Raw genomic sequence first — 230686 nt, 5'->3', positions numbered from 1 at the left:
GCGCAGACGCAGCGTGCGATAACCGATGCCAAACAGGCATTGGCACAACACGATGCGGAGGTGACGCGGTGTCAGCAAGCGCTGCAAATCCTCGATAAGCTTCGCTACTGTGCCGAGGCGCTTACAGAGGATAACCTTGAGGCGCGCTTGCAAATGGCTACTGAGCGCGTAGAGGCGGCGAAAGAGGCACAAGGCTTTATCCAGCAACATGGTGAAACCTTGGCGGCACTGGAAACAAGCCTCGCAACGCTCGACAGCGACCCTGAGCAATTTGATAAACTAGAGCAGGCCTACCAAGAAGCGGATAACACCTTACAAGCGATCAAGCAGCAAGTGTTTGCAGTCGCTGATTTAGCGGAGCGTCGTCCGCACTTTGCTTATCAAGATGCGTCTGAAATGCTGACGCAAAGCAGTGAGCTTAATGAACAGCTAAAAGCCAAACTCAAAGACGCTGAACAGGTGCGCCAACGTGAACGTGAATCGCTCAAGCAAATTCAGTCGCAGACGAGTCAATATCACCAGGTGCTTGCCTCTCTCAAAAGTGCCCATCAGTCTAAGCAAGAGACGCTGAATGAGTTTACGCGAGAGCTCAGTGAGTTGGGTGTGCAAGCGGATGAAGATGCCTTAATGCGTGCGCAAAGTCGTCGTGATGCCTTGTACGAGCAAATGCATCAGGCCCGGCAGCGTCACAGTGAACTTTCGCGTGGCATTACGTCACTGGACATGGAAACCAAGTCGATCACCAAGGAATTGCGTAAACTGCTCAAGCAGTACCAAGCGCTTCGGCAGTTTGTGGTCAACGCCAAAGCGGGCTGGTGCAGCGTCCTGCGCATCGCGCGCGACAATGGGGTAGAAAAACAACTGCATCGTCGAGAAATGGCATACATGTCAGCTGACGAGCTCCGCTCTTTGTCGGATAAGTCCTTGGGGGCATTGCGCCTTGCGGTTGCCGACAACGAAACCTTGCGCGATGCCTTGCGTGCGTCGGAGGATGTCGGGCGGCCTGAGCGTAAAGTCTTGTTCTATGTGGCTGTGTATCAGCATCTGCGCGAGCGTATCCGTCACGACATTATTCGCACGGATGATCCGGTTGAAGCGATTGAGGAAATGGAAGTCGAGCTGGCCCGTCTTACTGAAGAGCTCACGCAGCGTGAACAACGTCTGGCGATCAGCTCCGAGTCGGTAGCCAACATTATTCGTAAGACCATTCAGCGCGAGCAAAACCGGATCCGTATGCTCAACCAAGGACTACAGAACGTTGGCTTTGGTCAAGTGCAAGGCGTGCGCCTGAATGTGTCTATTCGTGAAACCCATGCACAGTTGCTGATGGGCTTGGCTGAACATGCTGATCAGCACCAAGATTTGTTCGGCAATCCAAACCTTACCTTCTCGGAAGCCATGGCGAAGTTGTTCCAACGTTTGAACCCGCACATTGAAATGGGGCAACGTGCGCCACAGACTTTGGGTGAAGAGCTGTTGGACTATCGTAACTATCTGGACTTGGGCATTGAAGTCAACCGAGGGACGGATGGTTGGCTGAAAGCAGAGTCTGGCGCTTTGTCGACCGGTGAAGCGATTGGTACCGGCCAAGCAATCTTGCTGATGGTGATCCAAAGCTGGGAAGAAGAGTCACGCCGACTGCGTGGCAAAGATGTGATCCCATGTCGCTTACTTTTCCTCGATGAGGCAGCGCGCTTGGATGCTAAATCGATCTCAACCTTGTTTGAGTTGTGTCATCGTTTAGATATGCAGCTGTTGATTGCCGCACCTGAAAACATCAGCCCAGAGCAAGGGACGACGTATAAACTCGTGCGTAAAATCTTCAATGATCGTGAGCACGTCCATGTTGTGGGCTTGCGCGGGTTTGGTGAAGAGAAGCGTCGGGAGCTCGATGCTGAACCTATTGTGGGCTAATCGAGCGAGACAAGGAAAATAAAGGGGTCAGCTTTGGGCTGACCCCTTTTGTGTTTTAGTCGGTTTTAAAGTGACTGATCCGCGCTTCCAAAGTACTGGCATGCTCACGTAAGTGATTGACGGTTTGCTCAGTGTTGCGCGTGCGCTCTGAAACATGGTCAGCCGATTGCGCCATTGCGTTGACATTTTGGCTGATTTCATCGGTCACCTGCGTTTGCTGGTTGGCCGCGGTGGCAATCTGCATGTTCATCTCGTTGATTTGCTCAATCATGGTTTTGATTTGACCCAGCTTATCGTTGTTTTCGTGGCAATGCTCAACACTTCGGGTCACCGCGTCATTAGCTTGGGTCATCCCATCGGCGGCACCACGCGTTTCTTGCTGTAAGGCGTCGACCTTGGCGCGAATTTCTTCAGTGGACGACTGGGTTCGCGTGGCGAGAGAGCGTACTTCGTCAGCGACCACCGCAAATCCGCGTCCTTGTTCACCAGCACGGGCCGCTTCAATCGCCGCATTGAGCGCCAACAAATTGGTTTGCTCGGCAATTTCTTGGATCACATCCAACACCGACCCAATGGACTCACTCTCGTGTGATAGCTTCTCCATCGAGCGGGTAGCTTTATCCATATGATCTTTGAGTGTTTGCATTTGGCTGACCAAGGCTTCGCCTTTTTGGCTGCCTTCATTGGCGGTTTGGGTAATGTTGTCAGACGCTTCAGACGCATTGCTCGCATGTTCTGATACTTCGCTGATGGAGGCGGCCATCTGTGTGGCAGCGGTAGCGACCTGGTTCGAGCTTTTGGCTTGCTCGTCCACTTGCCCGCGCACAGCGACTACGTCATCACTGATATCGTTGGCTGATGACAACAAGGTTTTTGACGCGCCGTGTGTTTTTTGAATCACGTCTCGGAAGCTTTGGAACATTTCATTGAGGCTGCCAGCCAACGTAGAGAGCTCATCTTTACTGGTATGGTGCAACGTGATCGTCAAATCTTTACTGTCTGCCACCTGTTTGATGCTGGTGGCGAGTTTCAAGATAGGCGCCCCAATGCTTTTACCCAACCAATATGCCGCTAGTGCGGCGAGACTGCCGAGCAGCACTGCCGTGAACGCGGTTACTACGCCGATATCAGTGCGTAATTTGGTAATGGCTGTAAAGGCTTCATCGGTGTCTTGTTGACTGATCACCGCCCATGTCACCCCGTAGACGTCAATGGGTGAATAAGAAACAAGCACCTCAGTATTACGATAGCTCGTTTGCGTGATAAACCCTTGCTCTCCCCGTAGCGCCCTTTTTACCGCAGGGTTATCGAGGGGTTGGTTACCCGCAGCGGAGTTTTGATAATCAATGCGGTGAATGGTATCGGCATTGAGCCCTTGGCTTTCTAGTGCACTGAGGTAGGCGTCTTTATCGTTACTTAAAAGACGTGGTTGTGTACGTAATAGGTTATCGGGGCCAACCAATAAGATCTCGCCGCTTTTGCCCATCCCTGATTCAGCCCATTGACCATTATTGCTAATGAGCTCACTAATACGATCGATCGGCATTTGAAATATCAACGCCCCAATCTGCTGACCATTTTTATAAACTGGACTCGAGATAAATGAAGCCGGACTATCGTAGGAGGGATAGTAAGGGCGAAAGTCTATAAAGCCCAGCTCACCCTGAGGCGCTTTGCGCACTGCTTTATAGGCATCAGCCAAGCCACTGGTTGAATACGGGCCGGTTAATAGGTTGGTCGCGTAATCCAGCTCTTTGTAAACGCTGTAGACAATATTGCCCTGATTATCGACTAGGAAAATGTCGTAGTAGCCGAAGGTTTTTAAGTAATGCTGAAAGTTGGGATGAAAGACGCTGTGGATCTCACTGTAGACACTGCCGTCGTTGGCTTTTGCCATGGCATCTTTACTTCCTAATGGATGGGGGTTGTCGCTGATATACGCGTGTTGCAACCGTTTCGCGACATCAGGTAACTGATTATACCTACCCATTACGTCGGTACGTTTATCGTTTATCTCTTGGTAGGTCGCGGCAAACTGATTGCGATAATAGCTTGCCAGTTGGCTTTCTTGGTCGGGGAAGGTGGCGCTGTCTGTGGCGATGCTTTTAAATGCTTGTGCCAGTTGTGCCAATGCATCTTCTGTCATGGTGGAGTCCGACAGCGTATTAATTTGATCACCAATGAACTTGAAGTAATTACTTATTTCCGACTTTTTCGACGCTTTCACTGCCGTTAGTTGCGATTTTACTTTCTTATCAAGTGCTTGTGACGATAAGCCGATGCTCCTAAAGGCTAAGACAGCCGCAATCGTTAAAACACAGGTTAATGATGCCGCAACGATTGCGAGCGTGATCTTATTGCTGATTCTCATCGTGACACTCCTTCCTACCTCACGTTTTTGAATCTAGTCATGGCAGGTAAAAAGTGCGTAGAAAAAGACGTAAAATTTGAACAAATAGTGTGCGCGTGTCTAGCTAACCAGTCGTAATGGGCGCTTTCTAGACAAAAGAGAAAAGCAGGGAGGTCTGATGACCTCCCTGATTGGGGTGAGTATTTACTCGGTTTTAAAATGGCCGATAGTGTCAGCGAGGCGCGATGATCGCTGGCTTAAGCCTATGACGGTTTCTGCAGTGTCATGCGTACGCTGTGAAACGGTCTCAGCTGATTGCGCAATGTCTGTGATGCTTTCGCTGATTTCTGTTGTCACCTGCGTTTGCTGCTGTGTCGCATTGGCGATGTGTGAGGTCATCTGATTAATTTCGGTAACCATGTTGGCAATATCAACCAGTGCAGCGTTATTTTGTTGGCAATAATCCACACAGGCCTCGACAGTTTGGCTGGTGGTATCCATATCAGCCACCGCTGACTGCGTTTCTTGGCGCAATGCGGCAATTTTGTCGCGAATACTCTCCGTAGAGTCCTGGGTACGAGAAGCCAGGGTACGCACTTCTTCGGCGACGACGCTGAACCCTCGGCCTTGCTCGCCCGCGCGCGCCGCTTCAATCGCCGCATTCAGTGCCAACAAGTTGGTTTGCTCGGCAATGGCTTGAATCACATCCAGTACGGTACCGATTTCTTCGCTCTGTTGCGATAAACGCCCCATGGTCGCCGTCGCAGCGTCCATGCTCGATGACAATGTGCGGATTTGCGCAACCAGATCGTCCCCGATTTGTGAGCCAGTGTTGACGGCTTGGGTGATGTCATCAGATGCGTTGGAGGCTTGGTCTGCATATTGGGCAACATCAGTGACGGAGGTGGCCATTTCCGTCGCTGCCGAAGCCACTTGATGGGTATGCTTGACCTGGTCGGCAACCCTATCACGCATGGTAACCACGTCTTGATTGATGTCATTGGAGGCTTGGCCGAGTAGGCCGGATGCTTGGTGCGCTTCTTGGATCACTTGTTGGAAACTGGCGAACATGTCATTGAGCGAGCGACCGAGCAGCGCCATTTCGTCTTTACCGCTATCAGGTAAGCGCTGGGTTAAATCTTTGTCTTCTGCAATGGTTTTGATGCGTGTAGTGACCGCTATCATCGGTTTAGCAATATTGCCGCCGAGGATATAGGCAATCACAATCGCGACAACCACTAACACCAAAGAGGTAATCACCGTCGCTTTGAGGATGGTCGCTTGCATGGTCGCCACTTGTGATAGGGCTTCCTGTTGACTGATTTGGTTGACCAGCGCCCAGCGCGTGCCAAACACGTCAATCGGTGAGTAAGCGGTATAGACGGTTTGGTTGCGATAGCTTCGTTCTTCGCCGGTGCCCGTTTCACCCGCTAGCGCTTGCGCAATGCTTTGGGACGCCATGGGCATTTGCCCTGCTGCGGTATCGGTGAAATCAATGCGGCGAATTAAGTCGGGTTTGACACCGTTGGTGCGTAGCAAGTTTAAATACGCTGATTTGTCTTCCTGTAACGCGCGTGCCTCGGTGCGCAAGACTTTATCGGGCCCCACCATAAACATTTCGCCGCTTTGTCCAAAGCCTGCTGACTGCCATTGGCCTTGACCGCTGATCACGCCGCTTAGACGCTGAATCGGCAATTTAAAGATGAGTACACCCTGTGTTTCACCGTTTTTTACGATAGGGGTGGCGATAAATGAGGCTGGCTCATCGTAGCTGGGAAAGTAAGGGCGGTAATCAACAAAGCTGATGTCACCGGCTTGCGCATCAATGGCTTCTAAGAAGGCATCGCCCATGCCGCTAGTGGCATAGGGACCCGCAAATAAGCTGGTGCCAAAGTCAATTTCTTTTGCCACTGAATAGACAATACGGCCATTGGCATCCGCTAGCAAAATATCTTGATAGCCAAAGGTGTCGGCAAAACGGTGATAGTTGGGGTGATATTGAGTGTGTACCTTGTCATACGTGGAGCCATCGTTGGTGGTCACCAACTTGTCTTTCTCGCCCAAAGGGTGGGGGCTGCCGCTGATATAAAATTGCTGCAGTGTCCGCGTGGCAGGGGCTAGCGCCGCGAGGTTGGAGCGTGCATTGGCGTTGGTATCGTTGCGCGCTTGGTAAACATCACCGAAGGTGTCGGTGTAGTAGTCTTGCAGTGCACGCCGAGCCGCCCTATCAGTACGGACCTCACGGCTGTAGCGTCGATAAGCTTGGCTAAAAGACGTTACCGCGTTTTCGGTCATGGTAGAGTCAGCCATTGAGGTTAATTGTTGGCCGATAAATGAAAAATAACTGGTTAATTCAGAATGCTTGGCTTCGCGTACGGCCTTAAGCTGGCTAATCGCCTGCTCTCGCATTTCATCGCCAAACAGTGTGGTGGTTCGGTTTGCCAACACCGCGGCGGTGGCGACAATACAAATAACACAGGCGGAGATGATCGCCGCAGAAACCTTGGTGCGAACTTTCATACTACTAAACTCCTGAAACGTCGTTATGACGGCATCAAATCAAGGCACCTTACTGGCGTAAAGTGGAGGTGGGGGCTTATTCGATAGGGAAATAACATGCTCAAACCGTCAGGTCGCACTCTAGCATTGCCACACTGTGGTATTGGCCGAACTTTTCACCGACATCATTTAGCTGTCCAACTTGTTGGAAGCCAAAGCGACGATGCAATGCCAATGACGCTGGGTTAGGTAGCGTGACGAGAGAATAGGCGCGGCGCAGGGCCTTGTCGCGCATCCCGTCTAGCAAGGTTTGCATTAATGCCGAGCCAACCCCACGACCACCGGCATCGGGGGCCGCATAAATGGTGATTTCTGAGGCGATGTGGAAAGCCTGCTTGGGATTGAAAGGCGTATTGTAAGCAAAGCCAAGGATCTGTTGGTCTTGCTCTGCCACCCAGGCTTGATTGCAGGAGGACGGATCAAACTGAGCGAACCATTGTTCACGTTCAGCTAATTGCCATGGGCACAAGTCAAACGTAATGGCAGTGTGTGTAATGTAATAATTATAAATCGTATTGATCGCGTCACAATCACGCAATTCCATGCGTCGAATAAGCATTTTCGCTTCCTTTTCGCTTTTTTTGCGCGACATAAGATAACGAAGTTCACCGCATTCGCCAAGTGTTGGTGATAAATTAAACACTTGTCGTGCGTTTAACACCCAAGCATTGTTGTCTTTTGAGCGAAAACAAACCAACGCACTGTTCGGCTAACAAAATGCTCGATAAGGCATTGAGGGTGGCGGGAGATAGGATTAGCATGATAACTCCACTTCTCGGCATAAAGGATCCGTTTTGTCAGAGTTTAAAGCGACATCTATTTCTCCGGTCGGTCCGTTTTTCTCGCCCATGGTGCAAGGTTACTGGCGACTGGATGATTGGCAAATGACACCGCAGCAGCGCTTAAGTTTTCTTAAGGCGCATATCGATTTGGGGGTGACGACGGTCGACCATGCGGATATTTATGGTGATTACCGCTGTGAAACACTGTTTGGCCAAGCGCTGAAGCTTGACCCCAGCGTGAGAGACGATATCCAAGTGGTGTCGAAGTGCGATATCAAGTTGGTCAGTGAGGCGGCTCCAAACCGCAAAATTAACCATTATGATACCAGTTACCGGCATATTTTGGAGTCGGTAGATAACTCACTGTCTCGTTTGGGCGTAGAAAAACTGGATGTGTTACTGATCCATCGTCCTGACGCGTTGATGGATGCGGATGAAGTGGCTGAAGCATTCACCACGTTGCGTCATCATGGCAAGGTGGCTCACTTTGGCGTGTCTAACTTTACGCCTGCACAGTTCGACCTGCTTCAGTCTCGTTGGGACGAATCCTTGGTCACCAACCAAGTTGAAATCAACCCGCTACGGTTTGATGTGGTCCATGATGGAACCCTGGATCAGTTGCAACGGTTGCGTATTAAACCGATGGCGTGGTCTTGTCTTGCAGGCGGTGAGATGTTTAACGGCGAGTCTGAGCAGGCTGTGCGGGTACGTGATACCTTGCATGCTATTGGCGAAGAGCTCGGTGGCGCGACGATCGATCAGGTGATTTATGCCTGGGTGATGCGTCATCCGTCTCAACCTTTGCCGATTATTGGCTCGGGGAATATTGAACGTGTCAAAGCCGCCAAAGCGGCTTACGACCTTGAACTCACGCGTGAGCAATGGTATCGGATATGGGTGGCGTCAAAAGGACACAATGTACCTTAAATAACAGCGTGTAACCGACTGACTCTCAATCCATAAGGCGGCTATTAGCCGTCTTTTTTGTTGATTGTCTGGTGACGGAGTCGGGGCAATATGGCGCATTGATAAGGGATGAGTGGAAAGCGTTATACGATATACACGATAAATGGTGCGACTGGGTGTCGCGTGCAGAGCCAATGAATGGCTGATGGCGACAAAAAGCGAACGTCCTTTGCTTTTAATACGCCACTTGATTTTACTACGCCATAGTTGGCAGGTGGACCGGTGGAGACATCCTGTTTACCCGCCGGAGACCCTTATTTTTTTGCTTGGAATTGCGAATTGTGTGAGGTGAGGGCAGACACTTCTAACATCGGTGCTGCATCAATATCATCGGCGTTCATCATCGAAGAGATACGTTGTACCGATGACAGCAATAACGATTGCTCCCACTCATCTAAACTTTGGAAGCGTGAAATAAAGTTTTCTTGTAGGGGTTTGGGGGCTTGTTCTAACGCCGCTTCCCCTTGCTCGGTCAAGTGGGCATGCACTTTACGTTTATCAAGCTCGCTGCGAACACGCAAAATTAATCCGCGCTTTTCAAGACGATCAAGAATGGTCGTTGCCGTTGCCTGACTCATGTTGGTATGGGTCGAGAGCTTACGAATGGTCACTTGGCCCAGCTCTTTAATCGCACGCATTAGGACAAGTTGGGGGCCAGTGATCCCGGATACTTTGTTAAGTTTTCGTGAATGCAGGTCTATTGCGCGGATGATTTGCCGCAGCGCAACCAGTACTTCTTCGTGTTTTTCCATTTGCTCACCTCCACCAGAAAAAATCGCCAACGAAACTTACAATACCCGCGGTTGGAGTGCAAAGGCATCGAGAGAAAAATCGACTTTTTATGGTTTTTTTCACTATCAAATAATCAATGTGCTTTCAGTCTATTATAACTCTTAGAGTTCAAATTAAATCTAATTTATTGTTATTTTTAGCTGTTTCAGTGAGCAGGCGCAAAAAGTGCCACATAGTCATCAATTTAAGCAGTCAAGAGGTCGGATCAGCGCTGCAACAAGTTGCATTAAACCATGCTTGGAGTGTGGAGATCACAGCTTTGATAATAGCCTCAATTCTTTGTTGCATTTAGTAACATAATGCTTAGAATCTCTCGCATACAAACGATAATAGTTCTCATAACTGTTCATATCAAAGCGAAGGACAAAGCATTATGGAAATGACCCCTTTTAAGCGTAACCTGATTGCGCTTTCCTTATTTGCCGCACCTCTGGGTGTTAACGCGGCGACGCAAGAAGACGTTGTTGAACATTACGCAGATATCGCGCATGCGGTATTCGCAGATTCCCACGCGACAGCGGTCACGCTCGATGAAGCCATTGAGGCTTTTACTGCCAGCCCTTCTCAAAAAACCTTTCAGGCAGCAAAAAAAGCATGGTTAGACGCGCGAGTCCCTTATCAGCAGTCAGAAGTGTTCCGTTTTGGCAACGCGATTGTGGATGATTGGGAAGGACAGCTGAACGCGTGGCCATTGGATGAAGGCTTGATTGATTATGTGGCAGACGGTTACCAAGCCGAACTGGGTAATGCCGGTGCGACAGCAAACATTATTGCCAACCAGAGTATTCAAATTGGTGCGACCGATTTAGATGTGGCTGACATTACGCCAAAACTGTTGGCAAGTCTCAATGAGGTAGGCGGGTCAGAAGCCAACGTTGCTTCCGGTTATCATGCGATTGAATTTTTGCTGTGGGGGCAAGACTTAAATGGCACCAATCCAGGTGCGGGCGAGCGCCCATATTCAGACTTTGCTTACGGGGAAGACTGCACGAACGGCCACTGCGATCGTCGCCGCGCGTACTTGAAAGCAGCCGCCGATCTCTTGGTTGATGATCTAGCCTGGATGCGCGATCAGTGGGCCGAAGGTAATAAAGACAACTATCGTGCGAGCCTACTTGCCGATTCAAGCGAGAATGGCCTACGCAAAATGCTGTTTGGTATGGGCTCTCTCTCGCTGGGTGAATTGGCGGGTGAGCGCATGAAAGTCGCGTTGGAAGCCAACTCGACCGAAGATGAGCACGATTGTTTCTCTGATAATACCCACAACTCGCATTTCTATAATGAGCAGGGCATCTATAACGTCATGATGGGAACCTATCAGCGTGTTGATGGCAGCAAGCTGACAGGGCCATCGGTACTCGATTTGGTCAAAGATAAAGACACTGACGCGGCAAGCGCGATCAAGACAAGCTTTGAGCAAGCACGTGATCAAGTAAAAACACTTGTCGTGTCAGCGGAAGAAGACAATGTGCATTTTGATCAATTGATAGCGGCGGGCAACACAGACGGTAACCAACTGGTTAATGCTTCTATCTCAGCACTGGTTGACCAAACTAAGCATATTGAGAAAGCCGCTCAAATCATCGGCATTGATAATCTCAACCCAGATACTGCGGACCATCAATTCTAATTGTCCGCTAATGATGTTAAGCCCCGTGCCGCGGGGCTTTTTGTTTTGTCAGGATACAACATGAAGTCCAAATTCATTGTTTACCTCGGTGCAATTGGCATCAGTACCTTGGTGAGCGCGTCAGCGGTTGCTTTTGAACGCACCTCTGGTGGTCGCACCACGGTGATTAAAGAAGGTGCCAACGCTTTTTCCCAACCTGCCGCCAACCTCCCCATGAGCGAGCGCATCGACTTCAGTGTGGGGAACAGCTTTTTTCGTAACCCCTGGGTGAGCTCGCCGGCTTCAACCGATGCGCGTGATGGACTGGGCCCTTTGTTCAATACCAATGGCTGTCAAAATTGTCATATTAAAGACGGCCGTGGGCACCCGCCTTCTCCTGGCGATACCAACGCCGTGTCTATGTTGGTGCGATTGAGTGTGCCGGCAATGAGCGAAGCAGAACGGCAGAAATTGATCCAATATGGCAATATTCCCGAGCCAAACTACGGCGGGCAGTTGCAAGACTTTGCACTGCCAGGCGCGAAGCCAGAAGGAAAGGTCGCCATCACCTATTCATCCGTCCCCGTGACCTTTGCCGATGGTGAGACCGTCACTCTGCGTCAGCCACATTTAACGGTTACCGATCTTAATTATGGGCCGATGGCAGAAAGTGTTCAGATGTCGGCGCGGATTGCGCCTCCGATGATTGGATTGGGGCTGTTGGAATCCATTGCTGCGGAAGACATTTACGCCCTGGCTGATCCAGATGATGCCAATGGCGATGGGATATCAGGACGACCAAATCAAGTGTGGGATATCGAAAAACAACGCACTGCGCTTGGCCGGTTTGGTTGGAAGGCAGGGCTACCCACGGTTAACCAACAAAACGCCGCGGCCTTCAATGGCGATGTGGGATTAACCACTTCCATGTTTCCTCATCACAATTGTATGCCGTCACAGTCTGTGTGCGACGAGATGCCCAATGGTGGCGATCCAGAAGTCAGCGACAATATCCTCGGGTTTGTAGAGTTTTACGCCCGTCATTTGGCGGTGCCAGCGCGTCGCAATATGCAGGATCCGGCAGTGAAAAAGGGGCAAGATACCTTCGTTCAAGCCGGCTGCAATGCGTGCCATGTTGAGTCGTTTACTACTGCAAAACGCCCCGATCTTAGTGCCCTGAGCGAACAGCGTATTCATCCTTATACGGATTTGTTGTTGCATGATATGGGCGCGGGGCTAGCTGATCATCGAGGGGAGTTTATCGCCAACGGCAGAGAGTGGCGAACGCCGCCTTTATGGGGCATTGGGTACACCAAAGAAGTGAATGCGGATGCCACCTATCTGCACGATGGTCGCGCGCGTACCCTCATGGAAGCCATTTTATGGCATGATGGTGAAGCTGCCAGTGCGAAACAGCGCGTGCTGGCGATGCCGAAAGCGGAGCGTGATGCCTTAATCGCGTTTTTACGTTCCTTATAACAACAATATGCTGGAGTCTTGTCGCATGCGTTTTCGACTCAATCCTATCGCCGCGCTCTCTCTGAGCGCCACAGTATTTCTCGGTGGGTGCCTATCTCAAACCGAGACCGGCCCTAATCATGGCCTATGGCAACTACAAAAGCAGCGAAGTGAGCAGTTTCTTTCTGCGACCACGGATCTAGCTAAGACCACGCAATCGGTCTGTACTCAGGGCACGCCTATTGACGATGCGCGCCAAGCGTGGAAGACAGTGATGGCCAATTGGATGCCGTTACAAGGGGTAGAGAAAGGGTCTGAGGACGCCTTGGCGCAAAGCTGGCGTATTCAGTTTTATCCTGACAAAAAGAACACCACTGGGCGTAAAATAAACGCTTTACTTGCCAGTGATACACAGTGGACCGCGGAGGCGTTGGCTGAGCAAAGTGTGGCCGTGCAAGGCGTCGGCGCGATGGAGTGGTTGCTTTATGATCAGCAAGCTGACTTAAGTCAACCGAAGCACTGTGAAGTGGCGATGGCGGTCAGTGCTCGCTTGCAACAAACGGCATCAGCGCTCAATGCGGCTTGGCAGAAAAACCCTTGGCATGGCATGCCGCCTTCAATGGCGGTATCAGAAAAGCTCGGTGCGTTGACCCATCAGCTGGATTACGTGCTGAAGAAACTGTCTGGCCCTCTGGGTAAACCGGGCTTTCCCAACCCTTACCAAGGTGAAGCGTGGCGCTCACGGCACTCTCTCACATTGTTACGCCAAAGCATCAAAGCGATGCAAACTCAATATCACGCTGAGGGTGGCATTGAACAATCGCTCCGTGAGCGAGGCTATGATGAGGTTGCGGATCGTGTCGGTGAGCATTGGCAGTTGGCGTATAACAGCGTGCCGCAAGATGGTGAGCCTTTGTTTGACAGGTTAAATAGCGTTGCGGGGTACCGTGATATGCTCACTGTGTACAATAATCTTGAGTATCTCAAATTGGTGCTTGGCGGCCAGGTCGCGCAAGATTTAGGTATTATCGTCGGGTTTAATGCATCAGATGGAGACTAGTTTAAAGCGACGCCGCTTGTTAAAAGCGGCTCTGATGGGGGCGGCTTTACCTACAGTCGTCGATGCCTTGAGTGGTTGTCGCGGCAATCCTACTGCCGACCGTTGCGACTTACTGGGCTGTGCACTAAGCAGTGATGGTTCGTTCGCGGTTGTCGGCGCTGACCGCGCGGGACAGCCCGTCTTCCGTCTTCCGTTACCCGCGCGCGGCCATGGTGTCGCCGCCCAACGTCGAGAGGTTGGGACACTGGGTGTGGCATTTGCGCGTCGGCCCGGCAATTTTATGCAGGTGTTTGATTATCAACGTGGCGTGACGTTGTCACAGGTGACGGCCAGTTCGGACCGCTATTTTTATGGTCATGGCGTGATCTCTGATGATGGTCAATGGTTATATACCACTGAAGGAAAACGTCAAACCAGCGAGGGTGTGGTCGGTGTTTATCGGCTGAGCGCGCGCGGCCAGGTGAAAAAAGTGCGTGAGATAAGCGGCTTTGGGATTGGCCCTCATGAAATCGCACTGGCGGATGCAAACACGCTGGTGGTAGGGGTCGGTGGCATGCATACCGATGGCCGCACCGTGCTAAACATCGATTCAATGTCACCGGCGTTGGCGTACCTCGACATCGACACGGGTGAGGTGGTTGAACGTGCTGAGTTAGCCAATAAAAAGCTGAGTATTCGTCATTTGATGGTGTCAGATGAGGGCTATGTGGTGACGGGACAGCAATACCATGGTCAGGATAATGCCCCCTTGGTGGCCATTCACCGTCGTGGTGAGCCGATGACAATGCTCAATGCCACCCCTGAGCAATGGGCGCGATTTAACAACTATGTGGCGAGTATCGCGACACTCAATGGCTGGGTGGTGGCAACCTCACCCAGAGGCAATTGCTACGGTGTCTGGTCATTAGACACCAAAAATATGATGGGTTTGCATCCATTAGTGGATGCCTCTGGTGCCAGTCGTGACGGTGATGTGATCAACTTGAGTTCAGGGGGCGGCAAAATGGTGACCCTTGATAGCGCACATCATCCCGATTATCAGATGACGCCAGTACGATGGGATAATCATTGGATAACGCTGGTGTAATGAAAGCATGGTAGCGTGAAAAGCGGTAGTCTGGAGAGGCTGCCGCTTTTTGTTTCATTGCGGGTTGGGGGGCGAGAAAAAATCAGGCGATGATTTTGTTAAGACGGGAGCAAAATTTGCCATAATTAAAGCACGGATGAGGAGGGGCGTATGGTGAGAAGGCACGGAGCCTGGTTGGCTAACCTTCTGATAGGATGTTGTTTTTGGGTAAACCCCGTCATGGCAAATGACGCGATTGAGGCCGGTGGCATGCGGTTTTTGGCCGTACCAGACACGTCGGCGCACTCGGCCTCAGATCAAGCGGCATTGGCTGAGCAAAGCCTCTCGGCTGACGATCATCGTCAACGCGCCTATCAGTATGCGCGCGACTGGTTGGAGTCGGCCGCCCCCGATGCCACTGTTTTGGCCTACTCCTCAGCGCTGACTCAAGACTATCTCGATAATGGGTTTTCGCTGCTTTGGACCCAGGATGCAGCGCGGGATGAGCTGGCAACGCAAGTTAATGTGATTTCATTGGCCAGCTTCAGTCCGGAATTTGAGTGGCGCGCCTGGCAACTTCGCCAACTCCGCCAGCAGGGTAGCGACACCGCGTATGATATTTTTGCTACCGACACGGCGTATGCCTTGATGAGTTACCTGGATGCGGTGTCCGATAAAGGTATGCGCTGGTTTTTTGGCTCTTTGCATCACACGCCGCTGCCCGAGCCCTCCGAGTCTCAGCGAGCGTCCTTTTTTCAAGCGGGTTTGGGGCCGGCGTTGCCCGCTTTTCTGCGCAAGCTTCGGCCACAGCATCCGCAATATACCGCGCTGATTAAGCAGATTGTTCGCTTGCAACGTCAAGCCCGCTCAGTGTGGCCCAGCGTGACCAGCGATGGGCTGATTTACCCTGACCAAGCGGTAGCGATCCCTCTGGCGCTTAACTTAGTTGATAACCTGCGGGTGCAGGGATATTGGGGGGACAGTCAACGGTTAGAGGCTTTGGATGGTAAAACGGTGCAATATGGTGGCGATCTACTCGATGCCGTTAAACGGTTTCAGTCACAACATGGGCTGAGTGTGGATGGCATCATTGGCCCGTCGACGTTGAAATGGCTCAATTTAGATGCGTCAGCGCGGATCCGGCTGCTGGCGCTTAATGCAGAGCGGTTACGGTTGTGGCCCCAGCAGCAACCGGATCGCATTGTGGTCAATATCCCAGATTATCGTATGCGTCTGTGGTCTAACGATCAGCATGTGTTTGAGAGCAAAGTGGTGGTTGGGCGCCAATCTAGACGCACGCCGCTGTTCTCGTCACGACTCGACTCTGTGGTACTCAATCCAAGCTGGAATGTGCCTCGGAGCATAGTGCAAAAAGATATCTTGCCCAAGCTGGTTGATGGGCACGAGTATTTGTCTCAGCATCAATATCGTATTTTGCCCAATTGGCAAAGTGACACCCAGATTGACCCTAACTCGATTGATTGGCATAAAGTGTCAGTCGACGGATTTCCCTACCGGCTTCAGCAGGCACCAGGTCGAGGCAACGCCCTCGGAAAATACAAATTCAACACGCCCAATCGTAATGCTATCTACCTGCATGATACGCCAGCGCAAAGCTTATTCAGCCGGTCACGGCGTGCATTTAGTTCCGGCTGTATCCGTGTCGAGCAAGCGGAGCAACTGGCGGACTTATTATTGGATTTATCGGGTAAGCAGCTGACTGACTACCAGTCCTATATTGATAAAACCCAGACCAAGTGGGTGCCGCTCAAAAAACGGTTGGCGGTACAGACCATTTACCAGACGGCTTGGGTCACGGATGAAGGGGAATTGGCCTTTCGTGATGACGTGTACGCCTATGATGTCCCCGCAAAACGTAAGATCACCACACAAGAGCCCAGTTATTTAACCCAGCAGCGTCATTCTGTGGCGGTGCAAGCGCAATAATCACCAGGAAGCCGCGTATAACCGCGGCTTCCTCTTCATGTCGGTGTCGGCGAGCCACGCCACTGTCGTTATCTCAACGAGACGTATCAGCCTTAGGCTGGTGGCTCAGGTGAGGGGCAATGTAGCGTTGATAACGTTTGGGTTTTAAGCGTTTAAGATCGACCAAAACAAGACCATCAATACAATCGGCAAAGTCAGGATCCACGCCGAAGTCCAGGAACTGGACACCACCTGGTTCGCATAACTCACTGTACTGTTTATACAAAGTGGGGATCCCGACGCCCAAGTGATCGAGTAGCATTTTAAGTTGTTTAAGGTCTTTGGCGTAATCGTTCCCGCAGAAGTGACCCAGAAGCTCGCTTTCTTTACTGTCTGCCAGTTCAAAGGGGCGTTTAGAGCGTGCACACTCGCTCTCGCCAGTAAAGTAGGTACGGTAAAAGAAAATAAGCAATTCTTTAGCCGCCTGTGGCATGGCGTTGCTGATGGTGACTGGCCCAAACAGATAACGATACTGTGGCTTTTGCGCGAGCAGAGCGCCAATACCAAGCCATAAATAATCCAAACTCCGTTTGCCCCAATATTTAGGTTGCACAAAACTACGTCCCAGCTCCAGCCCCTGTGCAAGATACGGCTCCATGCCTTGCTCAAAATCGAATAAGCTCGCGCTATAGATCCCATCAAGCCCTTGGGCGGTGAGCGTCGCTTGGGTGTCACATAAGCGGTAGGCGCCTACAATATCGAGTTCGGCGGGATCCCAAAGGACCAAATGCCAGTAATGCTGATCATATTTATCGAGATCACGTCGCTGACCTGTGCCTTCTCCCACAGCACGAAAAGCGACTTCACGTAATCGTCCAATCTCGCGCATGACAGGGGAATCGGCTTGATAGTCGAGTAAGTAAATTAGTTTGCCATCAGGTGTTTGTCCGAGTTGCTGGCCAGCATTGAGGGCTTGTTTAAGCGCTAAACGAGGCTCGGGAGAGGCGATTGCTGTCTCTGTGGGAAACAAGCCAGGTTTGCGTTTGGCAATACGATACAAGTGCTTGTGGAATAACTTAACGCGTGTTTTGACGGGCAGGGAGGCGGTAGCACTATAACTGTGGTGTGGGATTAATTCGCCGACGGTAAAAGCAATGGTATTGTTCTCTTGGCGAAACATTTCCTCGACGAGCAACAGGGTAGAGAGCGGCTTGTACACCATCGACGCGCCATAAAAACGGGCTGAATTGCGGCCTTGGACGTGAATCGGGAGAATCGGTGCTTTTGATTTGGTTGCCATGCGTAAAAAGCCTGGATGCCAGGCGCCATCACGGATCCCGGTTGGCGCAACCCGCGATACTTCTCCGGCGGGGAAAATGATGACTGCCCCGTCACTTTCCAGCCACTGAGTGATGTTTTGTAGGTTCTGTTTCGGGGTATAGCCCCCCATATTGTTGACCGGCAACAAGCAACCGTGGAGCGGTTTAACTTGCATCAATAAATCGTTGGCAATCACTTTGACGTCCGGCCGAACAGAGCGCACCAGTTTTAACAGCGCTAATCCATCCAGCGAGCCGATAGGGTGGTTGGCGATAATCACTACCCGCCCTGATTCGGGAATCCGCTCTTTCTCGCGATCACTCACCCGATAGCTAAAGTTAAAGTAGTCGAGCACTTGCTCAACAAACTCAAACCCGTGCAAATGAGGATATCGCTCGGCAAAGGCTTGAAACTCCTGCTCATGAAGTAACCGTTTAAGGGTTCGACTGACGGGACGTTTTAGCCAGTCACGCTGTTCTAGTTGGGGATAATGAGACGATAGAACTTTATCAACATCTAACATAAGCAACCCTGCATGCAAAAATGCGTATCTGATTTATCCAGATATCCTGACGTTAGCCTAGAGAGTAAAAGTGACACCTCCTTGGCAGCATAGTTGCAAACTGATGACAGCGTGGCATAGTGAGGCGCACATTGACGATTGAAAACCTGAGGGCGTGTCACGGATTACGTGTTATTGCGTCACTGAACAGACAAAGAGAAGGTTAACTCCATGGCGTTGCATTATGAAATTGTGCCAGTCACGGCATTTCAGCAAAATTGCTCCATTATTTGGTGCGACCAAACGCAACAGGCGGCAGTCGTGGATCCCGGTGGGGATGTTGCTAAAATTCGCCAAGTCATTCATTCGCTCGAAGTGACGGTGACGAAAATCCTCCTAACGCATGGCCATTTAGATCATGTTGGCGGTACTGTTGAGCTTGCTAGCGCGTTGAATGTCCCTGTGGTGGGACCGCACAAAGAAGACGCTTTCTGGCTACAAGCGTTACCGGCACAGGCGCAAATGTTTGGTTTCGCGCACGCTGAGCCGTTTGATCCTGATCAGTGGCTACAACAAGGGGATACCGTGTCCGTGGGCAATAGTACGCTCTCGGTGTTGTTTGCCCCTGGACATACCCCAGGCCACATTGTGTTTGTCGATTTGGAAGGGCGAACCGCTTGGGTCGGAGATGTGCTGTTTAACGGTGGTATCGGGCGGACTGATTTTCCCAAAGGGGATCACGCCACCTTGATCAACGCCATCAAACACACCTTGCTGCCAGTTGGGGATGATGTGACCTTTATCCCTGGCCATGGCCCTACATCGACCTTGGGTCACGAGCGGAAAACGAACCCATTTTTGACCGGGGCGTTTTAACATATTGCCGAGAACAACCGGCCTTTTGCTGCTATCTGATGCTAGAGGCTGGTTTTTAGTCATCACTGCTAGCAGCGGCCAAATAGCGCCGGGCGACGCCGACAAAGTCTTCTAGCGGCCTATCAAGCAAGTCTTCACTGATAAATAAATCATACCCGAGCAGCTCCCGAGTGTAGCGCATTCGGTTGGCCAACATAGCCATCAAGCCTTTATATAGCACACCATTTTTCCCTCTATAGGGGGTGTCATCAAACATCATATCTTCCAGCGGTTTGCTGGGTTTGTGATCGCCTCGCCGATACGCAGTAATGAGCAGTGCACGTTGCGTCATAACAATGTGGGTGACCATTCGTAAGCTGATGCTGTCCAAGAGGGCATCGTAACGCTTAATCTTAATACCAACCCATGGAAGTGGTTCACCTAACCCTTGCTGGTGGAGGTGCGGAATGCCAATGGCTTCAATATTTCGCCACTTCAGCGCCCAGCCACCACGAAAGCTATGGTGTTGTAAATGCATGAATGACAGAGAAAAAGATAGCTGAGCGCGTTGAAGTAACTGATTAATTGCATAAAAAATGGCGATAATAGCAATCAGCCCTAGCAAGCCTTGACCGATCGACAGGGTGGGTTGGACGAGAAAAAAACAGATCAAGCCGAAGGCGACTGCCATCGCCGCCAACATACTCCAACGTGCAGCTTCAAACTGAGGCGGGTAGATTTTGATCGTTTTCAAGGCATCCATGAGCATCCACTCCAATGGCGAGAGAAAGATGACTACTCACGCCTATTCGATATCTTTGGAAGACTAATATACGTGCAATGTGTCTGATTAGTTTGCCTAATAATTACTGAATTAGTAAACATTTATCGCTGAATATCACGATCTTTGCGTCTATTGGGGGGCCGTTACCTACAAAAGCGAGCAGAAATTTGGTATAACACGCGCTTTGTTTTTCACCCGCTGCATTCAGCGCGCCTGAACGTAGTGCTTCGGAGTAGGATGATTGAATGAAAATCTCTCACAAGCGTAAGGTACAACTTAAACTCAACAAGCGTGTTAAGGCATCATCGCCAGCGCGTCAGCGTCCGGTTAAATCCAAGCCGGTTGCGCCTGCAAAACCTGCGGTAGAAACATCGCCTAAGGTATCTACTGCCAACTCAGCGTCTTCACTGACGCCAAAACAGCAGCAGATTTTAGAGATTGTTCAAGCAAACCCTGAAGGAATTAACCCTAAAGGGATTGGCCTTGCGGCTGGTCAAGAAGACACCAAAGCAGCTTCTTGGGCAACAGGTGCTTTGAAAAAGCTGACTGAAGAAGGCGCCGTTGAGCGTGTTCAAGTCGCCGCCAACAAGGTGATTTACAAAGCTTGCTGATCCCTTTGCGCATCCGCTTACGTGTTTGATGATGGTATTTGATGCGTAAGCGGATGTTCACTCGACTCAGCAATCGTTTTGTCTGATTTTCTTCCCGCCTTGTGATGTAAGAGTAAACAATTTTTTCTAATATCAACTAGTTGTTTTTATTGTGTTAATGAAGTTTGTCTTTATTGCGCATTCCCTTAGCTAAAGCATGATCAAGCGCAAAATACTGTACGTTCTTCCAGACATACGTTTAAAACTGCCTATAGTAGGAGTGTCTATTTCATTTTCTGTCTGGAGGTAAGCCATGGATGTGCTGTCAACCCAGCTGAAAGCGCCCACCGAAGTCGTGTTCGACTACACCCACTTTTTGTGTGAGAGTCAGCAACCAAACTGGACGTTTACCGATATTTTTCGCAGCCTATTACCTGTGTTTAACACTGTGCTTGAACACCAAGCCAGTGATGGAAGCCAACCTCTCTCTGCACAAGAAAAGCTTTATCAGCAAGCCACTCGTGTGATGTCGGTGCGTAACACCGATACGGCCAATTTGGTGCAGCTCGCACGCCTTGCGCGTCAAACAGGAATTGAAGAGCTAACCATTTTAATGCCTTATGCCCTTGAATATCGGCAAATGGAAGCGATTAGCCAGCAAACCGATGCGCAAATTGAGTACAGTAATGAGAACCGTGAATGGGTTCGACTAACGCTATCCTAAAGCCTCAGCCCAGCCACCCGTAAGCCCGACTTATTGATACTGCGTGAACTAGTGACGCTGGATAAAGGCGGGATCGATGCGCGCGATCCCTTGTTTGTTTTGCTCGCAGTAATTGAACGGCTTGTCTGTTGGGGTAAAGGCGATAATGGCACACGACGTGTCAGCGGCTAACGCTGCGTCAATCAGCGCTTCATCATCGTACCCTGCTTGACGATGGACCACTCGTACCTGATTTGCATTGATGCCCCACAGGCTAAGCTGTGCTGCATTTAAAGCGCGAGGTGGATTAATGATCGTGACCCACTTGGGCTGGCGTGCTTGCAGTGCAATCGCGCGTAAGGTTGCCTGCCAGTGCGCGTTTACCTGTGTTGCGACGGCAAAAGCTGCATGATAGCAAGACGATGGCGTGACACGCGCGGGATACTGAACCTTAGCTTGATTTGACACATTGGACGTCACGTACATAAAACACCTGTATATATAATCAATACTGTATGTTTAAACAGTAATGTTTTGTGGCGTCACTCGCAAGTCACTCAGTGGTTAGTTTGTGATCAGGATCGACAATATAAGACAAGACCCTTAATCGCGACGTTAATGAGTTTGGGGAAATAACTTGCTAAAATCACGGTTTTCATCACCTTGGAGAGAGCATGGAACAAGAGTTCTGGCATCAGCGCTGGGCAGAAAATCAAATAGGCTTTCACCGCGATACCGTACACCCGATGCTTATCCGCCACTGGTCGTCACTGGCTCCACAAAGTGACGAACCCGTTTTGGTGCCTCTTTGCGGTAAATCGATAGATCTCAACTGGCTTGCTGAAAAACACCAGCATGTGATTGGCGTCGAGCTTAGTGAGATCGCCGTGCGTGCCTTTTTCTCGGAAAACTTATATACCCCGCAGGTTTATCGCGCGCCGTCAGGACATATCCATTATTGTTTTGATGAGCTGGAGCTGATTAATGGCGATTTCTTTACCGCGCGCCTAAGTCCCATGCCATTGATTTATGATCGCGCCGCCTTGGTTGCTATGCCTCCTGCTATGCGCGCGCAGTATGTCAGTCATATTCGAACTTTGCTTGCACCTGGAGGACGTTTGCTGCTGATCACCTTGTTTTATCCTCAAACGGATAACACGCCGCCATTTTCCATCGATGCGTCAGTGGTAGAAGAGGCGTTCCAAGGGTTAGACATCAGCTTGCTCGAAACCCACACGGAACCTGATGGCGAGCGTGGCGAACAAGTGTGGTTAATCAAAGCGGCGGCTTCATAGTGGCCGATGTGGTTGAGAGAGTGCTAAGGGGCCTTGACGGCCCCTTTTCTTTGACGTAGCAAGCGCTTTGACTGAGTAAGCAGTAGCGCTAGTGGACAAGTGGACGTAGAAACAAGAAAACCGATTACGCGAGCTTGTTTTGTGCCTGTGCGTATTGGCGTGATTCCCAGTGGGTGATAAAAAAGACCGCCGCAATAATAATACCCGCCCCTAACCACAGTCGACCGGGTGGAACCCAGCTAAACACCAGCCAACCGAAGAGGACGTTAAGAGGGAGTTTTGCGTGATCAAAAGGCTGCACAAAAGACGCATCAGAAACGGCATATGCCTTGGCAATGGCCCACTGGGCGAGGGCGGTAAGTATGCCGGCGCCAAACAACATCCACCACGCGGTTGATGTCTGGGGGAACGTCCAATCGGGCACGGCGAGCAGCAAATTAAAGGGCGTGATCAACAAGAGCAGATAGACCACCATGGTGGTGGGCGGATCATAAGAGGATAAACGCTTTACCATGAGTGAGTAGGTAGCCCAGAAAAACGCCGCGCCCACCGGTAATAAGGTGGCCCAGGTAAACCCATTTGACCATGGCTCGAGGATAATCATGGCGCCGCAAAACCCAGCGAGCGTCGCAAGACCGCGTGCGATGCCGACCCGTTCACGGAGAAATAACCCCGAGCCGACCGTGGCAAAGAGCGGAGAGGTCATTAATAGCGCAATCCCTTGCCAAATGGGCACTGGGTAGGCCAGCGCCCATAGCCACAGTTGAATGCCAATCACGGAGATAAACACCCGCAAACAATGCTGACCAAGGTGTTGGGTTTTGAGTGCTTGACGGATCCCGAGTTGTTTCAACCAAGGGATCATCGCAACCAGGGCGATGGCGTATTGAATGAAGGCAACCGTGGTAGAGGGTAAGCCCATTTTAAAACTAACGTACTGAGACAGGCTGTTAACGAGGGCAAAACACAGGCCTGCGGTCAGCATCCAGGCTGCGCCTTGGAGTGGGTTATGAATCTGTTTCATTGCCATGACTATCCGAAAAAAGACGCACGGATAGTAGCGTAAATCCGACCCCAGGGCGACCTGAAATCCCCCGAGGGTCGGATAAATAAGGAAGGGGTTAGCGTGTTGAGTAGACGAGGGGGATATCCGGGTCAATGGCATCCAGGGTCGCCTGTGTATCGGCAAGGTGACTTACCGTGCTGCTTGCCATTTCGGCCAGTGCAACAGAGCGAATGTCTGTCCAATGGTAGCCCGCCATATTGACAGCAATTAATGCAACCTGAAGAGGAGGAAGGCTTGGGTTAAAAGCCGCGTTCTCGGCATACATGCCAGAGAAAAACTTGCCGTCATTGGTTTCAACCGCTGCCCCGCTATAATTACCTGAATAGGGCGCGTGACTGCGGTTAGCGGCGTCAGCGGCTGCTTTTAGTAATGGTATATCAATATCATCAGTTGATAATTGATTGGATTCGTCAGTTAATAAGCGAGACTCAATCCCCAAGTCAGCAGGACCAAACGGCTCAGGTAGATAGGTGTGCAAGCTTTTCGGATCGGATTGTGGCAGCTGGATGATCAAGGACTCAGCACCATTGAGCTCATTCATGAACTGCCGGCAGTGACCGCATGGGCTGTAATTGATCGTAATATCGGTTAGGCGTTTTGCCCCTTTTGTCCAAGCATGGCTGATAGCGCATTGCTCGGCATGCACCGTTTGTCCTAGTTGCGCTCCAGTGAATTCAATGTTTGCGCCTAAATACAAGGTGCCGCTTTCATCACGGACAATCGCTCCAACATTAAACTGAGATATGGGGGTAACCGCATAGGCCGCCGCCAAAGGCAATAAAGCAAGACGCAGAGCGGCGCCGTTAAGGCCACTGGCGGATTCCATTTGCGCCACTTGTTCTGGTGTGAAGGTAGCACCAAAGCTTGCGTCATTTATCCAATCAGAGACAACACTTTGCAGTGCGTCGGGCAATTGTGTCAGTGCGTCAGTAAGTGCGGTTCGCATAGCATCTCTTCTTTATCGTTAACGGGAGGATAGTGTAGAGAAGCCTTTTGAATAATTGTGTGAGAGAAATCACGCATAGTTTGCAAAGAGTCACTTGTTGCTGAAAGTTAGAGTGACATCAATATTTTTATGCCGATGAATGTGGCCATCATGGTGGTGTGAGTAGGCACAGGCGTCCGCGAGCCGAAATGCGGTTGAGAGATTTATGGCTGCCAATCGACATAGGGGCGATGCACCTTACGGTACTCATGCACGAGATCCCCTTGGTTACGCAAGCGAGTAATCAGTCGTGTCAGATACGCATTGATTTCCTGACCCGCTTTGCCTTTAGGGATAATAAAGACATCGTCAAAGTCAGCGAAGTGCGCGCGTTTGATCATGGTTAAGCCTAGCTCTTTGAGTGCCATGTCAGCTTCCTCTTGCGCCCAAACGAAGCCATCAATTCTTCCTGCTGCCAAGCGTAACAAAGATTGTTTAATACCGTGCGAGCGTTGCACCTTAAAAGGCATATAGTAGGGAACTGCCTCAATGGTATAGCGCGAGGGAGTTGCCCAGAGTTCTTTGACCGAGAGTGGGGCCGCTTTATTGGTGTAAAGGACATGAGTGACCTGGCCAAATGACACCTCGCTAAAGGCGAAAGGCAAGGTAGACACTTCCCGCGTTGGGCGCACGGCAGGCAAACCAAAGTCGGCTCGGCCTTGTGCGACACTGTTTATCGCTCTATGAATCGGAAACACTTCGATGGTGATGTGGGTGTGAGGGTCTTGCTCATCCAGATAGCGGACGAAATCAACAAACGCACCGCTACCATCCAAATTGATCAAACCAGGTAGTTCGCCAAGGTGTGCAACATAGGTTTGGTTATTAGTGGCTCGGGTAGGTGCGGAGAGACTCAGCAGCGTGATAAACAGCAGAAGCGATAAATAGCAGCGTGGCATTATCTCTTTCTCGGTTTTAAAGGCCAATGAACAAAGCAAAAACGACGAGCTAACACGACACGCCCGTGGTACCCACGGGCATCAAACAGGCTAAGCTTGGGTCAGTAATGCTGTCATGCCAATAATGACCGCCGCTGCCGTGACCAGGATCGTAAGTGGTTTAGCAATACTAAACGATGATTCTTCAATGGTGGCTGAATGCGTTAAAGACGCTGGGGGTGTCTGCGATGTAGCGTTTGCTGCCCGTCCTGGACGCTTGGCAAGTGTTTGCTGTGGAAGAGACACACGAAAACCAAACTCACCGACGACCTCAAACGGGAGGCATTTTTTGCCGTTGCGGTAGGATTTAGCCATTAATGATGTCACCACACTTTGATGTTGGGCAAATGAGCTATCGGGCAAGGCCACTTGTTTGAATAATGTGCGGCTCGAGAGTACCTCTCCGGCATAGTAGCAAAGCATCTCGAGTAAACGAGACTCTTCATAAGAGAGAACCGTCATCGTGTCATCAGACCAATATAACGTACGGCTTTCTGGTTCAAAATCAACCTCAGGAAAGCGGTAACAGCGCGTATCTACTTTTGTTGTCATCATTACCCACACTCCAAACAACATCCTTTTTAAAAGTGTGGACTCAAATCACAGAACTGCAACTGGTCAAGCTATCTTTTTTTTGGTAGGACAAAGTAGACAACATGTCAGTGTTGCTAGTTAATGACTTAAAAAACATGACGTTAAAAATAAAAGGCGACCAAACCCGTCCACCTCAGCCACCTGATAGGTAGACTAAGGTCGGAGTGACGGTTGGTCGCCTTCTAGACAGTTCGGTGTATCGGCTATGCGTCTTTAGCGACCGTGCCGGTGTTAGCCAACCAGTGACTCAACATAGTGGTAAATCGCTTTTAATACGCGAACCTTGTCCTCCTCAGCTTGGTGCTGTTCAGCGAGATGCTGCAGGTTATCCATATAGGCAGGAAGGTGCGTTTCAAAGTAATCACGTCGATGCATAAACCACTTTTTTTGCTCGGCTTCGGTGAGCGTCCACGGATAATTGCGCGCGCGATAACGGAATAACAGCGGCTTGATGCGCCAGTCATCAACGCTGAGATCCAGAGCGGCAAGATTTTCAGGATCGCGTGCACGGATGATATCCATCGCACTGCGATCGCTTTTTGAGAAAAAGCCAGCATACAGAGCCGTATCCACGTCCTGATCGTCGAAAGGCTTAGCATCGGCAAATACAGCGACAAGCTTTTCGCGTAATTCAGGGCTTGCTTTCAATGTTTTCAGGTGCTGTAAGCAGGCTTCGCGATTCACACCCAGTCGGGCGGCATCCTCCGGTCGCAATGTTTTTGCATCCGCGAGCACGGGACATTTATTAATATGCACCAGTTTTAGTGGTGCCGGTAATTGTCCTTCCGTGAGGTCGTGGTGTGGCGTGTACAGGCGTTCACGCAGTGCGTCAGCATCCAATTCAAATAAAGGGGCCGGGTCACGGGCCAGATCGACAGTAATCACGGCATTGGGGTTATCAGGATGCCAAGCAACGGGCACAATCCAGCTTGTGTTGCCGCGCTCGGTGCCGAACATGCCAGAGACATGCACGAGAGGTGTCATGTTCACCACATCGATCAGGTGCTTGATTTTGTTTTTATGGCGATGTTTTAACAAATAATCAAATAGCCGTGGCTGCGCCGCTTTGACCTTTTTTGCCAGCTCGATAGTTGCGTGCACATCGGCCATGGCATCGTGCGCGTCGCTATGCTCAATATCGTTTGCGACGGATAGGTTTTCTAATTTAAAACTGGGTTTACCGTTGTCATCATGGGGCCACTCAATGCCGTCGGGGCGCAGTGCGTAGCAGGCGCGCATCACATCGAGCAAATCCCAGCGTGAATTGCCGTTTTGCCAGCTCCAGCCATAGGGGTCAAAAAAGTTGCGGTACAGCGTATAGCGCGTGACTTCATCATCGAAGCGGACGTTGTTATATCCAACAATACAGGTATTGGGTTGCGAGAAGGCTGCATGGATCTGTGCGATGAATTCCGGTTCGGATAAGCCTTTTTTCAGTGCTAACTGCGGTGTAATCCCGGTGACCAAACAGGCTTCCGGTGCCGGTAAGTAGTCATTCGGCGGTTGGCAGTACAGGACTAAGGGTTCACCGATGACATTAAAATCACTGTCGGTACGAACGCCAGCAAATTGGCAAGGCCTGTCTTTACCTGGATGGGTGCCGAATGTTTCAAAGTCGTAGAAAAAAAAGCTTGGCTGGTCGGCGTCTGTCACAATCGATTCCAACTTGATCAATCAAAAGGGTGCAGGTTGAGACCCTGCGATAAAGGGTCATGGTAACATTGGCACCGTTTATCACCAATCTTGGCTTGATTGGGGGGATTGAAGGCTGAAGTATTCAGAAACAAAGAAAGCCTGCTAGAAGGCAGGCTTTCTTAGTCGAAACGTGTGTTGTATGTCGCTAAACCCGTTTACGGCGCAGCTTTCGTTATGAGGCGAGACGCTTGAGCGTTTGCTTCGCCTCGTCAATGGCTTGACTTGCGGTATCTTCGCCCATTGCCAGCCCCTCAGCGTAAACAAACTCGACGTCAGTAATCCCAATAAAGCCAAGCACGGTTTGCATATACCCAGTGATATGGTCAGTAGAGCCGCCCTTGTGCATGCCTCCACGGGTGGTCACAACAATCGCGCGCTTGCCTTGTAATAAACCTTCGGGGCCGTTTTCGGTGTAACGGAAGGTCACACCTGCACGGGCGACGAGATCAATCCAGGTTTTCAATTGCACGGGGATAGTAAAGTTGTACATAGGCGCCGCGATGACTAGCGTGTCGCTTTGCTGAATTTCTTCAATCAACTGATCTGAGGCTTGCTGTACTTGCTGCTGCGCATCGGTGAGCTCATCTGCACCGCGTAAGCCGCCGACATTGTCCCCAGTGAGAACTGGCAAAGGGGTAGACGCAAGATCGCGCTCAATCAAGGTGTCTGGGGACAGCTCATCCACCACACTGTTAATCACTGCGTTCGAGCTTGAATACGGGCCAAGGATACTTGATTTCAATACCAGCGCTTTCATGCATCTCTCCTTAAAATTTGTTGGCGTATCGCACATGATGTTGTTTTGTTACGAGACTCAGTGTAGAGAATTCCAACGTTAAAACCAGCATATAGATTCGTTAAACTTGTTCAAAAATTTTGTTGATGTCTCTAAGCCCCGTGCGGCCAGTTGCACTGAATGGGCATGGGCGTATGATGTCGACCGGCAGTCGTTCATGATGTAAAAATAATGTTATAATGCCCGTTGTGTTGGTTAGGTATCCCAGAAAAGAACGGCAAATCGCCAGATAAAATCACAAGTCAGTGGCTTGTGGGGCGCAACGGGATTTGAGGAAATGCGCGTGAAAAATTTATTTATGTTAGACGTGGATGGCACGCTGGTCGACAGCTGCCAAATGGACCACGAGTGTTTTAGCGAAGCGGTTTATGAAGTCACCGGCTTAACTGTCCCAGATGATTGGGGTGGCTATACCAATGTCACGGATGCGGGGATCATTGAAGAGCTGATTGATAGCCATGATCTTCAGCGCGAAAAGATCATGTTATTTCGAGAAATAAAGCGCGTGTTTACGCATAAACTGGCTAACGCAATTGCTCACCACGGATTAAAGCCGTTGCCAGGTGCGGTAGCATTTATTGATGAGATGCGTCATATGCCGACCGTTGCCTTGGCGATTGCAACAGGAGGCTGGGAAGAAACCGCACGGATGAAACTCAAAGCCGCAGGTTTTAATATTGACGGTATTGTCTTTTCTTCTTGCTCAGATGCGATGAGTCGCAGCGAAGTGATGGCGCTGGCAGCATTCCGTGCCAAACAAGATTACGGCGTCCATTTTGAGCGTCGAATCTATTTTGGTGATGGCGTGTGGGATAAACAAGCCACACAATCTCTGAACTATGAGTTTGTTGCCGTCGGTGACAAAGTCGAGCACGACGTGAGAGTGAGTGATTTTACTAACCCACGCGCTATTTTAGGTAAACTTGCCATTGAGGAATCGCAGCGTCAATACGCATAGCCTTTTGGTAGGAAGCGACGCAGGGCGAGAATGCTCGATAATGTGAGCGATGAGTAAACGAAAAAAGCCGAAGCATCGATGCTTCGGCTTTTTGCTCAGGCGATCATTTGTTACTACATGATTCGCTTACTGTGTATCAACCACCGCATTGTTGCCTTGGTTAGGCACAGTGTTTGAGGCTGCGCGGTTGTCATAGGCAGCAAAGTAGGCTTGAGTTTCCGCTATCACCACCTTGCGCAGCAGCAATAGGCCAATCAAGTTAGGAATAGCCATTAAGCCATTAACGATATCTGCCAGTATCCAAATGGTGTTTAATTGGATAAAGGCACCGGATGCAATTAAGCCGATAAAGAATAGCTTGTAGATATAAATCGCTTTTTTGCCGAACAGGTACGCGACACAGCGTTCGCCATAATAGTGCCATCCTAAAATGGTGGTAAAGGCAAAAAACAATAGGCCAATGTTGACCAGTATCGGGCCAACAGGGCTTTTCATTCCCACCGCAAACGCATGTGAAGTCATGGCGGCGCCAGCAAGCTCGCCAGACCAAGATTGCGTGAGGATCAAGGTGAGTCCGGTCATGGTGCAAATCACTAAGGTATCAATGAAGGTACCGGTCATTGACACCAGGCCTTGCTCTACGCAGGAGTCAGTTTTAGCAGCAGCGGCAGCTATCGGTGCGCTACCAAGCCCTGACTCGTTAGAGAACACGCCACGGGCAATGCCTGATTGAATCGCGAGCATCATGCCAGCACCCGCAAAGCCGCCGGTGGCTGCCATGCCGCTAAAGGCCGACTCAAAAACCAAACTGACTGCTTGTGGCAATTGCGAAGCGTTTGCCCCAAGAACCCACACGCAGGCTCCGACATAAAATACCGCCATCACTGGGACAATTTTAGCGGCGACTGCCGAAATGGATTTAACTCCCCCTAGCGTGACTAAGGCGACGAGCACGGTCAAAAGTCCGGCAACGGCGACAGTAGGAATGTTGAATAAATGGGTCGCCGCGCTGCTGATCGCGTTCACCTGTGGAAACGTACCAATTCCAAAGCATGCCACTCCCAGTCCAAATAAAGCAAAGAGCTTCGCAAGAATGGGTTTACCGGCGCCTTTAGACAGGTACATCATCGGCCCGCCCAGCATGTTACCTTTGTGGTCAGTCTCACGGTATTTCACCGCGAGTAGACACTCAGCGTATTTAGTCGCCATGCCCAAAAAGGCGGCGAGCCACATCCAAAACAGTGCCCCTGGGCCCCCAAGAGAAATGGCCGTGGCCACGCCGATGATATTGCCGGTACCTATGGTCGCGGATAAGGCTGTACACAGTGCCGCAAACCCTGAAACATCCCCTTGGGTTTTGGCGTTCGACGGCTTAAAGATTTGCTTGAGCGCAAACGGCAGGCGACGGAGTTGGAGTAGCCCTAACCGTACTGTAAAAAAGAGCCCCGTACCGGTAAGTAGCAAAAGAAGTGGTGGCCCCCATATCCAGTCGTCAATGGTGCCTAGAAGTGTCTGTATATCTGGTAGTTGCGAAAAAAATGGCATTCATTCCCCCTTTAAACATCAAAGGAGGAGATAGACCACACTAATATTAACAAAAGTGCTACATATTGGGGTGGGTATCTCCTCTGTCCTTTTGCCTGAGAGTTTCACTTGAAAACAAGCTTGCTCCTTCGGCGCCCGAACTAACGGGTCTCTCCAGAGTCTCCTCCAACAGCAGTCCATACAATTAAGTGCCTGAAAGATTTACTTCTTCGGCGGATGGCGTCGGCCACCTCTCTCCTGCTGTCTTCATCGGAACGTCGTCATGACGGAAAGTATGATAGATCACAGAAATATGAATGCAATGCAAAAAAACGTGAACGATGGATAATTCTTTTTAAAAGGTGAAAAATATAAAAATTCAGAGCTTTTTCTGGAGTGATTGCAGTCACTGCTATGCTTGGTTGTGCAGTAAGGTGGTAGGTGTGACACAAAGGAGCTCAATTTTTTTACCTATTGGCCGATAGATTAGCTAATCTAGACAAGCGAGTAATAGGATAACAGGCAGTAGCATGACCACGTGGAATGACCTTTTAGGCGTGAAGGCTGGCGACAATGCCGAGCAAATCAAACAGCGCTATAAGCGACTTTCCAGCCGCGTACATCCCGACAAGGGAGGCAGCACGGGGCTAATGCAGCTGGTCAGTGAAGCTTATCAAGCGGTAAAGTCAGGTAAAGGCGAGGGGAGCGCGCTTGGTCAATCACAAAGCGATGCCAGCCAAGCGGCATTGCGCAGTCAGGTCGCGCGATTGCAAAAAGAACTGACAGCGCTGCAGCAAGAAAACCGAACATTAAAAGCTCGCCAGGCCAATACCCAAATTCCTGCGCACTTAACCGCAAAAGTCGCCAAGCTTGAGTTTGATAATCGCCAATGGCGTGAGCAATACCAAAAACTTGAGCGACAGCACCAGTCGTTGGAATCTCAATATCACGCTTTGCAGCGCGAGCAGGACCAACGAAAAAAAGATTTGGTGCAGGTGAACCGTGAGTTAAAAGAAGCGCTAACGCGCGCAGAGCAATTAGAAACCGACCTCACTCGCAAAGCGACCCCGGTGACATTAAAGCCAGCCAAACCTGGTTTATCTTGGCGCTGGGTGCTTGCATCTTGGGCAGTAATGGCGCTGCTGATAAGTCCACTTGGCCAATGGCAGCAATGGGTTGACCGCTTTTGGGGGCAAGATCAGGACCAGACCGCACAACGTGTACGTATTATTGATCCCGCGCCTTCAGAGCCTCAGCCCGCGCAAGCGAATGATTTGCCCCAGCCTCAGGCGGCGCCAGCGCCAGTAATACCCGTTGCACCTATGATTCAGCTGAACCCGGACGCGAATCAGTGGCATATCAATCAATACGCTGAGACCGCACGGCCTTACTTGGCCTTACGCAGCGAGCAAGGGTCGTATGTGGTTGCAAATTGTATGGGCGAGTTTTATATCTACCTCAATCAGGGCTATCAGCCGCTTCGTGTGCCACCAAACTTGGATTATGTGGCACAGCGTCAGCACTTTCATGTTTATGCCATTCCTTATGGACAGGGCGCGTCGATGGATAGTTGGCAGCTGGCACGTAAGGTACAAATACTCGAACACACCTTCGTCAGTGCTGACCTGGCGTCCAAACTCAGCGCATTTGAACAATCGTGTCGACAAGTACCCGGTTTAACCGCGGTAAACCTATAAACAGTTCCGTGACTAAGCAGGGGGGGGCTTACATTGCTTTGCTTATCTCATCGCATCGCAAAAAAGTCGATAGCGAGCTAGCAGGCCGCGAGTTCGCACGCCCAAGGTATCCGTGCGGTAAACCGTGAAAGTGCACCTGATTTCACGCACATGTATTACACTGATCAATAAGTAATTAGCGTGACTGATGAGGCCTGTGTACATGCTCGATCAAGCGATGTTTGCGCACCCGTTCTATCCACCACGGCAAGACAGCCTAAATGGGGTGTTTCGGCGTTATAAACTGGCAGTGTCCCACTCGGTGTCTGTTGAGGAACATGTCGCTGGTATCGGGATCCCCTCGTGGTCTGAGGGACGCAACGCCGCCAGCCAAGACGCTGCGGTGGTAAAAACCATGATGGCGCAGGGCGCTAGCCTGATAGGGCAACTGCAAATGGATCCTTTAGGCGTCAGTATCACTGGTTTTAATCCATTTTACGCGGAGCTCCGCAACCCTCACTTTCGTCAGTACCGCGTGGGAGGGGCGAACGCAGGTATCGCGGTAGCGGTGGCAAAAAAGCTGGCTGATTTGGGCATTGGTAACGATGCATTTGGCGGCGTGCGGATCCCTGCTGCACATTGTGGACTGTTTGGCTATCGTCCGACGCCAAGCCTTATCGATACCCAGGGGATCATCTCTGTCGCAGAAACCTTTGATAATGTGGGAGTGTGCAGCGCGACACTTGGCCCGTTAAGTCAGTTTCAAGAGCTGGTGGCTAAGCCATCCTCCGCGGTGACGAATATCCAAGGTGTGGTCATCGCCGAAGCGGTTTTTGCGTTATTCTACAGTGATGAAGCGATGGCGCAGGTCTATCAGCACCTCGAGCATTTGAGCTTACCGCAAGAGTCGACGTTGACGATGAATAAACTGGTGCTGTCGCGGCTTGAAAATGCGCAGGTGTCAATTGCCAGCCAAGAGTTTCTGTTGATGTACGGCGCGTGGCTGAAACAGGCCAAGCTTGATTTGCCCACCTCAACGCAACAGTATGTAGACCGCCTAAAAGCTGTCGACTACAAAGCGCATTATCAGGCGAAGAAAACCCGCAAGCAGTTGAGAGATACCGTTTGTGCCATGTGGCCAAGCGATAAGGTGTTACTGATCCCATCCACACCGGGCGCCATTTTACCTCGTGATGCGGACGCGTCAGATGGCGATGCGTTTAACTTATCGCAGCGACGACTGATGGCGCTCGCGGAGGTGTGTGGTTTACCCCAACTCACTATCCCGTTGTTTGAGCATCAAAACACCCCTTATGGCGTGACATTACTGGCTCACCCTTACAAAGATAAGTTATTGATGGAAGTAGCACGCCGTTGGCTCGATTAACCGTACGGATTGCACCCTTATCCATCCTGTCGTCAAGAATTTTCTATAAAAAACCGATTTTTTAGGTTAAACCACTGATGTAAAAGTGAAAAATAAGTTTTTCTTTCCGCGTTTACTATCAACAGAAACTGTGGATAACCGGTTGGATTAGTCGGTGTTTAACTTCATAAAGTATTGAAAATAAATGGTATTATACGGTTTGTTTGAGGTGGTGATGGACCGGGTAAGTGTTACAAGAAAGTGACAAATTGGCTGTCACTTTGGTTTAACACCGCGTAGAGACTGTATTCACCCATATTCCGGTGCGGTGATGCTGTCACTTATCGTCAATATGGTCACTTTTTGGCGGCTTTAAGCTTGTATTGTGTCTTACAATGGCTACGTATCACGCTCCTTGAACGCAGGGCCGTGTGCTTGGTTTTGCGTCCACGTGTACGCTCGCGCCATACCTTAAAGCTGCGCGGCTTTAACTCACGGCGCATCAGCGCGATAACATCATCTTGTCGCAGGCCATAGAGTGCTTCAATCGCCTCAAACGGGGTTCTATCTTCCCACGCCATTTCAATAATCCGGTCAATCTCTCCCGGTTGCTCGTTCAATGCCATATCTGTCTCCTTGTGCTGGCGGCAATTAATACGCGTAGAGCAGGGGAAACCGATCAGCGTGTTCCTTCTGACCAATCAATGCTTTTACCCTTGTTTTTGGGGACTTTAAAAATGAATAATAAATACAGTTAGTTACGAAAGGCTCTTTTTAACAAGGGTAAAAGACGATTTTTATCCTAACAGTCTGTTGTATCGAACGATTGTTAGGTTATTCTATAGTTCACTGCCGCACAGGCAGCTTAGAAAATTCTGTTCGTGTTTTGGCGCGTGTGCCACGGGTTCACTGCCGCACAGGCAGCTTAGAAACGAACGAGTACCACGGGAAGATCTGCTTGGACGTTCACTGCCGCACAGGCAGCTTAGAAAACATCCAGCCCGCAGAGGCCAGCGACGGGCACGTTCACTGCCGCACAGGCAGCTTAGAAAACAGCGGGAAAGATGTTGCGGTTGCGGTGCCGGTTCACTGCCGCACAGGCAGCTTAGAAAAAGACAGTAGATTGCGATCTTCCTTCAAACGCTAAACTGTGCCTTGTTTCACGGGCATGCGTTGCTATTTTTGTTACCTTTCTAATGCTTGTGAGTGACCTGCTTGGTCACTCGGACAATCACGAAAGGGACACCCATGGGCGATCTCTCGCCCTCCGATCTTAAAACGATACTTCACTCCAAACGCGCCAATATGTACTACCTCGAGCATTGCCGTGTGATGCAAAAAGACGGGCGTGTGTTGTACTTGGCGGAGGCCAAACGCGAAAACCTCTACTTTAATATCCCGATTGCCAATACCACCGTCTTACTGCTCGGCACCGGTACGTCAATTACGCAAGCGGCGATGCGTATGCTCTCGCAAGCGGGCGTGCTGGTTGGATTCTGCGGAGGTGGAGGCACACCGCTGCACATGGCAACTGATGTCGAATGGTTTACGCCGCAAAGTGAGTATCGACCCACCGAATATCTGCAAGGTTGGTTGTCTTTTTGGTTTGATGATCAAAAGCGACTGGACGCTGCACGGGCTTTTCAGCTAGCACGCCTGAGTTACCTAAAGCAGGTCTGGCAAGCGAGCCGTGAACTTAAGCTTGAAGGGTTTGATGTGGTCGAATTGGCCAGCGCGCTGGATACCTTTGTGGAACGAACCGAGAAAGCCAGCAAGCCAGCTGATTTATTGCTTACCGAAGCGCAGCTGACCAAGGCGCTCTACAAACACGCCGCCAACCGCACGCAAAAAAACGGTTTTAAACGCCAGCATGAGGCCGACGATCTCGCCAACCGCTTTTTAAATCATGGCAACTACTTAGCCTATGGCTTGGCAGCGAGTTGTTTGTGGGTGCTTGGGATCCCGCACGGGTTTGCGGTGATGCATGGCAAAACCCGTCGCGGCGCGCTGGTGTTTGATGTGGCTGACCTAATCAAAGATGCCATCGTGCTGCCTTGGGCGTTTGTATGCGCCAAAGAAAACGTCACAGAGCAAGAGTTTCGTCAACAAGTACTGCAAGCCTTTATTGAGCATAAGGCGATGGACTTTATGTTCAACACCATCAAAGCCATTGCGCTGCAAGATGACTCTGAAGATGAGATAACGGAGCAGCAACGATGATGGTGACCTTTATTTCTCAGTGCGAGAAAAAGGCACTGAAGAAAACCCGCCGTGTGCTCGATGCCTTTGCCAACCGAATAGGTGATAACACCTGGCAAACACTGATCACCGAAGATGGCTTAAACACGGTGCGAAAAATGCTGAGCAAAACTGCCAGCCGCAGCACCGCGGTCAGTTGTCATTGGATACGCTCTCACTCACGCAGTCAGCTTTTATGACTCGAATTCGGTAGTCAGAGCTTCATAACCATTGTATCAGAACATCAACGACGATTGCTGAAACTGTTGGGTCAGTTGTACGAAGCGGTTTATTTCTAAATTAGGTGTGGAAACTCGGATACATCCAGTGCAATACAGGTCGATTTTTATTCTGTTTTTCAGTGCAAAATGTGATAAGTTTCAAGGATGTGAAAAATTAAAATGCAATGCTTAAGTGTTAGGTTTAACTTTTATCTCAAGCGTTATATTAAAATTAAATCTATATCAGAACAAACTATATTTTAAGTTACCATAGGAACGACTATGTTTTTGAACCGTTTATCAACAGATGAAAAGGAAGCATTTCTTGCTCTTGCCCATCATGTTGCGCATTCTGACAATGACTTTTCAATGGAAGAAGAAGTCTTGATTGCAAAGTACTGCATGGAAATGCAAATTGACGATATTGAGTACGATGCAGTGAGGTTTGATTTAGCATCAGTGCTCAATACTTTTGAGTGTGATAGCCATCAGAAAATTGCGTTACTTGAGTTAATGGCGCTTATTTATGCGGATGGAGAAGTTGCCAAGCAAGAGCAGCAACTATTGAATGATATGATTACGCACTTTGGACTCAATCCAAACTTGGCGATTGTTTATCGTGAGTGGTCTAAGAATATCTTATCTCTATTCACCCAAGGTGAAGCATTGATCCACCTATGAGTTACCCGTGCACCCGTTGCGGCTTGTGTTGCCAAAAAATTCAACATGTACCTGAGTTGAAAATCTTTCACAATGGTGATGGTATTTGCTTGTACTTCAATGCTGATGTTGGCTGCACAATATATCAAGAGCGACCTTTAGTATGCCGAATTGATGAAGGGTATCAGAAGCTTTTTGAAAACCAGTTTTCATTAACAGATTACTACCTTAAAAATGCTGAAGTTTGCAATTACATGCAATTGGAAGCCGAACTTCCAAGTCATTACAGAGTTAAGTTAAAAAATGGACAAACATAAACTATTGCAGTTTTTACCAACGAATGAGCAGAATGTAAACCGTTTTCTGTACTTGAAAAACAATGCGACTAAACCACGTATAGCAGTGTTTGGGAAATATAATCACGGCAAAAGTTCATTATTAAATGCAATGGTAGGAGATGCGGTTTTCAAAGTAGAAGATAAACGCGAAACCATTGAGAACAAAGAGCTTGAACAAGATCATGTTATTTGGATTGACACCCCTGGGCTTGATGCCGATGTACATAAAGAAGATGACAAATCTGCCATTAAAGGTGCGTTTGAAATGGCTGACTACTTGTTTTTAGTTCACCAAGCTCAAGCGGGTGAGCTAGATAAATATGAGATGAAAATTTTCCAACAATTAGCACGTCAGGACAAGAATTACAGTAAGAAGATGTTTTTAGTCTTAACGCAAATCGATCAAAAGTCTGCCGATGAAGTAGCTATTGTTGAGGAGAAAATTCGCCAACAATTACTAGGGAGTCTTGATTTACGTGATTTACAAATCATTTCTGTGTCAGCGCATCGTTATAACAGAGGTCTTCAAGAGGACAAAGCGGTTTTCTGCGAAAAGAGTGGTATCCATGCGCTCTTTGATCTGACTGCTACTTTAGTGTCTGAGGTTGATGAATTACGCAAGAAAGAAATGAAACGCTTGAAGTCTAAACTATTGCTGGATTTTGCTGCGCAAAAAGAGGCATTGAATGCAGAGTTAAAAGGGCTACGCTCTCAGCAGAGCAGTGAACTTAGTATGTTAAAGCGTGACGTAAAACAATTATCAGCAGACTTGGTTTAACCAAGAACAGTAATGTAAATAGTAGGAGTTAATTATGGCTATTCCTTGGTTAATCGGGGCTGCAGTGGTAGGTGTCGTTGGTGTTGTCGGTGCCGCATTATCTGATGATGATTCAAGTTCGAGTACTAGCTCGGGCTCACGAGAATTAGAGCGAGAGAGAGAGAGAGCAGAATCTGAACGAAAAGCAAAAAGAGCACAAGCCGAACGAGAAGAAAAAGAGCGGAAAATTACAGAACAAAATCGAGCGCACGCCAATCGTTTTATTAATAAATATAGCTTATCGATTTCAGCAGATTCATTAGTCGCGGCATCAAAAAATAGCAATCTTGAATGTATGGCAATTCAAGCATTTCAAGAAAGCAAAAAATCGACTAAACAGGCACGACAAATCGAACAGATTAGTAAGCAGCTAGAAGAAATGAAGCAGCTTGAAAACGATTTAATCAATTTGTAAGAGAATGGAAAAATGACCAATAGCAACCCGTTTCTTACTGCGTTAGAAAAATTTAAGTCAGACTTCAAATATATATCGGATAAAGAGCAGGATTTAGTTGCAATAAAATCCGCTTTGGTTGTAGAGCTTACCCAAGCAGCTCAGTTCAGTAGTAAGCAGATCAATGAGCAGCATCCATTGTTTAAATTGGCAACACAACTAAAGGCTTCCATCTATCAAGGCGTGCTAAGTTGGGATGCAAAATTAGAAGAGGCGTCACCAATGCGAGCGCTCAGCGAGCAGTTTGCTGATCGTGTTATTTTACTTGTATTTGGCAAAGTGAATGCAGGTAAAAGCTCGTTTTGTAATTACTTAACGAATCTATTTGCTCCTGAACAGATTAAGCGTTTTTGCTTTAAAGACGGCAAAGTTAAATATTTTGAGGGTGCGTTTGCCGAAGGTGTTACCGAAACTACCGCTCAGATCCAAGGTGTAGAGCTGGGCTCAAACTTGGTGCTATTAGATTCACCGGGGCTTCACTCGATAGTGGATGAAAACGGTGATCTCACTCGTCGCTATACCGACAGCGCAGACGCTATTTTATGGCTTACGCCATCAAGTTCTCCAGGGCAAGTACAAGAATTGCAAGATCTCAAGCTTGAGCTTGAAAGGAAAAAGCCATTACAACCCGTCATCACGAAAAGTGACGTATTGGTAGAGGATTGGTGTGATGAGGCGGAAGACCTTATCCAAAAAGTGGAAAATAAATCAGCCCAAGTTCGCCAATTGCAGCAAGAAGATGTGCATAGCCGAGTTACGGCATTAGGCGGTGTTGATGATTTGAAAGAAGCGGTATCCGTATCGGTTCATGCGTACAAAACACTTACAGCGACCTCCGAGAACGCATTACAAGAGGCTGGCTTGCAAACGCTGTTTGAACGCCTGGTAGTAATAGTGAACGAAGCTAACCAATATAAGGTGGTTAAAGCTAAGCGCCAAATGATTAACTTCTTGGATGGTGAAGTACTGCATTCATTGAATGAAAATATTTTACCGCAAGTGCAAGAGTTGCAGCAACTACTAACAAAAACAACGTATAACTTACGCCAAAAGCAAAATGTGATGTTGAGCCAGATTCTTGATAACGTACTGTGTGAAGTACCCTTAATCGTCGATAAGCACATGAACAACCGTGATAAAGAAGCGATAAGTCGTGAGCTAAACCAATTGATTGAAGAGCAAATCAGCAATACGTTGACGCAGGAGCTATCTGGCTACGTTAACAATATTCAGCGTGTTTCAGGCGATCTGTCGAGTGGCAGTTTAGGTGATTTTGATGATATCACTATTGACGTTAAACAGGTCACGGGTAGGCGAGCGTCGAGTATCGCTTCGAGTGCTGGTGGATTAGGCGGGGCAGCTGCTGGGTTTGCGGTGGGTGGACCTATTGGTGCTTTGATTGGTGGTGCGATTGGCTCTTTTGGCGGCAATAAACTCGGTGAACGAATCTTTGTCGAAATATCCACTCACAAAGAAGCGGTTGGGGTATCGCCAGATCAAGTCATCCTAACCACATCAGCAGCAGTACGTCAGCAATTGCCACAATTGGTAGAACACGTCTTTCGTGATGTGCAAACATCTTTCATGCCCTTACAGCAATACGCTGATTCCATAGTAATTGCGATTGAAAACTGTGCTTCAAAAACTCAAGCATTGAAGGTATAAATTATGAGAAATCCATTTGATGAAATAACTCAGAACCTTGATGAATCAAAGTGTTTAGTTGGCGCCTATCATCCGAATAATCAGATTGATCGTGTTTATGCCGAGTTAAAAGAAAAGCTAGATGATAACACTCTGCAAGTAATGCTTTATGGTGCGTATAACGCAGGCAAAAGTACATTGATCAATGCGCTTATTGGTCAAGAGAAAGCAACCGTAAATGACATTCCGACCACCGACACGGTTGATTACTATGATTGGAACGGGTATCGACTCTTAGATACTCCGGGCGTCAACGCTCCCATTGAGCATGAACAGACTACAATTGAGCAGATTAAACGTACTCAAGTGATGTTGTTTGTCATCCGAGAAGGGGACCAAGATTCAAAGGACCTTTATCATCGATTATTTGAAACGATTAAGCTGAATAAGAAAATTTTCATTGTACTTAACCATCAGCTTACGAACGATTCAGATAAAGCAACAGCTTATCAGAAGATCCTTCAGATTCTTTGTCATAAAGCTTCTGAATATGGCGTGAGTAATGAAAGCATTCAGCATATTAAAGTGTTACCAATGAATGCGAAAACGGCATTGACGGGACGTTTAAAAGATAATCACACTCAGTTGCTTGAACGCTCTGGTTACAGTGAGTTCATTGAGGTGTTTAATGACTGGTTAAAATCAACAGACAACCAAGACAATCAACTGTCAGCAATTCAGAGTGCAGTTAATGAACTTTGGTACCAGCCAGCGGTAAACCAACTGTCCACGAAGGACACCTCAGAACATAACGAGCTATTGATGCGTTGCCGAGAAGATAAGCAAATGCTTGTAAGTCGCCAACGATCGTTAATAATAGAAGCAAGAAATATGATCAGTCATGAACTGATGTTGATGAAGTCTGATATCAGTGGCTGTATACAGAGTACACAAGATCAAGCGCAACTTGATAGCCAGTTACAGCGTTTAATTGACCCAATTGGAGACAAGCTAGAAGCGTGGATCAACGATAGTTTGGGTGAAGTTAAGGGTCTACTAAACGTTGAGGTTTCTTACCGCTTACAACAAAGCTTGAGCTCAAATAATTCTGAGTATCTAGACAAGGTGGCTAGAGGGCTTGGAAATATGGGCTCCGCTGACAATATCAAGGGGTTATTACTTCAAGGTCGTAAGTTAAAGATCCCGGGTTTAAAAGGACGATGGGAGAAAACGTTGGGTAAATGGGCAGGAAAAGGTGCAATCGCTGTTCAGCTACTTACCGCGTTATGGGATGTGTATAGCGAAGGCAAGGCGCAAGATCAGCAAAACGCTCAAGAGCGTCAAGCGGCTGTTAGTTTATATCAGGCAGTTGATGAGATCTGTTCAGTGGTTAAACGTGAGTATGGCAATACTTCTGAGCTGATGATTACCGAAATCCTCAATGCTCAGATTCGAGCACTTGATGATGAAATCGCAAAAATTACAGCAGAAGAAAATCAAACTCAACAAGATTTGCAACAAGTGCTGGACTTTCAGAATAAACTCAGCTCGATTGGTTATTAGGGTGCGCCGCTAGCGTCGATTCGGCGGTGCCCCAATGATCTTTAAATCCGCTTTTCTACGCTTTTCATCGTCGCGTAGAAATTCTCGTGCGAGCTGATATTAAGCAGATAGAGCTCGAGTTTGTTTTCAATCCAAGCGTAGCCAAGTAACACTTCTTGCCTATCGAGCTTGAACTTGTGCACCCAAAGATAAGACAGATCGCCTTTTTTCTGGATGCCAAGCGTGGGATCTTCAATGATTCTGTCTATCTCGTCCTCGACCACTTCACACTGCGCCTCGGACAACTTGTTCATCTGCTTTTCAAAAACACGAGAGACGAAAACATCAATCTGATTGTTTTGGGGTCCGTCGCTCATAACGTTTTACCTTACCAAGTTTAACTTCTTCAGATGCAATCAGCGCCTCTTGCACAAAGCTGTAGGGTAAATCAGGGTTCTCAGTCATGATTTTCCCAATTTTTGCCCAGTACTCAATTTGCTTGGGCACGGAGCGCATTTCAGCTTCTGCATGCACTTTTACATCTGACACAAACTCATCATCTAACCGTACACTGGTTGGCATGATTCACTACCTCATTTATAAATCTTCACTGGTTAATGTGCGACAAAATGTCGCGCCTTGCAACATATTTAGAACTGGCACATCTGGTGTGACTTAAGACGGTTCTGCTTCAACATATGTGATAAGTTGATACCCTTGCGACCCTTCTTTTTTTGCCGTTCAAAAATAAGCAATAAATACAAAGCGTTATGGAAAGCGATTTTTAACAAGGGTAAAAGGCCATTTTTATCCTAACGGCCTGTTGTACCAGATGATTGTTAGGTTATTCTATAGTTCACTGCCGCATAGGCAGCTTAGAAACATTATTGGCAGCGAATTCCGGCTCAGTTACAGTTCACTGCCGCACAGGCAGCTTAGAAAACCGCGTTTTTCGTCTTGAGTTTGCCTTTTGAGTTCACTGCCGCACAGGCAGCTTAGGTGACACAAGCGCCGCTACAGTGTTGGATATATAAAAACTGTCAATGGGCGCCTGTCACGATTAGCGCTTATATCAACCGATGTAAATGCTCCATGCTAGTCTTGATGTTGTGACTTATTAAACAATGAATACGTTGTAATTTCTTAAAGAACAACTAATATGTTGTATGTAAGCCATAATACAATATTAAAGTTGTTTGGGGATGTGATGGTGTCACTAAAAGATATAGCGCGCGCATTGCAAGCCCGTCGCAAATCACTTGGGCTAGAGCAGTCTGACATGTACATGCGTATTGGCATGAAACAACAGCAGTATCAGCGAGTAGAGGCGGGGAGTGATGTTCGGTTATCGACTTTGCTGCGCGTGCTTGAAGGGCTCGACCTGACATTAACGCTCGAGCCCAAAGCATCTCAGATGGTTGATGAGTCGGTAAACCTCGATCGTTATAAAGATGATGATAACGACGATCTCGACTTTTGGTTAGGGACGGAACATAGCGATGACCAAAACCAGTGAAGGCGTTGAGGGGCTGAACATTCAACTGCATGGCGTTGATGTAGCCGTTGTTACTCACTACGCGGGCGGGAAGAATATTCTCACGTTCAATCCGGCGTTTATCACCACCTCTCAGCATGAGCGTTTGACCTTTTCGTTAAGGCAACGTCGCGATCCGCAATACTTACACACACCACAAATTCGCACGGATAAACTGCCGCCAGTGCTCTCCAATTTGCTCCCAGAAGGCGCATTGAGAGACGTCGTCTCACAGGCGTTACAGTGTCATACAAACAATGAGTTCGCGATACTCGCATATATGGGGAAAAACCTGCCCGGAGCCATTGTTGCAACGCCGATTAAAGCGGGTGAGTTACCGCGTTAGGCATTGGCGCAAAGACTCTCAACCGCACCGCAGCAGATTGATGTTAAGCATGCTGATAACAAGTTTTCATTAGCCGGCGTACAGATGAAATTTTCTTCATCGCACCGTGATGGTCGATACCATATTGATCACGACGCCAATGAAGACTCATGGATCATAAAAACACCCTCAACCGTGCATAAAGGCGTGCCTCTCAACGAATTCACTTGTATGACGCTCGCTGCGCAGGCCGGCGCCGTGGTTCCTGAAATACGTTTGATCAACGTGGCTGAGTTAGAGGGCTTACCCAATATTCAGCTACCAAACGAGCCCTTTGCGTATGGCATACAACGCTTTGATCGCGGGTCGGATGGCCGAATACATGCGGAGGATTTTGCTCAGGTGTTTGGCTTATATCCTTCAGATAAATATCAAAAAGTGAATTATGAGCAGTTGGGAAAAGTGTTATATCGTGAGAGTGCTAATGGACGAGAAGACATACAGCAAATGGCACGCAGGCTGCTGATTAATATCTTGCTCGGGAATGGCGATGCGCACTTAAAAAACTGGACGATCTGTTACCCCGACCGTATGTTGCCGCGATTATCACCGCTTTATGATGTGGTCTTTACGCAGCCCTATATTGAATATGACAACATTGCGTTGAAAATGGCGAAAAGTAAGCGTTGGTATGATATTAGTTTGAGCCATTTTGAACGCTGGTCGCAAGATGTGGGTGTGCCGTGGCAAATGATCAAACCGCATCTGTTGGATACGATCAACCTGGCACGAGATATCTGGCCAAATCAACTTGCGCAATTACCGATGTTAACGGAGCACAAAGCGATGCTACGTAATCATTGGAAAGCCCTGCACGAGGACTTTACCATCGATTCGTGAGCCAATCTAACGGAGAGCTAATCGGCACCTTCTTACCCTTCTTTTTTAGCCACTTAAAAATAAACAAGAAATACAGTTAGTTACAAAAGGCCATCTTTAACAAGGGTAAAAGATGATTTTTATCCTAACGGCCTGTTGTTACTGACGATTATTACGTTATTCTATTGTTCACTGCCGCATAGGCAGCTTAGAAAGCAACTGCACGGCGGCGGCGCTGGCCTCGGGGGTTCACTGCCGCATAGGCAGCTTAGAAATTTTGGCGCAACAAAGTTGGCCAAGCGTTTTTGTTCACTGCCGCATAGGCAGCTTAGAAACTGACAGCGGCCGCCTGTTTTGTCCCATCAACGTTCACTGCCGCATAGGCAGCGACGATGACACAAGCCCCAGCACGGTGTTGGATATATAAAAACTATCAACGGGCGCCTGTCACGATCGAGGTTAATCGTTGGCCTCGATGTCGGAGACGCGCGACGCAAATCACCCCAAGCTTGTACGATCGAGTTGGCGCTTGTCCGACCTACGCACAGGCAGCTTAGAAACAAAAGCACTCCCACTGCGTGCCCAGCGATTGTTCACTGCCGCATAGGCAGCGACGATGACACAAGCCCCAGTACTATGTTGAATATGGGCGCATAGCCAACGGGGCGCGCAGTCCGCTTGGCTAATAGATGGCTGACATTGCACTGGCGCTTGTCTGACCTACGTGAACTTTAACGTCGGTGGTGCCATTGGCGATGCTGTCTGTCTTTTTCATTGAAATGACTAGTTTAATGTATTTCTGAGTCACTTAACTTTATGGCCTTACATTAATCGTTGCGTTTATTTCTATTGAATAATCAAAAACTAATTGATATCGAGACTTTTCCTGTCCAGCTTTTTTAAATTGATGGCGAGAATCTATTCTACGATCAAACGGTAGCGGCATTTGGGTCGATGTTGTCTGTTGTTGAGTAGCAGGGGTTGGATATGAACATCAATAACACCATGAAGTTAGTGTTCTTTATTATTGGGGCTGGGATTGTCATTAGTTTTATAACTATTATTCAACTCAACGGCCTGATGAATAAAGTCGATGAAATGGCTCAGGTGCGATATGAATCGTATCAAGCTGCCGATGAATTGAGGCAAAGCTCTGATGACTTAACTCGCTTGGGTAGAACCTATGTGGTGACGGGAGATGAAAAGTACGAAAAGATGTACATGGATATCCTCGCTATTCGTAACGGAGAGAAACCTCGCCCCGAAGATTATCACACCATTTATTGGGATTTAGTATTAGATTATGGACAAAAGCCAAAACCGGATGGAGAGACAATCGCGTTAAACCAGCGTATGCAAGAGCTTGGCTTTACGGAGAAAGAGTTTGATTTTCTTAAAACAGCCCAGGGCAATTCTGATGGGTTGGTGAATATGGAAGTGAAAGCCATGAATGCGGTCAAAGGGCTTTATCCAGACAGCGCCGGTAATTATACCGTCCAGGGAGAGCCAGACAGGCAAATGGCGATCGACTTGCTACACAGCCCGCAATATCACCAAGAAAAAGCTAAGATCATGAAGCCTATCGAACGTTTTTTTGTGGCATTGGAAACACGAACCAATGCGCAATTTAATCAGGCGGCGGCAAGCGTGAAGAAAACCGTTCTCATTGGCAATATATCGTTGGCCGTTGTGGTTGTGATCGCTGTGCTGGGTTATGTAATAACCAAACGTAATGTTGTTAATCCCATTGATAGAATGGCATCCACGCTCAAAAACGTGGATGACAACTCAGATTTAACGTTGCGTGTTGATGATAGCAAAAATAATGAAATCGGCACGATTGGTAGCACGGTAAATAAAGTAATCAGTAGTTATTCGTCGACTATTGAAAAAATTAATAACGTTAATCATATGATTTCCCAGATCACAGATAGTTTGGTGAACATCACGGATAAAAACGCTAAGGTATCGAGCCAGCAAAATCAGGAATTAGAGATGGCTGCGACCGCGATGGAAGAAATGACGTCTGCATTATCAACGGTTGCGGAAAATACGTCGATGGCGGAAAAGTATGCGGGTAATACCGAACGAGAAACCGGTTCGAGCAAAGAGGTATTTGATAAGACAATGCTAGAGTTCGGTAGCTTGGAGACGGAGTTCAAGAAAACTTCGGAAGTCATCCAAGAGTTGGCTGATGAATCAACCAATGTTGGTAATGTTTTGGACGTGATTAAAGACATCGCTGAGCAAACAAACTTGTTGGCTCTTAATGCGGCTATCGAGGCGGCACGTGCAGGTGATCAAGGACGCGGGTTTGCTGTGGTGGCGGATGAAGTCAGGTCACTCGCACAGCGTACGCAAAAGTCGGCTGGCGAAATAGAAGAAATGATCGGTGGTTTGCAAGGTAAAGCCGAGCAGTCGACACAAACCATTCGCGTTAATGCAGAAAAGATCTCATCCACACGAGATAATATGACCACGGCGAATGATGCCTTGGGCACGATCAAAGAGTCGGCAATAGAAATACATCGTCTCAATACCTCGATTGCCTCAGCGACCGAAGAGCAGTTGTCTGTCAGTGACGAGATTTCTGGTAATTTATCGAATATAAAGAACTTGTCGAGTGACATGAATGAGGCGATTGAGCAATTAGGCCCGATTGTCTCCAACTTGAAAGAGAATGTTGACTCGCTCAGTGGCGCGATTCGGCATATTCGCACCGAATAGTCACACTTTGGGCTGCTTGCCAGGGCAGGCAAGCAGCGATTCACCCCGAGGGAGTGAGTGTCTATTTAGAGCGCGCTCTCACGGTCATCTGATTTCTAAGCGGGCGCTAGACTAAACACTTGCGCGTCTTCTAAAGAGACGATGCCCCATTGCATTGAACAATGCGCCAGCGACAATTAACCCACCACCGGTATAAGTCCAGATAGACGGGACTTCGTTAAATATCCATACCCCAATTAATGTCGAGAACACGATTTGAATATAGGCGTAGGCGGAGGCTTGTCCCGCTTGTTGGGTTTGCATCGCTTTAGTTAAGCCGTATTGGCCAACTTGGGTAAAGACACCGACTAGCACCAACAGCAAGGTCAGTGACAGGCTGGGCAGTACAAAAGACGGCCACATCAACACGGTGGACACGGGTAAGGCGATCATCGGGAAATACAAGATGATTACTGAGCTGTCTTCGGTGCGGCTGAGCTTGCGGACAATCACATAGGCAATCGAGCTGCCTAATGCGCCCATTAACGCCACTACCACGCTAAAGGTAGGAAGCGCATCGTCAATGGAGGCATTGAGGTTAGGTTGCACCATAATATAGAGCCCAGTTAAACAGAGGGCGATACACACCAACGTCGCCCCTTGTAAACGCTCTTTAAGTAGCACGAGCCCTAGGATAGCGGTAAATACCGGGTGGGTGTATTGCAGCACTGTAGCTTCAGCGAGTGGCAGTGTCGTAACCGCATAGTACACACACATGAGTGCTGCGGTTCCAAGTACACCACGTAGCAACAGTAGCGGTTTGTTATTTCCCCATGGTGATAGGCCTTTGCGTCTGACATCGGTATAACTGATGATTAACGAGACCAAGGCCCGCGATGCAACAATCTCAAACACTGGGATGCCGTTGATGCTGACATATTTCACGCAGGCCGACATCAGCGCAAACCCGAGTGCAGAGAGCAGCATATAGCGGATCCCGATGGGGATAGCAGAGAGAGATAAGGCAGGCATAATCACACGGTGTTGAACAACAAGGCGGATATGATAACGCGTCTCGCTATTTTTTGCTTGAGGGTAGGGCAAATAAATACGCGGCCTTAATAGCCGCGTGTGCGTATAACGTTAGAAGGTTAAGGCCAAAGTTGTGTCAGTGAGCTAAGTAATCCTTGACTGGCGCCTTGTTGCCCAAGGTACTCAAGGATAATTGGGACAAATTGCTGCAACGTTGCGGCATTGATCCCCAGTTTTTCTGCCACGCTATATAGGCTGCTAAGTGAACTGATGTTGTTACTGACACCACTGTCACCGAGTAATGAAGACAGCGAGCTTAAATCAGGGCGGAGACTCGCAAGCTCTTGCTGGTTATTCCCCGTCAGACTATTGGCTGCCATTGCCAGCAACGCGCTGGCACCACCAGCGGCTTGTGTTGAACTCACATCCACTTGCTCGGTAATGGATTGGACAAGGGGGGACTGACTGGCTTGCTCATCCGCGAACTGGGTCGCCATTTGCGTCATCACATCGGTCGTTTTATCGCCTTGGCCAAACAGAGCGTAGCTTGGTGTTGCGAAAACAAGGCTAGAGAGCGTGAGAAAAGTCGCCACGTATTTCATCATTGATTATCCGTTACACAAAAAATAAACCGTGCTCTAGGTATAGCGGGGATTGCCGCGGAAAGAAAGCCTTTCAGCGGCAAAGCGTTGACGAGTCTCAGGGTTAAGCCACGGCGCGTACTTTCTCTAAGTGCGCGAGGTATTCATCGTAGCTGCCGTTAAAGTGGATTAACTGCTGATCTTTGATCTCAATAATGTCGGTGGCCAGTGAAGAAACAAACTCACGATCGTGACTGACAAAAATCAAGGTGCCGGGGAATTGCTCTAGCCCTTTATTGAGTGACTCGATAGCTTCCATATCCATATGGTTAGTCGGCTCATCCATCACAATCACATTGATATCTTGCATCATCAGCTTGCCAAACATTAGGCGGTTTTTCTCGCCACCCGAGCAGCTTTTTGCCTTTTTGTTGACATCATCGGCAGAGAACAACAAGCGGCCTAAAATACCTCGAACAATCAAATCATCATGCTTGGCCGTGCGCCACTGCGACATCCACTCAAAGACGGTGAGATCGTTATCAAACTCGGCACTGTTATCCTGTGCACAGTAGCCAATGGATGCGTTTTCTGACCATTTGATTGTGCCTTCGCTTTGCGCAAGTTCACCGACTAAACAGCGCAGTAACGTCGATTTACCTACCCCGTTTTCGCCGATAATGGCGAGACGCGATCCGGCTTCGAGTAAGAAATGGCCGCCGCGAAACAGGGGCGAATCGTCAAATGCATGGCCTACCTCCCGCAATTCTACCGCTTGGCGATGGAGCTTTTTGCTTTCAGTAAACTGGATATAAGGGTGCACGCGGCTTGATGCTTTCACTTCATCAAGTTGGATTTTTTCCATGCGCTTCGCGCGGGAGCTAGCCTGTTTGGCCTTAGAGGCATTGGCACCGAAACGATTCACAAAGTCTTGCAGCTCACTCAGTTCGGCTTCTTTTTTGGCGTTGCTGGCCAGTAATTGCTCGCGTGCCAAGCTGGATGCAGCGACAAAGTCATCGTAGTTGCCGGGGTAAACACGAAGCTCACCAAAATCGATATCGGCCATGTGTGTGCACGTGGCGTTAAGGAAATGACGATCGTGAGAAATGATAATCATGGTGCACTGACGTTGCTGCAGTTCACCAGCCAACCAGTTAATGGTATGAATATCCAAGTTGTTGGTTGGCTCATCCAACAGCAAAATATCAGGGTTGGCGAACAGGGCTTGGGCAAGTAGCACCCGTAATTTCCAGCCCGGCGCGACTTGTGACATCAAGCCAAAGTGGAGCTCTTCGGCAATACCCGCTTGCAAAAGAATGTCGCCAGCGCGGCTTTCCGCGGTGTAACCGTCCATTTCCGCAAACTGGCTTTCTAACTCAGCCACGGCCATACCGTCTTCTTCGCTCATTTCCGGCAGAGAATAAATGCGCTCACGCTCTTGTTTGATTTCCCACAGTTTACGATCACCCATCATCACCGTATCGATCACTGAATACTGCTCATAGGCAAATTGATCCTGGCTGAGCTCGCCCAGGGTTTGTCCTGGGGTGATAGACACATTGCCTGCCGTTGGGGTGAGGGCGCCGCTCATAATCTTCATCAGGGTCGATTTGCCACAACCGTTGGCACCGATTAACCCGTAGCGGTTTCCGTTACCAAATTTGGCAGAGATGTTTTCGAATAGCGGCTCGGCACCAAATTGCATGGTGATATTGGCGATTGAAATCAAAAGACGTTCCTAGCGACTGTGCTCAACCAAGGCACGTAATCATGCCAACAAAGCATCTGACTTACGGCCAAGCGAGGAGGGTGTAAAGATAAATATGACTGAGCACGCATTGTACAGAAGTGTGATGGAATTAACAGATTAATGGTGAAGAAACCCAAGCCAGCTGGGCTGGCGTGGGGAATGTAGAGAGGCTTACAAATACCGCTCTTGAATATAGTCGCGGAAATGGGCGGGATTGAGGGTTTCGCCGGTGGCATCTTTGAGTAAGTTGTCGGTTGAGGTGGTGCTGGCGCGCTGCCAGATATGTTGGGATAACCAATCACAAATGGGTGAGAGGTTGCCGCTGGCGATAATGCCATCCACATCCAGTTGCTGACGCATCGTTTGCATCAATTGCGCGGCATACAGTGCCCCTAAGGTATAGGTCGGGAAGTAGCCAAAGCTGCCATCGGTCCAGTGGATATCTTGCATGCAGCCATTTTTGAAATTGCCAGCGGTGCTGAGGCCGAGGTATTGCTGCATTGCGTTGTCCCAACGGTCAGGGATGTGCTCGACGTCCATTTTGCCACTGATCAGATCACGTTCAATGTCGTAACGCAGCATAATATGCGCGGGATAGGTGACTTCGTCGGCATCGACGCGGATATAGCCAGGCGACACCTGAGTGAGCACGCGGTGGAGGTTTTCGACCTGAAACGCGGGATCGTCTTGGCGGCTAAAGGCTTGTTTGGCTTGCTGACAGATTAATGTCGCGAAGGGCGTGCTGCGGGCGAGCTGCATTTCAAAAAATAGGCTTTGGCTTTCATGTACCCCCATTGAGCGTGCTTGGCCAATCGGTAAACCGGCTAGGTCTTTAGGTAGTCCTTGCTCATAGCGCGCATGGCCGGTTTCGTGGATCACGCCCATTAGTGCTGAGGTGAAATCATGCTCATCGTATCGGGTAGTGATGCGCACATCAGTCGGCACGCCGCCACAAAATGGGTGGGTGCTGACATCGAGCCGGCCATACTCAAAACTAAATCCCAGCTGTTTCATCACTTGTTCACCTAAAGCTTTTTGTTGCGCTTGTGGGAAGGGCCCTTTAGGTGTGATGACTGGCTGCTTGGCTTGCTTGTCGACTACAGCTTGGATGGTCTCTGGTAGCCATTGTTTGAGCGCACCAAATACTTCATCGATACGCTCAGTGGTCATACCTGGCTCGTATAAATCAAGGAGCGCATCATAAGGTGAGCAAAGCTTTTGATCGGCACGAATATGGGCTTCTTCGCGTGCAAGCGCGACCACTTCTTTTAAGTTTTTGGCAAACCCGTCCCAGTCATTGTCTTGGCGCTGCTGACGCCACGCATGCTCGCATTTAGCCCCGGCCAATGATTTGGCTTTAACTAAGGTGTCGGGTAACACACTGGCTTGCTGCCATTTGCGCTTCATCTCTGCCAAGCTCGCTTTTTGCGTGGCGTTCAGGTGGCGGGATTTTTCATCTACGTCTGCGAACCAATCCCCAAGCTCCGGCTTGGTCATTTGTTGGTGGCAGTAGAGGGCGAGTTCTGCCATGGCGTCGGCACGGGCGTTATTGCCGCCATCTGGCATCATGGTTGCTTGATCCCAACCACAGATTGCGGCAAGGTGCTGAAAATGCGACAGGCGCTTAAAATGAGCTTCCAGCTTATCGAGTGGTTCCATTATCACTTCCTTGTTGACAACAATGCCAGATTATTCTGTCAATTTGAGTGAGAAAAGCAAGGCAGTGCCTCTGGTTCTGCCAGTAAATGCATAAAGGAGTTTGCAACGTCATGTATCTATTTGGGTACGGGAGTTTGATGAATCCAGCCTCACGGGCGCTGACAGGCGACTCAGGGTGGGCGTGTCCGGTTACCGTCAGTGGACTAAGCCGCCACTGGAGCAATGTGAGTGAGGCGTTTATCTCACCGCTGGTGGTGCTTGAAGGGGAAGGGGAATGCAACGGGGTATTGGTCAACATCGACCCCGAATCACTGCCCGATTTTGATCGGCGTGAGGCAGGTTATCAACGTTTACAGTTAGCCGAGTCAAACATTGCTTTACCCGAAGACGTTATCCTGGATGGGCCCGTGTACGTTTACGTCGCTGATACCCGGCGAGCGCCTGATGTCGATAAACCCATAGCGCAATCCTATGTGGATACGGTAATGGCAGGGTGTTTACGCTATTCGACGGACTTTGCTCGCGCCTTTTTAACCACCACTCAAGGATGGGAAGGTGCCTATCATAACGATCGCTCAGCACCAAGATACCCGCGGGTGGCGGGAGTGAGCGATCAAGACAGAATAGAAATTGATCGTTTAATGCAGAGTCATCTACAAGGCGTCGTCGCCCCCTCCGCCAATCCTTGATTTAGCGTGCTCAATAAAATAGGCCACCGATCATACGGTGGCCTAATGTGCGTTTCAGTCATTTTAAGTGCCAGTGGAATTAATTGACTTCCACGTACACGATCTCAGGAGAAGTTACCTCAACGCGGCGGTTCTGTGCACGTCCTTCCGGCGTGTTGTTACTGGCTATTGGGTCGGCTTCACCTTTGCCTTCTACGGTGAGGCGGCTCGCATCGATACCGGCATCCAAGAACACGTCTGCCACCGCTTGCGCGCGCTCAACAGACAGCTTCTGGTTGTAGGCTGCAGGCCCTTTGCTATCCGTATGACCCACAATCGTCGCGGTGGCTTCTTCGTGGCGAAGTAAGCGATCCACTAAAGGTTGCAATGAAGCTGCTGCTTGATCAGAAAGCGTGGCTTTATCAAAGCCAAACATTTCGGTTTCACCGGCCTCTGAGAGTACGATCGATTGTGGTTCAACCGCGGGTTGCGGCTCAGGTTCTGGCTCTTCCATGACGGGCTCTTCAACCATTGGCTCTGGCATTGGCTCGTTGTTGGTGCGCCCGAAATGATACGTCATGCCGACAGTCACTAAGTTATTGTCAATGCTTGAAAAGTAGCCATCATCCATATCGTTGATGTGCTGGTACTCAAGGCGAACGTTCAGTTTTTCCGTTGCTTGATGATCAACACCTAAGGCGCCCATCAGTGACACATCGTCACGATCGCCGGCGTTGCTATTAAAGTCCCACATCGCTCCGCCGAGCTTACCGTAAAGTGCCGTGTCATCCTTGACGTGATAAGACAGCTTAGGCGCAAGTGTGAAAGCGGTAAGATCGCCCGAGGCGCCAACTGTAGTGCCTGATTGATCAAACGCGGTATCAAAACGGCCTAAATAATCATAGGTACCCTCGAGCGCAAACCAATCATTGAAATCATAACCGGTGATAATACCTGCACCGAGCTCGGAGTCGCCGCAGTCGGTGTCAGTTACACAGCTATCTTCTAAAAACGAAGGGCCAATGCGGCCACCCATATATAGGCCACTGTCTTGCTGTGCATAGGCGGTAGGTGCCACCGCCATTAATAACCCTAGGCTTGTCACTATTTTTTTCATGCCACTGTCTCCTCAGTAAGGATATGAAGAATTATTTACGCATTTTCTGCTTGTTATAGGCTCACATTAGCTCATAGCAACTGGACTGCCAGCGGACAGCGCCAACCAGCCATTGATAACGTGACACTGATCCTAGGCTAGACGCCAGCGCAGTGTAACTCAACCGGGGAAAAGGGATTTAACCTTGATTTGACGATGTTTAACACAGGTGTCTTATTGATGGGAAAGTGCTGACACAGGCCGGACATAATTCGGCCTGTGACTCAATAAGATTATGACTTGCGGGTACCAGTCAGGCGCTTTTGTGGGCCTTGACCACTCACCGGGCGACTCACTGAGATTTCACGGCCCTTTTTCATTCCACGCTCGTAATCATCTGTCATGGCTGCCATCGCTTCTTTTAGTTGTTGCTTAAAGGTCTCGCGGTCAATGTTGGCAAACTCTTTATCAATATAGCTTTTGATTTTGTCGTCGCTATCACGCGCGTCAAGCTGAGGAAGTTTATCGAGCGCGCCCTCAAGCCAGCCTGTGGTAAATGACTGTACGCGCCGCGTCACCTCTTGCGTACTGGTGCCTGTGCCTGCAAAGCTATTGCGAAACTGGCCGATATGTTCATTCATATCACGATAGACCACATCGAAGGCAAAGGCAGCAAAGATGGCACGGTCTGCGTCCCCAATAAACTCGGCTTGTTTTAGCCCCTTGTGATTGACGAGCACACACTCCACCCCAAACCGGCTATTGATACCGCGAATGATTTTTAAGATCGATTGACCAATTGAAGCGGGTAATAGCTTTTCTGAGCGCGTTTTGCCCATGCTGATGAAGTCAATGTCGTCCTGATCCAGACCATGCTTACGCATCAGCCGCTCGGCCATTTTGATCGCCTGCGCTGCCTCATTCACATTGGCGGAATTGCTGAGCTCTAGACACTTAGCAATTTTTTTGAGCGCTTTGCTTTTCGGATCTGACATGCATACTTCCCGGAAACGAACAAACGCGTATTGTATCGCGTCCGAAAGAGACAACAAAGGGTTGAAAGAATTAGCGGTTGCGATCGGTCTTGTTGAAAGAATCAGTAATAAGGCACGAATACGAATGAAAAGAGCGAGTCGTATCATAGGCGCGTCAGTGGTGGTCGTGATTGCGGTGATCAATGCCGAGGTAGGTCGTCGTGTGATCAACCAATGGATTGACCCGGCCAGTTACATTGGCTTTTGGTTATTGTCTGCCGCAATGATTGCATTGGGAGGGCAACGGCTTTTCCCGCAAAAGTACGCCGGCAGTCGTTTGCAAGAGGGAGTGGCATTAGCCCCGGGCCAAATAGCGCCTCTGAGCGAATGGCGGCTTGCAGGCTTGCTTTTCCTTGCGGTTACCAGCGCGGTATTCGCCTGTCGGTTACTTGATATCGCCACTTTAGGCTTGGTCGTGGTGGCGAGTGTGCAAGGTGTATTGGGGGTGGTATCTCGTTCACCGCATCAACACTGGTTATGGATGGGTTTAATGTTGATTTTCGCGGGACTGGGATATTTACTCGCGCCGGGCATGTATGCGCCAAGTCCGTTAGGCATGGTGCTAGGGCTGATTAGTGGTGGTGCATGGGCGAGTTTTTGGCTGCAAGCCAACAAACGTGCTTATCAAGCTAACGCCATCCTGGCGACCAGTTTACGGATGAGTTTATTGTTGGTGCTGCCCCTAATCATCTTTACCTTACCCAATGGTTTTCTTTCGCTGTGCGGTGTTGGTTTTGCTGTCCTTGCTGGTGCGTTGTTTGTGTTCGCTACTGAGGTATTTTGGCGCGTGATGGCATCAACCCAGAAACTATTAGCACAACAGCTCATTTGGGTGGCCGTCTTGCTCGCTTTAATGGGTCTGGTGGCCTGGGATCAAAGTAGCATGATGAATATGCGCCTCACGAGTGCGGCTGTGGTCGTGGTGATTGGATTGATTGTCATCGGCGGTGCAGGGCGGGCTGAACATCCCGACTAATTCATTAGGGCTGTTTATCTATACAGTGGTTAGTGGGGTTTGTTACACTGACAAAATGACTCACACAATGCAACCCTGATAACGCCTGTGTCCTCACTCTCTTCGTCCTACATGCAGCAAGGCTTCGTGATCACGCGTCAACAACGCGACCGAGGCCAAACCACGTCGATTGTACTGTGGCTATCGACGCCAGATGGCCCGGTAAAGCTGTGTATTGACGATCAGCAAAGCGTGTTTTTTGTCCCTCAAGAAGAAAAAGCGCGTGTAGATGCCCTATTACCCACGGTTGATGCGCATGCCTACTGCAAAGCGGTGTCATTATCCACCTTTCAACACACACCTGTGGCCGCTTGCTATTTCAGTAGTGTGAAACGTGCGCAAGAGGGGCAACGTGTGATTAGTGGCGCGGCTATTCCGTTGTATGAAGGCGATATTCGCCTCGCTGACCGTTACTTAATGGAGCGGTACATTTGTGGCAGCTTGTTGTTCACCGGTCAAGCTCGTCAACGCCAAGGTTACCTAGAGGTGATCCAAGGCAAAGCCAAACAGGCAGATTACACCCCGATATTGCACCATGTTTCTTTGGATATTGAATGCTCACAAAAAGGGCAGCTTTATTCGGTGGGGCTAGACAGTGAAAAAGATAGTCGAGTGATCATGGTGGGGAACCCGCAAGACAACGCGCCTGACTGGATAGAGTGGGTCAACGACGAGGAAGCGTTACTAGGTGCGTTAGAAAGGTGGTTTGCCTATTACGATCCCGATGTGGTGGTGGGTTGGAATGTGATTGATTTTGACTTTCGCTTACTGGTGAAGCGTGCACAAATCTATCAACGCGACCTTCGACTTGGCCGTGGCGGTGAACGCGCATTTTGGCGTGACGGTGGCAGTAATAAACCGGGCTTTATTAGTTTGTCTGGGCGGGTGGTGATTGATGGTATTGAAGCCTTAAAAACAGCAACCTATGGCTTTCGTTCATGGGCGCTAGAGGCGGTTGCACAAACGTTATTGGGGGAGGGAAAAGCGATTGATAACCCCCATGATCGCATGGCCTCCATCAATCGCATGTTTCATCACGACAAAGTCGCACTGGCCACCTATAACCTCCAAGATTGTCGATTGGTCAATAGAATCTTTGCGCATACCCACTTACTGGATTTTCTTATTGAGCGATCACGCTTAACCGGGGTAGAGCTTGACCGTGTCGGGGGCTCGGTAGCAGCCTTCACCAACTTGTTTTTACCACGCCTTCATCGCTCAGGCTATGTGGCGCCGAATTTAGCCAGTGAAGGGTGGATTGCAAGCCCTGGTGGTTATGTGATGGACTCCAAGCCTGGACTATATCACTCGGTGCTGGTGTTAGATTTTAAATCGCTGTACCCCTCTATCATTCGTACCTTTCTCATTGATCCGCTGGGGCTTATTGAGGGGTTAAAAGCACAAGAAACCGGCGAAGAGGCAAAGACGGTACCTGGCTTTCGTGGCGGTGTCTTTCACCGAGAAAAACACTACCTTCCAGCATTGATTGATGATTTGTGGCAAGCGCGTGACCGGGCGAAAAAAGCGGGCGAAAAAGCGTTTTCACAAGCGATAAAAATCATCATGAATTCCTTTTATGGCGTACTGGGCTCGCAAGGCTGTCGGTTTTTTGATCATCGTTTGGCATCGTCGATTACCATGCGTGGCCATGAAATCATGAAAACCACTCGCGAGTTGATTGAGGGGCAGGGCTTTGAGGTCATTTATGGCGATACCGACTCGACGTTTGTCTCTTTGGGGGGCGAAAAGTCGAGCGAGCAAGCTGATCATATCGGGCAGCAGTTAGTGGGTGAAATCAATCGCTGGTGGCAAAGTCATTTAAGCGATACATACGGTTTAGACTCGGCATTAGAAATTGAATACGAAACCCATTACCAACGCTTTCTCATGCCCACCATTCGGGGCCAAGAAACAGGCAGCAAAAAGCGCTACGCCGGCCGCGTAATAGACAGACAGTCAGGCGAGTCAACGCTGGTGTTTAAAGGGTTAGAAACCGTCCGTACTGACTGGACCCTGTTGGCACAAACTTTCCAAAAACAGTTATACCAACGTGTGTTTGATGGTGACGAAGTAGACGGGTTTATTCGCGACATCGTAGAGCGTACCAACCAAGGTGAGCATGACGATGCATTGGTCTATCGTAAACGGCTTCGTCGGCCATTGGCGGAGTATCAAAAAAATGTGCCACCGCACGTGCGCGCGGCGCGGATGGCGGAAAGTGAAAACCGTAAGCTAGGGCGCCCCGAGCAATACCAGCGGGGTGGCTGGATAGAATACGTGATCACGGTAAATGGCCCGGAACCCTGCGATTATTTGCGTAGCCCAATTGATTATCAGCACTATGTTGATAAACAACTGAAACCGATTGCCGATGGTATTTTGCCTTTTATCGGCAAGGAGTTTGATACGTTGGCGCTGCCGCAATTAGGGTTATTTTAATCCAAATTTGCAATTTGGTTGCCCACCCGCTTGAATGAAAGAATCAGCAGGGAGGTCGACGTGGAACAGCTCGATTTTTTCGAGGTGCCGAACCCGTGTAGAGGCATCTGTCAGGTCAACAACAAAGGCTACTGTAAAGGCTGCTTTCGCAGCCGCGACGAGCGTGTTCATTGGTATGCGTTAACCAATGAGCAAAAACGCAATGTCGTCCGTCTTTGTCATCAACGCTATCTACGTATCTTGCGTGCGAAAAGAAAACAAGTGCAAGACGCTGCTTTGGATGCTGAGCCCCTGCCTTACCAACCTTCCTTGTTTGATGACCTCAATGACGATTCGTCGTCTTAATGATGACGGCGTTACCTACTGACAGCATTGCGCTTCTCTCTTTCTCTGGCGTGTTTTCATGTCCTTTCTAAACTATAAGGAGGAGGGAAAGTGATGAGCGGTAAAGTGTGTGTGTTTAAAGCGCGGAATGGATGGCAATGTGATCAGCAAGCGGGTGAATCTGGTCTTTGTTATTGGCATGACCCTAATGTTGATAAGCGCCACCACGATGTAAAAGCGGACGTGGAAGCGTGGGCCGCGTCGGGCCGGCCACTCGATGGCTTTCAGCTGGCGCGTACCAACTTGACCGATATTCATTTGGTCAACCGTGGTAACAAGCAAGGTTACTCGTGCCAAGGTGCGGACTTCTACCGTGCCAATCTGACCGAAGCTCACTGTTTTGGCTTGGACTTACGCAATGCATCCTTGATGAAAGCCAATTTACTGCGCGCCAATCTTAATTGTACTCGTCTCGATGGTAGCAACTTATTGGGGGCGGACATGGCACGTACTGGGCTCGAAAATGTTGATTGGGGCGAGCAATTTAAGCAAGAGCGGTTGGCTTTTTTGGAAAAGGATCCGTCTCGGCGTCACTCTCTGTTCCAGGAGTCGGAAGAGGTATGCCGCAACATCCGCAAACAATGTGAAAAACAAGGGTTGTTTGATGTGGCCGGCTATTTTTTCAAAAAGGAAATGCGGTTTCGCCGTTATCAGATGCCGAAGCTCGGCTTTCAGCGCGCACTATCGAAAACGGTCGATTTGTTTTGTGGTTACGGCGAGGATCCGTTGCGGGTAGTGATTTTTTCCGTATTAGTGATTGCATCTTGTGCGCTGGCGTATTTTGCCCTGGGTACCACCCAAGCCAACCCGATCTATCCGGATCTGACTGGCGCAGAAGCCCGCTTTTATGAGTTGCTGAATGCGCTGTATTTCAGTGTGGTGACCTTTACCACCCTAGGATATGGCGATATTACACCGTCTGGTTTTGCCCGCTTTATCGCTGCCCTTGAGGCATTTCTGGGTAGCTTTACCATGGCACTTTTTGTGGTGGTATTCGTGAAAAAGATGACGAGGTAGCAATAGCGTGGTCGACGGTGATAAACAGATACGAAAAAGGCGCCGTTAAGGCGCCTTCTCTCATCTCATCATGATCGCAGAGCGATTAGATGCGGATGAAGTCCATGTGCTCAACTTTTGGCTTGAACGCGTGGCGCTGGATGTCTTGTGGCTTAACTTTTACTTCTTGGCCATCGATAACCAGGATGATGCCTTCGTAGAACTCAGGCTTGTCCATTTGGTTAACAACCACTGGGTGGTCAAGTGCGATTGATACAGGCTCTTGGTTGCCACCGTAAACGATCGCAGGGAATTTCTTCTGATGACGTAGGCGGCGGCTCGCACCTTTACCCTTTTCTGTACGTACTTCAGCTTCGAACTTAAACATAATTAATAACTCTCTTTAGAGTGAAAACACAGTACTGAGCGTAGCGACCTAACTCAGTACCCAAAAACGAGCGCGGATATTAGCACTGCTTGGCCACTAAAACAAGCCTTATCGGCGCGGCTATCACCGCTCAAGCCGCTCACACAGTGCCTTTTGCTCGTGGAAGCGTCTTTTATTGACCCTGAGTGCTTCAACTCGCGTCGTGCTCTGCGAAAGCTTGCCCCCGGCTTTGCGCTAACATGGCGGTTAGTCTGTCTTGGCTAACAAAGCTTTCCACATCAAAGATTTTCTGGCGCAGATGCCAGAACCGGCCTTGTTTACGCGCAATCACGAAGTCAGGCGGACGAAATCGATGCTGTGACGCGGTCACTTTTGTGGGGGCGGTGGCGTCGAATGGGCGGTGGCGATCGACCAGGTGTGGCCGGACAAATCGCGCCAGAAAGTCTTGTTTTTGTTTTTTGCTGGCCAGCGGCCACACCTCGTGTAAATCATTGCCCTCGTGGGTGTGGTAAGTCACTTTAAGTTGTGGTTTTTGATAGCGGTTTTTTCCGGCGGTAAGGGTCATGTCGTTACACGCCACCACCAGCGCATCTTTCAATTTGAGTGCTTCTCGGAGTTTCTTATCGGGATCAATCAAAGGGGCATCGCATTGGTGACAGCGACGCGCGGCAATGTCGTTGTCGGCGCCACACTCATCGCAAAACTTGGCGCGAAAGCGGTAACCACAGATCTCGCGTTCGCCATCCTCATCTTCTAAATAGCCTTGGCATTGGCGACCATAGTGTTCAATCAAAAAGCCATTGTCGTCCAGCTTGCCCCAAAAGCTGTTATTAAACCCGCATGCGGGGCAGGGGATCGTCACCAGCTCACTGTCACTATCAGGTTTGGGCATGCCTATTTCTGGTTGGTACAAGTCGTAGACATTGCCGGCGTAGTCGAGAATCAAACAATCTTGCTTTCCTGGCGCGAGGCGAAGACCACGCCCGGCAATTTGTTGATAGAGGCTCACTGATTCAGTGGGGCGTAAAATCGCTATCAAGTCCACATGAGGCGCATCAAAGCCGGTGGTCAGTACCGATACGTTTACTAAGTATTTTAGTGCTTTTTGTTTGAACGCAGTGATCAGGCGATCGCGCTCTGTGCTTGGCGTATCACCGACGATCAGGGCGGATGCGTGCTCTGGCAAATAAGACAGGATTTCTCGTGCATGGTTAACCGTGGCGGCAAAGATCATCACCCCTTGCCGTGCCTGTGCATAGTCAACAATTTGTTCAACAATTTGCGGGGTTGCCCGAGGGGCGTTGGCCACCACTTTTTCTAGATCGGCTTCACGGTAATAGCCGTTTGCAGTGCGAGAAACCTGAGAAAAGTCATAGCTCAGTAACGGTGCATCCAAGACATGGGCAGGGGTCAGGAAGCCTTCGTCGAGCAAGTGACTAATCGGCAGCTCGAACACACAATCGCGAAAAAAGCGTGTCTCTGTGGTGCGTACCTTGCCACTGGTGTGGTATTGATAAATCCACCCTTGCCCAAGCCGGTAAGGAGTCGCGGTGAGCCCCAACACTTTGAGCCCGGGGTTGACCGTTTGCAGATGCGCAATCACGCGACGATAACTGCTGTCTTGGTTGTCAGGCACACGATGGCACTCATCGATTACCAGTAAGGAGAACTGGTCAGCAAAGGCATCCAGGTTTCGCACCACAGATTGAACAGAGGCGAAGACCACTTTGTCGTCAGACTCTTTACGGCCCAACCCCGCGGAAAAGATCCCCCCGTTTAATCCATAGCCTTCATATTTGGCATGGTTTTGCTCGACGAGCTCTTTAACGTGGGCAAGCACCAGTACTCGGCCTTTGGCGATACGCGCAAGCTCTGCGATCACCAAGCTTTTTCCCGCACCGGTAGGTAACACGGCGACAGCAGGAGACGCATGGCGGCGAAAATAATGCAGCACGGCCTTAACCGCGTCAGATTGATAGGGACGTAGGGTATACATAATGAAAAAACGGCCTAAGTGAGGCCGTTTAGTTTACTGACTTGTGACGTCAGGTACAGAACTAAAGTCGTTTAGTCATAATGCAGTGCTGGCGGCGAGGCTGGTAATCGAACTGCTCATAGAAAAGCCGAGCGCCTTTGTTGCCAATATTGACCTCGAGGATGACGGCCACACACTCTTTTTCTTTGGCTCGCGCTTCAACGTGTGGGATCACTTGTGACCCCACGCCTTGCCGTCGCCAGCTTTGTTGGATAAAGAATTGATCTATCACACCGACGCTACCACCGTTTTCCACGCTGAAGCTATAGGCGACGACTAAAAAGCCAATCGTTTCGATTTCTCCTTCATGCTCAACATCAATCAGAAAAACATCACCACGCTCAGGTTGTGAGAGTAAGGTGTTGAAGGTGGCCGCGACGGGAGTACGATCAAAAGGCAGTGCTTCGTGGTCGTGCTGTTCGTGTGACAGCGTCAATAAGGTTTCAAAGGCATCGGCGTCGGGGCGGCGAAGAGAGACAATCATGGTGTTTCCTTCTTTATCACTGATTGGTCAAGACGACCGTATCATACTCGCCAAACTGACATGCTCAATCACCAACCATGTTTTGATTGGCAGGTTGTGACAGACTCGGCGTCTCAGCAAAAAGCATTGGGTTTTGCTTGCATTGCCATGTGTACATTACGTCGACAATGACATTCAGTTTATCTCATCACGGTATGTTTTTCCGTCAGATCTAATAAAACTTGATCTGTGTCTGAGCCGCAATGTGACGTATAATCCGCGTCAAACAAAGGTGTAATAAGCGGTAATATGCGAATAGATAAATTTTTATGTGAAACCCTAGGGGTGACTCGCAAGCAGGCTGGACGCGTCCTTAAAAGTGAATGTGTAACCATCAATGGTGACGTGGTCAAATCAGGGGCGATCAAAGTGAGCGAAGGCGCGGAAGTCGCGTTTGAAGGGCGTGTTCTGACCTTATCAGGCCCGCGCTATTTTATGATGCACAAGCCTGCTGGCGTGGTGTGTTCGCATGAGGATGCGTTTAATCCGACGGTGTTTGTATTACTGGATGAAGTCAATGCGGAAAAGCTACACATTGCGGGTCGCTTGGATGCAGACACAACCGGGTTGCTGTTATTCACCGATGATGGTCAGTGGTCACACCGTATTACCTCACCCAAGCACCAGTGCACCAAAACCTATCGTGTGTGGTTAGTTGATCCGATTAGTCCTGAGACTGCCCCTGCGTTTAAAGAAGGGGTTATGCTGCATGGCGAGAAGCAGCCGACGCTGCCAGCGACGCTTGAGCAAATTGATGACTATGAGGCGTTATTGACTATTCAAGAAGGCAAGTATCATCAAGTAAAACGCATGTTTGCTGCCATGGGCAATAAGGTCGATGCGTTGCATCGAGAGTCAATAGGTGACTTGGTATTAGACGAAGACTTAGAGCCTGGTGAATATCGTCCATTAACAGACGAAGAGATCGCATTACTGGGCTAACACAGGTGACTGACTAGCCTCGTCATTGCAGGTTCTCGATGAGCAATGGTAAGCACAGCATGGGCTGTGCTTTTTTTGTTGTTAATCCAAGCCCCTGTGTTACGACAAGGTGACCAAAAGAAAGACATTCTTTCCCACGGCGACACAATAAATTGTTACACTTTGACCAATCTCACGTTATTTCCCTTTTTCCTGTCTTTTACGTTAAGGAGAGTTATGTCGCAATCATCGGCTGTCACGTCGTCCCCGACGCAATTAAGCTGGCTTTTAATCTTGGTGCTTGGCGCGATTGCGGCGCTGACGCCGTTGGCGATCGATATGTACCTGCCTGCCATGCCAGCGATTGCTGCCGACTTAAATGCACCAAGCAGTGCGGTGAAGTCCACCTTGGTCGCGTACACGGCCGGGTTTGCCATTGGACAGCTCTTTCATGGCCCGATCTCTGACAGTTATGGCCGCAAACCGGTGATGCTGGCAGGGGTTGCACTGTTTTTCGTTTGTGCGGTAGTCAGTGCGATGGCCCAAGATATAGATGTACTGACATTTGTGCGTGCAACGCAAGGGTTTGCGGGAGCCGCTGCCGCGGTCATTATTCAAGCCTTGGTGCGTGATATGTTTGAGCGCGAAGAGTTTGCGCGCACCATGTCGTTTATCACCTTGGTCATGACGATTGCACCACTGGCCGCCCCAATGATTGGCGGCTACTTGCTCACTTGGTTTGATTGGCGGGCGATCTTCTGGGTGTTAGCCGGATGGGCGTGTTTTGTCACCGTGTGTATTCTTGTACGGATCCCTGAAACCTTACCTCGCGCGAACCGGCCACCAATGCGGATTGGCGCGTCACTGCGCAATTATGCCCGGATGCTGAAAACACCGTTTGCCGTGGGAATGATTTTTTGCTCAGGGTTTTCATTTGCGGGGATGTTCTCTTTTTTGACCGCGGGGTCTTTTGTCTACATTGACTACTATGGCGTCAGCGCCAAGATGTTTGGTTACTTGTTTGCGTTAAACATTGTCTGCCTGATTGTGATGACCTTTATTAATGGCCGTTTGGTGCGAAAAATGGGCTCGCACTGGATGCTGCGCTTGGGGCTTGGTTTACAGCTTGCGGCAGGGATAGCGATTGCGCTGTTCCAATGGTTAGATGTTGGCCTTTGGGGGACAGTCATTCCGGTCATGATGTACGTTGGCGTGATTTCTACCATTGGCAGTAATAGCATGGCGTGTTTGTTAGCTTGCTATCCGCAAATGGCGGGAACGGCCTCTTCATTGGCGGGGACGATGCGGTTTGGTATCGGCTCGCTGGTTGGTGCGGGCGTGGCGGTTGCCTCTGATGGCACCCCGTGGGGCATGGTTGGCGCGATAGCCCTTTGTGCGATACTCTCTGCCGCTTTCTATTGGCTATTAGCAAGCAAAGAACCATGAGTTATGTCACTGAAATTCAAACTGTGATGGCCGCCGCCTTTGACGATCTCGCGGCTGCGATCGCCGCTAAAAAAGTGGCCGATGCACCCCATGCACGTGAGGCGTTTCTTGGTCGTTGGGTGGCGCAAGCGGTGAAGCAACAACGTTTTCATCACAGTGTAAAAGCTGACTTACAACGTTGGACACAACGTGCCCGCAGTGCCGGCACGCAGGCGGGTCTTGGCGCTGAATTTGCTCAAATCCAAACAGTGTATGCCGAGTGGTTTCCGGTTGGCGAACCTGCCAAGCCTGTCCACAACTCGCAATTACACCAGTGGATTGATTGTGCGGTTGAAGCGGGTTGGTGCGTGCATACACAAGATAAGATTGACCGAAAAGTGAAAATCATATCAGGTGGGCAGCATTCAATGGCCGTGTGTCCCGACGCGATGCAAACGGCTTTTGATGATGAGCAGCAATTGGTCTCACCACTGAGTGTTTATGTGCGAGGGCCTGAGCAGGTGGTAATAGGCTGGGCGCATCAGGCGTGGATAGCACCGACGAGAGTGACTGCCTACAAATCGATCGTCAAATACCATGCTGAGTACCGTATTTGGCCGAACAATCAAGCCGATGGCTTAATGGTGATGCCGCGCTAACTAACCGGCATTCACTGTCCATAAACCGCCTTCGGGCGGTTTTTTCTGCTTTAAAAGCCACGTAAACTACATCGGTTCCCTCTAAGCTGGAGTCTCTTGTGAGCGTACTTTCCCGTCCTTTCTTTGATCCTGTGTTTTTAAAGCGCTTGCTGTTAATTGCAGTGCCGATTGCACTGCAAACCATGATGTTTTCGAGCCGTAGTTTGGTCGATATCTTGATGGTGGGACAGTTGAGTGAAGCGGATGTCGCCGCCATTGGTATTGCCGGTAAAGCGATGTTTGTTTCCTCTTTGCTGATCCTTGGTGCCATGACGGGCGGTTCCATGTTGGTGGCGCAATATTGGGGCGCGGGGGATCGGCAAGGTTTTCGTGAAAAAACGGCCCTAACTGTCACATTGACCAACGCCACCGCCGCGTTAAGTGCTTTTGTCTTCTGGGCGTATGCGGATGTCATCGTGGGGTTTGCCAGTGACAATCCTACCGTTATTTCATTGGGGCAAGATTACTTACAAATAGCTGGCTTATCATTGTTTTGTTTAGCCAGTGTCTCAGGTCTGGCTGCAGGGCTTCGCGCCATGCACAAGCCTGGCATCAGCACCTTTTTTAGTGGGATCGGGATCAGTGTTAACGTGGTGCTCAACTGGGTATTTATCTTTGGTAATCTGGGCGCGCCTGAACTGGGTTCGAAAGGGGCAGCGGTGGCCACTGTCCTTAGTGGTATCGTCGAAGTCACCGCTTTGTACGCTTATCTATATCGTCGACAACATCTGGTTGCCTTCTCGTTGTCTGATTGGAAGGCCTCGCTAACGCTTGTAGCAGTAAAGCGGTTTTTGTCGCTTTCATTACCGACGGCGTTTAACTTTTTAATGTGGTCGTCTGGCTTGTTTGTTTACCACGCAATTATCGGTCACGTTAACGAAGCGGGGCTGGCGGCGATAGCGGTTATCACTCCGGTCGAGTCACTCTCACTATCGTTTCTCATCGGTACGGCCAATGCAGCCGCGGTGTTGGTCGGCAATAACCTGGGAGCACAACAAACGGACACCGCTTACCATCAAGCTTGGCAGGTGGCGATATTTAATTTTATTGCAGGCGTGGCGATTGCCTGCTTGATGCTGATGATTCAGCCCTGGGTGTTAAGTTTCTTCCCTGCATTGACGGGGGAGACGGCACAGATCACGGCTTACTTTTACTGGGCGATGTGTGCGTTGATTATCGTGAAAACGATCCCCATGGCAATGATTGTTGGGGTACTGCGTGCTGGTGGTGATGTGCGCTACTGCCTAGGGCAAGATTTTGTTGCACAGTGGCTGATCGGTATTCCTGTGGTATTGACCGCCGCAGTGGTGTTTGAATGGCCTGTTTATTGGGTCTATGCACTTCTGGGGGTGGAAGAAGTGGTCAAATGGATAGGGTCCCTGATTCGGGTGAAGTCAGGCGTTTGGCTAAATAATCTTGTTAATGACGGCTAAGAATAAACGAAAAATAAATTGGGAAGCTGCCCACCGGTTTTAACGCTTTTCTCAGCCCCTTAATTGGGGTACATTGCCAAATTAATCAAACAGTGTGACCTAGTTCTCGTTTATTGCTGTTTTTAAGACACTATAAGGGTGTGCATTGGCATGTTAGCAATTAAAGGGCTGTGTAAAGGTTATCAGGATGGGAGCGACTTCCACCCTGTGCTGCAAGGCGCCGCAATGTCACTGTCGTCGACCAGCCAATTGGCGTTGATGGGCGAAAGTGGGTCGGGTAAAAGTACCTTGTTAAATTTGATTGCGGGACTGGATAAACCCGACAGTGGCGAGATCTGGTTTGACGATACCCCTCTTCACCGATTGAGCGAGGCAGCACGCACGCAGTTTCGACGCCAAAACATCGGTCTGATCTTTCAGCAATTTAACCTGCTTCCCACTCTCTCTATTGCGGATAACATTCGTTTTTGTCGCCAATTAAAAGGCTTAAAAGAAGACGGTTGTCTGTGGCGACAAATTGTCTCTCAGCTTGACTTGATGCCATTGCTCAATCGTTACCCAGAAGAAGTGTCTGGTGGTCAGCAGCAGCGCGCCGCTATCGCTCGCGCGTTATATATGTCGCCCAAACTGCTACTTGCCGATGAGCCAACGGGAAGTTTGGACGAGCGCAATGCGGACGCGGTGATGCGCCTGCTTATCACGCTAACCAGTCAGCAGGAAGCCGGACTGTTACTGGTGACACACAGTGATACCGTGGCCAGTTATTTGCAAGGTAGTGTGGGGTTACAAGGAGGCGTGCTCAGTGTTCGGGCCCGTCGCTAGTGCTTTATGGGGGCATTATCGCCGCCATCCGTTTCAAGTCTTTCTCGTCTGGCTTGGGTTAACCCTGGGTGTCTCGTTGCTGGTTGGCGTGTTATCGATAAACCAGCATGCGCAGCAAAGCTATCGCCAAGGAGCACAGCTTTTTAGTAATCCGTACCCCTTTAGCATTCATCATACCGAGCGAACACAGCGCGTGCCGCATGCTTTTTACATTGGCTTGCGCCGTCAAGGCTTAACGCAATGTGTGCCGATTGATCGCCTCGATGTTGTGACACCGTCACTTAGCGATATTCACCTGATGGGAGTGGATGCGATCGCGATGCTGCCATTTATCGCGAATCAGGGTACAGATGACGCCCCCTCACTATCCCCCATGGATGCCATCTCAGTGCCTTATCCTGTCTATGTAGGAGAAGCCATGGCTGAGCACAAAGGCTGGGAAGAGGGGCAAATGATTGAGTTGTTGGATTATCCGCCGATCGGCCCTTTGCGTATTATCGATAATGATGCACTGAGTATGGGCACCTACTTGGTAGCGGATATGGCGCTACTGCGTAAGCTTTCGCCTCGTACTGGGTTCAGCGAGGTGTTATGCGGGGATTTGTCTCAAGCGGAACGACAAACGATTCGTGACGATTTACCCTCAGCCTTGACGCTGACCAAAACCCAATCAACCCAACTAGGCCCGCTCACCCGTGCTTTTCACTTAAATTTGCTCGCAATGGGGTTATTGGCCTTTGTGGTGGGGCTGTTTATTTTTTATCAGGCCATTTCCCTTTCCATGACCCAGCGCCAGCCCTTGGTCGGTACCCTTCGGCAGCTCGGCGTTGATGGACGCCAGCTTTCTGGTGTTATGGCGACAGAGTTATTGCTTTGGGTGCTACTTGGCGTGGTCAGTGGCAATGTGTTGGGCATGTTGCTTGCCAACCAATTACTCCCCGCGGTTGCTACGACCTTGTCTGATTTGTATGGCGCAGATATCAATTTAGTCATGCATTGGCAGTGGCAATGGGGACTCTCCAGTTTACTCCTTGCTATTTTGGGGGCAGCGATGGCATCCGCTTGGCCTCTGGTGCGCTTAGTCAGCACCTCGCCAGGGCGCCTATCGCAACGAATGACCTTGATGCGTGGCACACATCGAGAGTATGCCGTGCAGGCGATTTTAGCGGTGCTGCTTGGCGTGGCGGCTTGGGGTGTATCGTATTGGGAGACCAGTCAGTGGCAAGGCTTTACCTTGATTGCCTTTACCATGTTAAGTGCTGCTTTAGCGCTGCCTTATTTGTGTGGCTGGTTGTTTCATGCCAGCGCAGCAGCCTATGCGGGCGCGCGATGGCGATGGTTTTTCACCGATGCCGCGGCAAGCTTAAGTTACCGTGGTGTGGCGGCGATGGCGTTTATGCTCGCGATCTCGGCGCATATTGGCATGGAAACCATGGTAGGTAGTTTTCGCACCAGCACTGAAACTTGGCTGCAGCAGCGCTTGGCTGCGGATGTTTATGTTCGGCCGAACCATGCCGCTCTCGATGAGATGGAAACATGGTTGGTCAACAATAAAGACGTGGCGCAATTTTGGACCAGTTACCGGCGTGAGCTGACGGCAAACCAAGGGCGGCTTGAAGTGCTGTCTGTAGGAAACCGTCCGTCTGAGAAACAAACGTTGGCGATGAAGGCGGCTCAACCTGATTATTGGGCACAAGTGCACCAAGAACGTGCCGTATTACTCAGCGAGGCGTTAGCGGCTAAATTTGGTGTGGGCGTGGGGGAGAGCATCAACCTTCCCGCGCCGATGGGCGAGCGCTGGCAGGTCGCGGGAATTTATTACGATTATGGCAACCCCTACGGCCAGCTTGTGGTGTCTACACGCAGTGATGCGGGACAATGGTTAAAGCAAGGCCGATCATCACTGGCGGTGGTCCTGAATCAGGACACGCAAACTGAGCAATTCGTTGATCGCATCAATCACCGTTTTTCGCTGACCACCGGGCAGGTGCAAAACCAGGCGGATATCATGCGTTATGCCATGCGTATCTTTGATCGCACGTTTACTGTGACCGAAAGCTTGTGTGCACTGATGTTGGTTGTCGCGATATGTGGGTTGTTCTTTTCGACCTTGGCGACCGAGCTATCGCGCCAACGGCAATATAGCTTGCTACGTTACCTTGGCCTGTCAGGGCGCGAGCTCATTGCGCTCGGGGGAGGACAGTTGGTGCTGCTTGGCCTCACCAGTGCGCTGATTGCTATCCCGTTGGGGCTTGTGCTGGCGGGCATGTTGATCCATGTTGTGCTGAAAGCATCGTTTGGGTGGACCATGACCATGAGCTTCTTCCCGATCAGCTATGCCACCACCATCGGGCTGTCCATGTTGGCGCTTATGGTCGCAGGGGCTTGGCCTGTTTATCGCATGCTAAAACGCACCGCGGCGGCGTCGTTGCGTGATGCGCAGTAAAAAAGAGGCAGTGAAGTGATTCAGCGATGGAAGCGGAAAATGATACGTGCATTGTTAGGAGGCGGAGTGATCATCGCGCTCGGCGCGCTGGTATGGTGGGGTCAGCAGCCCGCATCGTCTCCTGAACCCAGTGGAAATTTTGCCGTTTTTGATTCGCAAAGTGGCTTTGCCCCAGTGACCCCAGGCCACACGCCTACCTATCCCCAAGACATGGCGACACACTCAGACTTTGCCACTGAATGGTGGTATTTGACCGCGACGTTAACCGACGCTAATGGACACGCGTATGGCGTGCAATGGACATTGTTTCGCCGCGCATTAGCACCGGATCGTGAAGAAGGATGGGCGAGCCGGCAGCTGTATATGGCGCACGTCGCTATCACGAGTGATGATAAACAATGGGAGTCGGAGCGCTTTTCCCGTGGCGGGATTGGTCAAGCAGGAGTGACGCTGTCACCTTTTCAGGCTTGGCTAGACGACTGGCAATGGCAGGGCGGTAAACAACCTTTTCCTGCCAATGTGCGTGCAATGTGGCCTACGCAAGGTAAGCAAGTAGGCTTTAAGTTGGAGGTGCGCGAAAATGGACAACAGGTCAAGCACGGTGAAGAAGGATATAGTATCCGTCATGCCACTAAGCCGTCGGCCTCGTATTATTTCTCTTTGCCACAGTTAACCGTCAAGGGGGCGCTGACCATTGCGGGTGAAACCATTCCCGTGACAGGAAAAGGCTGGTTTGATAAGGAGTGGTCGAGCGGTGCGATGGCTGCCAATCAAACGGGATGGGATTGGTTTGGGCTTAACTTAGATGATGGCCGTGCGTTAATGGTTACCCAAATACGCGGCACGGAGCCGTTTATGTTTGGATCGTTACTGTATCCTGATGGCCGAGTCGTGACGCTGAGCCAGGGTGATATTCGTATGCTGCCGGTCAGTCATGCCAAGATGGCGGAGGGCGCCAACCTGCCTGTCAGTTGGCAGATTAGGGTGCCGAGTGAGGGCATCAGCTTGACCACACAGCCCCTTAACCCTCAAAGCTGGATGGACTTGAGTTTTCCCTATTGGGAAGGGCCTGTGGAAGTGCATGGCAGTGCCACAGGCCGAGGCTTTATGGAAGCGACCGGCTATTAACCCAGTCCGACCCAGGCTTGTGTTTGATGGGGGCGCCATATGGGTTGGCGTTCAACCGTGATAACCCCAGGATGGTTGTCTCCTTGCGCGGCCGACACCGCGAGACTGAGCGCCGCGTCGCTAATGGCTTCAAATTGTTGAGGGAGAGACTGCACGCCAAAAGGAAGAAAATCGAGGATGCGGCTATCACCAAAGGTGGCAAAATACAGTGCAGTGGGGGCGATACCCGTTTGCCTGATGGCATCCAGCACCCCTTCACACAGCGTGAAGGACGTGGTGAGCAAAGCATCGGGTAAGTCACCGGCTTCAATCCACTCAGTCATGAGCCTTTGTCCCTCAGCACGGCTGAAAGCTTGGCCGTAACGCACTTGTCCATCTACGCCTCGTGCCGCTAACGCACCACGAAAGCCGTTCTCCCTGTCTTGTGAGATGGCCAGCGATGGGACGGCCCCAATCAGTCCTGCTTGATAGACATCCGTTGGGGCAATTAACCTCTCGGTGAGCTGGTAAGCGCCTTTTTCATCATCACTCAGCACATTCGCGAATTGGTTGGCATCCAGCCCACGGTCAATGGCAACGATGGGAGTGCCTTGCTGTTGTAATTTGGGGTAGAAGGTATTATCTGCAGGTAAACAAGAGGCCACGATTAACGCATCAATTTTCCTGGAGACGAGGGTCTCAGCCACTATTTTTTCTCGTTCTGGGTCGTCATCAGAGCCCGTGATAATAACCTGATAGCCCTGATCGTGGGCTTTTCGCTCAAAGAGTTTTGCCAGCGTGGCGTAACTGGTGTTCGCCAAGTCAGGAACGACTAAACCTAGCGTTTGTGTCGTACCCGCGCGCAAGGCTGTGGCGGCGCGGTTCGGCTGATAATTGTGTTGTTCGACCACCGCCATCACGCGTGCTCGCGTTTTTTCACTGATCCGATAACGGTCGGCTTTGCCATTAATCACATAACTTGCCGTTGTGCGTGATACACCGGCAAGACGGGCAATTTCATCAAGCTTCATAAAGCGATCCTTAAGTAGGCCGATCGTTACTGATGGCTTTGTGAATGCGATCAAAGTTTACGCACTTCAGATCCAAAATATATTTGCATTATAAGCTAAAACGATTCAGCCTTAAAGCTGAAAGGTTTCAGCTTGTGTCAATTATTGGCGGCTGATCTCAAGATGCTGGAAAGACGATGCGGCTTATCTCTTCCGGCGCTTATAAGTGGAAGAGATTTTGACCGAACGCCAGGAGCGATTTCACTCGCTTTACCTAAGAGCTGAATCGTTTCAGTTTTTAGGTAAAGCGAATGTAGCAAGTCAAACGAAAACACTGCCAATGAGCGGTGACTTGCGACCAACCAATATGTCCGCCATGTCTTAGTGATACTGATGTGGCCGACGACAACATCAACCCGTGCCGCGGCACTGAAAAAAGAGGAACGACCTCATGTTGGCACTTAACGTACACGATATTCATATGCAGCAACACGCGGCGTCTAAGCACGAGGCTATCAAAGCCATGGCCGCAGCACTCACCCAAAAAGGGCTAGTAGAAGCGGGCTATCAAGACGGTATGCTAGCGCGTGAAGCCCAAACCAGTACCTATCTGGGCAACGGTATTGCCATCCCGCATGGCACAACGGATACCCGCGATCAAGTTAAACAAACAGGGGTACAAGTGTTTCATTTTCCCCAGGGTGTTGACTGGGGAGAGGGAAACCTCGCTTACGTAGCCATTGGTATCGCCGCCAAATCAGATGAACACTTGAGTATCTTACGTCAGTTGACGCGTGTGCTGTCACAAGACGGCATCGAACAACAACTAAAAACGGCGTCGGCGGCAGAGCAGCTGGTTGCGTTGCTCAATGGACAAACGGTGGATTCTCAGGCCTTCACATTTAGCAGCGACATGGTGTTAACCGGTTTTCCAGCGTCAGATATTACTACCTTGCAAGCCGTGGGCGCGGGATTGCTCAAAAATCATCATTGTTTAGATAGCGATGGCGTAAGCCAAGCTGTTGCTGGCCAGCCGGTGCACCTTGGTGAAGGGCATTGGTTGCTCGGTGTGAGAGACGGTGTGCTACAGAGCGGGTTGTCGTTGGTTATGCCTGCGACGTCATTGTCTCATCAATCCCAGTCGGTCAGTGCGCTTTGGTGTGTCGCAGCCAACAACCGTGCGCACCTTCCTGTGCTCAATACCTTGATGCAATGGAAACTTGATAAACAACTGGAGGCGTGTGGGCGTTACTCGCCACAAGCGCTGGTTGATGCTTTATCTGCTGAACCCGCGCCCGCACAACCTCATACAGCGGCGCCGTCTGAAGCGCCCACCACAGAGGGGCCAACAGGGCTGTATACGGTGACGAATGCCCATGGTTTGCACGCTCGTCCTGGGGCGATGTTGGTTAATACGGCGAAAAAATTCAGTGCTGATATACAGGTTGCCAATGCTTCCACCCAGTCGGCGCCGGTTAACGCAAAAAGCTTGATGAAAGTGATCGCACTTGGGGTGAAACATGGACACCAGTTGCAGTTTTCCGCCCAAGGAAGCGACGCCGAACAAGCGATTGAGGCACTGGGTGATGCCATTAAAGATGGGTTGGGAGAGAACGCATGAGTGCCATTCTTACCGTAACCTTCAATCCCGCACTCGACATGACAGGCTCAGTCAGTGCGTTGCAGCCTGGTGACGTCAATTTGGTGCAAAACTATACACTGCACCCGGCGGGAAAAGGCGTCAATGTCGCACGTGTGTTAACGGATTTGGGTGCGACGGTCGCAGCGTCAGGCTTTCTTGGCACAGATAACCAAGACCCATTTGCCCACCTTTTTACCGAGCACGGCATTGCCGATCACTTCTTGCGTGTGCCGGGGGTTAGCCGCACCAACGTCAAGTTGGTTGAAAAAGCGGGACGTGTCACTGATTTGAATTTTCCTGGTATGGCGGTTGAACAGGCCGATATTGAGGCATTGACGGCGCGCTTGCTTAGTCTGGCTGAGCACCATGAGTGGATCGTGCTTGCGGGCAGTTTACCTCCCGGTGTCTCGACCGAGCAGTTGACCACTTGGGTCACCACCTTGCGCGATGCAGGGAAAAAAGTGGTTGTCGATACCAGTCAGCATGCCTTACGCGCAGCCGTTGAGGCAACCCCTTGGTTGGTTAAGCCCAATGAAGCTGAACTGGCTCAATGCCTCAACGCGCCCATTAGTAATGAGCAAGCGGTGTTGCTGGCACGCGGTGAGCAATTGTTTAACCAGGGGATCGCGAATGTGGTTATTTCTCGCGGCGTCGATGGGGTGCTTTGGCGTGATAAGGAAGGCTGGCTTAAGGCTGTGGCGCCCGCGCAATCTGTGGTGAGTACCGTTGGTGCGGGAGATTCTCTAGTGGCAGGGCTGGTATCAGGATGCCAGGCAGGCCTAAGCAAAGAGGCGGCGCTGTGTCGCGCGGTCGCTATCTCTGCGCTTGCTGTTACCCAAGTGGGGGTCGGTGTGCGCAATGATGAAGACGTGAACCAATTAATCGAAAAAATCAGCGTGTCGCCTGTTGAGCTGTCAGTGCACGCGTAATAAAACCAATCCATGAGTGGGGTAAAAGGTATGAACCTGGTGATTGTGACGGCGTGCCCAAGTGGCGTCGCCAATACCGTAATCGCGGCTGGGCTGTTAGAAAAGGCCGTGATGTTAAAAGGATGGACGGCACAGATAGAGTGTCAGTCTAGTGTACAACCAACACAGGCGGTATCGACATCGGATATTGAAAACGCTGACCGTGTTCTCTTGGTCGGTGAGCCAACAGAGTCGGATCGCTTTAACGGCAAGCCTGTCTATCAAGCAAGTTTGAATGAGGTGATGGCCGATACCCAAGCGGTATTGGATGCAGTGGCGAATCATGCACAGCCTTATCACGCGCAGACGCAAAGCGAGAGCAGCACTGTCAGCATTGTGGGTATTACCGCGTGTCCTACCGGAGTTGCTCACACCTTTATGGCGGCGGAAGCGGTTGAAGAAGCGGCTAAAGCGAAAGGTTATCAGGTCAAAATAGAAACACGTGGTTCGGTAGGTGCGAAAAATGCATTAACAGATGAGGAAATTGAAGCGGCGGATCTCGTCTTTATCGCGGCAGATATTGAAGTCGACCTGAGCCGGTTTGCGGGTAAACGCTTATACAAAACCAGTACGGGCACAGCGCTGAAAAAAGCGTCACAGACGATCGATGATGCGCTTGCTAACGCAGAGGTCTATCAAACCACGCAAGCGAGTTCATCGAACGCCAGTGCTAGCCAAGGTGAGCGTTCAGGTGTCTATAAGCACTTGATGACAGGCGTATCACATATGCTCCCTCTGGTCGTCGCCGGCGGGTTGGCTATCGCGCTCTCGTTTGTCTTTGGTATCGAGGCATTCAAAGAAGAAGGGACGCTTGCAGCGGCATTAATGCAAATTGGTGGCGGCAGTGCGTTCGCGCTGATGGTACCGGTATTGGCCGGGTTTATTGCTTTCTCAATTGCAGATCGCCCTGGTCTAGCGCCCGGCTTGATTGGTGGTATGCTTGCCGCGTCTACTGGTGCTGGGTTTTTAGGGGGAATACTGGCGGGTTTTATCGCTGGCTACAGTGCAAAGTTTGTGGCGGACAAAGTCAGTTTGCCGGCCTCAATGGAAGCCCTTAAACCTATTCTGGTGATCCCTTTGTTGGCCAGCTTGTTTACCGGTTTGGTGATGATCTATGTCGTGGGTGGGCCTGTCTCTGTTGCCATGGAAAGCTTAACCAGCTTCTTGCAGGGTATGAACTCGACCAATGCGGTGATCCTTGGCGTGGTCTTGGGCGCGATGATGTGCTTTGACCTTGGCGGCCCGGTCAACAAAGCGGCGTACACCTTTGGCGTCGGCCTGATTGAGAGTGGTACCTATATGCCGATGGCCGCGATCATGGCGGCAGGTATGGTGCCGGCGCTAGGGATGGGACTATCGACGTTCTTAGCCAAGCGTAAATTTAATGATGCAGAGCAAGAGGCGGGTAAAGCATCGTTTGTGCTAGGGCTGTGTTTTATCTCGGAAGGGGCGATTCCCTTTGCGGCTAAGGATCCAATGCGAGTGATCCCATCGTGCATTGCAGGTGGCGCGCTGACGGGCGCAATCTCTATGTTGATTGGCGCAAAATTGATGGCACCACACGGTGGTCTCTTTGTGCTGCTAATCCCGAATGCAATCAGCCCAGTGTTGATGTATTTAGCCGCCATTGCCGCAGGTACACTGGTAACTGGCCTGGTTTATGCGGTGCTTAAGCCAGTTAGCCAACCGTCACCTTTAACGGCTGCTGAGCAATCGTGACCTTATATTTGAGGGGAAACACGTATTAAAAAAGGCCCATCAGGGCCTTTTTTAATGGCGTTAATACAGGTTAAGAAAGCGATGCTGGCTCAGGAACCATCGGATAGCGCACACCCATCATTTGCTCCATGCAGTGAACCACCTGACAGCTATAACCGAATTCGTTGTCGTACCAAATATAAAGCACACAACGGTTCCCCTCGGCGATGGTCGCTTGACTGTCCACGACGCCGGCAAAGCGCGATCCCACCAAATCACTCGATACCAATTCCGTCGACTGGGTAAAGTCTATTTGCCCAGAAAGTGGTGAGTACAGGGCGACGTCTTGCAAGTAGGCGTTTATTTCATCTTTATGGGTTGGATTATCCAAGTTTAAATTGGCAATCGCCATAGAGACATTTGGCGTGGGTACACGCACTGAGTTACCGGTTAATTTACCTTTAAGCTCAGGCAGCGCTTTGGCAACAGCACTCGCGGCTCCGGTGGACGTGAGAACCATATTCAAAGACGCAGATCGGCCACGACGATCGCCCTTGTGGTAATTATCAATGAGGTTTTGATCATTGGTAAACGAGTGAACTGTCTCAATGTGTCCGCCATCAATTCCAAATTTATCGTGCATGGCTTTGAGAACGGGTGTGATGGCATTGGTGGTACAGCTAGCGGCAGAGATAATTCGATCATCGTCGTTAATCACGTCATGATTGACACCGAATACGACATTCTTAAGATCGCCTTTGCCCGGCGCGGTGAGAAGGACTTTCTTGGCGCCTTTGCTGTCAAGGTGTTGACTCAGACCTTCTTCATCCCGCCACATGCCTGTGTTATCGACCACCAGTGCATCATGAATGCCGAATTGGGTGTAATCGACTTCCGTTGGGTTATTGGCATAAATCACTTGGATAAAATTACCATTGGCAATCAATGCATTGCGCGATTCATCAACGGTAATGCTGCCATTGAATGGACCGTGGACAGAGTCACGGCGCAGTAGGCTGGCGCGCTTTTCCAGATCGCCTTCTTTTCCACCACGCACCACGATAGCGCGTAACCGTAAGGGGTAGCCAGGACCGCTTTTTTCAATCAGTAAGCGCGCGAGTAGGCGACCGATACGGCCAAAGCCATAAAGTACCACGTCTTTAGGATCAACGCCGTTCCCCGTTCCTAGCAAATGACCAAGCTGGTTATGAAGAAAATCAGGGATGCCATTCTCACTGTCATGCTGTTGCCAGTAAGTCCATGCGAGCTGACCGATATCGATTTTACTCGGAGCAAGATCCAACTCAGCCATCACTTCGATTAATGGCAAAGTCTGGCTAGGCGATAAGGTTCCCCCAGTGTAGCGACGCGCAACGCGGTGTGCCTTAATGATATCAATGGTGCTCGCATTGATCAGTTGACGACCGAACAGTTGGATTTCGACGCCTTTTTGGCGATAAAGCTGGCTAAGCAGCGGATACATGGTTTCAGAGTGAGTTTGACTGGTTTGCCAATCGAGTAGATAGCTTTCTGGACTCATGAATCGACCTTTTTCACGAATGATAGTGGGTGGGCAGGGTGCCCAGTAGGGTATTTGGCTGATCGTCGCCAGCCTTTTGATTTTGCCGCGCAGTCTAAATGATGCGGAATTATTCACCTACTAAAAAAAAGTGGGCAGAGATAAAGACTTATGACGGTGAGAGGTGGGGGAACGACGGCCAAAATATCTATCAAATGTGATCAAAGTTGTAACCCATGTGAAACAAATCACATTTGGCACCTATAACTGTGAAGTGCTGCGCCCGTCGAATTACCTTAATAATTGCTAAGAAAAAAGTAAGCAAAGAGGAAAAAAACACAAGTTACATGGGGCTTTGCAGCGAAGCTTTACAAATCGATAGCAACTTGTGTTTATGTCTTAGCGACAGTAAAAGGAGAGAGGTGTTAAATCCCTAGCTCGTCAAGTAAGTCGTTACTGCCGCTGTCTTTTTTATCGTTTTTGTCGTTAGACTTTTCTTCCAATTGGCGAACCGTTTCGGCTTCTAGAATGGAATCAGGATCAACCTCTTCCCCTTCTTCAAAGTCCTGAAGCTGAATAAATTCGGTACGCTCCATGGCAAGCTCAAGATAGAAGATATTGTTGTGCTCTGTGGTAAAGCTCACGCGGCGCGCCTGCGGCTTATCGATGTTGCTATCCACTGACACGGTAATATTTTTGTTAACCGCCATCATCTTCGGTTGGTTTTGGGTGATCGAGGTTTGGATTGAACGCTTAATCTTACCGGTGAAATCGCCAATAATCTGGTTCATGAGCTCACCGAGCACATCGCCCACTTCATCTGCGGTGTGCAAACTGGCCAACTCTTCTTCGGGGATCCCCATATGTTGCATGTAATTGCTGTAAATCTCTAACGCTGCGGCGGAGGAGAAGTTGATCACAACAAGGCCAGAGAAGCCACCATCAAATAGCACAAAACAGCCGAGGTCAGGCTTAAGGCTGGTTTTGGCAATCTTTTGTACCATAGCAGCATGGTGCACGGGAGAGTCAGTCGCTTTAGTTAATACTGCCGTGGCGGACTGACACAGTTTGAGCAGAATATCCTCGGAGGTGACTACTTTGGTTTTTCTCATTATTCACTACCGTTATGGTTGATAAAACTTACTGTCAGTGTGGCACTGGATTGCGCGATTTGTACACTGATTTTCTGGATATCCGGATAAGGGATCACATTCATCTGTCTGTGGCGGCGTGTATTGGGTCATTGAGGGTCACGCGGTAAGACCTCCAGCAAATGCTCAAGCGCTGTGTTGATACGGTTTAATGCCTCAGTGAGTGCCTCTTCTTGTTGATTGTTCGCGGCTTGCTCGGCTTCAAGGCAGGCTTGGTGGAGAGCCGTTGCGCCAATGCTGCCTGCGGCAGATTTTTGTTTGTGTGCTGCCTCTTTTAAAGCTTGCCAGTGTTCAAAAGGCGGCTGCGATTGCGCGAGGGCTTGTAGGCTAGGAACGCTACGTTTGAGAAAAACATTAACAATGTCTTGATAGGCATGTTGCTGTCCACCATATAAGCGCTCAACCACCGTTGGATCGAGTGTGTGTGGCGCTTGGGCACTGGCTGTCACAGGGAGGGGGGTCGGTCGCGTCTTTGCGTGTGGGCGCTTAATCCAATAGGTTAAGTATTCGTTAAGCGGATCCAACTCAATAGGCTTGGTAATATAATCATCCATTCCAGCCTCAAAACATCGCGTTTCTTCACCACTGAGCGCATTAGCTGTAATGGCGATAATAGGCACCCAACCGGATGTGCCTTGAATCTCGCGTAAAGCGGCGGTGAGAGCATAGCCGTCTTTGTTGGGCATATGGCAGTCGGTGAGGACAAGGTCCACCTGGTGGTTTTGATATGCCTCTAGTGCCTGGTCACCATCATCCGCCATCACCACCTCATAGCCAAGATAATAAAGTTGCTGGGTGAGTACCTGTTGGTTCGTGGGGTTATCTTCTGCGACTAAAATACATCCGCGACTGTGTTCGGGATGGCGTATGTTGGCTTCCACCTCGCCGGGAACAGGCAGCATAGCGTGAGCGTCAGATTCTGCCAGCATACTAATATCAGGACTCTCAAGTCCAAGGCATACGCGTAGACCGTGGACGAGACGACGATAAGTTAACGGTGAAGCAAACAGCTCGACGATGCGTTTATCAGGATGGGTGGCCAGCGATAAGGTATGTTTGAGCGCAATCACATGATCGACAGCGCGATCGGCGATCAATGTGCTTGGGTCGGTGTGGGTGGTTATCAATAATCGGTGCTTGGCTCGATGCTTCACTGTCTCCGACTGTGCTGGACCAATGTGATAGGCGATGTGCAAGTGCTCCAGATAGCGGCACACCGCTTGACTGAGTGTGTCTTGAGGAATATCCACCTCAACCGACAATTGATGCGCATGCTCGCGAGTAATCGGTAAATCTGCAGGTTCCGCTAATGGATTTACCGCATAATCGATACGCACGGTAAATCGAGTGCCGTTTCCCTGCTCACTCTCAATATCAATCTCACCGCCGAGGAGATCGATAATATTCTTACAAATGGCTAAGCCGAGCCCTGAGCCTCCAAACTCGCGGGTGGTCGACGACTCCGCTTGGCTGAATGGCTGGAAAATAGTGTCGAGTTTATCTGGTGCAATGCCGATCCCGTTATCGATGATGGTAAACACCAGCTGTGCTTTTTGCGTCTCTTGATTATCCAGCGCGTCAATATTGACTGTCACAAAGCCGGGCTGACGGTGCTGACCGCCAGAGAACTTAATCGCATTACCAACCAGATTAAACAGTACCTGTTTTAACCGGTTGGGATCGCCCACCAGTTGATCCGGGAGGTGAGGTTCAATAAATAGTGACAGCGTCACCTTTCGCTTGTTGGCATGATGGCTGACGGTATCCATCACTTGCTCTACGGTATCGGACAAAGAAAAGGTGACACGTTCAAATTGCAGCTTTCCGGCCTCGGTGCGAGAAAAGTCGAGGATATCGTTAATGATGGAGAGTAAAGAAAGCGCCGATTCGCGCACTGTGCTAATCAGGCTTTGTTGAGAAGGCGTTAACGACGAGCGACGTAACATGTCGAGCATCCCAATCACACCATTCATGGGTGTACGGATCTCATGGCTCATGGTGGCGAGAAATTGCGCTTTGGCGCGCGAGGCACTTTCTGCGCGCTCTTTTTCGGCCATTAATTGCGCTCGAGCCTGGTTGCGAGAAATGATATGCGCACGAAATATCACCAGACCATGGGCGATTTTGCCGACTTCATCAGTTCGGTCTTGAAAGTTACTGGCCGGTGGTGTCATATCGCCGGCCACAAGGCGTTGCATGGAATCGGCGAGTTCGGCAATGGGCTGAGTGAATGTGCGGTGAATATAAAAGTACATCGCGCCACTGACGAACAAGATAAAAACCAGTAAATAACCGAGGTTGAGTTGATTGGAATGGAGTATTGAACGCAAATCAACCATTGAGCGGGTAACCACTTTTCCTGTCTCTTGTGCGAACGTTGATAGCGCATCCTCAAGCGCTTGGTATTCTTGGTCACTCAAGATTCGCACGGCGGTCATGGCGCCAACTTTGGCACTGGGCTGATAGTTATTAAAAATGGCGATACCACTGCGCTTTAAACTGGTGAAATGGTGGCGGATACTCGACAGTTTTTTGAGTGAGGCTGGATCGTTGAGCTCGAACTGTGCCAAGGAAAGGTAGCGCTCGAATGTCGCCATGTCCTCCATAAAACGTTGTCGGCTGCTTTCTCGTCCGTCTAAATATTGGTTAAGTTCAGTCAGCATATCGCCGTTTTCATCGACCAATTCATCAAAGTATTGCAACACGGCAAGGTTATCGGGTTGTGTCAGCTCTTGTGAGGCCTTTAATTCGGCAATCAAGTTATCTATAGGGCGAACGACATCAATGGACAGCCGCATCACCTGTTTACGTGCCCATTGCTCAGCGACCGGATCAAACTCCGTTAAGACTTTTTGATGAGCGATCCGCTGGAAGCGCTCATAAAGCTGGCTGATCAAGGAAAGTCGCTGCTCTGCGTCGGGGTTTACCTCACGAAGGCGTGCCAGTAATTGCTCAAAGTCTTGCTGGCTTTCTAAAAAAACCGCGAGCGATTCATGACGGCCCATGACATATTTGAGCATGCTAGCATTCATATCACTGGCGGCACGTTGCATGCGCATGGTGATGATCGCACTCGGGATTTCTTGATGAGTGGCGAGGCCGACATCGCGGTTTACGCGCTCCTGCATGATGTAGCTCGATACTGACAGGCCCAGCACCATCAAGGTGATGAAGGTCATGATCAATCCAATCTTGCTGACGATACTCTTACCAAATGGGCGAGGGCGATTTACCTTCATGACGATTCCTACATCCTTGTCAACGATTGATTTGGGCGTGATCCGTGTTAAATTGCGCGTTGTGTTGTTTGCTTTCATCACGGTGAAGCCAGACTATACTGCAAGGAGACTGGCTCAGTCGTTTGTATGGTTTGACGTTGCCACTCGGTCTTCCTTATTCGAGCCAGAATAAAAGGGAAGATGACGATGTGAGCAGTCACCATGTCATAGCACGATGTTCAGTTTATAGTATACAGTGCGCTAAGCACTGCGAAGCGTGACTCGCTTTCTAATTTCGCCTTCAAGAGGCGCAAATAGCCGACGGGCACGGTACAATAGCGACAGTTGAATAGTCTAAGGACAAGTAATCATGGTAGTAGACTCAGACGGGTATCAAGCACTGATCGAACATTTTGCGTTTAATCTCTCTGTGTTTGAAAAGCCGGGTGAAGCCATTGGCGATGATACCATTGCCGATATTGTACATGATCTGGTTGCCTCAAATATTATGACCATTTGCGAGCAAAATCCTGGGCTTTCGTCTGCACTGCGTTTCACCATATTGCGAGAGGCAGACCGTGTGGTGGAAGATATGGAAGAAGTGCTGGCGGGTCGTTGGGAGCAACCAGTGACCGCAGAGCAAGTTGGCTTTCTTGAAGAGTACGTTGCCTTGGTGAAAAACCTTTTTGATGGTGCCATGGTCGAGCTGCGCTAGTGATAAGCGCTGACGATAACCGTTTGATGCCTCTATTCCACTGCTTTTGTGATCTGGCCGCTCGATACTGACAGCAAACCTCAGTTCGGTATACTAGACGGCCCATTGACAACCTCAGACTTTACCATGCGCCAATCCGCCCCGCGTCACGCTATTCATCAGCTTTACTCCGCCCGCTTGGCACGTGCAACGCGTCCCTACCTCGCACGTGGCGCCAGTGTAGACCGCTGCCCATCATGCATGTTAGTTCGTCATTTCTGCGTGTGTGAGTACCGTGCTGCGTGCCAGACCCATGCCGCGTTCATGTTACTCATGTATGATGATGAGGTGCTAAAACCCAGTAATACAGGGCGCTTGATTGCAGACTGCGTTGCTGATACCTACGCATTTATTTGGTCGCGAACGCAACCTGATCCTGACATGCTGGCGTTGTTATCTCGTTCAGAGTTTCAACCGTATGTTGTCTTTCCTGCTCAGTACACGATCCCGACGCGCATGACCTCACCGGCACGAATCCATGACAACGCGAAGCGGCCGTTATTTATCATTATTGACGGTACTTGGCGGGAGGCGAAAAAAATCTTTCGCAAAAGCCCTTGGCTTGATCACTTTCCGGTTTTAAGTATTGAACCTCAGGCATTATCTCGTTATCGCGTGCGCGATGCTCACGGTGAAAACCAACTGGCGACAGCAGAAGTGGCTGCTGAAGTGCTTGCTGTCAATCAAGAGCAAAAGGCGGCAGATTACTTAAACCAATGGTTCGATGTCTTCCGTGAGCGATACCTCGCAGGCAAACGACAAAAACACCTTGCGGAAGACAATGCGTTGACACGCTTTCTTGATGACCAACCCCGTGTGAATGATGCCGACACCTGAGTGAAACGTCTGGTTGGAAAACAACGAAACTTGGGGAAAATCACGGACTTTTGGGTTGGTTTACTAGATAATCTGGTTAAATAACGACAATTTAAGGTGGCTTCGCCATGTATTACGGCTTTGATGTGGGCGGCACAAAAATTGAATTTGGTGCCTTCGATAAACAACTCAATCGTGTCGCGACCGAGCGTCACCCAACGCCAACACAAGATTACCCCGCGTTAATCGACACATTGGTGCGGTTGGTGGAAAAGTATGATGCGGAGCTAGGGCAAAAAGGAACCATTGGTATTGGTATCCCAGGCTCTCAAGCAGAAGATGGAACGGTGCTGACAGTGAATGTTCCCGCGGCGAACGGACAGTCGTTACGCGCTGATCTACAAGCACGTGTGGGGCGCGAAGTGCGTATTAGTAATGACGCTAACTGTTTCGCGTTGTCGGAAGCATGGGATGAGCAAGCGCAATCGGCGAAAACCGTATTAGGGTTAATCTTGGGCACAGGCTTTGGTGGCGGCTTAGTGATCAATGGCAAGGTCATTAATGGTAAAAACCAAATGGCTGGTGAAGTCGGGCATATGCGTATGCCGATTGATGCTTGGCTACGGTTGGGTGACAACCCGCCGATGTTCGCGTGTGGTTGTGGGAATAAAGGCTGCCTGGACAATTATTTATCTGGGCGTGGGTTTGAACAGCTTTATGCTCACTTTTATCAGCCGTTGTCAGCGATCGAAATCATCGAACAGTACCGTCAAGGTGAGCCGGATGCGGTGGCATTTGTTGACTGCTTCTTTGATGTGTTAGCCATGGCACTGGGAGGCGTGTTAACCGCGTTTGATCCAGACATGGTTGTGCTTGGCGGCGGCCTATCTAACTTTGATGAGCTTTATCAAGCGATTCCTGAACGTTTACCGGCACACCTGCTGTCTGCGGCTAAAGCCCCTGATATTGTCAAAGCGCAGCACGGTGATGCGGGAGGAGTGCGTGGCGCTGCCTTCTTACACTTAACCTGATGCTGATAACAAAGCCGACGCGAGTCGGCTTTGTGGTGAGATAGTTTATTCTTGTTTTTTATGCTGACAATGGCGGATGGCGTTGTCGAGTAACTCAAGCGCTGTTTTGTCCGTTGGCGGTAACGCTGCGTCAGACTCGGCGATTGGCGTCGTACGCTCGCCCCAACGGATTAAGCCTGCGCCCCATGTCAGGCCAGCGCCAAATGCCGCGGTGAGTAGCTGGCTATGTGGCTTGACGGCGCCTTGCTCAACCGCTTCGCATAAGGCGATGGGGATCGTGGCGGCTGAGGTATTGCCATAGCGCTGGATATTAATAAACGCCTTATCTAACTCGATGCCAGCGTGTTCACATAAGGTTTCGATAATCCGTTTGTTGGCTTGATGTGGTACGACCAAGTCAATACCATCGGCATTGAGCTGATTCCGTGTTAACACCTGATTTGCCGCTGACCCCATGCCTTTGACTGCGCGCTTAAAAATATCACGGCCGATGAAATCAAACGCAAAATAGCCATTGTCAGGGTCGAATCGATCCATTGCCGTGCCAAAAGCGGGGATCGCCAACACGTCTCGGCCTGCTGGATCACAACCAAGTTGTGCGTCAAGTAACCCCACTTCCTGTTCGCTTTTGCTCACCACGACCGCGCCTGCACCATCACCAAATAGCACCGCGGTATCGCGTTTACTCCAATCCAAATACCAGGTTAAATGCTCTGCACCGATAATGAGTGCATGCTGATAATGGCCAGCTTGGAGCATTTTGGTTGCAGTCTCTAACCCGTATAAAAACCCGGTACAAGCGGCATTCATATCAAACGCTGCCGCGCGAAGTGCACCTAAGTTGCCTTGCACTTTGGAGGCAATATTGGGGATCAGGGTGTCTGGTGAGCAGGTCGCTACAATCAACAGATCAAGCTGGCTTGCCTCAATACCGGCCGCCGCTAACGCGCGTTGAGCGGCAACGGTGGAGAGCTCAGAGGTTTCGACATGACTCACTCGACGTGCTTCAATACCTGTGCGTGAGCGAATCCATTCATCATTGGTCTCTAAAATTGTGCTGAGATCGTCATTGCTCAACACCGTGGGTGGAAGACACTTCCCCCAGCCTGTAATTTCTGCAAATGCCATAGTTATTTACGGGTTGTTTAGCGTTGCGCTAGTGTAAACCTGAAACTCGGATGAAACAATTTTGATGGGCGATAAGGAGTGAAAAACACTACCTGGCGCAAACACCAGGTAGTGGGAGAGTGATTACCAGAACAGGCGAGTGAAAATCGCCAAGACAGCAATACAAACGATGTTGAGGTATAAACCAACACGCATCATATCACGTTGTTCTATATGTCCAGAACCAAACACAATGGCGTTTGGTGGTGTGGCGACCGGCAACATAAAGGCACATGACGCGGCAATAGCGATCAACGCAGACAGTGCGACTGGCGACACGCCTAATGCTTCGGCGATGGTGGCAAAAACCGGTACCAATAGTGCGGCGCTGGCGGTATTACTCGCAAATTCAGTCAAGAAGATAACGAATGCCACCACGCCTAGCATGGTGAAAAACAGCCCCGAGCCGGTGAGTGCATTGCTCAGGTGGTTGGCAAGAAACAAACTCGTGCCGGTTGCTTTAAGTACATTGCTCAAGCAGATGCCGCCACCAAATAATAGCAATACCCCCCAATCTGCGGTTTTTTCGACTTCTTTCCATTTCACAACGCGCGTTGCCCCCAGCAAGACAATCGCGGATAACGCTACAATAGAGTCAAATTTGCTAAGGCCACCGAGCATGGCATTCAATGGTTTACTGAAAATCCAAGCGCTGACGGTCAGTGCGAAAATCACCAGTGTGATGACGCGAGGTTTGCTCCAAGCGAAGTCACGCTCATCGGCTTTAAAACTATGGTTAAGGTTCGGCTTAGTGAGCACATACAAGACGGCAACGGCGACGGGAAGCAATATCAGAGTGACGGGCAGGCCTAATTTCATCCAATCTGCAAAGCTAAGCCCAGCTTCAGCTGCCGCAATCGCATTAGGGGGGCTACCGACAATGGTCGCGATGCCGCCGATGCTCGCGCAATAGGCAATACCCAGCAGCACAAACACATAGGTGCCGTGATCTTTTTGATTATTCACCTTGTGTAAAATGCCTAACACCAGCGGCAGCATCATGGCGGTTGTCGCGGTGTTACTGATCCACATGGACAGGGCGGCCGTGACCCCAAACAACATCATGACGGCAACCGACATTTTGCCTTGGGCAATGGTGAGCACTTTATTGGCGATGGCTTGATCGAGACCTTGTGCTTGCAGCGCGGCTGCCAAGGCAAAGCCACCGAGAAAGAGAAAAATGATGGGATTGGCGAAATTTGACATCGCTGCCGGTGTTTCAAACACGCCAAGCGCGACGGCCATAATGGGCACTAGGATCGCGGTGATGCTGACATGAATCGCTTCAGTCAGCCAAAGCACGGCAATGAATATCAGTAAGCTCAGGCCGGTTGTGACATTCGTTTCAAACGGCAGGGTGTTATACAAGATGAAAAACAGGGCAATGTCAGCAAACAAGATCCACGCTTTTCTATCCAGCCCCGACGTACGGGAGGAAAGGGTTTGCACATCCATAGGGCGTCCTTTTCTTAAACGTTATTGAGTATTTTTATAATGTTTTACTTTGAGTATTTAAGTGCTTGATAAGGGTAGGGCTGCTGCCGTTTGGGTGGCAGTGGGCCGCCAAGCGACGGCTAATATACGCCTAAATTGTCAGTGTGTTAATCGATTGCAGGCAGGTTTTTAAACAAATGATTAAAGTAATGTGAAAATTGTGATTGGAGCGGCACTGGTGGATATGGGAGTTAGTCCTTCGACGTTGAGACGCCACTGATTGGCTCTTTTGGACCCGTAAACTTGGGTTTGACGTTGAGAATAAAGCTATCAAGCACCGCTTTGGTTCTTGCGAGTACTTCGCGTGCGCGAATTTTTACCCCTGCCCAGCCTTGCGGGCTTGGTACGGCGTAACAAATGGCATCAATATTGTTTACATCGGCGAGAAATAACGCACGCTCACAATGAAACTGTTGGCTGATCACGGTGTAGCGCGCCAAACTGAAAACGGTTTTCGCGCGGACCACGGAGTCCAGCGTTCGAAAACCGGCATAGTCAAGGTGAATCGTTTCTTCTGGGATCCCTGCTTGACGTAAATCTCGCTTCATCGTCCAGGGCTCATTATACGAGCGGTGCGCGTTGTCGCCACTGAGCAAAAGGTGCTGAATCTTACCCGCGTGGTATAACGACTCCGCCGCTTCAATTCGGTAGGTATAATAAGGGTTGGGTGTTTTACCAATGTATTTGCTGGTTCCCAGCACCAAGCCGACTTGACGAGCGGGTAGCGTCTCCGCTTGTTGATAAACACGGCCTTTGGCGTTAAGCGTGATCGCGATATCACAAGCAGCCATCACGATAGCGGTGACCACAGTAAAACCAATTAATGTGAAAATCGCCTGACGAAAAAGGCGCGGGAGAGCCATGGTGCGTTTATTACCTTTGCGAGAATGAAGCCGCATTCAGGGTCATGTGTGCGAGCAAGTAGGTGGAATAGTAGCAAAAAAAGCGCCTGAGTAGGCGCTTTTTTCTGTTAGGTTCACGTTAAAAAGAGGTTCGTTTGTAAGCACGATATTGTGGTGACCAGAAGCTCTCTTCAATACGCTTTTTAAGCGCCTCGTCAGACAGTTCTGATGCAACCCCTTCAGCAATAGCCTCTTTCGCAACTGCAAATGCGATGCGTTTTGACACCTGCGTGATATCTTCCAGCGACGGTAGTAAGGCGCCTGTACCACGCTTGGCTAATGGTGAGCACTCAGCTAAGGCGCGCGATGAGGCCATCAGCATGCCATCTGTCACCCGGGATGCGGCAACCGCTAACACGCCCAGCCCAATACCTGGGAAAATATAGCTGTTATTACACTGTGCAATAGGAAAGGTCTTGCCATTGTCTAAACGAACAGGCTCGAACGGGCTGCCAGTGGCAACCAGTGCTTTGCCCTCTGTCCAGCGCAAAATATCAAAGGGAGTCGCTTCCACACGGCTAGTAGGGTTAGAGAGCGGGAAAACGATAGGACGCGGGCAATTGGCATGCATTTCTTTCACCACGTCTTCGGTAAACAACCCTGGTGCGCCAGAGACACCGACCAATACGGTCGGCTTAGCATTACGCACGACATCGAGCAACGAAATATTACTGTCTTCTAACTGCCAATGGTTGAGCGCCTCGCTTTTTTGCACCAATCGTTGCTGAAAGTCGAGTAAGTTAGGCATGGCATCGATTAGCAGTCCCCAGCGATCGACCATGTAGACACGCGCACGCGCCTCTTGGTCAGAAATCCCTTCAGATACCATTTGCGCGATGATCGCTTCGGCAATACCGCAACCTGCAGAACCAGCGCCTAAGAAGGTGATGCGTTGCTCGGAGAGCTTGGTACCTGCCGCTTTACACGCCGCGATCAAGGAACCAACAGTTACCGCGGCTGTGCCTTGAATATCGTCATTAAAGCAGCAGACTCGATCCTTATATCGCTCCAGGATCGGCATAGCATTTTTTTGCGCAAAGTCTTCAAATTGAATCAAGGCATCCGGCCAGCGACGCTGAACGGCTTGGATAAACTCTTCAATAAAGGCGTCGTATTCTTGTCCGCTAATGCGGGTATGACGCCAGCCCATATACATGGGGTCGGAAAGGCGTTGTGGGTTGTTGGTTCCTACATCCAGCACAATAGGAAGTGTGTAGGCTGGACTAATCCCCCCACAAGCCGTGTAAAGTGACAACTTACCAATCGGGATGCCCATACCGCCAATCCCCTGATCGCCCAGGCCAAGAATACGCTCGCCATCGGTGACCACAATCACTTTGACGTTGTGACGAGAGGCGTTGTTGAGCACATCATCAATGCGATCGCGGTTAGGGTAGGAAATGAAAAGCCCGCGGCCTCGACGATAGATATTGGAGAAGTTCTCACAGGCCGCCCCGACAGTCGGGGTGTAGATGATAGGCATCATCTCGGTGATGTGGTTAGAAACCAACCGATAAAAAAGCGTTTCGTTGGTATCTTGGATGTTGCGTAGATAAATATGCTTGTCGATATCGTTCTCGAAGCGCTGATATTGTTGGTAGGCACGCTCAGTTTGTTCTTCAATCGTTTCGATGGCGTCAGGCAACAAGCCTTCGAGATTAAAAAACTTACGCTCTTCGACGCTGAATGCGCTTCCTTTATTCAACAGTGGTGTTTCTAGCAAGGCCGGTCCCGCATAGGGAATATAGAGAGGACGTTTTTGGTTATTCATGAATGATCAGACTCGATATTGTCTTTTAATTAGGTCGATGATGAGTATTGGGTACTATCTGGTGCCTTCGTGGCAAAAATGATCCCTTGCTAAACGCTTTAATGGCGTTGGTCTGAGATAACCCATAACTACGCTGTAATTGGGAACAAAGTTTAGGCATGAATGGTGACCTAATTCAACTTTTTTACTTGATTGTGCGGGTTCAGCAGAGAGAGATGAGAGCGCATTTAAAGTCGTCACCAGCGCCACCTGGCTCCTTTTTATTTGTTTATTCAAATGCTTGTAGAGAGAAAAAACCGAAGTTAGATCACAACCTCTAGCAAAACTGCGCAAGGGGCATGGAAGCTGACTACACTAGAAAAGGTGAGTTAATAACGATAAGGCCACGCCTTGTTCTATTCAACTCCCCCAATTTGGTATGAGCTAATAATAACAATGTTGGCTGAGCACATTTAATGGAAGGTTAAAAGAGGTAGTCCAATGAAGTCACTTATTGCCGCCAGCTTGCTGGTTTTCTCAACCACCACAGTCGCTGCAAACTTAGGTGATCTTGATTATATCACTGAGGTATATCCGCCGTTTAACTATGAAGAGCGTGGTGAATTAAAGGGGATTGCGGTTGATTTCCTCGAAGCTGCGACAGAAGCCGCGGGCGATCCGGTGAGCCGAGACCAAGTGAAAATTCAGCCATGGGCACGTGGTTATGCCACGGCACTGTCTGAGCCTAATACGGTACTGTTTTCCACCACACGAACGGATGAACGGGAAGATAAATTTAAATGGGTAGGGCCGATTACAGACACCAAAATTGTCGTATGGGCTCCTAAAAGCAAAGGGATCACTATCGACAGTGCGAGTGACTTTGCCAACTATAAAGTAGGCGTTGTACGCGATGACGTCGGTGAGCATTTGTTACGTTCAATGGGTGTCGATGAAGGTGCGCTGCGTTTATCACCCAAAGCCGATTTGTTGGCCAAACAGCTGGCTGCAGGGCGAGTAGACATGTGGGCGTACGAGGAAAACGTCAGTGCCTTTATCATGAGCCAAAACAATATTGATACCAGCCAGTTTGAAGTGGTTCATGTCTTGGATGAGTCTCAGCTTTACTATAGCTTTAGTAACAACACGCCAGACAGCTATGTAGAGAAGCTGCAAGCGGGCATTGATCAGGCGACGGCTGATGGCACGCTCGATGAAATTAAAAGCAAGTACAAATAGCACAGGTTAATCATCTGTATGAATGAAAAAACGGGCTAAGTTGGCCCGTTTTTTTATGGTCAAGATACGTGATGATCAGTCGCGAAAGTTTTCAAATTGGAAAGGCTGCTCAAAATCACTTTCTTTAATTAATTGGATCACCGCCTGCAGGTCATCACGCTTTTTGCCAGTGACGCGCACTTGTTCGCCTTGAATCTGCGTTTGTACCTTCATCTTGGCATCTTTGATTGCTTTGGTGATTTTCTTCGCGACAGGCGTTTCGATACCGTTTTTAAATTTAACCTGTTGAGAAAAGGTTTTGCCAGAGTGGACCATGTCTTGGGTATCCATTGCGCGTGCGTCAACACCACGCTTAGCGAGGTTACTGCGCAACATGTCCATCATTTGGTTAACCTGAAAATCCGCTTCAGCCGTCACTTTCACGGTTTCTTTATCGAGTTCGAAGCTGGCCTCTACACCACGAAAGTCAAAGCGAGTTGCAAGTTCTCGATTGGCGTTATCCACTGCGTTTTTTAGCTCAACGTTGTCAATTTCAGAGACAATATCAAATGAAGGCATAGTCTTTTCCTAATTGGGGCGTGAGTCAGTCACGCCGATAAATCGTCAGTCATTACAGGTTGTTGCGCGCCGCGACGGCATCCGCCAGTTGTTCGAGTAGGCGCTCGGTATCGGCCCAACCCAGACAGGGGTCCGTGATCGACTGTCCATACACGCGAGATTGCACGTCACCCATGGTCTGATTGCCTTCTCGTAAGAAGCTCTCAGCCATGATGCCGGCAATCGCTTGTTCGCCATGACGGATCTGTTCAGCAACATCTGCGCACACATCTAGCTGGCGGCGATGCTGTTTTTGGCAATTACCGTGGCTGAAGTCTACCACAAGCTTGGCAGGTAGCCCGAAGTCACCTAGCGTTTGCGCGGCCGCTTTCACATCCTGGGCGTAATAGTTCGGCTGATGGCCACCTCGCAAAATGACGTGGCCATCTGGATTGCCAGCGGTGCGATAAATGGTCATGCTGCCATTTTTATCGGGTGAGCAGAACAGATGAGACTCTCTGCTCGCGCGAATGGCATCGACGGCAATGCGGATGTTGCCGTCTGTACCATTTTTGAATCCAACTGGGCTGGACAGAGCAGAGGCCATTTCACGATGAATTTGTGATTCTGTCGTGCGGGCGCCAATCGCTCCCCAGCTGATCAAGTCAGCGATATACTGACCCGTGATCATGTCGAGAAACTCGGTAGCGGTCGGCAGTCCCATTTTGTTGATATCGAGCAGGAGCTCGCGCGCCGTAAATAGGCCCGCACGAATATCACCGCTTCCGTCAAGGTGCGGGTCATTGATAAGGCCTTTCCAACCGACCACAGTGCGTGGCTTCTCAAAATAGGTGCGCATCACCACCAATAATTGATCGCTGTACTTATCGGCAAGCGGTTTAAGCTTGGCTGCGTAATCACGGGCCGCGTCGGGGTCATGAACAGAGCAGGGACCAACAATCGCTAGCAGCCTTTTATCGTCGTCATTGAGAATACGACTGATCGCCTGTCGTGCGGAGGTGATATGGTGAGCAACACTGTCGCTGATGGGGTGGGCAGCTTCCACCTCTGCGGGCGTAGGCATGGTATCGACCACGCGTGTTCGAAGCTCATCGGTTTTCAGTGGCATAGAGGACAGCCTTCCTCATATCTTAATCTGTTGCGAAGCCAGTAAGATAGCAAAAAACACGGTCTATGAAAGCACCAATGTGACATCTGTTGGATTTTTCTTATCAGAATGCCTTCTAGGCTGCGCATTATGCGCCTCAGCAAGAGCAGTGGCGGAGGCGCACAACGCGTTAGGATGAGCAGCTTAGCGTCAGATCTTTTTCATCATTATTGGGCCGTCGGGCAAGATGGTCTAATCCGGTGTGTGATCCAAAAGGGTCAGCCAGTACGCGCATTAAATCATGCGTTGGCTGCATGTCACCCTGTTCGGCAGCCTCGATGGCTTGTTGAGCTAAATAGTTACGCAAAACAAACTTTGGGTTGGTGGCCTGCATGCAAGCGAGGCGAGGGTCGTCGTCATGATCCGCTACCCGTTGGTGGTATTCGCTTAACCAAGCGGTCAAGGCATCGGCATCTGAGACGAGATCGTTAAACTGACTGAGAGCCTTTGCACCTAGTAACTCGTCTTGAGTGATGTGGCTGAGTCTGTGAAAAAACAGGGTGTAATCGACGCGCTGAGATTCGAGCAACGAGAACAGGGCGTTGAACAAATCACTGTCTCCTTGCTGGGCATCGGAGAGCCCCAGCTTATTGCGCATTACCTTACTGTAAGCAACTTGGAGATGATGCTCGTAGCCGCCGAGAATGTCGTTAATCACGTCACTTTCAAGCAGCGGAGTAAATGCATACCCCAGCGCAGAGAGGTTCCAAAGCGCAATGGCAGATTGCTGATTAAAGGCATATCGCCCAGCGTAATCAGTGTGGTTGCAAATATTGCTGGGGTTAAAATCATCCAAAAAGGCATAGGGGCCATAGTCAAAGGTTTGACCTAAAATCGACATGTTATCGGTATTCATCACGCCGTGATTAAAGCCGACTGCTTGCCACAGGGCAATCATTTCGGCTGTGCGTTCGACAATTTCTTGTAGCAATGCGGCATAGGGGGTCTCAGCCTCGGCAAGCTCAGGGAAGTGGCGTGCGATGACATAGTCCGCCAGCGTACCCAGCGCCTCGTGCTGCTGGCTGTAAAACAAATACTCGAAGTGGCCGAAACGCACGTGGCTCTCGGTAACGCGAAGTAGCGTTGCGGCGGTCTCGATGCGCTCGCGCATCACCGGGGTATCGCTGGTGGCCATGGCAAGCGCCTGCGTGGTAGGGATGTTAAGCCCTTTCATCGCCGCACTGGCGAGATATTCACGAAGTGTCGACCGTAACACCGCACGTCCATCACCGTGGCGGCTGTATGGCGTTTTTCCCGCCCCTTTCAAATGCCAATCCCAGAGTGTGCCTTTATCATCACGCCACTCTCCCAATAACACACCACGGCCATCCCCGAGTTCAGGGTTATACTGGCCAAATTGGTGCCCTGTGTATTTCATTGCAAAGGGTTGACGGCCTGCTAGGGGCGCCTCTGCCGACAGAATGGCGCGAAAGGTTTCACTGTGAATGTCTGCCGTCGTTAATCCAAGCTCATCAGCCAGCGCGGCGTTGTACGTTAAAAGCCGGCCATTATCGAGGGGTGTAGGTTTCACTGGATTGCCAAAAGCACGGCCTAGTTGGCTAAAGCTAAACCGAATGTGTTCACCATCAAATACTGCCATATCTTCCCCCTTGGTTTTATGGTTTAAGCGTAACAGCTTGGCTGTGGCTAACAAGGGATAGAATGTAGGGGTATATCATGGCCGGTGCTGTAATACCTCAGGTGTCTTCGCTCCCCGATTCGTGATCAGATATTTCAATACGAAATAACAAACTGTAAAGCACAGGTGCCATAAATAACGTTAAAACTGTTCCGCCCACTAAGCCAAAAGCAATACTGACCGACATGCCATAAAAGAGAACATCTTTACCCAGGATCAGGGGGAGCAAACCGACGATGGTAGTGACGGTGGTAATGGTGATTGGTCGAAGGCGTCGAGAGCAGGCAATGACAATGGCGTCAAGATCGGACTTATCCCTCATTCCTCGCTCAATGTCTATCCGCTCGATCATTACAATCGCATTGTTGACAATAATACCTGCCAATGCCAAAAGGCTAAGGATCACCATAAAGCTGAATGATGCCTTCATGACGGTGATACCTATACCCACCCCAATAATAACCAATGGAATGGTTAATAAGATAATGATGGGCCGTTTATATCCATTGAATTGCGCGACGAGTAGGAGAAGACACAGGCCAATACAGAGGGGAAAGCCAGCAAATATTGCTGCCCGGCCCACTTTGGCATCTTTGACAATACCATCAAATTCAATGTGATGACCTGGAGCCAGTTGGGCACGAAGAGCGTCGAGCTGGGGTTGCAGTATGGGTGCCATATCCTCGGGTGACATTTTAAGGTTACGTGCTTCAACGGTAATGGTTGGTTCGAGATCCTCGCGTTGTATCACGCTTAAAGCTGAGACCATGTCAATAGTGGCAATTTGTGCAAGGGGGATCGGTGTGTTACCACCACTGGGAAAAACAGGGACATCGCCTAGCCGAGCAGGGTTGTGCCGCTCAGGCGCCATCGCGCGAAGTAGAATGGGAAACACATCATTGTTGTCACGGAACTCGGACAATGACTGACCATTATAAAAACGGGCCAATGACCGCCTCACATCTGCCGACGTGACGCCAGCTTGGCGAGCTAAGTGCTGATCGATATTGACGCTTAATCGATTGACGGGATTATACCAATTGCTCCAGATGTCAATGGTATGAGGAATGCCTTCCAAGGTGTGTTCAAGTTTTTTCGCTTGTTCAACAAGATAGGCTTTGTCTGGTCCTTTGACCTGAATTTGAATCACATTGGGGTCTGAGGGGCCGAGGAACATACCTGATACACGGGCTTCCACATCGTCAAAGCGTTGTCGAAAGCTCTCTCTTAGCTGTGGAATAGCCTCGTTAACCGTTTGTTTGTTCCTCGCATTGACGACAATAAAACCGACATTAGGTGCGGGATCTAACGGCGCGAGGGAGAGAACAAATCGTGGCCCGCCAAAGCCGACATACGCGGCTAGATCGCCAAGTTCAGGATAGTGTGTTTTATCTTGAATCATCGCCATCATCTCACTGATTCGTGCGGATGTGGTGTCTGATGAACTCCCTGCAGGCAAATTGACATAGATAAGCACCTGAGCGCGATCACTGTCAGGAAAAAACTTGGCGGGAGTAGTTTTGATGAGGTAACCGCCAATGGGGAGTAAAGCGACCATCACAATGATAAAGAAAACACGGTGACGTAACACCACATTGAGCAACACCGCATAATAACCCTCTATTCGATTAAAAAGTGACAAAGAAGGACGGTGATCGTCGCTAGATGACAGGCTAGGGGTGGATAAAAACAAGTAGCAAAGCGTCGGTGTCACGGTCATCGCCAGTAGCCACGATACCGTTAATGAAATAGCAATAACCAAGGATATGTTGCGTGTATACTCGCCCGAAGGGTGTTCGGCCATCATGAGGGGTAAAAACACTAAGATGGTCGTTAAAGACGAGGAAAGTAGCGGTAGGGCGAGTTCACTGCCTGTTTCTTTTAGTGCGCGTGTTCGATCTTGGGTTTCTGCGAGCGTGCGCTTAAAGTTTTCGGCGATGACGACACCATTATCGACCAGTAAGCCGAGTGCGATCACTAGAGTGGCTAAACTCATCCTTTCGAGTGTCATATCGAAAAAATGCATGATGGCGAGAGTGGTTAGCATCACGGCAGGCACAATGGTGCCGACTATTAATCCGGTTCTGACGCCGAGAAATAAAATAACAACCCCGAGTACGATCGCGAGCGTTTGGAGGACGTTTGCGGACACACCGTACACGGCATTTTCTACTTGGTCGGCTTGCCAGGTAATCCGATCGAGATTCACCCCAACAGGAAGGCTCTGTTTGACGTCAGTCATTACCTTCTCTGCCCGTCGCGCAAAATTTAACACGCTTTGTTCGGGCTGCATCATCACTGCCAGCACAATCGCCGGTTTACCATTAAAGTAGGCGCGTCTCGGCGCGGGGTCGGCATAGCCTCGAGAAATATCTGCGATATCGCCGAGTGTGACAGAGCCCGCTTCATTGTCGGTTGGAATCAAGACGTTTCGGATGTCTTGGATGGAAGTAAACTCACCACTTGATGAAATCGCCAGTGTGGTATCTTCAATGTGGATACGGCCACTTGGACTCAACGTGTTTTGACTTGAGATTGCTTGTGCAATGGCGGAGGGGGAAAGCCCCATTGTTTCCATCTGCGAGAGTGAGAGTTCCACGAACACCCGCTGCGGCACCTGGCCAATGATGTCGATTTTCTGTATGCCGGGTATCGTGAGCAATTGTTGTCGGGAATGGGCAGCGAAGTCATCCAGCTCGGCGAGTGAATAGTCGTTGCCTGTCAAGGCAAGCGTAATAACGGCGACATCACCAAAACTGTCATTGACCCTAGGGTGAGCGGCCTCGCTAGGGAGTTGCGACGATGCTTTGTGTACCTCTTCTTCGAGCTCATCCCAGATTTGATCAAGTTTTGTGAGTCTGTCATAGGCTTTTACATAAATGATGGATTGCCCATCAGAAGAAATAGAGCGTATTTCATCAACCCCAGCAACAGATAGCGCAGCTTCTTCCAATGGCTGCGTGACAAGCGATTCGACACGATTGGCGGTCAGGCCTGGTGCACTCGTGGTAACAATCGCCTCGCGAATATGAATTTTAGGGTCTTCTCTGGCAGGAAGGGAAAAGTAACTGACCGCGCCAAAGACCATTAAAACAAGGCTGACAAAGAAGATAACGGGGCGATATTGAAAAGCAAGTTGAGAGATATTCATGCGTGAAGGCCTAGTGATTATAACGGGCAAGATGAGCGCCGCTGGTATAGACTTCTTGATGCTCGCGGAGAAGGTTGACGCCTTTCGCGACGATCCACTCATCGCCAGCTAATCCTGACACGACTTCTACTTCTGTCTCCCTAAGCGCTCCCACTTTAATGATGCGCGCTTTAAGACGTGTTCTATTGGCGTAAGCGGGCTCAACAACGAAAACACGGGCTCGGTGTTTATCAATCAGCTCAATGGCCGTTAATGGCACGACAGGGCGAGAATGGATATTTGGTAGCTGCCATTTTACCGAGACTGACATGCCGGGGAGGAATGATGCTGGTGGCTTAATCAGTTGAGCAATGACAGGAAATAAACCCAGCTGATTGGCCTCTATGCCGATCTGCGTAACCTTGGCGCGGACGCTTTGCTCTATCAGCGACAAAGAGACAGTCGCTGTATCGCCCATTGAGAGTTGATCATGAATACGACTTGGTACCCAGGCTTTAACTTCGACCTGTGATTGAGGGTTGACCAGTGCCGCTATCGGCTGTCCAGCCATGACCACTTCTGACTGTTCAACCTGTTGTTTGGTGATAAGGCCAGAAAAAGGGGCATAGAGAAAGGTTTTTGCGAGCTGATGCTGTGCTTTAGCCAGGCTCGCTTGGTGACGGGATACCTGTGCTGTCGCGCGCTCGAGCCTGGCTTCTGCTTCATCGACGGCCGAGGCTGAGATGAGTTTTTGGGCGAACAGCGCCGCCAGCCGTTGATACTGGCGAGAAGCATCATTGAACTCTGTTTGGGCCGCTTGAAGGTTTGACTTTTCCATCTCCACATTGAGCTCATGTGCTTGCGCATCAAGTCTGGCAACTTTCTGACCCTTTTTTACTCGTTGACCTAACGCAAGATCCAGGGTGCGGATTTTACCGCTGATTTCAAAGGAAAGATCGGCTTGTTCAGCGGCCTGAAGGCGCCCACTGCTGTATTGATTCAATTGATCGCCCAGCTTGATGGGTATCACCTCGACCGTACGAGGAGAAGGCACTGGCGCCTCATTTTTTGGCTTGCAACCACTGAGTAAGCCAATGACGCTCAGCAACAACCCGCTATAGAACACGAGTTTTATGGTTTGCTTAGTGATTATAGCCATCGCGTTTCTCCCTCTGCGGCCGACACCAATAACGTCTCTGAGTACGTTAATGAACCATTGATCCTTAAGTGACTAAATGGTCATTTAATGACTATCTGGTCATAATATGACTTGTCGGTCACTTTTGCAATGACTGGCTGGTCATTTTTTGCAATGACTGGCTGGTCATTTTTTTGCAATGACCAGCCAGTCACTGGTAATATTTAGGTTTGATAGGTCGGATAAGGTGATGATATGGAGCAAGATTCAACAGCCTCGAAGGCATTGTCTCGATCTCAGGTGAGACGGCAGCAAGATATTATTGATGCTGCGCTAGCCGCGTTTGATCAGCATGGGTTTGAGCGAGCACGCATTGATGATATTGCCAAGCAAGCAGGGGTCGCGAAAGGTACGGTATATCTATACTTCAAAAACAAGGAGCAGCTTTTTCATGGTGTTGTCCGGCATGTTGTAGAGCCCGCACTCGAGCAGGTAAAGCATGTTGCAGCGGGGGAGACCACGAGTGCCGCAGAGCGACTGCGTCAGCAAGTCAACGCCTTTGGTCAATTATTATCAGGGCATGACTTTCAGGTTATTTTAAGGCTGCTTATTTCTGAAGGGCCAAGTAACCCCGCTATCCGATCATTTTACTACAACAGCATTGTCGCCCCAGGGATGCGCGCTTTTCAGCAGTGCCTAAAGGAGGGGGAGAAAACAGGTGAGTTTAAACCGGGTACCGGGGATCTCTGTCCTCAGCTCTTAGCCGGTGCGCCGATTGTATCCGCTGTCTGGCAAATTCTTTTTGCTGACTTTAGTCCGTTGGATATTCATACGTTGATCAATCAACAGTTGGCGGTCTTTTTAGAGGGGGTGTCTTCTTGAAAAAGAACACTGACGTTTGCCGATTTTTCCATCGACTAGACCAATAAGAGACGCAAGTTAAACGCAAATTGCGTATACTCACAGGCATTATTTTCTATAGCGCTGAGACAATGATTAAACTAGGGCAATACAACAAACTATCAGTGGTGAAGCAGGCAGACTTCGGCGTATTCCTTGATGGTGATGACTTCGGTAATATCTTACTGCCGACGCGTTATGTGCCGGAGAATACCCGTGTCGGTGACGAGCTCAATGTGTTCATCTACTTTGACTCCGAAGATGACATTATTGCCACCACTGAAACACCGTATGTGCAAGTGGGCGAGTTTGCATCACTGCGCTGTGTTGGCGTGAATTCGGTCGGTGCGTTTGTCGATTGGGGGTTAAGCAAGGATTTGTTGGTGCCCTTTAGCGAACAACGTACGCGCATGGAGGAGGGGAAACCCTATGTGGTACGGGTTTATACCGACAAGGCATCTGGACGCATTGTTGCTAGCCGCAAGTTTAATAAGTTTATCAGTGAGGATACGCCGCGGTTAAAAGCGGGCGATAAAGTGTCGGTAATCATTACGGATATCACTGATCTCGGCTTTAAGTGTGTGGTGAATAATCAGCACTGGGGGCTTATTTATCGCGCTGAAGCATTCGGGAAGCTGTTTATCGGTAAAAAGCTCAGTGCCTTTGTAAAAACCGTGCGTGAGGACGGCAAAATCGATCTTGCTCTACAAAAGCACGGCAAGGCGCGGGTTGATGACTTGAGTGACAAAGTGATGAAGACACTTGAGAGCAAAGGGGGCTTTTTACCGCTCAATGATAAGAGCTCGCCCGACGCTATTTTCGCGTTCTTTCGTACTAGCAAGGCCACGTTTAAAAAGACGTTGGGCGGGCTTTACAAGCAACGTAAAATTCGTATCGAAGCGGACGGGATTTACCTCAATAAGTGACACTGTCACCTTGCGAGGTTAAAAAAAGACCCGGAACGTCCTGTTCCGGGTTCAGGGAAAAGGCTCAAGGAGCCATATGCCAATATTTAGGTTGTGATTACTAAAGTGTAGTCTATCAATAGTGATATGCCAGTTTGTGACACGACTTTGTGAAATAAAAGGTATTATCAGGGACCTGGCGAAGACGGCGAGATCCCTGATTTGCTTTTAGCGAGCCTATCAATGGCCGCTTTGCACGAGCGGTTATGGCTTTGGAATGGCGGTTCGCCATGCTTGCCACGCTTTTTTCCCCTCGCTATGCAATAAGAAATGACGTTGATTAGTTGCGATCGGTTGTAGGGGTTGGTCGTCTGGCGTCGAAAACGCAATCCCGCCTTTTAATAAGCTATCAATGGTGCCACTTTTCAGGTCCGCTCCCGTCAAGCCAATAGATACGTCGACCCCTGATTCATTCCAAAATACGGTGTTTTCACGGACAAGATGTGCGAACTGCGGTGCGATTTGTAGTTCGAAGACCACACGATCCGACAGCTCGCCCAACTGGACATTAGAGACTATACCCACTTCTATATCGCGATGTAACACGGGTGTGCCAGGGGCAATAGAGTGGCGCGCGTCGCTTTCCAGGATGAGTGTCAGCCCTTTTGGATATTTGGGCGAGTCATGAAGGGTGAATTGTTGGGTGAAGTCACCTTCTCCGGGAACCACTGAGATATAGGTGCCAAATAGCGAGTCCAAGTTCTCTGTTTTGGTGAGGCTGAGCACAGGTTGAGTCAGCCAAAAATAGCTACCGCTTCGCGCAAGCGCAGTTTTGTATTCAGGGTAGAGGCGAGCCTGAATGGTTACGTTTTCTTGTTCGAAATTAGGGCTTAGGGTGATCACCTCGCCAACATCGACCCCTTGATAACGGATCGCGCTACCCACTTTCACGCCGTTGGCCTGGTCAACCGTCAACCTGATATCAACACCGTATTGAGCAGCCTCTTGCTTTGAGGGGTAAAGCTTCCAATCTCCGTTTCGTTTATTACTAATACCAGGCATGGTGCCGAACGCAATACCACCGTTAACCAGTGAGCGTAACGAGCCTGTATTAATCTCGACACCGCTGAGGTTGGCTTTGATATCCAGCCCCGATTGATTCCAAAATACGGTTTGCGGATTAATCAGATGCTTATAGCGATTATTCACCGTAATGGCGATGGACACACTGCTGCCGTTAAGTTGATACCCTTCGACGTGGCCGACCACGAAATTTCGGTACATCACTGGGCTTCCCTCACTCACGCTGGGCATGCGACTGGCAATCAAGGTGAAACGTGTTTCACCGCGTGCATCTTGTTTGGCGTGCTTCGCTTGAATGGGGGAGGTGTAAAGCGGATACGTCTTTTTAACGCCTTTTGCTCCTTCGCTGGTAAAGCTTAACGCCGGATCAGCAATTTGCTCCATTGCTGGCACGACCACATTGAGGCCCTCACCACTGAACTCGCCAGTGATCCCACCAAGGATAAAGAATTGCGATTGTTGCTTCACCAAATGGCGATATTCTGGATAAATCACCACCTTTACCGTGACAGTGTCACTTTCATTGAGATCAACACGGTCGATAAAGCCCACTTGAATGCCGCGATGCAATACTTTGGTGTGCTGAGTTAAACCGTAGGCATCGTCTGCGGTTAAGGTGACTGTGAGCGCATTGGTGAGTTGCTTTTGCTGTTGGTGCCAGGTGCGGGCGGTGAATATATGGTCTGGTTTGGCTTTGTCGGCGTCTTGGGAGCCGGGGTTGAGGGCTAAATAGTTACCTAACACCAGGTTGCCGAGGTTTTTTAGTCCACTAAAGCCAATTTGCGGCTGTTCAACCTGAAAATACGTTTCTTGATTGAGCAACCACGTCATACTGGGATCAATCTGTGCGTGAGCAATCGGACGTGGCTGGTTTTTTCTTACCTCAATACGGGTTATCTCGCCGACTTCTAGGCCTTGATACGTGATTTTAGCGCCGGTCTTGGGAAGGCCGTGTTGCGCAGGCAGAGCTATCTGTATTGATTGACCTCGCGCTGCTTGTGCAAGGCTTTGATAAAGCTTAAAAGAGCGAGCGGTATCAGAGCGTGGGCTGGTGTCAGGCGAGTCAAAGGCAATGCCTCCGGCTATCAAACTGGCGACACTGTCTAGCTGTACGTCGACGCCAGATACATCAACATTGGCTTTCAAACCACTGACTGACCAAAAACGCGAGTCCGTTTTGATGAGATGGGCAAATGGTGGCTCAATCAATGCCGAGAGCGTTACCCCTTGTGCGTCTTCATCAAGTCGATAACTGTATATTTCACCAACGCGAATTTTGCGGTAATAAACAGGCGAACCGACATTTAATGAACCTAACGTCGGTGCGTGTAGCTTGACGGTGGTTCCGGCTTTCTCTGCCATATCGGTTGGCGGCTCATTGCGAGCGACAAAGGAAAGACTGGACTCACCATCACCTGGCTGCAGTGCAATGTAGTTTCCAGATACTAGGGTTTCCAGGCCACTGATCCCAGTGACCGAGGCGCGTGGTTTTACAAGCCAAAACTCGGTGCCACTTGTGAGCAGTTGCGTCGCCTCTGGATAGATATTGGCGTCAACGTAGATACCGTCTAAGTCATCCGCCAAGGTAATATTGCGTACCTTGCCCACTTCTAACCCTTGATAGCGGATGGTGGTCTGGCCGGCTTCTAACCCTTGCGCATCACTGAATAGGATTTGAATCCGTTGCCCCGCCTCACTGATGGATTGAAACAGCAGCCAAGCGGCCATCAGTAAGGCCAGCACCGGCAATATCCACAATGGAGAAAGGCCATAACTGGTTTTAACGATCGGTGAGGGTATGTCTTGTTTGTCGCTCATGATGATCCCATATCAAACGCGTATCAAGAAATTCGGTGGCAAGCATGGTTAATACCACGACTAAGCCGAAGGCAATGGCACCCGGTCCAGGCATAAAATCCATAATGCGACCACGATCGACCAAGGCGACCATAAACGCAATCACAAATAAATCCATCATTGACCATTTTCCAATCCATTTAACACCGCGATATAACCACATATGCTGACGAGGCGTGATAGACGTGGTGCAACGTAAGCTTATCAATATCAAACTCAGTCCAAGTATTTTGGCGACCGGCACGACGATACTGGCAGTAAAAATGATCGCTGCGATGCCAGGCATCCCATTATTAATCAGACTCGCGACGCCAGAAAAAATGGTGTCTTCAAGCCGAATGCCGTTGGAGAACAAAATGGAGATTGGGAACAGGTTTGCCGGAAACAGAAAAATGGTAGCAGTGATCAAACAGGCCCAGGTTTTTTGTTCGCTGCGTATCACGCGAGGATGGAGCACTTGATCACATCGCTGACATTTGGTGTCTTGCTTGAAGGTTTGCGTCAGTCCGCAGTGGTCGCAGCGCACCACAGATGCATGATTGGCAAGAGGCGTTGGCTGAGCAAACGCATCCCAATACCTTTGTGTGTTCACCCGTACGAGTAAGATAGACAGCAGAATTTGGATGACGGCGTAGCAACCCAGCCCGAGTGAGAAGTGTAAGGTGGCATAATCTTGAATCTTAAAACAAGCAATGGCCAAACTGACCATTAAAACGTCGGCCATTACCCAATGACGACTGTGAGCAATAACCTTAACGGCAGGACGAAACCATCGCATGGCTTGTCGGCGCCGTGATAGATGCATGATCAGTAGCGCACAGGTAAAAACGAGCGGTGCCAATGATGCGCAAAACACCACCAAACTGGCGACAAAAGGAAACTGAGACCAGAGTAGCGATGCGCCGGTTAGCACCGATGTGGTGATGGTTTTCCCCAACAAATCGATTGAGAGGAGGGGAAGAAGGTGCGCGGGCAAGAAGAGCAACAATACAGTGAGCGCTAGTGCGATTTCACCATTAAACGACAAGCGCCTCCCATGCGCCAGTTTGGTTGAGCAGCGTGGACAGATAGCAAGGTGGTCATAAGTTGTCTGGCATGGCTGTAACACCAGATCGCACCCCGAACACCTGACCAATGGTTGGAAGGTGGTAAATGGTTTGTCTGATGTCTGTGCCATGGTTTACTTTCCCGCTGCCTGTTGTATTTGCCCGTACAAGGTTTGATATACACCTGGCGCATTAACAAGTTCGCTATGCGTACCTTGTTGGGTGACTTGCCCTTCATCAAGTACGTAAATCACGTCTGCTTCCTTTACCGCAGAGAGGCGGTGAGCAACGATCAAGGTCGTCCGCCCCGCCAAAAATGTCTGCATGGCTTGATGTAATGCGCGCTCGGTGGCGGTATCCAACGCGGAAGTTGCTTCATCTAAGATCACCAGTTTAGGGTCACTCAGGAGCATTCGTGCAATCGCGACACGTTGTCGCTGACCGCCAGATAAACGGATCCCTTGGCGACCAAGTGGTGTATCGAGCCCGTCGGTGAGTTGTGTCACCACATCCCCCAATTGGGCGTGCTCAATAGCTTGCCACAGCGTGGTGTCGGCAAGATGACGCCCCAAGCATAAGTTGTTTCTCAACGTATCATTAAACAGCACTGGCTGTTGCAATACCACGGCAATTTGATGACGGAGGGCATCCATGTTGACATGGTTAATCGAGTGGCCGTTAAAGCGAATATCCCCTTGTTCTACCGGATACAGTCCTAACAGCAACTGAATGAGGGTTGATTTTCCGCCGCCACTGGCACCGACCAATGCCACACGCTGGCCGGCAGGGATATGCATACTCAAACCATTGAGTACCGATTTGTCCTCATCGTAGGAAAAGCGTAGATTATCAATCTCGACCGTTAAGCCTGAGGCCTGTGTGTAGGCGGTGATACGACTTGGATCAATGCCTGCAGGTCGACGAGGCTCTTCGGACAGTTGTAAAACCTCATTAATACGTGTCATCGCGGCTTTAGCACTATACCACGCAAATTGAATCCCGAGCAGCTCTTGCACTGGCCCGAGCATAAACCACAAATAGCCAAACACCGCAAACATCAGACCAATCGACAAATCGCTGAAAAAGACCATACCCATTGCTACTGCGCGGAAGAGCTCAAAACCTATCAAGAACATCAGAAACGATAAACGGCCTGCCGCTTCGGACTGCCAAGCATATTTGTCAGCACTGTTTTTAATCTCACTGGCACTGTGGTCGAGTTGACGCAAATACTCACGCTCTCGATTGGCGGCGCGAAGCTGATATAAGCCATCAAGGGTATCAACCAACCGCTGCTGAAAACGCTCAAAAGATTGGTTTTCTTGGGTTTTAAGGTGCTTAACACGCTGTCCTAGTGCACGGCTTAGCGCGACGACAACAGGGTTGATCAGCAAGATAAATAAACCTAATCGCCAATCTATCCATAGCAAGACCACAGCGGTACCGGTCACGGTTAATATACCGATGATAAATTTGCTTAGCGTGGTACCAATGAACTTATCGATGGTTTCGACGTCGGTGACAAGGTGAGACGTCAGGCCGCCACTCCCGCGTAATTCGTATTCACGCATACTGATCCGCCCGAGCTTGGCAATCAAGTGCTGGCGAATCTTGTAGGTAATCGCTTTGCCGACAAGCGTGAACTGGCGGCTTTGCAAAATATTGAGCCCTTGGCTAATCACACGCATTAACACCACAATCACCAATACAGAGGCGATATAAACGGCGGCGTGCTGCCAGTTCGTGGGAAGCAGGGTGTTGAGAACCTCAAGTCCCCAGTCTGGCTTGTCTAGCAGCACCTCATCGACCAATAACGGCATGAGCAACGGGATAGGGACACTGACCAAGGTTGCCGCAATCGCAACCACGTTTGCCCAAATGAGCCGGGTGCGATGAGGACGAGCTTGGTCAAGAAGCCAGCGCCAAGTGATCATAAATAGTGATACTCAATTGAAAAGTCGTTGGATTATTTCTATTGTAATGGTCTTGTTGTTTGAGATGCAGTGATTTATGGAAAACAAAGCTGATTTTTACCGCTTGTTAACGCAACAGGCGGTTGCTTTATGCGAAGGGGAACCGAACCTTATCGCCAAACTTGCCAATGTGAGCGCCTTATTAAACAGCCAACTGGATGATATCAATTGGGTAGGCTTTTATCTCGACGAGGGAGAAGAACTGGTGCTCGGTCCGTTTCAAGGTCAACCAGCCTGTGTACGCATTCCCTATGATAAAGGGGTATGTGGCGCCGCCTACCGCCAAGATACCGTGATGCGAGTGGAAGATGTGCATGCCTTTGAAGGACATATCGCGTGTGATGCGGCGAGTAACTCTGAAATTGTGGTACCTGTTCGGGTTAATGGCCAATTGCAGGCAGTACTGGATATTGATAGCCCAAGTATCGGTCGCTTTGACCAAGAAGATGAACATGGACTGGCTACCTTGGTCAAAGAAATGCAAAAACACTTGTGATTTCGCCAATCTTGGTAGTTTTTTCATATCAGGTATCTATAATACGCACCACTTTCATACTTAAATACACGTAGATACGCTGCTGTGGTCAACCTCAGCAGGCCAGGAAAAAACATGGAAAATACTGAAAAGCTCGCGAACAGCAAAGAAGTCATTGCCTATATTGCTGAACGTTTCCCTAAATGTTTTACTGTTGAAGGCGAAGCCAAGCCATTAAAAATTGGTATTTTTCAAGATCTTGCGACACGTCTTGAAGGCGATCCCAAGGTAAGCAAAACCCAATTGCGCGCCGCGCTTCGTCAGTACACGTCTTCCTGGCGTTATCTGCACAGCGTGAAACCAGGGGCGTCACGCGTTGATCTTGATGGCAATGCGTGTGGCGAGCTTGAGCAAGAGCATATCGACCATGCTGCGCAGACCTTGTCAGAAAGCAAAGCGCGTGCGGCAGAGCGTCGTAAACAGCAACAAGCGAAAAAGTCAGAAGGCCAGGCGAAAAATGCGGGTAAGACTGCACCAAAAGGTAAGAAGGCGGCCGCGCAATCAGCGAAAGGCCGTACAAGTAAACCAAAGCCCGCTAAAATGACTAAGAAAGAGAGTGAGCCACGTCGCGAACTCAGCGCCAACGATGTTGTCGTAGGTAAAGACGTGAATGTGAACATGGGCAACGGTAATCTGCCAGCGACCATTGTTGAAATTAACAAGGATGAGGTGCGTGTTCGCCTGACTAACGGGTTAACCATGTTAGTAAAAGCGGAGCACCTCAGCGCCTAAAGGAGACTCCTCGACGCATGTTTTGTCGACGCCGCGTTTCGGCTATCGCTGCCAGCTTGATGCTGGCAGCCTCTGCCCAGGCTGTAGAAGCCAATTTCCAACTCAGTGAACTACCTTCACTGTCCGCTGAACCCCAACACGAAACCGCTTCCAAGCGTGTAACTTCTCGATTTACTCGTTCTCATTATAAGCAGTTTGCGCTGGACGACGCTTTTTCGGCGGCGATTTTTGATCGCTACTTGGAGACACTCGACTACAACCGCGTGTTTTTAACCCAAGATGATGTTGAACGCCTATCGCGCTGGAAAACACGCTTAGATGACCAACTTAAGTCGGGTGAGACAGAAGCAGCGTATGCCATTTACAATCGTGTATTGAAAAAGCGCTTTGAGCGATACCAGTACGCATTAAAAGTGTTGGATAAACCTTTTGATTTTTCCGCCGATGAGAGCATGGTGCTGGATCGCACGGAGCTGCCATGGGCGGCTGACGAGGCCGAACTAGATGCTATCTGGGATAAACGGGTTAAAAATGATGCCTTGAACCTGCGCTTGACGGGGAAAGAGGATGAAGAAATCCGAGAGACCCTAGGCAAGCGTTATAACAGCGCCTTGAAGCGTTTAACGCAAAGCCATAGCGAAGATGTGTTTCAGGTCTACATGAATGCCTTCGCGCGTGAAGTTGACCCACATACTAGCTATCTATCCCCACGCAATGCTGAGCAATTCCAATCGGAAATGAATTTATCCCTGGAGGGGATAGGGGCGGTGTTGCAAATAAAAAATGAATACACAGTGATTCGTTCTCTCGTGGCCGGTGGTCCTGCATCCAAGTCCAAACAGCTTTCACCCGGCGACCGTATTATTGGTGTGGGCCAAGAAGACGAAGCCATTGTTGATGTGATTGGCTGGCGATTGGACGATGTGGTCGAGCTGATTAAAGGCCCTAAAGGCAGTGAAGTTAAGCTGAAGATCTTACCCGAAGGGGCGAACGCTAAAAGTTACAACGTCACACTTACCCGTGATAAAATACGCTTAGAAGATCGTGCGGTAAAATCTGAAGTGATCGAGCGCGGTGATGAAAAAGTCGGCGTATTAACAGTACCCGGATTTTACGTCGGGCTGGCTGATGACACCAAAAAAGAGATCGCGAGCCTCAAAGAAAAGGGTATCAGCGGTATCGTCGTAGACTTGCGAAATAACGGTGGTGGTGCGCTGAGTGAAGCAACGGCGCTCAGTGGCTTATTTATTGATAAAGGGCCTATCGTACAAGTCAGAGACAGCTATGGGCGAGTGAAAGTCAACAGTGATACGGACGGTAAACGTTTTTATGACGGCCCGATGACGGTATTGATTAATCGCTACAGCGCTTCCGCTTCGGAGATTTTCGCGGCCGCTATGCAAGATTATGAGCGTGCCGTGGTGATTGGCGAGCAATCTTTTGGTAAAGGGACCGTACAGCAGCACCGTTCTTTGAATCATATCTACGATTTATTTGATAAGCCGCTGGGTTATGTGCAGTACACGATCCAAAAGTTTTATCGAGTTAGCGGTGGCAGTACCCAAAACAAAGGTGTGGTGCCCGATATTACGTTCCCTTCACCCGTCTCGCCGGATGAAACAGGCGAGAGTGTTGAGGAGAATGCACTACCTTGGGATCGGATTGAAAAAGCGGATTATCAACCAAGGTCGCTGTCTTCGTCGCTGGTAAGCACGTTGAGTGAGAGGCATAAAACGCGAATCAAAGACGATCGCGAATTCGACTTCATTCGCCAAGACATTGCACGTTACCAAGAAGAGAAAGATCAAAATACGATCTCTTTGAATGAGGAAAAACGCCGCAAAGAAATGGATCGGGAAGACGAAGAGCGCTTAGCGCGGTTGAATGCGCGTCAGGAAGCACTCGGAGAGCCTCCTTTCAAAACGCTCGACGATGTACCTAAAGACTACGAAGAGCCAGATGCATACTTAGATGAAGCCGCGAGCATCACAAAAGATTTGGCTAACCTTCTTTCAGCCAGCCGCTAAGCGTCAGTACGGCATACGGTCTTTTAGAACGGCATCGGAATCCCAAGCCTAGGCAGTTCGCCTAGGCTTTTTTTATGACGTTATGGTGACAGCTAGGCGGTGTTAACCATTAGAAAACGAGATCTTACTCAAAAAAATGCATAAAACTGAGAAGTCAGTCTAACCTTATCGTTAAGGCATCATTGCCAATGAGGGGGAAGGTATGCGTTGCTTATTGGGTGTTTTTCTGACCTTAGTGGTGGCATTGCCAGTACGGGGTGACGACTTAGCGCGATTTGATGTCCCGTTACTGCTTGGTCAATGGTATTGGTTTAGTGCTGAGGAAGACTCAACTGCCAGCCACCCTTACAAAGCGATTAACCTCTCTTTTAATTCTCACTATGAATTTCGTATTGATATGTTACGTCGTGATGGGCAGCTCGAGACCGCTACAGGCAGTTATGCGGTGAATCATCAAGCATTAAGGTTGTACGACGGGCAGGGAGCTGATCAAGTGCATGCCTACCAGTTAAACCATAATCAATTGCAGCTTCAGGGAGCCGTGTTTACCAAACTGCTACCTGACGATCTATCGGGCGTGTGGCGCTCAAACAGCATTGAAGGGGATGATGTGAGTGAAGAAGTAGATGGTGTCTCGCTTAAACTTCGCCCTGACTTCCTCTTTGCGATGCAAGTTCGCGGTAACGATGGCCGCTCCATTACCCACCGCGGTGTATATTTGGTGGAAGGTGATAACCTAATGCTGATTTACGAGGAGGGGCGTCACTCATCACAATATCAACTTGCCTCTGACACATTGCGTTTAACCAATGACGTATTTGGTATGGAGGCGGTGCTGCAACGGCAAAGATAGCCCTGGTTATATTATCAGTAGGAGAGATTTGAGCGAAAAAGGTCGGTGATAATACCGACCTTTTTTGTGAGCGAATGATTAACTGGGAGAATCACTCAGGCAATTTAAACGCTGCTTTTAATGCGGATAGGTGGTTGTCGTCTTTACAAATAGCTTTATTGGGCTCGTCAGATATTTTAGCGACCGGCTTGCCCTGGCAACTGGTGAGTTTGATTACCACGTTGAGTGTTTTCACATTGGGCAGATCGCAGGTTAGCTGTGTCCCTATTCCAAATGAGGTTGTGGCTTTATCGGCAAAATGTTGATAAATCTGCACCGCTTTGGCCAATGTTAGGCTATCGGAGAAGACCAGCGTTTTGTCCTTGGGATCAATACCCTGTTCCCGATAATGCGCAAGCGCCTTTTCGCCCCAGGTAATAGGGTCACCACTGTCATGGCGCAACCCGCTAAAGGCGTGGCAAAGTGAACGATCAAAGTCGTGTAAAAAAGCGTCCATGTTAATGCAGTCGGTTAACGCAATACCCAGAGTTTCCGGATACTCTTGCAACCACACCTGCAATGCCAGTTGCTGCGAGTCGGAGAGTTGACCAGCGAGTTGTTGGTGCGCTTGAAACCATTCATGTGCTTGAGTGCCAACAGGCGTGAGCCCAAGCTGCTTGGCCAACCATACGTTAGATGTTCCTCGTAAAGGCGGATAGATAGCGTGTAGGCGAGTCACTACCGCTTGGTGCACCTCACGAGAAAACCGTCGTCGTGTGCCAAAGTCCACTAACTGAAATCCTTCAGCAAAGCCATCCTTTGGTAGATGTGTAAGCTTATCATCGAGACGCGCAAGCGCGTCATTGACCGTGTGATGAGGGTAGCAGGCGCGATTTCTCAACTCACAAATGATAGCGAGCAAAGGTACTTCCCACAGAATAACCTCTTGCCAAGGCCCGCTAATGTGAATGGCCAGTTGGCCGTCTTCAACGCCAACAGCCACTTGGTCAGGATCGAATTGAAAGCGGGATAAAAACGTCAAAAAGTCGGTGTGATATAGGCCGAGAGCGGCGAGGTAATCAAGCTCGTCGGGTTGAAAACGCAGTGTGGCCAGATAATTGATGTGCTCAACCACTTGCTCACATAGGTAAGATAGGTCTTCATCACTGCGACAGTAAAAGTCCGCGGTAACTTGGACATCAGGATAATGATGGAATACAGCTTGCTGCATATTGATTTTATAAGCATCAGTATCCAAAAGCGATGTAATGATCGGATTGTGCATGCGTGGTGAACGCCTTACGGGTTACAAAACGAAATGAGCGCCATAGTACCGCAATTTCTATAAAATTTAACCGTCGTCACATTATATTTCAGTCCGGATTGGCAGGCTGCGTTGACATTATGCAGTGTTTATTGGATGTAAACGCAAACATTTGATAACAAATTGTTAAATCTATAGTCATCTATGCCAAGCCGCGGTATGGTATGGCATGCAAAAATCGCCCTTGGGCGAATGAATACAGTTCGTTGGCTGAGGTACACTCGATAAAAAGGAAACGACATGTCTCAACAACCCACCGCCAAATACCGTGATGATTACCGTGCACCGGATTTCACGATTACAGATATCAATCTTGAGTTTGATCTCAATCCGAACAACACCCTGGTGACTGCCGTTAGCCAGGTAAAAAGCCTAAATGATAACGCTACGGATCTCGTGTTAGACGGTGACGCGCTAACGTTGGTACGCTTAGATATCAATGGTGACCCTTGGACGGCTTACAGTGAAGAAGCGGGTAAACTGATTATTCGAGACGTTCCCGCCGCGTTCACATTAACCGTCCAAACCCAGCTTGACCCGGAAAACAACACCGCGTTAGAGGGGCTCTATATCTCGGGCGGGGCGTACTGCACCCAGTGTGAAGCGGAAGGATTTCGCCGGATCACTTATTATCTCGACCGTCCCGATGTGTTAGCGCGCTTTACTACTAAGGTGATTGCGGATAAAGCAAACTATCCATACTTACTCAGCAATGGTAACAAGATCGCGTCTGGTGAATTGGAAGGTGGCCGACACTGGGTTGAATGGCATGACCCTTACGCCAAGCCCAGCTACCTATTTGCGCTGGTGGGTGGTGATTTTGATGTGTTACGCGATTCGTTCGTTACCCGATCTGGCCGAGATGTGGCCTTGGAAATTTTTGTTGATAAAGGCAATTTGGATCGTGCCGATCACGCGATGACCTCACTCAAAAACGCAATGAAATGGGACGAGGATCGGTTCGATCTTGAATACGATCTGGATATCTACATGATCGTTGCCGTTGACTTCTTCAACATGGGGGCCATGGAGAATAAAGGCTTAAACATCTTTAACTCCAAATATGTATTGGCAAACTCAGAAACCGCAACCGACACCGATTATCTTGGCATCGAAGCGGTCATTGGTCATGAGTACTTCCATAACTGGACCGGGAACCGAGTGACATGCCGTGATTGGTTCCAGCTAAGCCTTAAAGAAGGGCTAACGGTATTCCGAGACCAAGAATTTTCGTCTGATTTAGGCTCGCGCTCGGTTAATCGTATCAATAACGCACGCATTATGCGTGGCCCACAGTTTGCTGAAGATGCCAGCCCTATGTCTCATCCGATTCGACCGGAGAAGGTGATCGAGATGAACAACTTTTACACCCTGACGGTGTATGAGAAGGGCAGCGAAGTTATCCGCATGATGCATACTATTTTAGGTGAAGCAGGCTTCCAAAAAGGGGTCAAGCTTTACTTCGATCGCCATGATGGTACCGCAGCAACCTGTGATGATTTCGTTCAAGCGATGGAGGATGCCTCTGGGATTGATTTGACCCAGTTCCGTCGTTGGTATAGCCAGTCGGGAACCCCAGTGCTCAGCGTCTCATCGACTTATGATCCTGATAGCAAACAATTAGCACTGCATGTGTCTCAGCACACCCCGCCAACGGCGGATCAACAGGAGAAGTTGCCGCTTTATATCCCATTAGATATCGAGCTGTATCGTCGTGATGGTAGTGTGATTAAGTTACAGCGTCACGGTGAGAGCGTTTCCAATGTGCTCGCGGTAACCGAGACAGAGCAAACCTTTATTTTTGATGAGGTTGATCAGCAACCTGTGCTATCACTGCTGCGCGAGTTCTCGGCGCCGGTGAAGCTGGATCACGATTATCAAGATGAGGAATTGGCGTTCTTATTGCAACATGCCCAGAATGACTTTGCGCGATGGGATGCGGGTCAGAGCTTATTGGCCAAACACATTAAAGCGAACGTCGCACGGGTACAAAACGAACAGCCCATTGATGTACCTCTGTCTGTGATTGATGCGTTCCGTGGCGTACTACTCAGTGACAACACGGATCCGGCTTTGATTGCAGAAGTGCTTAACCTTCCAAGTGAAACCGAAGTGGCAGGGTGGTTTGATACTGTTGACGTTGATGCTATTCATCAGGTGATGGCGGCGTTCAAGCAGCAGTTTGCGGATCACATGGTTGATGAGTTTGACGCGGTATACCGTCAGTATGCCCAACCCGAGTATCAAATCACCCACAAAGCCATCGGTGAACGCGCGCTGCGTAACGCGTGCTTGAGTTATCTCGCCCACTCCGAAAATGGCAACACTCAGGTAGAGCGCCATTATCAAGATGCGAACAACATGACGGATACCATGGCCGCATTGAACGCTGCTAATACGGCGCAGTTACCCTGCCGTGAGCCATTAATGAAAGATTTCAGTGATAAGTGGCAGCACGATGGGTTGGTGATGGATAAATGGTTCATGCTGCAAGGGGCAAATCCAGCAGACAATGCCCTTGACCAAGTTAGAGCACAAATGGATCATCCGGCCTTTACCCTTAAAAACCCCAATCGTGTTCGCAGCTTAGTGGGCGCTTTTTGCAACCGAAACCCTGCGCGCTTCCACGCTAAAGACGGCAGTGGCTACCGGTTTTTGAAAGAGATTCTAGTGATACTCAACCAATCCAACCCGCAGGTGGCATCACGGCTGATTGATCCTATGCTAAAACTGGCGTATTTCGATCAAGATCGTCAGGCGAAGATGCGCCAAGTGCTGCAAGAGTTAGCCGATATGGATAACCTAGCTGCCGATCTTTATGAAAAAGTTGAGAAAACACTTGAGCAGTAAGAAACGATTTGGGATAAAATTACCCAAGCGTTAGCAAGTGTGAAAAGCCGTCCACCTTGGGCGGCTTTTTGATTTAGGTGGTATATTGGGTAGCGATGTCACAGTGATAGGTTAAGCGGCAGACATGGAGTACTATTTTAACGTTTACATTGCTTATTCAGAATATCAACACTACTACAGTGGCGCCGCGGCCAATGTGGTGGTGACGTCCGATCAGGGGCTGCGTTTGCAAATTCCCGCTTCGCGTTTTCGTCCTTTCTTGTCACAACTCGGTATACGCGGGCGTTTTAAACTGGTGACAGACGCGAATCATAAGTTCCAATCTCTGATGCGGGTTACTTAGTGGCAGCCGAGTAAAGCCTCACCAATTCTTCTGTTTAAATAGCCACACCAGTCACATTCTGGCGAAATTCGCGTAAATCCAGCCGTTTACCTATAACGTTTTTATCTGCCAAGCCTTACACTAGACAGTGCGTTTGTTAACGTAATGTTTACCTCTGAATACTCACAACGATAATGTTCTAAAAAGGACAACGGAGCTCCAGAATGACCTCGCGTGACCCTATAGTACCTGTGTTACTTGAGAAGGTTTATCAGTTGATTGCCGATAAACTGGATGATACTCAACAACCACTCGTCGATGCACTAGCCAAAAGGATATTGGGTCAAATCTCTGATGATGACTTGCAGGAACGCAATGAGTCAGATCTCTACGGTGCTGTGATGAGTTTGTGGCATCACCTCAACACCTTTGAACAAGATAAAGTCTTTGTAAAAGTCTTTAACCCCAGCCTCAGTGGCAATGGGTGGCAGTCTACCCATACCATTGTCGAGATCTTAGCACCTGATGCGCCTTTCCTGGTTGACTCGGTGCGCATGGCGCTCAACCGTTTGGGGATCACCACGCACTTAATGCTCAACACCCCGATAAAATCACAAAAGAATGAGCAGGGTGATGTCGTTGCCATTGGTGGTGATAACGGCAAGTTCCAAAGCACGTTCCATATCGAAATTGACAAAATGTCCGATGAGTCAGAGATGGCGGCACTAGAGGCTGAGCTGTCTGAAACTTTAACGGATGTTGTGATGGTGGTGAACGATTGGAAGCCGATGCGTGAGCAGATGCTTCAGTTGGTGTCGGAGTTGAAAGACACACCGCTGCCAATTGATGACGAGCGTCGGCAAGAAGCGATTGAGTTTTTGACTTGGATTACTGACAACAACTTTACCTTTATGGGGTACAAGTGTTTTGATTTAGTGCCGGTTGAAGGGGATTATGAACTGCGAGCAAGCACAGACTGTAATGCGCTTGGCTTAGCGAAAAAACATAAATCGCCCGCCATACTCAGCTTGTCAGAAATGCCAGAGTCAGCCCGCGCTGAAGCGTTGAAAAAAGAGCTACTGGTGCTCACAAAAAGTAACGCCAAATCGCGAGTCCACCGTCCCGCTTATGTTGATTACATCGGCATTAAAAAGTTCGATAAGCAAGGCAATGTGATTGGCGAACACCGCTTCACGGGCCTCTACGCATCATCCGCCTATAACCAATCCACGGCAAGCATTCCTGTCCTTCGAAATAAAGTACGCCGTATCCTCGACAACAGTGACTTTTATCGTGAGTCACATTCGTGGAAAGCGCTCGCGAATATTTTGGAAAACTACCCGCGTGATGAGTTGTTCCAGGCGACGGAAGACGAAATGCGCGACGTGGGTATGGGCGTGGTACAGATGCAAGATCGCGACATGTTGCGGGTGTTCGTCCGTCGCGATCCGTTTGGGCGTTTTTTCTCGTGCATGGTGTATATCACTCGTGAACGCTACAACACCGAGTTCCGTCGTCAAACCCAGCGTATTCTCCAGCAATACTTTGGTTCCGATCAGACGGTTGAATTCACCACTTTCTTCTCGGAAAGCCCTTTGGCAAGGACGCACTATATTGTCCGAGTAGAAAACAACAATTTCGATATTGATGTGAAAAAGATCGAACAAAACTTAACCGAGGCAGCGTCCTCGTGGGACGATCGTCTGCAAGAGGCGGTAATTGCGAACTTTGGTGAGAACCGAGGCACACCGATCGCCAAACGCTATTTACGCGCCTTCCCGCGTTCGTACAAGGAAGCCATGCTCCCGGGCTCAGCCGTTGCTGACATTGAGCGCCTTGAAGGCCTCAGTGATGATAACAAGCTTGATATGCTGCTTTACCGCCCCCAAGAGGTGAGCCATCAATCGAATGCGATTAGCCTCAAGCTGTTCCAAAAAGGCGAACCTATTCATCTGTCTGATGTGATGCCGATGCTGGAAAATCTCGGACTGAGAGTCATTGGTGAGTCGCCTTATGAGGTGGAAACCAGCCAAGGAGATGTATACTGGATCCTGGACTTCTCCATGTTGCACAGTGCCGGATCTGCCTTTGATCTTGGAAATGCACGGGATCGTTTCCAGCATGCCTTTGCAGATATTTGGCATGGCCGTTTGGACAACGATGGCTTTAACCGTTTAGTGCTTAATGCTGGGTTGTCGGGTCGAGAGGTCACTATTTTACGCGCTTATGCGCGCTACATGCGCCAGATTGGTTTCCCATTTAGCCAAGCCTATATTGAAGAGACACTGTCTTCACATTCTCAACTTGCCAGCTTCTTGGTAAAACTATTCAATACGCGCTTTGATCCGGCGGGTAAGCAAACCCAGCGCGCGCAAGACACCATTATCAATGATATCGAAGAGGCCCTCGACAATGTTGAGAGCCTTGATGATGACCGTATTATTCGTCGCTACATGGAGATCATGCTGGCGACCACACGGACTAACTTCTTCCAAAAAGATCCGGAGAGTGATCAAGACAAGCCTTACTTGTCACTGAAACTCGAGGCCTCCGAGATCCCGGATATGCCTAAACCTGTTCCTGCGTTTGAGATTTTCGTGTATTCCCCCGATGTTGAAGGGGTGCATTTACGCGGTGGTAAGGTGGCACGTGGCGGGCTGCGTTGGTCAGATCGCCAAGAAGATTTCCGTACCGAGGTGCTCGGCCTTGTCAAAGCGCAGCAGGTGAAAAACACCGTGATTGTGCCTGTTGGAGCGAAAGGCGGATTTGTCTGCAAGCGTCAACATCAGCTTTCCGGTCGCGATGCGATTTTCGCAGAAGGGAAGCGCTGCTATCGGATCTTCATCCAAGGGCTGCTCGATATTACCGATAATATCGTAGAAGGCACCCTGACTCCGCCGCAACACGTTGTGCGTCATGACGAAGACGATGCGTATCTCGTGGTTGCTGCGGATAAAGGGACGGCGACATTCTCCGACCTTGCTAACAGTGTCTCTGCGCAATATAACTTTTGGCTGGGTGATGCGTTTGCTTCCGGTGGTTCTAATGGTTATGACCACAAGAAGATGGGGATTACCGCAGCCGGTGCGTGGGAGTCGGTGAAGCGTCATTTCCGCGAAGTGGATATTAATTGTCAAACCACAGATTTTACCTGTGTCGGCATTGGTGATATGGGGGGGGATGTGTTTGGTAACGGCATGTTGCTGTCTAAACATATTCGCCTAGTGGCCGCGTTTAACCACATGCATATCTTTATTGATCCAGAGCCGGATGCCGCGAAAAGCTGGAAGGAGCGACAGCGTCTTTTCAACCTGCCGCGTTCAAGCTGGGAAGATTATGACAGCAATCTGATTTCCAAAGGTGGGGGTATATTCTCTCGCCGCGCTAAGTCTATTACTTTAACGCCAGAGATCCAAAAGCTGCTTGGTACACGCAAGCAATCCATGGCACCGAACGATCTGATTAAACAGATCTTAAAAGCCAAAGTGGATCTACTTTGGAATGGTGGGATCGGGACCTATGTGAAGTCGTCTGATGAAACTCATACCTCTGTTGGCGATCGCGCTAATGACGGGTTGCGTGTTAACGGCAACGAGGTCGGTGCGCGTATTATCGGTGAAGGCGGTAACTTAGGGATGACGCAATTAGGGCGGATCGAATATGCGCTCAAAGGCGGTCGCGTCAATACCGACTTCATTGACAACGTTGGTGGGGTCGATTGCTCCGATAACGAAGTGAATATCAAAATTTTGCTCAATGGGCTGGTGGCCGCTGGCGACTTGACCATGAAAAAGCGTAACGAGCTGCTTGAGCGGATGGAAGATGAAGTCTCTGACATTGTTCTTGAAGATGCATACAGTCAGAGTGAGTCCATTTCCGTTACCCACAATCAGCAAGCGGCGCTACTCAAAGAGCAGATCCGTTTTATTCACTACTTAGAGAAAGAAGGGAAGTTGGATCGAGCTCTCGAGTATCTACCTGATGATGAGACCTTATCTGAGCGTAACCTACGTGGCACGGGCCTAACACGCCCAGAAATTGCGGTGCTGGTGGCGTACGGAAAAATGGTACTTAAGGAGCAGCTGGTGGTGGATGAGGTGACGCAAGATGCGCACTTCGGTCAACTATTACCGAGCTACTTCCCGAAAGAGTTACAACGTCACTATCGCCAAGAAATGGAATCCCATCCACTTCGCGGCGAGATCATTGCGACGGCGTTGGCAAACCAGATGTCAAATGACATGGGCTTTAATTTCATCACCCGTATGCAAGATGAAACTGGGGCAAGCGTCAGTGACATTGCCAAATCCTACGCGATTGCGCGCGATGTGTTTGGTTTCGAGCAACTGTTTGACAGTGTCCGAGAGCTTGATAATCATGTCACTGCCAAAGTGCAATACGATATCTTGTTCCGTTGCCGCCGCATGCTACGCCGAGCAACGCGATGGATGTTACGCAATAAACGCAAAGGAGAGAGCATCGAGGCGCAAGTCGCCTTCTATCGCCCAGCGTTACAAAACTTGGTCGAGCACCTGGATGACTATCTGGTTGAGAGCGAAATCAAAGAGCATGACCAACAAGCGGAGACGCTACGACAGGCTGGGGTGCCTGACGCGCTAGCCAATAGAGTATGCCGTCTAACCAGCGTGTTCTCTGGGCTGGATTTAGCACAGGTGTCAGAGCAGCTGAATAAACCGTTCGAGCTGGTGGCACGCTTGTACTATGTGCTAGGGGATAGCTTGTCACTGCACTGGTTCTTGAAGCAAATCAACAACCAGCCGGTGGATAACCACTGGCAAGCGCTGGCGCGTGCATCGTTCCGTGAAGATTTGGACTGGCAACAACGTCTGCTCACGGCTCGTATTGTGTCAGAAATGGCTGATGACCAAGATGCCGAAACGGGTCTTGCACAATGGATGGATGAGCATGTGGTCATCCTCGGCCGTTGGCAGAGTATTGTTGATGAGTTCAAAGTAGGCTCCGTGCATGAGTTTGCCAAGTTCTCCGTCGCCTTGCGTGAGTTGTCGCTGTTAAATTTGAATTGAATTAAAGCGCCAATAACGCAATAATCTAGCCCCGTTTATACGGGGCTTTTTTATTAGGAGGGATAATGCTTTACCGCCTCGCCAGACCGGCTATCTTTCAGTTAGATCCAGAAAAAGCACACGATCTAACCATTAACACCCTTTCTCGATTTCATCACACCCCGCTTCGCTTTTTGTATTCCCAGCATCTTCCTCCTCGCCCAGTCACTGTGATGGGACTCAACTTTAATAATCCCGTTGGCTTAGCGGCAGGGTTAGATAAAAACGGCGAGTGCATAGAAGCCTTTGGCGCGATGGGCTTTGGGTTTGTAGAAGTAGGGACGGTGACGCCGCGCCCGCAACCGGGCAACGATAAACCGCGGCTTTTTCGCATCAAAGCGGCGGAAGGGATCATTAACCGAATGGGCTTCAATAACCACGGCGTTGATGCATTGGTGGACAACGTTAAACGTGCGAAAAACTTCAATGGTATATTGGGTATTAACATTGGTAAGAACAAGGATACCCCCATCGAACAGGGCACCGATGATTATGTCGCCTGCATGCGAAAAGTGTATCCACATGCTGACTATATTGCCGTAAACATTTCGTCGCCTAATACGCCAGGATTACGCACGTTACAATATGGCGAGATGTTCGATGAACTCCTTAGCACACTAAAAGCGGAACAGGCACAATTGGCAGACGTCCACGATAAATACGTGCCTTTAACGGTTAAGATTGCCCCAGACTTGAGTGAAGAAGAAATTCAACAAGTGGCGCAAGCACTGATTCGTCATCAGATCGATGGTGTGATTGCGACCAACACCACGCTTGAGCGCTCGTTGGTAGATGGTATGCCACATTATCGTGAAGCGGGTGGGCTAAGTGGCCGTCCTGTGCAACTTAAAAGTACCGAGGTTATTCGTCAGCTGCATCGTGCACTTGATGGTGCGATGCCCATCATAGGTGTCGGAGGGATTGACTCAGTCACCGCGGCGCGTGAAAAACTCGAAGCGGGTGCAGACCTGGTGCAAGTCTACTCTGGGTTAATTTACCAAGGCCCTGGGCTCATCAAACAAATCGTGCGTCATATTTAGGCTAAGAAATAAAGTCTTAAGGTATAAAAGGGGGCGTTTTCTTCCCCTTTTTTTTTCGCTTCAGCCCATTACACTTCAGGCAATGGCAGTGTTGTTATCGCCAGACACCCAGTTAGTGAGTCATCGCGGGAGCTGAAGTATGTTAAAACCTAACAATGCATGGAGATGGTATTTCGATAATACATCGAATTCGCTAATGCTAGATTTAGGCGATGACATGGTCTTTCGTGTGGCGATCAGTGCCAAACACCTCATCCCCGATGCGTTCTCATCATCCCCATTTTCTGTTGAGGATGCATCACTCTTTCAGCGTTTGACAGAGCCTCTGTCAAATCTTTCACTTTCCGGCCCTCGTCAGGCCGAACTCGCTTTGAACGCAGTGGCAGCCTATCGCTTCCACAAGCCTGTCTTACCTAAAAGCTGGTTTTTCGAGCCACAACAAGACACTATTGCCACCCCTGAGTGGGGGCAAATCGTCGAGCTCACCAGTCAAACAGGGGATAGGGCGCCGTTTATTATCATAGAGAACGCCGGTTCTGCCTCGCTCTGCATGCTCGCGCGCGAAGCTGACTTTGAACTGAGCGCGAATAAAAAAATGGCGTTTTGTGGTGCGATTAAAGTAATGAACGACCGGCTATCGCAACCAATACCTCAAACAAATAGCCAAAAAGGTCGCTTTGCGTTAGTGGGCTGAGTGGTTTTCACCCAGCCCACGCCTCCTTTCTTCCCTCACTTTCCTTGTTTCGTGTATAGACGGCCACGGTGTGGCTGTATCTTAACGTTTCTTATACCAAACAGGCGTGCATAAAAAATGTGATGTCAGTTCATTTTATGAGCGAAAAGTGTGCATGTACCTGAGCGTTTTTTCATTGATTTAAGGGTGTTCTCGCCCTAATAACAACAATAATTGACGAGTTTTTTCCCGTTTTATCCGTCAGGGCACTTGCGAAAAACCTGTCTGGTATAGTCCAGTTTTCGTGGATTTTTGTTCGTTCTTAAAGGGAAAGAAAAGCCGTTTTCATTTTTCTAGAGTCAGAAATAATCAGTATAGTAATAGCAGTGAATGCTTACACTCGTAGGTTAAAGGTACATTTAACCAGAGGAGGTGAGTGAGAAAGCAAGGCGGTTTCCAGGAGGAAACAGACAAAGGGAGCGTGCCAGGGTAATTGATTCCTTTCAGAAACAGTCACCCTCTAGCATCTGTTTCTCATTGGAAACAAAAATACGGCGATTTATTCATCATTCAATGGAGATTGTCGCCGCTTGGGTCAACGACAGGCGTAAGATTGATGTATAATCGCCGCCATGATGATAACGACGCCCAAAGGGTGTAGAGACTGAATGAAACACTATCTCGCAATAACCGCTCGAGGTCTCGAGCACATGCTAGCTCAAGAGCTTGAACAACTTGGCGTATCTAGCCTCAAGCAAGTTCATGCAGGGGTTAAATTTAAAGCCGACGATTCAACACTGTATCAATGCTGTTTATGGAGCCGGATTGCGTCACGGTTTGTTTTGGTGCTGGGCGAATTCGCGGTGCGCGATGATATGGATCTCTACCTCGGTGCGACGGCGATTAACTGGCCAGATTATTTTCACTCCAGTCAGCGGATTGCGGTGGACTTTAATGGTACTAATCGCGAGATTCGCAACAGCCAGTACGGGGCGCTGAAAGTTAAAGACGCGATAGTAGACAAGTTTGAAAAGTCGAATTTGCCCCGCCCAAGCGTTGACCGCGAGCAGCCTGATTTACGTATTCATATGCGATTATCCAAAGACCAAGGTTTGCTCGGTATCGATATGGTTGGAAGCGGCCTACATCAGCGCGGCTATCGCACTCAAGCAGGTGCTGCGCCTTTACGAGAAACCCATGCTGCAGCCTTGGTCGCAAGGAGTGGCTGGAAGGCGGAGCAGCCTTTGATGGATATCATGTGTGGCTCAGGCACTTTGCTGATAGAAGCGGCGATGATGGCGGCAAACATCGCACCGGGCTTAAAGCGTAAGCGTTGGGGGTTTGAGTCATTGCTTGGCTTTGATGTTGAAGCCTTTAAAGCGATCAAAGCTGAAGCGAGCGTCAAGGCTAAACGGGGTGTGAGTCAGTGCCAGACACGCTTTTATGGCACTGATAACGACGCCCGGATGATTGAAACAGCGCGAGCGAACGCACGACGTGCTGGGGTGGCTGAACTTGTTGAATTTACCACGGGTGATGCGACACAAGTGATGCCACCAGAAGGCTTCACTGAGGGCCATATAATCTCTAACCCGCCATACGGTGAGCGTTTAGGGACCACTCCAGGCTTGATTGCCTTGTACACCCAGCTTGGTGATCACCTTAAAGAAGCGTTTGCGCGGAATACGGTTTCTTTGTATTCGGGATCTGACGAGTTACTGAGCTGCTTACGGATGCGCGCGGATGACAAATTCAAGCTACGCAATGGTGCGTTAGATTGTGTGATGAAAACGTACGCGATTACCGCGCGTGGTGAAAAAGCAGAAAAGGATGCGCCAAAGGCGGACGTAGCGCCTGATTTTGCTAACCGCTTGCGCAAGAATATGGCGAAGCTGGACAAATGGGCAAAAAAACAAGAGATAGAGTGTTATCGGCTCTATGATGCCGACTTGCCTGATTACAAAGCCGCGATAGATCGCTATCGCGATTTTTTGGTCATTCAAGAGTACGCAGCGCCGAAAACCATTGAACCGGAGAAAGCACGCCGTCGCTTATTAGATATGGTTCGCGCTGCTATTGCAGTGACTGGTGTGGATGCCAATAAAGTGGTGTTAAAAACGCGCGAAAAGCAAAAGGGCAATAACCAGTATCAAAAACTTGCCGGCGAATCTCGAACCATGACGATCCAAGAATATGGCGTGGCGCTCGAAGTTAATCTTTATGATTATCTCGATACCGGGGTATTTCTTGATCATCGCTACACGCGCCGCCTAATCGGCGAGAAAGCGACAGGACAAGATTTTCTTAACCTCTTCGCTTATACCGGCAGTGCGTCGGTGCATGCCGCGGTAGGTGGCGCTCGTTCTACGACCACCGTCGACATGTCGAAAACCTATTTGGCGTGGGCCGAACGCAATATGAAGCTCAATGGTCTTGTTGGGCGTCAACACCGATTTGAGCAGGCAGATTGCCTACAATGGATTCGCCAATCTGATCAGAAATTTGATTTAATCTTCATCGATCCGCCGACATTCTCTAACTCCAAGCGGATGCAAAGCACCTTTGATGTGCAGCGTGACCACCTGGATGTGCTTTTAGCACTGAAAGACCGTTTACGTCCCGGTGGTGAAATCATTTTTTCCAACAACAAGCGGCACTTTAAAATGGATTTAGAAGGTTTAGCGGCTGCAGGGCTTAGTGCAGAAAACATTAGCAAGCGTTCGATTCCTGAAGATTTTGCTCGCAATCCACATATTCATAATTGCTGGATTATTCGTCATCAGGACACGTCTGCATGACACTCGTATTGTTTAGCACTGAAGGGTGCCACCTTTGTGAACAAGCGTGGGCACTCTATCAATCTCTCGGCTATCAAACGCCACTTGAAACCCAAGACATTGCTTTTGACGACACGCTCTTTGAGCGTTACGGCGTCACTATTCCAGTGATTGCAATACGCAATCAATCTGGAGAGGTGAGTGCAGAATTGGGTTGGCCGTTTGATCACACACAACTACAAGCTTGGTTAACGCAACATGGCATTGATTAAAATTACGTCCGCCCAGTTGGCTTATGGTGACAACCCATTGCTGGATAAAACTGACTTTATTCTTCAGCCAGGTGAGCGCGTGTGTCTGGTAGGGCGCAACGGCGCTGGTAAGTCTACCTTGATGAAGGTCCTTGACGGCCAGGTTCAGCTTGATGATGGCAGTATTCAAAGTCAGTCTGAACTCAAAGTTTCTCGGCTTGAGCAAGACCCACCACGCGATAGTCAAGGCACTGTGTTTGATTACGTAGCCGAAGGCCTCGCGGAAGCGGGGGACAACCTAAAGCAGTATCACCAGTTGATCGCGAAGATCGAAACCGATCCGAGTGATCGTAATATTGCCGAGCTGGCAAAAGTGCAAGAAGCACTGGACCATGCTGACGCTTGGCGTTTTGACAATCAAATTATGGTGGTGTTAGGGGCGTTAGGCTTGGAAGGCAATACCGCCCTTAAAGCCTTATCTGGCGGTTGGCAGCGTAAAGCGGCTTTAGCGCGAGCCCTCGTTTGTGAGCCGGATGTGTTGCTTCTTGATGAGCCAACAAACCATCTGGATGTCTCTACCATTTTGTGGCTAGAGCAATTCTTAAAAGATTTTAAAGGCGCGATCGTCTTTATCTCGCATGACCGCTCGTTTATTGGTGCCATGGCCACACGTATCGTTGATCTTGACCGCGGTAAACTGACCTCATGGCCAGGCGACTATCAAACCTATCTGGACGGAAAAGAAGAAGCGTTGCGAGTGGAAGCGGAGCAGAACGCTGAATTTGATAAAAAACTAGCTCAAGAAGAAGCCTGGATTCGCCAAGGGATCAAAGCGCGTCGCACCCGCAATGAGGGGCGAGTTCGCGCACTGAAAGCGCTACGGCAAGAGCGAGCGAGTCGTGTTGAGTTACAGGGTAACGCAAACTTGCAGCTCGACGATGCCAGCCGCTCTGGCAAAATTGTGTTTGAAGCAGAAAACGTCGCTTTTACCTATCAAGACAAGCCACTGATTAAGCCATTGAGTTTCACGGTGATGCGTGGCGATCGGATTGCGCTGATTGGTCCCAACGGATGTGGTAAAAGTACACTATTAAAGCTCATGCTTGAAAAACTCACCCCAGACAGTGGAGCTTTACACGTAGGGACAAAACTGGATGTTGCGTATTTTGACCAATACCGCGAGAAGCTAGATCCAGAAAAAACGGTTATCGATAACCTGGCGGGGGGAAAAACCGAAGTTGAAGTCGGTGGCCGGAAGCGCCACGTGATGGGATATTTGCAAGATTTCTTATTCCATCCACGACGGGCTCAAACCCCAGTTAAAGCGCTGTCCGGGGGCGAGAAAAACCGTTTGCTGTTGGCTAAATTATTCCTCAAGCCTGCTAATCTTTTGGTACTTGATGAGCCAACCAATGATCTTGATATTGAAACGCTCGAACTATTGGAAGATTTGCTCTCGCAATTTCAAGGCACCTTGTTGCTGGTGAGCCATGACCGTCAATTCGTCGATAACACGGTGACACATAGCTGGATATTTGAAGGCGACGGTACCATTAACAAGTTCGTGGGTGGGTATCACGATGCCCAACAACAGCGCGAGCAGTATCTTAAAGCCATCACACCCAATAGCCGAACCCCTTCAACGAGTGGTGAGGCTGATACGGGACAAAAGACGGCAAAACCTAAGAGTAAGCCACGCAAGCTATCTTATAAACTGCAACGTGAGCTAGAAGCCCTGCCTGCGCGGCTTGAGGCGTTAGAAGAAGAGGTTGAAACGTTACAATCAGAAATGAACGATCCTGATTTTTTCTCGAAAAGTCAGGATGTTACTCAACCTAAACTGACCCGATTGGCTGAGGTAGAGCAGGAGCTCGAGCAAGCCTTTGAACGCTGGGAAGAATTGGAAGCGATGCAACAAGAAGCATAGTGACGTTGTCACATACAGAGGGATATGACTCACATTTTGTTTAGTCCTTGCTCGATAGTGCTTGCTTAAAAAATAATCATGATCGAAGCTGTAGAGGATACTTCATAAAAACGTCACAGACGGAAGTATCCTTGCAAATGGCAAGCAGCATTGAACAAGATGGAATAAAGAGGGCGACCCTATGAAAAGACAGAAGCGAGATCGTTTGGAACGCGCACAGTCAAAGGGCTTTCAAGCAGGAATAAACGGTCGATCGTCTGAACTATGTCCTTACCAACAAACGGATGCGAGAAGTAGCTGGCTTGGCGGATGGCGCGAAGGCAGAACCAGTAAGTCGGAAATGATGAAGTAATCTCTCTTAAATATTTACGGCCTTATCCTCTTGATAAGGCCTTTTTAATAACCATATAACGCACTATAACTTTAATGCTATAAACACCATTGAACAAACATACCTTTATGTGGTTAACGCCAAGAAAAATTAAAGTAACTTGTCTCTCAAATCAGAGGGGTTAAGGCTTGGTAAAAAAGGGAAAGGGAAAGGGAAAGGGAAAGCCGGCAATTTATCACCGACTTTCAGGAATGCGCATTTGCTAGAAGGCGGAGGTATCTTGAAAAAGACCGACTTTCAGATCTTTCGCTACGTAGATTTCTTTGTCATCAACGTATACACGTCCATCGCCAACACCCATAACGAGTTTGCGATTGATCACGCGCTTCATGTGAATTTCATAGCGAACGCGTTTAGCAGTGGGAAGCACTTGCCCAGTAAATTTCACTTCACCAACACCTAGGGCACGGCCTTTGCCTTCGCCGCCAACCCAGCCGAGGAAAAAGCCGACTAGCTGCCACATAGCGTCTAAACCAAGGCAGCCTGGCATCACTGGATCACCTGGGAAATGGCAGTCGAAAAACCATAAATCTGGGTTGATATCCAACTCAGCGACAATCACGCCTTTATCAAAGTCACCACCTTGATCGGTAATATTGGTGATACGGTCCATCATCAGCATGTTTGGTGCCGGAAGCTGTGGGCGTCCCGGGCCAAAGAGCTCACCTTGGCTGGATGCGAGTAAATCGTCGCGATTATAGGAATTTTGGCGTTTCATTATATCTAAACTGCTCCTTATTCAATTGCGAGCAGGTTAGCGTACACGTGTACGCCAAACAACTCGGATCAGTACTGGCCAAACCAGTTTTTTAAGCGTTTAAACAAACTGTTGCAGCTTTGTTTTTCATCAGTATGAAAATGATTTATTCGATTAGATATTTTTCTTAGCAATGTCTCTTCATCGTCGCCTGAGAATGGGAGACCTGTCACAAGCGGAAAGGCTTGCTCGACATCATCCACTGCCCAAATATGAAATTGACCGGCTTTAATCGCATCGACTACATCGTTACGCAAACATAAGGATGACAGGTTCGTTTTAGGCAACACGACACCTTGTTGACCTGTTAAGCCACGGTGAGCACAAACTTGGTAATACCCTTCGATTTTTTCATTGATTCCACCTACCGCTTGTACACGACCAAACTGGTCAACCGCGCCAGTGATAGCGATGGCTTGATTAATCGGTTGTTGAGATAACGCGCTCACAAAGGCACACAATTCCGCCAAGGATGCACTGTCACCATCGACTTCACTGTACGATTGTTCGAATACGATGGAGGCGGAATAGGGTAAAGGGTCATCGAGGTTTAGCGCCACGCTCACAAAGGCTTGCATAATCATCATGCCTTTGGCGTGAATATTACCCGCAAGCTCGGCTTTGCGCTCCACATCAGCAATATCGCCATCACCAGAGTGAACAACGCAAGAAATTCTCGCTGGCTCACCGTAACTCACCGGGTGGCCAGGCACTTCGATCACGGTAAGACCATTAATTTGGCCGATATGCTCACCACGGGTATCAATAAAAACTTGTCCTTTGTGGATGTCTTCAATCGCACGCTCGGGGAGGTAGGCAGCACGTTGGTACCGCTGAGAGATAGCGGCATCAATCGCGGCTTTGTCGAGCGCATCCGATGCCGTTATGACAGATTCAGCCAGTAGTTGCTGATACCAAACCGGACACAAGGGCATCCGCAGTTGATCTTCGCTTTCACGTGCTCCTGCTTGCAATAAACGCACTAAGCCTGACTCTGTCATAGGTAAGTGAGTTTGTGCGGTGACCAAGCCTTTTAGCCAAGCAAAGTAGGGCACAATGGTGGCCGCGTCGAGCGCAATGTCTTGCTCATATTCGGCATAGGCTGACAGGCCATCGTAGAGATCAGGCTCATTGGTTTCAAAGTCGGCCAGCCACTGTCTGTCACCGACTAACACCAGACGTACGTTCAGTGCCTCATCCGGCAAATCAGTCACTTGATCGGCGCGGGCGGTCTGCCAGGCAAGCTTACCCGATGATAAAAACTGTTTGAGGCGAACCCAAACGCGTGGCTGCTGCAGTATATCCGCCACTTTTAGAATCAATACGCCATCGTGAGCTTGATGCAGTAAACCGTACTTTTTTTGTGACGCTGTCACATTTTTATTCGCATCATAAGCGAAGCCAAACAGGCTTGATTCGGTAACTGCGTCACCGATCACAACCGGCATTTCTGGGTACTGTGAAACGAACTCTGCTTGATAAGCATTAAGATATTGGGGCAAGTCAGCTGACATCACGGTAAGACAAGCCGTTGGACACGAAGGTGACATTAACCAAATCAGTGCCTTTTTTAAGCGCGATTGCAGTGATAACAGCGAAGCCGCCTCTAAATGCGCAAATTGTGCAATGTCGAGAGAAAACTGAGAATAATGTGGTTTGGCATCACGCCAATCAACTTCATGCATGTCTATGATTACTGACTAAGATTAGAATGGACAGAGTATAAAGGATAACACACTGTGGTAATAGGATAGTGCAGCCATTGGATCGTCCACTGGCGTACGCAGTATCTTTGAGGTGTGCGATAATTGAACAGGCAGCGAGTTAGTGTTACGCTGTCACCACGTGGCGTGACTGAAGCTTGGCATATGAAATATCAACAACTCGAGAACCTTGAAGCAGGCTGGAAATGGGCCTACCTGGTAAAAAAGTGGAAAGACGGTGACGCTGTCACAAAATATATTGATAGCGATGAGGCTCAGACGGCCATTGACGCCTTGTTAGCGCTGGAGCATGAGCCAACGCGTGTACATCAATGGATTGAGAAGCACATGGCGCCGTCGCTGGAGAAAAAGCTAAAACAAGCGATCCGCGCCAAGCGCAAGCGTCACTTTAACGCCGAGCAAGAGCAAACGCGGAAAAAATCCATCGATTTGGATTATCGTGTGTGGGAGAAGCTCTCGCAAAAAGCACACGAACTTGATGCGACCTTATCCGACACCATTGAGTATTTGTTATCTGAGGCTAATCGCTCAGAGAGTGCTAACAAGCAAGTAGACACATTAAAGCAAGATCTGAGTAACTTGCTAGGAATGTGAAACCCGTTAACCGATAAGCGAGCATTGCAGTATGGGCTACTTTTTACTGATCTCTTTTGCCATTTTCCTCGCATTCATGTTGATTGACCGGCCACTGATTGTAATTGCGTTTAAAGATGGTCAGTTAGTGCGTCACAAAGGGAAAGTGCCGAAAGGTTTCTTACATGACTGCCAAGACATTGCGAAGCGCCATCCGTTCACGGGCACAGTGAAAGTGTATAGCAACCGCTTTAAACCCGCGAAGGTGGTAATGTCGCGCAGCATCGATAACCGCATTCAGCAACGCATCAAAAACGTATTTCCACATCAATCATTCAAATAGCACCTGGTTACAGACAGCAATGGACAAGGAGCGATATGATAAGTGATAAACGCCATATCGCTCCTATATTGATACACACCCATCAGTACGCATTATATAGATTATGTTAAATATGATATCTGATTGAGTGTGACATCTGCCACTTAACCATACGCTTCTCTACTTCATCTATGTCATTAAACGTAATTAGCTATTTACCATAAAATAGCTAATTACTACTTCCTTTAATCTTGATTATTCCAATTATGGATTGGCCTAAATCGATTCAAGTCAGCGGTAATTAGTCGAAAGATCAAGTGGCTGATGTGCATGTAACACAGCATTCAGGCTCGCGGCCCTAATGGGTTTAGTCACAAAGTCATCCATACCTGCACGGACACAACGTTGTTTGTCTTCGTCCATCGCGTTAGCCGTTAAGGCAACAATTGGACGTTTAAACCCGGACGCGCGCAGTGCTTTGGTGGCAGCGATGCCGTCCATTACGGGCATCGACATGTCCATAAGCACTAGGTCAAATTCTGTTTCTTTTGCCAATGCCAGTGCCTCTTCACCATTGGATGCCAACGCGACGGTATGACCTTGCTTTTCAAGCATTAACCGCACCACCATTTGGTTAGCACGGCTGTCTTCGGCGACTAATATCGACATAGGCTGCACGGCATCGACCGGGGCATTAAGCTGTGCGTGGTGCTTTTCTGCATCTTGAGGTGTTTCGACAATCGGTAAGCGAACGCAAAAGTCAGTTCCCTGGTAAGGCTCACTTTCCACGTGAATACTGCCCCCCATCATCTCTACCAGCTTTTTGCAAATGGATAATCCGAGGCCGGTACCGCCAAAGCGGCGAGTAATGCTGCCATCCGCTTGAGTAAAAGGCTCAAATATTCGATCAATCTGCTTTTCATCGATACCTATGCCCGAATCTCTCACCCATAGCTCAAGGACATCATCATGGGCATCAAGTGACACTGTCACCCCTCCACGATCTGTGAATTTTAAGGCATTGGCCACCAAGTTAAGCAATATTTGCGTAAAGCGGTTCTCATCCATAAACAAGATGGTGGGCACAGAAGAAGAAACACTGACAGAGAGGTTTATGCGCTTTTTATCGGCACGCTCAATCAATTGTTGATATACATTCGATACGCTATCGCTGGGCTTCATCAATGAGGGAGATAGCGAAAACCGGTTGGACTCAATTTTAGATAAATCTAGAACATCGCTGATCAATATCAGCAATAGCTGAGCAGATTTATCCATTTGCCCTACCCACTGCTTTTGTTCTTGCGTTAATGAAGAGTGTTGCAATGCATCGATCAATCCTAAAACAGCATTGAGCGGCGTGCGGATTTCGTGGCTCATGACCGCAAGGAACTGCGACTTGGCGTTATTGGCTAACTCAGCTTGCTGGCGAGCCTTTTGCAATTCGACAACGCGACGTTTGGTCGCGGTGATGTCTTTAGCCGTCCCCCGATAACCGGCGAGCTCACCGCGCTTATTATAGCAAGGACGGCCTGATAGGCTCACCCAATAATCATGGTGACGAGACTCTATGTGCCACTCAATATCGCTGAAGGCTTCTTCTGTATATATGTACTCTTCTAATTTCGTTTTTAATTCGGCGTCTGACTTGAGCTTTGCCAGCAGGGCTTCAGCGTCGATGTCAGTATCAGTATTGGGTGATGATAGGTAGGTAAGTTGAAATTGGTTATCGAGTTCCCAAAACCAATCACTGGCTGTTTGGGCAAAGTCTTGAAAACGCTGTCGGCTAGCATTCAGTTCTTGGGTTCGACTCCCCACTAATGCATGGAGACGGTGGCGGTAGTCAATATCCATTATGGTGCGTTCAATCAAGGGTCGAAACCGGTCTATCACTTGCTGGGCTTCATTATTAAATGCATCGCGGCGGTGTGACAGTAATATAAGCATGACTTCACTGTCGTTTACCGTCAGCCCGCTAATCAGCGCAGTACCTTGTAAATAACTGGCGTATTGATGCGTTAAGCAATGCAGCTCTTTCACCATGCCAGGTTTGTAGATAGCAACCGTTTCGCCACTCACACAGCGGCGGAACACATCCCCTGTTTGCCAAGTAACTGTTTCGAGTAAGCGTTCAGTCGACACTAGACAGCGAAACGCATCTTCTGTTTCTCGGTTACGGCTTAGCGCCACGGCGCTATCAAAGTTGACATACCGGCGGATCACATCCAGCAAGGAAGCAAAAATATCGGTTTTTGACGTCGCTTCTGTCATGGCTGAGATTGCCGACAAAATCGCATCGTTTTCTTCCCTTAACCGCTTTTCTCTTGCTTCAACACGACTGAGCTCAAATAAGGTTTCTTGTAAAGATTCAGAGTCTGAACGTTCAGAGGACGATACGCGTTTCGACGTCATGATTAATCCTTATGAAATAACACAGCCGAGATCATTAAATTACCATGGGACAACTCACCACCTTTAAACAAGCCTTGTTCACCAAAGGTAAACGGGCAGACAAACGGTGCCGTGTATAAAGCGGTGTTGATATTGTCGGCCACTTGGTCAAGGCGATCCTTGACATGAAGCATACACCCCGCACAGTAAATCGCCAGTCCACCGAGAGGTTGAGGCGTACGCAGTGCATGATCGTTTGCCGATTCCACCACTCGACTTGCACGAGCAATCAACCCTTCACTGGTACCAGTCATAAAGTGCGCGGTTTGTCCTACGGCTATTTGCGAGAATAGTTCCATGTGGCCGTCTTGGTTAACAAACATGGGGTGTGACAAGGTGTAATAAGGTAAGCCGTGTATCTTGCCCGTTTGTGTACCGAGCGGATACAAGGTTGATCGTGCGAACAGCGAGTCCCCTAAATCCAGCTTTTGCCCGGTTTCTTCTTCGTACCAGCCTTTATAAACCATCGATGCGGGTTTGTGATCCAAGCTAACTAAAGTGCGCCCACGTACCTCTGTGACGATGGCCTTTTTCGTTGTTGCCGCATAGCCAGAGTGAAATGAATAGCTCACCCGTGCTGTTGGATAAAAAACACTGATTGCGATCCCAGATCGCGCGGTTTGTTTATTATCGAAAATAGCCCATTGTCCGCCGACGGTATCGGCCGCTGCGGATCCACCTATCACTGGGACCGATACACCCAACTCTTCGCGAATGGCAGCTAATGTTGTCTCCTCATCACCCGGTGTACTGTGTAAAGCAATGAGTTTGGGGAGCTCGCCACAACGGCCGCTCTCTTCTATTGCTTGATTAAGCGCAATGCGCGCTGACTCGTGTATTGGACGATGGGCTTGATGTGGTACGAGGGATGTGCCGTAACTCCCCTTTTCATCGCTGCAAGCCCAGACTGCAGCTGTTGGCCCTTCGGTATAACCGGCTTGCGTCATGACACCACAGCATGTCGTACAACCTATTATTGGCACGCCAGGGAAAAGCACGACCATCGCTTGCTGGAGTGCATCAACATCGTATTGCTCCGTGCAGTAGAGCATTAAAAGCTTAGGGGCTTTTAGACGACCCAACAAAGTGCGTGCCAGTGTTTGCGCAGCGTCCACTGCGTCTGGATTTTGTGTGCATGCCGTCGCTATCTTCATCTTAACGTTCGTTATCGTTCTCGCTATCTATCACGATTTTAATGATACCTGTATCAGGCAATCAAATCATTGCGCTAGTCGGCTGAAATAGCGCTTAAAATCACGTATCCTGTATATCCTATTTATATCGCTAGAGCGCTCAACATGGATTGTCGACCCGTTGCGTTATTCGGTGGAGCCTGCACCTTGGGTGCCACTATCGCCTATCAATTAGCCGCAAAAGGCTACACCCCTATTATTGTCGATCACAATCAGAAGACAGCGCTCGATATTGTCGCTCATGATCCAAGAGTCAGGTTTAAAGAAGCACCTGCGCTCACCCCCGATATGCTCCACGCCACGCTTGATCAGTGTACCGTACAACTCTCCCCTTTTATCGGTGCCGTTGTCGTGTCTGAGCTGGGGCATGCCTATATACAATCACTGGGAGTTGATGGGCTGGATTCATTTTGTCAAATAGGTGCTCGTTGTGTCGTTATTGATACAAACAGCCATCTGGGCAGCGCGTCCCTAAATGACAAACTGGCTACAAATCGCCTGCAACGGATTAACAGTATAAGTTTCTGGTCGGATCACAATATTAACACTGATGTGGAAACATTACCGTCGCGTAAAAAGAGCGAAGTTTTATCTCCCTTGGTATGCTTTCTTTTAGGGGATGAAGCAAATAGCATTACTAATCAAGAGTTTATAATAAAATTGTGACAGGATATAAAAGGAAACACTTATAAATAAGCATTTCCTTTTATAATTATGACTAGAGAGAAAAAATAAGCTTTAAACCGCAGTTTTTTAGTCGATTTGAGGGTAATTAAATTTAAATTGATGTTGATCAAAGACAAGGTTAAACCTCATGGGATTTCGAGGTAAATCTTGTGTTTTCCACTGCCAAGTTAGCGTGATTTTATCCCCGTTTTGGTCCTGCATATCGCTGATTTCGATCTGCTTGTTCCCTTCTTCTCCCCAATAAGCCGAGTGTGGCTTTTTGTCGGAAATCACTGAAAATATTATATAATCCTGTTCTTTTCTCCACGAGAACTCTACCGTTTGCTGAGATTGTGACGTGCCACAAAATCCACGTTCCCCTTCGCAGTCTATAATGGTCAATCCGGGTGTATAGACCAGCGTCCTCCAGAAGAAAGCAACCACCAAAAGTGTAAGCATAACGATGATTTGCGCGAGTCGTCCTCGAGTGAGTTTTTCTGCTGCCATGGGTAGCTTTCTCCGTGTTACAGAGGTCAAAGTTTTATAAGAAAGGTTGGTAAGCCGCACTAAGTGTGTGGGTTAGACCCTGTTTTTTAACCAGTATCTACAGTATGATTCTGGTCGAAAATGCCATTTTTACAAAGAAATAGCAACGGAGTGTGCAAAGTGGTTAAAAACCATACGCAACGGGGCGTTTTCTTAAAAATGGTATGTTAACAGGCGAAGCGGAGGCTTCGTCCGTATCAAACGTGAGTGTAGTTAACTAAAAGTGGAAGCATGCAATATGAGCCAAGTTAAGCAGCTTGAACAAGACTACAACTACCGCGTTGTCCGCTTATTTACCCTAACAACTATTTTGTGGGGTATTGTGGGCATGGCTGTAGGTGTACTTATTGCCGCTCAATTAGTGTGGCCTGCACTGAACTTTGATATTCCGTATTTGACGTATAGCCGTCTGCGCCCACTGCATACCAACGCAGTGATTTTCGCTTTCGGTACCAGTGCGTTGTTTGCAACCTCTTATTATGTTGCACAGCGAACTTGTCAAACACGGTTGTTCGGAGGGAAGTTAGCAGAGTTCACCTTCTGGGGTTGGCAAGCCATCATCCTTTCTGCAGCCATCTCGCTGCCAATGGGATACACCACCTCTAAAGAGTACGCTGAACTAGAGTGGCCAATTGATATCGCCATCGCGGTGGTATGGGTCGCATACGCTATCGTGTTCTTTGGCACGCTTATCAAGCGTAAAACGTCACATATTTATGTGGCCAACTGGTTCTTCGGTGCCTTTATTCTGACCATCGCGGTGTTACACATCGTCAACAGCATGGCAATCCCTGTTTCACCGATGAAATCTTACTCCATCTATGCTGGCGCAGTTGATGCGATGGTTCAGTGGTGGTATGGACATAATGCGGTTGGTTTCCTGCTGACGGCAGGCTTTTTGGGCATGATGTATTACTTCGTACCTAAACAAGCGGGTCGCCCTGTTTATTCGTATCGACTTTCAATCGTCCACTTCTGGGCATTGATTTCTCTCTACATCTGGGCGGGTCCTCACCACCTTCATTACACGGCTCTGCCCGATTGGACACAGTCACTGGGGATGGTGATGTCGTTAATCTTGTTTGCACCTTCGTGGGGCGGGATGATTAACGGTATTATGACGTTATCAGGTGCGTGGCATAAACTTCGCTATGATCCCATTTTGCGCTTCCTTATTGTGTCTTTGTCATTCTATGGCATGTCCACGTTTGAAGGCCCAATGATGTCGATCAAGACAGTTAATGCCTTGTCGCACTACACCGACTGGACAATCGGTCACGTTCATTCTGGTGCACTCGGCTGGGTTGCGATGGTCTCTATCGGCTCAATCTACCACTTGATTCCAAAACTGTTTGGCCAAGAGCGTATGTACTCGGTGTCTTTGGTGAACGTACACTTCTGGCTGGCCACGATTGGTACCGTGCTTTACATCGTTGCCATGTGGATTTCTGGTGTGATGCAAGGTCTGATGTGGCGCGCGGTCAACACTGACGGTACGTTGACATACAGCTTTGTGGAGTCATTGGAAGCCTCCTATCCGTTCTACTTCGTCCGCTTTATCGGCGGTGCGATTTTCCTATCAGGTATGTTCTTGATGGCTTACAACGCATATAAAACAATTCGTGCGCCTGAAGCTAGCTTGAAATCGCTTGAGCCTGCGGTGTAAGGAGGACGATTAAATGAGTTCAAATCGCCACGAGATAGTAGAAAAAAACACAGGTTTGCTAGCGATTTTGATCATCGTTGCAATCAGCTTTGGTGCATTGGTGGAGATAACGCCACTGATTTACCAAAAGCAAACCACTGAACCGGTGGACAACCTTCGCCCGTATACAGCGTTAGAAATGGAAGGACGAGACATCTACATCCGTGAAGGGTGCAACGTGTGTCACAGTCAAATGGTTCGCCCATTTCGCGCTGAAACCGAGCGTTACGGCCACTATGCTGTCGCAGGGGAAAGTGTTTGGGAGCATCCCTTCTTATGGGGCTCTAAACGTACTGGTCCTGATCTCGCCCGAGTTGGGGATCGTTACTCTGACGAATGGCACCGCGTTCACTTAATTAATCCACGTGACGTAGTACCTGAATCGAACATGCCTGGCTTCCCTTGGTTAGCAGAGAACAAGCTAGATGGGGAAACAACAGCCGCGAAGCTGAAAGTATTCCGTGACCAATTTGGTGTGCCATACACCGATGAGGACATCGAGAATGCTAAGGCGGCAGTTGAAGGTAAAACGGAGATAGAAGCGCTGATTGCTTATCTTCAGTCACTAGGTCACGCAATGAAGTAATAAGGAGGGCCTATGGATATCGGCACCTTTCATAGTATCTGGACAGTTGTCCTTTTTGTGAGCTTCATTGGGATCGTTGTTTGGGCTTATAGCAAACGTCGCAAAAAGCACTTTGATGAAGCGGCTAACCTGATTTTCGACGATGAGGAGAACAATCAGGATAAGTCCAATAACAAGACAGGAGATAATCGCTAATGAGTACGTTTTGGAGTATCTTCGTAACAGTCATCGTACTCGGCACGATTGCTGGCTGTGCTGCTCTTATCATTTGGACAACCAAAGATAAAATGGGCGTCGCAGAAGGCGATGACATGGGTCACGAGTATGACGGTATTCGTGAACTCAACAACCCACTGCCTAAGTGGTGGTCGTACATGTTTTGGGCGACTTTAGTGTTCGGCTTGGGGTACCTTATCCTCTATCCGGGGCTGGGTAACTTTGCTGGCGTATTAGGCTGGAAAAGTTCGTACCAAGACGTAAGCAGTGTCGAGGAATCGCGTGAGTTAATGGCAAAAGCGCAAGAAGCGCAGCACATTAACCAATATGCGATGGAGCTCGAGGCAGCTGACAAGGTGTTTGGTGAAGCGTTCCGCAAACTCGCCTACCAAGAAGATGGCAAATCATTGCGTCCGATTACTCAAATCGCGCGTAATGAAGAAGCTTTGAAAGTGGGTCAACGTTTGTTTAGCCAAAACTGTGCGGCCTGCCATGGGTCGGATGCGCGCGGTCAGGCTGGTTTCCCGAATCTCACCGACGACGCGTGGTTGTATGGCGGTGAGCCTGAAACCATTAAAGCCACCCTTCTCCATGGCCGAAAAGGCAACATGCCGGCTTGGTTGGACACCATGGGTGAAGAAGGCGTGAAAGAAGTCACTGCTTATGCACTGAGCTTGTCAGGTCGTAAAGTGGATCCGCAAATGGCTGCCAAGGGTAAATCTCGCTTTGTTGTATGTGCCGCATGTCACGGCACGGATGGCAAAGGTAACCCTGCCTTTGGTGCGCCGGATTTAACTGACAATATCTGGCTATATGGTGGCTCTCGTCGTGCCGTCGAGCAAACCATTCGTGGTGGTCGTCAAGGCGTGATGCCCGCATGGGAAGCTCACCTTGGCGAAGAAAAAATCCAGATACTCTCTGCCTATGTATGGCGTTTGAGTAATCCTGAAGTAGAATAAGCACTTAGGTGTGATACAGCCCCTGCTTGCAGGGGCTTCTTAAATGTAAATGCTCAAACCGAGGAGCTTCTGATGGTAACACCCTGGTACAAGCAGTTTTGGCCTTGGTTCCTGATTGCCCTTCCCGCTTCTGTTGTCGTCGCGAGTTTGTTAACTGTGACCGTCTTTTCGATGAATTCTGTGTCTCTGGTGGCAGAAGACTATTACAAGAAAGGCAAGGCGATTAATGTTGATCTTTCCAAGCTGAAAGTCGCGGCTCAGCTGGGGATCTCAGCACAACTATCGTCTAGCGACCAGGCAATTGCGATAGCACTAGATAAAGGCGATCTCGAGTCATTTCCTGCGCTCAAGGTGCATATTCAACACCGTACGCTCGAGCGAAAAGATGTGAATGTGATGGTAAATCCAAACCAAGCAGGGGTTTATCATATCGATCTTGCTGAACCAATATCTGGGCCTTGGTTTATCGAAATCACTTCATTCGATAAGCAATGGAAAGTTCACGGTCGTATCAATTTCCCTGTCTCAACTCCCCTGACGTTAACCGGTAAGCAGTAACCATGACCACGCCTTGTTATCACTGTGGTGATCCTGTGCTAACAGGAGACACCTACCAAGTAGTGATTTTCGATAAACCCCGCCTTATGTGTTGCCCTGGCTGCCAAGCCGTGGCAACCACGATCGTAGACAGTGGTTTGAGTTCTTATTATCAATATCGCACAGAGAACGCTGATAAGGCCGACTTAGTCCCCGAAGAGCTCAAATCACTGACGCTATACGATAATCAAGATGTACAACAAGAGTTTGTCCGCGACGTGGCAGACCAAAAAGAGGTGACGTTGTCACTTGATGGTGTTTCTTGCGCAGCGTGTGCTTGGTTGATTGAAAAGCAACTGCAGCGCACCACGGGCGTGACACATATTCAGGTCAACACGACCACGAACCGCGCCCAGGTGCGTTGGGATGACGCTGAAACGTCGCTGAGCACAATACTCACGCGCATCCACCATCTTGGGTACAAGGCTGCGCCTTTTGAGGCCGACAGGCAAGAGCAGCAATACCATCGTAATATGAAGCAATACTTGTATCGGCTGGGCATTGCTGGCCTGGCCACCATGCAAGTGATGATGTTAGCCGTGGCGATGTATTTTGAAGTTTTTGGCGATATGGATGAAACCTTTCGCAATTACTTCCGGTGGATAAGTTTAATCTTCGCGACGCCTGTCTTACTTTATTCTGCGTTGCCCTTTTACACCAATGCGTGGCGCAACCTAAAAGCCCGTACATTGGGCATGGACGTGCCCGTTTCTATTGCTTTGTTATTTGCTTATTTTTCTAGCTTGTACGCCACAGTGACCGGAAAAGGGGAAGTGTTTTTCGAATCGGTGGCGATGTTTACCTTCTTCTTGCTACTTGGGCGTTTTCTGGAAATGCGCGCACGCCGCACGGCTGCAGCAGCCAGCGCCAACTTGTTAAAACTGGTTCCCAAAATGGCGCGCCGTCTTAACGGTGAAGCCGTGCCAGCTAACAGTCTGAAAGTAGGCGATAACATTCGCGTATTGCCCGGGGAGCCCTTTCCTGCCGATGGAAAAATATTGTCTGGCACGACGTCCGTCGATGAAGCCATGCTGACAGGCGAGTCACTACCACAAACTAAGCGACTGGGTGATGCCGTTTATGCCGGCACCATGAATGTGGAAGGGAATGTCGATATTTGTGTGACGAGTAATCACAAAGAGTCTCTCGTGGCTCATATTGTGCGTTTGCAAGATGAAGCTCAAATGGCAAAACCCAAGGTGGCGGTGCTGGCAGACCATATCGCGCGTTACTTTGTCGCCGCCATCTTAATTATTTCCGCATCGACTTGGCTCTATTGGCATTTTGTTCAACCTGAGGATGCCTTTTGGATCATGCTATCCGTGCTTGTTGCCACCTGCCCTTGCGCATTGTCACTCGCCACACCCACGGCCCTTACTTGCTCAACATCGACCTTTGGCCAGCTCGGTATCATGTTACGCCGAGGCCACGTTTTGGAAACCTTAACCAAGGTGAATCGATTGGTGGTTGATAAAACAGGTACACTGACCGAGGGGGAGGTGAAAATTGATTCAGTCCACATGTTTGCTGCTGACGTTAGCGAACAATCGGCCTTGAACATTGCGGCCAGCTTAGAGGGATTTGCCAATCATCCCATCGCCAACGCGTTCCAATCAAAAGCGACTGAGTTTCTGACAGTCAAAGCGGCAGACAACCATATTGGTCAAGGGATAAGCGGCGAGATCAATGGCCAGCATTGGCGTATTGGCAAAGCGGCGTTTGCCCTATCTTCACCTAAAACTGAGTATGACTCCTATCCCGTTGTACTCAGTTGTGACGAGCAAGTGGTGGCCGCGTTTTCACTGACCGATCCGATTCGTCCCAGTAGCGCACGCTTGATAGCCGCATTTAAACAAGCTGGGATTCAAACCACCATGCTAACCGGTGATCAGTCTCGCAACGTTGACCAAGTAGCGAATGAGCTTGGGATTGATTCTGTGATTTCAGGCGTATCTCCGCAAGGCAAACTGGCGTATCTTCAAAGCCTTGATGATGACACCGTGACGCTGATGGTCGGTGATGGCGTCAATGATGCGCCCGTTTTAGCCGGCGCCCACTTGTCGGTTGCGATGGGCGGAGGCACTGACATCGCCAAATCATCTGCCGATATGGTGCTGTTAAGTGATGATTTGGAGAAACTACTAACGGCAAGACGTCTAGCCCAACAAACGCGCCGTATTATCCGCGAGAACTTAACCTGGGCCCTTGGCTACAACATCACTATCCTACCCTTAGCGGTTATGGGCTATGTCGCTCCTTACGTTGCGGTGGTAGGCATGTCAGCAAGCTCGATTATCGTGGTATCTAACTCGCTGCGCCTACTTAATAGAAAAGAGGATTAGCGTTATGGCTAGTTTGTACATTTTGATCCCCATCGCCATCATGCTGGTTTGCGTGGCTGCCGTCGTGTTTATCTGGGCCGTCAAATCTGATCAATTCGAGGATCTAGAACGACAAGGATCTTCGATCCTTTTTGATGAAGAAGAGCCGGAGAAAGACACCGGATCACAATCAAGCCAATCAACCGAACCTCACGCGTCGACGCAAGATGACAAACATTGATTTTATTGGTGCCCTCGTAATTGGCTTGTTGGGGGCTGGCCACTGTCTAGGGATGTGTGGCGGGGTTGCTGCGGCTATGTCTCTTGGCATTCCTCCGCAAAAAGCCAAATGGCCTTATCTTGTCTTGTATAACTTGGGGCGAATCAGCTCATATACCGTTGCCGGCGCAATGATCGGTGGTACCGTAGCCTCCTTGCTTGCTTTGTCTGATTTAACGCAGCACCTTGCGGTATTGCGACTGTTTGCTGCAATCATGATGTTGCTATTAGCAGCCTATATGGCCCAAGTGTGGAATGGCCTTAGCTATATTGAGCGACTGGGTAGCAAACTTTGGCGAGTTATTTCTCCGCTAACGTCCAAACTAATGCCACTGCGTTCGCCGTTATATGCGTATCCCTTTGGCCTTGTGTGGGGCTGGCTCCCCTGTGGGCTCGTTTACTCAGCGCTGAGTTGGGCCGCTGTTGCAGGCAGCGCATCGGGAGGCGGCCTTGTAATGTTCGGGTTTGGATTAGGGACGTTACCGGCGATGTTAACCGTTGGTGCCCTTGCCGAGCGGATTAAGCCAATTCTTAACAACCACTTACTGCGTTTGATATGTGCCACAATGTTAGCGCTTTATGGCTTTTATACGGCTTATTCAGCGCTCAAACTCCTGATATAAGGTCGACCTAGCACACAATCATGGTGTAATATGTCTATTGACGTTTATCAATTTCAGGCAGGTGTATGGTGTCGAATAAGATCATCACTCGGCGGGTTCAGTCAGGCGGTTGTGCAATTCATTGTCAAGATTGCAGTATCAGCCAGCTTTGCATTCCCTTTACGTTAAATGAGCAAGAGTTGGATCAACTGGATAGCATCATTGAGCGAAAAAAACCTATTCAGAAAGGCCAAGAACTGTTCAAAGCCGGTGATAATCTGCGAGCGCTGTATGCGATTCGTTCAGGTACGGTTAAGACCTACACAATCACAGAACAAGGTGATGAGCAGATAACAGCATTCCACCTTGCCGGAGATTTGGTGGGGTTTGACGCGATTAATGACAGTGAGCATCCTAGCTTTGCTCAAGCGCTAGAAACGTCAATGATTTGTGAGATCCCCTACGACACCCTTGATGACCTCTCCGGTAAAATGCCCAAGCTTCGCCAACAAATCATGCGACTAATGAGCAATGAGATAAAAGGCGATCAGGATATGATTTTGCTGTTATCGAAGAAAACAGCTGAAGAGCGTCTGGCCGCTTTCCTTTATAGTCTATCGAAACGCTTTGCTCAGCGTGGGTTTTCTCCGCGAGAGTTCCGCCTTACCATGACGCGAGGTGATATTGGTAACTACCTGGGTCTCACCGTTGAAACGATCAGTCGCTTATTAGGCCGCTTCCAAAAGTCAGAAATCTTGGCGGTCAAAGGTAAATACATCACGGTTCTAGACTTGGAAGAGCTTGCACGTCTTGCGGATGAAGAGTGCTTTGTTTAGCAGAAAAAGTAAATAAGTTGTTAATAAATGGCGCTTTATGCGCCATTTCTCTTTTTTGCTCTGTGGTGAGCAATTTCTTTCGCGTGAACGGGCTAAGTAGGTTAAAGTGAAATTAACCGATGCATCTGTGCAAAGGAGGCAGATATGTCTAGGTACACGAACCTGCTCGTCGTCATTGATCCTTCCCAAGAACAACAGCCTGCACTTTCCCGTGCAGTCACGCTTAGCCAGCGAAGCGATGCAAAGGTTAAGCTCACTCTGTTTCTTGCCATTTATGATTTCTCTTACGAAATGACATCCATGCTCTCATCTGATGAGCGGCAAGCGATGCGCCAAGGTGTGATGCACCAACGTGAAGAATGGATGAATGAAGTTATTCAATCACACCATGCTCAAGCGTGTGAAATCGAAAAAGTCGTGGTATGGCATAACCGCCCTTACGAAGCGATTGTCGAACGCGTGCTGAGCCACCACCACGATTTGGTGGTTAAAGCGACACACCAACACGACACACTAGGCTCTGTCATCTTTACCCCCACCGATTGGCACTTGTTACGCAAATGCCCAAGTTCAGTGTTATTAGTTAAAGATCATGGTTGGCCAGATAAAGGCAAGATAGTCGCCTCTGTTCATGTAGCGTCTGAAACTGAAACTCACGCTGAGCTCAACGACAAATTGGTTGATGAAGGCAATATCATGAGTGCGATGTTAGGGGCTGAGTTGCACCTGGCTAACGCCTACCCTGCCACGCCGGTCAATATTACTATCGAGCTGCCTGACTTTGATCCAACATCGTATACTGATGCGGTACGAGGTCATCATCTCACGGCAATGAAAGCCTTGCGTCAGCGCCATCACATCGAAGAAACACGCACGCATGTCCAAGAAGGGTTGCCGGAAGATGTTATCCCTAACATTGCCCGAGAGCTGGATGCAGAGCTTGTTATTCTCGGTACCACAGGACGCACCGGCTTATCCGCGGTGTTTATCGGTAATACCGCAGAGCACATGATTGATCAACTCGACTGTGACTTACTTGCCATCAAACCTGATGGCTACATTAGCCCACTCGATCCTCGCGCTAACGATTAACCTTTTTCATTCCCTCATACAGCAGGCAGTGGCATTCACTGCCTGCTGTTGACTGGCATTTGTGGTCAAAATCCGTATCATACCCGCCATTCATGCACACTGGCAGTGTAATGCGTTTACCTTGCCTGACAACGCGATAGTACTTATGAGCACCGAAGAGCTGAGCAAAGCACAAAAATACGGATTTAATAAACTGCAAAAGCGCATTCGTCGCAACACCGGACAAGCGATTGCCGACTTTAATATGATCGAAGATGGCGATCGCATTATGGTTTGTTTATCAGGCGGCAAAGATAGCTATACCCTGCTTGATATGCTGCAAAGCCTGCAAAAGAGCGCGCCAGTTTCATTCCAACTCATTGCGGTCAATTTAGATCAAAAGCAACCTGGGTTTCCTGAGCACATTTTGCCAGAGTATTTAGAGGGCTTGGGCGTCGAGTACAAAATTGTTGAAGAAGACACTTACTCCATCGTCAAAGAGAAAGTGCCTGAGGGCAAGACAACCTGTTCACTTTGTTCGCGACTTCGCCGCGGTATCTTGTATCGCACAGCGAAAGAGCTGGGTGCCACCAAAATTGCATTGGGCCATCACCGAGATGACATACTAGAGACCTTATTCTTGAACATGTTCTATGGCGGCAAGATGAAAGGCATGCCACCGAAGCTCGTCTCTGACAACGGCGAACATGTGGTGATCCGTCCACTGGCCTATTGCCGAGAAAAAGACATTGAGCGTTATTCAGAGCAAAAAGCCTTCCCGATCATTCCGTGTAACCTTTGTGGCTCACAGCCCAACCTACAACGCCAAGTGATCAAAGATATGCTCCGAGATTGGGATAAGCGCTATCCAGGCCGCATTGAGACGATGTTCCGAGCAATGCAAAATATCGTCCCTTCGCATATGGCCGATACCGAGCTGTTTAATTTTAAATCCGTCGCAGCGGGTATGGCGTTTGAGGGGGATGGTGATACCGCATTCGATAAGGAAAACTTTACCGATCCGGCGCCCGTTTCAGAGAGCCCTGTCGAGGTTGACCCTAACTTATCACTCGACGTGGTCAATGTCGGCACATAGTGTTTGAAGCATGACAGAATTGTCGTTGGCCCTAAATGGCCTGCTAATAAAAACGCCCACTTTAAACAGTGGGCGTTTTTTGTCGTTTCAGCTTTCTACATCCTGCGCACTGTGTCTTTGAAGCTCAGTGTAGGCTTGAAGTCTCTCGCCGTTTATCCGTTTTTCGGCAACCAAGGCGACACCTTGATGGGAGCCTCTGGCAGCGTTAACGTGGCGCTATCGCCAAGGTGATTGACATCTATAATGGCTTGGTGAGCATCGATTGGGTATTTTTTTCCCTCACTGCTAGTCACCGCCCCCGTCACCGAGGGCGAAAAATGCAAGACGACTCCCTGTGTCTTCGGCATAAACCAAGAAGCAAACATCCCGCCTAAATTTTCCATCATCGTATCCATCTGAGGCAACCAACTCTTAATCTGCTGGCTAGTTAATTTCTTTCCTACTGGCTGATCAACCAATACCTGGAACGAAATATCGCAGTTACGGTCGGCGGGGGTTTCAACGAAGACATCCGGGTTCACTTTGCGGAGCTGGTTATCGAGAGGAAGCGGCAGCGCTTGAGAGGCTGGAACGTCAAAGGCTTCATAATGCTCTTCTTTGCTCATCCATGCGCGAGAGATCGGGCAGACCTCTCCCGACTCGGCCGAGACCATAAAGTACGCCACACCAATATCAGGATGCCCTTCTTCCACGTTATGTTTAAGCTGAGTAAATAGCTTGCTATAGCTAAAACGGTATGTATCGGCACTGGCCGGGACACTCACCATTCCCAGCACAACCAGTACACTGGCTAATTTTTTCATCAGAACTCCAGTTGCAGACTCAAAGCGGAATCAGGCGTCAAAGGTGTCTTGGTCAGATGACGACGGATTAGTCGTACTATTACTATTTGGCGCCCTTTCTCCATTCTCATCATGTGACACTGTCACCTCTACGCCGACGCCAAACATTTCTCGATAAATCACACCTTTAACATTGAAGAGAAAGGGTAACGCCCAAACCAAGGCAAAGCCAGCGGTGGCAAAAGAAATGAGAAATAGCACGCCAACAACCGCATAAATAGTTGCCATTTGAAACAGCTTCTTGTTCACCGCCCGGAAGGACACGGTGAGTGCTTTAACCGGCGTGAGGCGTTTTTCACAAATCAATAGCGGCGACATAGAAAACGCCATCGCAACATAAAGGCTCAGTAATGGAAAAATCATGCTCGCCACACTTTGCAATGTCGCCGACAGGCAGATCACGACCGTCACGGGTAAAGCAAACACGAGCCCTTTTAGTAGATGGCGTGGTTTAGAACGAAATCCTATAGCGTGACTCAAGCCCATTAAGCTCGCCCCTGCATATAAGGGCGCAATCAGCACCTCGGACGTAAAATTCGCCAACCACACGGATGAAATCATATCTGTGGTGAGCTCACGTTGACCGACTAATGCTTCAAATAAATGCGACGGTGCCCCCAACAACAACGTCAGCATCAACATTAAGATACCTATTTGAGTCGCGAACAGACATAAGGTGGCGGGCAAAAACGACCAGAAGTGCTTGAAAGTCTGGGAGAAAGCTTCTTTGATGATTTCAAATGGATCGAGCCGGTAGCGACCGTTTAGCGCCGTTTCTATCGACCCACCGATATGTAAAGCATTGTTGTATTCTTGTTGACTCATAATCGTTATCTATCATGACTAATGCACCCAGTATATCTGACTGTAACCCATAGCCAAAAATCATTCTGACAAATAAGGAAAAATAACCCGAACGCCTTTGCGTAGACACTGGTCTGGTTTAGGCTGGAACAACAGACACCCAAGTACCAAAACGAGAGAAAAACTGCTTTAACTTCGACTGACACGCGTCTATTATGCGCCGTCTGTTTTATGGGTACGAATGTACAAGACAATTTGCCAGGTAGAGAGAGAACGAACCATTGAAGCACGCAAATGTATCTCACAAACCGGTTGTCGAGCTCGCGTCACTAACCAAAAGTTTCGACGGCAAAGAAATCATCTCCCGTTTCAACCTAACGGTCAATAACGGAGAATTCCTAACGATCCTTGGCCCTTCAGGCTGTGGTAAAACAACCGTACTGCGTTTGATTGCGGGGCTGGAAGATGCCGACAGTGGTGCTGTCGTTATTGATGGCAAAGATGTCACGACCCTCCCAGCAGAAAAACGCAATGTAAATACTGTCTTTCAAAGCTATGCGCTTTTCCCACATATGACAGTGTTTGAAAACGTCGCATTTGGCCTGCGCATGCAGGGCGTGAATCATCACCATATTGAACCTCGGGTGATGGAAGCGCTGCGAATGGTACAGCTTGACCATTACGCCTCTCGTAAACCTCATCAATTGTCTGGCGGACAGCAGCAACGTATCGCGATTGCACGCGCCGTGGTGAATAAACCTAGCGTGCTCTTGCTGGATGAATCCCTCTCTGCACTCGATTACAAACTGCGTAAACAAATGCAGATGGAGCTGAAACAGCTGCAACGCAAACTGGGGATTACTTTTATCTTCGTTACCCACGATCAAGAAGAAGCCCTCTCGATGTCAGATCGTATTATCGTTATGCGTGATGGCGAAATCGAGCAAGACGGCTCACCACGTGAGATATATGAAGAGCCCAAGAACTTATTCGTGGCGCGCTTTATTGGCGAAATCAATGTGTTTGATGCCAGTGTGATTAAACGCATCGATGACAAGCGTATTTGGGCCCGGGTTGAATCTCGTGAGTGTGAAGTGTATTGCAAGCTCGATGTGCATCCGGGTGACGCTATCAAGGTATTGCTTCGCCCTGAAGACATCCGCTTGGAAGAAATTCATGGTAATGCCAAGCCCAACGGTATTGTCGGCTACGTACGCGAGCGAAATTACAAAGGTATGACCCTCGACTCGGTGCTCGAGTTGCCATCAGGGCAAACCGTGATGGTGAGTGAGTTCTTCAATGAAGATGACCCAGACGTCGATCACTCCATCGACCAGAAGGTAGCTCTGACTTGGGTAGAAAGCTGGGAGGTGGTGCTGGCCGATGAAAAAGCTTAATCTGCAAACCGCCATCGTGGGGTTGGTCGTAGGTTGGTTGCTGATCTTTGTTTTTTTACCCAACTTAATGATTATCGCGACCAGCTTTTTAACCCGCGATGACGCTGATCTTATCGAGATGACCTTTACGCTGAGCAATTATGCGAAACTTCTCGATCCTCTTTATGCGAAAGTAGTCTGGCACTCTTTCTATATGGCGGCTTTGGCGACACTGATCTGCCTACTGATCGGCTATCCATTCGCGTTTATCATTGCCAAAATGCCTAAAAACACACGCCCTTTGATGCTGTTTTTAGTGATTGTCCCGTTTTGGACTAACTCCTTGATCCGTACTTACGGGCTAAAAATATTTCTTGGTACCCGTGGGCTACTCAATGAAAGTATGATGTGGCTTGGTTTAATAGAACGCCCCGTTCGTATTATGTATACCGAATATGCGGTGATGGTGGGTCTTGTCTATATTTTGCTGCCGTTTATGATTCTGCCGCTCTATTCAAGCATTGAGAAATTGGACCGTAGCTACCTGGAAGCAGCGCGTGATTTAGGCGCCAACAAACTCCAATGCTTTTTGCGTGTGATCCTGCCGCTGACCACACCCGGTATTATTGCCGGCAGTTTGCTAGTGATTCTTCCCGCCCTAGGTATGTTCTACGTCTCGGATTTACTCGGGGGAGCAAAAAACTTACTGATTGGTAATGTGATTAAAAGTCAGATTTTGAACGTTCGCGATTGGCCATTTGGCTCAGCGGCCAGTATTTCTCTGACGGTGTTAATGGGGCTGTTACTGTTTGCGTATTGGCGTGTGGGTAAGTGGATGAATCGCAAGGAGGCCTTATCATGATCCGGTGGTTTAGGAACAGTTTTCTCTCCTTGGTTTACGCCTTCCTTTACATCCCAATTCTGGTGTTGATCGTTAACTCGTTCAATGCCAGCAAATTTGGCATGAGTTGGAAAGGCTTCACGTTGGAGTGGTATGGGCAGCTGGTCAATAATCATAGCCTGATGCAAGCAGCGGGGAACTCATTAACCATTGCGGTTTTTTCTGCCAGCGCTGCCGCTATAATTGGTAGCTTGACCGCTGTTGCCCTTTTTCGCTACCGCTTTCGTGGTAAACAGTTTGTCAATGGCATGCTCTTTGTGGTGATGATGTCCCCGGATATTGTGATGGCGATTTCGTTATTGGCACTATTTGTTTTGATGGGTGCGCAACTGGGCTTTTTAACCCTACTGCTTTCTCATATCACCTTCTGCCTACCATTCGTGGTCGTCACGGTATACAGCCGCTTAAATGGTTTTGACGTTAAAATGCTTGAAGCGGCACGTGATTTAGGCGCGAGCGAATGGGTGATCCTCAGCAAGATTATTTTGCCACTGGCGGCACCGGCGGTCGGTGCAGGTTGGCTACTAAGTTTTACCCTTTCGCTGGACGACGTTATCGTTAGCTCATTTGTTACCGGGCCAAGCTATGAAATTTTGCCCTTAAAGATTTATTCGATGGTTAAAGTGGGCGTATCACCCGAAGTGAATGCACTTGCCACTATCATGTTATTGGTGTCGTTAGTGTTAGTCATGTGCTCGCAATGGCTCGCGAAAGACAGGTTAAAATAACCCTTGCGCGAGGGCTGCTATTCCACCAGCAGCCCTTTTTTCTATCTGTACCCTCTTGCGTTACTGCTCCAGTGCCAGAATTTCCTCCACCAGCTTCGGCACGAGCGTGCTTGCCTTCCCGTAACGCCGCTCATTGAACTCACTTTCCACCGCGCTGGGCTCCAAATTTATTTCAATGGTATGCGCACCATGCATTGCTGCTTCGTGCACAAACCCCGCCGCGGGATACACCGCCCCAGAGGTGCCAATAGAAACAAACAGATCCGCTTGATTAAGTGCATCATGAATTTTTCCCATCCCCAGTGGCATCTCCCCGAACCACACCACGTGTGGCCTTAAGGGCGCGGGCATCTGACAACAATGGCAGTGATCGGACTCCTGGATATCACCGGTCCAATCGATGGTTTGCTGCGAGTGGCTACAACGCGCCTTTAACAGCTCACCGTGCATATGAATGATATTGTGCGTGCCGGCGCGCTCGTGAAGATTATCAATATTCTGGGTCACAATGAGCACAGTGGCCTCGGTTTCCTGCTCTAGGCGTGCCAGTGCCTCATGGGCCGGATTGGGGGTGATTTCTCCTTGTAATTGGCGCCGACGATCATTATAGAACTGCTGAACAAGGGTCGGGTTTCTCTCAAAGCCCTCAGGCGTTGCAACGTCTTCAATATGATGCTCTTCCCAAAGGCCATCTTGATCTCGGAAGGTTCTAATCCCTGACTCTGCAGATATTCCCGCGCCTGTCAAAACTACGATGTGTCGATAAGGGAATCCCATACGCCGTTCCTATACAAGTGACCTGTTTATTTACTTTATAACACTCTCACGCTTACCATTGAAGTAGTAAGGGTTTAGACCTTAGTCGTTGACTCTAATCACAAAAAGATAATGCAACGACTGGCTAGACCAATGCCGCGCTTCGCTTGGGTTACAATGTCTGCTTATTTCTCGCATCTGTTACCCATTATGAAATTAGAACATTATTACACCGAGCAAGATGGCAAACTGATTTTTACTCGCCAGCAAGCAAGTGACTTTGCTAAACGTATCGCTGGCGACTTTAACCCGATTCATGATACAGACGCTTCACGATTCTGTGTGCCTGGGGATTTGCTGCTTTCTATCTTATTGGCCAAAACAGGGATCAGCGAGCAAATCGAGATTCAGTTCAATGGGATGATCAGTGCTAATACGCCCTTGTCGATTGTCGAAACAGACGAAGGCGTTACCGTCATCGACGATAATCAAAAGCTTTATCTCACCATGACGCGCCATGGACAGACACGCCACGATAAAGCATTAGCAACAGAGATCGCCGAGCACTACGTGCAATTTTCCGGTAAGAACTTCCCGCATATCATGGTGCCGCTAATGCGGGAGCAACAAATGATGATCAACACTGAACGTCCACTCGTCATGTACGAGAAAATGAGCTTGGCGTTTGATGATCTATCAATAGACTCTGCCGATGTCGCTTTATCGGATTCGGTGATGCAAGTGAGCGGCAAACGCGGAAAAGTCGATCTTGCTTTTGATTTTATCGTCGATGGGCGGCGTGTGGGACACGGATGCAAAACCATGGTTGCCAGTGGGCTGCGCCCCTACTGCGAAGAGGCCATTCAAAACCTGGTGGAGCGTTTTAATGCCAGAAAACAGGCTTACTGCGCCACGACCGCCTCGGAGTAATTTTCTTCCCTGAAGCCTTTGGCTCTGATCTATAGTTAAATCAGAGCCAACGCCGAAGGAAGTTGTTATGGAATCCAATAGCTTGGTCGAGCTTATCGATCGTCTCCCGAAAATCCCCAAAGTCGTGCAAGAGTTGATTGAGTTGGTCAACAGCCATGACGCTGAGCTTAATCAAATCGCTGAAAAAATCGCCTACGACCAAGTCATCTCTGCGCGTGTGCTTCGTTTGTCTAATTCAGCCTATTTTGGCCGCGCCCGAAACGTGGGCTCTGTCAACGAAGCGGTCATTCGGCTGGGCTTGGGCCCAGTTCGAACCCTAGTGGTGTCAAGTGCGTTGATGAGTGCCTTTGATGTTGATGAAGAAGTCGATATGGATGCGTTTTGGCAACACACTTTCGAAATTGCAACCTTGAGTAAAGCCTTGGCAAACGCTTTAAGAATGGACGGTAACGAAGCATTTACCGCGGGTATGCTTCACAACCTCGGTGAGCTGCTGATCATGACCACCGCCTATGACAAGTTGGACCGTATTAATCTGCATATGGAAGCGGGTAAGCCCAAGCAAGAAGCACAACAGCTTATATTGGGGATCACCAGTGCCGAGTTAGGTGGCGAGCTCGCACAAACTTGGAACTTTCCCCAGCGCTTAAGCGATGCAATTCGTTATCAGTTTTCGCCCGTACACGATGAGCAGTTTTCGCCATTGGCGGGCATACTCCGCTTAGCCAACAAAATTGACGCCGCTTGGGGCGAGTTTGTCACCACCGACTCTAAGCTCGATTGGCTCGATCAGCAGCTCGAATACAACATTCTCGGTTTGCCTAAAACCGTGGTCGCTAATATCGACGATGTCATTGGCTCAGGGCGTGAAATGGCAAAAATGCTTAAATAGCGTCTATCATCCATCGCATGGGCTCAATATATGAGCCCACGACGGGTGCTTCCTAAAAGCAATGCTGAATCGCAAGGTATTTGTTGCGGATGTGCTCTATCAGCAAACGTACTTTTTTAGGCGGCTGGCGAGTGAATGGATACACTGCATAAATCCCGAGTTTTTTGCCCACTTGGTCAGGGAAAAGATCAACCAATACGCCTTGCATCAAGTCGTCATACACCAAACACCGCGGTACATACGCGATGCCATGGCCACTTAGCGCTCCTTGCCGCAAAGCGATGGGGTTGTCGGTCGAAAAGTTACCGGCCACTTTAATGACTTGGTTTTTATGCTCACCTTTAAACTCCCAGTCACTGGCTCCCGTGGTTTGGTAAGCATATTGCAAGCAATTATGCTGTTTTAATTCAATAGGATGTTGCGGGCGGCCATGACGCGCAATATAGCTCGGCGCCGCACACACCACCCATTGAGAATCGATAATATGGCGAGCAATCAAGCTAGAGTCCTCGAGATAACCAGTACGGATAACCAGATCAAACCCCTCATCAATTAAATCGACAAAGCGGTTATCCAGCGACATATCAATGTTAAGGCCCGGATATTGCCCACAAAACGCCGCCACCGCTTCAGCTAACAATAACTCGCCAGAAATCGTCGGGACCGATATTTTGATTTGTCCCGTAATAGCTTCGCCAAGCCCTGCTACCGCATCAAACGCTTCATCAGCGGCCTGCTTCACATTTTTTGCACCTTGATACAAGGTACGTCCGGCATCGGTAAGTGTCAGCTTGCGCGTGGTGCGATACAAAAGCTGCACGCCCAACCCTTCTTCGAGCTTTTTAATCCGCTTGCTAACTACGGAATTTGTCAGGGAATTTATTTCCGCTACCTTGCTAAAAGAGCCTAATTCGGCGACTTGAGCAAAGAGAACGAGATCATCTGTCTTCGGCATATTATGTCATTTATGGAAGTAATTATTTTCATTATTTCCATATATCAGAAAAATGCAAACGCGTAATGTCACATACAGTTAACATCATGTCACCGAGCTGTCAGCAAAATAACAACACATTGGTGACCTGAACATTTAAACGTGATTCAACGGAAGAGATACCTAATAAGGAACACTTATGACAGATACCCTATACGCCCTCGTCGCGTTTTCACCCATCGTGGTGGCGGCTATCTTATTGGTCGGCTTGAATTGGCCAGCTAAGAAAGCCATGCCCGTCGCCTTTATAATGACAGTCTTGATCGCACTATTCCAGTGGCAGATGAGTGCAGCCCGTGTGTCTGCCTCTATCGCACAGGGGTTAATCATTACTGCCGCGGTACTTTGGATCGTGTTTGGTGCCATCCTTTTGCTTAACACCTTAAAACACACCGGCGCGATTACCGTGATACGTAACGGCTTTACCACCATTTCTGATGACAGACGTATTCAGGCCATCATTATTGCGTGGTGCTTTGGCTCGTTTATCGAGGGAGCGTCAGGGTTCGGTACGCCCGCCGCCATCGCTGCGCCGTTATTGGTCGCGATAGGCTTCCCCGCGTTGGCCGCCGTTGTCGTGGGTATGATGATCCAATCGACGCCAGTCTCCTTTGGTGCGGTTGGTACACCTATTATCGTGGGGGTAAACAAAGGGTTAGACAGCCATGCAATTGGGCAAACACTCACCGCCAATGGCAGTGATTGGGCCACCTATCTACAATCTATTACCACGCAAGTATCGTTTATTCACGCGGTGATCGGCACCCTCATGCCTTTGTTGATGGCAATGATGTTAACCCGCTTTTTCGGCAAAAATAAGAGCTGGAAAGAAGGCTTAGAAGTTGCCCCATTTGCGATTTTTGCCGGTTTAGCGTTCACCGTTCCTTATGCTCTCACCGGCTGGTTACTCGGACCAGAATTTCCCTCATTACTCGGTGGCCTTGCCGGTATCGTATTGGTCACAACAGCCGCACGTAAAGGTTTTTTGGTACCGAAAACACAGTGGGATTTTGATGATGAGTCGACATGGCCAAGCCATTGGTTAGGCTCTCTGAAAATGGATCTTAAGGTTCAAGAAAAGCCAATGAGCATGGCCATGGCCTGGACACCCTATGTGTTATTGGCAGTTTTCTTAGTGATCAGCCGTGTTAGCCCGACGGTCAAAACGGCGCTGACCGATGTCAGCCTTGGCTTTTCCTCATTGTTTGGTGAAACAGGAGTCAACGCCGCCATTCAGCCACTTTATCTACCGGGCGGCATCCTTGCGTTCGTGGCTTTATTAGCCGTGTTGCTTCAGGCGCGTCAATTGTCGCCGCTGATAACGGCTGCGCGTGAATCGAGTAAAACACTGATTGGTGCTGGGTTTGTGTTGGTATTTACCATCCCTATGGTGCGAATCTTTATTAACTCTGGCGTTAATGGTGCCGACTTGGTGAGTATGCCGGTCATGACTGCACGCTTCGCGGCCGACTTAGTAGGAAATGGCTTCCCAGCGCTGAGCGCCACTATTGGGGCGTTGGGCGCATTTATCGCCGGTTCGAACACCGTATCGAATATGATGTTTAGCCAGTTCCAATTTGAAGTGGCACAAACCCTAGGTGCCTCTACTGTGGTTGTCATCGCCCTACAGGCCGTCGGTGCTGCGGCCGGCAACATGATCGCTATCCATAATGTGGTTGCCGCATCAGCGACGGTTGGCTTGCTGGGCCGTGAAGGTGTCACCTTACGGAAAACCGTCTTACCGACTATTTATTATCTGATTGCCGCCGCTGTCATCGGCATTGTCTTAGTCAATGTTTTGCAGTTTGCCGATGTGCTTACCGGGGCGTAATCTTATCATTACACGGCCGAGTGATTACTCGGCCTTTCTTACCACAAGCGGGTTAGTCCGGCTGACGCTCGCCTCTGTCGTAACATAAAGGAAAAGGAACGCTTATGAACACCCCATCACGTTTGTCGTCATCGCAGCAACAAGCGTTTATTTCGACCTTGACGGACATCGTAGGCGAAAGCAATTTATTAACAGAAACCAGTCAAACTCAGCATTATCGCACTGGCTTTCGCTCTGGGGGCGGTCCAGCGTTGGCGGTTATTTTCCCTACCTCTTTAGTGATGCAATGGCGAGTACTTAAAGCCTGTGTGGACGCTGATGTGGTGATGATCATGCAAGCCGCGAATACGGGCTTAACCGAAGGCTCTACACCAAAGGGGGATGACTATGACCGCGACGTGGTGATCATCAATACCACGCGCTTGGACGGCTTGCAGCTGATTGATAATGGCAAACAGGTGTTGAGCTTTCCAGGAACCACACTACATCATTTAGAACAGACACTTAGGCCACTCAATCGCGCCCCCCATTCGGTGATTGGCTCTTCTTGTATTGGGGCATCGATTGTCGGTGGTGTGGCCAACAATTCCGGAGGAGCGCTGGTCAAGCGTGGGCCAGCTTATACCGAGTATTCATTATTTGCACAGTTAAATGAGGAGGGTGAACTGACGCTTGTGAATCATTTAGGCATTGCCCTAGGTGACGACCCGGAAACCATTCTCTCGCGTGTTGAACACGGTGAGTATCGGCCAGATGATGTCATCTATGATGAGCGTAAAGCCTCTGCGGATGATTATGAGCAAATTTTACGTGACGTCGATGCTGACAGCCCCGCGCGTTACAATGCCGACACACACCGCTTGCACGAAGTGAGCGGCTGTGCGGGGAAACTTGCGGTATTTGCCGTGCGTCTTGATACCTACCCTATCCCTGAGCGCGAGCAAGTCTTTTACATAGGCACCAATAACCCAGACGTACTTAATACATTGCGTCGTCGTGTGCTTACCGAGCTTTCTCAGCTACCTGAAGTGGCGGAATACATGCACCGTGACGCCTTTGATATCGCCGAGCGGTACGGCAAAGATGTGTTTTTAGCGATTGGTCGTCTGGGCACCGATTCAATCCCAAAAATGTTTGCCTTGAAAGCAAAAATCACGGCCTGGTTAGACAACGTGCCGTTACTGCCAAAAGCACTGCCAGACAAAGTGATGCAATACGCCAGTCAGCTTTTTCCCCAACACTTACCCAAACGCATGCTCGCGTTTCGCGATAGGTTCGAGCACCACCTAATATTCAAAGCTTCAGATGAAGGGATAGAAGAAGCCTCGGCGTTTCTAAGCCGTTTTTTTGCCGAACACTCAGACAGTGATTATTTTGCCTGTAGTGAAGATGAAGCGAAAAAAGCCATGCTTCACCGTTTTGCGGCAGCCGGTGCGGCAATTCGTTACCAAACCATGCACAGCCGAGATGTGGAAGACATTCTCGCGTTAGATATTGCGCTTAAGCGCAACGAGACCGAGTGGGAAGAACACTTACCCGTCGAGATAGAACAAGAGATGGAGGCCAAGCTTTATTATGGGCACTTTTTCTGCCACGTCTTCCATCAAGACTATGTGGTGAGAAAAGGTGCGGACGTGTCGGCCATTAAGGCGAAGATGCTAGCGTTGCTGAATGAGCGAGGTGCCAAATACCCTGCCGAGCATAATGTCGGGCATCTCTATGCCGCCGAGCCGGATTTAGCCCATTTCTACCATCAGCTCGACCCGACCAACAGCTTTAATCCCGGGATAGGAAAAACCGGGAAGAAAAAATACAGTGTCGATTGCCAGTGTCTGGATCATCAACTGCGCCAACAGGCTAGCGCTTCCTCCTCTTCTGTCACACAGGAGCACATCTAAGGCTCCCGCACCTTACGTTAGTGGCGTCCCGCCAACGGTGCGTTTTAGTCTCCGTTGGCGGGATTTTCTCTAAAGGGAAGGTATCTCGCGAATAAAGCGAGCAAAGCGTGGAATGCCCTTTTGCGTCATACCATTGTGGCGCACCAAGATAGAACTGCCAATCTGTGGCGGGTTGGCCCGTTGCGCATCACTAAAACCAGATCCCACGCTAAACTCGGTGCCGTCAGCCAGGCGTACCACCAGAGAGCCCATCAAGCCTTGTAACCGCCCTTTGCCAGGATTCATCCCTACTACAATCACATCTTTTTCTTGGTAGGTTTTCAACTTAACCACGCTTTCTACCCGCTGACCCACATACACACTATCAGGATGATGCAGCATCAAACCCTCACCGCCTGCTTCATTGATGGTAGCCAACCTCTCCTTAAGTGCTTCATTGCTCGTCACAGGCTTCTGTGGGACATACGCAAAGTGCGGCGATGCTGTCTTAGACACGATCTGTCTTAATGCCGCATAGCGTGCCGAAAATGGACCTGGATGATCGGGTAAATCAAAGGCATAAAAGCGAACGTTCTGCCACGCGTCAGGATCCGGTTTATCGTCCAACACGGTACGCAACACGGTTTGAAACTCGCCTCTTCCGGCCCATAACTCGCCATCTAAGGGGGTCTGGGGAAGCGATTGGATAAACGCTTCAGGGGCGTGAATAGGATTGCCTTGCCGCGTCAATAATCGAGACCCCGTCCAATAGGCACGGATCCCATCGAGCTTTTCACTGGCCCAATAACCACAATAGTCTTGTTCGGCAATCTGTCCGTCAATACCATGCATCAACGCTGGCGCCGACGGTGCAGCATCAGCATCACTGGTAGGAAGCAGGGTAAAGGCGGAGAGTAAGCATAAAGTAAAAGGATTTAGGCGTGCCATGGCATTCCTCCTCAGTGGTAAGGAGCATACGCTAGCGCGATACAACGCATATCAACATGCCTTTATTTTTTGTTGGTAGAGAATTTACGTTCACGGTGAACAGTGCGCAGATGTTACACCGCCTACCGTGAAATGACTCGTGAAACAGGGGCGAGTACTCAATCTATAGCCATCAAGCTTGGCTGGCAAACGCGTAAATAAAGGTGCCATTTTTGATTGCATCAATCACGCGGGCGGATAAGTAGCTAGGTAACGCCGGACACCCCCAGCTTCTACCGAGCTGGCCACTTTGTTTGATCACGTTCGGATGGGCGTAATCGGCACCGTGAATAACAATCGCTCTTTCACGTGCATTGTCATTTAATCCCTTTGACAAACCATCGAGGCGTAATGAATAGCCATGTTTACCATGGTAGGTTTCAGCAGCACGATAGACCCCCAATGATGTTTGCAAGGAATTAATCTGATTCGAGAAACGTTTTGCGTAAAGGGCGCCGCTGTTCTTTCCGTGTGATACATAAGAGCGAAAAAGAACTCGGCGATCACGTACATGAATCACCCAAAACCGCTTTTCTGACGACGGTTTGCCGTAATCAATCAGTGTCATCACTGGCTTGCTACTTGGGTTGTGCTTAAAATGGCGATACGCATCAGAAAAGGCTTGGTACGACACCTCCCCAGCGAGATTGAGTGATTGATATAAACCACTGACTTCATCTTTAAAACTGGCCCAAACTGAGGTTGGCATGCTTAGCGCCAATACATATAAAACTACCCGATACCAAGGGGCCACACCTGCTTGTTTCATTTTTTGCTCCTTTCTTGCCACGGTAACACGAACCACCGAGCTGTCTGTCGTTCGTATTGACAAAAACAAAAACCGTGCCATGTGACACGGTTTCGATTATTTATTGATATTTATATAAATTATTTCACGTCGACGCTTTGCCCGTCTTCATCTAATCCGCAGCGGCATAAGCTTGCCGGGTTATATCGCCGCAATGGCGTTTTTAATCCGCTTATCCGAGACGGGGTAAGGTGTGCCGAGTTGTTGCGCGAAATAGCTCACGCGCAGCTCTTCAATCATCCAACGAATCGCTTTCACCTCATCAGGCACGGGCTTGCCTTTAGGGATCTTATTTAGCAATGCTTTATACTCGTTCATCACAGATTCTATCTTGAGCATGTGATTACGATCGCGGGTAGGATCCACGGGAAGCTTTTCCAATCGGCGTTCGATCGCTTTCATATAGCGTAAAATATCGGGCAGCCGCTGCCAGCCTGATTCGGTAGCAAAGCCCTTGTAAATCAGCCCTTCTAGCTGAGCTTTGATATCCGACATCGCAAACGCCATGGAAAGATCCACTTTACCTTTTAGCTTTTTATTGATGCTAAAGGCATGGGTTAAAATCTGTTCGACCTGTTGAGCAATCTCCACCACGGTATCACCTAGCTCCGCACGCACCGTCTCTTTAAGAGCTTCGAATGCTTGCGCTTCCCAGGTTAACCCGCCGTGTTGCTCAATGAGTTTATCCACGCCACAGGCGATGCAGTCATCAATCAAATCCAAAACACGGCCATAGGGGTTAAAATACAGACCGAGTTTCGACTTATTGGGCAAATGGGTGTGCAGGTATTTTATCGGCGATGGCACATTGAGCAAGACCAATCGACGCTGTCCCGCTTGCATGGCTTTCTGTTGCTGATGTTCCGTTTCGAAAAGACGAATGGCAACACTGTCTTTTTCATCCACTAAGGCAGGATAGGCTTTGACTTCAAAGCCATGCTTTTTCTGCTGATAACGCTGAGGCAATGCCCCAAAGCTCCATTGGGTGAGCCCTTGCTGCTCAATGTCATCATCTGCCACATCCGATAAGGTCGCTTGTACCTCGTCTTTCAGTGAGACTTTAAGCGCATTTAAGTCTTCGCTTTCGGCCAATGTCCGATTCTTATCGTCGACTACACGGAACTGGATACGCAAATGCTCGGGAAGCTGACTGAAGTTCCAGCTGTCACGCTCAATGGTGACACCGGACATCTGCTTTAAGGCTTTCTCCATGCTATCGAGCAAGGGCGCCTCCATCGGCGTCACGCGCTGTAAGATCGCATCGGCATAGTTTGGCGCTGGAACAAAGTTACGTCGTAACGGTTTAGGCAGCGATTTAATCAGCGCGACAATCAGTTCGTGACGCAATCCAGGAACGTGCCAATCAAAGCCTTCTTCTGACACCTGATTAAGGATCGGCAACGGGATATGCACCGTCACCCCATCATGGTCTTGGCCCGGTTCAAATTGGTAGCTCAACCTGAGTTTCAAGTTGCCTTGATGCCAAAAATTGGGGTAATCCAGCTCCGTGACATGGCTAGCGTCGCCTTGTAATAGCATGGCTTTTTCAAAGTTAAGCAGGTCCGGATTGTCTTGACGTGCCTTTTTCCACCAGGTATCGAAGTGACGCCCACTGACCACACTGTGATCGAGGCGCTGATCGTAAAAGTCGAATAAGGTATCGTCGTCTGCCAAAATATCGCGTCGGCGAGATTTGAGCTCGAGCTCTTCCACTTCCGCCAACAGCTTTTGGTTTTGGCGGAAAAAGGCATGCTTGGTTTGCCAATCCCCTTCAACCAATGCCGAACGAATAAACAGCTCACGGCTCAGCACCGGATCGATGGGGCCATAATTGACTTTGCGGCTGGCGACAATCGGGATCCCGTATAGCGTGACCTTCTCACTGGCCATCACAGCCGCTTGCTTGCGTGACCAATGTGGTTCACTGTAGCTGCGCTTAATCAAATGCTGCGCCAATGGCTCCACCCATTCAGGTTGGATTCGCGCAACAATTCGCCCCCAGAGTTTCGAGGTTTCAACCAGCTCGGCAACCATCACCCATTTAGGCTGCTTTTTGAAAAGCCCAGAGCCCGGGAAAATATGGAACCGTGCATTTCGCGCGCCTTGGTATTCGTTCTTTTCTTGGTCTTTCAGGCCAATGTGGCTTAATAGCCCTGCTAGCAGGGCCATGTGAATGGCCTGATAACTGGCGGGCTCTTGGTTGAATTGCGCATTCTGCTCTTTCATCACTTGGGTGATCTGATAGTGAACGTCTTGCCACTCTCGCACGCGCAAGTAATTGAGGTAGTCTTTTTTACACTGTTTACGGAACTGGTTATTCGATAGCGCTTTTTGCTGCTCTTTAACGTAGTCCCAAAGGTTTACATAGGCCAAAAAGTCCGATTCTTTATCGGCAAAACGACGGTGCTTTTCATCCGCTTGTTGCTGCTTATCCGCTGGACGCTCACGCGGGTCTTGGATTGCCAAGGCCGCGGCAATCACCATCACCTCATTTAAGGCACCATGCTTGGGCGCCTCAATCACCATGCGTGCCAAACGCGGGTCAATCGGCAGTTTGGCCAAGGTTTTACCAATCGCGGTCAGCTTACGTTTATCAGTGGCTTGGCCGGGCTTGATCGCCCCCAACTCTTCGAGCAAACGGACACCATCTTTGATGTGACGGCTATCAGGCGGCTGAACGAACGGAAAGGCTTGAATATCACCGAGCCCTAATGCCGTCATTTGCAAGATCACCGAAGCCAGATTAGTCCGCAGAATTTCTGGGTCGGTAAATTCAGGACGGCCTAAAAAGTCCTCTTCGCTATACAAACGCACACAAATGCCTTCCGACACACGGCCACAGCGTCCTTTACGCTGATTAGCACTGGCCTGTGAAATCGGCTCAATTGGCAGTCGCTGCACCTTAGTTCGGTAACTATAGCGAGAAATCCGTGCCGTGCCGGGATCAATTACATACTTAATGCCCGGTACGGTTAGCGAGGTCTCGGCGACGTTGGTGGCCAGTACAATCCGGCGTCCCGAGTGAGATTGGAATACACGATTTTGCTCGCCAGCAGAAAGCCGCGCGTATAGGGGTAAAATTTCGGTATCGCGTAATTGACGACGCTGAAGGTGATCAGCGGTGTCGCGAATTTCACGCTCACCATTCATAAAAATCAGGATATCACCCGGCCCTTCCTGACACAGTTCATCGACCGCATCGCTGATCGCTTCCAGCTGGTCACGATCGCTATCGTCCTCTTCCACCAATGGACGGTAGCGCACTTCCACCGGATACGTTCGGCCAGACACCTCTATCATAGGCGCGTTATTGAAGTGCTTAGAAAAACGCTCAGGATCGATGGTTGCCGAGGTAATGATGACTTTGAGGTCAGGACGCTTGGGCAATAACTCGCGCAAATAGCCGAGAATAAAATCGATGTTTAGGCTGCGCTCGTGGGCTTCATCGATAATGATGCAGTCGTACTGATTCAGATACCGATCGTGCTGAATTTCGGCCAGTAAGATCCCGTCCGTCATCAGTTTGACTTGCGTCGACTCTGAGACTTTGTCGTTGAAGCGCACCTTATAGCCCACGCTGCTGCCTAACTCGACGTCAAGCTCTTCAGCTATCCGTGAAGCGACCGAGCGCGCAGCCAAGCGACGTGGCTGAGTGTGGCCTATGGTACCGGCGACGCCTAGCCCAAGCTCCATACAGATTTTGGGCAGCTGAGTAGTTTTGCCTGACCCCGTTTCCCCCGCAATGATCACGACTTGGTTGTTCGCGATCGCCTCGGCAATGTCATCTTTCTTCTGACTGACTGGCAATTCTTCCGGATAGCGAACGGTTGGCGTATTGGCACCACGGGCGAGCAGGCGCTGCATACTCTGCGCCATTTCAGCGGCAATTTGGTCGTATACCGCCTGTTTGGCGTCGTCTTTTTTGATTTTTTGCGCGCCATGGATGCGCTTTTTAAAACGAAAACGGTCTTGCAGCATACAATCGTTTAGCGCTGCAAACAGTGTCTCTGGCGTGTTGTGATGACGTGAACTCAAGGCGATTCCTGCTTACTGCTTAATCTTTTAAGGCGTTTATCAGTGTCACAGCCGATAAATAAGGTTGATTGGTGTCGCATCCTATCACAAAGTAAAAAGAATCAAAGCCGCGCCAGCCACGCGCTCACCACCAACGTGGCGGCGATAAAGTAAACGCGTTGGCCGTTCGTCGCGTATAAACGCTTAAAGACAGCCAATAAACCCCGCAGTTTGGGAGAGCAGCCATGCTAAAACAGCTTTTTAGAAAACTCGAATCCGCCCTCGCCGCTGACGCGACGCAACACAGTGACGCTGGGCTGTCGCTGCATCAAGCGATGGCTGGCTTATTGAGTGAGGTGGCCATGGCCGATCACGATATTGATGAGCGTGAGTTTGTGACCAAGCGCGATCGCATTTGCCAATTGCTGAGTCTCGAGCCATCGCAAGCAGATACACTGTTGGCAGAGGCACAAGCTCACAGTAAACAAGCGACATCACTATATGAATACACGGACAAGCTGCGTGATTTAGACCCACAAGCACGGATTGAACTGATTGAAGCCATGTGGTCGGTAGCGTATGCCGATGAAAATATCGACCCGCTCGAAGAAGCGGTGATCCGTAAAACCGCCGAACTGCTTTATGTCGATCATGCCGAGTTTATTCGTGCCAAGCTTAACGTGATTGAAAGCGATGACAGCGAAAGCTAGGTCAAAACGTTGGAAGTCATGCCGAGGACGCGCGCATGATCACTGGGCCATTGGCGGTTGATACCTGTTCCAGTGGCGTGGCAAAAACATCTGAGAGCAGCTGATCCGTCAATACCGCTTTCGGCGGGCCTAGTGAAACAACACGACCTTGTTTAAGCACCACAACCGTATCCGCGTGCTCAAGGGTGCGGTTTAAGTCGTGATTGGCCATGATAACTGCGATTTCCTGCTCTCGCGCCAAGGCGGTCATTTCTTGGTAAATCACTTCCTGTTGCGCGACATCAAGTCCGCTTGACGGCTCATCAAGCAAAAGTAAACGCGCATGTGGATTTAACGCCTTTGAAACTTGCAACATGACGCCCGCCAATCGCACCCGTTGCCACTCTCCGCCCGATAAGCTGTCTATTCTTCGGTGGAGCTTGTCGCTGATAGCCAAACGAGACACCACATCCGCGACCGTCTTGTCTCGAATTTCACCGGTTGCCAATTGCACACTATCGAGCACGAGATTGAGGTATTCAAATACCGCCATGACAAACGCAGGGCGCTGTTGCTGCATCAGGTATCCCCGCACTTGAGCCAAATCATATCGAGTTTGTCCTGATACGGGTTGCCCTTGCAGCCAAACACTCCCCGACTGAGGGGCTTCCAAGCCCGACAACAGTTCTAGTAAAGTGCTTTTACCACTTCCGTTGGGGCCGATAAGGTGTACCACTTGTCCGGCATCAACCGATAAGGACATCGGTAATAAACGTGGCGCTAAGCTCAAATCTTTAGCGTGAACGATCATCCCGCCCTCACCAACATCCAAATAAATAATGGCGCACCAAGCACACTGGTCACTACCCCCACCGGAAGTTCCGCTGAGGGAAGAATAAGTCGGCCAACGGTGTCGGCACTGACTAATAATAGCGCCCCTGCCAACGCAGACATGGGCAACAAAGTACGATTACGGCTACCAAGCCACAGGCGTAAGTAATGCGGAACAATTAAACCAATAAAGCCAATAACACCCGCCACAGCGACAGATACCCCGACTAAAACGCTAATTAAGGCAATCAATTGCCAACGTAGTTGATGTGTGTCTAGTCCTAATTGCTGCGCCTGAGACTCTCCTAGCATTAGTTGGTCGAGCTTATGCCCGTATCGCCACAATAACGCAATACAAGGTAAGGTCATTGTCAGTATACCCACATGCTCCAATCGCATGCCGGACAGCGATCCCATTAACCAGACCATTAATTGGCGCAAATTAAAGTCAGTGCTGAAGTAAAACGCCAAGGTGACACCTGCCCCTGCCAAAATGCTAAGCGCAACTCCGACCAATAAAATGCGTGCAGTCGCTAGAGCGCGACGGGCTAATATCACTAAAATAAAGGTAAACAAGCTGGCGCCTAACATGGCAGTGACGGCCATACTGCCACTCGACGCCCAAGCTGGTGCGAGTAACAACAATAAGACCACGGCAATGCTTGCGCCACCGGAAATGCCTAAGACACCGGGCTCTGCCAATGGATTACCCAATAGCACTTGTAGGCTTGCCCCGGCCATTGCCAGTGAGGCCCCTATCATCACACTGACCAACACACGAGGGAGGCGAAGCTGTAAGAGTAACTGCTGCTCTAATGTTGAGTCAGGCGCGAACGGATTGATCCATATCTCGCCCACACTCAGCGCAAGCCCACACACCAACAGCAGTAAAGCCGAGAAAGTAAGTAACGCGCGCCGCCAACGGCTCTGTTGGCGGGCGGTGAGTTCTGACACTCGCATGCGTCATCCATTAAACCAATACTGTGACGCACTTTACCGACTGATTGCCAGCTTGAAAAGCGCTACGCCGAGGCTTTTTGTGGTGCGTGCACAAAGAGTGGCTGATTGACATTAGGCTTAAAGGGCGTGGCGAGTAATCCAGCGCGATGACCTACGTGGACATTGGCATTGGGGAAGATCACTACTTCCCCCTCGTGCTCAGCATAGATTTCTTGTCCCTTGTCGGTCGCCAATAACACCCCCTTTTCAAACGGTGTGAAGTTCTTAGCCGACGAGGGAAACGTAAGCGCGAATTGTTCTGTGTGCTTGGTCAAGGTTCGTGTCACGCGGTAAAAGCGCATTGGCGACAATTCAGTCGGCAAGGTGGCGGCTTTTAGCAAGCCTCGTAGGGTGCGATCAAGCGGCTCGTACTCCCGCATATCATTTTCAAACAAAGGCGCGACACGGCCCATTTCTAAGGTGGCAGCTAGCGCATCATGATAGTTGGCGCTATACCAACTAAACGTCGGTGATGGGGATTGAGACAACACTGTGGCGTCCATTTGGGCATCATTCAATAACGCCGCCAATGGACGTACATCTTTCTCGGTCGGTGTAGTGGGGATCACACCGAACATATAATGGTAGGACTCGCGAATCGCACTGTGTAAGTCGAGGTGCCAACGAGTCAAGTCGTCTGACTGGGCGGTAAAGAAGTCACTTACTGCTTTTTGCAATTGGTTAGCAAGGTAGTGCTCTTCGTTTTTTTCCTCATTCCAACCTCCGAATAAGCGGTTGAGGTTATCCTCAATAAAGCGGGTGTGGGCTTTAATCGCTTCGGCATGGCCAATGATCAGTAACAGCGGCACATTGGGGGTAAATTGCTCTGACAATATATCGGCGAGCAGACGGTCAATGAGCTCGATGGGCGCGGTTTCGTCACCATGAATACCTGAAGACAATACAACACAACGCGAAACCTTGGTGACGTCGGGCTGTATCGAAATAATACCGGGGGCGCTGTGATTGAGTGTAAGCGAGCCCACTCGCCACGAGTCTGGCGCAAAGGCATGGGGGGCGGTGAGTGCAGCATCAATAAAGGCACCTGGACGTGCTGTCAGCATAATGCATCCTTTTATTACAACTAGACAACAAAACGTTACAGCGAGATAACCAATAAACCCAGGATTTTCCACTCACAATGTGATCATGTATAGACAAATTAAAAAGCCGTGGCGCATAGGCACACGGCTTTCTAGTGTGGTGTCGTCACCACTGTCGGGGGCACGCAGCGTTATTTTTCAACGTCTGCGTTTTCAACTCGCGCTTTGAGTTTTTGGCCTGGTCGAAATGTCACAACGCGACGCGCAGTGATCGGAATATCTTCCCCTGTTTTAGGATTTCGACCGGGACGTTCATTCTTGTCTCGCAAGTCGAAGTTACCAAACCCTGATAACTTGACCTGTTCGCCACTTTCGAGCGCTTTCCGAACTTCTTCGAAAAACACCTCGACTGTCTCCTTGGCGTCCCGTTTGCTAATCCCGATATTTTCAAACAGGTTCTCAGCCAAATCGGCCTTAGTGAGCGCCATAGGTTTTTCCCTCAAGAATTGTTGAACACATATGCAATACCGCAGTATCGACACCACCATTCTACACTTGGCCTATACGTCTTTAGCCCTTGTATTTTAGGGATATTTAAAGGCCAGCTCAGAACAAGTGTATGCCAACTGGCTGATTTGCGCCAACTTTTTTACATTAAAAAAGCACGAACAATGTCCAAAAAATTGACCTTTCAAACCAAGATGTTACAAGGGTTTTCTTTACCAGCATAGCCAATAGACTGCTAAGCTGCTTAATATTAGGCTTTTTTATCAATATCTGAACACTTACTCATCAAATATAGTGAATTTATTTAGTTTTTCAAATGGATAGATGTTAGACCATTTAGGCATAAAAAAAGCAGCGTTTCCGCTGCTTTTTGGGATGACGTTAGGTTAGTCACGCAAGGTAACGCCTAATTTCTCTGATAAATGGCTGACAACACCAGACACTGCATCACTGATATCGGCTTCCTCAAGCGTGCGCGCATCAGATTGCAAGGTCAGTGCGATCGCTAGACTCTTCTTGCCCTCTTCCACACCTTTGCCGGTGTAAAGGTCGAAAAGCTGTGCGTCCTTGAGCAATGGGTTGCCGCTTTGCAAACAAGCAGCCACTACGTCACCAGACGCAAGCGCTTGGTCGGCAATCACCGCAATGTCACGACGGTTGGCAGGGAATTTTGAGAGCCCTGCTGCTTCGGGAATAAAGCGTTCGTCAATGGCTTGCCACTCCAGCTCAAACACCACAGTTCGACCATTTAAGCCAAACTCACGCTCAAGCTCAGGGTGCAGGGTACCAATGTGACCCACAACTTTGCCGTCAAACTCAATAGCAGCGGTTTGACCTGGGTGCATGGCAGGATGAGAGGCTGACACGAAACGGAAGTCTTTCAACTTACCTGTGAGTTCCAGTACCGCTTCTAGATCGCCTTTCAAGTCAAAAAAGTCAACGGTAGCGCTCGCCAGATCCCAATGCTCTTCACTACCAGGACCTGCAATCACCCCCGCAAGCATGCTCTCTTGGCGAATGCTCGATTGGCGAACGGTGCCACCGGTTTCACCTTCTGGGGTAAAGCGTAAGCCAAATTCAAACAAGCGCACACGAGGCTGCTGACGTTTTTGGTTGTAGGCCACCGTGTTTAAAAGGCCAGGAAGCAAGCTCAGGCGCATGGCTGACATGTCCGCAGAAATTGGACTTGGCAGGATCAGCGGCTCAACATCGGGAACAACCAGCGTTTGCTGTTTTGGCTCGACAAAACTGTAGGTAATCGCCTCGTGGAAGCCTCGGTCAACCAACAAATCGCGGACACGTTTCAGTGGCATCGCTGCTTCTTTATATTCGCGCATTGTCAGTGCGGCTTTAGGCGCGCGAGTTGGAATGTTGTCGTAGCCGTAAATACGCCCGACTTCCTCAATCAAATCCTGCTCAATGGCAATATCAAAACGCCAGCTAGGTGCCGTTGCTTGCCACCCTTTCTCGGTTTCCGTTACCGCACAGCCAAGGCGGGACAAAATGGCTTGAACATCACTGTTATCGATAGAATGACCCAATAGGCCATCTAACTTCTCTCGACGGAGAGTGACGGTGTCACGAGTGGGTAGTGTTTCTGCCGTCTCAGCGGTAACAATCTCTCCCGCTTCACCGCCACAAATTGCCAATAGCAGTTCAGTCGCTCGTTCCATCGCCGCCGCTTGTAACGCAGGGTCGACGCCACGTTCAAAACGGTGAGAGGAATCTGTGTGCAACCCATAGCTACGCGCACGGCCGCGGATCACGTCAGGAGCAAAAAACGCCGATTCGAGTAAAATATCTTGGGTGTCTGTGGTGACACCAGAGTCTTGCCCGCCAAAGATCCCGGCCATCGCCAAGGCTTTCTTCTCATCCGCGATAACCAATGTCTGGGCATTAAGGGTTGCTTCATTGCCATCGAGTAATGTGAGCGTTTCGCCCTCTTCTGCCATACGTACCACAATGCCACCCTCAAGCTTGCTAAGATCAAAGGCATGCATCGGCTGCCCTTGCTCGAGCATCACATAGTTGGTGACATCCACGACAGGGTCGATAGCGCGAATGCCACTGCGGCGCAATTTTTCTTGCATCCACAGTGGGGTCTGCGCATTAAGATCGACATTCTTTACCACACGACCTAAATAACGTGGGCATGCTTGTGGTGCATCGATATGCACGGATACCTTGTCGTCAATACTGGCAGTAACCGGTGTGATAGTCGGTTCAGTGACATCAGTGCGGTTCAATACGCCGACTTCACGTGCCAAGCCACGTAGGCTCAAGCAATCAGCACGGTTCGGGGTTAAGTCAACATCGATGGTTACGTCGTTTAGTGCGAGGTACTCACGAATGTCGGTTCCAATTGGCGCGTCGGCAGGCAGTTCGATAATGCCATCAGATTCAATATCAATCCCTAGCTCTGTAAATGAGCACAGCATACCGAAGGACGGTTGACCACGTAGCTTCGCTTTTTTGATTTTGAAGTCACCTGGCAATACCGCGCCAACCATTGCGACCGCGACTTTCAGGCCTTGACGACAGTTAGGTGCACCACAAACGATATCAAGCAATTCATCGTCGCCAACATTGATTTTGGTAACACGCAGTTTGTCTGCATCTGGGTGTTGGCCACACTCAACCACTTCACCCACAACTACACCGCTAAAGTCGCCAGCAACGGGTGCAATTTCATCGACTTCAAGGCCGGCCATGGTGATCTGATGGGCAAGCGCGTCGGTGTCGTTTGCTGGGTTTACCCACTCTCTCAACCAAGATTCACTGAATTTCATTATTATCTTGCCCCACTGATTACTTAAATTGTTTCAAAAAGCGCAGATCGTTCTCAAAGAACGCACGAAGATCATTCACGCCATAACGCAACATGGTCAGGCGCTCTACGCCAATACCAAAGGCAAAGCCTTGATATTCTTCTGGATCGATATTCACCGCACGTAGTACATTCGGGTGAACCATGCCGCAGCCTAAGATCTCCAGCCATTTTCCACCTTTGCGGCGAACATCAACTTCGGCAGAAGGTTCAGTGAACGGGAAGTAAGAGGGACGGAAACGCACTTCCAGGTCTTCCTCGAAAAAGTTACGTAAGAAGTCGTTGAGGATCCCTTTGAGATCAGCAAAGGTGATGTCTTTATCGACCAATAATCCTTCCACTTGGTGGAACATCGGGGTATGCGTTTGGTCATAATCATTACGATAGACGCGACCGGGCGCAATAATACGGAATGGGGGTTTACCCGCTTCCATGGTACGAATTTGTACGCCAGAGGTGTGCGTACGCAACATCAAATCAGGGTTAAAGAAGAAAGTATCGTGATCGGTACGTGCAGGATGATCAGGGGCGATATTCAATGCATCAAAGTTATGAAAACCATCTTCAACCTCTGGCCCGGACGCAACCGAGAAACCCAGCTCACCGAAAAATTGCTCAATACGCTCAATAGTGCGTGTCACTGGATGCAAGCCACCATTTTCGATACGACGCCCTGGCAGGCTAACATCAATGGTTTCGGCCGCTAACTTCGCTTCAAGCTCAGCACGTTCTAGCGCTTGTTTACGCTCGGCAATCGCTTGCTGTACTGTTTGCTTGGCTTGGTTAATCTTTTGACCCGCTTCACGGCGCTCTTCCGGTGGCAGTTTGCCCAACGCCTGTAATTGTGCCGTTAGCTCGCCTTTCTTTCCTAGGAATTTAACCCGGACTTCATCCAATGCAGCCACAGAAGCGGCACTGGTCACCGCACTGGTTGCATTCGCAAGAATTTCTTCTAATTGTTGCATTGTTTCCTCGTCGACCCGTTGGGCAGTCCAAATCAGGTAGGTGCGTGACAATACCTGCTGACATCATGATTTCACCCATTGTCTGAGCAAACTGACAGAGTCGTCTCAATAATACGCCTCAATGCCAATTGACTGAGAGAACAGGTAATAAATTGACCTTACATACTAATTAATGCCACGACTAATGCCAAACGCTAAACAGCATTTACGCTATTTTTCCTTGTCATCCGGTCACGAGTGGCGTCATTTTGATGGTAGATTGGTCATTCAGGGCGTCGATCCGGTAAAAATCGAGCATATTGGCGCTGATTAAATCACTCGCTAAGCATTGTTTGATATTCTAGCGTCTATATTGCCGAACAAGCTTGTGTGACAACAACCCAGTTGGTCAGCGTGCGCGTTTCCTCAATCACTTGTTTACCGAATACTTGGAGCCAGTATGCAAGACACCAGTCGTCCTTTACGTGTGTTTGTTTCGACGTCCACCCACCCTTGGTTCAATCTCGCCGTGGAAGACACCATATTTCGTACCATGTCGGCACAGCAGAACGTCCTATTCCTCTGGCGTAATGACAATACGGTAGTCATTGGACGCGGCCAGAACCCATGGCGCGAGTGTAATACGCGCAAAATGGAACAAGATGCTGTGGTGTTAGCGAGAAGGCAAAGCGGCGGGGGCGCAGTGTTTCATGATTTGGGCAACACCAATTTTACCTTTATGGCAGGTAAGCCGGGTTATGATAAGTCAGTATCAACGCAAATTGTACTCGATGCCCTGAAAACGCTCGGGATCAGTGCCTCAGCCAGTGGCCGAAATGATCTCACTATGGATACGCCCGACGGCCCGAGAAAAGTATCGGGCTCTGCCTACAAAGAAGCCAAAGATCGCGGCTTTCACCATGGTACGCTCTTGATTAATGCCAACTTGTCGCGACTGGGTGACTACCTCAACCCTGATCCTAAAAAGCTACAAGCCAAGGGGATTTCATCTGTCCGAGCCCGCGTGGCCAATATTGCTGACTTTGTCCCGGACATTGATCACCAACGCGTCTGTGAAGCGATTAAGTCTGCCTTTTTCCGCCATTACGGTCATACCACTGAGATTGAGTATATTTCTCCCGACGCTAAGCCCGATGTCGAGGGGTTTGACGCGATTTATGAAAAACAGTGCAGCTGGGCGTGGAATTTCGGTAACAGCCCGCAGTTCATGCACACCTTTGATGAGCGTTTTGAGTGGGGAGGCGTTGAGCTACACTTGGATGTGAAACATGGAGAAATCATCGATTGCCAGTTATTCACTGATAGTTTAATGCCAGGACCGCTAGAAACCCTGGCCAATCAATTGGTCGGACAAGCCTACCACCCTGAAAAACTTTACCACTTTGTGATGAGCTGGGCTGATGCAGACCAAAGTCATCAAATTATGTACGAAGATATTGCCCTGTGGTTACGTCAAGCCATCGCCTGATCGCTGAACACGGCTAGAGTGACCTCTATCACATAATCCCCTCTCCTTTGATCCCACGCAAAGACGCAAACGCCTGTCACGTCACTATAGGTGACAGGCACCGTCTGGTTATATATCCCACACATAATAGACAAACTATTATTATCCACGTTAATGTGGCTTGAATAATAGTTTTTAATTTTGGTAAAAAACCATTACGCTAGTTTTACATATTTTGTTACAAAACACAGGAGGCTGTTTTACACAGGCGTTAACGCCAACACCCTGCACCCGGCTAGCCCCATGCAGACCCAACAATCATTCAACGAATAATTAGATAGTTATGGAAAACCAAAAAACAATACTTGGTCACCCTCGGGGACTGTTCTTACTTTTTGGCACTGAGCTTTGGGAGCGCTTTTCATATTATGCAATGCGCGCGATCTTGGTGCTTTATCTCACTGACCAAACCATTAATGGCGGCTTAGGCTGGTCAACCAAAGACGCACTCGAACTATATGGTTACTATACTGGCCTCGTCTATATCACGCCGCTGATTGGTGGATGGATTGCCGATAACTTTATTGGCCAACGTCGCGCTGTCATTCTCGGTGGGGCATTAATGGCCATCGGTCAATTCACTCTGGCCTTCCCTGCTCACCAATATGGCTTAGATACAGTACATACCTTATATGCAGGCTTAGCCATACTGATTGCGGGTTCTGGCTTATTTAAACCCAACATCTCGACGATGGTGGGTGACCTTTATGATGAAGGCGATCATCGTCGGGATGGTGCGTTTACCATCTTTTATATGGGCATCAATATTGGCTCATTGCTAGCTGGCTTTGTTGCGGGCACGGTGAGCAGCGCTTACGGCTGGCAATATGGCTTCTTTGCAGCGGGCGTGGGAATGGTGATTAGCCTCGTGATCCAGCTAACCATGGCCAACGCTTGGCTCGGCGAAATAGGCCGAGTTCCAGCCGCACAACAAGCGCGAGATGCCAATCATTCCAAGACCAATGCCCCATTAACTAAGCAAGAAATCGATCGCCTCAAAGTAATTTTATTGATGGGGTTATTTGTCATTATTTTCTGGGCAGGCTTTGAACAAGCCGGTGGCTTGATGAATATTTATACCCAAGAGTATACGGATCGTATGGTTGGCGGGTTTGAGATACCAGCCGCTTGGTTCCAATCGCTTAACCCTTTCTTCATCATTGTTTGTGCCCCTATTGCAGCCTCATTATGGGTTCGTTTGGGACCTAAAGAGCCAAGCTCGCCCGTGAAATTCGCGATGGCTTTATTTATGTTGGCGCTGGGGTTTGTGTGCATGATTGGCGCAGTGTTAGAGCAAGGCGGTGATACCACAGTGAAAACGTCGATGTTTTGGTTGGTGGGCGCGTTCTTCTTCCACACACTAGGCGAACTTTGCCTCTCACCTATCGGTTTATCCTTGGTTACTAAGCTCGCGCCGCTACGCTTGGCCTCACTGATGATGGGGGCCTGGTTCGGCTTTAACGCGATCGCCAACTATGTGGCGGGGATCATTGGCTCGCATGTAGGTGATTATGGCGCTATGGCCATCTTCGGTGGTATTGCAGCAACAGCCGCGATTTCCGGTGTTATCTTACTGGCGCTATCCGGCACACTGATTCGTTGGATGCACGGTGCTGAGTCTGGTGCCACACCAAGTGAAGAAATCGAACAACAGCAAGTACAAGTGGCGTAATCCCCCCACTTCAATAATGAAAAAGAGGCCGTTTGGCCTCTTTTTTGACTACCAGCGACAGTACTCTGAATTACATTTTTGGTGAGGACTGAGCTGAGAGTATGTTGATTTCTCCCATTTGTATATTGTCTCAGTATCCGCACTATCGAGCGCTGGAATGTATGATTTATCGTATTGGCTCAGGAAGTAAGTCTCGAATAAATTAACCTTATGTTCCTTGTCTATCCAATATCTCATTGGTATTAATGCGTTAGGGGGTAATCTGGCTGCTAAATTATTAACCTCTACCATCGCATCAGTAGGGTTTGCTCCCGTATAAGGTTGATCTTGCCCTAAGTAAATGTCGCATTTAGCTTGTGAACCTAAGTCATGAGCAGCTTTTAAAATCGCTTCCCTCACGACGAAGTGATCGATGTGACTACCATTAGCCAATAGAACAAATGCTGCACAATTATCTTGTTGTAGAATAGGCTTTACGCTAGCTGTAATAGTCTGGTAAATCTCTATTTCTTGCTGCCTAAAGTCTTCAAACGTTCCAGCCGGTCCTCCCCCAGCCGTTGTCGACCCTTCATAATTTCTCAATGGCGCATCATAAAAACCTGACGTTTTGTACCTAAAATTACTCCACTTGTTAAACATATCTGTATGAGCCTTGATGTCCTCGTTGAATCTCATCGAGGTCACATCGATAACTCTCTTATTTGTCGAGATATCTAGGTGATTAGTAGTGTAATTAGATACCGAAAAATAGACTTCTGTGACTGGCTTTTTTTGTAGCAACCCATCCTCTTTAGCAAGCTTATTAATCAAGCCACCAAATGTCAGTGCAATATCATCCGGATGAGGACTTAAGAAAAAGATTTTTTCATGTGTAATATCCAACGGCTCTGCTACGGATACAGTCGACATAGCGGACATACTCATGATAAGACAGGCCGTCGATAGCTTTCTAGCAAGTGATCTATGCATTCTGTAATACCTTTTAATTATTAAAGAGTTACCCAACAAGCACCGCTTTTATTTCAGATTTGATAGTGTCTGATTGCGTACCAAATATAGCCTGAAGGTTGTCGCCAACAACCAGTACCTCTTTGGCGCCGAGCTGCTTAATTGCGGTAATATCAGCATACTGGATATCATTCAGGCTGACTCGCAGTCGCGTGATACAGGCATCCACATTTTTAATATTTTCCTTTCCTCCAAGCGCACTGACCAATTGATGTGCCAGCTCTGAACCGATTTCCGAAAGTTGACTCACCTCGGTTTCAGCGGTTTCTCGGCCTGGTGTCAGCAAATTAAGCTTACTGATCGTTAATCTAAACAAGCTGTAATACATTAACGCCCAGAGCGGGCCAATCAGTGCGAAAAGCCAAGCATTGGTCGACAGTGGGTAATAGATAAGGAAGTCAATTGCGCCATGTGCGAAGGTGACGCTATGGTGGATATCTAACGTTGTGACGAGTGCAAAACCGATCCCCGTTAAGACACAATGCATGGCATACAACACCGGCGCGACAAATAGAAAAGAAAACTCCATCGGTTCGGTAATACCCGTCAGCCAAGATGTTAACGCTGCCGAAGCCATAATCCCGCCAACCAGTGCGCGTTTATCAGGGCGAGCTGAGTGATAAATAGCTAACCCCACCGCTGGTAACGCCCACATTGAGTACAAATAGCCTCCGGCTAGATTGCCGGCAGTAGGGTCACCAGCAAGGTAGCGTTGAATTTCACCGGTGATCACTTTTCCGCTTTCAGGGTCGACATATTCCCCCACTTCAAAGAAGAAAGGCACGTTCCAAATGTGGTGCAAGCCAAAAGGAATCAAAGAACGCTCAACAAACCCGTAAATACCAAAAGCTGTGGTTGGGCTTTGATAAGCCGCCCAGTGCGAAAAACTCTTGATTGCGCCGCCAATGGGAGGCCAGATATAGCTGAGCGCAATACCAAGAAATATTGCAGCAATACCCGTAACGATAGGGACGAAGCGTTTTCCGGCAAAGAAGCCCAAGTACTCAGGAAGCTGGATGTTATGAAAACGATTAAACAAATAGGCTGCCACAGCCCCAATCATAATCCCGCCGAATACCCCAGTATTAAGACTAGGGATCCCGATGATCATCGCAGGCTCAATGCCGTGGATGTTAGCCATTACCCCTAAGGTTGCGGTCATAATGGCAAAGCCAACCGTCGCCGCCAGCCCAGCCGCGCCATCGTTGTCTGATAGACCCAGAGCGACACCAATCGCAAAGATAAGTGCCAGATTGCTGAATACGGCATCGCCTGACATGGCCATGATTTCAGAGACACTATCCGGTATCCATGCGAAGTTAGCAGAACCGATACCGAGTAATAGACCGGCAACAGGTAATACGGCCACAGGCAGCATCAAAGAGCGCCCTATCCGTTGTAGTAATCCAAACGCGTGACTAAACATGTGATGTTCCTTTTTTATGTAGAGACATACACACGATAAAGAAAAGCGTCTCTCCCAAGGTTACAAAAGCCTATGAGTTTGTAAGCAGGCTGTTACATACCAACGCCTACCGGTGTGGCAATATCAGCTTGCACCAATAGTGATCTCGTTTTAATTGAGGTATACACAAGGTATTGGTGAAAAACACAGGAACGTGCAAGATGAAAACCATCCTCGTTGTGGATGACAATCAATCGCTTAGAGATGCACTCACCGATTACCTAGGGCGTGCTGAGTTTCATGTTCTTACTGCCAGTGACGGTGAGCAAATGTGGGCACACTATCAAACGCACGCACCGGATCTCATCATTCTCGATATTATGCTGCCGGGCGATGATGGGCTAACGCTATGTAGCCAAATTCGCAAACACTCTAACGTCCCCATCATCATGCTCACGGCTGTGACAGATGAAGCTGATCGTGTTGCAGGGCTGGAAGTGGGCGCCGATGATTACATTACAAAAACCTTTAGCCCACGTGAGCTACTGGCACGCATTAAAGCCTTATTGAGGCGTACACATATGACCCAATCATCCGGTGTCGGCCATAAAGTCACTTTCGCCGGATGGACGTGTGACCTGCTGAAGCGTCAATTAGTTAGCCCTCACGGTGAGTGCAAACAATTGTCTGGCGCCGACTTTAATCTGATCAGCTTAATGCTAGAAAAACCCAATCAGCTTTTGAGTCGAGATGATATTGCCCGCTGCATTTGGGGGCGAGATGCAGAGCCATTTGAACGCGGGATTGATGTGCAAATCAGCCGATTACGTAAGCACCTTCACGACGACGAGCGTTCGCTCATTTTAACGGTAAGGAATAAAGGTTACATGCTCGCCACTGATGTCATCGCGACAGAGGTGCATTGATGCGTACGCTTGCGCTATCGTTGTTCACCTCCATTCGATTTCGTATTGGCGCGACCTTATTGATCGTGATTGTTATCGCCCAACTGATCGCCGGGTTGATTTGGTACCAAACCAGTGCGCAAAAGGAGCAAGAGAGTCTACAGAAAACGGTACAAAGCCTAACCAGTAATGTTGCTGATACTTACAACTATTTTGAGGCACTTCCCGTCAGTTATCGCTACCTCATCTTGAACCAAATTCGAGAGATGGGTGGCACACGCTTCTTTATCTCCATCAACCAACGCAAATTAGATGTTGGGTTGCCCACGCAAACTGCGCGTACCGCCATGATTTTAGAGCAGGCATCGACGCGGTTGTCTAAATCAGTGCGCCACGCGCAACACATTGATGTTGCGTTAAGCCGACGCCAAGACCTCAAAGTGTTTAACTCAGGTATTAAGCTTGAGGCATTGCCTGCTATCTGGGCCGACTACAGCTTAGCCTTAGGCGATCTGGATTTACCTATCGTTGTGGTACAGATCCAAATGTCACAAAGCGAATGGTTTTATCTCGCGGCAACGCTACCTGTCCCCTTCTCTACCTTATCGCCACAGTTTATTGACCAAAAACAGCTGGTCTTTTTGGGGATATCCTCGTTACTCCTTGTCTTTTGTACGGTCTGGTTATTGCGATTAGAAATTCGTCCAATTCGGCGACTGGCTAAAGCCGCGACGCTGATGAGCGGACAGCTATATGTCGAAGAAGTACAAGAAGAAGGCAGTAAAGAAACACGTGCTGCTGTGCGAGCATTTAATAAAATGCAGCGACGTATACGCGCCTATATCCGCGACCGCGAAATGCTATTCGGGGCCATATCACACGATTTAAAGACGCCATTAGCATGCCTGAAATTACGCACGGCAATGTTGGAAGATGATGCAGAGCGGCAAAAATTTGAGACCGTATTGACTGAATTTGATGTGTTGTTAGAGGGCGCCTTGCAGTGTATTCGTGAAACTGACATCCATGAGGAAGTTGAATGGATTAATTTGGTCGATACGCTTGAACAATGCGCAGCGTACTACAACCGCAGTAAACGTAAGGTTCAGCTTTCGCTACCAGTTGAAAGCCGATTCTTGGGTAAACCCCTTGCGATTAAACGGTGCCTTTATAACGTCATCGACAACGCTATTAAATATGGTGGCTCCGCTGAAGTTGGTCTTTACGACGATCATGACAAGGTTGTTATTCAGGTGCGCGACTTTGGCCCGGGCTTGGAGACAAAGTGGCAAGAAAAAGTCTTCGAACCGTACTTTCGCGTTGATGCAAAAACACATCTCGGATCCGGGCTAGGCCTCACCATTTCCCGCAGTATTGCTCGAAGCCACGGCGGCGATCTCTATGTACAAAACCACCCCCAACAAGGGCTTATTGTCACCATTCAGTTGGCGTGTGAACTATGAAAAAATACTTGCTTACCCTTTTATTCGCAATCGCTTTCCCCATTAACGCAGCACAGTCCACCGTAGCATCTGTTGAATTTCTGCATTGGTGGACATCAGCAGGTGAAGTCCGCGCTGCCAACATCGCTAAACAGGCGCTTGAGGAGGCTAACGTTCACGTTGAACAGCAGGCAATTCAAGGTGGCGGCGGGGATACTGCAATGTCTATTTTACAAGCTCGCGCAATTGCGGGCACACCGCCAACCATCGCTCAGCTCGAGGGGCCCGCGATCCAGTCATGGGCAGCGCTGGGTTTTCTTTACGACCTAGAACAGTTAGCCAATCAAGAGCATTGGCGCTCGCAGCTCTATCCCATTGCGCGCGCGGTCAATCAATTTGAAGGGAGATTTGTGGCAACGCCAGTGACTATTCATCGATTAAATTGGATGTGGGTGAATCATGACGTGCTTCGTCAATACAACCTATCGCCACCTGACAACTGGGAAGCACTAATCGATACATTTAAAACCTTAAAGCGTCATAATGTGCAACCGCTAGCCATCGGCAATGATCAATGGCAAATCGCCTTACTGTTTGAAAATCTTGCATTTGGCTACGGCGGTGCGGATTATTATCGACGTGCATTTATGGATATGGATGAGCATACACTGCGGAGCGCAACCACGTTTGAGATTTTAAGTTTGTTCCGAGAGATTAGCCGCCTCATCCAGCCAACGATTTCTCACATACGCTGGAATGAAGCAACTCAGTTGCTGATTGAAGGCAAACACGCATTTCAGTTTTCTGGCGATTGGGTATTGGGAGAGCTATTGGCCAAACATGTAGCGGCTCCAGAAGCAATCGGCTGCTATCAAGCCCCCGCCAAGCACACGGGTTTTATTTACAATATGGACAGTTTCGCGCTCTTTAATAGCGCGCGCAGTAGTAGAAAAACGGCCAATACGCTCGCTCGCGCCTTATCATCCAAAGCATTTCTTACTGCTTTTAATCAAGCAAAAGGGGCACTGCCCGCTCGTAAAGATATCGACCTAAGCCAGTTCAACCCGTGCTCTCGCCAAGCCCATCATGATATGGAGCAAGCAGAACAAAACGGCCGCTTGCTTCCTAGTACAGTTGATTCAATGGCTGTAAGCCCCATCGTTCAACAAGCAACGACCAGTGAGATCTATCGGTATTTTAATGATGAAAGCATTGGCCCAGAGGAATTTATTCTGCGCCTTGAAAATATACCGCGGGGAAAATAAATGACTACTTCTTGCTTAAATCCAGCTTTCCGCTGAATACAGTCACTGCTTGGCCTTGTAGCAACACATAATCGTCGCTAAGCGTCATCTTGATCTGCCCACCGCGCGCGGACGCTTGATAACCGATAAGCTGCTTTTTACTCAGTGCTTGAGACCAATAAGCTGCCAGCGCACAATGCGCGGATCCTGTCACTGGGTCTTCGTTCACCCCCACCCAAGGGGCGAAGTAGCGAGAGACAATATCGACCGTGTTATCAGAGCTTGCCGCAGTCACCACCACACCACGCCCAGGCTGCGTATTTAGCACCGTAAAATCAGGAGACAGCGCTTTTACATCGTCTTCAGAGTCAACCACCAATAACTCTTTTTCACCAAAACAATAACTCGCGCGGATACCAAAGCCATGTAGACCCAAAGCTTCTAGCCGCGATGGACTTGGCCTTACTTCTACAAGCTCAGGAACAGGAAATGCCATCGCTATCCCCTCGCGTTTTACCGTCACCTCAAGCGGTCCAGACTGCGTATAAAAAGTGACACTGTCACTAATTTTGACGTCACCACGCTCAGCCAAAACATGTGCTGTGGCGAGTGTGCCATGACCGCAGAGTGCGACTTCTACTGTCGGTGTAAACCAGCGTAAGGACATGGTGTCCAAGGCAAGAAATGCCGTTTCAGAGACCGCCATTTCCTCAGCAATGGCCAACATAGTTGCTTCATCCAACATGGACGCCGAAATGCACACCCCTGCCGGATTTCCCTGAAACAATGACGCACTAAAGGCATCAACCTGATACATATCAACAGTCATAACTTCATTCCAAGCCGGCGACGCAGCGAATGATACATTTCCATGATAAAGGTCGTAAAGCCAACGGTAGGATCGTGTTGAATGTAATCCTCGATTGCATTGAGATTAATCTGGCGGAATTTTTCAATCGCAGTCTCCGCACAATCAGCAACAATCACATCTCCTTCGATGATCAATCCCTGCTCTAACAATGCTTCTTTTTCAGCAAGATAGCTGGGGGATCCCTTGATCAAGTAAGTAAACTGCTCACAGTGGTTAGGCTGACAAAAAAAGACGTATCGGTTCATTATGTGCCCTTAATTTCACTTTTAAGCACTATACCATGATGATAGGAACAGGAAGGAAGTACTAGCGCACATTTTTATACGCATAAAGTGCGATTATCTAGACATTAGAGATAACAAAAAAGGAGAGCCGAAGCTCTCCTTTCTCAGCAATTCTTTACTGTAAAAATTACAGTGAAGCTTTCGCTTTTTCTACCAGCACAGAGAATGCTGCTTTGTCATATACCGCGATGTCGGCAAGGATCTTACGATCGATTTCGATAGATGCCTTTTTAAGACCGTTAATCAGACGGCTGTATGACATACCGTTTTGGCGAGCCGCAGCGTTGATACGTGCGATCCACAGTTGACGGAATTGGCGTTTCTTGTTGCGACGGTCACGGTAAGCATATTGACCTGCTTTCGTTACCGCCTGAAAAGCTACGCGGTATACGCGTGAACGCGCACCATAGTAGCCTTTCGCTTGCTTCATTACACTCTTGTGACGTGCACGAGCTTGTACACCACGTTTTACGCGAGCCATTGTCTCTCTCCTAAACTAAATTATAAAACTAAAAACTTATGCGTATGGCAGCATGCGAGCTACTTGCGCGTTTTCGCACGCAGGAAGAACCGCATTTGGACGAAGCTGACGCTTGTTCTTAGTAGTACGTTTAGTCAGGATATGACGCTTGGTTGCACGCTTGTACTTGAAGCCACCAGCTGTTTTCTTGAAACGCTTAGCAGCACCTTTGTTGGATTTCATCTTAGACATGATGAATAACTCCGCATTGTGTTAATAACATAGCAATTTGGCGAACAAAACGGCTGCACCCAACGGGCGCAGCCGCATGTTACTTGGAAGCCAGAATTACTTCTTCTTTGGGGCCAGAACCATGATCATCTGACGGCCTTCGATGCGTGAAGGGAAGCTTTCTACTGAAGCAATTTCAGCAGTATCTTCTTTCAAGCGGTTCAGCACGTCAACACCGATGCTTTGGTGCGCCATTTCGCGACCGCGGAATCGGATAGTGACCTTGACCTTGTTGCCCTCTTCAATGAAGCGAACCAGGTTGCGTAGTTTTACCTGATAGTCGCCTACATCCGTGCCAGGACGGAATTTAACTTCCTTAACCTGAATAGTCTTTTGTTTTTTCTTCTGCTCTTTCGCAGCTTTACTCTTCTCGTAAAGGAATTTGCCGTAATCCATGATACGACAAACCGGCGGCTCAGCGTTCGGACTGATCTCTACCAAGTCAAGAGTCGCCTCTTCTGCTTTGGCGAGTGCTTCATCAAATGGGACGATACCCACTTGTTCACCGTCGGCGTCAGTCAGACGGACTTCCTTAACACCACGAATTTCGTTGTTTAGACGATGAGCGTTCTTCTTTGCCGGGGCTTTTCTTGCGCCTTTAATACCTTATTCCTCCACAATATTGAGTGTTCGATCTTGCACTTCTTGCTGCAACTGCGCTAAGAAGTCATCAATCTTAATTTTACCCAAATCTTTACCTTTACGGGTCCGTATTGCGACTTCGCCAGCTTCCATTTCCTGGTCACCACAAACCAACATATACGGAACACGCTTCAAAGTGTGTTCGCGGATTTTAAAGCCAATCTTCTCGTTTCTCAAGTCCGCAGAGGCTCTAAATCCAGCTTTTTGCAGTTTTTTCGCAATCTCTTGTGCGTAATCTGCTTGTTTATCCGTGATATTCATCACAACCGCTTGTTGTGGTGATAACCACGCAGGGAAGTGTCCCGCGTATTCTTCGATAAGAATCCCGATGAAACGTTCCAACGAGCCCAGAATAGCGCGGTGAATCATCACCGGCGTATGACGTTCGTTGTCTTCCCCTACATAGGTCGCGCTTAAGCGCTCGGGCAACGCGAAATCAAGTTGTACTGTACCACACTGCCATGCACGATCGAGACAATCATGTAGCGTAAACTCAATCTTAGGTCCGTAGAATGCACCTTCACCCTCTTGAATTTCAAATGGAATATCCATTGCCGTTAGGGCTTCATTCAAGGCTTGCTCGGCTTTATCCCACATTTCGTCGGAGCCGACACGTGTTTCTGGACGGGTAGAGAGCTTGACTTCAATGTTGTTAAAGCCAAAGGTCTGATATGTCTCATAGACCATCTCGATACACGCACTGACTTCCTGCTGCACCTGTTCTGGAGTACAGAAAATGTGCGCATCGTCTTGGGTAAAGCCACGAACACGCATCAAACCATGCAATGCACCTGAGGGTTCATTACGGTGACAGCTACCAAATTCCGCCATACGCAACGGTAGATCACGGTACGACTTAAGGCCTTGGTTAAAGATCTGCACATGCCCAGGACAGTTCATCGGCTTAAGGGCGTATTCACGGTTCTCTGAATTGGTGGTGAACATGTAGTCCGCGTACTTATCCCAATGGCCCGAACGTTCCCAAAGCACGCGGTCCATGATAAGCGGCCCTTTCACCTCTTGGTAATCATACTCAGTCAGCTTGTCGCGAATAAATTGCTCAAGCTCACGGAAAATCGTCCAGCCGTTATGATGCCAGAAGACCATACCCGGCGCTTCTTGCTGCATGTGGTACAGGTCAAGTTGCTTACCCAGCTTACGGTGATCGCGCTTCGCGGCTTCTTCGAGACGCACTAAGTGTGCTTTAAGTTGCTTTTTATCCGCAAATGCTGTGCCGTAAATACGCTGCAGCATTTTGTTGTCACTATTACCACGCCAGTAAGCGCCAGCCACATTCAGGACTTTGAAGTTCTGACAAAAACTCATGTTTGGCACATGTGGGCCACGACACATATCAACGTATTCTTCGTGGTGGTACAAGCCCGGACGGTCGTCACGTGATACATTCTCATCCAAGATTTCCATCTTGTATGATTCACCACGTGCTTCAAACGTGTCGCGCGCCTCTTGCCAGCTGACGTTTTTCTTCACTACCTGATATTTGGTTTTCGCCAACTCTTTCATACGCTTTTCAATGGCGTCCAGGTCATCCTGGGTGAGCGAGCGATCCATGTCTATGTCGTAGTAGAAACCGTTGTCGATGGTTGGGCCAATCGCCATCTTAGTGTCAGGGAAAAGCTGCTTAATCGCATGACCTAAAAGATGCGCACATGAGTGGCGAATGATTTCTAACCCGTCTTCGTCTTTCGCGGTAATGATTTCCAGTTGGGCGTCTTGCTCGATAAGATCACACGCGTCAACACGTTCACCATTTACACGGCCGGCAATACAAGCTTTGGCAAGGCCTGGACCAATATCGTTGGCGACATCGTAAGTAGAAACCGGATGGTCAAAAGCACGCTGACTACCGTCAGGGAGAGTAATTAGAGGCATTGATAACAATCCTTCTCAGTGGTGCCACACACCAAGTGGCACATGAAGTGTATTTTGGCGATTAGTAAGTAACCGCACAGTGCAAGTAGAATAACGATTATGAAGATCCCGCATTTGTGATGCAAGTCATCCCAACAATAATTTCTACGCGAGAATCAGCGTGATAAACAATCAAGTTTTCTATCATTCACTTGATTTTACGCGAGACTTCATCAATCCTGATTTGTATACACAATTTTGACAAGGAAACTGTATGGCCAACGCGCCTCGTTATCAACAAATCAAAGCCTATATAGAAGAAAAAATTGAGACACGGGTTTGGCCGGTTGGTACGCGTATCCCTACCGAATACGAACTGTGCGATCTATTCAACGTTAGCCGGATGACGGTCAATAAGGCGGTTCGTGACTTAGTAACTGAGGGGCTACTCGAGCGCACGCCACGGCTAGGCACGTTTGTCACTGAACCCAAGGCGGAATCACCGTTGATGGACATTCGTAATATTGCCGATGAAGTCACCGCACGCGGTCAGCACTATCACAGTGTCATCCATGCCTTGAAACGCCTCTCTGCGCCCGTTGATGTGGCAATGCGCTTGGGGGTGATGTTAGGCACCGACGTCTATTACAGCGAAATTGTCCACTATGGTGATGAGATACCGCTCCAGCTCGAGCAGCGCTGGGTGAATCCAGCGCTTGCGCCTGCCTATCTCGAACAAGACTTCAACCAGACCACCCCCAATGAGTACTTGTCGTCAGTGTGCCCGGTTAACACCATTGAGCATAGTGTCGAAGCGATTAATCCATCAGCAGCAGTCAAAGAGGCATTGGCGATGAAGTCTGATGAGCCCTGCCTTTTGCTCCATCGCCGCACCTGGAGTCAGCAAACGTTGGTCAGTGCCGCATTACTGTATCATCCAGGTTCACGTTATAAGCTAACGTCGCGTACGGACAGATAGCCTATCCCCGTTTCTATAAGCTATGCTTGTTGAAAGATCGTGTATCGGGGTAACGAAATGATTGCGCGAGTTCTAACCCTATTCAGCCGCTATTGTCTATCCATCGTGATCGTTTTGATGCTGCACACTCCCTCCGCTGGTGCCACAGACAAAATCATCCGCCTTACGAGCGGCGAATTCGCCCCGCTCATGTCGGCAAAGGTCAAACATCGAGGCCTTATCAACCATATTGTTGAAGAAGCGGCGGCACTAAGTGGTTATCGCGTTCATTATGGCTTTTTTCCGTGGAAACGTGCCTATGTGATGGCAAAAAGTGGCTACTGGGATGGCTCTGTTGCGTGGGGTTACACCGCAGAACGTGAGAAATACTTTGCCTACTCAGCGCCCATCTTTCCTGAGCATGTTTACCTTTATCACCGAAAGCATTATGCCTTTGACTGGCAAGAGGAAGCTGATCTGGAAGGTATAAAACTCGGTGTTAACCGTGGTTACCTTGACGAATACATGCTGCAACAAATGCAAAAACGTGGCTTATACATTAACTATCAAGCGACCACCACAGAACTGCAGAACTTTCGTGCCCTCATTGGGGGCCGAGTCGATATTGTCATCAGTAACCGCCTCATTGCCGAGCGAGTACTCAGACAGCACTTCGACGAACAAGAGCGTGGTAATATTGTTCGTCATTCACGCCCTTTTCGCGTCACCTCATTGCATGTACTGATCAGTCGAGAGACAGAACAGACGGATGAGTACATTTCAGCGTTCAATCAAGGGCTAGAACGCTTGCATCAATCCGGACGCTACGATGAGCTGATCACGGATTTTGAGAACGGCGCATACGACTAATAGTCACCTTTCACACCATTAATCTTTCTTATCTATCCAAAAACGATCGAACCGATCACAAAAACTTTACAACCCCTCTTGTACTTGCTCACTTATTTGTCTATACATTTGTATAGACATTTATGAAGCAGCAAGGTATTCGCCATGAAGAAGGTATTTACCGAAGCAAATGTGGTCAGTATGGCGAGCGATATTCGTGACGATGCTGGCTACCAGTGCCAACCCAATACAGCGATCGCTGTCGAGAACGGCAAAATTGTCGCGATAGGACAACAAGCCAAGCAGCTTGATTGGCCTAAGCAGTCGTTGAATGGTGGCCTAGTGACGCCAGGGCTTATCGATAGTCACACACACTTGGTATTTGCAGGCAATCGTGCCGGTGAGTTTGAGCAGCGCCTTAACGGTGTACCTTACCAAACCATCGCTGAGCAAGGCGGTGGGATCTTGTCCACCGTCAACGCCACTCGCACAGCCAGCGAGGACGAGCTACTTAGGCTCGCGCTGCCCCGCGCTGAAGCACTCATGCGAGATGGTGTGACAACCATCGAAATAAAATCAGGATACGGCCTTACTTTTGAAGACGAGCTAAAAATGCTGCGCGTCGCACGCGCCATTGAGCAGCACTTGCCGGTTAACATTTCCACTACCTTGTTAGCAGCACATGCACTGCCACCTGAATATCAACATGATGCCGATCACTACATTGACTTTGTTTGTCATACGCTAATCCCTGCCGCGGCAGAACAACAACTGGCCGATGCGGTAGACGTTTTTTGTGAAAAAATAGCCTTTAGCGTCGACCAAGCAGAAAAAGTCTATGCCGCAGCCAATGCACATGGATTAAAAATTAAAGCTCACACCGAACAGCTAAGCGATCTCGGTGGCAGTGTGGCAGCCGCAAAAGCAGGCGCCTTGTCGGTGGATCATATTGAATACCTATCAGAAGCCGACGCTCAGCTATTGGCTGAGTTCGGCACGGTTGCGACCTTGCTCCCTGGCGCGTTTTACTTTCTGCGTGAAACTCAACACCCTCCAATTCAAGCATTGCGTGACAACCAAGTACCCATGGCACTCGCGACTGACTTTAACCCAGGAACGTCACCCTTTGCCTCGTTAACTCTGATGATGAACATGGCCTCGACCTTTTTTAGATTGACGCCTAAAGAGAATCTCTATGGTGTCACCCGCCATGCTGCGCAAGCCATGGGGCTAAACAACAAAGGTCAAATCGCTGTCGGATTTGACGCGGATTTGGCTGTTTGGCACTGCGACTCACCGGCTGAGCTTAGCTACATGGTGGGCACTGCGCCACTTGCTGGGCGCATCGTTGGCGGAACATGGTATGACAACCAGGGGATCCGCGGATGAAACACTTACCAACTGATATGACGCTTTGGCAAGGACGTGTTGACCCAGAGGACGGTGAGCGCGGACTGCGCTTGCACCAAGTGGTTACCTCATACACGCCTTCTTGTGAACAAGGCGGTGTGGTGATCTACGGTTTTGCTTGTGATGAAGGCGTCGCTCGCAACAAAGGTCGTCAAGGCGCGGCGCTGGCACCGGATACTATTCGGCATGCATTGGCGAATTTTGCCTGGCACAACGCCCCTGCCCTCTATGATGGTGGCAATGTCGCTTGTGATGACACCGACCTTGTCCTAGCACAACAAGGGCTAAGTCAACACATTCACCAAACACTATCACAGCATAATGTTCTGGTGCTGGGGGGCGGACACGAAACCGCGTGGGCCAGCTTTCAAGGCTTATCCGGCTACCTGTCACGCCATGGTTCACCCTTGCAGACACCCAAGATCGGTATCATTAATTTTGATGCGCACTTTGACTTGCGCACACCCCAAGGGCTCAGCAAAGCCGGCAGCTCAGGCACACCCTTCGCGCAAATCGCCCAGCTTTGTCAGCAAAAAGGCTGGCCATTTCACTATGCCTGCTTAGGCGTAAGCCGAACCAGCAACACCCAAGCGCTATTTGATAAAGCCGAGCAACTTGGATGCTGGGTAGAAGAAGATACTGAGATGCATGTGGCGGCAATCCCTGCGCTGAAGGAGAAGTTAGGCAAATTTATCCAAGGGTGTGATTACTTGTACCTCACGCTAGATATGGATGTTTTTCCTGCCAGTGCCGCGCCGGGAGTAAGCGCACCAGCGACAATCGGCGTCCCAGTACAGGTCATTGAACCACTGATTCAGTTTATTTTTGGTGAAGCCGACCGGCAACGTATTCGTGTCCCCGTGTGCGACATCACTGAAGTTAACCCCAACTACGACCGCGACCGGCAAACCAGTCGATTAGCGGCTCGCATGGCTTGGACCATGCTACACGCTACGTCGCACCACATTGATTCACAAGGAGAGTAACCATGACGGATCCACGTTTTGATTCACGCACGGTTAAAGCCCCAACTGGGCCAGAGCTTAATACGAAAAGCTGGCTGACCGAAGCCCCCCTTCGCATGCTAATGAATAACCTACACCCAGACGTGGCCGAACACCCTAATGGCTTAGTTGTCTATGGTGGGATTGGACGTGCTGCTCGCAATTGGCAATGTTTCGACAAGATCGTCGAAGTACTTAAACGTCTCGATGACGATCAAACCTTGCTGGTTCAGTCAGGTAAGCCTGTTGGCGTATTCCCGACCCACAAAGATGCGCCCCGTGTGCTTATTGCCAACTCAAACTTGGTGCCGCATTGGGCCAACTGGGAACATTTCAATGAGCTGGATAAGCAAGGCTTGATGATGTATGGCCAAATGACCGCAGGGAGTTGGATTTATATCGGCTCACAAGGCATTGTTCAAGGCACTTACGAAACCTTTGTTGCTGTCGCTAAAAAGCATTTCGATGGTGAGGCCAAGGGGCGCTGGATCCTAACCGGTGGTCTGGGTGGCATGGGTGGCGCACAGCCGCTAGCAGCCACCATGGCTGGCTTTTCAATGATTGCGGTTGAGTGTGATGAAAGCCGAATCGATTATCGCCTACGCACCGGCTATGTCGATCGCAAAGCAACGTCACTCGATGAAGCGCTTGGGATGATTAAAGACGCCAACCAGTCTGGTAAGCCCGTTTCCATTGGGTTACTGGCCAATGCGGCTGATATTTTCCCTGAACTAGTTAAGCGCAATATCACCCCGGACGTGGTCACCGACCAAACCTCAGCCCACGACCCTCTCAATGGTTACTTGCCACAGGGCTGGACCATGGAGCAAGCCGCCGCTCAGCGCAAAGAAAACGAAGCAGAGGTCGTGAAAGCCGCGAAAGCATCAATGGCCGTACAAGTAAAAGCAATGCTTGATTTGCAAACGCGCGGCGCGGCGACCTTGGATTACGGCAACAACATTCGCCAGATGGCCCTCGAAGTAGGGGTCGACAATGCCTTTGATTTCCCAGGATTTGTCCCTGCCTATATTCGTCCGTTATTCTGCCAAGGAATTGGTCCGTTCCGCTGGGCGGCCCTGTCAGGCGATCCGGAAGATATCTATAAAACCGACCAAAAAGTCAAAGAGCTAATCCCGGATGACCCGCACCTGCACAACTGGCTGGATATGGCCAAAGAGCGCATTCAGTTCCAAGGCTTACCGGCTCGTATTTGTTGGGTGGGTGTCAAAGACCGTGCCCGCTTGGCTCTTGCCTTTAACGAAATGGTGAAAAATGGCGAACTCAAAGCGCCCGTGGTGATTGGCCGTGACCACTTAGACTCAGGCTCAGTCGCGAGCCCGAACCGTGAAACCGAGGGCATGCTCGATGGCTCGGACGCGGTGTCTGATTGGCCATTACTCAACGCGATGTTAAACACAGCATCAGGAGCCACCTGGGTATCATTACACCATGGTGGCGGTGTTGGCATGGGCTTCTCGCAACACTCAGGCGTGGTGATTGTCTGTGACGGCACCGATGATGCCCACCAGCGTGTGGCACGTGTGCTACGAAACGACCCTGCCACAGGGGTAATGCGCCACGCCGATGCCGGCTACGATATTGCCATTGATTGTGCCAAAGAAGAACAACTCGATCTGCCGCTGTTGGACTTACCTAACCAACCGCTGCGCTAAGGAGAGCAAGATGTACACATTAACGCTACAACCTGGTGAGCTCACCCTGGACCAACTACGACAAGTCAGCCGAGAGCCCGTGCAACTGGCGTTTGCTGACGGTATTGAAGCCACCATGAAAACCAGCACGGACACTGTCACCAACGTCCTTGAACAAGGACGGGTGGTATACGGCATCAATACGGGCTTTGGCTTATTGGCCAATACCCGCATTGAGCTTGACGATCTCGAAACGCTCCAGCGCTCGATTGTGTTGTCTCACGCGGCGGGGATCGGTGAGTTTATGGACGATGCTACCGTGCGCCTGATGATGGTGCTCAAAATTGCGAGCTTGGCGCGTGGTTATTCAGGGATCCGCTTTGAGGTCGTCAAAGCGCTGGCAGAGTTGGTCAACCGCGAGGTGTATCCCTGCATCCCCAAAAAAGGCTCCGTGGGCGCTTCAGGCGACCTTGCACCTCTCGCGCATATGAGCACGGTATTACTGGGTGAAGGCCAAGCGCGTTATAAAGGCGAAGTGATTTCAGGTGAAGCCGCGTTAAAGATCGCCGGGTTATCGCCTATTACACTGGGGCCAAAAGAAGGGCTGGCGCTTCTTAATGGAACACAGGCGTCCACGGCCTTTGCCCTCGAGGGTCTGTTTGAGGCCGAAGATCTGTACGCCGCCGCCACGGTTTGTGGCGCATTGTCAGTGGAAGCGGCACTTGGTAGCCGACGCCCCTTCGATCCGCGCATTCACGCAGTACGCGGCCACCAAACCCAAATGGATGCTGCTACCGCCTACCGCCACCTATTGAATGAGTCCAGTGAAATTGGCGACAGCCACCAAAACTGTGAAAAAGTGCAAGATCCTTACTCTCTGCGCTGCCAGCCACAGGTGATGGGCGCTTGCTTGCAGCAAATTCGCCAAGCAGCCGACGTGCTTATCACTGAAGCCAATTCGGTATCCGATAACCCACTGGTGTTCCCAGAAGATGGCGACATCATTTCTGGGGGCAATTTCCACGCCGAGCCCGTTGCCATGGCTGCAGACAACCTGGCATTAGCGATTGCAGAAATGGGTAGCTTGTCGGAACGTCGGATGGCACTACTCATCGACACTAACCTCAGCAAGCTCCCGGCATTTTTGGTTAACAACGGTGGCGTTAACTCAGGATTTATGATCGCACAGGTCACTGCTGCCGCGTTGGCCAGTGAAAACAAAACTCTGGCCCACCCCGCATCGATTGACAGCCTGCCTACCTCAGCAAACCAAGAAGATCATGTCTCTATGGCGACCTTTGCTGCTCGCCGCCTACATGATATGAGCAGCAACACACGCGGTATTTTGGCCGTCGAACTGCTCTCAGCCAGTCAAGGCATTGACTTTCGTGCTCCCCATAAAAGCTCAGAGCGCTTAGAGCAAGCCAAAGCGGAGTTACGTGGTGTCGTGCCGTTTTACGACAAAGACCGCTACTTTGCTCCCGATATCGAAAAGGCCAATGCACTGCTTAAAACCGGGACCTATAACCGCTTGATGCCAAACGGCATCTTGCCGAGCTTATCTTCCGTCTCGTAACCGCAGCAATAAGCACCAAATCTAACTGTTAAACGGCTCTTCATGAGCCGTTTTTTTATTCAAACTGTTGCCATATCCACAGATATAAGGCGACATCCTGGGCTACTATATAACCAGTTGCTGTTACTTCCCCCTTTACCTCGATGTAACGGAGTCGCTTATGTGGCATGCCCTGTCTGTACACCTATCCGAACAACTCGGGATTGATTTTGAGATCACCGAAAAACACGCGCTCAGCGGTGGCGACATCCATAATGCCTATTGCATTGGCGATGGCGGTGATCAACGTTTTTTCGTCAAGGTGAACGAGCGCGCCCTACTCCCCGCCTTTGAAGCCGAAGCAGAAGGGTTGCGTCAACTCGCGATGAGCGGCCATATTCTTGTGCCTCAGGTGTATTTTGTCGGCCCCGTGAAAGACAGTGCTGTCTTGGTGCTCAACTACCTGCCCATCAAACCGATAGATGACACGCAGGCTTATTTGTTGGGGCAACACTTAGCGCGTCATCATCGCTGGGGGGAGCAAGCAGAGTACGGCTTCGATGACGATAATTTCATCGGCACCACGGAGCAGAGAAACTGTTGGCACCGCAAGTGGTGTCGTTTTTTTGCTGAACAACGTATTGGGTGGCAACTGCAATTGGCGGCTGAGCGCTCGCTGCATTTTGGCGACATCGATACCATTATCGAGAATGTCAAAACCCAACTTGTTGGCCATACCCCAAAGCCTTCCTTGCTTCACGGGGATCTTTGGTCGGGCAACATGGGGCTGTCGGTCAATGGCCCTGTGGTGTTTGACCCTGCCTGTTATTGGGGCGACCGTGAAGCCGATATTGCCATGACAGAGCTCTTTGGTGGTTTTCCGCAAAGCTTCTATAACGGCTATCAAGCCGAGTGGCCGTTAGATGAGGGTTATCAAAATCGAAAAGACATTTACAACCTTTATCATGTGCTTAACCACGTCAACTTATTCGGCGGCCCATACCTCACACAAGCAGAACAATTGCTGACAAAACTCACACTGACGGTGTAGGATGCGGTGCACACAAATTAAGAGTGAGGTTGGCAATGTTATCTGCCGCGATATTTGATATGGACGGCCTGTTGGTTGACTCAGAGCCGTTTTGGCAACGTGCACAAATTGACGTGTTGAGCGAGCTGGGTGTTTCCATCAGTTTGCAAGACACGCGTGACACCACAGGCGTTCGAATTGACGAGATAGTCAAATACTACGCACGCACTCAGCCTTGGCAGGGTCCCTCCAATGCCGATGTACAAGCACGGATCGTCGACCGTGTGGTGGAGTTAGTGAAAGACGAGAAGCCGATGATGCCAGGCGTTAAAGAAGCGTTAGCGATTTGCCATCAAGCTGGACTAAAAGTGGGCTTAGCATCGTCATCGCCCCTTACACTTATTCATCCAACCCTCGATGCATTAGGACTCAGTGAGCAATTTGCCATTGTCGAGTCAGCGGGCGCGCTTAAACACGGCAAGCCTCATCCAGAAGTTTATCTTAACGCCGCCAACGCCTTGGGTGTGGAGCCCGAGCATTGTGTCGCCTTTGAAGATTCATTTACCGGTCTACTTGCCGCCAAAGCGGCCTCGATGAAAACCATCGTTGTGCCTGCAGCCCATGAGTGGGAAGACCCCCGTTTTGTGATTGCCGACCAAAAGCTGGCGAGCCTTCGCGCATTTAGCGCAGATAATCTCGAATCGCTCTAGCCGTCTACATCACGATAGCAGCATAAATGGCATTCACCGGCATTAAGGTGATATGCCATTTATCGCGACGCAAAGCCCAGTTTATCGATCGTATTCTCCCCTACGTTTATCCCGTTACTATCCTCATCTATACTGGGTTTAAGTACAGAGAATCAAGTAAGAGGTGCGTAACCATGGATGATATTACTGACCGGATCGTAAATTGCCCGCACTGTGGTCATCGCTTTGATATCACATTGGATTTAAGTGGCGGCAACCAAGAGTTTTATGAAGATTGTCCAAACTGTTGCAATGCCATTCATTACGATATGCAGATTGATGAATCACACAAAACCATTAACCTGTTTATTGATGCGGATGATGAGCAAATCTTCTAACCGTTAAGCTCACGTCCACTACTTACCTGCCTTAATAGCTTTGCATCATCGCGGGTGCGAAATTGATGCGGCCTACGCTTCCCTTTCTCTTCCCCTAGCACGTATAATTGCGCGCGATTCCATTCCCCTTCCGTTCAATCACAAACTGTTGAGGCCGACGTGCAGCAATACCATGATGAAGCAAGAGCCATTATTCGGCTCAGCGTGCCTGTTTTTATTGCCCAAATAGCTCAAACCTCCATGGGGTTTGTCGATACCGTGATGGCTGGTGGCTACAGTGCCACCGATATGGCTGCCGTGGCGGTTGCCTCAAGCATATGGATGCCCGCCATTTTATTTGGCATCGGTTTGTTAATGGCGATGGTTCCTGTTATTGCCCAGCTCAACGGGGCTGGCAAAGAAAACCAGATCCCCTTTCAATTTCAGCAGGGGGTACATATGGCACTGCTTTTAAGCGTGCCGATTGGGCTCATCTTATATAAAGCCGGTTTTATTATTGATTTAATGGATGTCGAAGCGGCGCTCACGGTAAAAACCATTGGTTACTTGCATGCGGTGATTTGGGCAGTGCCAGCCTTTTTGCTTTTTCAGGCGATTCGCAACCTGTGCGAAGGGATGTCTTTAACCGTCCCGGCAATGGTAATAGGCTTTATCGGCCTAGCCGCCAACGTGCCGCTTAACTGGATGTTCGTCTACGGTAAGCTAGGGGCACCGGAACTAGGCGGCGTCGGATGTGGTGTCGCCACGGCGCTGGTGTACTGGCTAATGGCAGGACTGATGGCCGTGTATGTCATGATCAGCAAAAAGCTCAGTGGCCTACGCCTATTCGCCACACTTTATTCGCCGATCATCAAAGAGCAGATTCGCTTGTTTAAACTCGGCTTCCCCGTGGCGGCGTCACTGTTCTTCGAGGTGACACTGTTTGCGGCCATTGCTATTTTAATCGCTCCACTTGGGCCGATCACCGTGGCCGCTCACCAAGTGGCGATCAACTTCTCCACCATGATCTTTATGTTGCCGATGAGCCTTGGCGTGGCGGTCAGCATTCGTGTCGGCCACCTATTGGGCAAACGCACCACCGAAGGGGCAGCCAATTCCGCCAAAATCGGTATTTGGCTGGGTGTCAGCACGGCCGTGGTAACCGCCTTACTCACCGTCTGGCTGCGCGACCCAATTATCGCCCTGTATTCTGATAATCCCGACGTCGCCACACTGGCATCATCATTGATGTTATTGGCAGCTGTCTATCAGATCACCGATGCGATTCAAGTAGTTGCTGCTGGTGCACTACGAGGCTACAAAGACATGCGCGCGATTTTCCAACGCACCCTGGTCGCCTATTGGGGGCTAGGTTTACCGCTCGGTTATGTGCTCGGCATGACAGACTGGCTAGTACCAGCCATGGGCGCGCACGGTTTTTGGATCGGTATTATTATCGGTCTATCCAGTGCCGCGGTATTGTTGGGCCTACGCTTACGCTGGATGCGTCAGCAATCTCCCGAGTTCCAACTGGCCATGGCTGAACGGTAGGCAAATGCCACAGGCGCGCCACCGCGCTTAAACTAACAGTACGCCGAGCGATCGCGGGTTGGATCGCTCGCGTAACATCAGGAAGTGAGTATAAAAAACAAAGGACAAGGGCCAAATCATGCGCCGATTACAAACCGCAATACTCGTGATATCGTTAGTAGGATTAGCTGGATGCCAATCAGACGATCCAGCCAAAGATATGATGGCCGACTATTACCAACGACTTGGCAATGTGTTGGATGCGCCAACCCCCGATTTCACCTCCCCTGAGCTACCGGCATTGCCACGTAAACGCGATCTGGTTCAGCCGCTTGATGAACTGCGAATGGGTGTGCTCGATGCCTATGAGCTTCGCCAGTGTGGCCTATTCAACCTTATTGCGGAACGTAATTCATCCTTGGGTAAAGTCGCCGACCGCTTTCGACAGCTCGACTATGAGCTCCATTTTATCGAGACTGCTGAGCAATGTTTACCGCAGGTAAAGGATCCGAGCATTCACGCTGAGCTGGAAAAGGCGCTAGCGCTCAAACGTCAGCAGCGCGATAAAGTTATTTGGAATACCTTGATTGATAGTGAGGCTTGGCGCGCGCAGCTCAACTTACCGGCGTTTACGCTTCCCATCGAGCTTCCAGCACACAGCAATGCGGTCAACACCATCGAGCAATTTAGCCAATTAATACCTTCAACCCAAGCGCCTACCGAGCCTGTTACGGCCTGGCAAGAAAGCATCGAAAAGCAGCCAATTTTAGGCGATTTGTTTGTGAGCTTGAGTTATCACACCGCGTGGCTGAACCAAACCAGTGAACTGATTGCCAACCATCAACAGACAGTGCGTTGCGGCGGTAACTTTGATACCACCCGTTTAAAACGCCTGCAGACTGTCTTTTATAAGTTTTACGTGGGTGATGTGCAGCCGTACCTTGCTCGTGTAGATGGGCTTTATCGCGATCTTGCCCCGGCTCTTTCGCGACTTGCGACATTAAACACGCCTGACGCATTTAACGATTACAAAAACGCCTACTGGAAGGGAGACGCTTATCAGGCATACAAAGCGGCGATTAAGCATCATGCCAATGTCTGGCAGCAATTGTTCCAACGTTGCGAGGTCAAACTCGGGCAATAACGCCCAAAAATCAGCGAGTCACCGTTAAAACAGTCACTAACGCATGGCAGGTAGTGAAAACATCGCCATATTGACGATCAAATCGCCAAACAGTCGTTTCTACGCAAAAATATGGGCTCAAGCGCTTGCGTGACACAGATGAACTCGCTACTATTCATCCCGCTTTCAAGCACTGTGCGTCCGTAGCTCAGCTGGTTAGAGTATCGCCTTGACATGGCGGGGGTCGGTGGTTCGAGTCCACTCGGACGCACCACTTTGCTTGAAAAGAAAAATTATGCGTCTGTAACTCAGTTGGTTAGAGTGTCACCTTGACATGGTGGAAGTCGGTGGTTCGAGTCCACTCAGACGCACCACATTTTGAAATTCGCGTCCGTAGCTCAGTTGGTTAGAGTACCGCCTTGACATGGCGGGGGTCGGCAGTTCGAGTCTGCCCGGACGCACCATTTCCAGAGAGCCTGCTTTTTAGCAGGCTTTTTTGTTTGCCGTGTCCCGTCCTGAAATACGTTGACATAAAGAGGACTTCTTTATGACAACATCAAGTAACTCAAGCCGTAAGCGTACGCAACGTGATTACACCTTAGCCTTTAAATTAGGCGTTGTTGAGCGTGTTGAAAAAGGTGAAATGACCTACAAACAAGCGCAAGCCCGTTTTGGTATTCAGGGCCGCTCAACGGTGCTCGTCTGGCTCAGAAAACATGGTAGACTCGATTGGTCGAAACCATTTCAGCATCCCCTTATGCCACATTCAAAAGAAACCCCAGCCGAAACTATCAAGCGCCTTGAGCGTGAGTTAGCCGAAGAGAAACTGCGTAACCAAATCCTCAACGGTATGGTCGATATCATGGACAATGAGTACGGAGCCGGCCTCAGAAAAAAGTACTTATCCGGTACATCTGGCAAGCCAAAGCCAAAAGCAAAATCAAGTTAGCGTCGGCATGTCGTGCCGCAGGCGTTTCTCGACAAGGTGTCTACCAAGCCGTTGCTCGAATGGAAAGCCGAAGAGCTGAACTATCAATCATCAAAGACTGGGTCCAATACTGGCGTAAATATATGCCGAGGTTAGGGGCGCGTAAGCTCTACGCGTTGGTAAAGCCCAAGCTAGTTGAACATGGCATTAAACTAGGGCGAGACGGGTTTTTTAGCTATCTGAAAAGTGAAGGTTTACTGGTTAGACCCAAGAAAAGCTACACAAAAACAACGTGTAGTAAGCACTGGATGAAGAAACATCCTAACCTGCTAAAAGAAGACGGACTACATGATGCTGCGCATGTACTGGTTAGCGACATAACTTATGTTGAATCAGACCAAGGTGTGCATTACCTGTCACTGGTGACCGATGCCAGTTCACGCAAGATAGTGGGTTATCACGTGAGCGAAGATATGAAAGTAGACAATGTAGTGAAAGCGCTGAAAATGGCCGTCAAAGATAAGCGCTATATCGGCAATGCGGTACATCACTCAGACCGAGGTTCGCAATACTGCTCAGCCGTTTATCAGAATGCGTTACAGGAGAGTCAAATCCAGTCGTCGATGACGGATGGTTATGATTGCTACCAAAACGCGTTAGCGGAAAGAATCAATGGCATACTGAAGCAGGAGTTTTTACTGTACCGGTGTAAGACACTGGCAGAGCTGAAAGTACTGGTAAAAGAATCGATAGCGATATACAACGAAATGAGACCGCACCTGAGTTTAAGTATGACAACCCCCAATCAGGTGCATAATAGAAAAGGCCAGCTACTGGAGCTGGCCTAAAAACTGTCAACCTATTTTAGGACGAGACACCGCGAATACCGCTATCTGTCGTCTTTAAAGCAAGATAGGCTCACGCCACATCAGTAAACGACACCATCAATAACATGAAATTAAAACGAGGCAGGCACAAACACCCGCCCCATTGATTCATGCTTGTTCGTTTTACGCTACGGCGCTATCCGCGGCTAACACAAACTTTTCAATCGCTTTGGCCACACCGTGCTCATCATTGCTCTCGGTAATGTAATCCGCAATTTGCTTGGTTGCTTCCATGGCATTCGCCATCGCAATGCCAAGGCCGGCGTATTCCAACATTGCGTGATCATTTTCAGCATCGCCCATGCAAATCACTTCATCGGGTTGAATACCTAGATGCGCTGCAATGGCGGCCACCCCCGCCCCTTTATTGCTCGCAGGGTTTAGAAACTCGAGGAAGAAAGGCGCACTTTGCACGACCGTAAATTCCTCGCGTAGCGCGGATGGTAACGCACTGATCACTTCGTTTAACTTGCTTGGCTCTGCCACCATCAACACTTTGATAATCGGATGATCATCGCTTAAGGTCTCGAAATCCATCACGGTAATATCTAGGCCGTTGATCTTGCCTTCAATTTCGGTATACGGGTTCTGTGCCGGGGTAATCAAACCATATTCAGTACTAAACGCGTGCACGTAGGCACCCAGAGCCTCGGCGTGCCGAGCCAGCGCTTTCGCGGCTTTGCCGTCTAGCCCTTTTTGCAAGATCACCTCATCGGTCCCCACGTTTTTCACCATCGAGCCATTGTAATAAAGCACAAAGTCTTGATCCGACCCGATTCCCAATTCATCTAGCTTAGGTTGCATGCCTTCAAGCGGCCGACCGGACGCCAATACCACAGCCACACCTTTCTCACGCGCACGGGCAATGGCTTGCTTATTCTCAGCAGATATTGCTTTTTCGCTGTTTAACAAGGTGCCGTCCATATCTAGGGCGATTAATTTGTACATCGTTTACTCACTTCAACATCAAAATAAAATCAGAAATTGTCCCAGAACCGCAGACTAAACGCCGTGCCTACAACAACATATCGTCTTCAATCGCAATAAAGCGATCAACACTGTTCACCAAGGAATTAGCCGTGAGGGAAGGTACACCAAGCACTATCGCTTCAGTGTGATAGCGCGCGCGAATTTTATTCATCAGCAAGTCAAAATCTCCGTCGCCGGATAACAGCACCACGGTATCAACCTCGGGCGCGGCTTCCATCACATCAATGGCAATCCCTACATCCCAATCGCCTTTGGTACTGCCATCGGCGCGTTGAATATAAGGTTTGAGCTTGACGGTAAAGCCAATGTGGCGAAGGGCATCTTGAAATTTGATTTGCTGATCGTCATCGCGGCGAATGGCGTAGGCATACGCGGTTACCACCTCCCCCATATCATTGAGGGTTTGCCACAACTGGCGATAATTAAACTGACGCCCGTAGGCTTGGCGTGTGGTGTAATAGATATTTTGAACGTCGACAAAAACCGCGATTTTTTTCAAGTCAGGCTCACAGTCGGTGGGAGAATTGAAGCCAGAGAGGATACCACATCACGCGACCGTGACGACAATCACAAACGTGGCCGCATCTAGCACAAACAAAAAAGCCGCTGATAACAGCGGCTCTCGCGAGGGTTAGTATCATTAACTTAACCCAACAATATTACCCTCATCATCAAGGTCAAGGTTCATAAACGCTGGTTTTTCCGGTAGACCGGGCATGGTCATCACGTTGCCACATAAGGCATAGACAAATCCGGCACCCGCGCATAATTTCAACTCGCGGATCGGTACATCAAAGCCTTTGGGAGCGCCTTTTATCGCACCATCGGTTGAAATAGACAGTGGCGTTTTCGCCAAACAGACTGCCAAGCCGTCATATCCTTGCGCTTTAAATTGTTGCAGTTGCTGTTTCGCGGTGTCACTTAACGTCACGCTTCCCGCGCCATAACCAACTTCCGCAACCGCCATTAGTTTTTCTTCCAAGCTTTGCTGGGCGTGATACAAGGGCGAGAATGATGCATTGGTTTCACATTGCGCGACCACTTGTTCCGCCAGTTCACGCGTACCCTCGCCACCTTGGGCAAAGCCTTCACTGATCGCTACCCGCACCTTGTTGGGCAGCGCTTCAATCATCGCCTTGAGTGCCGCAAGCTCCGCATCACTGTCTTGTGGAAAGCGATTAATCGCCACCACCGCCGGCACACCATATTGAGTCACATTATTGATATGCCATTTGAGGTTTTCGAACCCTGCTACTAATGCCTCATTATCATCCGTAAAGAGCGCGTCGGGCATAGGCTGACCAGGCTGTAAATTGTAGTGACCCGAGTTGGCTTTTAAGCCGCGCAATGTCGCCACAATCACTGCACAGTCTGGCGCTTTACCGGATGCTTGCGCTTTAATGTTGCAGGCTTTTTCAAATCCCATGTCCGAGCCAAAGCCACCTTCGGTGACGGTATAATCACCCAGCTTAAGCGCAATGTTATCGGCGATAATCGACGAATTGCCATGGGCAATATTGGCAAACGGACCGGCGTGAATCAGTGTCGGCACACCTTCTAGGGTTTGCATCAAGGTGGGTTCAATCGCTTCTTTCATACTGACCGCCATCGCGCCGGCCACTTGCAAATCTTCGGTGGTGATCGGCTCACCGGTATGGCTATAAGCCAACACTATGCGGCCGATGCGCTGACGCAGATCGCGAAGATCGCTCGCCAACGCCAAAATCGCCATTAGCTCGGAGGCGGCCGAGATATCAAACCCGCCTTCACGCTCGTAGCCGTTGATGGTTTTGCCAGGCGCGTTTTTGCCCACAGTCACCATACGCAAGGCGCGATCGTTGTGATCCATCACCCGCTTCCATACCACGCGACTTGGGTCTATTTTTAGCGCTTTTAAGCCACTACGCGCCTCAAAATCGTCGTAGCCTCGACGTTGCTCGTGATAAATGCGCGCATCAATGGCCGCAGCTGCCAAATTGTGCGCCGCGGTCACCGCATGAATATCTCCCGTCAGGTGGAGGTTTAGCTCCTCCATCGGAGCCACTTGCGAATAACCGCCCCCTGCCGCGCCGCCTTTCACACCAAATACGGGTCCCATCGAAGGCTGACGAATACACGCCGTCACAGAATGATTCAGCTTCGCCAAGCCTTGCGCCAGGCCAACCGTGGTGACGGTTTTGCCTTCACCCAAGGGCGTGGGAGTGATGGCGGTGACCAGAACTAACTTCCCCGTTCGCTTCGGCGCAAGACGCTTTAAACAATCGAGAGATATTTTGGCTTTATAGCTACCTTGCGTTTTAAACTCTGAGTCAAGGAGGCCAACTTGCTTGGCAATGATAGAAATGGGGGCGAGTGTGGTGTTACGGCAGATCTCGACATCAGACAGCATGAAATCCTCTCAATAGCGCACAAGACAATTAAGCAAACGTTTGCGTGAGCATGATACCGCTAAAATAACCATTGTAAAGCGAAAGGACGCTTACGGTAAGCGTCCTTTTAACGTTTTTATCCTGTCACGCACCTACGCACGCTTTGGAGTGAGTTAGGCGTTATTTAGGCGACTTTAAATTGCCCTACTAAGGTATCGAGATCTTGCCCGAGCGAACTCAGTTCTTCCGCCGCGTGTGACGACGTCTCGCTCGCGTTTAGTAAGCTGGCGACAATGTCGCGTATTGATATTAGGTTACGGTGAATATCTTCCGTCACCGTGGTTTGCTCTGATGCTGCACTGGCAATTTGCGAGGTCATATCGTTTACTTGCGAGAACGCGGCACTCACCGAGGTAATTCGCTCGCCAATTTCCGATGAAATCGTTGCCATGCTTTGGCACTCTTGATCACTGTCGGCAATGGTGTTGACTGCACTATCCACATGCACATGCAGACCATCAAGCATGTCACGGATCTCATGAGTGCTGGTTTGGGTACGACTGGCCAAGGTGCGCACTTCATCAGCCACCACTGCAAAGCCTCTGCCCTGCTCGCCCGCACGGGCCGCTTCAATCGCCGCGTTTAGCGCCAGCAGATTGGTTTGCTCGGCAATTTCACCAATCACGGACAGTACCGAGGTAATTTTATCCGACTGGGCTTTAAGCTGATCCACCTGCCCGCTCGATTCACTCATTTTCGCGACCAAACGCTCAACCGACGCCTCTGATTCACGCACTTTCGCCTGTGCATTCTGTGCATCTTGGGTGGCAGACGTCGCGGCATCAGCAACCTGAGTGGTGTTCTGTGCCACTTCCTGCGCAGCGGAGCTCATTTCTGTTACCGCGGTAACCACTTGCTCGGTCTCGTTATCATGGGTTTGTAGCTTTTGTGCTACCGCGGATGTTTGCTGAGCCATATCACTGGCGGTATTGTTTACTTGGGCCGTCACTTGTGCCACGCGCTGAATGGTCTGCTGCAGCTTCTCAACAAAGCGATTAAACGCATGACCCAGTTGGGCAATTTCATCATGCCCGTGCACATGCAAGCGCTGGGTGAGATCGCCCTCGCCACTGGCAATATCATTGAGTTTGTCGAGCATGTGTTTCACCGACTTGCCAATACGCTGCGCAAACCAACTTACCAATAAACCGGTAATCACCACCGTGCCTAGCCCAAGCAAGGTTAAACGGAAAATTTGCGCATCCAGAGTTTGCTCTGCGTCGGTGCGATAAGCTGCGACCTCTTGCTCAATGTCATCGGTGTAAGCACCCGTACCGAGTAACCACTGACCGTTATTGACCATCACCGCATAGCCAATTTTATCAATCAGCTGGTCGGTGCCAGGCTTTTCGAACATAAAATTGAAAAAGCCATCACCCCGCTGTGCGGCATCGAGCAATCCTTTTATTACCTTATTACCTTTTGGATCGGTAAAATCAATCAGGTTTTTCCCTTCAAGCGCAGGCTTAACAGGGTGAAACACATTGATCCCCTGTTTGTTGTAGATAAAAAAGTAACCCGCGTCACCAAACTGCACATCAGTGAGCGCCGTTTTCACCTCGTCCAAGCGAATATCACTGGTGCCTGGGTTAATACGCTTAACGATGTTTTCCGCCACCTGGGTGACTTCTTTTAGTTGTTTTTTGCGCTCGTTGACTAATTTTTCCCGAAACGTGGCAATGTTATCTTCAATAAGCTCGTGCTCGTTGTAGGCGGTGACTGTGCTCATAATTAATATCGAGGCGATAAGCGGCACTACCGCGAGCAGGAGTATTTTGGTTTTAAACATCAGCTTCATTGGCAATTACCCTACAGACTAATTTTGTAAGCAAATGCTACTACTTAGCTAGACAGTCAAAAATATAAACCGCTGTTTTCTTTGATCTAAACGCAATTGAGTCACCGAAGCTGTGACAAGGGTTGGAGTGCAATGTAAGCGGTGAGAGTTTACATCGTAGTGATGCGTTGAAGCAGAACGTACGCGCTATGCATTGAGATATGGGAACGAGCCTCCAGCAAACCATTCTGCTCTTTATCCCGTATTCTTAGGGGGATCCAGGAGGTGGCTATGAAAAATCGTAAAGTGCCGCATGGTAAGTTTTCTCGCTTTGGTGCACTGGCCTCTTTAGCGGGACGGGTGGCGTCGAATGTGGCGTGGGAAGGTACTAAACAGTTTGCCCAAGGCAATCGGCCGAGTCGTAAAGATTTGGTGATGTCGCCGGCCAATATTGCTCACGTGGCGGACAAACTGGCGGATTTGCGCGGGGCGGCAATGAAGGTGGGTCAATTGTTGTCGATGGATGCAGGAGATTTAATCCCACCCGAGCTTAGTGAGCTGCTCGCCCGCTTGCGTAATAACGCCACGCCCATGCCACCGGCGCAGCTCAAAGCGGTGCTCAATGAAGAGCTGGGCGATAATTGGCAGGCTGAGTTCACCCACTTTCGCTTTTCGCCCATCGCGTCAGCATCGATTGGCCAAGTGCACGAAGCCTACACCGATGCCGGTGAAAAAGTGGCGATAAAGGTGCAATACCCGCGCATTAAAGACAGCATTAATAGTGATGTGGATAATGTGATCACCCTACTGCGCTTAAGTGGCCTGATTCCCAAAGAAGCCAACTACCAAGCTTTGCTCGATGAAGCCAAGCAACAACTGCATGATGAAGCCGATTACCGCAAAGAGGCACAAGCGCTGATACGGTTTGGCGCCCATTTAAAAGAGGCCAATGGCTTGGTGGTGCCTAAGGTACATTCGCCCCTTACCTCAAATCGTATTCTTACCATGAGCTATATGGCGGGAGAGCCGATTGAGCGGCTTGATAAGGCTTCAGCGACCGTTCGCCACCGCGTGATCAGTCGATTATTCCAGTTACTGTTTGAAGAGGTGTTTGTATTCGGTGAGGTGCAAACCGACCCCAACTTTGCCAATTACTTGTATCAACCAGACACTGGGCGTGTGGTGTTGCTCGATTTTGGTGCCACCCGTCAGTATGCAACGACGTTTACCGATGGCTATCGCAAACTATTTTTAGCGGCGATCGAAAAAGATAACGCGAGTATTGAGGCGGCTTTAAGACAAATTGGCTTTTTTGCCGATCACATCTTGCCTGAGCAAAAAGCCAGTGTACTTGAGCTCGTGAATACGGCTTGTGAGCCGATCGCAACCGATGCGCCATTTAACTTTGGTGAAGCGGATTTGGCGACGCGTTTGCGCAACCGTGGGATGGCGCTGAGTATGGAGCAAGGCTATTGGCACACACCGCCAGCAGATGCGCTGTTTTTACATCGTAAAATTGCCGGGTTGTATTTGCTGGCGGCCAAGTTAAACGTCAGTTTTAATGTCCGCCAGTTGTTGTTGCCTTATTTAACCCACTCACATACGGATAATCCGGTGGAGGTATAATCATCTACAGCGTGCTGCGCGTGGGACTAAGGGCTATCGCGCAGCGCCTCACAATAGGCGACCAAATCTTCCGCGGCCCAGTGGCTCGCCACATTACGCGCGGTTAAAGCAGCATCAACCCGCCCTTCGCTGACCACCTCAAACCAATGGCTGAGCATCGCGGCAAAGCCTTTGCTCGCTTGCATCCCGGTCCAGTCTGGCAAGGTGAGCTGTGTGGTCACGTTATCCTGCATGCGCTCACCGCGGGTGAAGCCATCAAAGAAATAGCACTCGTTACGATAGGACGCGGCAATGGTTTCTTTAGTGACCCCGTACTGGCGGTTCATGCTGGCTTCAAACAAGCTATTATCGCGATGCCAACGCACATCTAAACGCCCTAGCAAGCCCTCGCTAAATTGTGCAAACACGTCCAAGTCATCAATATTGATGTCACCATGGACGTTTATACTGTCGAGTGGATGAATAAAGTCATCAAAAATAAAACGACGTGGTGCATCGGGCAACGCATGACGATGTTTTTCCCAACGCAGTGATAAAAGCGGTGTGCCCAGTTCATCTTCAGGGCGCTGACCATTAAGGTGGGTGTTGAGCAACGGCAAATAACGCCGGTTAAAGCCGGCAAATAAGGGGGTTTGTTGTTGCTCTGCGAGGTTGAATAGGGTTTCAACCTCCGCGCCTGATGGGGCGACAGGTTTATCGACAAATACTGGCACGCCAGCTTGTATGCAGGTACGAATCAAGGCCGCATGCGAGTCGGTGGCGCTGTGGATCATCACCCCATCCACCCCTAAGGCTAAGCACTCGTGGATATCACTTGCGGTCTCACTCACACGATATTGCGTGGCCAGCGCCGCCCGTTTCGCGCTATCACGGCTGCACAATACCCATTCCAGCCCCGGCCAGTTGGCCATCAATGGCAGGTAGGCTTTTTGTGCAATGTCCCCTAACCCGATCGATGCGATCTTCATGCCTTCTCCTTACACCGTGCGTTCCCGCGCACCAAGTCCGCGCTGGAAGTCGCTAGCAGAAATCAGTAACCTAGCCGCATTCTACACAGTGTAAATCGTTATGAATATTTTAATCTCTTGGTTTTCTCAAGCTGGCGCATGGTTAACACCATGGCTCAGTGATATTGCAGTCGCGATTGTCGCGTCACTGTTGGTGGTATTTGGTAATGATATCAACCGGACGTTACGCCGTTTACTCACCGGCCATCATTTTATCGTGCGCACACTCGTTTTTGTGGCGATCAATGCCTTTGGTTACGGTGCTTTTATTATCGCCGTCTCACCTTGGTTGGCACGACAAATGCGCGGGTGGCCAGATCATTGGCTTTTTGCCGGCTTGGTTGCGACCTTTATTTTTATTGGTATGTGGGCACAACGCCAGCGACAGATCTAGCTCCTAGCCCCTACACTCACCCACAACCGTTGAGTGGATAATGTAAGCGAGAGGCTTTGCTACGTCCGATGTCGATGAATTGTCCACCAACCAGACACATCAAGCAATCCGGTGACGGCCTCTTGGCGTATTGGTGAGAAAAAGGAGAGATGTATGCAACGCGGATTAATGTGGTTTCGCCACGACCTTCGAATACATGATAACCCTGCGCTCGCCAATTTAGCCTCGAGCTGCGATCAACTGACCTGCGTGTTTGTGATTGATCCAAGTTGGTATCGCGCGGATCACTTTCAAAGCAAGCACCTCGGTGCCCCACGTGAAGCGTTTTTGTGGCAAAGCTTAACCGAGCTGCATCGCGCGCTGGATGCGATGGGACAAAAACTGATCATTCGCACCGGGAAACCGCTAGAGGTGGTGGCGAATTTGTGTATGGATCACGCGTTTGATCTTATTGGCGTGACCGACCACCCAGGGACACGCGAGCGTCATCAGGTTGATACGCTGGTCGAGCGCTTTCCCCAACGAGTGGTCGTCTCGGATGCTCACACCTTGTTTACTCAGCATCAGCTGCCTTTTGATTTACCGGATATTCCAGCCACGTTTACCCAATTTCGCAAAGCGGTGGAGAAACGGGGGATCAAGCCACGCCTGCCGCTGCCAGTGCCTGAGTCCCTACCAGCTCCCATCAAAGAGATAAAATCCGACCCCGCGCCCCTGTCTGATCGCCGAATAGCCCCTTATCAAGGCGGTGAAATCGCCGGACGCGCGCAGCTCAATCATTATTTATGGGATACCCATCGTATTCAGCGCTATAAAGAAACGCGAAATGGTTTGGATGGTTGGGATTTTTCGTCAAGGTTGTCAGCTTGGCTCGCCAACGGCAGTTTATCCGTGCGCTGGGTCGCTGCAGAGCTCGATCGCTATGAGCGCAATGTCGAGAAGAACGAGTCCACCTATTGGCTATATTTCGAGCTATTGTGGCGCGAGTATTTCCAATGGATGCTGTACCACTACGGTGCCCGTTTTTTTGCATTTAAAGGCGTTGCCAACAAACGGCCTCTCACGACCTTTTATGCGGAAGCCTTTATGGCATGGCGCGAAGGCACCACACCCTTTCCTATCGTCAATGCAGCGATGCGCCAACTTAAGCAAACGGGGTGGCTCTCTAATCGCAGTCGACAATTGGTCGCCAGTTGCTTAGTCCATGAATTAGGTGTTGATTGGCGCTATGGCGCAGCGTACTTCGAACAACAACTGATTGATTTTGATGTAGCGGCCAATTATGGCAATTGGCAATACCTAGCCGGTGTTGGCGCCGATCCGCGCGGCAGCCGCCGGTTTAACCTCGACAAACAAGCCGCGCAATATGACCCCGATGGGACATTTGTTAAGACTTGGGTGGAGGAACACGTTTCATCTGAACTCAAGTGACCTTATAAAACCATCACCTTAACCCTCGGCGGCTGACACAACCGCCGACTCATATTGAGCGACTAACTGAGTCACACGATCACTGATCCGCTTTGAAAACAGTAATGCAATATGGGTCACTGGGTACACATCGTGGCTAGTCATGCCCTCAATTTTGGTCTCTTCAACCAGCACAGTGCCATCGCAAACCTGGTCTTTTAACAACAGTGCGGCGGGTCCCCAGGGGCAATCGCCAGCAAGGCTATGTAATGGCGGAAGCTTTCGCCAGGGCTTGACCTTGTTAGGGATAAGCATCTCTTCGCTACGTTGAAACAACCAGCCGCCCCACCCCAAATCGCCAAAAATACGTGCCAACCTAGCGCCTTGATGCGGTGTGCCCAAGGTGATCACTGCACGAACATCGAGAGTCGGTCTATCGACCTGCTCTGTGCGCTGTTCCAAGTAGCGGCGAATAATGAGTCCACCCATCGAGTGGCCAATCAAGATTGCGGGCTGCTCGCCAACAAAGGCATCTATCTTAGCGGTGATACCATCCAGATCCGGGTTGAGCGTGTTATAAGAAACATTCAGCACCTGATGGCCGTGTTTCTCCAAGCGCTCGCACAGCGGAATTAAAAACACACCGTGCATGTATAACCCATGAAGAGTGACTATTTTCATCCCGCCCCCCGTTAACCGTCTGAGTCCAGCATACCAATGCATGCCCCGTGCTGCCCATAGCTGATGAGACAACAGAGGGCTTGCATCGCCATAACGAGGACGCACTAACAAAAAACGCCCCACAAACAGTGAGGCGTTGAAGGTTTCATCACGTATTCATCGTACGTGCTCGGTGCACGACTAGAAGATCAGATGGGCTATACCCGCGATAACAGGCAATGTGACCAGCGTACGTAGAATGAAAATCACGAACAGTTCCCACAGCTTGACTGGGATTTTACTACCCAGTAGTAAGGCACCCACTTCTGAAATATAAATCAGCTGGGTGACTGATACCGTAGCAATCACAAAACGCGTCATTTCACTGTCGATCTCAGCCGCTAAAATGGCCGGTATAAACATATCAGCAAAGCCAATCACCATGGTCTCAGACGCTTTCACCGCATCCGGGATATGCAGTACTTCAAGCAGTGGCACAAACGGCGCCCCTAGGATGCTAAACACATCGGTGTATTCAGCGACCATCAATGCTGCAGTACCAATTGCCATCACAACCGGTAACACCCCTAACACCATGTCGACGGCGTTTTGTACGCCTTCTTTTAGCACACTGCTCACCGAACGAATTTTCTCGACACGCGTCAAGGCACAATGCAACCCATAACTTAGCGTATTATGACCAGCCGGTAAGACTTCGTCATTGCTTTGACGTTCAGAGTTATCGATAAGCGCATCTTTTTTCCAGCTCAAAGGAGGAAGACGAGGCACGATGATTGCCGCCGCAATCCCCGCTAAACAAACGGTGAGGTAGAACCAAGCAAACATGTGCATCAAGTCGACTTGCGCTATCACCACCAAACTAAAGCTGATTGAAACCGCAGAGAACGTCGTACCGACCACTGCTGCTTCACGCTGGGTGTAAAAACCTTGCTCATATTGTTTGCTGGTCATCAAGATACCGACACTGCCATCGCCCAACCAAGAGGCGGCACAGTCGACCGCAGAGCGCCCCGGCAGACCGAATAACGGACGCATTACCTTGGTGAAAATAGCACCAAGCAGCTCGAGCAAGCCGAAACTAGTCAGTAGCGGCAGTAATAGACCAGCGAAAATAAACACAGATAACAAGGTAGGCAATAGCTCATTGAGCACAAAAGCCCCCGTTGTTTCACCCATGATCACCGGCGAGCCAAAGCCATAAAACGCCATCACGATGAAGGCGGCACCGAAAACACGGGTGACAAGCCACACCGGAGAGACATTAAACAAACCATTAAGAAAGCCATTTCGCATGATAACGGCAGGCTTGGTCAGCGTAACCAACACTGAAACGACGGCACTCAACACCACTAAGGCAGTGACGACCGCTGTTGCACTGTTACCTAGTAAGTCCAAGACACTGCTCGCCATCACCGCAATCGGGATAGTGACACTGTCACCGAAACTGACTGGCGTCATAAAAAGGAACAACCCCAATAATGATGGGATTGCGAACATCAGAATATTTCTCATCGAAGGTGACTTCGTAGAGAGAGAGTCAGTTTTTTGCATACGTCTGAATCCTGAATTTTTATTTATCTCACCGCGAGCGTCAGCATCTATGCTGATTAATTATTCACTCACTGTGACTAACTGGCATGCAGATTATCGAATCACACTCAGGATGTAAATAACTATTTAGTCATAAATACTGAATAAATACACCCTAGAAGCAGATTACACATGCCTACTGGTGGTTTCATAGTTCAACAAACCATCTTTTGTGAAAAGTTTGTTACACCGTTTTATTGACCAAGATCAGATTCTGTTACTCACTTGTAGGGAATGAGGCGGGTTAGCTCACAGAATAAGTTTAATTCTCACACGCTCAACGCCGACAGACACGATATGGTTCGTTATCCAATTTTGAAATCAATGCGCGCATATTCTTTGATCAACCAATCGCCAAAGTCATTGAGGAGGGTCATGACAGCACGTTTTTTTACCGGTTTGCGCTCTAGCAGGATAAAAAGTCGCTCAATCGCCATTTTTTTATCCGGGTAGTGTTTGATAAAAGCATCCGCACACTCGTTGAGTGATTCACTCCACTGCGCTTCTTTATGAAGTACCAAACCAAATGCACCGCGTATCAGGGTATCCGCAATCGCTTGTGCGGTATTAAGCTGGGTATTCCATGTGGTGGCAGCGGTGATTTTTTGTTTAGCGCGCGCGAGTTTGTCAGAGATATCTGGATTCATCGCCTTCGCCACTTCCCAGCTGGCTTCAAACAAGCCAAAACTGACCGATAAGTCTTGGCCATAGAGGCAAATGGCTCTGTGTTTAAAAAAGAATCCCCAATGAAAGACTTGTGAAAGATCTCTAACATGTGACACGGTCACGATATCGATATGGCAATCACTGATCACCTTGCTATGACTGGTTTTTAATCGCCAGAGCAAGGTGTTTAATGCGTTCGATTGATCAAGCGTCAGGGCATGTTGGCACACCACAGTCAGCGATAGCACGCTGTCTTTCACCACGGCTCGCCGCCAAACGATATCTCCACTCACATAGACGCTGTGAAGCCGCTTGCCGAGCAAACCACGCAGTTGCTTCACCGCTTTAATCATCACGGGAATAAATTCAGATTGGAACGGGGCGCGCCGGTCGGGCTCCGGTAAATAGGCGTTTCTGGATTGCAACTGAGTCACGACCTTCACACAGGTTTGAGTACGCGCGCTATTGTTGGTCATCTGCATAAACAAATCAACGCTCTAACTGTGGGTCTGCTTTTATTTTAGCCAGAGGTGATCTATTTGACCATGGGAGCAGACGGTTGAGGAGACAAACGCGAATGCGCTTTAGGTGCCTCTTTGTGCAGATCAACCGATACGGCGCGGCTGAGATACCCCTCACAGCATGATATAGTGCGCGTAAATGCAGACAATGAGAGTTTACCATGACGCAAGAGAATCAACTCAGCTTGGAGACCGTGTTAGAGATCGCGTTCGAGATTTTTGCCGAAACCGCCCCAGACAACTTAGAGTTCGACGACTTAATGCTCTATGAATCACGCTTTGAAGAAGAAGGTGGCGCTGTGGTGGTTGAGGTAAACAGCGATTGGCCAGAGCATGTGGGCGCCGATGTTGACTTATCGCAGTGTGCCGAGGTGCAAATGGGGTTAGCTGGCGCTGAGGTGTTAGATGAAGTATTTGTTCGTATGCTCATCAGTCGAGACCCGGATAATAAATTCTGTCATTTATTGTGGAAGCGCAGCCCAACACAGATCCATTAGCCCCGCTCCATAGGTTAACGGCAGCGACAGAAGCTGCCGTTGTGGATGTGACTGCGCCGCCCACGGCGTCCAGTTGTAGATATCCCGTCGCGGAAACATGACTGAGCGTTATCGGTGCGGACTGGCGCTGACTTCATTGAATAATACCGGTTGAATAATTACAGAACCGTCACTGACTCCGTGTCATCATGGGCGTGAGCGCGATAACTGATCACCAGCCCCAAGCTTGCCAGCGTCGCCAATGTCAGCATGATGACCCCTAACGATAACTGGCTAGCCACACCGAGGCTACTGGCGACGAGTGTTACCAGCCCTGCCAATAGATTTTGTGCGCCGCCAAGAATTGCCCCTGCCGTACCAGCATGATAAGGAAAAGGACTAATCGCCCCCGTACTGGCAGCCGGAAAGAGAATACCTGCACCAGCAAAATACACACAGCCGCCACCAACTAACGCATAGAGTGACACATCACCGAGCATACCGGGCAATCCTATGATGCCTGCCCCCAACAACGCTAAGACACTGCCCAATGTCAGGGTGGGATAATACCCCATACTCTCGGAAAGCCGGCTCGACAACCCTGACCCGACTAAGTAAGCCGGCAGGGGCACGACAAACAGCAAACTGATCACACTCGGCGACAACGCCAACGCATCTGCCATGATCACACCTGCCGCCGCCTCGAACAAAGACACACCGGAAAAAACGGTAATCAAGCACAGCAAATAGCCTTTAAACTGACGTGATCGCATCACATGACGATAGCGCGCGCCAAAATGACCAGGTTGGCGCAAATCGGCAGGCAACGTCTCACTAAACCGCCAAGCCATGACGGAGTAAACCAATACACCGAGCAACAATAAAAAGAAGTAACTGGCACGCCAATGTAACGCCTCAGTCAAAAAGCCTCCCAGAAGCGGGGCTACGAGCGGAGAAAAAATTAATCCCATGCTTACCAGGCTGTTGGCACGGTGCAGCTTTGCCCCCGCAAAACAATCTCGGGTTAAGGTGCGTGCCATGGCACCACCACAGCCAATCCCTGCTCCTTGCACAATGCTGCCCAGTAAAAATACCGTAAAGGAGGTGGCCACCAAGGTGATAGCCGTCCCGACTAAAAACAGAGCTAATCCAAACAAGATAACGGGCTTACGACCGATATGATCGGAGACCGGACCATAAACAAACTGCGATAACCCATAAGGAATAAGATAACAAGCCATCACCGCTTGTAACCAAGCGGGCGATACCGCGAAATTGTCTGCCATTGCACCGATGGATGGTACATACATGGTTTGGGTCATTTGCCCAACCGCCGCTAATAGGACGATCAATAGCAATAGCTTGCCCATAGGCATTGCCGAGGACATACCAGCACTCCTAAAAATAATTATGCGAAAATAAGTAAGAAACAGGTAGCGAGGTTGAGGGTAAAGGCCTAGCCCACCCAGCCACCTAATGATAGACAGGCGAATGATAGGCTTTAAGAGAGGGTGTCGCAATCAGAGTCGATAATAACGATCCCGATTCTTTATTATATTAAAGATTAGTTTATCTAATCCTAAAACCAGCGTCGGACACGGGCCGCGTAAGCGTCAAAGTCATCAGGCCATTGGCGTGATAAACGGGCTTCTTCAGCAGGAATAAACGTGGCGGATAGGTAGGCCATAAAGGCAGGAATCATCCCCCAGCACCATAGTGCATTAAAATAAAGCCCAGCCGCGGCAATGATGAGTACTAACGCCAAGTACATGGGGTTGCGGGTATAGCGATAGATCCCAGTCGTTACCAGCGCTGAGGGCATTTGCAGTGGATCAAGCGTGGTGTGGTGGCGGTGAAACGCCCATTTAGCCGCGACTAATAACCCCAAGGCTAACGCTAATGGCAAGGCAGCCAAAATCGGGGCACCGAGTACAAGTGAAAAAGGGAAGAAATGGCTCAGTGATAAACCAATTGCAATAGCAATGAGCATCGCCACCGGTGGCAATGGGGGAAAGAGATAATGCCATGTTTGCACCCGCATGACTCGTCCTTGAGCAATGACTGATATAATGGCAGTAATGTAGCGAAAATTGGCAGTGATTGTCACTGCCTAGCTGGCAAATTAGTCAATTTTTAGCGACGAATGTTTAATCTTGCTCAATATTGAGACGGTGCTTGCCGTGCTCAATCTTCGCCTTAAGGTAGTTACGGTTACCGTCTTTAAGGTGGGCTTTAGTGCCGATCACTTCTTTAAGCGTAACACCTGCCGCTTGTAGCTCTTCAATTTTTTTAGGGTTGTTGGTCACTAAGCGAATACAGTTAATCTCAAGTGCTTTGAGCATCTGTGCCGCTTCGGCAAAATCACGCAAATCATCCGCAAACCCCAAATGGTTGTTCGCTTCATAGGTGGTCATGCCTTCGCTTTGTAGCTTGTAGGCATCCAGCTTGTTATACAGCCCTATCCCACGCCCTTCTTGGCGCAAATAAAGAATAATACCGCCATCTTCACCCATCTTTTGGATGGTCTCTTCAAGTTGCTCACCACAATCGCATCGAGAGGAATGGAAGACATCACCGGTTAAACACTCGGAATGCATGCGAACCAAAGGCGGCTCGGCTTTTTTATCGGCTTGTTGGAAAATCAGCGCGACGTGCTCTTGCTCAGACTCTAAACCATAGAAGGAAAGGATCTCTGCTGGGATCTGACTTCCCACCCCGACTTTCAACGGCACTCGGGCCCTAACTTTAACCATTCTGCGTCTATCTCTTACTGCTGATACCCGATTGAGGGCGCTAACATTACTACACCCACACCAGTATGCCAATTCAAAAATGTTATATTATAACATTTATAGGGATGATGCGATAAAATCATATTGAGAGGCGTCTGTCGAGTTGTCTCTATCCTCATCACTGCAAACGGCGAACCACCGCAGCCGGATTACCAGCCACAATAGAAAAGGGTTCGATATCCGTATCAACCACTGATCCGGCTTCAATCACTACCCCTTCACCGATTGCCGTGCCTGCTTTTATCACTGTATTCCCCTCGATGATGACGTTATTCCCGATGATGACATCCTGAGAGGACTCACATTCACCGCGGGCAATGTCTCGCGGTAATACGCGATGGCGCGTGGTATAGATCCCAACGTTAGGGCCAATACTCACGTTATCGCCAATACTGACATGCGCGCCGTCTAATATGGTGCAATTTGGGCCGACGCTAACATTGTTGCCAAGATGAATATTCATCCCATAATGGCAAAAGAAAGGCGCGTCGATTTCAACGTTATCGCCAATACGCGCGAATAGCTTGGTGGTTACCACGGCTAAACTGGCTGCATCTTCAGGATCTAGCCGGTTAAACTGTTGGCAAAGTCGACGCGCGGCATACCGGAACAAAGTGAGCTCTTCATCCGCGGGACAATAAGGCAGGCCACGTTGCATTTTTTCAAACTCTGTCATCGGCTCTACCCTTGCTGCGGCATTGTTACTGACGTTGACTCAAAGCCAGGGTTATCTACCGTCGACATAGAGACCAGCGAGTCACCGTATTCACGCAAAAATTGGTTTCCCAGCGAGACCCCTAACTGATAGTCGGCTTCCAATGCCTCCGGCTTACTCAGTAAGGCACTGCTTTGCAACGGAGCGCTCGGCGCAATTTGCACTATCTGAGCACGCGCAGGCGGTGACGCCAAAAACTGCAGTTCACTTTGGTAGCTTTGATAATGCGTCGTCAGCATCTTGAGCATTTCAGTGTTCAGCGGCTTGCCGGATAAAGACTGGAGCCGATAAATCGTGTCGCCACCAAATAGCCAACGACCACCATTTTGCATCGCCTTCTCTTTCATACTGTCGCGCACACGACTAACCAATTGCTCGCGGCTGGACTTATAGCGATCTGACAGTTCACCGAGCTGCTTACTGAGCTCTTTCTGGAAGGTTTCAAAGCGTGCGAGTCGATATTTTGACTCAAAGTTTGATAAATAGTCGGAGAGCTTAAATTGCGGCCTCTTCGCCTCAAAGCGCTCGCGTAGTGTTTCAAGAAATCGGCGGTTTTCCTCTTCACGCTTTTCTTGCTCTATCACAGGCTCGGTACGTACTACCACAATAATATCGGCACCGCGTGCGAACGCTTCTTTCACCGGAATCGCCGCAGTAACCCCACCATCGACATAGCGGTGCTCACCGATGTTCACCGGATGCGGGTAAAGAAGCGGAATGGCACAGGTCGCTTTCAGGGCATCTGGCCAGGTGTCTTCGGTCAGTGAGAAAAAAGCCGGTTGCAGAGAATCTACGTCAGTCGCACAGGCATAAGCATAACGATTTTGCAGATGGCGTCGCGCTGCTTCCATATTCAGGGCCGTTTCTTTACCGGGTAATGCCGTGTCTAGCGCCCAATCCAAGTCCATGTAATGCTGGCGACGCACATACTTCATCAAATGGAAGAAGCGTTCTTGCGTAGTGAGTTGGGTAATAAAGCGGTAGCCATATTGGTATTGCTGGCAAACATATGCGCTCATATTAAGCGCTCCCGCCGACGTGCCAAAATAAAGCTCAAAAGGATCAAAGCGGTGGGTTAAAAAAGCATCCAGCACACCTGCCGTAAAAATGCCTCGTTGTCCGCCCCCTTGAAGCACTAGGGCTATACGTTGCGGCCGCGAGTGACTCGCGCTCTGTGCGCCAGCGGCAAGCGCATTGTCGGTCAACACCGTGGGCTGCACGGCTTGATTGGTTTCTACCACGTTCGCCCCTTACCATCACACTTAGCGTTATGCTTATGTTTTATTGACTATTTTTAATTAGCTATGTGTCACAGTCTAACGCGTCGTGTAACACTGTGCTAGCGCTACTGTGCCTTGGCAACGTCATCACGTCGCCAGCCACCCAACCAGGAGTGGTCTATGCCATCACCGCCACAGCGGCAAACGTAAAAATTAGGCCTAGCGCGCAGGCTGTCGTAACTAATGCATAAGTGAGCGTCGTGTTCATGATGTCCTCCTAGGTAATAACGCTGCTATAACAAGTATAAACCACATTTAGTGTGCGTCTTTGTTGCCTAAAATTCTGCTAATGAGATCATGTTTTCTGGCGTTGTGGCACGCGCTCAACACGTCTTGGCGTTGTTTTTTTCATCAATTGACGAGCGAACAAAAATAACCATTAATCACCACTTATTGATAATTATCATAGTTTTTATCACTACATAGAGTTTACAAAACATGATTTATATCTATCTCACTCTACCAATAGCAGGTTAACCCCCATTTTTTTGCTAACTTGTTGGTTTTAAGGCTATTGATTTAGCCTCACGCTGTGCTTAATGTGCAATGACTGCCCGCTTTAGATAAAAAATTCAACATTCGGGCAACAGGAAGTTAAAAATCAATATTGCGGGAATGTGCTATTTCTTTCATATCGGCCAAAAAACGCAGCCTCACAACACTGCATATTTGGATGGGCGTAAAGAAAGGCGATTCGCAAAGGAGTAAGTAGATATGAAAAGAGAACAATGGGGCTCACGCGCTGGGTTTATCCTGGCTGCCGTGGGGTCAGCAGTCGGCCTAGGGAATATTTGGCGCTTCCCTTACATGGCCTATGAGAACGGTGGCGGTGCCTTTTTTATTCCATACCTTTTCGCCATGCTCACTGCGGGTATTCCATTTATGATTATGGAATTTGGTCTAGGGAAAAAGCTACGCGGCTCGTCGCCTGTGGTGTTCTCTAAACTCAATACCAAATTTGAATGGCTGGGTTGGTTCCAAGTCTTAATCGCCGCAACGATCGGGATTTATTACGTTGCCGTTATTGGCTGGGCCATTTCCTACTTTGGGTTTTCGTTCGGACAAGACTGGGGCACTGATACTAACGCGTTCTTCTTCTCCGACTACCTAAAACTCGGTGAAAACTCTCCCACCAGCTTGGGTGATTGGCAATGGCACATCGCGATTCCAATGATCATTGCTTGGGCGATTACCTATGCGGCGGTTTTCCGTGGCGTGAAAGGCGGCATCGAAAAAGCCAGCAAAATCATGATGCCTTTACTGTTTATCATGGTGTTGTTGCTCATTGGCCGAGTGGTGATGTTGCCAGGCGCGCTGGATGGGTTGAACTATCTGTTCTCGCCTGACTTTAGCAAGTTGGCCGATGCCAGTGTGTGGTCCGCCGCTTACGGGCAGATCTTCTTCACGCTGTCGGTGGGCTTTGCCATCATGCTCGCTTATTCTAGCTATTTGCCAGAAAAGTCCGACGTCAACAATAATGCCTTGATGACGGTGTTGATCAACTGTGGCTTCTCAATTGTTGCCGGTGTGCTGATCTTCTCGATTCTTGGCTATATGGCGGCGGAACAAAGCAAAGGGATCACCGATGTCGTCAGCGGGGGCGTTGGCCTCGCGTTCGTCACGCTACCTGCCGCGATTAATTTGCTCCCTATTCCTTATATTCTTGGCCCATTGTTCTTCCTCGCATTGGTTGTTGCTGGCTTGAGTTCGCACATATCCATCATTGAAGCCGTGACCTCATCCATCATGGATAAGCTCAATGTGACTCGCCAAAAAGCGGCGACAGTCGTATGTGGGGTGGGTTTTGTCGTATCAATGGCGTTCGCCACTAACGGTGGTCTGTTGCTGCTTGACTTGGTCGATTACTTTGTTAACAACGTTGCACTGCTCACAAGCTGTTTGCTTGAGCTGCTGCTGGTGGGCTGGCTAGTTAAACTGTCAGACATCCGTCAGTACGTTAACCGTGTCTCTGAATTCAGCGTGGGTCAGTGGATGGAAATTTGTATCCGCTTTATCAGCCCCATTATGCTGGCGGTGATCTTGGTGAAAAACCTGATTGACACCTTCAACGAAGGCTACGGCGGTTACGCACAATTCGAATTACTGACCCTGGGTTGGGGCTTGGTCGCTGCCATGCTGGTGGTTGGTATTATCGTTAATAGCACCACGACCCCAGCTCGCGATATGGAGACAGACTCATGACAACAGGCGCAATTATCATGATGCTTATCGGCTTTGCCGTCACTTGGGGTGGCGCAGCCTTATGTATTCGTAAAGCCATGCACAGCAATAGCGAATAGCGCTTCGCCGTTCATGTCACACTATGATGTCAACCAAAGCCCTCTTAATCGAGGGCTTTGTCTTTTAGCGCTTTCGCGCCGTCAAGCGACGAACTATCTGCCTTTTTATACCTTTCTCCACCCTGGGTGTCTGCTCTGACATCATCACTAAAGCGGTTATCAACAAGTCGCTGATTAATTACACAAAGTGCGGCTTTGTTTGTAGCATCTCAACGATAAAGCACCGATAATGGAGGAACTGACTTTAGCAACGAGGACAATGGCGATATGGCTTCAGCCAAACGCATCTTAGTGGTCGACGACGATGTCGAAATTCGAGAGCTTCTCCAAGCTTATCTCACCAAAGCCGGTTACGAAGTAATGACCGCGCAAAACGGTCATGAGATGCAAACTAAGCTGGCTGTCCAATACCCAGATTTAATTTTACTCGACGTGATGCTCCCTGGGGATGATGGCTTTACCCTATGCAAAAGCATTCGTAAAGATTCGAGTGTGCCTATCATCATGCTCACCGCTGTATCAGACGAAACGGATCAAATTGTTGGGCTAGAGCTGGGAGCCGATGATTATATTGCCAAGCCCTTTAGTCCGCGCCAATTGATCGCCCGTATCCGTGCATTGTTACGTCGCACCCAGCAATTGCAGGAAACCACGCTGTCCCGACCCAAAGCGATTCGGTTTGGCCAATGGCGTCTAGAGCCTGCCACTCAGCAATTGCACCAGGTTGTCACTGGCATGGAAATAGAGCTGTCGGCGTCTGATTATGCTCTGCTGATGCTGTTTATCGATCACCCACACCAATTGCTCGATCGTAATGCGATTAGCCAAGCAACACGAGGTCGTGACGCACAGGCACAAGAACGTGGTATCGATGTACAAGTTAGCCGCTTACGCCAGCGTTTGCGTGATACCGGTAAATCGAACTTGATTAAGACCGTACGTGGCGCAGGTTATATGTTTGTCGCTGAGATCCAATATGAATCATGACTGGCTAGAAAAGCTGATCCCCCGCTCTTTGCTATCACGCACCTTGCTGCTGACCTTGTTGTCCGTGGTATTGGCGCAGGGCATTGCCACCTCAATTTGGTATACCCAATCAAAACGTACTCAGCTTGCGGGGCTAGAATCAGCGTCTGCGAGCTTAGCTAACATGTTTGCGTCAACCACCACCTTCTTTCAATCGTTACCTGTTGCTTACCGGCATGTTGCGCTTAATCAATTACGTAATATGGGCGGGACGCGGTTTTTTGTTTCCTTTAATAAAGAAAAAATCCAAATCACACCCATTGAAGACACGCAGGCAAAAAAGGTGGCAATTAGCACGGTATCGCAAATCCTGCACGAGCAGCTTCCCTCGCTAAATACCATTGATGTTGATTTTTCGCGCCCTGAAACCTTACGCGTACTGAATAACGACATTCTATTGCAAGACTTGCCCAAGTCCTGGGCGCATCATACGTTAAGTCTAGAGCCATTGAATCCCCCCATATTGGTGGTACAAATGGAGCTGAAACAAGATGAGTGGATCTATATCGCCGCGTTATTGCCCGCGCCCTATGTCACGCTCGACGATACCTTGATTACCGCTGATCAAGTGGTCTTCATCGTGGTGATCACCGCGCTATTACTGTTTTTTACTTATACCTTGATTCGCCAACAAGCTCGGCCATTGAAGCGATTAGCTAAAGCGGCGAACTTATTTAGCACCGATATCGAGCAGCCACCGCTCAAAGAAGAAGGGGCAGCTGAAATCGCGATTGTGACGCGCGCGTTTAACCGTATGCAGCGCCGATTGCAACGCCACTTGCGTGAACGCGAAACTTTGTTCCGCTCCATGTCACATGATTTAAAAACGCCCATCACCCGCTTACGCTTACGGGCAGAATTAATTGATGACGAAGTACAAACGGCAAAGCTCAACAAGGATTTAGATGATTTAGAAATCATGGTCAAAGGTGCGGTGCAAACCGTAAGAGATACCGATATCCACGAGAACATGGCGGCTATCGATGTCATTGATTTTTTAGCGATGATTGTCGAGCCACACAATCAAAATCGCATCCGAGTGAGTATTGAAAGTGACGCGGTGCCTCCGTTTACTTGCAAGCCACTCGCTTTTAAACGCTGCTTATCCAATTTAATTGATAATGGTGTGAAATACGGCGATAAAGTGACGATTTACGTAATGGACGCCAAACACACGTTAGATATTACCCTGATTGACGAAGGGCCAGGTATTCCTGAGCAAGAGCTCGACTCAGTGTTTGACCCTTATGTTCGCTTACACGATGACAATGACGGTTCAGGGCTTGGGTTGGGGATTGCCCGCGATATCATCCACGCGCATGGTGGGGATATGGTGCTCAGTAACCGCAGTGAAGGTGGCTTGCAAGTTGATATCAGTTTTCCGCGGGTAGAAGAATAATGACACGCTTAAATAGACACCTCTCTCACTGGATCATCAGTGGCATGCTAGCCACCTACAGCCTTGCAGTGCCTGCGAGTGATGTTGAAGTTTTACACTGGTGGACATCGGCAGGTGAAGCCAAAGCCGCCTCTGTCTTGCGAGAAGGCATCGAGCAACAAGGCCATCAATGGCAAGACTTCGCGGTCGGTGGTCGTGCCGGGATAAGTGCGATGAACACCCTGAGGATCCGCGCCATCAGTGGCAACCCGCCCCTCGCGGCACAAATTAAAGGGCCAGAGATCACTGAATGGGCGCGTTTAGGCTTTTTGCGTAACCTCAATGAGATTGCTGAAGCGGAACACTGGGAAGATAAAATCCCTGCCCCACTGCGTGATGTGATGCAATACCAAGGTAACTATGTGGCGGCGCCAATCAATATTCACCGGGTAAATTGGCTGTGGGTCAACTTACGCGCCTTTGAAGCGGCCAATGCCGACATCCCTACCGACTTTGATAGCTTTTTTGCTGCCGCCGACAAGCTGCAACAAGCAGGCTATATTCCTCTAGCCTTAGGCGGCGAGCCATGGCAAGTCGCGACGCTTTTCGACAGCTTGGCACTATCAGTATTAGGGCCACAAGATTATCAACGTGCCTTTTTAGACTTTGACCGCAAAGCACTGCTGAGTGACGATGTGGTCAAAGCCTTTACCCTGCTGGCTAAAATGCGTCAATACGTCGATGATTCAGGCCAAGGGCGCAACTGGAGCGACACCACACGACTGTTGATCGATAACCAAGCAGGTATGCAAGTGATGGGTGATTGGGCGAAAGGCGAATTTTTAGCCGCCGACCAGCAAGAAGGCAAAGCCTTTACCTGTGTCGCCTTTCCTGGGACGAAAAAAGCCTTTAGCTACAATGTCGACAGCTTCGTTTTTTTCAAGCCTAACAGCGAAAGTGAGCGACAAAGCCAAACAGACATGGCCTCATATTTGCTCACACCACAATTTCAGCGTGACTTTAACCGTTACAAAGGCTCGTTGCCTATCCGGTTTGACGTGCCCCTCCCCCAGGGAGACCGATGTGCACAGCAATCACGTGATGCGTTTATTTATGCGCAAGAGAATGGCACCTTGAGTCCCAGTATGTCGCACGGCCTTTCTACAACACGTTATGTACAAAGCGCGGTATTCGATGTGATTAATGAGTTTTTCTACAACCCAGAACAAACACCGCGTGAAGCGACCGAGGCACTGTATCGCGCTATTTTATCCGCGCAAGCTTAATTCCCGTCACACAGCGGTGATAACCCATTATCAGTCGGCAGTTAGCACTTTCGTGAGTTGGGAATTGTGCTAGTCACAAGGAATAAAAGCGATATCTGGCGGCAACGTTGAATAGTTGCTCAATACATCGTTGGTGAACACATAATCAAACTGACTTAAGGTCGTCACTTTCACCGGCGCACTGCGCTGCCACTTTGACCCATCTGCCACCAACCAACGTGCACTCGCCGCACTGAGCATGGTGTCACTGACATCCGCTTCATCGGGTGAAAACTCACACACCCACCCCTCTTCATTGACCGCCGCACAGCCGATAATGGCAATATCCGGTTGGAAACGCGACAGGAACTGAAGCACCGAGTGTCCAACCATATCTTGGTCATTGGCGCGCAGCTTCCCCCCGGCTAGCCAAATATCGAGGTCGGGGTTAGCTCCCAGAATATGCGCGATCTGTACGTTATTGGTGATTACGCGAAGGTCGCGTCTTGTCAATAGCTGCTCAGCAATCGCAGAAACCGTGGTACCGATCCCAAGCATCACAGTCGCCCCCTCAGGAATGTGCTCTGCCACTGCGCGTGCTATCGCCGTTTTCACACCACTATGCCTTTGCAAACGGCGTTGGTAATCGGTATTGACATGCGCAGAAGGCATATTGATGCCGCCATGGTGACGTCGAGCTAAGCCCAGCGCACAGAGCTGATTAATATCACGACGAATAGTCTGCGTGGTGACCGAAAACTGCGCGGCCAAATCATCCGTTTCGAGATGCTCTGTTTTCGCTAATTGCGCTAATATTTCGCGCTGACGCCAATTTAGCTCTGCCTCTTGTGACACGTATGCTCCTTCTTTATCGTATTCTCGACCGCCCAGCCAACGGTTCGGTTTACCTCTTGTCAGTCTGAGTGTGTTAAGTATTTACCTGGATCGTCGGTGATCATCATGTCTACTCCCCAATCCCACAAGGCTTCGACCTCAGCAGGCTCATTGGGGGTATAACACTTCAACGCTAAACCTGAATCTTTAACGGATTTGGCTTTCTCTTGAGTGAGGTGGCGATAGTTGCAGTGAATGCTAAACGTGGCTAAGTCCCGAAATTCATACCAATTTTCGGGGATCGTTTCCCATAAAATCGCCCGCGATAACTCAGGCATTTCATCACGAACAATCGCGAGTGCCTCAAGAGAAAAAGATGAGACTAATACCTTCTCGAGGCTGATAGGGCTTGCCGATAGGCAGGTAAATATCGCGCGGCATAACGCGGGAATATCGCTATCCGGATAGGTTTTGATCTCGAGGTTGATATGAAGCGCATCACGATGTGCTTGGGCTAAAACCGCCGCGAGCGTGGGTACCCTTTCATGCTCAAACGTGGGCGAAAAGTGCCCGCCTGCATCAAGCTGCTGCAACTCGGCTAAGGGCGTGTCTTTTAACGCCCCAGCCCCATTGGTGCACCGCAGTAAGTTATGGTCATGAAACACCACGGGAACACCGTCTTGGGTCAGCTGCACATCGATCTCTACCCAACTTAACCCCATCTCTCGCACTTTTGAAATAGACGTTAACGTATTCTCTGGAGCATGAGCAGCGACACCTCGATGCCCACATAGTTGCTGTGGCGCGATTTTCATTTGAACAATCTCATCTCAATCAGTCATTTGGGTATTGTAGGACAGCGTTAGCCGTATTGTCTCGTGTAAATATGACAGCGTCTTTACGCTTAAATGTTTGCGATTACAGCGTTTTCATCATCAAAACACGCTCTAATTAACAATTTTTTCACACGCCATGCGACCGCGGTCAAAAGTCATACAATTGTCATCTCCCTTTTCGTTTGGGTTCATATTATGTTCATTTTTGTTCATTAAGTTGCCGAATGAACATTACCCCATCCTCAAAAGGAGTGACGCATGAAAACCCAACGCTTAACCGCGCTTTCTTCGGCCCTGTTGCTGGCCTCTTTTTCTGCCAACGCGACAACCGAAATTGAATGGTGGCACGCAATGGGCGGAAACCTTGGCGAAAAAGTGAATGAAATTGCTGAGAAGTTTAATGCCAGTCAGGATGACTATTCCGTCAAACCCGTCTACAACGGTAACTACACCGAAACCATGACAGGCGCTGTGTCGGCATTCCGTGCCAACAAGCAACCTCATATCGTCCAGGTGTTTGAAGTAGGCACCGCGACCATGATGTCAGCAAAAGGAGCGGTGTACCCTGTTTATGAGCTGATGGAGAACGCTAACGTCCCGTTTGACCAATCTGACTACCTCTCTTCTGTCACGGGTTATTATTCAGATGAAGATGGCAATATGCTGTCGATGCCGTTTAATAGCTCAACGCCCGTGTTGTATTACAACAAAGACCTATTTGCTAAAGCTGGCGTCAACCCTCCCAAAACCTGGGAAGAGGTGGAGAAAGTGTCTGAGAAACTTCTTGCCAATGGTGCTCAGTGCGGCTTCACGACTGGTTGGCAGTCTTGGGTACAAATTGAAAACCTCGGCGCTCGCCACAATGCGCCCATTGCCACCAATGATAATGGCTTTGGCAGTGTCGATAACAAAATGCTAATTAACCAGTCTCCGTTTGTGGATCACATTGCCAAAATGGCGGATTGGCAACAGGCTGGCATTTTTGAATATGGTGGTCGCCGCTCTGACAGTGCACCGCTGTTCTACAGTGGTGAATGTGCCATGTACATGAACTCTTCAGCGTCTTACGCCGGTGTGCGCGAAAGCGTAAAAGATTTCGAGTTTGGCGTTGCGAAATTGCCTTACTGGGATAAAGCCGTTGAGCAGCCACGAAATACCATCATCGGTGGGGCCACGCTTTGGGTTCTACAAGGTCACGAATCAGAAGAATACAAAGGCGTTGCCCAATTCTTCTCTTTCTTGTCTCAACCTGAAATCCAAGCCGACTGGCACCAATTCACCGGTTACTTGCCTATTACCCACGAGGCCTATGAGCTAAGCAAGAAGCAAGGATTTTATGCTCAAAACCCAGGCACAGACGTCGCGATTAAGCAGATGACCGAAGTCGAGCCAACGCCTGCCTCTAAAGGGATTCGCTTAGGTAATTTCGTTCAAATCCGTGATGTGATTAACGAAGAGCTTGAGACTGTTTGGTCTGGCGATCAGTCGGCTCAAGAAGCGCTGGATGAAGCGGTTGAGCGCGCCAATAGCTTGCTTTCAAAGTTTGCTAAAGCGAACCAATAAGCGGTTTAGTTCCATTCAGTAAAAACCTTGTTGTATGAAGGAGCGGTATAGACTGCCGCTCCACTTTTTGAGAAAGCCTATGTCCAATAAACCCACATTTAATCATTGTGCGTTTCCCATTTTATTGCTCGCGCCTCAATTGCTGATCACCTTTATCTTTTTTATCTGGCCAGCGGCGCAGGCTGTATGGCAATCCACCTTGTTGGAAGATCCTTTCGGTCTCAGTACCGAGTTTGTCGGTGGCGAAAACTTCACAGAGCTACTGGGAGACACCAGCTATTATCGCTCTTTTTTGACCACCTTGTTCTTTAGTTTTTCTGTTGCAGGCATCGCGCTTCTATCGGCGCTTGTGCTCGCGGTAATGGCTGATCGTGTCATTAAAGGAGCGACAGGCTATAAAACACTGTTGGTGTGGCCCTACGCGGTCGCTCCCGCTGTGGCAGGGGTGTTGTGGTTGTTCATGTTCAATCCCACTGTCGGTGTATTGGCCCACGCGCTAAAAGCCATTGGTTTAGACTGGAATCCGTTTATCCATTCAGGAGATGCCATGACCATGGTGATCATTGCCGCCACATGGAAGCAGATTAGCTACAATTTTCTCTTCTTCCTCGCCGGGCTGCAATCTATCCCACGCTCATTGGTGGAAGCGGCCGCCATTGACGGCGCAGGCCCAGTAAAACGCTTTTTTACCATTATTTTTCCACTGCTCTCTCCGACCTCTTTTTTCCTGTTGGTCGTGAACTTGGTATACGCCTTTTTCGAGACCTTTGGGGTGATTCATGCCATGACGCAAGGTGGTCCCGGCCAATCTACCACAACGCTGGTTTATAAAGTGTATGCAGACGGTTTTGTCGGCCTCAATATGGGATCGTCCGCCGCGCAATCCGTGGTGTTGATGATCCTCGTGGGCGCATTGACCGTGATTCAGTTTAAATATGTTGAAAAGAAGGTGGCTTACTAATGGTTGAACGTCGCCCTTGGCTTACTGTGTTCTCGCATTTGGTGTTAATGTTAGGGGTTGCCTCGGTTGCACTCCCTGTGTGGCTAGCGCTCACCGCCGCCACCCATGACAGCAGTGCCTTTGTAAGTGGTGTCACCCCATTATGGTTTGGTGACAAAGGCTTATCTGTGTTCGAAGAGGTATTAACCGAAGGCACATCACGCGAGTTAAACATTTCCGTGGCTGGCATGCTGTGGAATTCATTTTTAATGGCAATGGGCATCGCCATTGGCAAGCTTGCGATTTCCATTCTCTCGGCTTATGCCGTGGTGTACTTTCGCTTTCCCGGTCGGATGTTGGCATTTTGGGTGATCTTCATGACCTTAATGCTGCCCGTGGAGGTGCGCATCATGCCAACATTCCAGGTCATCGCTGATCTCAATATGCTCAACTCGATGTCGGGACTGACCATTCCACTGATCGCCAGTGCCACCGCGACCTTTTTGTTCCGTCAATTTTTTATGACGGTCCCTGGCGAAATGCTTGAAGCGGCGCGTATTGATGGTGCAGGTCCATTTAAGTTTTTTAAAGATATTCTGCTGCCTCTCTCGCGCACCAATATCGCAGCACTGTTTGTGATCACCTTTATTTATGGTTGGAACCAATACCTATGGCCGATTTTGATCACCACCGATGATGAGTACTACACCATTGTGATGAGTATTCAGCGCATGCTCTCCGTTGGTGATGGTGAGGTGCAATGGAACCGCGTAATGGCAACAACCCTGATGGCAATGCTCCCACCCGTCTTGGTGGTACTCGGCATGCAAAAACTATTTGTTAAAGGCTTAGTGGAAACGGAGAAGTAAATGGCAACGGTAACCCTCGATCAGATTGAAAAGACCTATCCTAATGGGTTTAAGGCCATTCACGGGGTCGACTTAGCCGTGAAAGAAGGCGAAATGATTGTATTGGTTGGCCCCAGTGGCTGCGGCAAATCGACCTTGCTACGGATGATTGCGGGCCTTGAAACCATCTCTGGTGGCAATTTGGTGATAGACGATAAAAAGGTCAACGATCTTGAGCCTGGTGAACGCGATATTGCCATGGTTTTTCAAAACTACGCGCTCTACCCACACATGAGTGTGTTTAACAATATGGCCTATGGCTTGCGTAACCGTGGAACGCCAAAAAATACCATCCAGCAACTGGTCAAAGAGGTAGCGACCATGTTGGAGCTCGATCACCTACTCGATAGACGGCCCAATCAATTGTCCGGCGGACAGCGACAACGCGTGGCTATGGGGCGAGCCATTGTGCGTCGTCCCAAGGTCTTTCTCTTCGATGAGCCCTTATCTAACCTTGATGCCAAACTGCGTGTGCAGATGCGATTAGAAATCAAAAGTTTGCAGAGGAAGCTGAATACCACTGCCGTTTATGTCACCCACGACCAAGTTGAAGCAATGACCCTCGCGGATCGCCTCGTGGTATTAAATGGTGGTAACGTTGAACAGATTGGTACGCCTTTAGACGTCTACGATGCCCCGGCTAGCTTGTTTGTGGCCACTTTTATCGGATCACCCGCGATGAATATCGTTGAAGGTCGTATCGACAATAACGCCCTCTCGATAGGTCAACACGTATTGGCTGAGTGTCAGGACGTTGACACACAATCCGTGTCTGTAGGATTACGTCCCGAGCATTTAAAGGTGGTATCTACCGATCAGGCCTGTTTCATGCTTTCGGTTACCCTAACCGAGTCTTTGGGGGCTGATTTGCTAGTCTATGGTCATATTTCAGGCACTGATAGCTTAATCACGCTGCGACTAGAGGGGCACAGTAAGGTTGTTGAAGGGGATAGCCTTCCCTTGACGATTGCCTCAGACAACCTCCACGTGTTTGACCATGAACAGGGGAAACGGCTGGCGCTCACTCTGCGTCAGGTTAATCATCGCCATGTGGCGGCTATTTAGTTAACAAGGATCGCGACACGTATGCCGAATCAGTGTTTGCCTATATCGTCAATGCATGATCACGCCACACGCTGGCGTGACG

198 protein-coding genes, 3 tRNA genes, 1 pseudogene, 1 CRISPR repeat array and 1 riboswitch (2 of these 204 running past the window's edge) are annotated in these 230686 nt (G+C 49.4%); of the genes and pseudogenes, 118 read left to right on the top strand and 84 right to left on the bottom strand.

What is annotated here, in order from left to right:
- Positions 1-1914, top strand: the 3' end of a protein-coding gene (mukB, locus tag N8M53_RS07045; RefSeq protein ID WP_269578262.1) for a chromosome partition protein MukB. It extends 2538 nt beyond the left edge of the window; only the last 1914 of its 4452 coding nucleotides appear in the window; its start codon lies beyond the left edge, outside the window; it ends in the stop codon at positions 1912-1914.
- Positions 1915-1969: 55 nt separating this feature from the next.
- Here the strand turns inward: mukB and N8M53_RS07040 are convergent, their stop codons facing one another.
- The 3 genes from N8M53_RS07040 to N8M53_RS07030 all read right to left on the bottom strand — a co-directional run bounded on the left by N8M53_RS07040 (position 1970) and on the right by N8M53_RS07030 (position 7382).
- Complete coding sequence (locus N8M53_RS07040) at positions 1970-4285, bottom strand: methyl-accepting chemotaxis protein (RefSeq protein WP_269578261.1); 2316 nt, start codon at positions 4283-4285, stop codon at positions 1970-1972.
- Between the two features lie 183 nt (positions 4286-4468).
- Positions 4469-6784 carry a methyl-accepting chemotaxis protein gene (locus tag N8M53_RS07035; protein ID WP_269578260.1) on the bottom strand — a complete coding sequence of 772 codons (2316 nt, stop codon included), beginning with the start codon at positions 6782-6784 and terminating at the stop codon, positions 4469-4471.
- Positions 6785-6884: 100 nt separating this feature from the next.
- Complete coding sequence (locus tag N8M53_RS07030) at positions 6885-7382, bottom strand: GNAT family N-acetyltransferase (protein ID WP_269578259.1); 498 nt, start codon at positions 7380-7382, stop codon at positions 6885-6887.
- Between the two features lie 289 nt (positions 7383-7671).
- Between N8M53_RS07030 and N8M53_RS07025 the strand changes: the two genes are divergently transcribed.
- Positions 7672-8532 (top strand): aldo/keto reductase, encoded by an 861-nt coding sequence (locus tag N8M53_RS07025; RefSeq protein WP_077668307.1) that lies wholly within the window; start codon positions 7672-7674, stop codon positions 8530-8532.
- Between the two features lie 293 nt (positions 8533-8825).
- On the opposite strand, the gene N8M53_RS07020 is transcribed toward N8M53_RS07025, so the two are convergent.
- The gene (locus tag N8M53_RS07020) at positions 8826-9323 is read right to left on the bottom strand and encodes a MarR family winged helix-turn-helix transcriptional regulator (RefSeq protein WP_046073151.1); all 498 of its coding nucleotides are present in this window, start codon (positions 9321-9323) and stop codon (positions 8826-8828) included.
- A gap of 413 nt (positions 9324-9736) precedes the next feature.
- Here N8M53_RS07020 and N8M53_RS07015 point away from each other — a divergent pair, with 413 nt between their 5' ends.
- From N8M53_RS07015 to N8M53_RS06995, 5 genes are all read left to right on the top strand, one after another.
- Positions 9737-10993 (top strand): imelysin family protein, encoded by a 1257-nt coding sequence (locus tag N8M53_RS07015; protein WP_420066573.1) that lies wholly within the window; start codon positions 9737-9739, stop codon positions 10991-10993.
- Positions 10994-11053: 60 nt separating this feature from the next.
- Complete coding sequence (locus N8M53_RS07010) at positions 11054-12451, top strand: di-heme oxidoredictase family protein (protein ID WP_269578258.1); 1398 nt, start codon at positions 11054-11056, stop codon at positions 12449-12451.
- A 25-nt stretch (positions 12452-12476) separates the two neighbouring features.
- Complete coding sequence (locus N8M53_RS07005; RefSeq protein ID WP_269578257.1) at positions 12477-13490, top strand: imelysin family protein; 1014 nt, start codon at positions 12477-12479, stop codon at positions 13488-13490.
- The gene (locus N8M53_RS07000) at positions 13480-14577 is read left to right on the top strand and encodes a DUF1513 domain-containing protein (protein WP_269578256.1); all 1098 of its coding nucleotides are present in this window, start codon (positions 13480-13482) and stop codon (positions 14575-14577) included. The genes N8M53_RS07005 and N8M53_RS07000 overlap by 11 nt, the downstream gene beginning before the upstream one ends.
- 219 nt (positions 14578-14796) lie before the next feature.
- Complete coding sequence (locus tag N8M53_RS06995) at positions 14797-16503, top strand: L,D-transpeptidase family protein (protein WP_269578255.1); 1707 nt, start codon at positions 14797-14799, stop codon at positions 16501-16503.
- Between the two features lie 73 nt (positions 16504-16576).
- Here the strand turns inward: N8M53_RS06995 and N8M53_RS06990 are convergent, their stop codons facing one another.
- Entirely contained in the window at positions 16577-18325 is a 1749-nt protein-coding gene (locus N8M53_RS06990) for a GNAT family N-acyltransferase (protein WP_269578254.1), read from the bottom strand.
- Between the two features lie 210 nt (positions 18326-18535).
- Between N8M53_RS06990 and N8M53_RS06985 the strand changes: the two genes are divergently transcribed.
- Entirely contained in the window at positions 18536-19180 is a 645-nt protein-coding gene (locus N8M53_RS06985; protein WP_077639062.1) for an MBL fold metallo-hydrolase, read from the top strand.
- A 55-nt stretch (positions 19181-19235) separates the two neighbouring features.
- On the opposite strand, the gene N8M53_RS06980 is transcribed toward N8M53_RS06985, so the two are convergent.
- On the bottom strand, positions 19236-19922 hold the full coding sequence (locus N8M53_RS06980) for a DUF2982 domain-containing protein (RefSeq protein ID WP_269578253.1): 687 nt from the start codon (positions 19920-19922) through the stop codon (positions 19236-19238).
- Positions 19923-20188: 266 nt separating this feature from the next.
- Here N8M53_RS06980 and N8M53_RS06975 point away from each other — a divergent pair, with 266 nt between their 5' ends.
- Complete coding sequence (locus tag N8M53_RS06975; protein ID WP_269578252.1) at positions 20189-20554, top strand: MarR family transcriptional regulator; 366 nt, start codon at positions 20189-20191, stop codon at positions 20552-20554.
- Between the two features lie 292 nt (positions 20555-20846).
- Complete coding sequence (locus N8M53_RS06970; protein WP_269578251.1) at positions 20847-21257, top strand: transporter; 411 nt, start codon at positions 20847-20849, stop codon at positions 21255-21257.
- A 48-nt stretch (positions 21258-21305) separates the two neighbouring features.
- Here the strand turns inward: N8M53_RS06970 and N8M53_RS06965 are convergent, their stop codons facing one another.
- Positions 21306-21722, bottom strand: coding sequence for a hypothetical protein (locus N8M53_RS06965; protein WP_269578250.1), 417 nt, complete (start codon positions 21720-21722; stop codon positions 21306-21308).
- Positions 21723-21910: 188 nt separating this feature from the next.
- Between N8M53_RS06965 and N8M53_RS06960 the strand changes: the two genes are divergently transcribed.
- Positions 21911-22531 (top strand): thiopurine S-methyltransferase, encoded by a 621-nt coding sequence (locus N8M53_RS06960; protein WP_269578249.1) that lies wholly within the window; start codon positions 21911-21913, stop codon positions 22529-22531.
- 124 nt (positions 22532-22655) lie between these two features.
- On the opposite strand, the gene N8M53_RS06955 is transcribed toward N8M53_RS06960, so the two are convergent.
- The 6 genes from N8M53_RS06955 to N8M53_RS06930 form a co-directional block, all read right to left on the bottom strand.
- Positions 22656-23555, bottom strand: coding sequence for a DMT family transporter (locus tag N8M53_RS06955; protein WP_407690282.1), 900 nt, complete (start codon positions 23553-23555; stop codon positions 22656-22658).
- A gap of 97 nt (positions 23556-23652) precedes the next feature.
- Entirely contained in the window at positions 23653-24543 is an 891-nt protein-coding gene (gene cdd / locus N8M53_RS06950) for a cytidine deaminase (RefSeq protein ID WP_269578248.1), read from the bottom strand.
- A gap of 203 nt (positions 24544-24746) precedes the next feature.
- The gene (locus tag N8M53_RS06945; RefSeq protein WP_269578247.1) at positions 24747-25481 is read right to left on the bottom strand and encodes an ABC transporter substrate-binding protein; all 735 of its coding nucleotides are present in this window, start codon (positions 25479-25481) and stop codon (positions 24747-24749) included.
- Positions 25482-25571: 90 nt separating this feature from the next.
- Positions 25572-26075 (bottom strand): hypothetical protein, encoded by a 504-nt coding sequence (locus tag N8M53_RS06940; RefSeq protein WP_269578246.1) that lies wholly within the window; start codon positions 26073-26075, stop codon positions 25572-25574.
- 270 nt (positions 26076-26345) lie between these two features.
- Complete coding sequence (gene sbcB / locus N8M53_RS06935; RefSeq protein WP_269578245.1) at positions 26346-27767, bottom strand: exodeoxyribonuclease I; 1422 nt, start codon at positions 27765-27767, stop codon at positions 26346-26348.
- A 214-nt stretch (positions 27768-27981) separates the two neighbouring features.
- Positions 27982-28566, bottom strand: coding sequence for an FMN-dependent NADH-azoreductase (locus N8M53_RS06930; RefSeq protein WP_269578244.1), 585 nt, complete (start codon positions 28564-28566; stop codon positions 27982-27984).
- Between the two features lie 322 nt (positions 28567-28888).
- On the opposite strand from N8M53_RS06930, the gene N8M53_RS06925 reads away from it, so the two are divergent.
- Positions 28889-29563 (top strand): HAD family hydrolase, encoded by a 675-nt coding sequence (locus N8M53_RS06925; protein ID WP_269578243.1) that lies wholly within the window; start codon positions 28889-28891, stop codon positions 29561-29563.
- Between the two features lie 126 nt (positions 29564-29689).
- Here N8M53_RS06925 and N8M53_RS06920 read toward each other — a convergent pair whose 3' ends face one another.
- Positions 29690-31108, bottom strand: a complete 1419-nt coding sequence (locus tag N8M53_RS06920; protein WP_269578242.1) for an alanine/glycine:cation symporter family protein — start codon at positions 31106-31108, stop codon at positions 29690-29692.
- A gap of 73 nt (positions 31109-31181) precedes the next feature.
- Positions 31182-31275, bottom strand: a riboswitch (glycine riboswitch).
- Between the two features lie 342 nt (positions 31276-31617).
- Between N8M53_RS06920 and N8M53_RS06915 the strand changes: the two genes are divergently transcribed.
- Both N8M53_RS06915 and N8M53_RS06910 read left to right on the top strand, forming a co-directional pair.
- A complete protein-coding gene (locus N8M53_RS06915) occupies positions 31618-32784 on the top strand; it encodes a DnaJ domain-containing protein (protein ID WP_269578241.1) in 1167 nt (388 codons plus the stop codon).
- A 202-nt stretch (positions 32785-32986) separates the two neighbouring features.
- Entirely contained in the window at positions 32987-34150 is a 1164-nt protein-coding gene (locus N8M53_RS06910) for an amidase family protein (protein WP_269578240.1), read from the top strand.
- Positions 34151-34485: 335 nt separating this feature from the next.
- On the opposite strand, the gene N8M53_RS06905 is transcribed toward N8M53_RS06910, so the two are convergent.
- Positions 34486-34755: a TIGR03643 family protein gene (locus tag N8M53_RS06905; RefSeq protein ID WP_269578239.1), complete on the bottom strand. Its 270-nt coding sequence runs from the start codon at positions 34753-34755 to the stop codon at positions 34486-34488.
- A gap of 218 nt (positions 34756-34973) precedes the next feature.
- Positions 34974-35241: direct repeats of the CRISPR family, unit length 28 nt; unit sequence GTTCACTGCCGCACAGGCAGCTTAGAAA.
- A 136-nt stretch (positions 35242-35377) separates the two neighbouring features.
- Between N8M53_RS06905 and cas1f the strand changes: the two genes are divergently transcribed.
- From cas1f to N8M53_RS06865, 8 genes and pseudogenes are all read left to right on the top strand, one after another.
- Positions 35378-36349: a type I-F CRISPR-associated endonuclease Cas1f gene (cas1f, locus tag N8M53_RS06900; protein WP_269578238.1), complete on the top strand. Its 972-nt coding sequence runs from the start codon at positions 35378-35380 to the stop codon at positions 36347-36349.
- Positions 36346-36564, top strand: a pseudogene (locus N8M53_RS06895) (hypothetical protein); the annotation flags it as partial. The gene cas1f and the pseudogene N8M53_RS06895, both read left to right, overlap by 4 nt.
- A gap of 306 nt (positions 36565-36870) precedes the next feature.
- Positions 36871-37269 carry a hypothetical protein gene (locus N8M53_RS06890; protein ID WP_077481099.1) on the top strand — a complete coding sequence of 133 codons (399 nt, stop codon included), beginning with the start codon at positions 36871-36873 and terminating at the stop codon, positions 37267-37269.
- Positions 37266-37565, top strand: coding sequence for a YkgJ family cysteine cluster protein (locus N8M53_RS06885; protein ID WP_269578236.1), 300 nt, complete (start codon positions 37266-37268; stop codon positions 37563-37565). The genes N8M53_RS06890 and N8M53_RS06885 overlap by 4 nt, the downstream gene beginning before the upstream one ends.
- Entirely contained in the window at positions 37552-38364 is an 813-nt protein-coding gene (locus N8M53_RS06880) for a GTPase (protein ID WP_269578235.1), read from the top strand. Before N8M53_RS06885 ends, N8M53_RS06880 begins: the two co-directional genes overlap by 14 nt.
- Positions 38365-38398: 34 nt before the next feature.
- Positions 38399-38818, top strand: coding sequence for a hypothetical protein (locus N8M53_RS06875; protein WP_269578234.1), 420 nt, complete (start codon positions 38399-38401; stop codon positions 38816-38818).
- Positions 38819-38830: 12 nt separating this feature from the next.
- Positions 38831-40522: a dynamin family protein gene (locus tag N8M53_RS06870; protein ID WP_269578233.1), complete on the top strand. Its 1692-nt coding sequence runs from the start codon at positions 38831-38833 to the stop codon at positions 40520-40522.
- Positions 40523-40525: 3 nt separating this feature from the next.
- Positions 40526-42064 carry a GTPase gene (locus tag N8M53_RS06865; protein ID WP_269578232.1) on the top strand — a complete coding sequence of 513 codons (1539 nt, stop codon included), beginning with the start codon at positions 40526-40528 and terminating at the stop codon, positions 42062-42064.
- Positions 42065-42105: 41 nt separating this feature from the next.
- Here N8M53_RS06865 and N8M53_RS06860 read toward each other — a convergent pair whose 3' ends face one another.
- Positions 42106-42420 (bottom strand): type II toxin-antitoxin system RelE/ParE family toxin, encoded by a 315-nt coding sequence (locus tag N8M53_RS06860; RefSeq protein WP_269578231.1) that lies wholly within the window; start codon positions 42418-42420, stop codon positions 42106-42108.
- Positions 42389-42625 (bottom strand): TA system antitoxin ParD family protein, encoded by a 237-nt coding sequence (locus tag N8M53_RS06855; RefSeq protein WP_069586499.1) that lies wholly within the window; start codon positions 42623-42625, stop codon positions 42389-42391. Before N8M53_RS06855 ends, N8M53_RS06860 begins: the two co-directional genes overlap by 32 nt.
- A gap of 625 nt (positions 42626-43250) precedes the next feature.
- Between N8M53_RS06855 and N8M53_RS06850 the strand changes: the two genes are divergently transcribed.
- The 4 genes from N8M53_RS06850 to N8M53_RS06835 all read left to right on the top strand — a co-directional run bounded on the left by N8M53_RS06850 (position 43251) and on the right by N8M53_RS06835 (position 47508).
- Positions 43251-43559 (top strand): helix-turn-helix domain-containing protein, encoded by a 309-nt coding sequence (locus N8M53_RS06850; RefSeq protein WP_077455917.1) that lies wholly within the window; start codon positions 43251-43253, stop codon positions 43557-43559.
- A complete protein-coding gene (locus N8M53_RS06845; protein ID WP_269578230.1) occupies positions 43543-43923 on the top strand; it encodes a HipA N-terminal domain-containing protein in 381 nt (126 codons plus the stop codon). The genes N8M53_RS06850 and N8M53_RS06845 overlap by 17 nt, the downstream gene beginning before the upstream one ends.
- A gap of 84 nt (positions 43924-44007) precedes the next feature.
- Positions 44008-44802 carry a type II toxin-antitoxin system HipA family toxin gene (locus N8M53_RS06840; protein ID WP_269578229.1) on the top strand — a complete coding sequence of 265 codons (795 nt, stop codon included), beginning with the start codon at positions 44008-44010 and terminating at the stop codon, positions 44800-44802.
- A 966-nt stretch (positions 44803-45768) separates the two neighbouring features.
- Positions 45769-47508 carry a methyl-accepting chemotaxis protein gene (locus tag N8M53_RS06835; protein WP_269578228.1) on the top strand — a complete coding sequence of 580 codons (1740 nt, stop codon included), beginning with the start codon at positions 45769-45771 and terminating at the stop codon, positions 47506-47508.
- Between the two features lie 111 nt (positions 47509-47619).
- Here the strand turns inward: N8M53_RS06835 and N8M53_RS06830 are convergent, their stop codons facing one another.
- The 4 genes from N8M53_RS06830 to N8M53_RS06815 all read right to left on the bottom strand — a co-directional run bounded on the left by N8M53_RS06830 (position 47620) and on the right by N8M53_RS06815 (position 52509).
- Positions 47620-48519 carry a DMT family transporter gene (locus tag N8M53_RS06830; protein ID WP_269578227.1) on the bottom strand — a complete coding sequence of 300 codons (900 nt, stop codon included), beginning with the start codon at positions 48517-48519 and terminating at the stop codon, positions 47620-47622.
- 119 nt (positions 48520-48638) lie between these two features.
- Positions 48639-49124 carry a DUF2780 domain-containing protein gene (locus tag N8M53_RS06825; RefSeq protein ID WP_269578226.1) on the bottom strand — a complete coding sequence of 162 codons (486 nt, stop codon included), beginning with the start codon at positions 49122-49124 and terminating at the stop codon, positions 48639-48641.
- A gap of 100 nt (positions 49125-49224) precedes the next feature.
- Positions 49225-50829, bottom strand: coding sequence for an ABC-F family ATPase (locus N8M53_RS06820; protein ID WP_420066572.1), 1605 nt, complete (start codon positions 50827-50829; stop codon positions 49225-49227).
- A gap of 192 nt (positions 50830-51021) precedes the next feature.
- Entirely contained in the window at positions 51022-52509 is a 1488-nt protein-coding gene (locus N8M53_RS06815) for a carboxypeptidase M32 (RefSeq protein ID WP_269578225.1), read from the bottom strand.
- A 137-nt stretch (positions 52510-52646) separates the two neighbouring features.
- On the opposite strand from N8M53_RS06815, the gene N8M53_RS06810 reads away from it, so the two are divergent.
- Positions 52647-53198, top strand: coding sequence for a gamma-glutamylcyclotransferase family protein (locus N8M53_RS06810; protein ID WP_269578224.1), 552 nt, complete (start codon positions 52647-52649; stop codon positions 53196-53198).
- A 79-nt stretch (positions 53199-53277) separates the two neighbouring features.
- Here N8M53_RS06810 and N8M53_RS06805 read toward each other — a convergent pair whose 3' ends face one another.
- Together N8M53_RS06805 and N8M53_RS06800 are read right to left on the bottom strand one after the other, a co-directional pair.
- Positions 53278-54294, bottom strand: coding sequence for an OmpA family protein (locus N8M53_RS06805; RefSeq protein WP_269578223.1), 1017 nt, complete (start codon positions 54292-54294; stop codon positions 53278-53280).
- 272 nt (positions 54295-54566) lie between these two features.
- A complete protein-coding gene (locus tag N8M53_RS06800) occupies positions 54567-55268 on the bottom strand; it encodes a DUF2786 domain-containing protein (protein ID WP_046073177.1) in 702 nt (233 codons plus the stop codon).
- Between the two features lie 124 nt (positions 55269-55392).
- Here N8M53_RS06800 and N8M53_RS06795 point away from each other — a divergent pair, with 124 nt between their 5' ends.
- The 4 genes from N8M53_RS06795 (at position 55393) to N8M53_RS06780 (ending at position 60162) form a co-directional block, all read left to right on the top strand.
- Positions 55393-56283, top strand: coding sequence for a hypothetical protein (locus tag N8M53_RS06795; RefSeq protein WP_269578222.1), 891 nt, complete (start codon positions 55393-55395; stop codon positions 56281-56283).
- A 111-nt stretch (positions 56284-56394) separates the two neighbouring features.
- The gene (locus tag N8M53_RS06790; protein ID WP_269579994.1) at positions 56395-58761 is read left to right on the top strand and encodes a DNA polymerase II; all 2367 of its coding nucleotides are present in this window, start codon (positions 56395-56397) and stop codon (positions 58759-58761) included.
- Positions 58762-58821: 60 nt separating this feature from the next.
- Positions 58822-59106 carry a DUF1289 domain-containing protein gene (locus N8M53_RS06785; protein ID WP_269578221.1) on the top strand — a complete coding sequence of 95 codons (285 nt, stop codon included), beginning with the start codon at positions 58822-58824 and terminating at the stop codon, positions 59104-59106.
- A 93-nt stretch (positions 59107-59199) separates the two neighbouring features.
- Positions 59200-60162, top strand: a complete 963-nt coding sequence (locus N8M53_RS06780; RefSeq protein WP_269578220.1) for an ion channel — start codon at positions 59200-59202, stop codon at positions 60160-60162.
- Between the two features lie 85 nt (positions 60163-60247).
- Here N8M53_RS06780 and rplY read toward each other — a convergent pair whose 3' ends face one another.
- The 3 genes from rplY to N8M53_RS06765 all read right to left on the bottom strand — a co-directional run bounded on the left by rplY (position 60248) and on the right by N8M53_RS06765 (position 63048).
- Positions 60248-60529 carry a 50S ribosomal protein L25 gene (rplY, locus tag N8M53_RS06775; protein WP_046073181.1) on the bottom strand — a complete coding sequence of 94 codons (282 nt, stop codon included), beginning with the start codon at positions 60527-60529 and terminating at the stop codon, positions 60248-60250.
- A 190-nt stretch (positions 60530-60719) separates the two neighbouring features.
- A complete protein-coding gene (locus N8M53_RS06770; protein WP_269578219.1) occupies positions 60720-62525 on the bottom strand; it encodes a DEAD/DEAH box helicase in 1806 nt (601 codons plus the stop codon).
- Positions 62526-62586: 61 nt separating this feature from the next.
- On the bottom strand, positions 62587-63048 hold the full coding sequence (locus N8M53_RS06765) for a GNAT family N-acetyltransferase (protein ID WP_269578218.1): 462 nt from the start codon (positions 63046-63048) through the stop codon (positions 62587-62589).
- A 288-nt stretch (positions 63049-63336) separates the two neighbouring features.
- Here N8M53_RS06765 and rsuA point away from each other — a divergent pair, with 288 nt between their 5' ends.
- The 7 genes from rsuA to N8M53_RS06730 all read left to right on the top strand — a co-directional run bounded on the left by rsuA (position 63337) and on the right by N8M53_RS06730 (position 71960).
- Complete coding sequence (rsuA, locus tag N8M53_RS06760) at positions 63337-64029, top strand: 16S rRNA pseudouridine(516) synthase RsuA (RefSeq protein WP_269578217.1); 693 nt, start codon at positions 63337-63339, stop codon at positions 64027-64029.
- Positions 64030-64245: 216 nt separating this feature from the next.
- The gene (locus N8M53_RS06755) at positions 64246-65454 is read left to right on the top strand and encodes a Bcr/CflA family multidrug efflux MFS transporter (protein WP_332301563.1); all 1209 of its coding nucleotides are present in this window, start codon (positions 64246-64248) and stop codon (positions 65452-65454) included.
- Complete coding sequence (locus N8M53_RS06750; protein WP_269578216.1) at positions 65451-66092, top strand: DUF2913 family protein; 642 nt, start codon at positions 65451-65453, stop codon at positions 66090-66092. The genes N8M53_RS06755 and N8M53_RS06750 overlap by 4 nt, the downstream gene beginning before the upstream one ends.
- Positions 66093-66190: 98 nt before the next feature.
- The gene (locus N8M53_RS06745) at positions 66191-67564 is read left to right on the top strand and encodes an MATE family efflux transporter (RefSeq protein ID WP_269578215.1); all 1374 of its coding nucleotides are present in this window, start codon (positions 66191-66193) and stop codon (positions 67562-67564) included.
- A 150-nt stretch (positions 67565-67714) separates the two neighbouring features.
- Positions 67715-68386, top strand: coding sequence for an ABC transporter ATP-binding protein (locus N8M53_RS06740; protein WP_077772325.1), 672 nt, complete (start codon positions 67715-67717; stop codon positions 68384-68386).
- Positions 68367-70832 carry an FtsX-like permease family protein gene (locus tag N8M53_RS06735; protein ID WP_269578214.1) on the top strand — a complete coding sequence of 822 codons (2466 nt, stop codon included), beginning with the start codon at positions 68367-68369 and terminating at the stop codon, positions 70830-70832. Before N8M53_RS06740 ends, N8M53_RS06735 begins: the two co-directional genes overlap by 20 nt.
- Positions 70833-70871: 39 nt before the next feature.
- A complete protein-coding gene (locus tag N8M53_RS06730) occupies positions 70872-71960 on the top strand; it encodes a lipocalin-like domain-containing protein (protein WP_269578213.1) in 1089 nt (362 codons plus the stop codon).
- Here the strand turns inward: N8M53_RS06730 and cra are convergent.
- Positions 71957-72970 carry a catabolite repressor/activator gene (gene cra / locus N8M53_RS06725; RefSeq protein WP_269578212.1) on the bottom strand — a complete coding sequence of 338 codons (1014 nt, stop codon included), beginning with the start codon at positions 72968-72970 and terminating at the stop codon, positions 71957-71959. The two genes, N8M53_RS06730 and cra, sit on opposite strands and share 4 nt — an antisense overlap.
- 430 nt (positions 72971-73400) lie before the next feature.
- Here cra and fruB point away from each other — a divergent pair, with 430 nt between their 5' ends.
- From fruB to fruA, 3 genes are read left to right on the top strand one after another with little or no spacing between them, the layout of a single operon-like run.
- Complete coding sequence (gene fruB / locus N8M53_RS06720) at positions 73401-74570, top strand: fused PTS fructose transporter subunit IIA/HPr protein (RefSeq protein ID WP_269578211.1); 1170 nt, start codon at positions 73401-73403, stop codon at positions 74568-74570.
- A complete protein-coding gene (gene pfkB, locus N8M53_RS06715) occupies positions 74567-75520 on the top strand; it encodes a 1-phosphofructokinase (RefSeq protein WP_269578210.1) in 954 nt (317 codons plus the stop codon). The genes fruB and pfkB overlap by 4 nt, the downstream gene beginning before the upstream one ends.
- A 30-nt stretch (positions 75521-75550) precedes the next feature.
- On the top strand, positions 75551-77278 hold the full coding sequence (gene fruA / locus N8M53_RS06710) for a PTS fructose transporter subunit IIBC (protein ID WP_269578209.1): 1728 nt from the start codon (positions 75551-75553) through the stop codon (positions 77276-77278).
- 70 nt (positions 77279-77348) lie between these two features.
- Here the strand turns inward: fruA and N8M53_RS06705 are convergent, their stop codons facing one another.
- The 3 genes from N8M53_RS06705 to N8M53_RS06695 form a co-directional block, all read right to left on the bottom strand.
- Complete coding sequence (locus N8M53_RS06705) at positions 77349-78797, bottom strand: glyceraldehyde-3-phosphate dehydrogenase (protein ID WP_269578208.1); 1449 nt, start codon at positions 78795-78797, stop codon at positions 77349-77351.
- Between the two features lie 404 nt (positions 78798-79201).
- Positions 79202-79888: a DUF3334 family protein gene (locus N8M53_RS06700; protein ID WP_077772333.1), complete on the bottom strand. Its 687-nt coding sequence runs from the start codon at positions 79886-79888 to the stop codon at positions 79202-79204.
- A 128-nt stretch (positions 79889-80016) separates the two neighbouring features.
- Entirely contained in the window at positions 80017-83166 is a 3150-nt protein-coding gene (locus N8M53_RS06695) for an ATP-binding protein (protein WP_269578207.1), read from the bottom strand.
- Between N8M53_RS06695 and N8M53_RS06690 the strand changes: the two genes are divergently transcribed.
- The 4 genes from N8M53_RS06690 (at position 83165) to nagK (ending at position 85746) form a co-directional block, all read left to right on the top strand.
- Complete coding sequence (locus N8M53_RS06690) at positions 83165-83338, top strand: hypothetical protein (protein WP_269578206.1); 174 nt, start codon at positions 83165-83167, stop codon at positions 83336-83338. The genes N8M53_RS06695 and N8M53_RS06690 overlap by 2 nt on opposite strands.
- A gap of 177 nt (positions 83339-83515) precedes the next feature.
- Positions 83516-83860 (top strand): DUF3802 family protein, encoded by a 345-nt coding sequence (locus tag N8M53_RS06685; RefSeq protein WP_046073196.1) that lies wholly within the window; start codon positions 83516-83518, stop codon positions 83858-83860.
- A 126-nt stretch (positions 83861-83986) separates the two neighbouring features.
- Complete coding sequence (locus tag N8M53_RS06680; protein WP_269578205.1) at positions 83987-84736, top strand: tRNA-uridine aminocarboxypropyltransferase; 750 nt, start codon at positions 83987-83989, stop codon at positions 84734-84736.
- A gap of 107 nt (positions 84737-84843) precedes the next feature.
- The gene (nagK, locus tag N8M53_RS06675) at positions 84844-85746 is read left to right on the top strand and encodes an N-acetylglucosamine kinase (RefSeq protein ID WP_269578204.1); all 903 of its coding nucleotides are present in this window, start codon (positions 84844-84846) and stop codon (positions 85744-85746) included.
- Positions 85747-85791: 45 nt separating this feature from the next.
- Here nagK and N8M53_RS06670 read toward each other — a convergent pair whose 3' ends face one another.
- From N8M53_RS06670 to N8M53_RS06655, 4 genes are all read right to left on the bottom strand, one after another.
- Positions 85792-86880, bottom strand: a complete 1089-nt coding sequence (locus N8M53_RS06670; protein WP_269579992.1) for a ketoacyl-ACP synthase III — start codon at positions 86878-86880, stop codon at positions 85792-85794.
- A 117-nt stretch (positions 86881-86997) separates the two neighbouring features.
- Positions 86998-88368, bottom strand: coding sequence for an SLC13 family permease (locus tag N8M53_RS06665; RefSeq protein ID WP_269578203.1), 1371 nt, complete (start codon positions 88366-88368; stop codon positions 86998-87000).
- Positions 88369-88598: 230 nt separating this feature from the next.
- Positions 88599-89270, bottom strand: coding sequence for a SanA/YdcF family protein (locus N8M53_RS06660; RefSeq protein WP_420066605.1), 672 nt, complete (start codon positions 89268-89270; stop codon positions 88599-88601).
- A gap of 118 nt (positions 89271-89388) precedes the next feature.
- On the bottom strand, positions 89389-91080 hold the full coding sequence (locus tag N8M53_RS06655) for an NAD-dependent malic enzyme (RefSeq protein ID WP_269578202.1): 1692 nt from the start codon (positions 91078-91080) through the stop codon (positions 89389-89391).
- Between the two features lie 480 nt (positions 91081-91560).
- On the opposite strand from N8M53_RS06655, the gene N8M53_RS06650 reads away from it, so the two are divergent.
- The gene (locus tag N8M53_RS06650; RefSeq protein ID WP_269578201.1) at positions 91561-92298 is read left to right on the top strand and encodes a substrate-binding periplasmic protein; all 738 of its coding nucleotides are present in this window, start codon (positions 91561-91563) and stop codon (positions 92296-92298) included.
- A gap of 75 nt (positions 92299-92373) precedes the next feature.
- Here the strand turns inward: N8M53_RS06650 and N8M53_RS06645 are convergent, their stop codons facing one another.
- From N8M53_RS06645 to N8M53_RS06625, 5 genes are all read right to left on the bottom strand, one after another.
- Complete coding sequence (locus N8M53_RS06645; RefSeq protein ID WP_269578200.1) at positions 92374-92856, bottom strand: YajQ family cyclic di-GMP-binding protein; 483 nt, start codon at positions 92854-92856, stop codon at positions 92374-92376.
- Between the two features lie 52 nt (positions 92857-92908).
- Positions 92909-93964: a 3-deoxy-7-phosphoheptulonate synthase gene (locus tag N8M53_RS06640; protein ID WP_269578199.1), complete on the bottom strand. Its 1056-nt coding sequence runs from the start codon at positions 93962-93964 to the stop codon at positions 92909-92911.
- A 169-nt stretch (positions 93965-94133) separates the two neighbouring features.
- Entirely contained in the window at positions 94134-95603 is a 1470-nt protein-coding gene (locus N8M53_RS06635) for a protein adenylyltransferase SelO (RefSeq protein ID WP_269578198.1), read from the bottom strand.
- Positions 95604-95700: 97 nt separating this feature from the next.
- Positions 95701-98793, bottom strand: a complete 3093-nt coding sequence (locus tag N8M53_RS06630) for an efflux RND transporter permease subunit (protein ID WP_269579949.1) — start codon at positions 98791-98793, stop codon at positions 95701-95703.
- A gap of 10 nt (positions 98794-98803) precedes the next feature.
- The gene (locus N8M53_RS06625; RefSeq protein WP_269579948.1) at positions 98804-99931 is read right to left on the bottom strand and encodes an efflux RND transporter periplasmic adaptor subunit; all 1128 of its coding nucleotides are present in this window, start codon (positions 99929-99931) and stop codon (positions 98804-98806) included.
- Between the two features lie 234 nt (positions 99932-100165).
- On the opposite strand from N8M53_RS06625, the gene N8M53_RS06620 reads away from it, so the two are divergent.
- Both N8M53_RS06620 and N8M53_RS06615 read left to right on the top strand, forming a co-directional pair.
- Positions 100166-100792: a TetR/AcrR family transcriptional regulator gene (locus tag N8M53_RS06620; protein ID WP_269579947.1), complete on the top strand. Its 627-nt coding sequence runs from the start codon at positions 100166-100168 to the stop codon at positions 100790-100792.
- A gap of 110 nt (positions 100793-100902) precedes the next feature.
- Entirely contained in the window at positions 100903-101736 is an 834-nt protein-coding gene (locus N8M53_RS06615) for a S1 RNA-binding domain-containing protein (protein ID WP_269579946.1), read from the top strand.
- A gap of 243 nt (positions 101737-101979) precedes the next feature.
- Here the strand turns inward: N8M53_RS06615 and N8M53_RS06610 are convergent, their stop codons facing one another.
- From N8M53_RS06610 to N8M53_RS06600, 3 genes are read right to left on the bottom strand one after another with little or no spacing between them, the layout of a single operon-like run.
- Positions 101980-104616, bottom strand: a complete 2637-nt coding sequence (locus N8M53_RS06610) for a PqiB family protein (protein ID WP_269579945.1) — start codon at positions 104614-104616, stop codon at positions 101980-101982.
- A complete protein-coding gene (locus tag N8M53_RS06605; RefSeq protein WP_269579944.1) occupies positions 104579-105832 on the bottom strand; it encodes a paraquat-inducible protein A in 1254 nt (417 codons plus the stop codon). Before N8M53_RS06605 ends, N8M53_RS06610 begins: the two co-directional genes overlap by 38 nt.
- A 3-nt stretch (positions 105833-105835) precedes the next feature.
- Positions 105836-107635: an ABC transporter ATP-binding protein gene (locus tag N8M53_RS06600; RefSeq protein WP_269579943.1), complete on the bottom strand. Its 1800-nt coding sequence runs from the start codon at positions 107633-107635 to the stop codon at positions 105836-105838.
- 76 nt (positions 107636-107711) lie between these two features.
- Between N8M53_RS06600 and N8M53_RS06595 the strand changes: the two genes are divergently transcribed.
- The 4 genes from N8M53_RS06595 (at position 107712) to N8M53_RS06580 (ending at position 111821) form a co-directional block, all read left to right on the top strand.
- Positions 107712-108170, top strand: a complete 459-nt coding sequence (locus tag N8M53_RS06595) for a GAF domain-containing protein (RefSeq protein WP_077772348.1) — start codon at positions 107712-107714, stop codon at positions 108168-108170.
- A 114-nt stretch (positions 108171-108284) separates the two neighbouring features.
- Entirely contained in the window at positions 108285-108941 is a 657-nt protein-coding gene (gene proQ / locus N8M53_RS06590; protein WP_077772349.1) for an RNA chaperone ProQ, read from the top strand.
- 17 nt (positions 108942-108958) lie between these two features.
- On the top strand, positions 108959-110968 hold the full coding sequence (gene prc / locus N8M53_RS06585) for a carboxy terminal-processing peptidase (RefSeq protein ID WP_269579942.1): 2010 nt from the start codon (positions 108959-108961) through the stop codon (positions 110966-110968).
- 202 nt (positions 110969-111170) lie between these two features.
- Positions 111171-111821 (top strand): hypothetical protein, encoded by a 651-nt coding sequence (locus tag N8M53_RS06580; RefSeq protein WP_269579941.1) that lies wholly within the window; start codon positions 111171-111173, stop codon positions 111819-111821.
- A 91-nt stretch (positions 111822-111912) separates the two neighbouring features.
- On the opposite strand, the gene pncB is transcribed toward N8M53_RS06580, so the two are convergent.
- The gene (gene pncB, locus N8M53_RS06575; RefSeq protein WP_269579940.1) at positions 111913-113085 is read right to left on the bottom strand and encodes a nicotinate phosphoribosyltransferase; all 1173 of its coding nucleotides are present in this window, start codon (positions 113083-113085) and stop codon (positions 111913-111915) included.
- A gap of 279 nt (positions 113086-113364) precedes the next feature.
- On the opposite strand from pncB, the gene pepN reads away from it, so the two are divergent.
- The 9 genes from pepN to rmf all read left to right on the top strand — a co-directional run bounded on the left by pepN (position 113365) and on the right by rmf (position 128400).
- Complete coding sequence (gene pepN / locus N8M53_RS06570) at positions 113365-115974, top strand: aminopeptidase N (RefSeq protein WP_269579939.1); 2610 nt, start codon at positions 113365-113367, stop codon at positions 115972-115974.
- 124 nt (positions 115975-116098) lie between these two features.
- On the top strand, positions 116099-116317 hold the full coding sequence (locus tag N8M53_RS06565) for a DUF2835 domain-containing protein (protein ID WP_269579938.1): 219 nt from the start codon (positions 116099-116101) through the stop codon (positions 116315-116317).
- Positions 116318-116520: 203 nt separating this feature from the next.
- Positions 116521-121341, top strand: coding sequence for an NAD-glutamate dehydrogenase (locus N8M53_RS06560; protein WP_269579937.1), 4821 nt, complete (start codon positions 116521-116523; stop codon positions 121339-121341).
- 65 nt (positions 121342-121406) lie between these two features.
- Complete coding sequence (gene pyrD / locus N8M53_RS06555) at positions 121407-122420, top strand: quinone-dependent dihydroorotate dehydrogenase (RefSeq protein WP_269579936.1); 1014 nt, start codon at positions 121407-121409, stop codon at positions 122418-122420.
- A gap of 139 nt (positions 122421-122559) precedes the next feature.
- Positions 122560-123114 carry a cell division protein ZapC gene (locus tag N8M53_RS06550; RefSeq protein ID WP_269579935.1) on the top strand — a complete coding sequence of 185 codons (555 nt, stop codon included), beginning with the start codon at positions 122560-122562 and terminating at the stop codon, positions 123112-123114.
- A gap of 647 nt (positions 123115-123761) precedes the next feature.
- Positions 123762-125891, top strand: a complete 2130-nt coding sequence (gene rlmKL, locus N8M53_RS06545) for a bifunctional 23S rRNA (guanine(2069)-N(7))-methyltransferase RlmK/23S rRNA (guanine(2445)-N(2))-methyltransferase RlmL (RefSeq protein ID WP_269579934.1) — start codon at positions 123762-123764, stop codon at positions 125889-125891.
- Positions 125888-126142 carry a glutaredoxin family protein gene (locus N8M53_RS06540; protein WP_269579933.1) on the top strand — a complete coding sequence of 85 codons (255 nt, stop codon included), beginning with the start codon at positions 125888-125890 and terminating at the stop codon, positions 126140-126142. The genes rlmKL and N8M53_RS06540 overlap by 4 nt, the downstream gene beginning before the upstream one ends.
- The gene (locus N8M53_RS06535) at positions 126129-128048 is read left to right on the top strand and encodes an ABC transporter ATP-binding protein (RefSeq protein WP_269579932.1); all 1920 of its coding nucleotides are present in this window, start codon (positions 126129-126131) and stop codon (positions 128046-128048) included. The genes N8M53_RS06540 and N8M53_RS06535 overlap by 14 nt, the downstream gene beginning before the upstream one ends.
- Positions 128049-128229: 181 nt before the next feature.
- Positions 128230-128400 carry a ribosome modulation factor gene (gene rmf, locus N8M53_RS06530; RefSeq protein WP_077458712.1) on the top strand — a complete coding sequence of 57 codons (171 nt, stop codon included), beginning with the start codon at positions 128230-128232 and terminating at the stop codon, positions 128398-128400.
- A 241-nt stretch (positions 128401-128641) separates the two neighbouring features.
- Here rmf and fabA read toward each other — a convergent pair whose 3' ends face one another.
- Both fabA and N8M53_RS06520 read right to left on the bottom strand, forming a co-directional pair.
- Complete coding sequence (gene fabA / locus N8M53_RS06525; protein ID WP_046073221.1) at positions 128642-129157, bottom strand: bifunctional 3-hydroxydecanoyl-ACP dehydratase/trans-2-decenoyl-ACP isomerase; 516 nt, start codon at positions 129155-129157, stop codon at positions 128642-128644.
- Between the two features lie 68 nt (positions 129158-129225).
- Positions 129226-130881 carry a Lon protease family protein gene (locus N8M53_RS06520; protein ID WP_269579931.1) on the bottom strand — a complete coding sequence of 552 codons (1656 nt, stop codon included), beginning with the start codon at positions 130879-130881 and terminating at the stop codon, positions 129226-129228.
- Between the two features lie 183 nt (positions 130882-131064).
- Between N8M53_RS06520 and matP the strand changes: the two genes are divergently transcribed.
- Entirely contained in the window at positions 131065-131514 is a 450-nt protein-coding gene (gene matP, locus N8M53_RS06515) for a macrodomain Ter protein MatP (RefSeq protein ID WP_269579930.1), read from the top strand.
- Between the two features lie 31 nt (positions 131515-131545).
- Entirely contained in the window at positions 131546-131836 is a 291-nt protein-coding gene (locus N8M53_RS06510) for a DUF3634 family protein (RefSeq protein WP_046073224.1), read from the top strand.
- 270 nt (positions 131837-132106) lie between these two features.
- On the opposite strand, the gene N8M53_RS06505 is transcribed toward N8M53_RS06510, so the two are convergent.
- On the bottom strand, positions 132107-134227 hold the full coding sequence (locus tag N8M53_RS06505; RefSeq protein ID WP_269579929.1) for an ATP-binding protein: 2121 nt from the start codon (positions 134225-134227) through the stop codon (positions 132107-132109).
- 2 nt (positions 134228-134229) lie between these two features.
- Positions 134230-135420: an FIST signal transduction protein gene (locus tag N8M53_RS06500; protein WP_269579928.1), complete on the bottom strand. Its 1191-nt coding sequence runs from the start codon at positions 135418-135420 to the stop codon at positions 134230-134232.
- Positions 135421-135606: 186 nt separating this feature from the next.
- Between N8M53_RS06500 and N8M53_RS06495 the strand changes: the two genes are divergently transcribed.
- Positions 135607-136125 carry a hypothetical protein gene (locus tag N8M53_RS06495; RefSeq protein WP_269579927.1) on the top strand — a complete coding sequence of 173 codons (519 nt, stop codon included), beginning with the start codon at positions 135607-135609 and terminating at the stop codon, positions 136123-136125.
- 87 nt (positions 136126-136212) lie between these two features.
- Here the strand turns inward: N8M53_RS06495 and N8M53_RS06490 are convergent, their stop codons facing one another.
- Positions 136213-136632, bottom strand: coding sequence for a hypothetical protein (locus N8M53_RS06490; protein ID WP_269579926.1), 420 nt, complete (start codon positions 136630-136632; stop codon positions 136213-136215).
- Positions 136633-136909: 277 nt separating this feature from the next.
- Here N8M53_RS06490 and ccoN point away from each other — a divergent pair, with 277 nt between their 5' ends.
- From ccoN to ttcA, 11 genes are all read left to right on the top strand, one after another.
- Positions 136910-138337, top strand: coding sequence for a cytochrome-c oxidase, cbb3-type subunit I (gene ccoN, locus N8M53_RS06485; RefSeq protein WP_046073229.1), 1428 nt, complete (start codon positions 136910-136912; stop codon positions 138335-138337).
- 13 nt (positions 138338-138350) lie between these two features.
- Positions 138351-138962, top strand: a complete 612-nt coding sequence (gene ccoO / locus N8M53_RS06480) for a cytochrome-c oxidase, cbb3-type subunit II (protein WP_046073230.1) — start codon at positions 138351-138353, stop codon at positions 138960-138962.
- A gap of 12 nt (positions 138963-138974) precedes the next feature.
- The gene (locus tag N8M53_RS06475) at positions 138975-139157 is read left to right on the top strand and encodes a CcoQ/FixQ family Cbb3-type cytochrome c oxidase assembly chaperone (RefSeq protein ID WP_046073231.1); all 183 of its coding nucleotides are present in this window, start codon (positions 138975-138977) and stop codon (positions 139155-139157) included.
- Entirely contained in the window at positions 139157-140137 is a 981-nt protein-coding gene (gene ccoP / locus N8M53_RS06470) for a cytochrome-c oxidase, cbb3-type subunit III (RefSeq protein WP_269579925.1), read from the top strand. The genes N8M53_RS06475 and ccoP overlap by 1 nt, the downstream gene beginning before the upstream one ends.
- 72 nt (positions 140138-140209) lie before the next feature.
- The gene (locus tag N8M53_RS06465; protein ID WP_269579924.1) at positions 140210-140695 is read left to right on the top strand and encodes a FixH family protein; all 486 of its coding nucleotides are present in this window, start codon (positions 140210-140212) and stop codon (positions 140693-140695) included.
- A gap of 2 nt (positions 140696-140697) precedes the next feature.
- Positions 140698-143076 (top strand): heavy metal translocating P-type ATPase, encoded by a 2379-nt coding sequence (locus N8M53_RS06460; protein WP_269579923.1) that lies wholly within the window; start codon positions 140698-140700, stop codon positions 143074-143076.
- 4 nt (positions 143077-143080) lie between these two features.
- Positions 143081-143296 (top strand): cbb3-type cytochrome oxidase assembly protein CcoS, encoded by a 216-nt coding sequence (gene ccoS, locus N8M53_RS06455; protein ID WP_269579922.1) that lies wholly within the window; start codon positions 143081-143083, stop codon positions 143294-143296.
- A complete protein-coding gene (locus tag N8M53_RS06450) occupies positions 143283-143957 on the top strand; it encodes a sulfite exporter TauE/SafE family protein (RefSeq protein WP_269579921.1) in 675 nt (224 codons plus the stop codon). Before ccoS ends, N8M53_RS06450 begins: the two co-directional genes overlap by 14 nt.
- A gap of 65 nt (positions 143958-144022) precedes the next feature.
- Entirely contained in the window at positions 144023-144772 is a 750-nt protein-coding gene (locus tag N8M53_RS06445; RefSeq protein ID WP_046073237.1) for an FNR family transcription factor, read from the top strand.
- 144 nt (positions 144773-144916) lie between these two features.
- On the top strand, positions 144917-145864 hold the full coding sequence (gene uspE / locus N8M53_RS06440; protein WP_269579920.1) for a universal stress protein UspE: 948 nt from the start codon (positions 144917-144919) through the stop codon (positions 145862-145864).
- 145 nt (positions 145865-146009) lie between these two features.
- Entirely contained in the window at positions 146010-146939 is a 930-nt protein-coding gene (ttcA, locus tag N8M53_RS06435) for a tRNA 2-thiocytidine(32) synthetase TtcA (protein ID WP_269579919.1), read from the top strand.
- A 152-nt stretch (positions 146940-147091) separates the two neighbouring features.
- Here the strand turns inward: ttcA and N8M53_RS06430 are convergent, their stop codons facing one another.
- Positions 147092-147742: a DUF2987 domain-containing protein gene (locus N8M53_RS06430; RefSeq protein WP_269579918.1), complete on the bottom strand. Its 651-nt coding sequence runs from the start codon at positions 147740-147742 to the stop codon at positions 147092-147094.
- A gap of 30 nt (positions 147743-147772) precedes the next feature.
- On the bottom strand, positions 147773-148606 hold the full coding sequence (locus N8M53_RS06425) for a hypothetical protein (protein WP_269579917.1): 834 nt from the start codon (positions 148604-148606) through the stop codon (positions 147773-147775).
- A 260-nt stretch (positions 148607-148866) separates the two neighbouring features.
- Here N8M53_RS06425 and potA point away from each other — a divergent pair, with 260 nt between their 5' ends.
- The 3 genes from potA to potC are packed head-to-tail and all read left to right on the top strand — an operon-like array spanning position 148867 to position 151590.
- The gene (gene potA / locus N8M53_RS06420) at positions 148867-149982 is read left to right on the top strand and encodes a spermidine/putrescine ABC transporter ATP-binding protein PotA (protein ID WP_269579916.1); all 1116 of its coding nucleotides are present in this window, start codon (positions 148867-148869) and stop codon (positions 149980-149982) included.
- A complete protein-coding gene (gene potB, locus N8M53_RS06415; RefSeq protein WP_269579915.1) occupies positions 149969-150823 on the top strand; it encodes a spermidine/putrescine ABC transporter permease PotB in 855 nt (284 codons plus the stop codon). Before potA ends, potB begins: the two co-directional genes overlap by 14 nt.
- Positions 150820-151590 carry a spermidine/putrescine ABC transporter permease PotC gene (gene potC, locus N8M53_RS06410; protein WP_269579914.1) on the top strand — a complete coding sequence of 257 codons (771 nt, stop codon included), beginning with the start codon at positions 150820-150822 and terminating at the stop codon, positions 151588-151590. Before potB ends, potC begins: the two co-directional genes overlap by 4 nt.
- A 60-nt stretch (positions 151591-151650) precedes the next feature.
- Here the strand turns inward: potC and cobB are convergent, their stop codons facing one another.
- Entirely contained in the window at positions 151651-152367 is a 717-nt protein-coding gene (cobB, locus tag N8M53_RS06405; protein WP_269579913.1) for a Sir2 family NAD+-dependent deacetylase, read from the bottom strand.
- Positions 152368-152556: 189 nt separating this feature from the next.
- Between cobB and N8M53_RS06400 the strand changes: the two genes are divergently transcribed.
- Entirely contained in the window at positions 152557-153276 is a 720-nt protein-coding gene (locus N8M53_RS06400; RefSeq protein ID WP_269579912.1) for a DUF3581 family protein, read from the top strand.
- A 67-nt stretch (positions 153277-153343) separates the two neighbouring features.
- The gene (locus tag N8M53_RS06395; protein WP_269579911.1) at positions 153344-154168 is read left to right on the top strand and encodes an HDOD domain-containing protein; all 825 of its coding nucleotides are present in this window, start codon (positions 153344-153346) and stop codon (positions 154166-154168) included.
- Positions 154169-154220: 52 nt separating this feature from the next.
- Here N8M53_RS06395 and N8M53_RS06390 read toward each other — a convergent pair whose 3' ends face one another.
- Entirely contained in the window at positions 154221-155123 is a 903-nt protein-coding gene (locus N8M53_RS06390; RefSeq protein ID WP_269579910.1) for a LysR family transcriptional regulator, read from the bottom strand.
- Between the two features lie 178 nt (positions 155124-155301).
- Between N8M53_RS06390 and N8M53_RS06385 the strand changes: the two genes are divergently transcribed.
- Both N8M53_RS06385 and dld read left to right on the top strand, forming a co-directional pair.
- Positions 155302-156993, top strand: a complete 1692-nt coding sequence (locus N8M53_RS06385; protein WP_269579909.1) for an L-lactate permease — start codon at positions 155302-155304, stop codon at positions 156991-156993.
- A 104-nt stretch (positions 156994-157097) separates the two neighbouring features.
- Positions 157098-158891 carry a D-lactate dehydrogenase gene (gene dld, locus N8M53_RS06380; protein WP_269579908.1) on the top strand — a complete coding sequence of 598 codons (1794 nt, stop codon included), beginning with the start codon at positions 157098-157100 and terminating at the stop codon, positions 158889-158891.
- Positions 158892-158960: 69 nt separating this feature from the next.
- On the opposite strand, the gene N8M53_RS06375 is transcribed toward dld, so the two are convergent.
- The 3 genes from N8M53_RS06375 to hrpA all read right to left on the bottom strand — a co-directional run bounded on the left by N8M53_RS06375 (position 158961) and on the right by hrpA (position 164643).
- The gene (locus N8M53_RS06375) at positions 158961-159818 is read right to left on the bottom strand and encodes a DNA ligase (RefSeq protein WP_269579907.1); all 858 of its coding nucleotides are present in this window, start codon (positions 159816-159818) and stop codon (positions 158961-158963) included.
- Positions 159819-159990: 172 nt separating this feature from the next.
- Entirely contained in the window at positions 159991-160626 is a 636-nt protein-coding gene (locus tag N8M53_RS06370) for a murein L,D-transpeptidase catalytic domain family protein (RefSeq protein ID WP_269579906.1), read from the bottom strand.
- A gap of 180 nt (positions 160627-160806) precedes the next feature.
- Positions 160807-164643 carry an ATP-dependent RNA helicase HrpA gene (gene hrpA / locus N8M53_RS06365; RefSeq protein WP_269579990.1) on the bottom strand — a complete coding sequence of 1279 codons (3837 nt, stop codon included), beginning with the start codon at positions 164641-164643 and terminating at the stop codon, positions 160807-160809.
- A gap of 281 nt (positions 164644-164924) precedes the next feature.
- Between hrpA and N8M53_RS06360 the strand changes: the two genes are divergently transcribed.
- Complete coding sequence (locus N8M53_RS06360; protein ID WP_269579905.1) at positions 164925-165389, top strand: TerB family tellurite resistance protein; 465 nt, start codon at positions 164925-164927, stop codon at positions 165387-165389.
- A 16-nt stretch (positions 165390-165405) separates the two neighbouring features.
- Here the strand turns inward: N8M53_RS06360 and btuD are convergent, their stop codons facing one another.
- The 6 genes from btuD to pheS form a co-directional block, all read right to left on the bottom strand.
- Entirely contained in the window at positions 165406-166179 is a 774-nt protein-coding gene (btuD, locus tag N8M53_RS06355) for a vitamin B12 ABC transporter ATP-binding protein BtuD (RefSeq protein ID WP_269579904.1), read from the bottom strand.
- A complete protein-coding gene (btuC, locus tag N8M53_RS06350) occupies positions 166176-167159 on the bottom strand; it encodes a vitamin B12 ABC transporter permease BtuC (protein WP_269579903.1) in 984 nt (327 codons plus the stop codon). The genes btuD and btuC overlap by 4 nt, the downstream gene beginning before the upstream one ends.
- Positions 167160-167221: 62 nt before the next feature.
- On the bottom strand, positions 167222-168262 hold the full coding sequence (locus tag N8M53_RS06345) for a succinylglutamate desuccinylase (protein ID WP_269579902.1): 1041 nt from the start codon (positions 168260-168262) through the stop codon (positions 167222-167224).
- A gap of 170 nt (positions 168263-168432) precedes the next feature.
- The gene (gene ihfA / locus N8M53_RS06340; protein WP_077667850.1) at positions 168433-168729 is read right to left on the bottom strand and encodes an integration host factor subunit alpha; all 297 of its coding nucleotides are present in this window, start codon (positions 168727-168729) and stop codon (positions 168433-168435) included.
- 405 nt (positions 168730-169134) lie between these two features.
- Positions 169135-171537, bottom strand: a complete 2403-nt coding sequence (pheT, locus tag N8M53_RS06335; RefSeq protein ID WP_269579901.1) for a phenylalanine--tRNA ligase subunit beta — start codon at positions 171535-171537, stop codon at positions 169135-169137.
- Positions 171538-171556: 19 nt separating this feature from the next.
- Positions 171557-172540 carry a phenylalanine--tRNA ligase subunit alpha gene (pheS, locus tag N8M53_RS06330; protein WP_269579900.1) on the bottom strand — a complete coding sequence of 328 codons (984 nt, stop codon included), beginning with the start codon at positions 172538-172540 and terminating at the stop codon, positions 171557-171559.
- A gap of 184 nt (positions 172541-172724) precedes the next feature.
- Here pheS and N8M53_RS06325 point away from each other — a divergent pair, with 184 nt between their 5' ends.
- From N8M53_RS06325 to N8M53_RS06315, 3 genes are all read left to right on the top strand, one after another.
- Positions 172725-172853 carry a hypothetical protein gene (locus N8M53_RS06325; RefSeq protein ID WP_269579899.1) on the top strand — a complete coding sequence of 43 codons (129 nt, stop codon included), beginning with the start codon at positions 172725-172727 and terminating at the stop codon, positions 172851-172853.
- A 126-nt stretch (positions 172854-172979) separates the two neighbouring features.
- Positions 172980-174008, top strand: coding sequence for a lipoate--protein ligase (locus N8M53_RS06320; protein WP_269579898.1), 1029 nt, complete (start codon positions 172980-172982; stop codon positions 174006-174008).
- Positions 174009-174330: 322 nt separating this feature from the next.
- On the top strand, positions 174331-175719 hold the full coding sequence (locus N8M53_RS06315; protein ID WP_269579897.1) for a peptide MFS transporter: 1389 nt from the start codon (positions 174331-174333) through the stop codon (positions 175717-175719).
- Between the two features lie 48 nt (positions 175720-175767).
- Here N8M53_RS06315 and N8M53_RS06310 read toward each other — a convergent pair whose 3' ends face one another.
- Together N8M53_RS06310 and ptsG are read right to left on the bottom strand one after the other, a co-directional pair.
- The gene (locus N8M53_RS06310) at positions 175768-176628 is read right to left on the bottom strand and encodes a PIG-L family deacetylase (protein ID WP_269579896.1); all 861 of its coding nucleotides are present in this window, start codon (positions 176626-176628) and stop codon (positions 175768-175770) included.
- A gap of 88 nt (positions 176629-176716) precedes the next feature.
- Positions 176717-178153, bottom strand: a complete 1437-nt coding sequence (gene ptsG, locus N8M53_RS06305) for a glucose-specific PTS transporter subunit IIBC (protein WP_269579895.1) — start codon at positions 178151-178153, stop codon at positions 176717-176719.
- Positions 178154-178353: 200 nt separating this feature from the next.
- On the opposite strand from ptsG, the gene N8M53_RS06300 reads away from it, so the two are divergent.
- From N8M53_RS06300 to N8M53_RS06290, 3 genes are read left to right on the top strand one after another with little or no spacing between them, the layout of a single operon-like run.
- A complete protein-coding gene (locus tag N8M53_RS06300) occupies positions 178354-179058 on the top strand; it encodes a response regulator transcription factor (RefSeq protein ID WP_069587646.1) in 705 nt (234 codons plus the stop codon).
- A complete protein-coding gene (locus N8M53_RS06295; protein WP_269579894.1) occupies positions 179058-180500 on the top strand; it encodes an ATP-binding protein in 1443 nt (480 codons plus the stop codon). Before N8M53_RS06300 ends, N8M53_RS06295 begins: the two co-directional genes overlap by 1 nt.
- Positions 180497-181744 (top strand): ABC transporter substrate-binding protein, encoded by a 1248-nt coding sequence (locus tag N8M53_RS06290; RefSeq protein WP_269579893.1) that lies wholly within the window; start codon positions 180497-180499, stop codon positions 181742-181744. Before N8M53_RS06295 ends, N8M53_RS06290 begins: the two co-directional genes overlap by 4 nt.
- A 4-nt stretch (positions 181745-181748) precedes the next feature.
- Here the strand turns inward: N8M53_RS06290 and N8M53_RS06285 are convergent, their stop codons facing one another.
- The 6 genes from N8M53_RS06285 to thrS all read right to left on the bottom strand — a co-directional run bounded on the left by N8M53_RS06285 (position 181749) and on the right by thrS (position 186164).
- Complete coding sequence (locus tag N8M53_RS06285; RefSeq protein ID WP_269579892.1) at positions 181749-182552, bottom strand: PhzF family phenazine biosynthesis protein; 804 nt, start codon at positions 182550-182552, stop codon at positions 181749-181751.
- Positions 182549-182839, bottom strand: a complete 291-nt coding sequence (locus N8M53_RS06280) for a hypothetical protein (protein ID WP_269579891.1) — start codon at positions 182837-182839, stop codon at positions 182549-182551. The genes N8M53_RS06285 and N8M53_RS06280 overlap by 4 nt, the downstream gene beginning before the upstream one ends.
- Positions 182840-183005: 166 nt before the next feature.
- Entirely contained in the window at positions 183006-183359 is a 354-nt protein-coding gene (rplT, locus tag N8M53_RS06275; protein WP_025673305.1) for a 50S ribosomal protein L20, read from the bottom strand.
- A gap of 36 nt (positions 183360-183395) precedes the next feature.
- Positions 183396-183590 carry a 50S ribosomal protein L35 gene (gene rpmI / locus N8M53_RS06270; protein WP_025673304.1) on the bottom strand — a complete coding sequence of 65 codons (195 nt, stop codon included), beginning with the start codon at positions 183588-183590 and terminating at the stop codon, positions 183396-183398.
- A gap of 96 nt (positions 183591-183686) precedes the next feature.
- Positions 183687-184232 (bottom strand): translation initiation factor IF-3, encoded by a 546-nt coding sequence (gene infC, locus N8M53_RS06265; RefSeq protein ID WP_077459463.1) that lies wholly within the window; start codon positions 184230-184232, stop codon positions 183687-183689.
- 3 nt (positions 184233-184235) lie between these two features.
- Positions 184236-186164, bottom strand: a complete 1929-nt coding sequence (gene thrS, locus N8M53_RS06260) for a threonine--tRNA ligase (RefSeq protein ID WP_269579890.1) — start codon at positions 186162-186164, stop codon at positions 184236-184238.
- A gap of 253 nt (positions 186165-186417) precedes the next feature.
- On the opposite strand from thrS, the gene hutC reads away from it, so the two are divergent.
- The 15 genes from hutC to N8M53_RS06185 all read left to right on the top strand — a co-directional run bounded on the left by hutC (position 186418) and on the right by N8M53_RS06185 (position 200096).
- Positions 186418-187122 (top strand): histidine utilization repressor, encoded by a 705-nt coding sequence (gene hutC, locus N8M53_RS06255; RefSeq protein WP_269579889.1) that lies wholly within the window; start codon positions 186418-186420, stop codon positions 187120-187122.
- A 57-nt stretch (positions 187123-187179) separates the two neighbouring features.
- Positions 187180-187971, top strand: coding sequence for a substrate-binding periplasmic protein (locus tag N8M53_RS06250; protein WP_269579888.1), 792 nt, complete (start codon positions 187180-187182; stop codon positions 187969-187971).
- 144 nt (positions 187972-188115) lie between these two features.
- Positions 188116-189339 (top strand): imidazolonepropionase, encoded by a 1224-nt coding sequence (gene hutI / locus N8M53_RS06245; protein ID WP_269579887.1) that lies wholly within the window; start codon positions 188116-188118, stop codon positions 189337-189339.
- Positions 189336-190346, top strand: a complete 1011-nt coding sequence (gene hutG, locus N8M53_RS06240) for a formimidoylglutamase (protein ID WP_269579886.1) — start codon at positions 189336-189338, stop codon at positions 190344-190346. The genes hutI and hutG overlap by 4 nt, the downstream gene beginning before the upstream one ends.
- Positions 190347-190348: 2 nt before the next feature.
- Complete coding sequence (hutU, locus tag N8M53_RS06235; protein ID WP_269579885.1) at positions 190349-192037, top strand: urocanate hydratase; 1689 nt, start codon at positions 190349-190351, stop codon at positions 192035-192037.
- Positions 192038-192047: 10 nt separating this feature from the next.
- Complete coding sequence (gene hutH, locus N8M53_RS06230) at positions 192048-193592, top strand: histidine ammonia-lyase (RefSeq protein ID WP_269579884.1); 1545 nt, start codon at positions 192048-192050, stop codon at positions 193590-193592.
- A 160-nt stretch (positions 193593-193752) separates the two neighbouring features.
- Entirely contained in the window at positions 193753-194622 is an 870-nt protein-coding gene (locus N8M53_RS06225; RefSeq protein WP_269579883.1) for a fructosamine kinase family protein, read from the top strand.
- A gap of 35 nt (positions 194623-194657) precedes the next feature.
- Positions 194658-195311, top strand: a complete 654-nt coding sequence (gene hxpB / locus N8M53_RS06220) for a hexitol phosphatase HxpB (protein ID WP_077772402.1) — start codon at positions 194658-194660, stop codon at positions 195309-195311.
- Positions 195312-195484: 173 nt separating this feature from the next.
- A complete protein-coding gene (locus tag N8M53_RS06215; protein WP_269579882.1) occupies positions 195485-195688 on the top strand; it encodes a CPXCG motif-containing cysteine-rich protein in 204 nt (67 codons plus the stop codon).
- A gap of 159 nt (positions 195689-195847) precedes the next feature.
- Complete coding sequence (locus N8M53_RS06210; protein WP_269579881.1) at positions 195848-197218, top strand: MATE family efflux transporter; 1371 nt, start codon at positions 195848-195850, stop codon at positions 197216-197218.
- A 118-nt stretch (positions 197219-197336) separates the two neighbouring features.
- Positions 197337-198341 (top strand): DUF3080 domain-containing protein, encoded by a 1005-nt coding sequence (locus tag N8M53_RS06205; RefSeq protein WP_269579880.1) that lies wholly within the window; start codon positions 197337-197339, stop codon positions 198339-198341.
- A gap of 176 nt (positions 198342-198517) precedes the next feature.
- Positions 198518-198594, top strand: a tRNA-Val gene (locus tag N8M53_RS06200).
- 23 nt (positions 198595-198617) lie between these two features.
- A tRNA-Val gene (locus N8M53_RS06195) sits at positions 198618-198694 on the top strand.
- A gap of 13 nt (positions 198695-198707) precedes the next feature.
- Positions 198708-198784: transfer RNA gene (locus N8M53_RS06190), tRNA-Val, on the top strand.
- An 83-nt stretch (positions 198785-198867) separates the two neighbouring features.
- Positions 198868-200096, top strand: a protein-coding gene (locus tag N8M53_RS06185; protein ID WP_269578702.1) for an IS3 family transposase whose coding sequence is annotated in 2 segments (ribosomal slippage) — positions 198868-199219 and positions 199219-200096 — 1230 coding nt in all. Because the reading frame shifts where the segments join, the coding sequence is not laid out codon by codon here.
- Between the two features lie 162 nt (positions 200097-200258).
- On the opposite strand, the gene N8M53_RS06180 is transcribed toward N8M53_RS06185, so the two are convergent.
- The 4 genes from N8M53_RS06180 to N8M53_RS06165 all read right to left on the bottom strand — a co-directional run bounded on the left by N8M53_RS06180 (position 200259) and on the right by N8M53_RS06165 (position 205352).
- Positions 200259-201083 carry a Cof-type HAD-IIB family hydrolase gene (locus tag N8M53_RS06180; RefSeq protein WP_269579879.1) on the bottom strand — a complete coding sequence of 275 codons (825 nt, stop codon included), beginning with the start codon at positions 201081-201083 and terminating at the stop codon, positions 200259-200261.
- Positions 201084-201150: 67 nt separating this feature from the next.
- Complete coding sequence (locus tag N8M53_RS06175; RefSeq protein ID WP_077674883.1) at positions 201151-201624, bottom strand: NYN domain-containing protein; 474 nt, start codon at positions 201622-201624, stop codon at positions 201151-201153.
- A gap of 141 nt (positions 201625-201765) precedes the next feature.
- Positions 201766-203514, bottom strand: coding sequence for a formate--tetrahydrofolate ligase (locus tag N8M53_RS06170; RefSeq protein WP_269579878.1), 1749 nt, complete (start codon positions 203512-203514; stop codon positions 201766-201768).
- A gap of 164 nt (positions 203515-203678) precedes the next feature.
- A complete protein-coding gene (locus tag N8M53_RS06165) occupies positions 203679-205352 on the bottom strand; it encodes a methyl-accepting chemotaxis protein (RefSeq protein WP_269579877.1) in 1674 nt (557 codons plus the stop codon).
- A gap of 264 nt (positions 205353-205616) precedes the next feature.
- Between N8M53_RS06165 and N8M53_RS06160 the strand changes: the two genes are divergently transcribed.
- Positions 205617-206957: an ABC1 kinase family protein gene (locus tag N8M53_RS06160; protein ID WP_269579876.1), complete on the top strand. Its 1341-nt coding sequence runs from the start codon at positions 205617-205619 to the stop codon at positions 206955-206957.
- 26 nt (positions 206958-206983) lie between these two features.
- Here N8M53_RS06160 and N8M53_RS06155 read toward each other — a convergent pair whose 3' ends face one another.
- Complete coding sequence (locus N8M53_RS06155) at positions 206984-207925, bottom strand: Gfo/Idh/MocA family protein (protein ID WP_269579875.1); 942 nt, start codon at positions 207923-207925, stop codon at positions 206984-206986.
- A gap of 100 nt (positions 207926-208025) precedes the next feature.
- On the opposite strand from N8M53_RS06155, the gene N8M53_RS06150 reads away from it, so the two are divergent.
- On the top strand, positions 208026-208358 hold the full coding sequence (locus N8M53_RS06150) for a DUF3392 domain-containing protein (protein WP_069361264.1): 333 nt from the start codon (positions 208026-208028) through the stop codon (positions 208356-208358).
- Between the two features lie 153 nt (positions 208359-208511).
- Positions 208512-209789 carry a DASH family cryptochrome gene (locus N8M53_RS06145; protein WP_269579874.1) on the top strand — a complete coding sequence of 426 codons (1278 nt, stop codon included), beginning with the start codon at positions 208512-208514 and terminating at the stop codon, positions 209787-209789.
- An 18-nt stretch (positions 209790-209807) separates the two neighbouring features.
- On the opposite strand, the gene N8M53_RS06140 is transcribed toward N8M53_RS06145, so the two are convergent.
- From N8M53_RS06140 to N8M53_RS06130, 3 genes are all read right to left on the bottom strand, one after another.
- Complete coding sequence (locus N8M53_RS06140; RefSeq protein WP_269579873.1) at positions 209808-210449, bottom strand: esterase/lipase family protein; 642 nt, start codon at positions 210447-210449, stop codon at positions 209808-209810.
- A gap of 180 nt (positions 210450-210629) precedes the next feature.
- On the bottom strand, positions 210630-212000 hold the full coding sequence (locus N8M53_RS06135) for a YjiH family protein (protein WP_269579872.1): 1371 nt from the start codon (positions 211998-212000) through the stop codon (positions 210630-210632).
- A gap of 344 nt (positions 212001-212344) precedes the next feature.
- Positions 212345-213187 carry a hypothetical protein gene (locus N8M53_RS06130; protein WP_077577837.1) on the bottom strand — a complete coding sequence of 281 codons (843 nt, stop codon included), beginning with the start codon at positions 213185-213187 and terminating at the stop codon, positions 212345-212347.
- A 200-nt stretch (positions 213188-213387) separates the two neighbouring features.
- Between N8M53_RS06130 and N8M53_RS06125 the strand changes: the two genes are divergently transcribed.
- Positions 213388-213723: a DUF440 family protein gene (locus N8M53_RS06125; protein ID WP_077607913.1), complete on the top strand. Its 336-nt coding sequence runs from the start codon at positions 213388-213390 to the stop codon at positions 213721-213723.
- A gap of 158 nt (positions 213724-213881) precedes the next feature.
- Here the strand turns inward: N8M53_RS06125 and emrD are convergent, their stop codons facing one another.
- From emrD to N8M53_RS06100, 5 genes are all read right to left on the bottom strand, one after another.
- A complete protein-coding gene (gene emrD, locus N8M53_RS06120; protein WP_269579871.1) occupies positions 213882-215090 on the bottom strand; it encodes a multidrug efflux MFS transporter EmrD in 1209 nt (402 codons plus the stop codon).
- Positions 215091-215281: 191 nt separating this feature from the next.
- Positions 215282-215743 carry a methyltransferase family protein gene (locus N8M53_RS06115; RefSeq protein ID WP_269579870.1) on the bottom strand — a complete coding sequence of 154 codons (462 nt, stop codon included), beginning with the start codon at positions 215741-215743 and terminating at the stop codon, positions 215282-215284.
- A 106-nt stretch (positions 215744-215849) separates the two neighbouring features.
- Positions 215850-216455 (bottom strand): GTP cyclohydrolase II, encoded by a 606-nt coding sequence (locus N8M53_RS06110; protein WP_269579869.1) that lies wholly within the window; start codon positions 216453-216455, stop codon positions 215850-215852.
- A 157-nt stretch (positions 216456-216612) separates the two neighbouring features.
- Positions 216613-217170, bottom strand: coding sequence for a sugar O-acetyltransferase (locus N8M53_RS06105; protein WP_269579868.1), 558 nt, complete (start codon positions 217168-217170; stop codon positions 216613-216615).
- Positions 217171-217175: 5 nt separating this feature from the next.
- On the bottom strand, positions 217176-218450 hold the full coding sequence (locus N8M53_RS06100) for a patatin-like phospholipase family protein (protein ID WP_269579867.1): 1275 nt from the start codon (positions 218448-218450) through the stop codon (positions 217176-217178).
- Between the two features lie 753 nt (positions 218451-219203).
- Between N8M53_RS06100 and N8M53_RS06095 the strand changes: the two genes are divergently transcribed.
- The 5 genes from N8M53_RS06095 to N8M53_RS06075 all read left to right on the top strand — a co-directional run bounded on the left by N8M53_RS06095 (position 219204) and on the right by N8M53_RS06075 (position 224479).
- Positions 219204-220691: a sodium-dependent transporter gene (locus N8M53_RS06095; protein ID WP_269579866.1), complete on the top strand. Its 1488-nt coding sequence runs from the start codon at positions 219204-219206 to the stop codon at positions 220689-220691.
- Positions 220688-220789 carry a MetS family NSS transporter small subunit gene (locus N8M53_RS06090; RefSeq protein WP_100297978.1) on the top strand — a complete coding sequence of 34 codons (102 nt, stop codon included), beginning with the start codon at positions 220688-220690 and terminating at the stop codon, positions 220787-220789. Before N8M53_RS06095 ends, N8M53_RS06090 begins: the two co-directional genes overlap by 4 nt.
- 267 nt (positions 220790-221056) lie before the next feature.
- A complete protein-coding gene (locus N8M53_RS06085) occupies positions 221057-221776 on the top strand; it encodes a response regulator (protein WP_269579865.1) in 720 nt (239 codons plus the stop codon).
- Positions 221766-223214: an ATP-binding protein gene (locus N8M53_RS06080; protein WP_269579864.1), complete on the top strand. Its 1449-nt coding sequence runs from the start codon at positions 221766-221768 to the stop codon at positions 223212-223214. Before N8M53_RS06085 ends, N8M53_RS06080 begins: the two co-directional genes overlap by 11 nt.
- Entirely contained in the window at positions 223214-224479 is a 1266-nt protein-coding gene (locus N8M53_RS06075) for an ABC transporter substrate-binding protein (RefSeq protein WP_269579863.1), read from the top strand. Before N8M53_RS06080 ends, N8M53_RS06075 begins: the two co-directional genes overlap by 1 nt.
- A 69-nt stretch (positions 224480-224548) precedes the next feature.
- Here N8M53_RS06075 and N8M53_RS06070 read toward each other — a convergent pair whose 3' ends face one another.
- The gene (locus N8M53_RS06070; protein WP_269579862.1) at positions 224549-225313 is read right to left on the bottom strand and encodes a DeoR/GlpR family DNA-binding transcription regulator; all 765 of its coding nucleotides are present in this window, start codon (positions 225311-225313) and stop codon (positions 224549-224551) included.
- A gap of 59 nt (positions 225314-225372) precedes the next feature.
- The gene (locus tag N8M53_RS06065; protein ID WP_269579861.1) at positions 225373-226107 is read right to left on the bottom strand and encodes a glycerophosphodiester phosphodiesterase family protein; all 735 of its coding nucleotides are present in this window, start codon (positions 226105-226107) and stop codon (positions 225373-225375) included.
- Between the two features lie 279 nt (positions 226108-226386).
- Here N8M53_RS06065 and ugpB point away from each other — a divergent pair, with 279 nt between their 5' ends.
- The 5 genes from ugpB to N8M53_RS06040 form a co-directional block, all read left to right on the top strand.
- The gene (ugpB, locus tag N8M53_RS06060; protein WP_269579860.1) at positions 226387-227691 is read left to right on the top strand and encodes a sn-glycerol-3-phosphate ABC transporter substrate-binding protein UgpB; all 1305 of its coding nucleotides are present in this window, start codon (positions 226387-226389) and stop codon (positions 227689-227691) included.
- A gap of 79 nt (positions 227692-227770) precedes the next feature.
- Positions 227771-228652: a sn-glycerol-3-phosphate ABC transporter permease UgpA gene (ugpA, locus tag N8M53_RS06055; protein ID WP_269579859.1), complete on the top strand. Its 882-nt coding sequence runs from the start codon at positions 227771-227773 to the stop codon at positions 228650-228652.
- On the top strand, positions 228652-229500 hold the full coding sequence (ugpE, locus tag N8M53_RS06050) for a sn-glycerol-3-phosphate ABC transporter permease UgpE (protein WP_269579858.1): 849 nt from the start codon (positions 228652-228654) through the stop codon (positions 229498-229500). The genes ugpA and ugpE overlap by 1 nt, the downstream gene beginning before the upstream one ends.
- Positions 229501-230604, top strand: a complete 1104-nt coding sequence (gene ugpC / locus N8M53_RS06045) for a sn-glycerol-3-phosphate ABC transporter ATP-binding protein UgpC (RefSeq protein ID WP_269579857.1) — start codon at positions 229501-229503, stop codon at positions 230602-230604.
- Between the two features lie 21 nt (positions 230605-230625).
- A protein-coding gene (locus N8M53_RS06040) for an HAD family hydrolase (RefSeq protein ID WP_269579856.1) crosses the window boundary here: on the top strand, positions 230626-230686 show its 5' end (the start). 761 nt of this gene lie beyond the right edge of the window; 61 of the gene's 822 nt are visible here — the first part of the coding sequence; the start codon lies at positions 230626-230628; its stop codon lies off the right edge, out of view.

The sequence above is a fragment of the Salinivibrio kushneri genome, from assembly GCF_027286325.1.
Classification (GTDB): Bacteria; Pseudomonadota; Gammaproteobacteria; order Enterobacterales; family Vibrionaceae; genus Salinivibrio; species Salinivibrio kushneri_A.
Note: the sequence above shows the minus strand (reverse complement) of the source record. Positions and strands in the feature narration are given on the sequence as shown.

Coding starts and splice junctions, on each gene's coding strand:
- N8M53_RS06360 (WP_269579905.1), top strand. CDS start 164,925: ATGCTAAAACAGCTTTTTAGAAAACTCGAATCCGCCCTCGCCGCTGAC.
- N8M53_RS06540 (WP_269579933.1), top strand. CDS start 125,888: ATGACACTCGTATTGTTTAGCACTGAAGGGTGCCACCTTTGTGAACAA.
- N8M53_RS06580 (WP_269579941.1), top strand. CDS start 111,171: ATGCGTTGCTTATTGGGTGTTTTTCTGACCTTAGTGGTGGCATTGCCA.
- N8M53_RS06595 (WP_077772348.1), top strand. CDS start 107,712: ATGGAAAACAAAGCTGATTTTTACCGCTTGTTAACGCAACAGGCGGTT.
- N8M53_RS06890 (WP_077481099.1), top strand. CDS start 36,871: ATGTTTTTGAACCGTTTATCAACAGATGAAAAGGAAGCATTTCTTGCT.
- N8M53_RS07010 (WP_269578258.1), top strand. CDS start 11,054: ATGAAGTCCAAATTCATTGTTTACCTCGGTGCAATTGGCATCAGTACC.
- N8M53_RS06730 (WP_269578213.1), top strand. CDS start 70,872: ATGATACGTGCATTGTTAGGAGGCGGAGTGATCATCGCGCTCGGCGCG.
- N8M53_RS06830 (WP_269578227.1), bottom strand. CDS start 48,519: ATGCCTGCCTTATCTCTCTCTGCTATCCCCATCGGGATCCGCTATATG.
- N8M53_RS06085 (WP_269579865.1), top strand. CDS start 221,057: ATGGCTTCAGCCAAACGCATCTTAGTGGTCGACGACGATGTCGAAATT.
- N8M53_RS06860 (WP_269578231.1), bottom strand. CDS start 42,420: ATGAGCGACGGACCCCAAAACAATCAGATTGATGTTTTCGTCTCTCGT.
- N8M53_RS06965 (WP_269578250.1), bottom strand. CDS start 21,722: ATGTACGTGACGTCCAATGTGTCAAATCAAGCTAAGGTTCAGTATCCC.
- N8M53_RS06915 (WP_269578241.1), top strand. CDS start 31,618: ATGACCACGTGGAATGACCTTTTAGGCGTGAAGGCTGGCGACAATGCC.
- hutH (WP_269579884.1), top strand. CDS start 192,048: ATGTACACATTAACGCTACAACCTGGTGAGCTCACCCTGGACCAACTA.
- N8M53_RS06610 (WP_269579945.1), bottom strand. CDS start 104,616: ATGAGCGACAAACAAGACATACCCTCACCGATCGTTAAAACCAGTTAT.
- N8M53_RS06940 (WP_269578246.1), bottom strand. CDS start 26,075: ATGATGACAACAAAAGTAGATACGCGCTGTTACCGCTTTCCTGAGGTT.
- pepN (WP_269579939.1), top strand. CDS start 113,365: ATGTCTCAACAACCCACCGCCAAATACCGTGATGATTACCGTGCACCG.
- cas1f (WP_269578238.1), top strand. CDS start 35,378: ATGGGCGATCTCTCGCCCTCCGATCTTAAAACGATACTTCACTCCAAA.
- N8M53_RS07000 (WP_269578256.1), top strand. CDS start 13,480: ATGGAGACTAGTTTAAAGCGACGCCGCTTGTTAAAAGCGGCTCTGATG.
- fruB (WP_269578211.1), top strand. CDS start 73,401: ATGTTGGCACTTAACGTACACGATATTCATATGCAGCAACACGCGGCG.
- N8M53_RS06750 (WP_269578216.1), top strand. CDS start 65,451: ATGAGTTATGTCACTGAAATTCAAACTGTGATGGCCGCCGCCTTTGAC.
- N8M53_RS06700 (WP_077772333.1), bottom strand. CDS start 79,888: ATGAGAAAAACCAAAGTAGTCACCTCCGAGGATATTCTGCTCAAACTG.
- N8M53_RS06850 (WP_077455917.1), top strand. CDS start 43,251: ATGGTGTCACTAAAAGATATAGCGCGCGCATTGCAAGCCCGTCGCAAA.
- ccoP (WP_269579925.1), top strand. CDS start 139,157: ATGAGTACGTTTTGGAGTATCTTCGTAACAGTCATCGTACTCGGCACG.
- N8M53_RS06790 (WP_269579994.1), top strand. CDS start 56,395: ATGCAGCAAGGCTTCGTGATCACGCGTCAACAACGCGACCGAGGCCAA.
- emrD (WP_269579871.1), bottom strand. CDS start 215,090: ATGTCCTCGGCAATGCCTATGGGCAAGCTATTGCTATTGATCGTCCTA.
- btuC (WP_269579903.1), bottom strand. CDS start 167,159: ATGCGAGTGTCAGAACTCACCGCCCGCCAACAGAGCCGTTGGCGGCGC.
- N8M53_RS06345 (WP_269579902.1), bottom strand. CDS start 168,262: ATGCTGACAGCACGTCCAGGTGCCTTTATTGATGCTGCACTCACCGCC.
- N8M53_RS06705 (WP_269578208.1), bottom strand. CDS start 78,797: ATGAGTCCAGAAAGCTATCTACTCGATTGGCAAACCAGTCAAACTCAC.
- N8M53_RS06135 (WP_269579872.1), bottom strand. CDS start 212,000: ATGCAAAAAACTGACTCTCTCTCTACGAAGTCACCTTCGATGAGAAAT.
- N8M53_RS07030 (WP_269578259.1), bottom strand. CDS start 7,382: ATGCTTATTCGACGCATGGAATTGCGTGATTGTGACGCGATCAATACG.
- N8M53_RS06475 (WP_046073231.1), top strand. CDS start 138,975: ATGGATATCGGCACCTTTCATAGTATCTGGACAGTTGTCCTTTTTGTG.
- nagK (WP_269578204.1), top strand. CDS start 84,844: ATGTATTACGGCTTTGATGTGGGCGGCACAAAAATTGAATTTGGTGCC.
- rplT (WP_025673305.1), bottom strand. CDS start 183,359: ATGGCTCGCGTAAAACGTGGTGTACAAGCTCGTGCACGTCACAAGAGT.
- N8M53_RS06295 (WP_269579894.1), top strand. CDS start 179,058: ATGCGTACGCTTGCGCTATCGTTGTTCACCTCCATTCGATTTCGTATT.
- ugpA (WP_269579859.1), top strand. CDS start 227,771: ATGTCCAATAAACCCACATTTAATCATTGTGCGTTTCCCATTTTATTG.
- pheS (WP_269579900.1), bottom strand. CDS start 172,540: ATGCAACAATTAGAAGAAATTCTTGCGAATGCAACCAGTGCGGTGACC.
- N8M53_RS06995 (WP_269578255.1), top strand. CDS start 14,797: ATGGCAAATGACGCGATTGAGGCCGGTGGCATGCGGTTTTTGGCCGTA.
- N8M53_RS06385 (WP_269579909.1), top strand. CDS start 155,302: ATGACAGATACCCTATACGCCCTCGTCGCGTTTTCACCCATCGTGGTG.
- N8M53_RS07020 (WP_046073151.1), bottom strand. CDS start 9,323: ATGGAAAAACACGAAGAAGTACTGGTTGCGCTGCGGCAAATCATCCGC.
- potC (WP_269579914.1), top strand. CDS start 150,820: ATGATCCGGTGGTTTAGGAACAGTTTTCTCTCCTTGGTTTACGCCTTC.
- N8M53_RS06835 (WP_269578228.1), top strand. CDS start 45,769: ATGAACATCAATAACACCATGAAGTTAGTGTTCTTTATTATTGGGGCT.
- cdd (WP_269578248.1), bottom strand. CDS start 24,543: ATGCGAACCGCACTTACTGACGCACTGACACAATTGCCCGACGCACTG.
- N8M53_RS06635 (WP_269578198.1), bottom strand. CDS start 95,603: ATGGCAGTATTTGATGGTGAACACATTCGGTTTAGCTTTAGCCAACTA.
- N8M53_RS06985 (WP_077639062.1), top strand. CDS start 18,536: ATGGCGTTGCATTATGAAATTGTGCCAGTCACGGCATTTCAGCAAAAT.
- N8M53_RS06375 (WP_269579907.1), bottom strand. CDS start 159,818: ATGGCACGCCTAAATCCTTTTACTTTATGCTTACTCTCCGCCTTTACC.
- hxpB (WP_077772402.1), top strand. CDS start 194,658: ATGTTATCTGCCGCGATATTTGATATGGACGGCCTGTTGGTTGACTCA.
- N8M53_RS06660 (WP_420066605.1), bottom strand. CDS start 89,270: ATGGCTCTCCCGCGCCTTTTTCGTCAGGCGATTTTCACATTAATTGGT.
- N8M53_RS06115 (WP_269579870.1), bottom strand. CDS start 215,743: ATGCGGGTGCAAACATGGCATTATCTCTTTCCCCCATTGCCACCGGTG.
- rmf (WP_077458712.1), top strand. CDS start 128,230: ATGAAAAGACAGAAGCGAGATCGTTTGGAACGCGCACAGTCAAAGGGC.
- hutG (WP_269579886.1), top strand. CDS start 189,336: ATGAAACACTTACCAACTGATATGACGCTTTGGCAAGGACGTGTTGAC.
- N8M53_RS06425 (WP_269579917.1), bottom strand. CDS start 148,606: ATGAGTCAACAAGAATACAACAATGCTTTACATATCGGTGGGTCGATA.
- hrpA (WP_269579990.1), bottom strand. CDS start 164,643: ATGCTGCAAGACCGTTTTCGTTTTAAAAAGCGCATCCATGGCGCGCAA.
- N8M53_RS06400 (WP_269579912.1), top strand. CDS start 152,557: ATGAAATTAGAACATTATTACACCGAGCAAGATGGCAAACTGATTTTT.
- N8M53_RS06065 (WP_269579861.1), bottom strand. CDS start 226,107: ATGAAAATCGCGCCACAGCAACTATGTGGGCATCGAGGTGTCGCTGCT.
- N8M53_RS06625 (WP_269579948.1), bottom strand. CDS start 99,931: ATGGCTATAATCACTAAGCAAACCATAAAACTCGTGTTCTATAGCGGG.
- N8M53_RS06640 (WP_269578199.1), bottom strand. CDS start 93,964: ATGCCACTGAAAACCGATGAGCTTCGAACACGCGTGGTCGATACCATG.
- N8M53_RS06110 (WP_269579869.1), bottom strand. CDS start 216,455: ATGGTTAAAGTTAGGGCCCGAGTGCCGTTGAAAGTCGGGGTGGGAAGT.
- potB (WP_269579915.1), top strand. CDS start 149,969: ATGAAAAAGCTTAATCTGCAAACCGCCATCGTGGGGTTGGTCGTAGGT.
- N8M53_RS06960 (WP_269578249.1), top strand. CDS start 21,911: ATGGAACAAGAGTTCTGGCATCAGCGCTGGGCAGAAAATCAAATAGGC.
- N8M53_RS06510 (WP_046073224.1), top strand. CDS start 131,546: ATGGGCTACTTTTTACTGATCTCTTTTGCCATTTTCCTCGCATTCATG.
- N8M53_RS06310 (WP_269579896.1), bottom strand. CDS start 176,628: ATGTCGACTGTATCCGTAGCAGAGCCGTTGGATATTACACATGAAAAA.
- N8M53_RS06165 (WP_269579877.1), bottom strand. CDS start 205,352: ATGAAGCTGATGTTTAAAACCAAAATACTCCTGCTCGCGGTAGTGCCG.
- btuD (WP_269579904.1), bottom strand. CDS start 166,179: ATGATCGTTCACGCTAAAGATTTGAGCTTAGCGCCACGTTTATTACCG.
- rplY (WP_046073181.1), bottom strand. CDS start 60,529: ATGTTTAAGTTCGAAGCTGAAGTACGTACAGAAAAGGGTAAAGGTGCG.
- uspE (WP_269579920.1), top strand. CDS start 144,917: ATGTCTAGGTACACGAACCTGCTCGTCGTCATTGATCCTTCCCAAGAA.
- N8M53_RS06205 (WP_269579880.1), top strand. CDS start 197,337: ATGCGCCGATTACAAACCGCAATACTCGTGATATCGTTAGTAGGATTA.
- fabA (WP_046073221.1), bottom strand. CDS start 129,157: ATGAAACGCCAAAATTCCTATAATCGCGACGATTTACTCGCATCCAGC.
- N8M53_RS06320 (WP_269579898.1), top strand. CDS start 172,980: ATGCAAGACACCAGTCGTCCTTTACGTGTGTTTGTTTCGACGTCCACC.
- N8M53_RS06430 (WP_269579918.1), bottom strand. CDS start 147,742: ATGAAAAAATTAGCCAGTGTACTGGTTGTGCTGGGAATGGTGAGTGTC.
- N8M53_RS06800 (WP_046073177.1), bottom strand. CDS start 55,268: ATGTCAGATCCGAAAAGCAAAGCGCTCAAAAAAATTGCTAAGTGTCTA.
- ihfA (WP_077667850.1), bottom strand. CDS start 168,729: ATGGCGCTCACTAAGGCCGATTTGGCTGAGAACCTGTTTGAAAATATC.
- cobB (WP_269579913.1), bottom strand. CDS start 152,367: ATGGGATTCCCTTATCGACACATCGTAGTTTTGACAGGCGCGGGAATA.
- N8M53_RS06650 (WP_269578201.1), top strand. CDS start 91,561: ATGAAGTCACTTATTGCCGCCAGCTTGCTGGTTTTCTCAACCACCACA.
- N8M53_RS06690 (WP_269578206.1), top strand. CDS start 83,165: ATGACGATTCCTACATCCTTGTCAACGATTGATTTGGGCGTGATCCGT.
- N8M53_RS06155 (WP_269579875.1), bottom strand. CDS start 207,925: ATGAAGATCGCATCGATCGGGTTAGGGGACATTGCACAAAAAGCCTAC.
- pncB (WP_269579940.1), bottom strand. CDS start 113,085: ATGCACAATCCGATCATTACATCGCTTTTGGATACTGATGCTTATAAA.
- N8M53_RS06865 (WP_269578232.1), top strand. CDS start 40,526: ATGAGAAATCCATTTGATGAAATAACTCAGAACCTTGATGAATCAAAG.
- N8M53_RS06795 (WP_269578222.1), top strand. CDS start 55,393: ATGAAAAGAGCGAGTCGTATCATAGGCGCGTCAGTGGTGGTCGTGATT.
- ccoN (WP_046073229.1), top strand. CDS start 136,910: ATGAGCCAAGTTAAGCAGCTTGAACAAGACTACAACTACCGCGTTGTC.
- N8M53_RS06215 (WP_269579882.1), top strand. CDS start 195,485: ATGGATGATATTACTGACCGGATCGTAAATTGCCCGCACTGTGGTCAT.
- N8M53_RS06755 (WP_332301563.1), top strand. CDS start 64,246: ATGTCGCAATCATCGGCTGTCACGTCGTCCCCGACGCAATTAAGCTGG.
- cra (WP_269578212.1), bottom strand. CDS start 72,970: ATGAAGCTTGATGAAATTGCCCGTCTTGCCGGTGTATCACGCACAACG.
- N8M53_RS07025 (WP_077668307.1), top strand. CDS start 7,672: ATGGTGCAAGGTTACTGGCGACTGGATGATTGGCAAATGACACCGCAG.
- N8M53_RS07015 (WP_420066573.1), top strand. CDS start 9,737: ATGGAAATGACCCCTTTTAAGCGTAACCTGATTGCGCTTTCCTTATTT.
- N8M53_RS06395 (WP_269579911.1), top strand. CDS start 153,344: ATGGAATCCAATAGCTTGGTCGAGCTTATCGATCGTCTCCCGAAAATC.
- N8M53_RS06130 (WP_077577837.1), bottom strand. CDS start 213,187: ATGCAGATGACCAACAATAGCGCGCGTACTCAAACCTGTGTGAAGGTC.
- matP (WP_269579930.1), top strand. CDS start 131,065: ATGAAATATCAACAACTCGAGAACCTTGAAGCAGGCTGGAAATGGGCC.
- N8M53_RS06560 (WP_269579937.1), top strand. CDS start 116,521: ATGACCTCGCGTGACCCTATAGTACCTGTGTTACTTGAGAAGGTTTAT.
- pheT (WP_269579901.1), bottom strand. CDS start 171,537: ATGAAATTCAGTGAATCTTGGTTGAGAGAGTGGGTAAACCCAGCAAAC.
- N8M53_RS06765 (WP_269578218.1), bottom strand. CDS start 63,048: ATGATTGTCTCTCTTCGCCGCCCCGACGCCGATGCCTTTGAAACCTTA.
- ugpE (WP_269579858.1), top strand. CDS start 228,652: ATGGTTGAACGTCGCCCTTGGCTTACTGTGTTCTCGCATTTGGTGTTA.
- N8M53_RS06390 (WP_269579910.1), bottom strand. CDS start 155,123: ATGCCGAAGACAGATGATCTCGTTCTCTTTGCTCAAGTCGCCGAATTA.
- N8M53_RS06565 (WP_269579938.1), top strand. CDS start 116,099: ATGGAGTACTATTTTAACGTTTACATTGCTTATTCAGAATATCAACAC.
- N8M53_RS06285 (WP_269579892.1), bottom strand. CDS start 182,552: ATGACTGTTGATATGTATCAGGTTGATGCCTTTAGTGCGTCATTGTTT.
- N8M53_RS06445 (WP_046073237.1), top strand. CDS start 144,023: ATGGTGTCGAATAAGATCATCACTCGGCGGGTTCAGTCAGGCGGTTGT.
- ptsG (WP_269579895.1), bottom strand. CDS start 178,153: ATGTTTAGTCACGCGTTTGGATTACTACAACGGATAGGGCGCTCTTTG.
- N8M53_RS06855 (WP_069586499.1), bottom strand. CDS start 42,625: ATGCCAACCAGTGTACGGTTAGATGATGAGTTTGTGTCAGATGTAAAA.
- N8M53_RS06990 (WP_269578254.1), bottom strand. CDS start 18,325: ATGTTAGATGTTGATAAAGTTCTATCGTCTCATTATCCCCAACTAGAA.
- N8M53_RS06825 (WP_269578226.1), bottom strand. CDS start 49,124: ATGATGAAATACGTGGCGACTTTTCTCACGCTCTCTAGCCTTGTTTTC.
- N8M53_RS06945 (WP_269578247.1), bottom strand. CDS start 25,481: ATGCCACGCTGCTATTTATCGCTTCTGCTGTTTATCACGCTGCTGAGT.
- N8M53_RS06280 (WP_269579891.1), bottom strand. CDS start 182,839: ATGAACCGATACGTCTTTTTTTGTCAGCCTAACCACTGTGAGCAGTTT.
- N8M53_RS06870 (WP_269578233.1), top strand. CDS start 38,831: ATGACCAATAGCAACCCGTTTCTTACTGCGTTAGAAAAATTTAAGTCA.
- ccoS (WP_269579922.1), top strand. CDS start 143,081: ATGGCTAGTTTGTACATTTTGATCCCCATCGCCATCATGCTGGTTTGC.
- N8M53_RS06885 (WP_269578236.1), top strand. CDS start 37,266: ATGAGTTACCCGTGCACCCGTTGCGGCTTGTGTTGCCAAAAAATTCAA.
- N8M53_RS06980 (WP_269578253.1), bottom strand. CDS start 19,922: ATGGATGCCTTGAAAACGATCAAAATCTACCCGCCTCAGTTTGAAGCT.
- N8M53_RS06300 (WP_069587646.1), top strand. CDS start 178,354: ATGAAAACCATCCTCGTTGTGGATGACAATCAATCGCTTAGAGATGCA.
- N8M53_RS06780 (WP_269578220.1), top strand. CDS start 59,200: ATGAGCGGTAAAGTGTGTGTGTTTAAAGCGCGGAATGGATGGCAATGT.
- N8M53_RS06250 (WP_269579888.1), top strand. CDS start 187,180: ATGATTGCGCGAGTTCTAACCCTATTCAGCCGCTATTGTCTATCCATC.
- proQ (WP_077772349.1), top strand. CDS start 108,285: ATGGAAAATACTGAAAAGCTCGCGAACAGCAAAGAAGTCATTGCCTAT.
- N8M53_RS06600 (WP_269579943.1), bottom strand. CDS start 107,635: ATGATCACTTGGCGCTGGCTTCTTGACCAAGCTCGTCCTCATCGCACC.
- N8M53_RS06370 (WP_269579906.1), bottom strand. CDS start 160,626: ATGAAACAAGCAGGTGTGGCCCCTTGGTATCGGGTAGTTTTATATGTA.
- N8M53_RS06500 (WP_269579928.1), bottom strand. CDS start 135,420: ATGAAGATAGCGACGGCATGCACACAAAATCCAGACGCAGTGGACGCT.
- N8M53_RS06805 (WP_269578223.1), bottom strand. CDS start 54,294: ATGAAAAAAATAGTGACAAGCCTAGGGTTATTAATGGCGGTGGCACCT.
- fruA (WP_269578209.1), top strand. CDS start 75,551: ATGAACCTGGTGATTGTGACGGCGTGCCCAAGTGGCGTCGCCAATACC.
- hutC (WP_269579889.1), top strand. CDS start 186,418: ATGGCCAACGCGCCTCGTTATCAACAAATCAAAGCCTATATAGAAGAA.
- ttcA (WP_269579919.1), top strand. CDS start 146,010: ATGAGCACCGAAGAGCTGAGCAAAGCACAAAAATACGGATTTAATAAA.
- N8M53_RS06740 (WP_077772325.1), top strand. CDS start 67,715: ATGTTAGCAATTAAAGGGCTGTGTAAAGGTTATCAGGATGGGAGCGAC.
- N8M53_RS06450 (WP_269579921.1), top strand. CDS start 143,283: ATGACAAACATTGATTTTATTGGTGCCCTCGTAATTGGCTTGTTGGGG.
- hutU (WP_269579885.1), top strand. CDS start 190,349: ATGACGGATCCACGTTTTGATTCACGCACGGTTAAAGCCCCAACTGGG.
- N8M53_RS06875 (WP_269578234.1), top strand. CDS start 38,399: ATGGCTATTCCTTGGTTAATCGGGGCTGCAGTGGTAGGTGTCGTTGGT.
- N8M53_RS06910 (WP_269578240.1), top strand. CDS start 32,987: ATGCTCGATCAAGCGATGTTTGCGCACCCGTTCTATCCACCACGGCAA.
- N8M53_RS06075 (WP_269579863.1), top strand. CDS start 223,214: ATGACACGCTTAAATAGACACCTCTCTCACTGGATCATCAGTGGCATG.
- N8M53_RS06770 (WP_269578219.1), bottom strand. CDS start 62,525: ATGTATACCCTACGTCCCTATCAATCTGACGCGGTTAAGGCCGTGCTG.
- N8M53_RS06140 (WP_269579873.1), bottom strand. CDS start 210,449: ATGAAAATAGTCACTCTTCATGGGTTATACATGCACGGTGTGTTTTTA.
- N8M53_RS06125 (WP_077607913.1), top strand. CDS start 213,388: ATGACGCAAGAGAATCAACTCAGCTTGGAGACCGTGTTAGAGATCGCG.
- N8M53_RS06225 (WP_269579883.1), top strand. CDS start 193,753: ATGTGGCATGCCCTGTCTGTACACCTATCCGAACAACTCGGGATTGAT.
- N8M53_RS06845 (WP_269578230.1), top strand. CDS start 43,543: ATGACCAAAACCAGTGAAGGCGTTGAGGGGCTGAACATTCAACTGCAT.
- N8M53_RS06090 (WP_100297978.1), top strand. CDS start 220,688: ATGACAACAGGCGCAATTATCATGATGCTTATCGGCTTTGCCGTCACT.
- N8M53_RS06880 (WP_269578235.1), top strand. CDS start 37,552: ATGGACAAACATAAACTATTGCAGTTTTTACCAACGAATGAGCAGAAT.
- N8M53_RS06645 (WP_269578200.1), bottom strand. CDS start 92,856: ATGCCTTCATTTGATATTGTCTCTGAAATTGACAACGTTGAGCTAAAA.
- N8M53_RS06150 (WP_069361264.1), top strand. CDS start 208,026: ATGAATATTTTAATCTCTTGGTTTTCTCAAGCTGGCGCATGGTTAACA.
- prc (WP_269579942.1), top strand. CDS start 108,959: ATGTTTTGTCGACGCCGCGTTTCGGCTATCGCTGCCAGCTTGATGCTG.
- N8M53_RS07040 (WP_269578261.1), bottom strand. CDS start 4,285: ATGAGAATCAGCAATAAGATCACGCTCGCAATCGTTGCGGCATCATTA.
- N8M53_RS06605 (WP_269579944.1), bottom strand. CDS start 105,832: ATGGCACAGACATCAGACAAACCATTTACCACCTTCCAACCATTGGTC.
- N8M53_RS06695 (WP_269578207.1), bottom strand. CDS start 83,166: ATGAAGGTAAATCGCCCTCGCCCATTTGGTAAGAGTATCGTCAGCAAG.
- N8M53_RS06920 (WP_269578242.1), bottom strand. CDS start 31,108: ATGCCATTTTTTTCGCAACTACCAGATATACAGACACTTCTAGGCACC.
- N8M53_RS06145 (WP_269579874.1), top strand. CDS start 208,512: ATGCAACGCGGATTAATGTGGTTTCGCCACGACCTTCGAATACATGAT.
- N8M53_RS06290 (WP_269579893.1), top strand. CDS start 180,497: ATGAAAAAATACTTGCTTACCCTTTTATTCGCAATCGCTTTCCCCATT.
- ccoO (WP_046073230.1), top strand. CDS start 138,351: ATGAGTTCAAATCGCCACGAGATAGTAGAAAAAAACACAGGTTTGCTA.
- N8M53_RS06490 (WP_269579926.1), bottom strand. CDS start 136,632: ATGGCAGCAGAAAAACTCACTCGAGGACGACTCGCGCAAATCATCGTT.
- N8M53_RS06955 (WP_407690282.1), bottom strand. CDS start 23,555: ATGAAACAGATTCATAACCCACTCCAAGGCGCAGCCTGGATGCTGACC.
- N8M53_RS06655 (WP_269578202.1), bottom strand. CDS start 91,080: ATGAATAACCAAAAACGTCCTCTCTATATTCCCTATGCGGGACCGGCC.
- N8M53_RS07005 (WP_269578257.1), top strand. CDS start 12,477: ATGCGTTTTCGACTCAATCCTATCGCCGCGCTCTCTCTGAGCGCCACA.
- N8M53_RS06930 (WP_269578244.1), bottom strand. CDS start 28,566: ATGAAAGCGCTGGTATTGAAATCAAGTATCCTTGGCCCGTATTCAAGC.
- N8M53_RS06505 (WP_269579929.1), bottom strand. CDS start 134,227: ATGACGTCGAAACGCGTATCGTCCTCTGAACGTTCAGACTCTGAATCT.
- N8M53_RS06615 (WP_269579946.1), top strand. CDS start 100,903: ATGATTAAACTAGGGCAATACAACAAACTATCAGTGGTGAAGCAGGCA.
- N8M53_RS06315 (WP_269579897.1), top strand. CDS start 174,331: ATGGAAAACCAAAAAACAATACTTGGTCACCCTCGGGGACTGTTCTTA.
- rsuA (WP_269578217.1), top strand. CDS start 63,337: ATGCGAATAGATAAATTTTTATGTGAAACCCTAGGGGTGACTCGCAAG.
- N8M53_RS06080 (WP_269579864.1), top strand. CDS start 221,766: ATGAATCATGACTGGCTAGAAAAGCTGATCCCCCGCTCTTTGCTATCA.
- N8M53_RS06105 (WP_269579868.1), bottom strand. CDS start 217,170: ATGACAGAGTTTGAAAAAATGCAACGTGGCCTGCCTTATTGTCCCGCG.
- pfkB (WP_269578210.1), top strand. CDS start 74,567: ATGAGTGCCATTCTTACCGTAACCTTCAATCCCGCACTCGACATGACA.
- N8M53_RS06840 (WP_269578229.1), top strand. CDS start 44,008: ATGAAATTTTCTTCATCGCACCGTGATGGTCGATACCATATTGATCAC.
- N8M53_RS06550 (WP_269579935.1), top strand. CDS start 122,560: ATGTTAAAACCTAACAATGCATGGAGATGGTATTTCGATAATACATCG.
- N8M53_RS06465 (WP_269579924.1), top strand. CDS start 140,210: ATGGTAACACCCTGGTACAAGCAGTTTTGGCCTTGGTTCCTGATTGCC.
- hutI (WP_269579887.1), top strand. CDS start 188,116: ATGAAGAAGGTATTTACCGAAGCAAATGTGGTCAGTATGGCGAGCGAT.
- N8M53_RS06325 (WP_269579899.1), top strand. CDS start 172,725: ATGCCAAACGCTAAACAGCATTTACGCTATTTTTCCTTGTCATCCGGT.
- ugpC (WP_269579857.1), top strand. CDS start 229,501: ATGGCAACGGTAACCCTCGATCAGATTGAAAAGACCTATCCTAATGGG.
- dld (WP_269579908.1), top strand. CDS start 157,098: ATGAACACCCCATCACGTTTGTCGTCATCGCAGCAACAAGCGTTTATT.
- thrS (WP_269579890.1), bottom strand. CDS start 186,164: ATGCCTCTAATTACTCTCCCTGACGGTAGTCAGCGTGCTTTTGACCAT.
- N8M53_RS06665 (WP_269578203.1), bottom strand. CDS start 88,368: ATGGATGTGCAAACCCTTTCCTCCCGTACGTCGGGGCTGGATAGAAAA.
- N8M53_RS06680 (WP_269578205.1), top strand. CDS start 83,987: ATGCGCCAATCCGCCCCGCGTCACGCTATTCATCAGCTTTACTCCGCC.
- N8M53_RS06535 (WP_269579932.1), top strand. CDS start 126,129: ATGGCATTGATTAAAATTACGTCCGCCCAGTTGGCTTATGGTGACAAC.
- N8M53_RS06095 (WP_269579866.1), top strand. CDS start 219,204: ATGAAAAGAGAACAATGGGGCTCACGCGCTGGGTTTATCCTGGCTGCC.
- rlmKL (WP_269579934.1), top strand. CDS start 123,762: ATGAAACACTATCTCGCAATAACCGCTCGAGGTCTCGAGCACATGCTA.
- N8M53_RS06810 (WP_269578224.1), top strand. CDS start 52,647: ATGAATCCAGCCTCACGGGCGCTGACAGGCGACTCAGGGTGGGCGTGT.
- N8M53_RS06970 (WP_269578251.1), top strand. CDS start 20,847: ATGGATGTGCTGTCAACCCAGCTGAAAGCGCCCACCGAAGTCGTGTTC.
- N8M53_RS06975 (WP_269578252.1), top strand. CDS start 20,189: ATGAAAATCTCTCACAAGCGTAAGGTACAACTTAAACTCAACAAGCGT.
- rpmI (WP_025673304.1), bottom strand. CDS start 183,590: ATGTCTAAGATGAAATCCAACAAAGGTGCTGCTAAGCGTTTCAAGAAA.
- ugpB (WP_269579860.1), top strand. CDS start 226,387: ATGAAAACCCAACGCTTAACCGCGCTTTCTTCGGCCCTGTTGCTGGCC.
- N8M53_RS06685 (WP_046073196.1), top strand. CDS start 83,516: ATGGTAGTAGACTCAGACGGGTATCAAGCACTGATCGAACATTTTGCG.
- N8M53_RS06520 (WP_269579931.1), bottom strand. CDS start 130,881: ATGCATGAAGTTGATTGGCGTGATGCCAAACCACATTATTCTCAGTTT.
- N8M53_RS06905 (WP_269578239.1), bottom strand. CDS start 34,755: ATGGCATTGAACGAGCAACCGGGAGAGATTGACCGGATTATTGAAATG.
- N8M53_RS06630 (WP_269579949.1), bottom strand. CDS start 98,793: ATGAATATCTCTCAACTTGCTTTTCAATATCGCCCCGTTATCTTCTTT.
- N8M53_RS06815 (WP_269578225.1), bottom strand. CDS start 52,509: ATGGAACCACTCGATAAGCTGGAAGCTCATTTTAAGCGCCTGTCGCAT.
- N8M53_RS06170 (WP_269579878.1), bottom strand. CDS start 203,514: ATGCTGTCTGATGTCGAGATCTGCCGTAACACCACACTCGCCCCCATT.
- N8M53_RS06620 (WP_269579947.1), top strand. CDS start 100,166: ATGGAGCAAGATTCAACAGCCTCGAAGGCATTGTCTCGATCTCAGGTG.
- N8M53_RS06460 (WP_269579923.1), top strand. CDS start 140,698: ATGACCACGCCTTGTTATCACTGTGGTGATCCTGTGCTAACAGGAGAC.
- N8M53_RS07035 (WP_269578260.1), bottom strand. CDS start 6,784: ATGAAAGTTCGCACCAAGGTTTCTGCGGCGATCATCTCCGCCTGTGTT.
- N8M53_RS06180 (WP_269579879.1), bottom strand. CDS start 201,083: ATGTACAAATTAATCGCCCTAGATATGGACGGCACCTTGTTAAACAGC.
- pyrD (WP_269579936.1), top strand. CDS start 121,407: ATGCTTTACCGCCTCGCCAGACCGGCTATCTTTCAGTTAGATCCAGAA.